Here is a 230,686-nt window from a genome sequence, read left to right as displayed (position 1 = left end):
TCCATGATGGAACGCGTGTACGGCCACGGCGCCGCCGTCGTCATCACCCTGCTGATCATGTGGACCGCCTTCGCCTCGGTCTTCTCCCTGATGCTCGGCTACTCGCGTGTACCCTACGCCGCTGCCCTCGACGGCAACTTCTTCCGCGCCTTCGCCCGCGTGCACCCCGTCAAGCGCATCCCGCACGTCGCCCTGGCCTGGCTGGCGGTCGCCGCGGCCGCTTTCTGTTTCCTGCGTCTCGCCGACGTGATCGCCGCCCTGGTCGTCATCCGCATCTCTCTTCAATTCCTGTTGCAGATCGTCGGCGTCGTGGTCCTCCGCGTTCTGCGCCCCGAGATGCCGCGCCCATTCCGCATGTGGCTGTACCCTGTGCCCGCCTTGCTTGCCACCGCGGGTTTTTTGTACGTACTCGTCTTCCGTCCTAGTTTTCAGAAGGAGTTGCGTTACGCCGCGCTAATCCTCGGCGCGGGCATCGTGCTGTATCTGTTGCGGGCCTGGCGAGGCCGCGAGTGGCCCTTTGCGCTCGCTCCCGCACCGGCCACGCACGCCTGAGACCTGACATGGCAGAGACCGGACAGATCCCGAACGTGCCCGTCACGGACCGATGGTCCGGATCGGCCGTGGCTCCCTTCAGCGAGCCGCTCTTCCGCGGCATCTGGGTGGCCGCCGTGATCTCCTACACCGGTACCTGGATGCAGAATGTCGGCTCTGCCTGGCTCATGACCACCATGACCATGTCTCCGCTGATGGTCGGACTCGTCCAGGCCGCCATGAGCCTGCCCGTCTTTCTCGTCGTGCTTCCCGCCGGCGTCCTCGCCGACATGGTCGACCGCCGCCGTCTTTTGCTGGTCACCCAGACCTGGATGATGCTGGTCGCTGCCGTTCTCGGCCTGCTCACCCTCCTGCACCTGGTCACGCCCTGGATTTTGATCCTCTTCACCCTGCTGCTCGGTTTCGGCGCCGTGATGAACGACCCCGCCTGGCAGGCCATCACCCCAGAGATCGTTTCAAGCCAGAATTACGCCTCCGCCGTCGCGCTCAATTCCGCGGGCTTCAACGTCGCGCGCGCCGTCGGCCCGGCTCTGGGCGGCGCCATCGTGGCCGCCGCCGGCTCCGGTTCCGCCTTCCTGTTGAACGCCGCCTCCTTCCTCGGCGTGATCTTCGTCCTCCACGAGTGGCGGCGCGTCCCCCACGAGAATCCTTTCCCCGCCACCCGCTTCGCCGAGGCCATGGTCGTGGGCATCCGCTACGCCCACAAGTCTCTGGCGGTTCGCGCCGTCCTGTTGCGCACCGGCGTCTTCAGCTTCTCCGCCAGCGCGGTCCTGGCGCTGCTGCCCATCATCGCCAGTCCCTACGGATCGGTCGGCTATGGCCTGCTGCTGGGATGTTTTGGATTGGGGGCCATCGCCGGTGCGACCATCCTGCCTGCGCTCCGCAGGAGGCTCTCCCCGGACGCGCAGGTGGCCCTCGCCACCCTGGCATTCGCATTGGTCACCTTCCTGCTCTCCACCTGGCACATGTTCTGGCTGCTGGCCGCCGCGCTCTTCGCCGGCGGCGTTGCCTGGATCCAGATCCTGGCCACCCTCAATATGGCCGCTCAGACCTGCTCGCCCGCCTGGGTGCGGGCGCGTTCCATTTCCCTGTATCTCTTGATGCTGCAAGGAGGCATGGCCTCCGGCAGCGCCGCCTGGGGCGCGATCGCCAACCGCTTCGGCATCGCACGAGCGCTTGAGATCGCCGCCGCAGGGCTGCTGCTCGGCATCGTCATCGTGCGCTCTTACCGGCTGCAAGCCGGAGCTTCGGTCGCCGACATCATCAGCACTCAAATCAAAGCTTGATCAGGAGGAAGCCGTGAAACTCGCTCGCATCAATGTTCTGGTCCTGCTGCTGTTCAGCGTCTTCGCCGCAGCGCAAGACAAGCCGAAGACGGAGGCTCCCAAAGAGCCGCCGTCCGTCACCACCATCCTCGACCGTTCTTTCTCCAACCTGGAACGTGAATTCGTCCCCGCCGTCGAAGCCATGCCCGACGGCAGGTTCACCTTCGCCCCGACAAACGGCGAGTTCAAGGGTGTCCGTACCTTCCGCGACCAGGCCATGCACGTCGCCGCCACCAACTATCTGGTCTCCGCCGCCATCCTCGGAGAGAAGCCTCCCGTGGACCTCGGCAAGGGCGAGAACGGCCCCGACAACATCACCTCCAAGCCCGACGTGGTGAAGTTCGTGAAGGAATCGTGCGCCTATACCCACAAGGCCCTGGCGACCGTAAACGACAAGAACATCAATGGCTGGATCAAGAACCCGTTTGGCGATGGCCAGGCAACGCGCCTCGGCATGGCAATGGTCGTTACCTGGCACTCCTTCGACCACTACGGCCAGATGGTCGAATACCTGCGCATGAACGGTATCATTCCCCCGGCCAGCCGTCCCCAGAAGTGATCGCGCGCAAGAAAAGAGGCTCGGGGTTCGCCCAGAGCCTCTTTTATTTTGGTGTCATCCTGAGCGAGGCGCGCCCGATCTTGGCGCGCCGAGTCGAAGGATCCCTACTCTGTCGATTCACATCATCCCGAACAGGCGCGCAGCGCGAGTCGAGTCCTTGCCCTGAGCGAAGTCGAAGGGGAACGTGCGCTTTACCCCTTCTTCTTCCGCTCGCACGCCGCCACAACCTTCGACGGGTCCACGGCCTCGTTATCCACCTGCTCTTCGATGATCTTCCCGCTCTTGTCGATCAGGAAGGTCGCTCGCCGCGCCGTATCCATCTTTGTGCCCTGGATCTCCAGCGTCTTTAGCAGTCCGTACTTGCGGGTGACTTCGCCGCCCCAGTCTCCCAGCAGCGGGAACGTGACTCCGTTCATCTGCGCGAAGTAAAAGTTCGAGAAGGGGCTGTCCATGCTCACACCCAGCACCTGGGTGTCGGCGGCCTCCAGTTTCGCCAGGTTCTCCTGGAAGGCCTTCATCTCCTTGGTTCAACCGCCCGTGAAGGCGAACACGTAGAACGCGAGTGCTACGTTCTTCTTGCCGCGATAGTCGCTGAGCGACACCTTCTTCAGTTCCTTGCCGTCAAAGGCAAGCAGCGTGAAATCGGGCGCCGTGTCCCCGATCTTAAGACCCAGCGGCGGACTGTCCTTCTTGTCCGGATTCCCCCACGACCGGGCCACACCCGCCGACAAGACCAGCAGGCATGCCACCGTTACAGCCAGCACAGCTTTGCGCATAGATTTCCCTCACACCCAAACAGACACGAAAGCCTAGCTGGAAGTTACATCCCGGTCAATTCCCGCTTTGCACCGTGCACTATGCACGGTGCACTCAGTACTCTGCACCCTTCTTGCCCCAACGCTTGCGCCAGAGTACATTGTGGATTCCTCGGAACTGCGTTCAGGGGCCCAGACGCCAGTGCCAAAACGACACTTCAGCACTCGTGCCGCTACCGCACCAGGCCGGAACGCGGACAAATACCGGCGTATCCTGGACGCTGCCATCGAAGTCATCGCCCAACACGGCTACGCCAGTTCCCGCGTCACCGACATCGCCTCCCGCGCGCGTGTCGCCGACGGCACCATCTACCTCTACTTCCACAACAAAGAAGAGCTCCTCATGGAGGCCATCAACACCTCCTTCGCGGGCTTCCTCACCCGCGCCCGCGCCGACCTTCACCATCTCCACGACCCTCGCGAGCGCCTGCGCCGCATGGCTTTCCTGCATCTCTCCATGCTGGGCGGCAACCGGAATCTGGCCATCGTCTTCCAGACCGAGCTCCGCCACAGCGCCAAGTTCCTGGCCCAGTTCTCGACCAAGCACTTGATCGATTATTTCCAGCTTATCCGCCACGAGATCCGTGAAGGCCAGCGTCTCGGCCTCTTCCGCCCCGATCTCTCCGACAAGGTTGCCGCCAACTGCTTTTTCGGCGCCCTCGACGAGATGGTCACCTCCTGGGTGCTCAGCGAGCACGATTACCCCCTCGGCGGCGCCGCCGATGCTGTCGTGGACGTTATCCTCAAGGGATTGGAGAACCAGGCCAGTGGCAGTTAGCACCCTCAACGACGTCTTTTACGCCGGCATCGACCGCGACCATGACCGCGTCATGATGTTCAAGCAGACGGTCAAGTGGATCCCCATCTCTTCGCGCGAGCTCTACCGCGACGTCGTCGGCACCGCCAAGTCGCTCGCCCGCTGGGACGTGCACAAGGGCGATCGCGTCGCCATCCTCAGCGAGAACCGCCCCGAGTGGGCCGTCGCCGACTACGCCACGTTGTTGCTCGGTGCCGTTGTCGTCCCCATCTATCCCACGCTCACCGCCGAGCAGACCGCGCACATCCTCCGCGATTCCGGCGCCCGCATCATCTTCGTCTCCACCATCGAGCAGATGAAGAAAGTCGAGGCCATCAAAGACCAGACCCGCCTCGAGCAGATCGTGGTCATGGACTACGTCGGCGTCCCCAACGCCGTCCCCATGCATCGCCTCATGGTCAATCAGACCACCCAGCGCGACCCCGATTTCGACGCCCGCGCGAAAGAGATCAAGCCCGACGATCTGGCCACCATCATCTTTACCTCGGGCACCACCGGCATGCCCAAGGGCGCCATGCTGACTCACGGCAATCTTGCTGCCAACCTCAGCGTTTCCATGGCCAGGTCCAACCTCACCCCGCAAGACGTCTCCATCTCTTTCCTCCCGCTCTCCCACGTCACCGCGCGCCACCTCGATTACGTGCTCTTTTACTACGGTGTCACGCTGGCCTACTGCCCCGATTTCAACCAGCTCACGCGATTTCTTCTCGAAGTGAAGCCCACCATGTTCGTCGCCGTCCCGCGCGTCTACGAGAAGATCGCGCACCGCGTGCGCCAGGAGACCGCCAGCGGCCTCAAGCGCGCCATCTACGAATGGGCGTTGAAGGTCGGCCGCGCCCATCGCGATCAGGTGCTGGCCGGGAAGATTCCGTCTTCGTCAGCGTGGAAGCTGGCCAACGCTCTCGTCTATTCGAAGATCAGGAGAGGCATGGGCGGACGCGTGACCTCGTTCATCTCCGGCGGCGCTCCTCTCGGTTTCGATCTCGCCGACTGGTACGCCTGCATGGGCATCCGCATCCTCGAAGGCTACGGCCTCACCGAGACTTCACCCGTCATCGCCATCAACACCCCCGACGAATGCAAGATCGGCACCGTCGGCAAGCCGCTGCCCAACGTACAAATCAGGATCGCGGACGACGGCGAGATCCTGGTCAAAGGCCCCTCTATCTTCCCCGGCTACTGGAACATGCCGGACGAGACCAAGAACGCTTTCGTGGACGGCTGGTTCAAGACCGGCGACATCGGCATTCTCGACCAGGACGGCTTCCTCGCCATCACCGACCGCAAGAGGGACCTGCTCAAGACCTCGGGCGGCAAGTTCATCGCCCCTCAGCCCATCGAGGTCGCCCTCAAGATGAACCCCATGGTCGGGCACGCCGTCGTCATCGGCGACCGCCGCAAATTCGCCTCGGTCGTCATCTCGCCCAACTTCTTAATGCTCGAGGACTGGGCCCAGGCCGCCGGCATCGATTACAAGTCCCGCGAGGGACTCATCGCCGATCCGCGCACCCGCAAGATGTACGACGACGCTCTCGCGGTCCTCAACGCCAAGCTTGCCCAGTTTGAGACCATCAAGAAGGTCCTGCTCGTTCCCGACGACTTCACCGTCCAGACCGGCGAGCTCACCGCCTCCATGAAAATCAAGCGCCGCGTCATCGAGGAAAAATATAGGTCGCAGATCGACGCCCTCTACTCCACCGAACCCGAAGCCCTTTCCTCCGAAACCGTCACCGTGGTGTGACCAAACTTGGTCTGAGTCCGAGACGAAGAATGTGTCAGGGCACGGCTTTAGCCGTGCCGTTCGAGAGCCTTTCTAATTTGTCATCCTGAGGGAGTCCTGTAGGGACGACCGAAGGATTCCACAACAGCTTGCGCTACAACCATCGGTCCAGTAGCGGGACGTAAATCCCGCCGCCTCACGCCAGGTCGAACTTCAGCTCGCCTAGCTTTTCCACGCTGCACGCGATCTTGTCGCCCGCCTTCAGCCACACCCGCTTCTCCGGCGGATACCCTTGGATCACTCCCTGCGGCGTCCCGGTGAAAATGATGTCCCCGGGCTTCATCGTGATGCGCCCCGAGATGTAGCTGATGATCTGCTTGCAGTTGAAGATCATGTCGTTGGTGTTCCACGATTGCCGCGTCTCGCCGTTCACCCGGCATTCCAGCTTCAGGTTGTTCGGATCGGGGATCTGGTCCGCAGTTACCAGGTACGGGCCCAGCGGCGCGAACTGGTCGGGCGTCTTGCCGATCATCCATTGCCCGCCGGTCTCCAGTTGCAGGTCGCGCGCCGTGAAGTCGTTGCCGCTCGCGTATCCCGCAACGTACGACAGCGCATCTTCCTCACTGACGTCTTTCGCCACCTTGCCCATCACCAGCTCGATCTCGTAGTCGAACTTGGTGGCGACCTTGGTGGGCAGCTTCAGCGGCTGGTTGTGCGCGCTCAGCGCATTGTTGTACTTGCTGAACAGTACCGGCACTTTGCCCGGCTTCAGGCCGACCTCCTGCGCGTGCCGCTTGTAGTTGAGCCCGACGCAGACGATTTTGTCCGGACGCGTCACCGCCGGCCCGTACTCGATGCTCTCCTCTTTGACGAACGCCTTCTGCGCTGCCTTCGACTTCTGGGCCGCGGTCACCAGCGCGTTCAGCGCCGGTCCGTCCTCGTTTGCCAGCAGCTCGTCCACGGTAGAGGGCGCGCGCATGTGCAGCAGCTTGGCGGCTTCAAGGACATCGAGGATCCCCTGCTCCAGCTTCACGCCCAGCCGATACTCGCCGTTGCGCCGCATGGTCAGCAGCGTCAGGCCCTTGGCGTATCCCTTTGCCGACGTCCCGGATGGCCTGGATTCCGCGATCGCCGCGGGCATCGCGCCCGTGACCGCGACCGCGCCGAGCGCGCCTGCGGTCTTGAGGAAATTCCGACGGTTCTGCTTCATTCTCGTCGCTCCATATGTCTGGATTAGGACCGTGGATAAGGGCAGGGATTATAGCCGGAAACAGTCGTCAGCTATCAGTCATCGATCGTCGGCATCGGATTGCGGCAACTTCGGCGATCCCGGCGGTGCCGGCGATGTCGGCGATCCCGGCGATTCTTCTTCCTTTGTGTCCTTCGTGTTTACCTTCGTGCCCTTTGTGGTGAGGTTTTTTCAATTTCTAAATTACCCGATTCCACGATTACTCAATCCCCACAACTTTGCTCCTTCTTTCGACCAGGATCGTATCTCTCCACTGGCCGCCGCTTTGGCCGATCCTCTCCCTGTGCCCGACCTGGCGGAAACCCGCGGCCTCGCACAGCCGCAGGCTGGGGACGTTTTCCGTGAATATGCTGCCTTGCAGCGTCCAGATCCCGTGGCGCTCGGATAGCTCGATCGCCGCGCTCATCAGCGCCGACCCGACGCGCTTGCCGCGCGCCCAGCTCGCCACGTACACGCTCATCTCCGCCACGCCCGCGTACGCGGATCGAAGGGAGACGCGGCTCAGCGCGACCCAGCCCGCGATGGTTTGCCCTTGCCGCGCGACCAGCCGCGCGAATGGCAGATGCGTGCGGTCGAATTCGTCCCACGTCGGCGCCAGCGTCTCGAACGTGGCATTGCCGGTCGCGATCCCTTCCAGGTAGATTGCGGACACGTCGGGCCAATCGCTGGGAGCCATCGCGTCGATGTTCAGCCGTGTTGTTTGCTGCGGTGAGGACATTCGCCTCAATGATACGTCGAACGAAGATTTCCGCAATCGTCAGACGTTCGGGGACGCCGCTTTCGCCAGCAACGGCCGACAGCCGTTTCGCATCAGCTCGGAGGCCCTCGCGGCCTCGACCGGCTTGGAGAAAAGATATCCCTGCACCAGGTCGCAACCCATTCCCTTCAACTGCTCGAACTGCGCCTCCGTCTCCACGCCTTCCGCCACCACCTTCAGCCCGATCCCATGGGCCAGCATGATGATGATGCGCACGATCTCGCGGCTCTGCGCGTCGCTCTCCAGGCTCATGATGAAGCTGCGATCGATCTTCAATTTGTCCACGGGCAGGCGCTGCAAGCGCCCCAGCGACGAGTATCCGGTGCCGAAGTCGTCGATGCTCAGCAGCACGCCGGTGGCCTTCAGCTCCCCGATCACCTGCCCGCCGTGCTCCGGGTTGCCCATCGCGACCGTCTCCAGGATCTCCAGTTCCAGGCAGCGCGGGTCCAGGCCGGTCTGCTGCAGGATCGACGCGATCTCCGCTGCCAGGTTGGGATGCGCGAACTGCTTCGGCGTGAGATTCACGCTGACGGTCAGCGGCGGCTCCGACGGGAACTCCGCCTGCCACGCCTGCAACTGCTGGCACGCTTCGTGGATCAGAGCGCGGTTGATGGGCAGGATCAGCCCCGTCTCGTCGGCCAGCCCGATGAACTCGGCCGGCATCGCGATGCGGTCCGCGCGCTGCCAGCGCGACAGCGCCTCGAACCCCGTGATCCGCCCGTCTGAGGCGGACACGATCGCCTGGTAATGCACCCGCATTTCTCCCCGCTCGATCGCCTTGCGCAGGTCGGTCTCCAGCTCCAGCCGCTTGACCGCGGTGGCATGCATGGCGGCGTCAAAGACCTCGCAGCGCGCCTTGCCTGCGCGCTTGGCGCGGTGCATCGCGATCTCGGCATCGCGCAGCAAGTCCTGCGCTCCGCTGAGCTGGCTCGTGCTCAGCGCGATCCCGATGCTCGCCGACACCACGATCTCCTGCCCGTTGACCACGAACGGCGCGGCCAGCTTCTCCTGGATCCTCTCCGCCACGCGAATGGCGTCGCTGGGATCGCGGATGTCGTCCAGCAGCACCGAGAACTCGTCGCCCGGAAGCTTGGCCAGGGTGTCGTCGGTCGGCTGGTACTCGCCGGTCACGCCGGGGCGCGCGACCGTGTCGAAGCCACGCAGCGACGCCGTCAACCGGCGGCCCATTTGCACCAGCAGCTCATCGCCGGCTTCGTGTCCCAGACTCTCGTTGATGACTTTGAACTCGTCGATGTCGACGAACAGGACGGCGAACTTGCGGTCGGCGTGGCGGCGGAACAGCGTGAACAGGCGCTGCAGGCGGTCGAGGAACAGCGCGCGGTTGGGCAGATTGGTGAGGCCGTCGTGCAGCGCGCTGTGCGCCAGCATCTCCTCGGCGCGCTTGCGCTCGGTGATGTCGCGGTTGACGATCACCAGCTTCTCCACCTCGCCGTCGGCGTTGCGGATGGCATTGACCGTGGACTCCACGATCCGCAGCGTGCCGTTCTTGTGATGGATGCGGTACTCCAGTCGCTGGCCTTGCCCGCTGGTGCGCGCCATCGCCGTCGCCTCCAGCACGCGCTCGCGATCGTCTGGGTGGATCTGCTCGATGGAGGACGCCGCAAGGTCCTCCGCGCGGAAACCCAGGACCTTCTCGAACGAGGGACTGTTGTACAGCGTTCGTCCATCGCGATCGGCCAGCGCGATCATGTCGGCGGCGTTCTCGCTGATCAGCCGGAAGAGCTGGCTCTGCTCGAACAACTTCCGGCGCGTGCGGTAGAGCTGGAGGTGCTGGTATCCGGTGTAGATGTCGAACAGCAGGACGAGCGCGGTCAGGCCGCGCATCCAGTCTCTCAGCCCGGACCAGTAGACGGTGTCGCGCACCACGTGCAGCCACGGCACGGTGAACGACACGATCCCCAGCGTCAGCACCAGCGTGACCAGGACGGCGAAGGCCCAAAGCCACCACTCGCGGCCTTCGATCTTGCGCAGCTTGATCGCCGCCGCTTCCGATTGGCGCTGGAGTTGGTCGGATTCTTGTGGATCTGTCGAAAGTGCCACAGTCGTGAGCGCCATTCTAGGCCAGAAACCCTAGAATTCAGCCATAGGAAAGTGGACGCTGGTTACGGTGGTTGTAGACCGAGATTGCGGTGCCCGATCTTACGCGTTGGCCACGTACTCGTACGCTTCCGTGGCCACGCCGACGCCGAAGGTCCCATCGCGGTAGGGCTCGACGCGGACCACTTTGCCCTTGTAGCGGACTTGGGTGCCAGTCGGCGGCAAAGCCAGCACGAACTCGATCTCCGATGCCTGGCTCAGATCCGTGCTGGTGTAGAAGAACACGCCTTTCGTGCTGACATCTTTGGTGATCGTGTCTTCGCCGTCCGGGAGATGCGGCGACGGACACACGCGCATCAGCAGCGTCAACGGCAAGCGCTGCGTCCTGCGGCGTTCCACCGGAATGTCTTGCGTCTTGATTTGTGCGCGCCTGGGAAACCTTTGCCGAACATTTAGCCACAGGACGGACGCGGGAGCAATTACCGTTTTTGGTGCAAATTTCGACTTCCATGCTCCACGGAGGACGCGGGGAAGATTTGCACTCGCAAATCCCCAATCACAAATTCAAAATTTCTTTACTTCTGCACTCTACCTTCTTCGTTCTTCGATCTTTGTTCCCCCGATCCCAGCGATCGCCCGCGGCCGCTGAGGTGAACATCCTGATGCGCATTACCGATGTAACTTGCCGAACGAACGTTCGCGAGATAGAAATTGCGGGACACATCATTGTGGGGTGATGTTGCCGGAGGTACGTCATGGCAACCGCCCTGCAACCTGCACAAGTCACGCAAAATCTTCCCACGCTCGAAACCGAGCACCTGAAACTGCGCAAGATCACCATCGGCGACGTCGGGGCCATCCACGAGTACGCGTCGGATCCCGAAGTGACCAGCCGCACCACCTGGGACGCGCATCGCTCGATCGACGACACTCGCCAGTACGTCAACACGCTGCTCCAGCGTCAGGACCTCGGGCTCGCAGCAGCCTGGGCGATCACGGAGAAAGGCGGCGATGGACGCCTGATCGGCGAGTGCGGCTTCCGCTCCATCTCCCCGGAGAACGGCCGCGCGGAGATCGTCTTCATCCTGAACCGCAAGTTCTGGGGCAAGGGATACATGAGCGAGGCGACACACGCGGTGCTGAAGTGCGCCTACGGTCCCATGGGCCTGAACCGGGTCGAGGCGCTGGTGGACGGCGAAGACCTTGCTACCATGCGCGTGCTCAAGCGCAACGAGATGCGGCTCGAGGGCACCATGCGCCAGGCGGTCCGCGTCCGCGGCGCCTACCGCGACGCCAAACTCTTCGCCGGCCTGCGCTCCGAGTTTCACTGAGCTAGCGACCTTTCACCACGGATGCCTCAAACGAGTCAGAGGCACTTCTTTCGCCAATCTCTGCGCGGCGGATGCGCTTCTTCAAAATCTCGTGCCAGGGAAACTGGCGGATGACGTTCTCCCAGTAAGGCTCACTGTGGACCTGGCGAAGGTTCGAGCCGGCGATCTGGAGAGCGTAGAGCAGCGTGTTCGCCTTCTTGAGGTCGATGCGGTCGTCCATGACGCCGCGAATGATCTGCATGAGGGCGAACTGGAGCGCGTTTCCGTCCTCGAGGAAAGGGATGTATTTGGCGTGGCGATCGTGGGCGCGGAAATGGAAGTAGCAGAGGTTCTTTCCCTTGAGGGAAGGGGAGCCACAACGAACGCCATTCAATTTGATGTGCTCGCACTGAGGAATATTGGGGGAGATGGGCATTAGGAAACCTCGTTTCGAGTTTCTGGTTAAGAAAGATCCTTCGCGCTGCGCGCTCAGGATTTCGGCTGCGGGCTCAGACGCCCGCAAAGCGCCTCAAGTTTCTAGTTCCTAGACAGAATCGATATTCGGGATATCGGTGCTTCTAAGTTGTTGTGGGCCGGGAACTTACATCTGAGTGCCCCTCCCCCGGTCCGGGCGGTGATGCAGGGGAAGAAGTTAGGGGGATATTTGGGGCAAAATCTTGCGAATCAAAGATTTAACCGGCGAGGGCACAGAGCAAACCCAAAGAAATTCACCACTACCACGGATCGACGCGGATGGGCGCGGATCCGATAGGTCCTTCGCTGCGCTCAGGATTTCGCCAGCGGGCTCCCGCTCGGCGACGCCTCGCTCACGCCCGCTAAGCGGCTCAAATTGTCAAAGAGCGGCGGGAAAAGGAACGGGCCGCCCGTGAGGGCGGCCCGTGGGATACACCTTGTCCTACTTTTAGTATGGCAGATGGGGTACCCTGAATCCGACAATTTCCACAAATTTATATTTGGCGGGGAATGAGTAGGTTAGGCCCGATTTGTGACGTGTGGGGGTCTTGACAGGTGACGTATGCGAAAAGACACTGCGATAGGAGAACAAAAAGCGAAACAATGCTAAGATTCTGAGGAGCATTCATGAGCGGGCGATCCAAAATCGAATGGACTGACGCCACGTGGAATCCTGTCCGGGGTTGCACCAAGATCAGTCCGGGTTGCAAGCACTGCTACGCAGAGACATTCGCAGAGCGTTTCAGGGGTGTACCCGGTCATCCTTATGAATTTGGATTTGACTTGCGACTGATACCTGCCAAGTTGTCCGATCCGCTCCACTGGTCGACGCCGCGCATGGTTTTCGTTAACTCCATGAGTGATTTGTTTCAGAGCGGCGTCCCCGATAGTTACATTGTTGCGGTCGCCCGAGTCATGGCCGCTGCAAACTGGCATACGTACCAGGTCCTCACGAAGCGGTCGGGACGGATGAGGCAGCTATTGAACTCTAAGCTTGGCTTCGTAGCCCGCATGCCGCACATATGGTGGGGCGTGAGTGCTGAGGATCGCAGACATGGCTACCCCAGAATCGACGATCTTCGTGCGAGTGCTGCTGCGGTCCGATTTGTCTCAATCGAGCCACTTTTGGAGGACATGCCGGACGTAAATCTGACGGAGTTAGATTGGGTGATCGTCGGCGGAGAAAGTGGCCCAGGCGCGCGACCTATGTGCCCTGAATGGGTGCAATCGATTCTGAAAAGGTGCACCGCTGCTGAAATTCCTTTCTTCTTCAAACAGTGGGGTGGCGTGCGAAAAGGAAAGACTGGTCGAGTCCTTAATGGCATTACGTACGATCGCATGCCACCGATTGAACGCGCTCCGATGCCTGGTCAGGAAACGCGGCGGAGAATTTTGGACGCACTGAGCAAAGAGACGCACGTTGGGATTAGCGATGGTGTAGCGGCAGATTGATGGAAAGGGAGAACAAGAAGGCCGACAAGGCAACCAAGCAGAGCCTCCCTTTGTTTCCATTTCTGCCGACCATCGAAGTTCGCGCTGAGGTGCTCGTCCCGCAGATTCGCAACCCAATCTGGACCGAGAATAAGGCGAAGCTAATCGAGCGGTATCTATACTACTTTGTGCTCGTTACGAAACACGGTACATACATCGACGGCTTTGCTGGCCCGCAGGAGCCCACGCATCCGGAAACATGGGCGGCGAAGCTGGTGGTGGAGAGCGAACCTAAGTGGTTTCGACACTTCCATTTTTTTGACGAGGATCCAAAGCAGATGGAGCGATTGCGCGATCTCAGGAAAAGAATTGGTGCCGCTGATGATGCAGCTGGAATTGGACGCGAGATTCGCGTATATGAAGGCGATTTTAATGAACAAGTGCTGCCTGTTCTGAAAGGCGACTGCATACGCCAAAAGGAAGCTACATTTTGTTTGTTGGACCAGCGGACTTTTGAATGCCATTGGGCAACGGTCAAACGCTTGGCAGAATATAAGCAAGCCCCAAACAACAAGATAGAACTCTTCTACTTCTTGGGCGTGGGGTGGCTAAAGAGAGCAATCTCGGGCGTGAAACACGAGTCCATTTTGCAGCAGTGGTGGGGCCGATCAGATTGGTCGAAGTTGTCAGTCATGACAGAAGACGAGATTCGCGACGAATTCGTCAGTCGGTTTCGAAATGAACTTGGTTACAGATATGCGCACCCGTGGCCGATTTTCGAGCGTCGTGCGGGGCAAGGGCGCTTAATGTACTACATGGTTCATGCGACGGACCACCCAGCGGCCCCCCTGCTAATGGCCAGAGCGTACGCGCGCGCGGTTACAAGGAGAGAATCGGTCGAGCAGTTGAAATTGGAGTTGGCAACCGTGATCTCTCCGTGAGCGACGAGAACCGGTTGGGAGGTGGACTTATGGGCGAGAACGGAAAGCTCTACCAGGACCCGTTGTATGGCGCCAAAATCCTAACACCGCTTGCCGTAGCAATCATCGATACTCCTGAGTTCCAACGCCTCGCTGGGTTGCGGCAGTTAGGCTTCTCTGATCTCGTTTACCGCGGAGCCGTCCACACCAGACTACAGCACTCCATAGGAACGTACTTTGTCTGTCGCACAATTCTGCGGAGAATTGTGCAAAACCACGAGCGATTGGATCTCAAGCATCCCGGGGGGTTCGTCTCACAGAAGCTTCGGCTCGTTCCGAAGAATTCTGATCTGGAAGAAAACATCACCACGTACCAGTCGTGCTGGAGGGGAGTGACCGAGGTTGTCAGTGCCGCAGCGCTAATCCACGATCTGAGCCACGTTCCGTTCGGTCATACTCTGGAAGACGAGTTCACGGGAATTTACCTACGTCACGATGATTTAGCGAATGCACGCCTTTACGCAATGTTGTTTAACGAATCGAGTAGTTTGGCGCGGGTCTTTTCTGATGATGCGCAAGAGCACTGGTTGCCAAAGATAAGGAATGAGGACTTGCGCCGGCTGATCTACGTCATTCTGAGTTGGAAGGAACGAATAGAGCCGCCATGCGGTTTTGACGAACTGCTTGAGAACTCGCTCCAAAGGGAGACAGACGCTTCGAAGAAAGCACGCCTACAAGAGCTACAAGAGTGGTACACGACGTTCGACGCAGAACGGCTATTTCATCCTTTCATGAGCGATGCGGTAGGTAACACCATTTGTGCTGACCTGCTCGATTATCTTCCGCGTGACCGACAGCATTTGGGGATGGAGCCTCGTTTTCATACGAGACTGCAGCGGTACCTGACGGTAAGAACCGGGACGCTGTACCCAAATGAGGGCTTGCGCGTGAGCACGATGGTTACGCGCAAAGGGCGTGGCGGGCAGAGACGCGACGTGGCCACAGCGGTGCTCGATATCATGCGAGAACGCTACGAAATGTCTGAGCGCGTTTACTATCACCACAAAAAGGCGGCCGCCAGTGCGATGCTTGCGAAACTCGTCGAGCTCGCCGGCGATAACAAGCCGCGCGACGATGAACTTATCTATCCAGCTCCGTGGCAAACGGGCCGTCGGTCATCTGGCATTCCCCACACCGTCCACCTATCCGACGCTGAATTCATTGATTACTTGGGCACCGTGGCGGTCGGCAGCGGAGAAAAAACGAAGCTGCGGGAGATGTTATACGCGGGGTTACGCTATAGGCGCGACAGCATCTATCGAACACTGCTGGTCGTGGATAGCGATTTGGCACAGGCTAGCCAACATTCCATCAGCTTTTTTGCTACAGAGCTCCGAGGACCAAAAGATAAACCCGATAACAGCGGGAGAGGCGCTCTCGAGAGGAAGCTGGCAGCAGCAGCCGGGGCGTCCCAAGGTGAAGTAATTGTCTATTGCCCTTCGCCGGGCATGCAATCGAAACTGGTTGATGCTCGGTTGGAGATTAGTGAGAACAGAGTACTGCCACTCCGAGTCCAGCGGGAGTCATTCGCTTATAAGGCCGATGTTGACGTGCTCCAGCAGTACTACGACGAATTGTGGAGAGCTTACATTTTTGTGAGCCCGAGTCTATTTGCAAATCGTGATAAGTGCAGAGCTGTCGTGGATGCGTTCTGTGCACATTACGGAATTCACACTGCACTAGCGTATCGGAAGGTTCGGAGGTATGACTTCAGTCAGGTTGACCGAGTCGCAGCAGCAGCAACTTGGGTTTTCAGCGCGGTTGAGAGTTTTCTTCGGAACTTACCAATTCAAGATGTGCCTCCTGCCGTCACGGCAACCTTCCTCGCGGAAGCAAAGTCAGACAATGTATTGCAGGCAGGTGGGAGCAGCGGCGACGACGCGTCTGCGCGACTGACTGCGCTTTTCCACCTAGCGACCCTGTCGGAGGTGATCGCGAACAATTCTGGCACGACTCGACTGAAGAAAGCGCAAGTGATTGAGATTGATAAGTACCGTGCATCTCTACGAATGGGATCAAAGCCGATGCAAGCGGCTGCACGAGAAGGCAGTTCCAGGTTTGCTGACTTCCGTGATTCCCTTTTAGCAGCGGTACTGGGCGGCTCCAGCGTCAGCGAGTAGGTTATGGCAACGCGCTCTGAGGTGTTTTTCTTAGAATTATTTGGAGCTGCCACTCTTTACGGTGCTGCGGAGATTGCTGCGCAAAAGCAGCGGGCAGGATTACTTGAAGAGTACGAACAAGTTCCCGTCGATGTGTTCCGCTTAGCAGCGCAAAAGGGTTTAGCTGTTAAAGAGAATTTGGAGGGTGCAGGATGTCAGGAGGGCTTGCTGGTCCCGGTCGATGGGGGTTATCGGGTGCGGTTGAGAAGAGCATCTACTGACACTCGGAAGCGGTTTTCATTGGCTCACGAGCTTGGCCATACTCTCTTTTATGAAGACGCTGGTTCCGGCCCGCGGCACGTGATTGGCATTCTGAGCAAGCAAGAACACAATGCTGAGGAAAAAATCTGCGATATGTTCGCTCAGTGCTTGCTGATGCCGAAGCGCCCGCTGAAATTGGCATTAGAGAGGATTCCTGCCAATGCGCCGGGAGAGCTGCTGAACCTACTGGAAGGAACGTCACGGACCTTTCGGGTTAGTATGCCCGCGTTGCTCGCGCGACTTCAGCGCGTTGTGTTGCCCAGCTCACCATACATGGTTGTCTGCTCGAGCGTTCGACCGAACGCGAGCACTCGACAAGATCCTATGTTGCGAGTCGAGTCCTGTGTGACCTTGGGTTCATGGAGAAATCGGTTCGTCTGGTGGAACCGATCCGTTGTGGGTGCACGTATTACTGGCGCCCTCCGCACCTACGACGCGTGGACTCAAGGGCAAGAACGTGGTCGTTTCGGACTGAGTGACAGTGGATCTCTTGAGCGAAACCCGCGCAGACTGCTGGAGCAAGCGGAAGAGGTCGAGATGTCGGAGTACAAGGCAGGAAAATGGGCCCGCCGCATACAGCCCTGCACATCGGTGAGTTCTTTATACACGTGGCAGTCAGACGAATGCACCAAAGCTTACGTTGTTACTGCGATTGCACCGAGGGATTAATCAGTCCGAATCCACAGAAAGCTTGGTATCCATTCGGAGTTCTAGGTGATTAGAATATGTCCATGGACTCCTTCATCATTGCGGGGAAGGCGTTCCGGTCGCGGCTGATTGTTGGGACCGGGAAATACAAGAGTGGGCAAGAAACGGCGCGGGCCATCGAGGCCAGCGGGGCGGAGATGGTGACGGTGGCGGTGCGGCGGGTGAACCTGGACCGCAGCAAGGAATCGCTGCTGGACTTCATCGATCCCAAGCGCTACTTCCTGCTGCCCAACACGGCGGGCTGCTACACGGCCGACGAGGCCATCCGCACGGCGCGGCTGGGGCGCGAGGTGGGGCTGTCGGACTGGGTGAAGATGGAGGTGATCGGCGACCAGGCGACGCTGTATCCCGACGTGACGGCCACGGTGGAGGCGACGCGGGTGCTGGTGAAAGAGGGATTCACGGTGCTGCCCTACACTTCGGACGACATCGTGGTGGCCAAGCGGCTGATCGATGCCGGGGCCAGCGCGGTGATGCCGCTGGGAGCGCCCATCGGCAGCGGCATGGGCATCCAGAACCGTGCCCACCTGCAGATCCTGCGGGAGCTGATCTCGGGCGTGCCGCTGATCGTGGACGCCGGGGTGGGCACCGCGTCCGATGCGGCCATCGCCCTGGAGCTGGGATACGACGGGGTGCTGATGAATACCGGCATTGCCGGGGCGGCGGACCCGGTCCTGATGGCCGAGGCGATGAAGAATGCGGTCCTGGCCGGGCGGCAGGCGTACTTGGCCGGACGCATGCCGAAAAAACTCTACGCCACCGCCAGCTCGCCGCTGGAGGGAGTAGTTCGCTGATCCCACCCTCTGCTTCGCAGAAGGGTGGGGCACCCGCTGGTAGCTAGGGGCCGCCAGCTACTAACTACTAGCTACAAGCTACTTCTTGGCGGCGACCGGGGGCGCGGGTTGCTGCGGCGGGTTGGGGTAGGTGTAGATGACCTCGCCGGGGCGGGCATATCGGAGCTGCTCACGGGCCTCCTTTTCGATGGTGGCCGGGTCGGTCTTCAGCGCCTTGATGCGCTCGCCGAGAGCGTCATTTTCCTTCTGAATTTTTTCGATGTCCTTTTCCAGCGCGCGGTATTCCGCCTTCTTTTTCTGGTAAGCGAGGAATCCGTTCGGTCCGAAAACGACGTGCAGACTGAGCAGCAAGGCAAGCGCGGCGACGGCGGCGGTGGCGAGCTTGCGGCGCGCGCGGTAGAACCAGTCGGCGATGCGTCGGATGAGGCCCAAGGTTCTCTTCTGCCCGCCCGAGGGCGAGCGGGCTACAACTTCGTTAAGAAAAGATCCAGTCCCTGGCGACGGGCGCGAGCTTGTCGAGGTCCGCGGCCGAGCGCACTTCGGAATAGACGCGAACCACGGGTTCGGTGCCGGACAAGCGATAACAGACCCAGGATCCGTCGTCGAGCACGAGCTTCAAACCGTCGGTGCGGACGATCTCGGAGACCTTGCGTCCGGCAAAGTCGAGCGGTTCCGTCTTCAATTTAGTAGTGAACTTCTCTTTGACCTCAGGGGTCAAGCGGAAGTTCTCGCGGCGAGGGTAAAAGGAACCAACTTTGACAAATAATTCGCGCAATTGGTCGGAAATTTGCTTGCCGCGTCGCGCGACCATCTCGCAGCAGAGCAGTCCGGCGAGGACGCCGTCTTTCTCCGGGACATGATGGCGGATGCTGAGGCCCGCGCTTTCTTCGCCGCCGATGGCGATCTTGTCCTGCTTGATGAGCTCGCCAATGTACTTGAAGCCGACGGGAGTCTCGTAGAGCTGAACCTTGTGGTGGGCGGCGAGGGCGTTGATCATATTGGTGGTGGAGACGGATTTGGCGACGCCGTTGCGCCAGCCGCGGGTCTCGACCAGGTAATCGAAAAGAAGAGCGATGACGTAGTTGGGCTGGATGAAAGTGCCGTCGGCGTCGACGATGCCGAAGCGGTCGGCGTCGCCGTCGGTGGCCATGCCGACGCGCGCGCCGGTCTCCTTCATTTTGGCGCGAAGGTCGTTGAGGAGCTCGCCGTCTGGCTCGGGAGCGTGTCCGCCGAAGAGGACGTCGCGACGATCGTGGACGACGGCGAGGTCGATGCCGGCGTCGCGGAGAAGAGTGTCGGGATAGCCGCGCGCGGCGCCGAAGAAGGAGTCGAAGGCGATCTTCAGACCGGATTTCTTGATCAGATCGAGGTCGATGATCTCGCGCAGACGAGCCAGATAAGGCGGGCGAACGTCGATCTCTTCTTTATTCACTCCGGGCACGGGACTGGAGGGCGCGGCGAGGGCCGGGTCGGCGTCAAGCTCAGCGATGGCGGCCTCGATCTTCTTTGTGTACTCAGGGAGAGCTGGCGCGCCGTCGGGAGTCGAGAACTTGATGCCGTTGTACTCCGGCGGATTATGCGAGGCGGTGAAGTTGATGGCGCCGTCGGCCTGGGCGCGGATCACTTCGTAGGCAATGGCGGGAGTGGGAGCGGGCTCGGTGATGACCAGCGGCGTGACACCGCGGGCGGCGAGGATCTGCGCGGCCATGGAGACAAAGGTCTCGCCGAGGAAGCGCGGGTCGCGTCCGACGACCACGCGGGCGCCCGCGGGCTTCACGGAGACGACGTAGCGGGCGATGCCGCTCACGGCGCGGCGGACATTGGCGAAGGTGAAATCTTCCGCCATGACGGCGCGCCAGCCGGAAGTGCCGAATCTTATTTGAGTCAGCATGATCGCTCTAGGAATGCGGTCCAGATGCGGCCGGTAGCGGCCGGTGTTATCGTTGCCAGGTTAAGAGAGCTCCTTCGCGCTTCGCGCTCAGGATGTCGGCTGCGGGCTCAGACGCCCGCAAAGCGCCTCAAGTTTCAAAGAACGGATGATTGTAAATGACTGACAAGCGAGTGGTGCTAACAACCGCAGGGTCGAAAGAAGAGGCGCAGAAGATCGCGCGGGCGCTGGTGGAGCGGCGGCTGGCGGCGTGCGTGAACGTCGTGGGGCCGATCGAGTCGGTGTACCGCTGGAAGGGCGCGGTGGAGACGGCGGAGGAGTTCCTGTGCGTCATCAAGACCACGGCGGCGGCGGTGGAGCGGGTGAGGGCGGCGATTAAAGAGTTGCATTCCTACGAGCTGCCGGAGTGCGTGGAGCTGGCGGTCGAGGATGGGAGCGCGGAGTACCTCGCCTGGATCGGAGAAAACGTTGGATAGATCGCCGGGATCGCCGGCATCGCCGAAATCGCCGGGATCGTATTAGGGTTTGCGGGCGGAAATGTTCAGGCGCCAGTAGTCCATGACAAAGGGCGGCGAGTCCTGGGAGGCGTGCAGCGCGAGTTGATCCAAGAAGCGCTGGCGTAGGATCGGGTCGGTGATGCGGCTGGTGTGCTCGCGCAAGGTGACGGTGGCCAGGTAGTCCTTGAATTCCTCGGCGCTGGAGAGCTGGGCGGGCGCAGGTTCAAGCCAGATATCGATGTCTTTGAAGCCGGCACGGAGCATGTTGTCGTGGAAAGTCTCGGGCGTCTCGTAGTGGGTGGTGCGGCGCCAGCCGGCGAAGATTTCGCGGTATTCGGGGCAGTCGATGATGGTCTGGGCGCGGCGATGGATGCGCTCGAGATTGGGGCCGCCGCCACACTGCGCGTCCAGCCACCCGCCGGGTTTCAACACTGAAAAAATCGATCGGAAGAGCTGCGTGTGATCGGGCACCCAGTGAAAAGCGGCGGTGCTGAAGATGCCGTCGAAAATCGGGCGGAAAGGAAGATGCTGGAGATCGGCCTGGACCAGATGCACACGGCCGGAGACGTGCGCGGCAGCCTGGTTAAGCATGTTGAAGGAAAGATCGACGCCGACGACGTTGCCGCGGGGCAGGCGATTGCGGAGCTCGACGGTCAGGCGGCAGGAGCCGCAGCCGGCGTCGAGCATCAGCTCGTCGCCGCGAAGCTTAAGGCGCTCGAGGACCTTCAGCCCCCAAGCGACCTGGGGGTTCGAGAGGCGGTGGTAGGAGTCGGCGTCCCACTCGCTGGAGGTCTGGTGCTGGGGCATAAGCTAACAAGATTACCGCAAAGCAGCTCGTATCTCCGGGGAGAGGGGCGGACCTACACGTCTTTGAGGTGCTCCTCGTCCAGACCGAAGTAGTGTCCCAGTTCGTGGATAACGGTGCGCCGGATCTGCTCGCGGACCTCAATGTCGTCGCGGCACACGGCTTCGATGTTCTTCTGGTAGAGCACGATGTGATCGGGGCCGGCACGGAGGTCGAAGACACTCCTCTGCGTCAGGGGGACGCCGACGTACACACCCATGAGCAAGCGGCGAGGACTCGGGGCGAGCTTCCGGGGGCGGCCCGTGCGGCGGCGCGGACGCTGCTCCGCAGGATAGTCTTCGACCAGCACGGCGACATTCTGGATGCGCCGGCGGAAGCGACGAGGAAGACTGTCCAGGACCTCGGCCGCGATCCTTGCGAAGCGCTCGCGATCCATTGCAGGTCCATGGTCTCACGGATTTCGCCTCGCTCACGACGACGCCGGTCAGAGAGCAGGTCCCTCACGGCTAAAGCCGTTCGGGATGACACTGCGTAAGTCAGATCGCTTTCAGGGCTTCGTCGAGGTCGGAGAGGATGTCTTCGACGTCCTCAATACCGACGGAGATGCGGACCAGGCCATCGGTGATGCCGATGGCCTTTCTTCCCTTCTCGCCGAGAGCGGCGTGGGTCATGGTGGCGGGGTGGGAGATGAGGGTCTCGACGCCGCCGAGGGACTCGCCGAGGGAGCAGACGCGGACCTTGCTCAACATCCGCTTTGCATTCTTCAGAGAGCCAGTCTCGAAGGTGATGAGGGCACCGAAGCCGGACATCTGCTTCTTGGCGAGCTCGTATTGCGGATGCTCTGGCAGGCCGGGATAGAAGACCTTCTGGACCTTGCGGTGACCGTTCAGGAACTTGGCGACGGCGCGGCCGTTCCTCTCGTGCTGCTCCATGCGCACGGCCAGCGTTTTCACTCCGCGGAGGACGAGGAAACATTCGAACGGCGAGAGAATCGCGCCCGCAGATTTCTGGATGAAGCGGAATTTTTCTGCATGCTCCGGCGTGGTGCAGATGATGACGCCGCCGAGTCCGTCGCTGTGACCGTTGAGGAACTTGGTGGTGGAGTGGATGACCATGTCGGCGCCCAGGGCGAGGGGCTGCTGGAAGTAGGGCGACATGAAGGTGTTGTCGACCACGACTTCGGCGCCGCGACGGTGGGCGATGCGGCTGATGGCGGCGATGTCGCTGATGGTCATCAGGGGGTTGGTCGGGGTCTCGACGTAGACGTACTTGGTGCCGCGCTGGATGGCGCGCTCGACCGCGTTCAGATCCGAAGTGTCCACGTAGGTAAACTCAAGGCCGTAGTTGACCAGGATCTGATTGAAGAGGCGGGGGACGCCGCCGTAGACGTTGTGCGAGCAGACGACGTGGTCGCGGGCCTTGAGGGTGGTGCAAAGGGCGTTGATGGCGGCCATGCCGCTGGCGAAGACGTGGGCGGAAGTCCCGCCTTCGAGCGAAGCCAAGTTCTGCTCCAGGCGGTCGCGAGTGGGATTGGAGACGCGCGCGTACTCGTATCCCAAGCGCGGCTTGCCAAGCTCGTCCTGAAGATAAGTGGAAGTGGCATAGATGGGGACGGCAATGGCGCCGGTGAGGGGTTCTGCCTGCTGTCCGTCGTGGATGGCGCGGGTGGCGAAGCCGTGCTTGCGATCGCTCATCAGATCCCGCCTTCGAAAATCTTCTTCGAGAGATAGCGCTCGGCGGAGTCGGGGATGATGGTGACGACGCGCTTCCCTGGCCCGAGACGCCTGGCGATCTGGAGGGCGACGAATACGTTGGCGCCGGCGCTGGAGCCTCCGAGCACGCCTTCCTTGGCCGCCAGCTCTTTGACGGTGTTGAAGGCATCGGGGTCGGAGACGGCGATGATCTGGTCGGCAAGGGAGCTATCGAAGGTCTTGGGAATGAAGCTGGCGCCGATGCCTTCGATCTTGTGGGTGCCTTTGGGGCCGCCTCCGAGGACAGAGCCCACGGTTTCGACCGCGATGGCCAGAGCCTCAGGGAGACGTTCCTTGACGTAGCGGGCGACGCCGGTGAAGGTGCCGCCAGTGCCGGCGCCGATGACGACGGCGTCGATGCGGCCTTCCATCTGCTCGAAGATCTCGCGTCCGGTAGTTTCGTAGTGGAAGTCGGGGTTGGCTTGGTTCTCGAACTGGGCGGCGACGAAGGAATCGGGGGTCTTGGCGGCGGCATCGCGCATGCGCTGGATGGCCCCTTCCATGCCCTCGGCGTCCGGAGTGCGAGTCACCTCGGCGCCGAGGGCACGCATGATGATGACTTTTTCCTGGGAAAACTTCTCGGGTACGAAGAGCACGACCTTGTAGCCGCGGTTGACGCCGATGAGAGCCAGACCGATGCCAGTGTTGCCGGCGGTGGCCTCGAAGATGGTGCAGCCTTTGCGGAGAAGTCCCTGCTGCTCGGCGCGGCGGATGATGCCGATGGCGGCGCGGTCCTTAATGCTGCCGCCGGGGTTCAGGTATTCGAGCTTGGCGTAGATGTCGGCGGCGCCGGGAGGGGCGATGCGCTTGAGGTGAAGCATCGGGGTTTCGCCGACGATCTGGGTGATCTCTTCGGCGATCCGGAGGTGAGCAGCTTCGGCCGTTTTCATTACCATTCAGGGTAAAGGGAGGCGGAGGGGACGGTCAATGATCGGCTAGTCGGAAATGATCGGGCGACTAGAAATCATTGGGTAATTGGAAATCGGGTAATTGGGTAATTTGAAGAACCCCAGCACACCCGACGCTCGGTCGGGCTGATGGCTAGCCGCTACTTCGAGGCGCGCTCCTGGGTGGCGTAGTAGCCGCTGCGGGTGCGGACCTGGAGCTTGCCGTATCCGCCGGCATGAGCCTCGACGCGCACGGTGCGGTATCCGCCGGTGGACTGCGGGTTGGAAGGCTTGTAGCCCAAGGTGTACTGATTGCGGAGGTCGTGGGCGACGGCGCGGCTGATGTTGTCCACCTCGTTGATGTCCTTGGGAAAGAAAGCCACGCCACCGGTCTGAGAGGCGAGCGCGGTGAGAGCGCGCTTGGCGCGGCGAGCCTCGCGGTCGTCGCCCAGGATGCCGATGGAATACACGGTGGGGCCGTGCTCGTCCTGAAGGCGGCGAATGGTCTGCTCGAGAGACTCGCGACTGGCATTGTCCTCGCCGTCGGTGACAATAAGGAGCACTTTCTTGTCGAGCTTGGCGCCCTTCTCGAGGTGGTCGGAGGCGGCCACAATGGCGTCATAGAGGGCGGTGCCACCGCGGGACTCGATGCGCTCCAGGCCTTCCTTCAGCTTGTTGACGTCGGAGGTGAAGTCCTGATCGAGATAGGACTCGTCGTTAAAGTTGACAAGAAAGACTTCATCCTGGGGGTTGCTGGCGCGGACCAGGTTGATGGCAGCCTGGTTGACGGCGGCGCGCTTGTCGCGCATGGAGCCAGAATTGTCGATGATGATGCCGAGGGCGACGGGAATGTCTTCGCGGCGGAAGGAGGTGAGCTGCTGCGGGCGACCGTCCTCGTAGACGGTGAAGGCAGTGCGATCGAGGTCGGTGACCAGGCGCTGTTTCTGGTCCACGACGGTGGCGTGGAGGACGACTTCCTCAACCTTCTTCCTAAAGATGAAAACGCCGTTGTCGGTCTGGTCGGGGCTCTGGCCCTGGGACGCCTGGGTGCCGGGTGTCGGCGAGGGGACGGGCAGAGGCATGTGGCCGGCCGTGGGGTCGGACTGCTGCTGGGCGCGCACAATGGGCCCCGCAAGTGAGACTGTGAGGGCCAGGACAAGAGACAGGAAGAGCGCGCTACTGCGAGGGTGCATAGTATCCCGTCTTGGAATAGACCGTGAGTTGCGGCAACCCCTTGGGCGGCAAGAGCCTGACCTTGACCTTGCGCCAGCGCCCGTCGCGGATTGAATTCGTCGAACGATATCCGAGGACGTATTGGTTGCGCAGCTCGATCCCAATCTTGGTGGCGACGTCGGTCAAGTCGTTAGGGTTATCGATGGTGAAGGTGCGCCCGCCGGTGACTTCGGTGATGTTGGTGAGCAAGGCGGGGCCGGCCACTTCCTCGGGAGTGGGGAAGGACGAATTATAGATGCCGATGGCGTAGATCTGGACGTCGGCTTCCTTGACGATCGCCTTGATCTCGGCGTCGGTGTAGCGGCTGCGGTTGTCGCCGCCGTCAGAAATGATGAGCAGGGCCTTCTTGGCGTTGTGGGCATCGTGCATTTTAGTGACGCCGAGGTAGATGGCATCGAGCAACGCGGTGAGGCCCTGGGGCATGGTGAAGACCACCTTGCTCTGGATGTCCTCGATGGACTGGGTGAAGTCGGCGAGCAACTGAGGGCGGTCGGAGAAGGTGACAAGGAAAAACTCGTCCTGAGGGTTGGCGGTCCTGAAGAACTCGACGACCGCCTCGCGGGCCTTCTCGATCTTGGTCTTCATGCTGCCGCTGACATCGAAGATGACGCCGAGAGAAATAGGAGCGTCCTCATTGGAGAAGTGTCGGATCTGCTGCTCCTGGTTGCCTTCGAAGATCTTGAAGTTCTCTTTCTCCAGACCGGTGACCAAGCGGTTCATGGGATCGGTGATGGTGACGTTGACCAACACGAGGTCGACGTCCACGATCACGGGCTTGGTGTGGGTCTTGAACCTGGGGTCGACGTCGAAGGCTTTGTTCTTGTCGGGCTCCTTGCGCGGGGTGACGTGGACGTCGCCGGTGGTCGACTGCGCGCGGGCCAGAGGAGCGGCGCAGAACACGAGCGCCGCAGCAATGAACAGCGCCATAAGCGCTGCCGAAATCCAGGGCCGCAGAACCGACGCTGAGAGCGACGAGCAGGCATTCGGCAGGATAGCTGGCACCGGATGCGTTTGCGTTCTCAGGGAACGAATGGACCCCGGCCCGATTCTCCGAAAACGGGCCATAGACCCCTCTTGTTGAACCGATAGTATCACAGCGCGCTTGCCATTATCCGAGACGAAGAAGAAGGCCCCCAGCCAATGTGTGATGTGACAGAAGGGTAGCCGGTTTTCTTTTATTTGCGCGCGCCTAGGCGCGCTAGAATCGAAGGCTCTCACCGACATGGCCACGATCTTCCCTTTTCGGGCACTGCGCTACAACCCTGGGCGCGTGGATGTTCAGAGGGTCGTCACCCAGCCGTACGATAAGATCACGCCGGCGATGCAGCAGCGCTACTACGCCGCCAGCCCCTACAACCTGGTGCGAATCATCCTGGGGAAAAGAGAGCCAGCAGACGATGAGAAAAGCAACGTTTACACGCGGGCGGCGGACGATTTCCGACGTTGGCGGAGCGAAGGCGTGCTGCGGCCGGATGCGGCGGCGAGCCTGTATGCGTACTCGCAAGAATTCAGGGCGCCTGGGACAGAGAAGATGGGCACGAGGCGGGGATTCATCGGGCTGGGGCAGATCGAGCCGTATGAGGCCGGGGTGGTGTTCCGGCACGAGCAGACGCTGTCGGCGCCCAAGCAAGACCGGCTGAACCTGTTGCGAGCCACGCGGGCGCACTTCGGGCAGATCTTCATGCTGTATTCCGATCCCGGGCGGGAGGTGGAGACTCAACTCTTCCGAGATGCCAAGCCGACGATAGAAGTTACGGACGAATACGGGGTCGTGCACCGGATATGGGCGGTGCCGGAAGTCGAGCGGGTGGAGGCGGCGACGCGGGCGATGGCGGACAAGAAACTGATCATCGCCGACGGTCACCACCGGTACGAGACCGCACTGCGGTATCGCGACGAGCGGCGCGCCGGAGGAGGCAAGGCGGACGGCAACCAGGCGTACGACCGGGTGATGATGACGTTCGTCAACGTGGACGCTCCCGGGCTGGTGATCCTGCCGACCCACCGGGTGGTGCACGGGCTGGAGGATTTCCAGGCGGGCGAGATGGTGCGAGTGGCGCGGAATTTCTTCGCGGTGGAGGACATCACGTCGCGGTTCGACCCGGAGCGTCCGACGGCGGCGCTGGCGGCGGGCGGCGAGGGAACAGCTTTGTTGGCTGTGACCAAGGGAAACAAGTTCCTGATGCGAGCGCCGGCGGGTGCGCGGCATGCGTCGATGGAAGGGCTGTCGTCGCGGCAGGCGGAGCTGGACGTCGTCCGCTTGCACAGGGTGGTGCTGGGGTCGGTGCTGGGTATGAGCGAAGAGTCGATCCGCGAGCAAAAGCACATCGAGTACGTGCGTGACGCGAAAGAAGCGGTGGCCCGGGTGCAGGGGGGAGCGAACGTGGCGTTCCTGATGAACCCGGCGAGGATCGAGCAAGTGCGCGACATCGCATTCGCCGGCGAGGTGCTGCCGCAGAAATCCACGGACTTCTATCCCAAGATGCTTTCGGGCCTGACCATCTATGCGCTGGAATAGGCCGCTGAGCGCGCTGACCGCGGGCGCCCTGGCGCTGGCCTTGCTGCCGTTGCGCTCGGCGGAGGAGAAGCGGGTGGCGGTGTACGCGCCGCGGGCCAGCTATTCCCTGCCCGTGCAGGAGCGCGCCAACGGAGACTACGTGGCGCTGTTCGAGGCGGTCGAACCGCTGGGCAGGGCCAGCACGCAGGTGGATGGCAAAACGTGGCGGCTGCGATTCAACAGGATGGAATGCGAGTTCAAGGCGGGCCAGACGCGGGGGCGGGTGGGGCGGCACTCGATCGAACTGCCCCAGCCATTCCTGCTCGACGGCGAGCACGGGTACATCCCGCTGGCTGCGCTGCCGTTGGTGCTGTCGCGGCTGCTCGATAGCCGGGTGGACTTCCACACGACGTCGCGGCGGATCTTCGTGGGCGACGTGGCCACGCGCTTCACGCTGGAGCTGAAAAAGGGGGAGGGCCTGGTGTTGAGTTTCTCCGACGCGGTGAACCCGATGATCAGCACCGAGCCGGGAAAACTGAGGATGACCTTCACGCATGAGCCGGTGGTGTCAGGTACGGGAACGTACCAGTTCATGGACAACAAACTGATCTCGGGAGCGCGGTTCGATGAAGTGAATGGGGCAGCGGAATTGACGGTGCAGGCCAATGTTCCGGTGATGGCGACATTCGCCGATGGTGGAAAGACGATCCGTATCGTGGCGGCACCTATCCAGGCGGCGCAGGCGCCCACGCCAGCGGCGCCGGCAGCGTCACCCACGTCCGCGCCGGCAGCCCCGACACCGGAGGCAACGCCGGGCGGGGCGCAGCCGACCTCGCCGGGAGCGGCGGCTGGGGCGGCGGCCGGAGCTCTGCGCCAGTCCTACCTTGTCGTAGTGGACGCAAGCCACGGCGGGGAGGAGCGCGGAGCGGCCCTGAGCGACAAGCTGGCGGAGAAAGACGTGACGCTGGCACTGGCGCGAAAGCTCCGGGGCGAGCTGCAGGCGCGGGGGATCAATGCGCTGATGCTGCGCGACTCCGATACGACCCTCTCGCTGGAGCAGCGGGCCGAAACGGTGAACGCGTCGCGAGCGGCGGTCTACGTGGCGCTGCACGCGGCCAACATGGGCAGCGGGGTGCGGGTGTACACGGCGATGCTGCCGGCCTCCGACGCCAAGCAGCAGTTGTTCGTCCCCTGGGAGACGGCGCAGGCGGGGCATACCGAAGCGAGCCGGGTAGTGGCGGATGCGGTGGCCGAGGAGACCGGGAAGCGGGACCTGGCCAGCTGGGTGGTGGCCGCGCCGGTGCGCCCGCTGAACAACGTGGTGACGGCAGCGATCGCGGTGGAAGTCTCGCTGCCGGGCCCGCAGGTGGATACTCTGAGCTCGGCGAATTACCAGCAGCAAGTGGCGGCGGCGATCGCGTCCGGGATCGCGGACGCGCGGCCGAAACTCGATCCCAACGCGCCAAGATCGGGCGCGCCCGTGAGCCCAGGAACGGCAAGATGATCCCGCGTCACGTACAGATCACCGCCGTCGTCCTGATCGTGGCGATGTTCAGCACGGGATTCTACATCCTGCGACTGAAGGCACGGGTGGAGCGGAATGGGGCCGTCTCGGACACGCGCCCGATCGCGCCGCCGGTAGCCGGACCCAAATCGAGGGTGGAGCTCTACATCGCCTACGACCAGGACGGCGTGATCCGGCCGCGGCTAGTGAACGTGGCCCTGCCGCAGGAGCCGAATCTGCGTGCGCGGGAGGTGCTGCGGGCGCTGGTGGGCGAATACCTGCAAAAGCCGTCAGCGCATCCTCTGGCTCCTGGAGCAGACGTAAAGGACGTGTATCTGCTGAACGGCGGGGTGGCGGTGGTGGACACGACGGCCGAGTTCGCCGAAGGGCACCGCTCGGGCGTGTTCGTAGAGGAGCTGACGGTAGTGTCTCTGGTGGAGACGCTGGCAGCCAACGTGCCGGGCGTGACGCGGGTGAAGATCCTGGTGGACGGCAAGGAGCGGGAGACGCTGGCCGGGCACGCAGACCTGATGTCGTTCTATGATGTCAACGCGGTCGATCAACTCGTAAAGGCGATGCAGTGAGCAGAAGACCAACCATCGGAGTGTTTGACTCGGGCGTGGGCGGGCTGACGGTGCTGAAGGAACTGGTGCGCCTAATCCCGGACGCGGACTACCTCTACTTCGGCGATACGGCGCGGCTGCCCTACGGGTCGAAGTCGCCGGAAACGGTGGCCAAGTTCGCGCTGGAAGCGGTGCGCTTCCTCCAGGAGCATGGCGCGGAGTACATGGTGATCGCGTGCAACACGGCGAGCGCGCTGGCGCTGGAGGCGATCAAGAGCGCGGTGAAGATCCCCGTGGTCGGGGTGATCGAGCCGGGGGCGGAACGAGCGGCGATCGCGACCTTGCACCGCACCGTACTGGTGATCGGGACGGAGGCCACGATCGGCAGCCACGCCTACCAGCGGGCGCTGGCGGCGCGGAGCGTCATGGCGCTGGAGAAGGCGTGCCCGCTGTTCGTGCCGTTGATCGAAGAGGGCTGGATGGACCACAACGTCACCCAGCAAGTGGCGCACGTGTACCTGGACGAGTTCTTCCAAGACCCGAAGACCGGGCCGGACACGCTGGTGCTGGGCTGCACGCATTACCCGCTGATCAAGCAGATCCTGCGCGGGGTGGCGCCGTGGCGGGTGGAGATCGTGGATTCGGCGGAATCAACCGCACAGTACGTGGCGAAAGAGCTGGAGAAATTGCCTCCGATGTTGCCGACCATCAACCCGGCGGAGCAGCGGCAGATGACGCGGCTGCGGTTCTTTGCGACCGATTCGGTGGACAGGTTCCGCCGTCTGGGCGAGAGGTTCATGGGGCACGCGATCGGGCCGGTCAGGCACGTCGATATTGGAGGCTAGTACTCAGTACTCGGTACTCAGTACCTAGTAGAATCTCCAAGCTGCGGGAAGAAGACCTCACCACGAAAGACACAAAGGTCCACACGAAGGAACACGAAGGACTGCTAGAATCCACGGGTCATGATCTATCGAAGCGATAATCGCGCGCCGGACCAGATGCGGCCGGTGAACATCGTGCCCGAGTTCATCTCGACCGCCGAAGGCTCGTGCCTGATCGAGGTGGGCAACACGCGGGTGATCTGCACGGCGTCGGTGGACGAGGCGGTGCCCTCGTGGATGCGCAACTCGGGCAAGGGGTGGATCACCAGCGAGTACGGGATGATCCCGCGCTCGACGCTGACCCGGACGCCGCGCGAGGCGGCGCGCGGGCGGCAGGGCGGGCGCACGCAGGAGATCCAGCGACTGATCGGGCGATCGCTGCGCGCGGTGGTGGACCTGACGCGGCTGGGCGAGCGGACGATCTGGGTGGACTGCGACGTGATCCAGGCGGACGGCGGGACCAGGACGGCGTCGATCACCGGGTCGTTCGTGGCGCTGGGGCTGGCGCTGGGCAAGCTGGTGGAGGCGGGAACGCTGACGTCGGCGCCCATCCGCGACTTCGTGGCCGCGACCAGCGCGGGCATCGTGGACGGCGAGATCATGCTCGACCTCAACTACGAAGAAGACGCGCGCGCCGAGGTGGACATGAACTTCGTCATGACCGGCGGGAAGAAGATGGTCGAGCTGCAGGCCACGGCCGAGCAGCGTCCATTCGACGAAGCGCAACTCAAGCGCATGACGGAGCTGGCGCGGAAGGGCGTGGAGAGCCTGATCGCCAAACAGCAGGCGGTGCTGAGCTCGCTCCTGCTTCGGCAGTAAGTCATTTCACCGCAGAGATCGCAGAGAACGCAGAGTTTTCGGTCTTCACTGCGATCCCGGCGGGCTCTGCGGTTCGTTTTTTTCGTCTCTTACGAAGAATGCCCGGCTGATACAATAGTCGGCTGTTATCACGCGCGCGGCCCGTCCGGAGCTCCAGCCAATCTCATCCAGCGCGCACGAGGAGGATTTCCCGTGAAACTTACCCCTGGAAAACTTGCCGGCCTCAAGAACGTATCGAACGCGCGGGGCGTGATCGGCGCCGCCGCTATGGACCAGCGCGGATCGCTGAAGAAGGCGCTGGGCGCAAACGCCACCGAGAAGCAGCTGGAGGAATTCAAGTCGCTGGTGACCGAGGTGTTGACGCCGCATGCGACGGCCATTCTGCTGGATCCCGAGTGGGGACTGCCGGCGTCGAAGCGGCGGTCGAAGAATGCCGGGCTGCTGCTGGCGTACGAGAAGACGGGCTACGACAAGACCGGGCCGGGGCGCCTGCCCGACCTGCTCGATAACTGGTCGGCGCGCCGCCTGAAAGAGAACGGCGCGGACGCGGTGAAGATCCTGCTGTACTACACGCCGGACGATCCCAAGGACGTCAACGACAAGAAGCACGCGTGGGTGGAGCGCATCGGCGACGAGTGCCGCGCCAACGATATCCCCTTCTTCCTCGAGCTGGTGGGCTACGAGGAGGGCGTGGACGAGAAGGGCCTCGAGTATTCCAAGAAGAAGCCGCGGATCGTGCTGGAGTCGATGAAGGAGTTCACCAAGGATCGTTACGGCGCGGACGTGTTGAAAGTCGAGGTGCCGATCAACATGAAATTCGTCGAGGGCGCCAAGTCATTCAAGGGCGAGAAGGCGTACTCGAAGCAGGAAGCGATCAAGCACTTCCACGCCGCCGCCGCGGTGACCACCAAGCCGTTCATCTACCTGTCGGCGGGCGTGTCGAACTCGGAATTCACCGAGTCGCTGGAGCTGGCGGCGGAGTCGGGTGTGAAGTTCAACGGCGTGCTCTGCGGGCGCGCGACCTGGAAAGACGGCATCGCGGTGTACGCCAACCAGGGTCCGCAGGCGTTCCGCCACTGGCTGGAGACCGAGGGCGTGAAGAACATCAACAACGTCAACGAGAAGCTGAAGGGGGCGACCAGCTGGTTCTCGAAGTACGAAGTCCCCGAGCCGGCCATGGCGGGAAGATAGTCCATAGCGCATAGGACATAGTGCATAGAGGCGGGCTTTCGAGCTCGCCTTTCTTTTTTCACCGCCGAGATCGCCGAGACCGCCGAGTCATGGAAAGCGTCATCCCGAACGGCTTCAGCCGTGAGGGACCTGCTGTTCCTGCTATCCCTAGCGAATCGAGGGACCCCTACCCCCTCCGGGTCATCAGGCGAAACAAAGGAGTTACGCCTTGATATCAAGGGGATCAGGCGACAGATTAAGACCCCCTCCCCCTCGATATGTCGAAATAAAGGGGTTAGGTGAGGAGATATGTAGGGTATGTGGTAGCAAGACAGGAGTCGGGAGTCAGGAGTCAGCGAAAGTTGTCAAAGAACGGCGGCGGCTGCGCGGGGCAGCGGCAGCGCCCTTCGGCTTCACCTCAGGGCCGGCTTGGGGGCGCTACATCCAGCATAGCAAATCGGAGAATTGCGGACCTGGAGGTGCAGTACAGGAAGCGCAGCAGAATCAATGATTTGCAGGTGGCGAAAAGGTGGCGCTTGACATTGCTTAAAGCTATATTTTACGGCCGCAAGGTGCCTGATCTCAGTGACTTAGCGGGAACCATGATTTATGGAGTGGCGAAGTTTATCTTTCGTCGGTGAGGCATTCCGCACACGAGCAAAACCGGCTCGTGTGGGGCACCCGGCTTGATTTCAATGGGTTAGCGGGCACACCGACGATGACGTTCGAGAAGCAGATTTTTCGGATTCATGCACCCTGACGAGCAAACCCGGCTCGTCTGGGTACCCGGCGAGGCATGCCGGGGTAGGCAGGAATGGTCGAAACCCCTGCTTTCCTATAACGTGCCCAGGGATCGCGCCCATCCCATCCGTCCGGCATCCTCGACCGTAGGCCCAGCGCGTTCAGGCGCTGATCCTCTTCGCGCGTGATGATTGCCCCGATGCAGAATCGTCGAAGGATGCGACGAACTGCTCTTGCCGATGGCGCACCTAAACCAAAGAGCATGTCGTAGACAATCTTCTTCGGGACTATATGGTCATGAACCAATATCTTGCTGTCGTTTCGCACGCGCAACGCCCGTTCAGACCAGTACTTACACCCCTGATACTTGCCTTCGAACTCTGACCATACCCATACCACTTCCGCAAGCACGGCGAACTTAGTGCCGTGATGCAGCTTGGATTTCAGAATTCTGGCTACGTCTGCAGAGATCTGAGACTTTGTGCGATAGCGGGGATTCTTCTCAGGGATTCGGGGCATTCTGCTCAGCACTCAGGTCGCTATCCTACACCGCTCGGCGTTGCGTCCGGCCCGCGCGAGGGCGCGCGGGCTACTCTGTGGGGGATTGCGGAGGAGGTAGGGATCCCTCGACTCGGGCTGAAGCCCGGGCGCAGTGTCTTAGCAGTGTCATCCCGAACCGACTTAAGTCGGTGAGGGACCTGCTGTCCTTAGGGCGAAAAGCAGGTCCCTCACGGCTGAAGCCGTTCGGGATGACAGACGGAAGCGCCTACTCCCACTCAATGGTGCCCGGCGGCTTGGACGTCGTGTCGTACACCACGCGGTTGATGCCTTTGACTTCGTTGACGATGCGGGTGGAGATGCGCTTCAGGACGTCCCAGGGCAGCTCGACGACGTCGGCGGTCATGCCGTCCTCGGAGTGCACGGCGCGGATAGCGCAGGTGTAGGCGTAGGTGCGGGCGTCGCCCATGACGCCCACCGACATCACCGGCAGCAGCACGGCGAAGGATTGCCAGATCCTGGTGTACAGGCCGGCGGCCTTGATCTCGCCGACCACGATGTCGTCGGCTTCCTGCAGCATGCGGATGCGTTCGGGCGTGACTTCGCCCAGGATGCGCACGGCGAGGCCGGGGCCGGGGAAAGGCTGGCGGATGAGCGTCTCCTCGGGCATGCCGAGGTCGCGGCCGATGCGGCGGACTTCGTCCTTGAAGAGGTCTTTGAGCGGCTCGATGAGCTTGAGCTTCATGCGCTTGGGCAGGCCGCCGACATTGTGGTGCGTCTTGATGGTCTGCGAAGGGCCGCGGACGGAACGGGACTCGATGACGTCGGGGTAGAGAGTGCCCTGGACGAGGAAATCAATTTTCCGATTTGTAATTTGTAATTTGTAATTTGGAATTTTCCGCTTTGCGGGTGCGCGCTTCTGGGCTGAGGCGAGGCCTCTCGCGGTCGCGACGAGAGTTGCGTTGCGGGGAATGTCGCCCTTGAGCAGGTGGGTGACGGCATCGTCAAAGACGGCGATGAACTCGTTGCCGATGATCTTGCGCTTCTTCTCCGGCTCGGTGACGCCCTTCAGCTTATTAAGGAAGCGCTGGCTGGCGTCGACGGCGACGATGTTGAGGCCGAGGCGATCGCGCAGGTTCTGCTGCACCTTCAGGAACTCGTTCTTGCGCAGCACGCCGTTGTTGACGAAGACACAAGTGAGGCGCTCTCCGATGGCGCGGTGGACCAGGGTGGCAGCGACGGAGGAGTCCACGCCGCCGGAAAGGGCGCAGATGGCGTGGCCGTCGCCGACCTGTTGCCGGATCTGGTTGACGGTGTCGTCGATGAAGCGCTGCGGAGTCCAATCGGGACGCACGCCGCAGACCTTGAAGACAAAGTTCTTCAGGATGTCGGTCCCAAATTTCGTATGACGGACCTCGGGGTGAAACTGGACGGCGTACATCCGGGTCTGGGTGTTCTCGATGGCGGCGACGGCGTTCTCCGACTTGGCGACCAGGTGAAAGCCGGTGGGGAGTTTCGTGGCTTCGTCACCGTGGGACATCCAGACCGGCATGCGCACGGGCAGCGCATCGAAGAGCGGGGATTTATTGGTGACCGTGATCTCGGCGTGGCCGAACTCGCGCCTCTTGCCAGGGTTCACCTTGCCCCCGAGCTTGTGCGCCATCACCTGGAGGCCGTAGCAGATGCCGAGGATGGGCAGGCCGAGGGAAAGGACGCGGTCGTCCATGGTGGGCGCGTCCTTGTCATAGACCGAGGAGGGGCCTCCGGAGAAAATGATGCCCGCGGGATTGTAGGCGAGAACCTCGTCCACGGAAGCGGTGCAGGGCACGAGGACGGAAAAGACTTTTTGTTCGCGGATGCGGCGCGCGATGAGCTGGCTGTACTGCGCGCCGAAGTCGAGGATGACGATGGATTGGTGTTCCACGGTCGAGTGTGACAGATGTCGCTGGAAGTGTAAAGCGAGTCGTGCTTCTTGGCTATGGCGCGGTACTTCCGTACCGCGCTGAAATCCGTCGTCCCTACGGGACTCGGGTCCTTACTGGCCGGCGACCCGGCACTGGCGTGCCGGGCTACACATCCGCCGCGCCAAGGGCGCTGGTTCCAGGCGCGCCGGCGGCATCGCTGGACTGAGAGTAGGTCGCGGAGTCCGGAGGAGGTTGAACCGGCGACTCTACTGGTGGAACAGCAACCGGCTCGTCGCGGAGGATCTCGACGTAGGCCGCAAGGCGGGCGACGAAGAGGAAGTCGGCCACCACGAAATACACCAGCGTGATGAGGGCCAGAACGACGGCGACCGGTATCCAAGATGATCTCCGGAGCACGCCCAGAGGCACCAGGCTGACCACGGTGGCGGCCACGAGGACGAGCGACCGAACCACCCACATGATCGCGGCCAGGGAAAGGAAGGCGCGGCGGCGGTCGCGGTAGGCGTCGAAGGCGGCGGCGATGGAGGCGAAGGAGTCGGAGCCGTCGCGCACCGCGAAGATGCCGGCGAGGAAAAGATACCAGCGCAGGCGTCCGTGGAAGAAGCCGATGATGGCAGCGATCAAGAAGAAGACCAGCAGGAAGAGGCCGGGACGGTCGTTGACGCCGCGGCTGGCAGCGAAGCCGGCGACCAGCAGCGCGCCCAGGTATCCGACCCACGCGGCGAGAGCGGTGGCGGCGCGCAGGAAATGCAGGCCTAGCAAGGTACGGAAGCGCCCGCGAGTCTCGGCGAGCAGGGCGCGCAGGGAGGCCCAGCGGGCCAAAGATGCCGCGAAGATCCAGAGCACGCTGATCGCGGGCAGGAGCACGGCAGCGGCGCGGAAGAGGCGCGGCCAACTGCCGCTGAAGATGTGGCGCAAAGCCTCGGCCACCAGTGTCGGCACCTTGGTGCGGATCAGGAGCCAGTCGGCATCGGTGACGGTCAGGCTGTGCAGGTAAGCGAAGCAGGCGAAAATAAGCAAGCCCCACGCGGCAGCCCCGAAGCTCCAGCGCCAGGCGATCTCGGCCGCGGCTAGGCCGGGATAGCGGATGGCGGTGCGGAAGCCTTCGCGGACGGGGGATGGGCGGGGCATGCGCACGGTCAAGGATACAGGCTTTCGGCCCGAGGGCTAAAGCCGTGAGTCGTCGAAGGAATTCAGGTTCCCCCGACTCGCTCCGCTCGCCGAGGATGACGAATTTCTTGAAGGGGTAGGGGTCCTTCGACTCGGCTGCACAAAGCGCAGCCTCGCTCAGGACGACACCGTCTCTGGCTGCGTGCCGTGCAATCTCTGCGGCCGCATTGTTCCGTTTGACCCTCCGTTTTGGCGTCTGATAGCTTTGTCGGTTCCTTCCTACTCAGCGCGATCTCAAGGAACGCAAGCAAGGAGCCGTATGCCCGCCATCAAGTTCAAGGGAGTGGATTTCATCGAGTTCGATTCCCTGCTCACCGACGAGGAGCGCCTGGTGCGCGACAACACGCGCAAGTTCATCGAAGAGAACCTGGTGCCTCTCATCGAGCAGTGCAACCGCGATGGGCGCTTTCCCAAGGAACTGGTGAAGCCGATGGCGGAGCTGGGGTTCTTCGGCGCCAGCCTGCAAGGGTACGGGTGCGCGGGGATGTCGAACGTGGAATACGGCCTGATGAACCAGGAACTGGAGCGCGGGGACAGCGGGGTGCGCTCATTCGTCAGCGTGCAATCGGGGCTGTGCATGTACCCGATCCACGAGTTCGGCAGCGATGAGCAGAAGAACAAGTGGCTGCCGGGGATGCAGAAGGGGGAGATCCTGGGTTGCTTCGGGCTGACCGAGCCGGGCTTCGGGTCCAACCCCGGCGGGATGCTGACCCACGCGGTGAAGGACGGCAACGACTACATCCTGAACGGCGAGAAGATGTGGATCACGTCGGGGACGATCGCGAACCTCGCGATCATCTGGGCGAAGGTGAAGCATGAGGAGAGTAAGATCCGCGGATTCATCGTCGAGACCGATCGCAAGGGGTTCAAAGCGGACGACGTGCACGGCAAGTGGTCGCTGCGGGCGTCGGTGACGTCGGGGCTGTCGTTGCAGGACGTACGCGTGCCCGGGGGAAATCTGCTGCCCAAGTCGGGCGGGTTGAAGTCGCCGCTGATGTGCCTGAACCAGGCGCGCTACGGGATCGCGTGGGGAGCGGTGGGGGCGGCGATGTCGTGCTACGACACTGCACTGCAATACTCGCAGATCCGCAAGCAATGGCGCGACCAGCCGATTGCCTCGCACCAGCTGGTGCAGGAGAAGCTGGTGTGGATGATCTCGGAGATCACCAAGGCGCAGTTGCTGGTGCTGCAGGTCGGCCGGCTGAAGGATGCGGGCAAGGTGAAGCCGCAGCACATCTCGATGGCCAAGCGGAACAACGTGTGGATGGCGCTGGAGTGCGCACGCATGGCGCGGGACGTGCTGGGCGCGAACGGCATCACCGACGACTACCCGATCATGCGCCACATGATGAACCTGGAGTCGGTGAAGACGTACGAGGGCACGCACGACATCCATACGCTGATCATCGGGCAGGCGATCACGGGCGTGGACGCGATCTGAACGGCAGTTTCTAGTTTCTGGTTTCTAGTTTCTAGCGGCCAGACCCTAGGGTTGACGATAGGCGCGGGCGGGAGCATGATTCTTGCCCCGGAAAGGCCGAGTGGGCGCGGCGCTTGGAGGCATTCATTCATGGCAACTGAGACACGACCGGAAGTAAAGGCCCTGGCCAAGAGTTTCGGCAAGAACATGGAGAGCGACCTGGCGCTGGAGTTCCTGCGCGTGGTGGAGAATGCGGCCATCGCGGCGGCCAAGACCATGGGCCAGGGCGATCGCAAATTCGCCGACCACGTGGCCGTCGAGGCCATGCGCAAGACCATGGACTCGGTGCCCATGCGCGGCACTATCGTCATCGGCGAGGGCGAGCGCGACGAAGCGCCCATGCTCTACATCGGGGAAAAAGTCGGGGCGGAGTTTCCCGACGGGCAGCAGGTCCCGGACATCGATATCGCCGTGGATCCGCTGGAGGGCACCAACCTGTGCGCCACCGGATCGCCGGGATCGATCACGGTGCTGGCGGCGTCGGAGAAGGGCGGGCTGCTGCACGCGCCGGACTGCTACATGGAAAAGATCGTGGTGGGGCCGTCGTGCAAAGGCATTGTGGACCTGGACGCGCCCGTGGCCCACAACCTGAAACAGATCGCCAAGGCGCTCTCCCGCGACGTCGAAGACCTGGTGGTGGTGATCCTGGACCGGCCGCGGCACGAGAAGATCATCAGCGAGATCCGGCGCGCGGGCGCGCGCATCAAGCTGATCACCGATGGCGACCTGTCGCCGGGCATCGCCTCGGCGGTCATCGGCACCGGCGTACACGCGGTAATGGGCACCGGCGGCGCGCCCGAGGGTGTGCTGACCGCAGCCGCTATCCGCTGCCTCAACGGCTACATGGTGGGACGGCTGGTGATGACCAAGCCGGGGCAGGAAGAACGCATGGCCAAGATGGGCATCAAGGATCCGAAGCAGATCTACACCGCGGACGACCTGGCGCCGGGCAAGCAGATCGTTTTTGCCGCCACCGGCGTTACCGACGGTTCGTTGCTCAAGCCGGTGCGCTTCTTCGGCGAGGGCACGCGGACGTCGTCCATCATCCTGACGCTCCAGACGGGCAAGGTGCGGTTCATCGACAGCATCCACCTGGAGAAGCGGGACGATGTGAAGGTGAGATTCTCGTAGCAGTACTCGGTACTCAGTACTCAGAAAAGGCCTCCGGAAACGGAGGCCTTTTGTCTTGAATGCGGGAAAAGCAGGTCCCTCGCGGGCTGAAGCCCGCTCGGGATGACAATGGCGAGGCTGCATCGGCACGGCTCAAGCCGTGCCCCTTCCCGAACTACTTCGATCCAGTCGGTGCAGCGGCCGGGGGCCACTGGATGGACTCGCCCTGGAGGAGGCCGACACAGGGCTCCAGGCGTTTGCCCGAGCCATCGTGGACGGCGAAGTTGTACGGCTTGCCGCGGACGGTGCTCCACAGGCCGACGCCGGCGTAGGCGCCGTCCTTGCGCAGGATGAAGAAGAACATGTCCACGAAACGCAGGCGGGTCATGTCGTTGTTGTAGTTGCGGGCGATGCGTTTGAGGGCGTCCATACCCGCCTCGAGCGGCGCCATGCCGTGGCGCATGTTCTCGACGATGGTGTACGCGCCGGCGATCTTGATGTTTTCTTCCCCGCGCCCGACCGCGCCCGCTGAGCCCACGTCCTGGTCAGTGAAGCATCCGGCACCGGTGATGGAGGAGTCGCCGACGCGTCCGGGCAGCTTCCAGGCAAGGCCGCTGGTCGTAGTGGCGCCGGACATCTCGCCCTTCTCGTTGACGACCGAGACGTGCAGCGTGCCCTTGGGCGGGTAGAGACAGTCGTAGATCGCCTTCATTCGATAGTCGGGCTCAATGCCCAACTGGGCCGCCACCTCTTCCATCTGCTTGATCTTCAGGTCAAGGGACTGCGGAGTTCCCTGCGGGGGCAGGGGAGGCACGGGCACGGGCGGTTTCCACTGCGGGTCGGCGAGGCCGGGGCCCCAGTTGTCCTGGTTGGACATGGTTTCCTTCCACAGGAGCCAGGTCTTGCGGGCGCGCTCGGTGAGCAGGTTCTCGCGCGGAAAGCCGTGGGCGACAGCAAAGCGCTCGGCGCCTTCGCCGACCAGGAAGATGTGGTCGGTACGCTCCATCACGACGCGGGCCAGGGCCGAGACGTTCTTGATATTGCGCACGCCGCCGACGGCTCCGGCGCGGCGGGTGGATCCGTGCATGACGCAGGCGTCGAGCTCGACCACACCGTCTTCGTTGGGCAGGCCGCCGAGGCCGACGGTGGTGTCGTTGGGATCGTCCTCGCGTCCGCGGGTGACGAAGAGGCAGGCGTCGAGCGTGTCGTGGCCGCGCAGAAGGGTTTCGTAGGCGCCGTCAAGCTGCGGCATGCCGGTGTGCTTGCAGATGATGACCGGACGCTTGGGCGGAGAAAGTTTGCTGACATCCTGCGTCTGGCTGGCCGACTTGGTTTCCTGCGCCTCCAGGGCGAGGGCCGCAGCGCCGAGGGCGGCGCCAGCAATGAAGTTACGACGGTTGGACATGCAACCTCCGGTGAGCGCAGCAGAATAACAGTGGGCATTGGCCAATGGACAGAAAAACCACAGCCGCCAGGAAGACCTGACGGCTGGTGGCTTCGAGACGCCTTGACGGGAATGTCTACACCGCGAGTTTCTTGGGCGTGCTCTGGTCGGCGCGGAAGCGGAGCAGGGCGCCGATGTTGCCCGCGCGCTCGAAATCGGGCTGGTCGCGGACGTACACGACAGGAAGGCCCTTGCGGATGGCGACGCCGACGAGGGCGTCGGCGATGTCGTCAATCTCCCGGGTCTCCTTGCCGCACACGGCGCAATGGCGAACCACGCGGGTGTCGAGGTGGCCGCAATGCAGGCAGCGCGCCGCCGTGGCGCAGAAATTCTCGCCCAGTAACAGGGCCTGGATCTCGCCGCGCTCGAGCGACAGCAGGACGTGGCGCAGGCCGACGGCGCCGCGGCCATTGCGGTGCGCTTCGCCGAGCGCCTCGCGCACCATGTCCCGCCGCTGGGATTGCGCGTGCTCCTGGAGCAAGCGGGTGGCGTGCTCGTGCACCTGTTGCGTGGTGACCAGGGCGGGATCCACGGTGAAGCGGCCCACCAGGCGCTGCTTCACGTAAGGATGCAGGTGCGGCTCGACGTCGGGCCAGGTGTCCTCGCGGCACCCGACCAGGAAGCGCTCGCATCCGGCCGACTGCTGCAGGCCCTGGAGCCGCTCGGCAACTTCCTTGAAGTGCTTCATGGCCTCGTTGTCCGCGTGGCGTTCCCTGTGGCCCGCGTTGTAGCCGGCGAAGCCATCGGTGCGCGCCTTACGCGGCAGCGGAGTGCGGATCTCGCCGGCTTCCTGGATCTCGCCCACGCGGATGGTGAAGAAGCGGGCGTGCTCGCGGTCCAGGACGACGGCGCAGGCGCGCGGAAAGGCCTCGACCAGACGCGCCAGTGGTTTGAGGTGGAAGCCGTCATTAACGATGAGCTGGGAACTCACCAGGTGCGGAGGGACATCGAACTCGCGCCAGATCTCCTGAGCGCCACAGGCGAAGATCACCTTCGCCTTCGAGCCTCCCTTCCACTGCTCGGTTTGTTCCAGGATGCGGTGCAGGTCCTCCTTCTTCCTGCCGTTGCCGGTCCCGTGCTCGGCCTGGCGGAGCGCGTCGCGCACCATGTCCTTGAGCAGGATCATCTCTTCGCGGTGCGACTTGTCCTTGGGTGTCCGGGGTTGGAAATAGAAACTGATGGCGGAATTGTTCGTATTCTCGATCTGTGCCAGATAACGGAGTTCATCACGCGTGATCATCGCGTTCTCTCCTGAAGAACGATCTCAGGCTATCTTGGTATGTTGGAGAAGCTTGTCGCGCCATAGGCTGGCCGAGGGCATCTTCTGCCGGACCAGCTCACGCGCGGCGGTGATGGAACCGCGAACCTGATCGGCCGTACGGTCGGTCGTGGCCGCGATCTCGTTGAGGGTGAACCCTTCGATGGCGAAAAGGATGAAAGCCTCGCGGTCTTCGCGCCGTGCCCCGCGCAACACGCTTTCCACCAGGTTGACCATCTCGACAGAAGCGGCGGCCTGCTCCGGATTGGAGGTGCGCAGGTCGGGGATGACGTCGGAGCGGTGGAGCATCTCGTCGGGCTGATGGTATTGGAGTTCGGATTCGTCACTGGCGCGGACGTTCTGCTTGCGCGCGGAATCCTCCAGGGGGACTGCGGTCACGGCCTCGTGGTTGCCGGCGTTGACCTGGTTGATGGCGCGCAGGGACAGGCGGTAAAGCCAGCGCTCCAGCGTCAACAGCTCGGGTTTTTCTTCGTCGCCCAGGGCGGTGACGATGGCCTCGTCGATGACCTCTTCCTTGCTGACCGCGTCTTCCGGCAGCAGGCCGTTAGCTTCGCGGTAGGCCAGCTCCCGCTCGACAAAGGCGTTCAAACGCTCCAGATTAGCGTTCACCCAGCTGGCGATATCGGCGTCGGAGATCCGGACGGGATGGACGGCGGCAAACGTCTGCTCAAAAGGGACCACGTCGCGCAACTGGCTGTCCTCGGTGCCGCGGCGGGCCGGATGCCGCTTCTGCCCGCGCAGCAGGTCCTTGTGCTTGGTGAGCTGCGAGAGCAGGTCGGCGAAGGCTGATTTCACCGCCGAGATGGCGGCGTGGTTGGCCTGCTGCGCCGCCATTTGTCCGGAGGGCAGCCGCAGGTTCAAAGAGACAGCGATTCCCTCCCGGGGGTTAGTCTCCTCGACAATGGCTTTCAGGTGGATCAGTTCGGGGCGAAAGACGGCGAGCCGACGGCCCAGTTTCTCGATCTGGTGGTGGAATTCTTTTTCGACTTCGGGAGCTCTTGCGGCCTTGTAGGAGACATGCACGTTCATGGGTACCTCGGGGACGCGGTAAGGAACCCGCGCCCATTCCGCACCACTGCCAATGACGCTCCAAGGCAAATCTTACACCTGTCCAATGTGACGCAAGCGAAAATTCAGAAGTTGCACTTTGGCAGCTTGAATTGCGGCTGTTTGCGTGCTAGGAGAGTGGCAAAAAGCGGAGCGGCTACTCTAGGAATGGGCCCGATTTCGGGATCCCAGACACTACACCGAAACCGTGAATGAGGTCTCGGTACGGGTGACGGGACGGTAGAGGGTGTCGCGCTCGATTGGATCCCGGCCCGCTTCCTTGATGAGGCGGATGAGCTCCTGGCGGCGCATGCCCTGGGGCGTGGTCGCGCCGGCGTCGTGGTAGATCTTCTCCTCGACCACGGTGCCGTCGATGTCGTCGGCGCCGAAGCGCAGCGCGATCTGGGCAATCTTAGGCGAAACCATCTGCCAGTAGGACTTCACGTGGGGAAAGTTGTCGAGCACCAGGCGTCCGATGGCGATCTCCTTGATGTCGCGCAGGCCGGTGGTGGTGTAAAGGTGCTGGAGCGGCGTGTTGGCGGGATGAAAGGCCAGCGGGATGTAGGTCTGGAACCCACCGGTCTCATCCTGCAGAGCGCGCAGCTTGAGCAGGTGGTCGACCCGGTCTTCGTCGTTCTCCACATGGCCGTAGAGCATGGTGGCGTTGGACTTGAGGCCGATCTGGTGGGCCAGGCGGGCGGTTTCCAGCCACTGGTCCCCGTCGATCTTGTGGTCGCAAATGATGTGACGCACGCGGTCGGCGAAGATCTCGGCGCCGCCGCCGGGCAACGAATCCACGCCGGCTTCTTTCAGCTTCTCGAGTGTCTCCCGGATGGTGAGCTTGGCACGCTTCGCCAGATACGCGATCTCGACCATGGTGAAGGCCTTCAGGTGCACCTGGGGGAAGCGCTGTTTCAGGCCGCGGATCAGGTCGAGGAAATACTCGAAAGGCAGGTCGGGATGCAAACCGCCGACGATGTGGAACTCGGTGATGGCCTCGGTGTAGCCGGTGGCGGCGGTCTGCCAGGCTTCTTCTAGGGCCATCGTGTAGGCGCCGGGGGCGTCCTTCTTGCGTCCGAAGGCGCACAGGCGGCAGGCGGCGACGCAGACGTTGGTCGGATTGATGTGCCGGTTGACGTTGAAGTAGGCGGCGTTGCCGTGCATGCGCTCGCGCACGTGATTGGCCAGCCACCCGATGGCCAGCACGTCCCCCGAGCGGTACAGGGCGAGTGCGTCGTCGAGATCGAGACGCTCTCCCGCCAGGACCTTCTGGGCGACGGGTTGCAGGCGCGAATCGTCGGTCTGAAAAGCGTGGGCCATCCGCCTCGATATTACCTTACCGGCGCGGCAGAGGTCAGCTTGGCAGCCAGATGCGGGGAGGAGGGCAAGAAGCCGGCGGAGCGCGCCGGCTCCCTGTCCCTGTTGAGCTGTGCTGGGCTACAAGCGCGTGACGTTCGAAGCCTGGAGTCCCTTGGGGCCCTGGGTCACCTCGAACTCGACGGCGTCGCCCTCATTCAAGGTGCGGAAGCCCTCGGACTGAATCGCGGTGTGATGCACGAAGATGTCTCCACCCTGCTCGCGCTGGATGAAACCATAGCCTTTGCTGGCATTGAACCACTTTACGGTCCCTCGTTCCTTGGCCATTGAAAAAACGTCCTTTCCGTCCCCCGCCAGGTGCAAAGTGCTGAGCGGCGAGGTGCCGATGCGGGCGGGTGCAGCGCACACAAAAAACAAAAGTCCCTACCGGCCGCAGCCGGCAGAGACCAAGTCAACTTGCGGTTCGCCTTCCACGTCCCAAAACAGCACCAATATATGTCGAGGTACGAGAGAGTTCCAGCGGAAATCGAGGGGCTGATATCAAATGATATCAAGACTGCCGCAGGAGCAGGTCGCCGGCCACGAACAGGAAGAACACCACCGAGATGACGCCGTTCATGGCGAAGAAGGCAGCGTTGAGATTGCTGAGGTCGCCGGCACGGACCAGGGAGTGCTCGTAGGCCAGGAGCAGCCCAACGGTGCCCACGCCGGTCATGGCGATGGCGCCCAGGTGGAAGACGACGACCAGCAAGACCAGCAGGGCAAGCATCAGGCCGTGGAGCAGGCGAGCGGCCCGGAGGGCGCCGCGTATCCCGAGGTAGCGGGGAACGGAGTGCAGGCCGGCGCGGCAGTCGAACTCGTAGTCCTGGCAGGCGTAGAGGACGTCGAAACCCCCGACCCAGAAAGTGACGGCGGCGGTAAGGATCAGAATGCGGAGGTCGAGGTCCCCGCGCACCGCGATCCAGGCCGCGGCGGGTGCCGCGCCGAGCGCGAAACCCAGCACCAGGTGCGACCAGCGAGTGAACCGTTTGGTGTACGAGTACAGGAGCAGGAGAGCGAGAGCCAGCGGCGACAGGTAGAGCGCGAGGCGATTCAGTTGCGAGGCGGCCAGCACCAGCACGGCCGAAGCGGCGATCACGAAGAATCCGACGAAGCGCCGCGAGAGCAGGCCGGCGGGAAGCGCGCGGGCGGCGGTGCGGGGATTCGCGGCATCCAGGTCGGCGTCGGCCAGGCGATTGAACGCCATGGCCGCCGAGCGTGCCGCCACCATGGCCACGACAATCCACGCCAGTTGCCGGGAGTGCGGCAATCCCCGTGCGGCCAGCATGGCGCCGCACAGAGCAAAGGGGAGCGCGAAAACCGAGTGCTCCCACTTGATCATCTCTAGCGTGATCCTGATATTGCGGAAGATGGACACACCGGCCACAAAGAGATTTTAGCGGAAGAGGCGCACTACCAGCTCTCGCGGTAGCCGCGGCTGCCGATGAGGGGAACGAAACGGACGAGGTCGAGCCAGGCGCTCATGGGCTTGCCCTCCACCTTGCGTACGAGTTGAAGCTGCTGTCCTCCATAAGTGCCGATGGGAATGATCATGCGCCCCCCTTCGCGCAACTGGTCGAAGAGCGGGGGCGGGAGGTCGGGAGCGGCGGCACTGCAGAGGATGGCGTCGAACGGACCGGCGCCGGGCAGGCCTTCACTGCCGTCTCCAACCACAACGCTGACATTTTCGTAGCCCATGCGTTGCAGCACCTCCCGGGCGCGTTCGGCGAGAGCGGCGATGCGCTCGATGGAGTACACACGGCTCACCAGCTCCGCGAGGACGGCGGTCTGGTAGCCGGAACCGGTACCGATCTCGAGCACGATCTCCTGCGGCTCGAGGGCGAGGGCCTCGGTCATGGCCGCGACCACGTAAGGTTGCGAGATGGTCTGCCCTTCGCCGATGGGGATGGGATGATCTTCGTAGGCCTCGCGTTCGTAGCCAGCGGGCACGAAAAAGTGGCGCGGGACGCGCGCCATGGCCGCGAGCACGCGCGCATCGCGAACGCCGCGCTCGCGGATCTGGGTCTCCACCATGCGCAGCCGCCTGGGCTCGAACGGATCGATCGCATGCGGCGGGGACATGGCGCTACCGCTTCCGCTGGCGATACCGGACGTCGAAGCTGACCACCCCGTTCTGGTCGCGGATGGCGATGACGGTGAGGTTGCGGTTCACGTTGTACTCCACCTGGATGATCTGCTGGGACGATTGCGACAGATTGGTGATGAAGGTGAGCGTGACCTTGTCGGAAACCTGTTGCTCGATGGTCGCACGCGCATTGGGGTTACTCTCGGGGCCGCCGGCCTGGGGATCGATCTTGATGCGGCTCAAGCCGAACAATTTTTGCGAGCGGCTGCTGACGGTGGAGCTCAGGGCCTCACTCAGGATGACGTTCGAGGTGGTCTCGGTGTAGTTCTGGGTCGGCCCCGCGGTAAGCACGGATTCCTCCTTGGTGCGGCCGAGGGCGAGCAGAGCGATGATGTCGGCGGTGGGCAAGGGGGGATCGGAGCGGTAGGTGGGTTTCAGCTTGTCGGGCGGCACGCCGTGGACGCCAACGCTGATGTCGTAATCGCGGATGCGGGCGGTGGCCTCCACGTTCACCACCGGCTCGATGTGCGTCGGATTCGAGAAGGTCACGTCGCCGCGCTCGATGCGGTACTTCGTGCCGCTGATGGAGACATTGCCTTCCAGGACGTTGACGCGGCCCAGCAGGACGGGTTGGTTCGCAGTCCCCCGCAGCCGGAGATCGACGTTACCGGAAAGTTTGGCCGACGTGGTCTGCACCTGCACCTCGGGACTCGAGGTGATGTGCACGTCGAAGTGCAGGTTGCTCAGCGGCGACGTGGGCTCGGGCAAGGTCTGCCCCTGCTTGGTCTGCGCCAGGTACTGGGCGAAGTCGAAGCGCGAATTGAGCGCGAATCTGGTGATCTCGATCTCGCCGCTCAGGCGGGAGTTCTGGACAGAACCTGCATATACCAACCCCTTCACCCTGGCGACGGCACTGACCCCCGGTGGGTAACGCAGGCGGATGCCACCCGCCTCCTCCGCCGATGCTCCGGATTCCATGACGCTGGCCACTTTGAAGCTGAAGAGCACACCGTGCGCGTAGCTGATCCAACCCTTCAGGTCGATCGTTCCGCCGCCTGTCTTCGCGGTGAGTGACTGCACCGCAAGCCGGTTCTGATCGAATCGGAGGGTGCCGTTAACTTCGCTGAGGCCATTGGGAAGCTCGCGGAATGAGATAGCCGCGTTCTCGACGCCGAGGGTGCCGGAAATCGCGGGCTTGGACATGGTGCCGCCGACCGTCACATCCTTCACCTTGATGTGCCCCGACGCGGCCAGATCGGGGTTAAGGGTCTGGAGCAACCTCATGCTGATGTCGCCCTTGGCATTGAGGTTCATTTCGCGCGCGCCGCCCAGTTGCACGCTGCCGGAGGCGGTCAGGTTGGTGTCTTCCGCCTTCAGATGCAGCTGCCGCAGATTGAATACCTGATCGGCCATGTCGAAGCGGATCGCGCCTTCGATGCCGATGGGCATCATCTCTATCTCAGCCGAGAACCGGTCGATGGTCCCGGTGATGTTGAGGCCGCGCGGTTCGCGTAGCGGCCCTTTCACGTCCACACGCCCGCCGATCGCAGAGGGACGGGTGATGCGGCCCGGCAGGTAAGCCCGCAGCAACGGGTCGATATCGAAACTGTCGAAATGGATCACGAGGTCGGCGGGCCACTCGTCGCGCATGTGCGCGGTGCCCTCCACCGTGAGCTCGGATCTCTGGTAATGGGCGCGCGCGTTGAGCTGGAGATCGGCGCCGTGCGTGACCGCTTCGGCGGTGAGCTCGCCGACTTCGTCGCTGTTCACAACCAGGTGGCTGACACGGAGGGATCCATTGATGACCGGCGCTTCCCTGGTTCCCGACCCCGAGGCCTTGAACTCAGCCAGGCCGGCGACCCGGTACCTCTCGGACTGGAGCTGCTGGAACTGCGCGAGATCGAAGCCGGCTCCCCGGAGATCGAAGCGGAACCCACGCGTACCGAGGACATAGGCAAAGCTTCCGGCGACGCGCGCGCCGTTGTGCGCGAGGACGATGTCGTTGAACTGCGTCTCCCGTCCTGCAAAGCGGAGGTTCGCGCGCAGGCTGGTGAACGGTTCCGGGCCGATCCTGAGGCTGGCCACCTGCATGTGCCCGTCGCCACGAAGATCGTTGATGGTGCCGGCCAGGTTCACATCCAGCGACAGTCTGCCGGCGACGGGATAGCGCCGGTCGAGCAGCGCCTGGAGATCGGCGATGTCCACGCTCGCCACCTTGGAGCGTAGCGAGAAGGGCGTGTCGGCATCGAACCTGGCGCCCTGCAGGTTGGCCGTGACGTCGAATTCGATCTGCGCGGCGCCGCGGCGCAGCAGCCCGTGACGGGCCGCGGATTGTGTCGACGAGTAAAGCACATCGGCGCGCAAGAGGTCCCAATGCATGAGCACAGGCTTCGCTGGAGCGACGATCGAGAGTGGGATCACGAGGCCCGGCGGAATGCTCATCAGCGAATCGAAGTCCGTGGCCTCGATGCGACCAGCGATGCTGGGGGCGGCGAGCTTGCCGGAGATGGTCCCATTGAATGATGCGCGGCCGTGGATGTCGGCGGGAAAGGCTCCTTCGCCGAACAGGGCGAGCACCGGGCTGAACTCGGAGAAATCGGTCGAGTCCACGGAAACGCGGAGCGCAGCCGTCGCAGAACCAAGGACACCCGTGGCGCCAGCACGGGTGGCGCGCGTGGCGAGGTCGAATTGCGTGACTACGATCGTCTGCCGCGGCCTGCTGAAGACAGCCTGGAGGTGCGCGGTAATGGGAAGCTGGCCGGGAGCGAGATTGGCCGGCGGCACGATGTCGAGGTTGACCGCCGTCTCCATGTTGGACGACGATCCAGCCCATTGCGCGCGGAGCGTCCCGCTGGCAGCGCCGACGGGCCCCAGATTCTCCAGCGGCAGAGAGCGCGTGGCAAACGCGGCCGCGAGCTGCGATACCTGGATGCCGTTGAACCGGAGGTTAGCGATGCCGATTTCGGGCGCGGGCTTGAGCTGGCCGGCGGGCGGCTGCCTGCCCGTCATCCAGTTGCGGATCTCCGCGCTGCCGTTGGCGGAGCCGCCGAACGCGGTGCCGAAGACGCTGGACAGCGCGATGCGATCCGGGTTGACGGTGAATTGCGCGCCAGCATTGATGCCGGTGACGCGCAGGGAGTCGCCTTGCCATTCCGCGTTCTTCAAGATCAGCTTGCCGGCGGAAGAGAACCCCTGGCCTCGGTACGCGGCCTGGCCATTCAGCTCGATCCTGCCCGAGCGGAACGCGGAGTTGCGCTCGATGGCCCCCAGTTCGGAGACATCCAGCGAAGCCTTGTAGGTGAAGTCGGCCTTGAGATCGCGGAAGTCATTGAGGGCGCCGCTGGCTTCGATCTGCGAGCGCGCCGACGCCCACTTCAGCGACTTCAGCTCCGCCCGGTCCGGCCAAAGGCTGAACTGGAGCGCGGCCTGGGAGCCCTGCGGAGGCAAGCCGGTGTACTTGGTCTGCACCATGGCGGCGCGGAGTTCGCCGTCGTACCGCCGGGCGAGCAGTCGATAGGTCAAGGTCGCGCCCACGTCGGTGGCATCCAGATCGAGGGGGATCGGCTTGTCATTCAGCAGCAACCGCCCGTCCTTGACTTCCAGGCGGTTGATGGCCATGTCGAAGAGTTGTTGGGCGCGGGCACGGCCGCCCAGCTGCGCGACCTTCGGCGCCGGCTGATTAGTGGAGCCGTCGGGATAGACGATGAGGTGCAGCACGGGGCGCTCGACACCCACGTACTTGAGGCCGACCTTGCGGCTGAACAGGGAGAGGACTCGGGCGCGCACGAAGACGCGGTCGGCATGGGCGTACGGCACCTCGTCCACGCCTTCGAGGCCGTGGATGGTCAAGTCGCGGATCTCGAACTCGAGCTTCGACAGGCTCCACTCGAACGACTTCATCTCGACGCGGCCACCGGTGGTCTGCTCGAGCCCTTCCACCACCCGGGCGCGGACGCTCTCGTGGAAGCGCGCACTGGTGAGGTACCAGGCCGCCGAGATGCACAGAGCGAACAAGGCGATCCCGATGGCAGCCAGCACGAGCTTGGTGCGGCGGCGCGTCATTGCAGTTTCACCTCTTTCGACCTCGGTAAATGCGCTTCTTCCCGCAGCCGGCTCAGCCAGGAGTCCACGGATTCGGAGATCCGCTGCTGGATGAGGATCTCCTCGATCTTACCGGAGACATCCTGGAGGGGCACCTCCTGCGCCCCAGCTTTGTGGAGCTGCGGAATGAACTGTTCCAGGTAGTACGTCTTGATGCTGCGCTCGTCGATGTGGATGGTGGGGCGAAAGCGTGCGTCCTCGTAGCGCAGGATGTCTACCTGGACGGCGACCAGCTCGTCGACGTCGGCTTCGGCCAAGCCGTAGCGGGCGAGCAGTTGGCGCCAGCTCTGGTCGTCCTGCGCACCGGGGAGCCGGCGGCGGATGTCGGCCACCTGGCGGGCGATGTCCTCTTTCGAGGCGCGGGCAAACGTCCTGCGGTCGATCTGCTCCTTGATGAGCATCTGGTCCACCAGGCGCTCGATGGCCTGATTGCGCTCGTCGCCGGTGAACCTGTCCGGATCGCGGCCCGCGAGCAGCGCCTGGTAGCGCAGGGCATCGTCGAGCTCGCTTTGCAGGATGACCCGATCATGGACGCGGGCGACGATGCGCTCGACCACTTCCCCCGCCACGGCGAGCGGCGCCAGCAGCGCGAGAACGAGCACGAGTTGTTGCCAGGCCCTCATCAGAAAGTCTGCCCGATACTGAAGAAGAAATTGAAGCGGCGGAGCTCGTCCACCCGGTTCTCGCGGCCGACCAGGAAGATAGGCGGATTGAGGTTGTAGCCGAAGTCGAGGCGCACCGGCCCGATCGGAGTGTTGTAGCGGAACCCGCCGCCCACGGCGTGGGACATGAAATCGAAGTCACAGAGCGGCTTGAAATCGGGCGGGTCGGCCGCCACCTTGGGCCGGCAGGACTGAAGGTTGTTCTGACCCGTCTTCAGGAAGCTGTGGAACATGCCGCTGGGGGAGGCGAACACGTTTCCGTAATCGTAAAAGAGGACCGGGCTGACCTTGTCTTCCAGCCACGGCAGCCAGGGAGGCGGCAGACGCAGTTCCAGGTTGTTGATGAACATGGCCTGTCCACCCAGGGGAAAACCGGTGTCCAGATCGCGAGGCCCAGCCTGGTTGATGGAGAAGCCGCGGTGCGAATTCCCGCCACCGGCAAAGAGCAGCTCGGGCAATGGGATCACGCCTTGCGTGGTGCTGGTGCTGGCGAGCGGGTGTTCGATCCCGAAGCGGACAGAGCGGGCCAGAACGAGACGCCGCTTGCCGAACCGGTGATAGGTCGAGTTCTGGAGCAGGAGACGCGCGAAGCTCGCCTGGGATCCGAAGATGCGCGTGGAGACGCCCATGTCCGCCGTGGTGTAGTCCCCGCGGTGTGAGTCCAGCGGGTTGTCGCGCGTGTCGCGGATATAGGTGAAACTGGGCATGCCGATGCGCGTCGGCTTCGAGTACAGCGGCACCAGCGTCGGATCGATCACGAGATTGGTCGCCCTGACCCCACGGTAGCTGAAGCGGTAGAGGAAGGTGGTGGCGCGGCTCCAGCGGTGCTCCACCTGGAAGGCGCCCTCCAGGCGCTGTGAGGTGAACGTGCGGATGTCGTTCGTGTTGTCGTAAAAGCTGATGAAGCTGAAGGTCAGGTTCTCGCGGTCGAACCAGCGCGGCGCCTGGTAGGTGAAAAGCCCGCGCTGTTCCAGGCGGCCGATGTGACTCTTGAAGAGGAGTGTGTGGTTGCGGCCGCGGAAATTGATGCGGGTGAGGTCGAAGGAAACGCGGGGGCTGACGCCGGTGCGGCCCTGGGGCAGGCTGCTGTTGGGTTCGCTGCCGGTCTGCACCTCGATGCCGAATCCGTAATTGAAGGTCCAGCGGCGCGCTTCCTTGATGTCGAACAACATGTTCTTCAGCGTGTCGTCGCCTTCGGGGTTCTGGACGGCCACGTCCACCTCGTTGAAGATGCCGAGGTCGTAGAGTTTCCGCTGACTCTCGAACATGGCGCTCTGGTTCAGCGGGTCGCCTTGGCGAACCTGGAGCTCGCGCCCGACGACGAATGGCCGGGTGACGTTCAGGCCGCTGATCAGCACTCGATCCACGAAGACCTGCTTCCCTTCGTTGATGTTGAAGGTGACATCCCTGCGGGTGGGGTCGCCGGCGACCGGCGCCGAAGTGACTTCGAGGCCAACCTCGGGGAAACCGTCGTTGAAATAGTAGTTCGTGACCGCTTCGCGATCGGTGGTGAGATTGACCTCCGACCAGGGCTGCCCCTCGAGCGTGGAAATGAGGCTGCGGATCCGGTCGGCTGGGGCGTGCTCGTTGCCCACGAACTTCAGCGAGTTCACCCGCGTTTGGGGCCCCTCGGCGATGTGGACCGCAACGCGCATGCGTCCGGGCACACCTTCGTAGTCATCGTGTACGTCCGCGGTGACCTTCACCTGCTGAAAGCCGTTCGACTGGTAGAGGCTCTCGATGGATTGCAGGTCGCGGGCCAACAGCGACTGACTGAAAAGTCCGTGCGAGAGCACTCGCCCTGCCGCCTGCACCAGCATGCGCTCGCGGATGGTGTCCGCCTTGAAATAGGTCTCGTGGTTGGGAAGGACGACGGTGTCGCTCCAGTCGATGTCGACGGCGATCAGCTTATGCGGCATGCCCCTGTCCACGTCGTAGATGACCAGACGGCGGTCGGACTCCACCTTTTGGGTGTAGTTGACCTTTACATCGAAGTATCCCCTGGTTTGGAGGTAGTCGCGAAGATTACGGCGGCCCTCGTTCAACAGGTCATCGTCGACCGCGTTCTCCTCGTACACGGGGATGTACTTCTTCAACGTTCCCTTCAGCAGCCGCACACCTTCGACCTGGATATCCACCACGCGCCCGCGCTCGACTTTGAAGACGTAGTCCAGGGCATCGTTCTCGGGGCGATAGGAGCTGGGGGCAACCGCAACGCTGGCTTCAAGCCTGTCCTGCTTCCGGTAGTGTTTTCGCAGTCGCCGCAGCGCCCGGTCCAACCGATCTGACGACGCGGGATCGCCCGGCTTCATCTTCAGGATGTCCAAGGCCTGATCTGCAGTCAGGTCGGAAGCTCCATCCACAGTGACCTTGCCGATCCTCGCCCGTTCCCCGGCGTCCACATGAAACTGGATCTCGATCTGTTGCGTGCCAGGGTGCCTGGCGTACTCGGGAGTGATGGTCGCCCGGTAGAAGCCGTTCGCCTGGAGGGTCCGCTGCATCGACTCAAGGGCACGCTCCATCAGGGTCTTATTGTCCTGGTCCTTTTCGTCGGTGAAGAGCTGTCCCAGCAACAGCTTGCTGGAATTAATGAGCTGGTGAGCGTTGGGTCCGCCTCTGGGAGCGCCCACCAGCGTCATACGACCGATGAAATAGTTCGCCTCTGCCACAAACACCAGCTTCAGCTCATTCTGAGGCGTACGGTCGGCTTCCACCTGGATATCGAGGAACCGCCCGGTGGAGTACAGGTTCTGCACGCTGAGGCGGAGCTTCTGCTTGTCGAGGGGTTCGCCGGGCTTTTGTACCAGGAGGGTGCGAAGATGCTCGACTTCGTCGGGGGCAGGACCCCGGAACTCGATGTCACGGACGGGGAGGCCCACCAGCCGGTTCAGCCCCCCGGTCTGGGATTGCGGGGACGGTGGGGCCGTGGGCAAAGGAGCCGCGGAGGCGCCCACCGGCGGAGAGTCCTGGCTGGCCGAGGATCCGGCCTGCGATTGTCCCAGAACCGCCGGGGCGGCGAGGGCACACGCCACCGCCGCAATCAGCCATTGGGTTAGAGCTGACCGAAATCCCAAAAAAGACGCCCCTTCAAAAATGCCAGGCCGATACCCGGCGGAGATTGACGAGCAGGCGCCCTTCGGTCCGTGTACTCGCACCCGGAGCGCGCGCCCGGTTAAGGTGATTGGATCGCGGCACTTATAATAATGGCTGGGACCCGGAATGCCGATTGAAGATCGTTACTCGCGCCAGATGCTTTTCCGCCCAGTCGGCGCCGACGGACAGCGCCGCCTGGGAGAGTCGCGGGTAATTGTGGTGGGATGCGGCGCGACCGGATCGGCGGTGGCGGGGCTGCTGGCGCGCGCCGGGGTCGGTCACCTGGGCATCATCGACCGCGATTATGTCGAGCCCAGCAACCTGCAGCGCCAGTCGCTATTCGACGAAGCGGATGCGGCGGAATCGCTTCCCAAGGCGGTCGCCGCGCAGCGCAAGATTGCCGCCTTCAATTCCGAGATCCAGATCCACGGCGAAGTCGCCGACCTGTGTCCGGAAAACATCGAGCCACTTCTGGGCAGCGCGCAGCTCGTGCTCGATGCCACTGACAATTTCGAGACTCGCTACCTGGTCAACGATTACTGCGTGAAAAAAAGCGTGCCCTGGATCTATGCCGCGGCGGTCGGCAGCTATGGCGTGACCATGAACATCCTGCCGGGCGAGACCGCGTGCCTGTCGTGCGTGTTTCCGGCGGCGCCACAAGGTACGGTCGAGACTTGCGACACCTCGGGGATCTTGAACTCGGTGGTCAACCAGGTGGCATCCATCGAAACGACGGAAGCCATGAAGCTGCTGGTGGGGGCGCGCGACAAAATGCGGCGCACGCTGCTCTCCTTTGACGCCTGGAGCAACGAGCGCTCGGAGATCTCGACCGCGCATCCGCGCTCCGATTGTCCCACCTGTGCCCGTCGCGAGTTCCCTCACTTGGCCGGAGAAGGACGCCCACACATCACGCTATGTGGACGGAATTCGGTCCAGATCCACGAGCGCCGCCGGCCGATCGACTTCGCCGAGCTGGCCACTCGCCTCTCCCCGCACGGAGCGGTGCGGCACAACGAATTCGTCCTGAAGTTCTGGCACGAGCCATACGAAATGACCCTGTTTCCCGACGGGCGGGCGATCATCAAGGGCACCACCGATACCGCCGCCGCGCGCAGCCTCTACGCACGGTATGTCGGCTGCTAGGCCGGCGCCAAAGCCCACCACGATTCCCTTGCGCCAGGCCGAATGTGACGAGCGCCAGCTATGACTCACGGGACACCCCGGTCGTCTGACAACTCCGGCAAGTTCTGGTATCTTGGTGCGTTCGCTGCACAATTTCAAAGGCATCCAGGAACAACCCCGGGAAAGACCTCCCCCGCATGACTGAACCCAAGACCCCCGGCCAGGCCCGTCCACAGCCCTCGCGTCTCTATCGCTGGTTGGTGCTGATCTTCATCAGCCTGGCGATGTTCGGCAATTACTACGTCTACGACGCGCTCAGCCCGGTGGCGGACCTGCTGAATCGCCAACTCGGCTTCCCCCAAACCTACATCGGACTGCTGCAAGGCATCTACAGCTTCCCGAATATCTTCACGGTGCTGATCGGCGGCGTGATCATCGACCGCATCGGTCTTCGCAAATCGACCCTGATCTTTGGAGTGCTGTGCTTCATCGGCGCGTTCGTCACCGTCATCAGCCCTCCGCGTTTTGTTGCGGCGATCGCGCCCGGCGTTGCCGGAACCGTAGCAGCTCCCTTCAGCTGGTTCAGCCAGAGTACAGGCGACTACATCCGGACGGCACTGTCGAATGACCGCCTGCTGGTGATGGCCTTCGGACGACTGATATTCGGAATGGGAGCGGAATCCTTGATCGTCGCGGTAACGGCGGCGCTGGCGAAGTGGTTTCGCGGGAAGGAATTGAGCTTCGCGTTCGGGGTGAACCTCATGATCGCGCGTCTGGGCTCGTTCGCGGCGCTCAATTCGCCGACCTGGGCACAAGGCGCATATTCCAACTGGCGCACGCCGTTCTTGATCGGCGTGGGCTTCTGCACGTTCTGCATCACCGGCGCCGTCGTTTACTGGGTGATGGAGCTCTATGCGGAAAAGCACTATGAGCTCGGCCACGCCTCTACCGATAAGGTGGTATTCAGGGACCTGTTTTCGTTCGGCACGTCGTACTGGTACGTCGTGGCCCTCTGCATCACGTTCTATTCGGCGATCTTTCCGTTCCAGACGTTCGCGGTGGAGTTCTTTCAAGATGCTCACGGAACCTCAAGGGCGTTCGGCGGTTTCCTTTCGAGCATGTTGACGCTGTTCGCCATGTTCGCCACGCCGCTGTTCGGGCTGCTGGTCGACAAGGTAGGAAAGCGCGCGTTGTTCATGATGTTCGGTTCGCTGCTGCTCATCCCGGTGTACCTCATCATGGGCTACACGCACGTCAGTCTGTACGTCCCGATGGCAATGATGGGAATCGCCTTCTCGCTGATCCCAGCCGTCATGTGGCCTTCGGTGGCTTACATCGTCGAGCAGTCGAAGCTGGGCACGGCATACGGTCTGATGACCATGATCCAGAACATCGGATTGTTCGGCTTCAACCTGCTGGTGGGTTGGGCTAACGATTACGGGGGAGCGAGCGCGCAGAACCCGGCCGGATACCGCCTGGGCATGCAGATCTTCTCGGTACTGGGCTTCCTGGGTATGCTGTTTGCCTTTCTGCTGCGGCAGCGGGAGACCGGGCCGCACGGCCACGGCCTGGAGACCATTACGACGGCTACAGGCGCATAATCGGGCGGGCCGGGCGACCGGGCAGGTAACAAAACGACTCATTTCACGGGCGGGGGTCTTTCTCCGGCGGTCGGAGTCCCAGGGTTAGTCCAGATTCCGTTGGCACTTACGGCTGCGTTCTGCAACGCATACAACGAGCAACTACCTAGCCGCATCTGACAGATTGCGGCCTGAAAAGGGCATTGACACAAGCAAGAAAAACGACAGCTTCCGGGCTCCCAGAGGCAGAGGCGATCAATCGGGCCAAACAGGGAGACGCGGAAGCATTCGAAGGCTTGTATGGCCTGCACAAGCGCCGTGTGTATTCGCTGTGTCTGCGCATGACGGGCAACACGGCGGAGGCCGAGGACCTGACGCAGGAAGCGTTCCTGCAGTTGTATCGCAAGATCGCGACCTTCCGCGGCGAGTCGGCGTTCTCCACCTGGTTGCACCGTCTGGCCGTGAATGTGGTGCTGATGCACCTGCGCAAGAAAGGCCTGCCCGAGGTTTCGCTCGAAGAGAGCCTGGAGCCGCAGCAGGAAGACGGGCCGAGGAAAGATATCGGGGCGCGCGACAACGTACTGGCGGGATCCATCGATCGGATCAACCTGGAACGGGCCATCCAGAGCCTGCCGCCCGGATACCGCATCATCTTCGTCCTGCACGACGTGGAAGGCTACGAGCACAACGAGATCGCCGGAATCATGGGGTGCTCGGTCGGCAACAGTAAATCGCAGCTCCACAAGGCGAGAATGAAGCTGCGGAACCTCCTCAAGCTGAACAGAGCCGAAAAGGCCGCACGACAGTGACAGGAGCGCTGACACGGGCGAGTTTTATAGGGGAGAGGATGCAGTCATGACATGCGCCGAATACCAGAAGGTGCTTCCCGACATCATTGACAGCGGCGGCAACGCCGAGGAGGAAGCACACAGGCAGAGCTGCCAGGTCTGCTCCGACCTGGTGGCCGTTCTCAAGTACATCGCCGAGCAGGCCAAGCTGCTGGAGCCGACCATGGATCCCGATCCCCGGGTGTGGGACAGGATCCAGTCTTCCCTGGAGGGAGAAGGGTTGGTACGTCCTGCCGGGACGGCCCGATTCCCCGCCCCAGTGGTCCTGATGCCGCGCCGTTGGGGATTGCCGGCAAGAGTGGCTGCGTTAGCCGCGGCGCTGCTGATCGTCATCGGGCTGGTCACCTACCGTAGCGTGACCAACCCAAGCGGGACCGAAACGGCTGCGGTGCCGGCGATGCACGCCCCCGCCGCGACTACCAAGGCGGCGGCCATCGACGATGACGACGTTAAGTTGCTGCAAGAGGTCGCGCATCGCGTTCCCGCTGTGCGGGCCAGCTACGAGGACAGTCTGAAGAGCGTGAACGCGTACATCGCTGACGCCAAGACGACACTGGCCAAGAACCCGGGGAGCGAAGAAGCGCACGATCACCTTATGCTGGCCTATGACCAGAAAGCCATGCTCTACGAAATGGCCCTGTCGCGGTCTTTGGAGTAACGAATCGGAGACCGGCGCTCTCGCTTAGCGGGCAGTCGGCCGGCACGGTGCAGGGGAGAGTCGGTATGTCAGCTGGAACACGCGTGAAGCAACTGGGCTTGGCCGTGACACTGGTGGCCTGCGCCACCTTCGCCGCCGACACCCAGAAAGAGTTTCGCTACAACGTGGGGAGCGGGGCCACACTGAACGTGGTCAACGAATTCGGAGCGGTGACGGTTCGTCCGTCGAGCTCGCGCCAGGTGGTCATCGGCGCCACCTCTCACTCCGACAAGGTCGAGGTCGATTCCACACAGACCGGCAACCGCATCGAGGCACACAGCCACCTGCTGGGCAAGCCCAGCGAAAGCGAAGCCCAGGTGGACTACGACATCCAGGTGCCGCCGAACATCATGCTCACGGTGCGCGCCGCCGGCGGGCCCATCCGGGTGGAGAAGCTGCGCAGCGACATGACGCTGGAGGGCGACACGGCACAGATCACGGTGCAGGATTGCAGCAATGCGCACGTACACATTCGCACGGTGACAGGGCCGGTCACGCTCAGCAATATCGGCAATGGGCACGTCGAGGTCACCAGCGTGAACGGCGACGTGCAGATGACCTCGGTCAACGGGCCAAAGGTGTCCGTCAACACCACCAAGGGAAACATCCGCTACAAGGGTGATTTCGCCGGGGGCGGAGACTACTCGTTCAACAGCCACGCGGGGGACATCGAGGTGTCGCTGCCGACCAGCGCATCGGTCGATCTCTCGGCGCGCTCGGTGGCTGGAACCGTCGAGCAGGACTTCCCTCTCCACCAAAAGTCGCACCTGGCGTTCCAGCCCAACCCGGGACGTTCCTTCGCCGGGACCTCCAACACCGGAGCATCATCGGTCCAGCTCCGCAGCTTCAGTGGTAAAATCCGCGTCAAGAAGCAGTAGCTCAGATTCCCAGAATTGCTGTAGAGACGCCCGGAAGGGCGTCTCTACGAAAGTGTTCTATGGGCAGGCACCGCGCGGTCTTCCTCGTCGGATTCATGGGTGCGGGCAAGACCAGCGTGGGAGAGCAACTCGCCCGCCGCCTGGGATGGCGCTTCATAGACCTGGATGACCGGGTCGAGGCGCGGGAGAAGCGGAGCATCGCCGAGATCTTCCGCGACTCGGGCGAGAGCGCGTTTCGCAAGGCAGAGACGGAGGCGCTGCGCGAACTGCTCGACCAGCTCGACCACGAGCGGCCAACGGTGGCGGCGCTGGGCGGCGGGGCTTTCGTGCAGGACGAGAATGCGTGGTTGCTGGCCGAGGCGGGCGACCCCATGGTGTTCCTCGACGCGGGCTTCGAGATCCTGCGGCAGCGCTGCGAGGCCATGGGACCGGCGCGTCCCTTGTTCGAGGACGAGAGCCGGTTCCGCGCATTGTTCGAGACCCGCCGGCCGCACTACCTGCGGGCCAACGTGCGCGTGGACACATCCAACAAGACGGCTGAGCAGGTGGCGGCCGAGATCATCCAGCGGTTGCAGCTGGGGAGGTAATGTGAAGCGGTCCGGTATCCTGGTGTTCGCGCTCCTGCTGTTCGCCTTCGAAGTTTGCGCTTATCCCAGCCCCAAGACACCTACGAAGAAGAAGGGCGAGACGAGCCAGGTCGTCGATGCCGGCTCGTTCGGGATTTTCATCGACGGGAAACGGGTCGCGACGGAAACATTCCAGATCCAGGAGTACGATGGATACAGCGTCACCAGCTCCGAACTCAAGATGGAGGACGGATCCAAGGCGACGCAGCAGGGAAAGCTCGAGGTCCTCTCCAACGGCAACCTGCGCAAGTACGAGTGGCACGAGCTGAGCCCCGGGAAAGCGCGCGCCACCGTCCAACCCAGCGAGCAATTCCTGATCGAGCGCCTGTCGACGGAGGGGAGCGACAAACCCATCGAACTGGCTTTCATCCTGCCGCCCTCGACCTCGGTGGTGGACGATTACTTCTTCAGCCACCGGGAAGTCCTGTTGTGGCGCTACATCGCAGCAGGCTGCGGCCAGCCTTCGCAAAACAACCAATGCCGGCTGGGGAAGTCCCAATTCGGCGTCTTCGTGCCGCGGCAGCAGACTCCCACGATGGTCACCCTCGAGTACAAGGGGAGCGAGAAGGTGCAGATCCGGGGCGCCGAGCGCCAGCTCGACCGCTTCGACCTGGACGCCGACGGATTGAACTGGTCGTTCTGGGTGGATTCGGCCGACCGTTACAAGCTGGTGCGCATCCTGGTTGCGTCGGAGAAGACGGAAGTGGTGCGCGACTAGCCGGGATCGTAGCCGGATCAGAAGGGCAGCGCGACGCCTCGAACCCGCTCCAATGCCGACTCGAATGCCGCCCGCTCTTCTTCCCTGACTGCCTGTCCCCGCCTTCGTAGCAGAGTGCGGTCGAGTCCGGCCAGATGCGCGATCGCGTACGCGCCGATGCGCGCCCACTGGCCAACCGCCTCCACGGCCGCCGCAGGCGCACCAAAGCTCTCTCGCTGACCCCACAAGAATCCCGCCAGTTCTGCCTTGCCGCGCGCGTAGCCGGGGAACGAATACGCCTGGACCTCACGATAAAAATAGAGCGGCTCAGGAAGATTGGCGAACCGGCTCTCGCGGAAGCTGGAGAACCATAGCTCCCAATCCTCGCAACGGCGGCTTCGCTCATTGTAGGGGTGCTTCTTCCACCACTGCGCGCGGCCCACGGCCGTGGCATGCGCCAGCGGGATCCCGCGCAGAGGCCGGGCGGTGATGGCCTGGTGTTCGGCGGGGAGCCGGCGCACGCTGATCGGCCGGTGCTGGGCATCGAAACTGATCAGCCCGCACCCGACGACATCCACCGCGGGATGATTCTCAAGGAAATCGACCTGGCGCTCGAGCCGCTCGGGATGCATCAGGTCATCGGCATCCATGCGCGCGACGTACTTCCCTGCGGCCAGCCCCACAATCTGGTTGAGGCGCGCACCGAGGCCGTGGTGCTGCCCGTCCATCAAGGCGCGCACGCGCGGGTCCCGCAGCCGCCGCAACAGTTCGGCGCCGCCATCGGACGATCCGTCGTCTACGGCGATCAGCTCCCAATCGGTCAATGTCTGCGCGAAGATGCTTCGCAGCGCGTCCTCGATGAATGGCGCGGCGTTATAGACCGGCAACCCGATAGTGACGGTCGGTTTCACTGAGCACTGGGAACCGCGTAGCAAGCCCTACCAGACGCGGCACGCCTTCTCGCGCACCATAGGCTGCCCGGGCTTGCAACGGAACGCTTCACGGAACTCGGGCATATTGGAAACCACGCCGTTGGTGCGGTACTTCGCGGGCGAGTGCGGGTCGATGGTGGCGCGCAGCCGCTTGATCTCGTCGCGCTCGTTGGTGCACCAGCTCTGGCCGTAGCCGATGAAGAACCGCTGCTCGGGCGTGAGCCCGTCGATGGGCTGGAGCTTCATGTTCCTGGTGTGATCTTTCCACGCCATCCACGCCAGCAGAAGACCGCCTAGGTCGGCGACGTCCTCACCTTCGGTCAGCTTGGAGTTGATCTTGATGTCGTCCACGATGGTGTACTGGGCATACTGGTCGACGATGCAGCCGGCGCGCTGTTCGAATGCCTTGGAATCCTGCGCCGTCCACCAGTCGCGCAGGTTGCCCTGGGCGTCGAACTGGCGGCCCTCGTCGTCGAAGCCGTGGGTCAGCTCGTGGCCGATGGTCCCCCCGGTGTTGCCGTAGTTCGGCGCGTCATCCATGCGCGGGTCGAAGAGCGGCGGCTGGAGCACGCCGGCGGGAAAATTGATGTCGTTCATCTGGGGGTTGTAGTACGCATTGACGGTCGGCGGAGTCATGTCCCACTCGGTGTGATCCACCGGCTTTCCAATCTTGCCCAACTGGCGGCGGAACTCGAACGCGATGCCCCGCTGCACATTGCCCGGCGCGTCTCCGCGGACGATGTTCAGCGCCGAGTAGTCGCGCCATTTGTCGGGGTAACCGATCTTATTGGCGACAGCGTGCAGCTTCGTCAGAGCCTGCTGCTTGGTGGCGGGCTGCATCCAGTCCAGAGACTTGACGTCGTCGTCCATCGCCTTCTCGATCTCTTGCACCATCCTCAGAGTGCGCTGCTTGGCTTCCGCACTGAAGGTGCGCTCCACGTAGGCCTGGCCGAGCGCCTCGCCGAGGTCGCGGTCGACCCAGCTCACACAGCGCTTCCAGCGCGGGCGCAGCTCCTTCGCCCCGGTGAGCGTTCTTCCGTAGAAGTCGAAATTCTCATTCACGAATGGCGACGACAAGTACGGAGCGCGCGAGTGCACCAGGTGCCAGCGCAGGTACGTCTGCCACTGCGCGAGGGACACCGTGTTCAGCTCGGCTTCCATCTGTTTGAAGAACGGCGGGTGGGTGACGTTCAGCGAGTTCGTCTGCCCGAGACCCACCTGTGTGAAATAGCGCGGCCAGGAGAACGAGGGCGCCAATGCCTGTAGCTCGGCGACGCCCATCTTGTGGTAGATGTTGTTCGGGTCGCGCCGTTCCACGCGGGTGAGCGACGCCTTGGCCAGCTCGGTCTCGATCTTCAGGATGACCTGCGCGTCGCTCGCAGCCTCTTGCGGACCTTCCCCAATGAGCTGGAGCATCTTCGTAACATGCGCCACGTAGGCGTTCCGGATCTCGACCGATTTGGCGTCTTCTTTCAGGTAAAAGTCACGGTCGGGCAGGCCCAGGCCGCCCTGGTCGGCCTGGGCGATATATTGGGTGGAGTCCTTGAAGTCCTGGCCGGAGCCAAAGGAGAAAAGCGTCGCCGTCGGCCCGTCGGTGTGTTCATCTCCGCGATGAAAGTCCGCCAGGAATTCCGGAAGCTGATCTTTCGACCGGAGTCCGGCAATCGTTTTCAGCTCCGCTTCGAGCGGCTTCGCGCCCGACGACTCGATCGCCTTCTCGTCCATGCACGAGGCGTAGTAGTCGCCGATCTTCTGCTGCACGGAGCTGCGCTTGGCATCGGGTATGGAGGCCTTCTCCAGGATGTCGCGCAGGATCAGCCGGTTCTCATCCTGGAGCTTGGAGTACGCACTCCAGTTGTACTGGTCGGGCGGGATAGGGTTGTTCTTCATCCAACCGCCGCACGAGTAGGTATAGAAATCCACGCAGGGATCGACCGTCTTGTCCATGGCGGAGACGTCCAGGCCCGGTGTGTAGGGCGGTTCGGCCTGCGCGGGAACCGGGCGACCGGCCTGGGCAAAGACTGGGATGGCGATTGCGAGACACATCGAAAAAATGAGTACAGTCCTGGGCGAGATCATGCCTGCTCTCTCCTGGTAGAACTCGCAATCCTACACGATTCCCGGCGCGGGAAGCCCACGGGGAGCGGATTAGCGCAGCAATCCGCCGCCGGAGAATGTATGCTGTCGGAAACCGCGGATCGCACCTCAGCATGGACGCAGTCACCCTAGAATCCGTGAGCAAGTTTTTCCGCCACCGGCCGGCCCTGTGGAACTGGTTTGGCTCCGAGCGCGTCGGAGTGACGTGCGCGGTGTTGCGCGTGTCGCTGCGGGCGGCGGCGGGAGACGTGCTGGTTGTGCTCGGTCCGAACGGCAGCGGCAAGACCACGCTGTTGAAGCTGGTCTCGACCATGCTTCTGCCCGACGAGGGCCGGGTGCGGGTCTGCGGCGCCGATACCGCCGGGGACACGCGCCAGGTGCGGCGTTCCGTTGGTTTCGCGGTGGCCACCGAGCGCTCCTTCTACCCCCGCCTGACCGCACGCGAGAACCTCGACTTCTTCGGCGCGCTGGAGGACATCCCGCGCGAGGAACGCCCGGAGCGCGTGCAGCGGGTGCTCGAGTCCTCCGGGCTGGCCGAAGTCGGCGACACCCTGGTGATGAAGTTCTCCAGCGGCATGTACCAGAGGCTGGGGATCGCCCGCGCGCTGCTGAAGCAGCCGGCCGTCCTCCTGCTCGATGAGCCCACGCGTAGTCTCGATCCCGGCAGCACCTGGCGGCTGTGGCAGATGCTGCGCCGCACCGCGGAGAACGGGACCAGCGTGCTGCTCGCCACGCATAACTTCGAAGAGGCGGTCACGGTAGGCCACCACGTGGTGGTGTTGCGCCACGGAGAAGTCGCAGCCGAGCGCCGGGTCGGCCATCAGACCTCGACCGAGGACCTGCGCACCTTCTACTTCCGCGAGATCGAGCCGGAAGGCGCCGAGGTCACGGGAGGCGTCGGATGAGCGGTTTGATCGACAAACTTGCGGCCATCCTGCGCCGCGACCTGCTCAGTGCCGTGCGCTACCGCAGCGCCTCCTGGATGTACGTGGGCGGCATGCTGGCGGAGATGGCGGCGTTCTATTACCTGGCGCGGGCGGTCGGACCCGGCTTCCGTCCCGACGGCGTAGAGTACTTCCCGTTCCTGCTGATCGGCACCGGTTTCTACGGGTTCTTTGTGGCGGGCGTGGCTTCGTTCGTGAATAGCATCCACGAGGCCCAGTTGACCGGCACCATGGAGGTGCTGATGACCACCTCCACCGCGGAGCCCGAACTGGTGTTCCTGACCGCGGTCTCGACCTTCTTCTCGCGCACGCTGCACCTGGTGTTCTACATCGTCGTGGGGATGCTGGTGTTCGGCGTGCCCCTGTCGACCCCCAACGTGGCCGCCGCGCTGGTGGTCTTCGCGCTTTCGCTGGCGGTAGCCGTGGCCGTGGGGATCGGGATCGCCGCGGTGCAGGTCGCCATCCAAAAAGGCGCTGGGATCGTGTGGCTGCTCAGCTCGCTGCTGTGGCTGCTGACGGGCGCCACCTTCCCCGTCTCCGCGCTCCCCGACCCGCTGCGGCGGCTGGGGGAGCTGGTCCCCATCACCCACTCGCTCGACGGACTGCGCCTGGCCTTGCTGCGTGACGCCGGTTGGCGGGAGATGAGCCGTCCCCTGGTCATCCTGGCAGCCTATGCCATCGTCCTGTTGCCGGTGAGCGTGTGGCTGTTCGGCCGTGCCCTGCGTTACGCCCGTCGTGAGGGGACGCTCTCTTACTACTGATCGAAAAGTGGTTAGACCTGCCGCTTTCGCGGTATCATACCTGCATTCAGGCAAGGCACACGCCGAAGGGTGTGGAGTGCCTTGCCGCCAATCGCTATGGGCAACGAAAAGAAAGAAACCAAAGCAACGGCGAAATCCGGCAAGAAGCCCTACCAGAAACCTTCATTCAAGCACGAGAAAGTGTTCGAGACCATGGCTCTCGCGTGCGGCAAGATCAGTCCCACGCAGGCAAGCTGCAAGGCCATTAAGAAGAACTCCTGAATTTTCCGTCGCCAAAGAAAAGCCCGGCATCTCTGCCGGGCTTCTTGTCTTTGCTGAGCTGCTGACTGCCAGCTGCCAGCTACTACAACGAACTCATATTGCTCAGGAATTCGCCGTTGGTCTTGGTCTTGCTCAGCTTGTCGATGAGCAGTTCCATGGCCTCGACGGGCGAGAGCGGGGTCAGCACCTTGCGCAGCACCCAGATGCGCGCCAGATCCTCCTTGGGGATGATGAGCTCTTCCTTGCGGGTGCCGGAGCGCTGGATGTCGATGGCCGGAAAGACGCGCTTGTCGCTCAGCTTGCGGTCCAGGATGACTTCGGAGTTGCCGGTGCCCTTGAACTCTTCGAAGATCACGTCGTCCATACGGCTGCCGGTCTCGACGAGGGCCGTCGCGACGATACTGAGCGAACCGCCTTCCTCGATGTTGCGGGCCGCGCCGAAAAAGCGTTTCGGGCGCTGCAGCGCGTTGGAGTCCACGCCGCCGGAGAGCACCTTGCCCGAGGGCGGCACGATGGTGTTGTAGGCGCGGGCCAGCCGGGTGATCGAATCCAGCAGGATCACCACATCGCGCTTGTGCTCGACCAGGCGCTTGGCCTTCTCGATCACCATCTCCGCCACCTGCACGTGACGCGCGGCAGGCTCGTCGAAGGTCGAGCTGATGACCTCGCCTTTCACCGAGCGCTGCATGTCCGTGACTTCCTCCGGGCGCTCGTCGATCAGCAGCACGATGAGCACGACCTCCGGATGATTGGTGGTGATCGAGTTGGCGATGTTCTGCAGGATCATCGTCTTGCCGGCGCGTGGCGGCGAGACAATCAGGCCGCGCTGCCCTTTGCCCAGCGGAGTGAGCAGGTCCATGACGCGGGCGCCGATATTTTCCTTCACCGTCTCCAGCTTGATGCGCTCCTGCGGGTACAGCGGCGTCAGGTTGTCGAACAGGATCTTGTTGCGCGCCTCGTCGGGCGACTCGAAGTTCACCGCCTCGATCTTGACCAGCGCGAAGTACTTCTCTCCCTCGTGCGGCGGACGCACTTGTCCGCTGACCGTGTCACCGGTCTTGAGGTCGAACTTGCGGATCTGCGAGGGCGAGACGTAGATGTCGTCCGGGCCGGGCAGGTAGTTATAGTCCGGCGAGCGCAGGAAGCCGTAGCCGTCGGGCAGGATCTCCAGCACGCCTTCGGCGAAGATGTGCCCTTCCTTCTCCGACTGTGCCTGGAGGATCTTGAAGATCAGGTCCTGCTTGCGGAGGCCGCTGGCGCCAGGCAGGTCGAGGGTGCGCGCGATGCGGGTCAGCTCCGTGATGTTCTTTTCTTTCAGTTCTGCGATGGTCATGCTCACCTACGGGATTGTTGTCCGGATTGAGGGGGGTCGGAAACGACCGGGTCGATCAAGACGAAATATGTAATCTTTGAATCGCGGCGCGGGCGCGCTGCGAAACCCTATTATGCAGCGCGCCGCTGTCCTTCAGAAACCTTAAACTGCGGGCCGGAACCCACAATGCGAGCGGGATCGTTGGCCGCCTTGCCGAACTTCTCCAGCACCTCATTCATAGTCTCCTGGATGCGGGTGCTGGGCTTGTGGAACTTGCGCGTCGCCTTCGACGCCAGCTGGCACAGAGTGTAGCGGTTGCTCACCGTACGCAGTGCCTCATGAATCAGATCAGAACGCATTTCCATGTGGTCTCCTACGATTGTTCGGTCTATTTGATCCCCGAGCCTTGGCGGTGGCTCGATTATTCTATCCTGAAACCCAGATTCGGCCGACATGTTGCTGAAAGCTGGTAAGTTGTTGGTTCTGCTGGCTTTCTGGGGAATCGAATACGGGACAATGCTATAGATGCCTTAACCGTATCCTTAGTTGCTCTTTTTAAGGGGATTTTACCCTACAGAAACATCGGCCCTCAGGGGGCACACTGGCAACCGAACGGGAATACCTTACCGGTAAAGGAGTTGGAGGTCAAGAAGAATCGTAAGCCCCACGGCGGCAGGTGCCCCACGCCAGACAGACACTACACCCAGTAGGTCCGGTCCAGGGTCCGGTCCTGGATGGCCTCGGCGATGTTGAGCGGCCTTGCGGGCGTGAGCGAAGCGGGAGCCCGCACGCGAAATCCTGAGCGAAGCGAAGGATCTCTAATCACACCCAATACGTACGGTCGAGCGTCCTGTACTGGATGGCTTCTGCGATGTGCTTGGGGTCGATGGCCGCGGCGCCCTCGAGGTCGGCAATGGTCCGCGCGACCTTCAATATGCGGTCATGGGCCCGGGCGCTGAGGCCCTGTTGCTGCATGGCGCGCTCCAGCAGGCGCTCGCAATCGGCCGACAGCTCGCAGTAGGTCCGGATCTGGCGCGATTGCATCTGGGCGTTGCAGTAGATGCGCTCCCCTGCCCCGGCGAAGCGCTGCAACTGCACCTGGCGGGCGCGGATCACCCGCTCCCGAATCTGCTCCGAACCCTCTGGGGCCGCCCCACTGCGCAGTTCTTTGTACTTCACCGCAGGCACGTCGATGTGGATGTCGATGCGGTCCATCAGAGGCCCCGATATCTTTGACAGGTAGCGCTGGATCATCGGCGGAGTGCAGTGGCACTCGCGTGAGAGGTCGTTGTGGAAGCCGCAGGCACACGGGTTCATGGCCGCCGCCAGCATGAAGCGCGCGGGGAAGGTCAGCGACATGGAGGCGCGCGCGATGCAGACGGTTCCGTCCTCCAGCGGCTGGCGCATGACCTCAAGCACGTTGCGCGGGAATTCCGGCAGCTCGTCGAGGAAGAGCACGCCGTTGTGGGCCAGCGAGACCTCGCCCGGACGCGGGATCACGCCGCCTCCGATCAGGCCCGCGTCGGAGATGGTGTGGTGCGGGGAGCGGAAGGGACGCGTCCCGACCAGCCCCGCGCCGGGATCGAGCACGCCGGCGACGGAATGGATCTTCGTGGTTTCCAGCGCTTCGTCGAACGTAAGGGGTGGAAGGATGGTGGGCACGCGCTTGGCCAGCATGGTCTTGCCCGAGCCCGGCGGACCGATCATCAGGATGTTGTGCCCACCGGCGCAGGCAACTTCCAGGGCGCGCTTGGCGGTGTACTGCCCGCGGACGTCGCGGAAGTCCACCGTGAAGTGCTGCGACTCGTTCAGCACGGACTGCGGGTCGATCTTCAACGGCGGGCTGCCGTCGCGTCCATTGAGCCGGTTGACCACGTCCATCAGCGAGCGCACGGGATAGACGGCGACGTCGCTGACCACGGCGGCTTCGCGCGCGTTGGCCTCGGGGACGATCAGGCCCGCGATCTTGCGCGAGCGTGCCGCGAGAGCCACGGGCAGCGCGCCACGCACCGAGCGCACGCCGCCATCGAGTGAGAGCTCGCCTACGAAGACGTAGTCGGGGATCTCTTTGCAGGCGAGCGCGCCGTAGGCCCCCAGGATGCCGAGCGCCATGGGCAGGTCGAAACCCGAGCCTTCCTTCTTGATGTCGGCGGGCGCAAGGTTGACCGTGATGTGCGTGGGTGGGATGTCGTAGCCGCAGTTACGCAACGCGGCGCGGATGCGATCACGGCTCTCGCGCACTGCCGCATCGGGCAGGCCGACGGTCAGGAAGTGGTCCTCGTTGGTCTTGATGCCGGAAACATCTACCTCGACGTCGATGATGTGCGCGTCGATGCCGTAGACGGCGGCGCTCAGGGTTTTGAACAGCATGGAACACATCACTGTACTCAGACCTTCCACCGCCATCTATGACCGCGCTCACAGGCACGTGTGAGCCGCTCACGTGTGCGATACTTCCAGCCCTCCTGCTTCATCTAAGGAGAAATGAGCGCCATGCCTGACACCATGCCGGACCGCGTAGCGGAGAAGATCCTGTCCCTGGTCGCGGCCATCAAACGATTGCCGCGCGAGCAGGTCCGACTCGACAGCTCGTTTGAGGAGTTGGGGATCGATTCGCTCGACGGCATGAACCTGCTGTTCGAGGTCGAGGGCGCCTTCGACATCTCCATCCCGGACGATCAGGCGAAATCGATCCGCAGCGTGCGCCAGATGGTCGAGGGCGTGAAGAGCATGCTCGCCGCGGCGGGACGAGCGGAAACCTGATCCATGCGCCGCGTCGCAGTCACCGGACTGGGAACCATCTGCGCCCTTGGGGCAACCACCGCCGACTGCTGGGCCGCGTTGCGAGAAGGGTGTAGCGCCATCCGCCGCATGGAGCTGGTGGATCCCAGCAGCCTTCGCTTCCAGAACGCGGCCGAAGTCCGCGGATTCGATCCCCGCAAGCATTTCACGGAAGAAAAATGCACCGTGCTCGACCGCTTCTCGCAGTTCGCGCTAGTGGCGGCGCGGCAAGCGATCAGCGATTCAGGCCTCAAGCTTGATGCCGCTGTCGGTGAGCGGACAGCCATCGTGACCGGTTCGTGCACCGGAGGCCAGTCATCGGAGGACGTTCAGTTCGCCGAGTTGTATGGAGCAAAGAGCAACCGCGTGCATCCGCTGACCATCCCGCGCACCATGGCGAACGCCGGCGCGAGCCACATCTCGATGGAATTCGGCATCACCGGACCGGCTTTCACCATCTCGACCGCGTGCTCTTCCGCGAATCACGCCATCGGAGAAGCATTCTGCATGGTGCGAGACGGGAGAGCAGAACTGGCGCTGGCCGGCGGCAGCGAAGCGCCGTTCAGCCTAGGGATGCTGAAAGCCTGGGAGGCGATGCGCGTGGTCGCGCCCGACACCTGCCGCCCTTTCTCCAAGGACCGGCAAGGAATGATCCTGGGGGAAGGCGCAGCCATGCTGGTGCTGGAGCCGTTGGAGGCGGCGCGGGCGCGCGGCGCGCGCGTGTACGGAGAGATCGTGGGCTTCGGGATGTCGGCGGACGCATATCACCTGACCCGCCCGTCTGCCGATGGCGCAGCGCGTGCTATGAAAGCGGCCCTGGCCGACGCCTCCATCGCGCCCGAGCAGGTCGGCTACATCAACGCCCACGGCACGGGCACGCCGCAGAACGACGTCGCCGAGACGCAGGCGATCCGCAGCGTCTTCGGCAAGCATGCCGACCGGCTGGCGGTCAGCTCCACCAAATCCATGCACGGGCACGCTCTCGGCGCGGCGGGCGCGCTGGAGGCGGCGGCGACGCTGCTCGCGTTGCACGAGCGCTTCCTACCGCCCACGGCAAATTTCACGACGCCCGACCCGCAGTGCGATCTGGACGTCCTGCCCAATCGCGGACGCGAGGCGGCCGTGGAGAGTGCGCTCTCGAATTCGTTCGCGTTCGGAGGCCTGAACGCGGTTCTGGCGTTCCGTGCGGCGCAGTAGGAGTCAGGCGCGGTAGGTCGGCGGGCGGACGCCGTTCATGCGCAAGTACACGACGGTCTGCCCGCGGTGGTGGGTGGTGTGGTCGAGGATGAAATCCAGCACCCGCCAACGCGCTATCTGCCGGTTGCCCAGGAAGCTGACACGCTGTCCGAGCTCGAACTCACTGAGCTTTCCCACGGCTCCCCCGACGTAGTCGAAGGACTGCCGCAGTTGCGAGAGCACCTCGGCGCGCGAGCGCACCTGTTCCTGCCCGGCTTCGCTGAGTGCGTTGGTCGGCCCCGCCTTGCCTTCGACGAATACCTCGTACACTCCGCGAACGGACTCCGCGATGTGCACCATGTGCTGGCCGAAGGTGCGCACCTCCTGGGCCGGGCGGAAGCCGTACCGGCTTTCCGGCATCGCCAAAGCACACTCGATGGTGTAGTCGCGCGAGAGTCCGAGCATGTCGGAGAAATCCGGCAGGTAGGTGAATAGCGGGACGAACACGGTCCCACCCTGGCGGCCCTGGCGGCCGGGGCGCTCGCCCTGCGCCCACATCTCTCCGGCACACAAGGCGACGGCGGCGAGACCGGATGTTTTCATCCACGCACGGCGGGAGCTGGCCATCTTAGGCGCACCTCGAGGGCGACATTCTATCGTACGCATCGCGGGCGGCGCCGGTTCCACCCTGAACGCGGTTTCGGGGAGTCGGCGAAAGCGGTACACTGGCGCGCGCATCTCCAGCGAGGCTGCGGAATGAGGGACGGGCTGGGCCGCCGGCTGGCGCGGTTCGAAGAAGCCAAGCGTCAGTACGTCCGGGGAGAATCCGCGACATTCGAGCCGCTGCTGCGCTCGCTCGGCCGCAGCCGCTTCCGTGACGCCGCTTCTCTCATCCGTTTTCACGACGCGCTGATGTTCCTGCGCGCCTTTCCCCCAAACGCGCGCACGGCCGGACTCGCCGACCGGTTGCTCGCGTCCTTCGCCGGCCGTGTGCAGAAGTTGCGCGCGGCGGGCGCCGACCTGAGCCCGTTCGAGCCGGAGGATGTCTCCGGCATCGCCGGCACAACGATCTTCGACACGTTCACCTATGAGGTGGCGCGCTGGCTGGCGCAGCGATACCACGGACAGGTCACCATCGACTGGGACGAGGAAGAACAGTCGGCGCGTCTGGCGGCCACCTTTCCCCGCTTCCTCCCCCTGCTCGAAGAGGATTCGCTGGTCGAGGCGGATGTTCCCTACCTCGCGTGGATGCACGCCGCCGACGGAGGGCACGACCTCCGGTGGCTCATGCGACGCCTCGAGGCGCTGCGCATCCCGATCGCCCAGAAGACCGAGATCTACGACGCGCTGGGCATCACACTGAACTGGGAACTGGGCGGTTCGCCGGCATCGCGGACGCTGGCGCGCTGGCCGGCGAAGCAGCACTTCTTCCACAAGGGCGGGTTCATCCAGCGGCGCGAGGTGTCGCTGGAGCGCGAGTTCGCGACGCCTGACATCCCGGTGCGGAAGCTCTCTCGCCGCGACGGCGAAAAAGTTATGGACATGGTGCGGACGTGTCTCACGCTCCGCTACCGCGAACTCTACGGCACCACGCGCGGAGACCCGGAGCAGGTGATCGAGGCGCGGCCGGGACGCGGCGTCAGTCTTTTTCTCTGGGGTCTGCCGCCCGACCGGCGTCTGCCGCTGCGTACGTACCACGCCGGCCTGACGGTGAAGAACGGTGTCCCCATCGGCTACATCGAAGACATCGGTCTGTTCGAGTGGGTGGAGGTGGGATTCAATACGTTCTACGCCTACCGCGACGGCGAGAGCGCGTGGATCTACTCCAAAATCCTGCACCTGTTCCACCAGCTATTCGGATACACGTGTTTCTCCGTGTATCCGTACCAGATCGGACAAGGTAACGAAGAAGCGATCAAGTCGGGTGCGTTCTGGTTCTATCGCAAGCTCGGGTTCCGTCCCGGCCGGCCTGAATTGCTGGCCCTGGCGGAGCGAGAAGAGAAAAAGATCGCCTTCGATCCGAAGTACCGCGCACCAGCGAGCGTGCTGCGAAAGCTCGCAGCGGGGCACATCTTCTACGAGATGTCGGGAACGCAGCGGGGACTGTGGGACCGCTTCTCCGTGCGCAATGTCGGCATGGCGGTGCAGAGGCGCATGGCCGCCAGATTCGGAGGCGATCCTGACGCAATGCGCTCCGCCGCTCGCGCCCGTCTCGCCCGCACGCTGCGCGTCGACATCGGTAGTTGGACTGGGGTCGAGCGCACCGCATTCGACAACATCGCGTTCGTGCTGGCACTCGTCTCAGGACTGGCTCGCTGGACAGACGCGGAGAAGCGCGCGCTGGTGCGAATCATCCGATCGAAGGTCCGCGCGGACGAAACCGCGTACCTGCGATTGCTGCGCCAGCACGCTAGATTGAAGCGCGCGATGCTGGCGCTTGGCACGAAGTGAATGCCGCTTTTGCACGAAAAATGTCGTCGATGCCTCCGGCGAAACCGAAAATCATCGACAATCACGCGAAGTACGTTCCTTGAAGTAACTACGTTGGTTCGATTTTTCTCTTGACATCAAATTTTAATGACTCTATACATTCAACAATCGCAACAAAACACCGTTGCACATCCATGAAGAATGGAAAGGGAGAATAGAAACCATGGCAACCAAGAAGAAGAAAGCAAAAAAGAAGAAACACTAAGCTCATGCCGAAAGGCATAAATGGGGACGCGATGAGCGTCCCCAGAGTTTTTGCGTCAGTTCCCGCCCGCGCCCAGAGCGCGCTTCTGTTCCGGCTCGCCGAGCTCTTCCGCACCGCCCGCCTGGTTCGCCAACCCGCTGACGCGCGTCTCCACCTTTCCTAGCTGTCTGGCGCTGTCGTCGAACTTCGTGCTGGCGTTCCGCAAATGCTTGCCGACGGTCTGGTACTCGTCGGCGAATTTTCCTAGCTCGACCCTCAGCGATTGGATCTCGCGCAGGATCGCCTCGGCGCGCTGGCTGATGCGCATGCCGTTCAGGCCGACCATGATGGTGTGCAGGTAGGCGTAGAGCGAGTTCGGCGACACCGGCATGACGTGCCGCTCGACCGAGTAACCGTAGAGATCCGATCCTTCCTCTTCGCGGATGACGGCTTCGTAGTACACGTTCTCGGCCGGCACGTACATGAGCGCGAAGGGCAGCGTCCCTTCGGCGGGGAGTATGTACTTGGTGGCGATCTCGTCGATGCGCTTCTTCACGTCCTTGATGAACTCGCGCCGCGCCGCTTTCTTCTCCAGGTCGGTTGCGGCATCCGTGATGCGGCGAAAATTCTCGAGGGGAAACTTGGAGTCGATGACGACGCTGCCCTGGGGGAAGAACAGCATCGCGTCGGCCACCTCGCCCGACTTGAACGGATACTGCATCTGGTACTGGTGCGCCGCGAACACCTGCTGCAGGAGAGCTTCGAGGCTCGTCTCTCCGAATCCGCCGCGTGCTTTGGGCGCAGTCAGCGCCCGCTCCAGGCTGGTGATGGACTTGGAGGCCTCGGCGAGGGCCCGCGCCTGTTCGCTCATCTCTCCGACCTGCTTCTGAAGATTCGCGAACGTGCTTTGCACGGTCGCGATGCGGGCGTTGACCGCCTCGGAGCTGGTCTGGACGGCGCGCGCGTTCTCTCCCAGGCGATCGCCGACGTTCTTGTTGATGGCCTCGAGCCGATTCGCGACTTCCGAGTTCACGCTTGCCAGCGCCGTCTGCACATTGGAACCGATCCCCTGCAACTGTTGGGAGAAGACATCGGTGATCTGCTTGATGGAGCGGTCTGTGGTCTCGCGCAGGAGGTTGACGTCGTTGCGGACAGCCTGGAGCACCTGGTCGTCGGCGCCGGATGGTCGGCGAAGCACGGCGACTAATGCGATGGCCGCGATGATCGCGGCAAGGACGGCGATGATGGCGATTACGGTAGCGGGCATCAGTTGACTCCGGTTGCGCTGGCGGCGCCAAGAGTAATCAGTTTCTCCTCAGTGGCAGGACACAGGGTTCGATACGCGCACCAGCGACAGTGGAACCCGGTCCTGGGGTCGAATTCTCCACGAGCGATCCCATCTGCCGCCTCTTCGATCTGCTCACGGGCGTGCGCCAGTGCTTTCGTGTCACGGTTGGTAACAACCTCTTCCCCGTTCTGCACGTTGACGAAGGCGATGCTGTCCACCGCATGGCCGAGTTGTCCAGCGGCCATCGCGTAGATGGAGAGTTGCAAGCTCTTATCCGCGTGATCCTGGCGGCGCGGGTTCCCCGTCTTGTAATCGACGATGCGCACCCGGCGGCCGACAACCGCGTCGATGCGGTCCATACGCCCGCCGATCTCCAGGTTTCCGAGCTTGAAGCGAAATGTCTGTTCGGTAGCGAGCACTTTTGAACTCCCCCTGGGATAACGAGCGACGAGTTCGCGCAACTGCGCGACGCCGCGGCGGCCATACAGCGCATGCTGCTCGGGATCGTCGGCGCGAACTTTTGTCCACTCGGCGCGGAAGGCCTCGACGACCTGGTCGACTGTCATCGTGATGCGGGCATGCGGGTCATAGTAGTCCTTCAGCACTTTGTGCACCGCGTTGCCGAACTGGACCGCCGCAGTGGGTTCCCCTGGAATAGCCCAGTCGCGGTCCAGCTTATAGCGCAGAGGACACTCGTGGTAGGTCTCCACCGAATGCGCGCTGAGCACCACGGCATCTTTCGGGCGGGGCGGCAACATGAGCCACTGCCCGATCGCTGATGCCGGAGCGGCACTCGCCTGGATGTCGATGGTGTACGGACGGGCGTCGCGGCTCTTGATGACTGGCAGACCTCGTAACGCGCCCAACAGCGGACGCAGGAGCCCGGGTGGCGTTTTGTCGCGGCCGATCCCCTGCTTTCCATAAAGCGCGAGGGTGTCGCGGGCGCGGGTCATGGCAACGTAGAACATCCGCCGCTCCTCCTGATCGTGCGCGGATCTGCTGTCTGCGGGCGCGGGGAACGAGAGCAGTTCCTCAGGAAAATCGAGAAGCGGCGGACCGTAGCGCAATGGGAAGGAACCCGAAGTCGTGCGCACGACGAACACGTGGCGGAATTCCAGGCCCTTTGCGCTGTGAACGGTCATCAGCCGCACCGACGTGCGGTCGCCCCGCTCGAGCTTTTCCTGCTCCTCTTCGCTGCGCAGCGGAATGTAACCACCGGCTTCTTCGAAATATTCCATGTAAGCGAGGAATTCGCGCAGATCCTTGCGCCGGCTTAGTGGCTTGTCCTTCCAGGCTTCGATGAAGTTCCGAAATGCGATGACTGCTGCGGACGAGCGGTCGAAGTGGAACTGTTCGACACACCAGCTCACGACGGCGCTGATGACCCGATCACGCGAGAATGCCCGCGCTTTATCGATCGCGGTCAATACGGCCTGGCCTTGCGAAAACGACGACAGGATGCCGGTGAAACTCATCTCGCCGGCAGAGGCCAGACGCCGGCGCAATTCTTCCGGCCGGATGGCGAATATCGTGAACGACGCGACTCGAAAGAGGCTGCCGCTGTCGCCTGGCGAATCGATGGCCCACAGGAGCGCGAGCAGGTCTCGGACGTCTCCAGTGTCCTGCACGTCGACGCCCTTGACGATGTATGGGACCCCCCGCTGGGCCAGTTCGGCGATCAGGTGGCCGCGATGGCCGTGGAGGCGGTAAAGAACCCCGAACCAGGGCTTCGCGCCGGAATGCTCGCGCATTGCCGGATCGTCTCCGTATTGCCGGTTCAGCTCGCGGATCCGCTCGGCGATGTCGGCAGCTTCCTGTTCGGCAGCGGTCCACGGCACCACTTCGACGGGTGTTCCGGGCGGGACCTGCCCCCGCGCACGCTCCGCCTCGTCGCGTGCGGAGACAAGCGGCGCCCGACCGTACGATTTACCATTTCCCACAAGGACGTTGACCGCCGGGTTCTCGCGTATGAGCTCGAAGGAGCAGTCCAAGATCGGTCCGCGGGAGCGCTGATTCTCTTGCAGGACGACCCCGCTCGTGTGCGGAAAGACGTCGCGGAATTGATCGAACGCTGCGCTGGAGGCGCCCCGGAAGCGGTAGATCGCCTGGTCTGGATCGCCGACCACGAACACGTTGGCCTTGTTGCCGCCGAGCAGGTGGATCAGGCGAATCTGCGTGGCATTGCAGTCCTGGAATTCGTCAACCAGGATGAAACGCGCCCTCCCCCGACACTCCTCCAATAGCGCCGGCCGCTCTTGCAAGAGTGCAAGGGCGTGCGTGATCTGCAGGCCGTACGTCCCAAGTCTTTCAGCAGCCAGCATCTGCTCGACTTTTCGGTAAACCTTTGCGATCTCCAGAAGTCTTTCCAGCCGCTGCTCGGGTGGCAAGTCTGCAAACTTGCGGCCCACCGGCGGGACCGGCCTTTCGCCGCGCGAGACTCGGTCAACGTAAACCTGGTACGCCGCCGCGTCGACGTTCTCATCGTTGCAGCGATCGAAAAAGCGGATGAGATCTCGGAGGAATTCTCCCAGGTCACTAGGCTTGATAAAGTGTTCAAGTTCCAGTTCTTGGATGCGCTGACGCAGGAAGATCCACAGATCCTCGCGGCTAAGCGGCTCGAATCCTCGGCCCGCAGCCTCCAGCACCGCGGCACAATACGAGTGGAAAGTCGAGGCGATGATCTGCTGGGCGGCGAATGGGCCGATCCTGGCGGCGACGCGTGTGCGCAGCTCTTCGGCGGCATTGCGCGTGAACGTGACTGCCAGGATCTGGTCCGGGAGAGCATGCTGATGCTCGATAAGGTGCGAGATCCGTTCGGTTAATACGGTGGTCTTGCCGGTGCCGGCGCCGGCCACCACCAGCATGGGGCCGTGCACGTGCTCGACAGCCTTGCGCTGTTGCGGGTTGAGCTCAACGTCTTTGCGGGAATCAGACACTGCGCGCGTGCAATCGCCTGGGGCAGAACATTATGTGAGACTCCGGCGCGGGCGGCAATGAGGAAAAGTCCGCGGCGTGGAAAAGGCTGCTAGTCGCCAGTCGCTAGCTCGGAAACAGCGATCGCCACAGCGGCGACCGCCGCGGTTTCCGCACGCAGAACGGTGGGTCCTAACCCGGAAGAGATCCAGCCGGATTCGGTGAACTGTCTCAACTCATCGCTGGTCCAGCCGCCTTCTGGGCCGATGGCGAGCAAGACCGGTTCGGCGGCGGAAGCCAGTGCATCCTTGAGTGTCGTCCCCTGCTCCGATTCGGCCAGAACGATGCGCGTGCCGCCGGCACCGGCGAGTGCGGCCTTCAGCTTGACCGGCTCGGCGATCTCCGGCGGCGAGGTACGGCGCGACTGCTCGGCAGCCTCCCGCGCGATGCGGCGCCAGCGCTCCGCACGCTTGGCCGCCGCTGCGGCCAGGTGCGAGTCGGTCCTGCGCGCGATGACGGGAACGATGCGCGCAGCGCCGAGTTCGGTGGCTTTCTCCACCGCCCATTCGAAGCGATCGAATTTGAAGACGGCCAGGTAGAGGTGGATCTGCGGAGCGGCCGAGGCGGGGACGTCTTCGGCCAGCTCAAACTCCACGCGCTGAGGCGTTACGCTCGCGATCCGGCCACGGCGGACGCGTCCGCCAGCAGAGATGTCGAATTCCTGGCCTACGCGCGCGCGCAGGACGCGCACCAGGTGATCGGCGTGGGCCTCCACGAGGGCGGCACGATCGCCGGTGACTTCGTCGGCGATCCAGCGGCGTCTCGTCATATAGGGTGGGACTACTGGAAGATGTCCTTGACTTTGCTGAACAGCGTGCGGTGCTCGGGCTTGTTGTCCACACGGCGCAGCGAATCGAGTTCCTGAAGCAGTTCCTTTTCGCGCTTGGTGAGCTTGCTCGGAGTTTGCACACGCACCTCGACAAAGAGGTCGCCCTTCCCGCGGCCGTTCAGCACCGGCACCCCCTTGCCGCGCAGGCGGAAGGTGGCTCCGCTCTGCGTGCCGTCGGGGATCTTCAGGTTTTGCTCCCCGTCCAGCGTCGGGACCTTCAGCTCGGTGCCGAGGGCAGCCTGGGCGAAGGAGATGGGCAGCACGCAGTGCAGATCGTTGCCCTCGCGTTCGAAGAACGCGTGTTCCTTGACGTGCAGGACGACGTAGAGGTCGCCCGGAGGTCCGCCGAACGAGCCCGCTTCGCCAGCCTCTCCCAGGCGCACGCGCATGCCGTCCTCGACGCCCGCCGGGATCTCGATCTCCTTGGTGCGCTGCCGCAGCACGCGGCCCTGTCCCTTGCACGCCTTGCAGGGGTCGGTGATCACGCTGCCCACGCCGCCGCAGGCCGGGCAGGTGCGCGAGACAGTGAAGAATCCCTGCTGATAGCGGACCTGTCCGCGCCCGCCGCACTGGCTGCACGTCGAGGGCGACTTGCCCGCCGCCGCGCCCGACCCATGACACTGGTCGCAGATCTCGTGGCGGCGGTAGGTGGTCTCCTTCTTGGCGCCGAAGACCGCTTCTTCGAACTCGAGCGTCAGGTCTTCGCGCAGGTCGGCGCCGCGCTGCGCGCGGCTGCGCCGACGGCCGCTGCCGGTGCCGAAAAGGTCGCCGAAACCGAAAAAGTCCCCGCCAAACAGGTCGCTGAGGATGTCATTGAAGATGGACGGGTCGAACTGCACCGAGCCGCCATTCACACCGGCGTGGCCGAACTGGTCGTACTGGGCGCGCTTGTTCGGGTCGGAGAGCACGGCATAGGCCTCGCTGCACTCCTTGAAGCTCTCCTCAGCGTTAGGGTTCCCGGGGTTGCGATCCGGGTGGTACTGCATGGCGAGTTTGCGGTAGGCGCTCTTGATCTCCTGATCGGCGGCACCGCGCCCGACTCCCAGGACCTCGTAATAATCGCGTTTTGCTTGTGTGGCCAGACTCATTCCCCTACGATTTGGATTTTGGATTGCGCGCCACGCGCACCATCGCCGGGCGCAGCAGGCGGTCTTTCAGCTTGTATCCGCGCTGCAACTCTTCCAGCACGTGGTTGTCTTCGGCCTGGTCCGTATCCACCATCTGGACCGCCTGGTGCAGGTGCGGGTCGAAGGGCTCGCCTTCCGACGGGATCTGGCGCACGCCAAGCTTGGCCAGCGCATCGTGCAGTTGCCGGTTGATGAGCTCGACGCCGGAGCGGAAATCCTTGTCCTCTGGGCCTGCATGCTTGATCGCCCGGTCGAAGCTGTCCACGATGGGCAGCAGCTCCTTGACGGCGTCTGCGAGCGCGTAATCCTTGAACTCCGCCTGCTCGCGGACGATGCGCTTGCGCTGGTTCTCGAAGTCAGCCTGCTGGCGCGCCAGGCGGTCGTAGAGCGCATCGCGCTCCGCCCTCAGCTTGCGCAGCTCTTCCTGCTGTGCGGCGGCCTCACTGATGGGCGCTTGGCTTTCAGGCGCGCCCGCCTCCGGCGTCACCTCGCCGCCGTCTTCGCCCGGAGGCAGCTCATGCTCCAAGTCAAGATCCGGTTTTCCGTTCCCTTTTGCCATTCTCCTATTCGATTCCGTTCAACGGTTTTCGTTCAAGATCCTGTCGAACATTTTCGCGATGTAAGACACGGCCGTGATGGTGTGCTCGTAATCCATGCGGGTGGGTCCGATCACGGCAAGAGAGCCCACAACCTCTTCTCCGACGCGAGCGGGGGCACCGATGAGCACCAGGTTGCGCATCTGCGGCATGGCCTCTTCGAGCCCGATCACCACGCGCACCGCTTCCTGGCGGGCGCTGAGGTAGGCGGAAAGCAGTTCGACGATGCGCTCTTTTTCCTCCAGAGCGCGCAACAGCTCCTTGAGGCGCTCCTTGTCGGCCTCGTCCACCACCAGGTTGGCCACGCCCTCGACGAAGACATTCTGCGGAGCAGCCGGCCCGCCGCTGAGCGCGCCACCGCGGCAGAGCTCCTCGAGCGATGCGCGCAGGCGGTCGTACTCGCTGCGCATCTGCTCCAGGCGCCGCCCGATCTCGGCCTTCATGTCCTCGATGGTCCAGCCGCGGAAGTTTTCGTTGATGTAGCGCGCGGCGGTGTCGAGGTCGGACTGCGGCAGGTCGCGCTCGGTCCGAAGCACGCGGTCGCGCACCACACCCGAGCGCGTCACCACCACGGCCAGGATCTTCTTTTCCGCCAGACGCGAGAAATAGACATGATCAAGCGCATTGTGCGCGCCGGGGGCCGCGACTGCCACGCCCACGCAACTGGAGATCAGCGAGAGCACGTGCGAAGTGCGCTCCAGGAATTCCTGCGGGTCGGAGACGCCGGAAAGCGACTGCCGGATCAGCCCCTCGTCGGCCGGGGAGAGATGCGCCCGCCCCGTGATGTGCTCAACGAAATAGCGATACGCCTTGGGCGTGGGCACGCGGCCGGCGGAAGTGTGCGGCTGCTCCAGGAAGCCGGCGTCCGCGAGGTCGGCCATGACGTTGCGGATGGTCGCCGGGCTGAGCCCGTTGGGATTGCTGCGCGACAGCGTGCGCGATCCGACCGGATCGCCCGTGGCGATGTAGGTCTCCACGATGGCCGTCAGAATCTCGCGCTCGCGCGGGCCGATTTGTCCGGGGGACGACATGAATGAACACCTGCCCCACTAAAAGCTTTAGATGCAAAAACTTACACCCAATCCGCAGAGTGGGGTCTACCTAGATTCTAGGTCCGGACGAAAGGGTAGTCAAGGTTTGGCACTCTGGGACTCAGAGTGCCAAACCGCCAGGGCTACTGGATTTTCAGGAAATCCTGGGGGGCGGCTGCGTTCTGCTCGTCCACGCGCGTTACCACCGTCTTGGCCAGGGCGAAAAACGACTTCGCATGCTCACCCTGCTCCCCGGCAAGAACCACCGGGTGGCCGGTATCGCCCCCGCGCCGGATGTCGGGGTCGAGTTCGATTTTCCCCAGGAAGGGGACGTTGAACTGCTTGGCGGTACGCTCGCCTCCGCCGGTGGAGAAGATGTCGATCTCGTGATGACAGTGCGGGCAGACGAAGTGGCTCATGTTCTCGACCATGCCCAGGATGTCCACCTTCACCTGGCGGAACATCTCGATGGCCTTGCGCGCGTCCTGGAGCGAGACGTCGGAGGGCGTCGTGACCACAATGGCGCCGGTCAGGGGAACAGTCTGCATCAGGGAGATGGCGACGTCTCCCGTGCCCGGGGGCAGGTCGATGACTAGATAGTCGAGCTCGCCCCACTCCACCTGCTGGAGGAACTGACGGATGATGGAGTGCAGCATCGGCCCACGCCAGATCAGGGGTTTGTCGCCGGGGTTGAGGAAGCCGACCGAGAGCACCTTAACGCCGAACGCTTCCAGCGGCTCAATGCGGTTCTCGCCGACGACTTTGGGCGTGGCGCTGGTGCCCATCATGAGCGGGACGTTGGGGCCGTAGACGTCGGCGTCGAGCAGGCCGACCTTGTAGCCCAGTTTGCCCAGCGCGACCGCCAGGTTCACGGAGATGGTGGTCTTGCCCACCCCGCCTTTGCCGGAACCGATGGCGATGATGTTCTGAATGCCGGGCAGCGGCTGCGGACCCATCTGCGGCGGAGCATGCATGTGACTCACGGGATACCCTCTGGAGGTAGTGGCAAACGTTCGATTATACCCGCTGAACCAGCGTGCAGGGGGCAGGCGGCAGGTTCCTTCATCCTGCCTCCTGTCTTAGTCAGGACTTGCGGCGCTGGCGTTCCTGCTCGCGGAGTTGCCGGCGGCGGCCGGCACCGTCGTAGCGGCGCTTCTCGTCCTCGGTCTCTGCAATGACGGGCGGCACCGGGACGTGGTGGCCGTGCTCGTCCACGGCGACGAAGGTCAGGAATGCGGAAGCGATGTGCTGGCGCGTGCCTGAAATATAGTTCTCGACGAAGCACTTCACGCCCACCTCCATCGAAGTGCGGAAGGCGCGGTTCACCGAAGATTTCAGGATGAGCAGATCGCCGACGCGAACGGGCGCGAGGAAATCGATGTGGTCCATGGAGGCGGTGACCACATAGCTGCGTGCGTGGCGGTGAGCGGCCATGGCTCCGGCGATGTCGATGAAGTGCATGATGCGACCACCGAGCAGAGAGCCCAGCGGGTTGGCGTCGTTGGGCAGGACGACCTCCGCCATCTCCGATTGCGACTCGCGCACCGGCCGGCCGGACAGGTTGGGTTTCTCGTTCATGGCTTATGTCGTGGCAGAGGTACTGAAGCCGCCCTGCCTGCGGGAAAAGTAGGACTGCACGTAGCACTCGGCCATGCGCTGGATGCGCGCGTCCGGGTGAGGGTTGATCCAGCGCTGCTGCGCCCGGTCGTAGGCCAGGGGACCGTGATCGCGCGGAGCGTGGTCCCGCTCGCAGGTGAAGTAGAGTGCGACCAGGTCCTCGCGGACCTGCGTGACGATGAAGCGCACAGCATCGGCGGTGCGCCCCTGCGGCAGACGCGGACAGCGCCTGGCGTATCCGAGATTGCAGAAGTCTCTCAGCTCTTCATCGGCCAACGCTGCGCCCTCGTGGCCGGGCGCTGTGCACACGCCGCGGAAGCCGTCGCCCAGTGGCAAACGCGCGCGATGCGGCCACAGGTCAGAGACCAACCGCTCGGTCGGCATGAAATACGGGCAGGCCACGGAAAGGCATTCTATCGCATGAGCAATTGGCATTTAGCGCTTAGCGTTTAGCCGTCCAGAGCTTCACATTGGCTAATCGCAAATCCGACTCGCTGACTGCCCTCCCGGCGTGTGATAAATTCGCCTGTTCATTTATGACTGACCGCATGGCAATGCTGCAAGAGTTCCTGAAGGAGAACCCGAACGACTCCTTCGCGCGCTACGGACTCGCTCTGGAGTACGTGAAGGCCGGAAGCGTGGACACCGCGCTTCAGGAATTCAAGACCCTGCTGGAAAAGAATCCCGACTACACCGCCGCCTATCAAATGGCTGGACAGACGCTGGCCAGCGCAGGCCGCACCGCGGAGGCCATCAAGATGCTTTCCGAGGGCATCGCCTGCGCCCGACGCACGGGCAACAACCACGCCATGTCGGAGATGGAGGCGCTGTTACAGGAGTTGAAGCAATGACCGCCACCCATCCCTACGCGCAACTTCTTGGCGACCGCGATCCTCTTGCCGTGCTCGCCGAAACCCAGGATCGGATCCCGGCGCTCGCGCAGAAACTCGGCCCCGAGGGCCTGAAGCGGAGCTACGGGCCGGGTAAATGGAGCGCAGCGCAGGTGCTGTCGCACCTAGCAGATGCCGAGATCGCATTCGGCTTCCGCGTCAGGCAGGTAGTCGCCGAACCTGAGCTCCCCATCCAGCCCTTCGACGAAAACCGGTGGGCGGTACGCTATGACCGCATGAGCGGACTGGAAGCGGCGCAGGCCTTCAAGGCGCTGCGGGCGTGGAACCTGTCGCTGTTCCGGCAGCTCAGCAAGGAAGAGCTGGAGCGGACGGCGCAACACCCCGAGCGTGGACCAGAAAAGGCCGGAACCGTCATCCGCATCCTCGCCGGACACACCCTGAACCATCTGGCCCAACTGGAGAAGATCGTTTCGGGAGCGACCGCCGGCGCCGCGTAGAATCATTGCTTTTTCGAGCTGGCGGCCATTTTGTCGAAGACTTCCTGGGCCGGCCGCAAGTTCCGGCCGACGACCCACTCGATCAGTGTGGGAAAGAGCTGGTACATCTTCACGCTGAAGCGGTGCTTTGCGGGCACGATCACGTCGCGCTTCCTTTTCAGATAGCCGTTCAGCGTCGCTCGCGCCACGTCCTCCGCGGTTGCGTCCGCCCTGCCGCCGCCGCTGAACTTCAACGCTTCCTTGCCCATGACGATGTTCTGCTGGAACTGCGTGGGGATATAGCCCGGGCAGACGGTCATCACGTGAATGCCGTCCGTGCGCAGCTCAACGCGCGCGGCGTGCCCGATGGCGTTCATGGCGTGTTTGGAAGCGCTGTACGCCGCCTGGTACGGCAGCGCGATGTAGCCGACCACGCTCGAGATGTTGATGATGGTGCCCCCGCCCTGCTGTTTCATCAGCGGGACCACCGCCTGCATGCACTCGATGGCGCCGAAGAGATTGGTCTCGAACATGTCGCGGCAGGCGCTCATGCCCATGCTCGCGACCGCGTCTTGCATGCCATAGCCGGCGTTGTTCACCCAGATGTCGATACGGCCGTAGCGGTCGAGTGCTGCCAGCACAAGCGAATCGATGTCGCCGCGCTTGCGGACGTCGCAGACAACGGCCCGGGTCTGATCTTCGTGGCCGATGCGCTGGCGCGCGGTTTCGGCGCGGCCCAGATCGCGCGATGAGAGCACCACGTTCGCGCCTTCGGCGGCAAAGATCCTGGCGATCTCCTCGCCGATCCCCATCGAAGCACCCGTGATGACAGCAACTTTCCCCTGGAGTCGCATAAGAGCAAGGATTCTAATCCTTTAGAAGGGACTCGCCACAGAGGGCACGAAGGTACACGAAGGTAAACGCAACGGGACAGCGGACGAAAGCACCCCCAAGACGCCAACGGCGAAAAAAATGTATCCTGTTTTCCCATGGCCGATCTCCTGCCCCTGTTCCCGCTCGAGCTGGTGCTCTTCCCCGGCGTGCCGCTGCCGTTGCACATCTTCGAGGATCGCTACAAGGAGATGATCGGCGAATGCCTGGAGCAGAAGCGCGCCTTCGGCGTGGTACGCGCCATGAGCGGGCAGGCGGTGGCCGAGGTCGGATGCACGGCCGAGATCGTCGAGGTGGTCAAGAAGTATGACGACGGCCAGCTCGACATCATGTGCGAGGGGCGGCAGCGCTTCGAAGTAGTGCAGCTCGACCAGGAGCGCAGCTACCTGCGCGCGGAAGTGAGTTTCTTCGATGACGAACCCGATGCGCCGTCTCTCGAGCACGCCAAGAGCGCCATCGCGTCGTACGGCGAGCTGATGTCGCTGGTCGAGTCCGAAGCTGAGCCTCCGGAGGCCGACGACCCACAGCTCTCCTTCCACCTGGTCGCCGCTCTGCCCGTGGACCTGGACTTCAAGCAGACCCTGCTGGCCTCGCGCTCCGAGGCCAAGCGCATTGCCATGACCGCCGAGTACCTGGTTGCAGTGCTGCCGCGCATGAAGCGGGCACTCAAAGCCAGAGAAAAAGCCGGCGGGAACGGGCACGGGCTGTAGTAGCTGGCAGCCGGTAGAAAGATTTCCGAAGGTGCAGCGGGGCGTATAATCGGCTCAATGGATGTGGAGGGGGCGTCCCATCGTGAATCTTCCCCGAAGTCTAGGTGAACTCCGGCACAGTCAATTTACAGAAGAGCGTCTGCGCACGCGGCGCGTGAAGGACGAGCTGCGCGAGAACCTGATCGAAAAACTTCGCCGCAAGGAAACCATCTTCCCGGGCATCGTCGGCTTCGACGATACGGTAGTGCCACAGATCGTGAACGCGGTCCTCTCGCGGCATAACTTCATCCTGCTCGGGCTGCGCGGACAGGCCAAGAGCCGCATCCTGCGCGCACTCACGGCGCTGCTCGACCCGCACACGCCGTACGTCAGCGGCTGTGAGATCCACGACGACCCCTATGCGCCCATCTGCAAGCGCTGCCGCGAGTTGGTCGCCCGCGAGGGCGACAAGACGGCGGTCGCCTATCTTTCGCCCGAGGAGCGCTACGTCGAGAAACTGGCCACCCCGGACGTGACCATCGCCGACCTGATCGGGGACATCGATCCCATCAAGGCGGCCAAGGGAGGGCACGAGCTCTCCAGCGAGCTCACCGTGCACTACGGGCTGCTGCCGCGCGCCAACCGCGGCATCTTCGCCATCAACGAGCTGCCCGATCTGGCGGGAAAGATCCAGGTGGGCCTGTTCAACATCATGCAAGAGGGCGACGTGCAGATCAAAGGCTACCCGGTGCGCCTGCCGCTGGACCTTGCCCTGGTTTTCAGTGCGAATCCCGAGGACTACACCGCGCGCGGGAAGATCATCACGCCGCTCAAGGACCGCATCGGATCGGAGATCCGCACGCACTATCCGGCGACGGTGGAGGAAGGCATCGCCATCACCTCGCAGGAAGCGTGGGCACAGCGCAACGGCCACAAGATGCTGGTTCCCAAGTACGTGCGCGAGGTGATTGAGCGCATCGCCTTCGTGGCGCGCGAGGACAAGCGCATCGACAAGCGCTCGGGCGTGAGCCAGAGGTTGCCCATCTCCTGCATGGAAAACGTGATCTCCAACGCCGAGCGCCGCGCCATCCGCAACGACGAGCAGATGGTCGTGCCGCGCGTGGGCGATATCTACTCCGCCATGCCCGCCATCACCGGCAAGCTGGAGCTGGAGTACGAAGGCGAGATGAAGGGCGCCGACAACGTGGCGCGCGAGCTGATCCGCGCCGCCGTCGCCAAGACCTTCGACGCGTACCTCGCGAACGGAGACTTGCAGCAGATCGTGCAGTGGTTCGACCTGGGCGGCGACATCAAGATGAGCGACACGGTGCCGGCCGACGAGGTGGTGGCCAACCTGCGCAAGATCCAGGGCCTCCTCGACAAGCTTGAGCCGCTCGGGGTGAAGCCGAAGGACCGGCCCGAGGTGCTGGTCTCGGCGGCGGAATTCCTGCTGGAAGGCCTGCACGCGCACAAGCGTATCGGCCGTAGCGAAGAGCGCGTCTTCTCGGCCGGCGAGAAGCAGGCGCGCCGGCCCGAGCCGCAGCCGCTGCGCGAGCGCGACGAAGAGCGGCCGAACAGAAATCGCCGCCCCTACAACTGATCGCGCTTGGCGGGCGTGACCCCGAGCAAAGCGAGGGGGAGAGCCCGCCGCGGTCATCCTGACACCGAGCGTAGCGAGGGGGAAGGATCTCCTGTGAAGTTCGTCAAATACAGCAAGTACGTCGGCGATCCCGCGTCGGAGATGAGCATGGAAGACCTGCTCAACGCGCTCTCCGACTACCTGCTGAACAGCGGCTTCCAGAATCCCTACGCCCAGTTCTACGAGATGAACGAGCAGTCGCTCGAGGAGCTGAAGCGCGCCATCGAAGAGGCGCTGCTGAACGGCGAACTGTTCGACGAGGAGATGAGGGAACGTCTGCAACAGATGCAGATGGAGGGCACGCTCGAAGAGTTGGTCGAAAAGCTTATTGAGCGGATGGAGCAGGAGGACTACATCTCCATCGACCAGCCACGCGATCCGTCGAAGCAGTCGAGCGTGGGCGGACAGGTCGGGCGCAACGAGTCGCAGGCGCGGTTCGAGGTCACGGACAAGAGCCTCGATTTCCTCGGCTTCAAGACGCTGCGCGACCTGCTCGGCTCGCTGGGCAAGTCGAGTTTCGGGCGGCACGACACGCGCGACCTGGCCACCGGCATCGAGGCCAGCGGCTCGGCCAAGCAGTACGAATTCGGCGACACGCTCAATCTCGACATCACCGCCACGCTCTCCAGCGCCATCCAGCGCGAGGGCCTCGGCCTGCCCATCAACATCGAGTACAGCGACCTCCAGGTGCACCAGTGCGAGTACCAGTCGTCGTGCGCGACGGTGCTCATGCTCGACTGCTCGCACTCGATGATCCTGTATGGCGAGGACCGCTTCACCCCGGCGAAGAAAGTGGCGATGGCGCTCTCGCACCTGATCCGCACGCAGTATCCGGGCGACTCGCTTTCGCTGATCCTTTTCCACGACTCGGCGGAAGAGGTGCCTCTGTCGCAACTGGCGCGGGTGAAGGTCGGGCCGTACTACACCAACACGCGTGAAGGCCTCCGGCTGGCACAACGCATCCTGCAACGCCAACGGAAAGACATGAAGCAGATCGTGATGATCACCGACGGCAAGCCGTCAGCGCTCACCCTGGAGGACGGCCGCATCTACAAGAACGCCTTCGGGCTCGATCCGCTGGTGGTCAGCCAGACGCTGGAAGAAGTTGCCAAGTGCAAGCGCGCCGGGATCCTGATCAACACCTTCATGCTGGCGTCCGACTACGGGCTGGTGCAATTCGTGCAGAAGGTCACGGAGATGTGCCGCGGCAAAGCGTACTTCACCACGCCGTACACCCTCGGCCAGTACTTGCTGATGGATTACATGTCGCGCAAGACCAAGACCATCCACTGATTCGCTGGCGTCGGCCCGGGTGACGCGCTACCCTGTCTTCCCATGGAAATCACGACCATCCAGCCGTTCTTAGACTACTTCGAGCGGGTGCGCGAGCGAACCATGCGCCTGGTGAAGTGCATCCCGCCGGAAAAACTTGAGTGGAGTTATCGCGAGGGCAAGTTCACGCTCGGCGACCTGGCGCGGCATATCGCTGTGGTCGAGCGCTACCTGTTCGCGGAGAGCGTCAACGGCGGGCGCAATAGCTATCCCGGCTGCGGGAAAGAGCTGGCCGACGGATACGAGAACGTGCTGCGCTTCATGGAGCGCATGCACGCCGAGTCCATGGAGATCTTTTCCCGGGTGAAAGATGAAGACCTGAAGCGCAAGGTGTTTGCCGCCGACGGCTCGACCATGAGCATGTGGAAGATGCTGCGCTCCATGATCGAGCACGAGGCGCACCACCGCGGCGAGATGTACGTGTATCTCGGGATGCTGGGCGTGGCGGTGCCGCCGCTCTACGGCATGACGTCGGAGCAGGTGCGCGAAGTGGCGTTGAAGAATGAAGCTTCGGCCTGAGTGCCGCCCGGAAATCCTCGCCGAGGCCCGCTACGCCGGCTTCTTGGGCGCCGTCTGGTCCGCCTGGAATCCCACCTTGGCGTGAGTGCCGTCGCAGAACGGCTTGTTGCTGGAATGACCGCAGCGGCAGAGGGAAAACGCCGGCTTGCCCGTCAGGTCGTACTGGTTGCCTTCGTAGTCGAGCAAGATAGCTTCGCCTTCGGCCGCTTCGACGCGGAAAGGCCCGTTCTTCTTGGCTGTGATCTTGACCGCCATTCCTTCCTCCGAGATCCTCTGATTGCGGGGCAACAGCTCCGGTTACAGCACGGAGCAGGATAACACGCGGACCGCCAGCCCCTGGCCGCCGATGGGTCCATGAGCCCAAAAAAAAGCCAGGCATTACCCGCGACAGCGCAGCACGTCTATAATTCCGCGTTGCTGCGAACCCGTTCCATCCTCGGCGCAGTCTTCTTTCTCCTCTGCCTGCCCCTCGTGGCGCAGGAAATCACCATTGCCAACCAGGGCAAGACCATCCGTGTGCGCAAGATCGCAGCCAAGATCCACATCGACGGCAAGCTCGACGAGCCCGTCTGGAGCCAGTTGACGCCCATCACCGATTTCACCCAGACCAATCCTGACCTGGGCGCCCCCGGCAGCGAAAAGACGGAGGCGTTCATCTTCTACGACGACGAGAAGATCTACTTCGGCTTCCGCTGTTACGACTCAGAACCGCAGAAGATGGTCCACCGCTACGGCGCCCACGACGCCTTTACGAACTCCGACTCGGTGAACATACTCATCGATACCTTCCACGACCGCCGCACCGGTTACTTTTTCTCGCTGAACTCGCGCAACAGCCAGTACGACGCCACCGCACGAGAATCGGGGCAGAGCGGCGACTTCAGCTCCTACTACGACTCCACCTGGGACGGGATCTGGGAGAGCGCAACCTCCATCGAATCCTGGGGCTGGTCGGCGGAGGTCGCGATTCCTTTCAAGTCCATCCGCGTATCGCGGGCAGCCCAGCAGATCTGGGGTCTGAACCTGGGCCGCGACATCGTGCGCAAGAACGAGAACGATTGGTGGGCGCCGGTGTCGCGCTTCGACGGCACTGCCCGGCCCTCGAAGACCGGCGACCTGACGGGCCTGGAAGACATCAAGGTGGGCCGCAATCTGGAGCTGATCCCCTTTGTCTCGACCAAGTACCGCAAAGCGGAGTGGATACCCGAGTACTCCGGCGGCAGCGGCAACGGCGGTCTGGACGCCCGGTACGGGCTGACCCAGAACCTCACCCTGAATCTCGCCGTCAACCCCGACTTCGCCGAGACGGAGGCCGACGAGTTCACCTCCCAGATCTCGCGCTTCGAAATCTTTTTCCCGGAGAAACGCAAGTTCTTTACCGAGGGCGCCAACTACTTTTCCACTCCGCTGGGCATCTTCTTCACGCGCCGCGTAGGTTCCCTCTTGCTCGACGGAGAACCGCAGCGCATCCTCGAAGGCGGCAAGCTCACCGGCAAGACCGGCCCGTGGACCATCGGGGCGCTGGAAGCCGTCACCCAGCGCACGGATTTCATTGACCCGGGATCGGGCTTCCACGACCTCGCGCCCGCGGCCTTATTCGGCGTACTGCGGGTGCAGCGCGACATCTTCCAGAAATCCACGATCGGCTTCATCTCCGCTACGCGGCTCCAGAACGGGGTGCTGCGCGACTCGGACAACAACGTGCTCAGCCAGAGCGAGTCCACCAATGGCATCGATCTGAACATCGTCTCCGGCGAGCACATCACCTGGGCGTCGCAGTTCGTGGCCAACCAGAACGCGACACACCCGGGCTTCACCGGCCAGCACCTGGGCGGCATCAGTCACTTCAAGTACGACTCCGAGCTGTGGACTTTCGAGACCACGGGGAAGTACCTGGGCCGCAACTTCGACATCCGCAGCACCGGGTTCGAGCCGGAGGTGGACCGCTGGTCGGGCCAGGCGGACGTCGTATACAAGCCCTTCATCGGCCGCTACGGGATCCGGCAGATCTTCGCCACCCTGAACTACGACGAGGCCAATGGCACCCGCGGCGAACTGGAGGATTCCGGCGCTGACGCCGACCTGCGCATCCAGTTCAAGAATTTCTGGAATTTTGAGACCCGCTACTCCTACGACCGAGTCCGATTTTTCCAATTCAATCCCGGCTTCACGCACCAGCTGTGCCCGGACAACCTTGCTTGTACCAGGAATTATGTGACCCCCTTCTGGCAGTTCATCTTGTCCACCAACCAGAGCCGCCCTTACAGTGCGAGCGTGGGCTACACGACCTCCGGCCTGGTGCAGTTCGACGAGAATTTCTTCGGCTACCAGAAACGTGTGGACGTTTCGGTGAACGCCCGGATCGGCGAGCATAATCGCCTGGAGTTGACTGCCGTGGACGCGCGCGAGTCCCTGCGGAACCACACCTACTTCCAGGACCGGCGATTCCTCATCTCCCGCTGGACCTTCCAGGTCACGCCGAAACTGCGCGCACGCGTCCTGGCGCAGTACGCCAGCGACATCCACGGCCACAACCTCAGTCTGAACTCGCTGGTCGCGTACGACTTCACGGCGCGCAGCGCTCTGTTCGTCGGTTACAACCGCCAGCGCCACACGCCGCTGGATCCTGCGGACCTCGGCAACGAAGTCTTCCTCAAACTGTCTTATCTGTTCGGTTTCTAGCCACAGCGAAGGAGTCGTACCTGGTGGGAAGGCTTCCAGGGGCCGGAAGCTGCTTCCCGAGCCGGCGGATTCGGTGCAGGACAGTCCTTACCGCTTGGCCCCCAGGCACTCGCGGATGGACATGGCAAGCTCATAGACAGCGCGAATCTTGGTCGCGGCGCCGGCCGGCAGGGAGGGGCTTGCCAAGACCAGTTCCGATGAGAGCAGAATGCCGGTCAAGGCTTCATTCAGTTCGGTGTACAGCCGCGATTCAGCATCTTCTCGGGCCCGTCGCAGCTCGCCTTCACGCCGCCGGAGGGCGGCGGAGACCTCGCGCGCCACCCGGTTGGCACCGGCGATGGCCAGATTGGCGATCAGCAGTGCTGCTGTACCGCAGGTCGCAACCAAGCTGTCCGCCAACCGGCTATCCAGTTCCCACAGATGCTGCTCCACGACCACGGCCGTGAATTCCGCCCGGCGCAGCTCGTCGCTCGCCGCGTGCAAGTCGCGGACGGTTTGGACCACCTCGCCCGTCAGCTGGCGGATGGCTTCCGCGCACTCCTTACTCCGTCCGGAGGACATGACCAGGAGCACCATGCCTGCTTACGGTGCAAGCGTCCTTCCAGAGACACCCGTTGAAAACGCAGGGGTTGTCTGGGGGCCCGTTCCCGGACTGGCATCCGGCGGGCCGCCCAGTTCACTGTCGGGAGGCGTATTCCTTCAGTTTGCGGTAGAGCGTGGTCTTGCCGATGCCCAGCAGGCGCGCTGCCATCAGCTTGTCACCGTTGAGCTGCGCAATGCTGTTCAGGATCGCCTGCTTCTCCAGCTCAGCCATGGGGATGATCTTCCCGGAACTGATGGGCAGCCCCGGCTGCGCCTGACAGTTCTGGAGGGCTGTGGGCAGATCGCAGACCTGGACGAGCGGTCCCGAGCTCAGCGCGCTGGCGCGCTCCAGCGCGTTCTCCAGTTCGCGCACGTTGCCCGGCCAGTCGTAGGCCAGCATCAGCTTCAGGGCCTCGTCGCTGAGCGTGCGCACCTTTCCGCCCAGGCCGGCCATCTTTTCCAGGAAATAGCTCACCAGCATGGGGATGTCCTGCTTGCGCTCGCGCAATGGCGGCAGCTTGAGTGCCACCACGTTCAAGCGGAAATACAGGTCCTTGCGGAACTTCCCTTCCTCCACCGCCTCCTCTAGGTTGCGGTTGCTGGCCGCGAGGATGCGCACGTTGATGGGGATGCGCCGCGTGCTGCCCACCGGACGGATCTCTTTCTCCTGCAGGGCACGCAGCAGCTTCGCCTGCAGGTCCACGGGCAGCTCGGCGATTTCGTCGAGGAACACCGTCCCGCCTTCCGCCACGGAAAGCAGCCCGTCCTTGGATCGTACCGCGCCGGTGAAGGCGCCGCGCACATACCCGAACAGCTCGCTCTCGATCAGGGTGGGCACCAGAGAACCGCAATCCACCGGGAGAAACGGCTTGTCGCGGACGGGTCCTGAATTATGGATGGAGCGCGCCACCAGTTCCTTGCCCGTGCCGCTCTCACCAATGATCAGCACCGGGTGCGTGCTGCGCGCCACCTTGGCGATCATGCGGTACAGGCGCTCCATCTCCGGTGCGTGGCCGATGATGTTCCCGAACCCCAGGCGGGACCTGACTTTCTCCCGCAACACGCGGTTCTCCGTGGTCAGGCGCAAGTGTTCGCCGACGCGCTGCAGGAGAAGCTTGAGCTCTTCCAGGTTGAAGGGCTTGGGCACGTAATCATAAGCGCCCAACTTCATGGCCTGCACCGCCGCCTGCACCGTCGCATGACTGGTCATGACGATGACCTCGGCTTCCGGGCGGCGCCGCTTCACCTCCTGCAACACCTCCAACCCACCGCTACCCAGGGGCAAATCGAGCAACACGACATCGATGGCCTGGGCATCGAGAACACGGAACGCAAGGTCAATGTTCTCGGCGACGAAGGTGGTCATGGCGAGCGATTGTGCGGCTTCCCGGCAACCCTCGCGCACCGTTCGCTCGTCATCTACGATCAGCAGGTTCAGCAGATCGCTTCGAATTTCCTGAATCTCCGGCATTGACTCAACGGTGGCCATTGAGCATCCCTCCCGCACGAGTCCGACAGCAGTTCTCCTAGTACCACGAATGTGAGGCCCGGCGCAGTGACGTCGACCGCAAAATCTGGAGCGGCGACTCCGGCTTGCGTCGGTCCGCCATATAGCTCGTGGCTATTGTTCTGTGTGGACCAACAATCTTGCTGCACACGGGCTGCCGTTTTCGGCATGGTGCAAATACGGGAATTAAGGAGAGTGGGTAGGAACGCTTCCACAAACGGGAAAGATCCCCGTGCTACGTCTTCCCAACTTGGTACTCGGGACCAAAAGGGATCTCAAGAAACAACGGGGGACGCAACCCGCCACCATCCGTGGCTAGGCGGCGACGCTCTCGGGAGTCTCTGCGGGGAATTTCTGGGTTGCGGAGGTGGTGCGGTGTGAACTCGTTATTCGCTCGAGCCACCCGCACCGGTTTCGCGGACTACCACCCGCGCCGGCTCCGGCGGAGCAATGACACCGTCGAAATCGGTCGCGGCCAGCACGCGTCCCCAGCCCAAGCTCAGGGCGCGCACCGAGTATCCGAGCTCCCCGAAGCTGTGCCAAGAGCGCCCGCCGTCGCGGCTTTCGAACGACTGCCCAGCGGCGGTGGCCAGCAGCCGGGATCCGTCGTCGTCAGAGACGAAGGAATACACGTGCTTGGCCGGCAAGCCCGCCATCACGTGATCCCAGGTGTCGCCGCCGTCGTCGCTGCGGAATGCGCCTTCGCGCGCGGCCAGCCACATGTGGGAGTCGCCATCGATGGCGAGGCCGGAGACTTGCGTCACGTAGGCCGGCAACTTAGCGGCGTACCAGGTGGAACCTTTGTCCAGGGAGACCACGACGCTCCTCGCCGTGGCGGCCGCGACCATGTTACGGCGCACCGCTACGGAGACGAAGTTCTGGCTGCTCAGCACCGGGCCGCCGTACCAGCTCTGTCCGCGATCGGTGCTGCTGAACAGCCCCGCGGAAGTCGCGGCGAACCACTTGTTCGAGGTGGTCTCGATCGAGGCTACGCGCGCGCGCAGCTCCGTGACCAAAGTCTGCTTCGTGGTGCGCGCCTTGACGCCCTTGCGCGCCGGAGTCGTGACGATCTTCTCGGTGATAGCGACGCTGGCCGGCCGCCAGCTATGCGCGGCGCGGTCCAACATGAAAACGCCCGAATTCGTGCCGGCGAGCAGCGCACCATCCTCGGCCTGCCGCAAGGCGAAGACGTCGCGCCCTTCGAGCCCTTCGCTGGACTGCATCCAGCTCTGGCCGCCGTCGTGCGACCGGAAGACGCCGCCGAATTCCTTATCGTTGAGCACTCCGGCGTAGATTGTCCGGCTGTCGCTGCGGTCGAGCAACAGGGCCGCGACCTGGCGATGCACGAAGCCGCGATTGGACGCCGAGAACGTCTGGGCAGCGTCGTCGCTGGCCAGCACGCCGCCACGGTCCGTCGCCAGCAATACGCGCGAGGAGCGCCGCGGATCCACCAGCACGTCGTTGACGATGACGTTGGCGGAGCTCACGCGCTTCCAGGTCTTGCCCGCGTCGACGGTTCTCCAAAGGCCCTCGGTTGTGCCCGCGTAGACCACGTTGCGGTCGTTCGGGTCCTGCTTGAGCACGCGTGTGCGCCGCGCCGAGAAGGGGATGCCCTGGATCTTGTGAAACAGGTCGCCGGCGTTTTCGCTCTTGTAGATGCCCGAGCAGGCGCTGGCATACACGACCGACGGCTGGTTTGGATCGATGATGATGGAGAACACGTCGGAGTCGTCGATGATGCCCTTCTTGATGTTGGTCCAGGTGGCGCCGCCGTTAGTGGTTTTCCACGGCAGGTGCCAGGTGCCGGCGTAGATGACCTTGGGATCGGCCGGATCGATCGCGACCGATTCAAAATTCTTCAGCTCGGCGTGGTGCTCGGGCGTGATCTTGCGCCAGGTCTGGCCCGCGTCTTCACTGCGGTACACGCCGTCGAGCGCGCCCGCGACCATGGTCTCCGGATGTCCGGCGGCGAGGGCGAAGGCCCGGATGCTCTTCCCGTGCATGGCCGGAATCGTTTCCCAGGTGCGCCCGTCATCGCGTGAGCGGAACAGCTCGCCGCGCTCGCTGGTCTCGACGCTCCATGCGGCCACGTACATCGTGCCCGGACGCGCCGAATCGAAGACGACGTGGTCGAGGACGAGATCGTCGCCGCCGCCTAGCTGTGCGAATCGCGACCAGCTCCTGCCGTTGTCGGTGGAGACGAACAGCTTGCCCGAACTGGTCCCCAGGATGATCCGGTCAGGGTTGCGGGGGTCGTAGGTCAGGCTGCGGACGTCGCCCCCGTCGGGACCCAGGGCACGCCAGTTCGCCGCCTGGACGCAGGACACCGCCAGCGCCAGCAGGACTGCAACCGCCATGTGCGTTCGCCACCGCATGGGAAACCTGTGAATCATATCAAGGTCCCTTCCGGCCAGAGTAGTGAGATTTCGCCTCGAGCCGAGGCCTAACTTTGCCTCCGCCCGCTCTCGCCGGCAAGTTACCGAAGGCCGAAAGAAGAATGGCCGGTGGGATAGGTCCCACCGGCCGCAAAACAAAAGACTTACTGCTTCTTGGGAGCCTCCGCAGCAGGCTTCTTGGCAGCCTTCTTCGCAGGCTTCGCCGGGGTCGCTTTCTCGGCCACAGGCTGGGTTCCAGGCGCATTGAAGGTAGCGCCCGCAGGCACGATCCACTGTTCGGTGGTCGCGGAGTCCGCGCTGCCGGAACGGGTCTCGAGCCGTGCCGGATCGATGCCCTTCTCCTTCGCCATGTACTCCTTGACGTTGGCGGCACGCTGACCGGGCAGGTTCTTGGCCTTTTCCTTGGCGCCCTTGTTGCCCACGATGACGCCCTTGGCATCGGCATCACGCTGCAAGCGAAGCGCGTAGTCGTCCAAGGCGGCCTTGCAGGCGTTATCCACGCGCGCCGGCTTGGCCTTGTTGGTGTAGGTGCACTCGTTCAGCTTGCTGGCCTGCGGTGGTGGTGGCGGGTTCTCCACCGACACGTTGGCCGTGCCATTGCTGCTCAGGCCGCGGCTGTCGGTGCAGGTCGCGCTGACCGAGATCGGGCCCGCAGGCGCGCCCGCGGTGTCCAGCGTCGCGCTGTTGCCGCTGCCCATCGCCTTGCCCGCGCTGGCCGACCAGTTTGTGATGCTGGCTGACACCGGGTAATCGGCGCTGTTGTCCGGGCTGCTGCACGAGCAGGTGATGGTCGAGGGCGTCCCCGACTGCACCGTCGCCGGATTCGCGGAGCAGGAAACCTGCGGCGGGTTCTTCGGACGCTCCTTCACTCGAAAGGAGGTGTTGCAGCTCGCGGTCGCCTTCTTGTCCTTTGGGTCGGTAACGTTCGCCGTCAGGGTGTAGGCGCCGGGGTTCAGGCCCTTGGTATCGACGCTGGCCGTTTCCTTGCCCGCGACCTTCGCGTTGCCGGTCGCTGTCCAGTTGATGTCGACTGTGTGCTTGGGGTTGAATCCGCCGGGAGTGACCGTGGCGCGCACCGGCTCACCGGCAAACACCTCCGAGGGCTGAACGGAGCAGGATGCGGTCGGCGGAGCGGGAGGCGGGCCGCCACCCAGCAGGAACACCAGACCGGCGCGGATGCGAGCCGCATTAATGTCTTCCGAAACCCCGAGGAATTCGGGGTTGGCGTGCATCCAATCTACCTCGATCACGCGAATGGCGACGTTGCGGTGTACCTTCAGGTCCAGGCCCCCGCCGAGGGCCACGCCGAATGTGTTATCGGTCCCGAGGCCGCTGGGAGAGACACGCGCCAGTCCAAACAGGGCGTGCACGAACGGGCGCGCGACTTCCCCGTTGTACAGAGTGAATTTCGGCCCGAACATGATCGTGCCGATATTCGATGTGTCCGAGTAGTGGCCTCCGAAATCGCCGCTAATGCCCACGTGGGGATGGAAGTTATAGGTGACGCTCGTTCCCCAACCGGCGTCGATGTTGTTGTCGGGGGCGTTGACATCCCCAACATGAAGGAATGAGTACCCAGCAAAAATCTCTACCTTGGGCGGCGTCTGGTCCTGCGCGACTGCCAAGCCTGCTAGCAGCACAGTCGCCAAGAGTGCAAAAAGGATTCGACGGAATGACATTGGTGCTCCCTCCGGATTTTCAGACAACCTTAAAGAGTCGTACCGCGGAAGAAATGGCCGGACAGACGGAGCAGAAGCAGCAAAAGCTCCGACCGCAAACCCCGGATTGTAACAGCTATGCGGCCGGAGCGAAAGGACACGGCACCGATTTACTACGAGCTACCGGATCGAACCGAAAATACGCAGAACCATCTGCGTGCCGCTATCCAGGTGTACGTCGCGGGCGCTGGAAGTGAGCAGCGAACCCTGCGTCGAGCTGGAAGCGATTGAGGAAAGGTGCAAGCCCGGCAAGCCGATCACACCGTTGGCCGAAGACGTGAGCCGGCCGGCAAGAGCCGGCGGCGCAAAGGATCCGGGGGCGGGGTCCGGGCCCCGGATGACGTTCATCTTCTCGCCGGATCAGTGTGCCTTGCCCGGTGCATTCACTATCGCCAACGTTTCCTTAGCCATTTTCTCGTACGGACCCTTCATGGCAATGGCTTGATTCAGCGCCTCGCGTGCTTCCGGGTATCGCTTCAGCTTGGCATAGGCGTAGCCCGTTCGGAAGAGCACCCTTTCATGCGAGCCGGGATCATCCTTGAGTAGCGCGTTGGCACTCTTGAACTCGGGGATCGCTGCCGCCGTCTTCTCCTGTTTCATCATCGCGTAGCCGAGAGCTTCATGCGCCAGCCCGACAGAGAGCTTGATCGCACGGTCCGTATCCGGCGCGTCGGCGTTGCCCAGCTCGATCGCCTTGCGCGCATGCTCCATAGCTTTACTGAGATACGGATTCTTCGGAGATGGGTCTTCTGCCAGCGCAAACGCCAGCAACGAGAGCGTGGCTACATTGTCGGGATTGGCCAAAAGCGCCTTTTCACCGTACTTCGAGACACCTGCGAAATCCTTGAGCTGGAGCAGTGAAGTAATGGCCAACTGGTGCACCTGATCGGCGTAGTGGCCGCCGGGGAAGGATTCCGTGTACTCCCCCGCGAAGCGCACGCGTGTCGTTGGATCCTGCTCCATCGCGACAGCATTGTAGGCGGCGCCTTCGAAGAACTCGTACTGTTGCTGCACCTGCTGGCGCTGCGCGTCGCGCGCGGCCGCCCAGTCTACCGCGGCGACGCCCTGCGGCGGCGGCGTTTTCTTGATGCCGTCGATCGCTTTTCCACCCAGCCCCGCGTAGTGCAGGATCTTGGCGCCGTCCTTCGATTGTTGCGCTGCCACGGTCTGCGACATGATGATCTCGAGATTATTGGGCACGGCGGACATGGCCTTGTCGCCGTACGCCATCGCCTTGTCCGGCTGGGTGGCGGACAGGTAATACTGCGCGATCTGCGAATTGCCGTAGGCAACCGCCGCCGGGTTCGTTGCGTACGTGGCCACGAATTCCTCCCACATCGTCAGCCGCTTGGCTTCGTCGGGCTCCTTCGTGATCGTCTGGATGGCCTGGTCCTCGGGCGTTCCGGCCGGAATGAGGATGCTCTGGATCTGCGCCTGGGCAGGGATGGTGAGGAGAAACAGCAATAAGGCTGGCAGAAGATTCACTTTCATCGCCCACCTCGGTGAAGGGATCGGTCCGCTGTACCGTGGTCCAGCCGAATCGTAGTACCAACACAGGCCCGGCGCAACGTGTGAAGTCACTGGGGTGTTCAGATCGACGCGCTGGAAACGAGCCCGGAGGGAGCCGCGAGGACTTACTTGCCCGCTGCGGCGGCGGGCGGCGCCACTTTCATCCGCACGACGCAACCGGCGGGCAAGACCAGGATCCGGGGCAGGGTGCCGTCCTGATAGCGGTAGCGCTCCAACCCGGCGAGCGAGTCGATGTGCAGGTAGTCTCGAAGCACGGCATTGGAGGGGACGTCGTCGAACTCAAAGAGGTCGCCCGGGGTGAAGCGCTCCTGCGCCGCCAGCAGCAGGTCGCGTTCGCTGCGGAAGTCCTGCCCCATGTGCGGATCAAGCACTAGCACCCAGTACACGTCCCACTCCACCAGATCGTCGCCCACGGGAATGGCATTGACGATCATGTTGTGGTCGTAGTCGTCCCATCCGTCGGCGTGGTGCTGCTTCCCTGGGATGACGACGTACAGGTTGAGCCGGCGGTCGCGCGGGCGCTCATTGCGGGGATAGATCCCGAGCTGCCACGGTCCGAACTCCAGCGTGCGCTGGCCCCTGGCCGGTCGCTCGATTTCTACGGTAACAGCCGCCCCCTCGTGAAAGGCGGTGGGCATGGGCAGGCGGGGAGGCGCGGCCGCGGCGCACAGTGCGCTGGCGCAGACGACGGCGCATGCGATGTGTCCCTTGGCCGTTCCCGCGTTCACGTTCGCCCCCGTTCCTCCAAGTATTATCGGATGATTCCTGATCTTGCCGGCAGGAATCAGACCCTGTCCGCCTATCCGAAGGACAGGTCCCAACGTCCAATGTCAGGTTTCTCCCGGCAGAATTTTCGAGTAGATTTGGTTCAGATGCGCCGTGTTCTGCAACATCGCGGGCTGAAGCTCATATTCGCCGCCAACCTGGTCTCCATGATCGGCAGCGGGATGAACACCGCCGCGGTCACCTGGTTCATCCTCCAGGCGACTCATTCGGAGATGAGCCTGGGCGCGCTGGTCGTATTGCAGACCATCCCGGCCATGCTCATGCTTCCCTTCACCGGCGTTATCATCGACCGCGAGGACAGGCGACGGCTGGTGATGCTGCTCGACGCCGGCCGCGGCCTGGTCATCGCCGTGGTGGCGGTGCTGGCGTTCACTCACCGGGTCCAGCTGTGGCATCTGTACGCCATGGGCATGCTGGTGGCCGCCGGGTTCTGGATGTTCTGGCCCACCATCACTGCCCTGATCCAGGAGCTGGCTCCCGAATCCGAATTCGTGGGCGCCAACACCATGCTGCTGGCCGGCCTGCAAGGCGGCTGGATGATCGCCGGCGCGCTGGTCGGATTCGTGTATGAGCACATCCACCTGGGCGGCGTGCTGGCCATCGACGTCACCACCTACGTCGTTTCCCTGCTGTGCTACTTCGCCGTGCGCAAGGGCAGAGTCGTCGTGGCGGTCCAGCGCGAGCTGCCCCCGGATGTCGCCCAGGGATCCTGGAGACACTTCCTGCACGAACTGCACGAGGGCATCCTCTACTTGCGCGGGAGGCGGTACATCGTGCTGCTGGGGATCTCGTGGGCGTTGTTCATTGCCGGCATGCTGACCCAGGGCGTGGCTACCGCGCCGCTCAGCGACCGCATCCTGCACGCGGGGGCGAAGGGCTATGGCTGGCTGAATGCGGGATGGGCGATCGGGGCCGTTAGCAGCGCGCTGTACGTCCCATCGGTCATCCGCTGGCTGCGCGGCCGCCGCGCTGTGGCCTGGGCTATGGCACTGCTGGCGTGCAGCCTCACGCTTGCGCCTTACTCTCGCGTGCTTCCCATCGCGGTCCTCTGTTACATCGTGATGGGCTCGGGGCGCGGCGTTGGCGGCGTCGGCATCTCCTCCAGCATGATGGAGATGGTCCCCAAGCACTTCATGGGACGGGTGCAGAACACGTTCTACTTTCTGGGCACGCTGCTGCAACTGGTCACCAGCCTGACCGTGGGTGCGGTGGCGCACCATATCTCGCTGGCCCTGGGGTTCGCCATCATCGGGCTCATGTACGCCGTCGCCGCGCTGACCGCCGGTTGGCCGGTCGCTGCGCCGGCGAAGATCCCATCCGATTCTGTCGCCGAGTCGGCCGAAGCCTAAGGCGCTGAGTACCGAGTACTGAGTACTTCTTCATTCTGGTATGCTCTTCGGTTTTACAGGAGAACGCATGTCCAGCTTGGAAGGACGTACGGCCGTGGTTTTCGGCGTCGCCAACAAGCGCTCGATCGCCTGGGCGATCGCGCAGAAGCTCCAGGCGGCGGGCGCCAAGCTCGCCATCACCTATCAGAACGAGCGCCTGGAGCAGGAAGCCAAGGACCTCATCCAGTCACTGCCTGGCGCCGAAGCGTTCATGTGCGACGTCTCCAAGGATGAAGAGATCATCCGCCTGTTCGAGCAGTTGAAGTCGCGCTACGGCAAGCTGCACACGCTGGTGCACTCGGTGGCCTATGCGCCCGCCGAGGAACTGAAGGGCGACTTCATCAATACCAGCCGCGAGGGCTTCCGCGTGGCGCACGACATCAGCGTGTACTCTCTGATCGCGGTCGCGCGCGCCGCCCTGCCCCTCATGGAAGACGGCGGCAGCATCATCACCCTGACCTACTACGGAGCCGAAAAGGTCGTCCCTCATTACAACGTGATGGGCGTGGCCAAGGCGGCGTTGGAAGCGACCGTGCGCTACCTGGCGAACGACCTCGGCCCGAAGAAGATCCGGGTGAACGCCATCTCGGCGGGACCGATCAAGACCCTTGCTGCGCGCGGGATTTCGGGCCTGGGCGAGATGCTGAAGTCGCACGCCGAGCGCGCTCCCCTGAAACGAAATGTCGATCCTCTGGAGGTTGGGGAGACTGCCGCCTTCCTGGCCTCCGACGGCGCCGCCGCCATCACCGGCGAAGTCATCTACGTGGACTGCGGCTACAACATCATGGGCTTCTGATTGTGGGGGTTGCAATGGCAACAGTGAATTACAAACCTGAGGGCTATCACACGGTCACACCGTACCTCATCGTGCGTGACGCGGCGCGGGCAATCGACTTCTACCGGAGGGCATTTGGGGCGAAGGAGTTGATGCGCATCGCCGGCACGGGCGGCAAGATCGGGCATGCTGAGATCCAGATCGGCGAATCGCGCGTCTGTCTGGCTGACGAGTATCCTGAGATGGGCGCGCGCAGCCCGGAGACGATCGGCGGCTCGCCGGTCAATTTCCTGGTGTACGTCCCCGATGTGGACCGGGTCGTCGAGCAAGCGGTCGCGGCCGGCGCCAAGCTGAAACGTGCGGTGGCCGACCAGTTTTACGGGGATCGAATCGGGGGCGTCGAGGACCCGTTCGGGCACACGTGGTACATCGCCACGCATAAAGAAGATGTGGCTGACGACGAGTTGCAGCGGCGCGCGGCGGCGATGGCGCAGAGCAAGTAGTCAGCGCGGCGTGAGGGTGATGCGTCGCGAGTTGTCGCCCGTGCGTTCGATCGCGATCTCCACGTCACACTCGCGCCTAAAGCGCTCGAACTTGTCCCCCCACTCGATCAGCAGGACGGCATCGTCGGCGAAAAGATCGTCGATCCCCAATGTCTCTAGTTCGTGCTGCGTGTCCACGCGGTAAAGATCGATGTGATAGACCGTGACTCCCGGGCCGCGGTACTCGCGGATGAGGGTGAAGGTCGGGCTGGTGACGTCTTCCTGTTCGGCGGCCTTGAATCCCTCCACGATGCCCTTGATGAGCGTGGTCTTGCCCGCACCCAAGTCGCCGCGCAGCAGCGTCATCTTGGGCGGTTTCATGTGCTCGGCCAGCGTCCGCCCTAGAGCAGTCGTCTCCTCCGCCGAATGTGTCGTGAATTCCATCAAGTAAGAAGATTAACCGCAGAGAACGCAGAGAACGGAGAGATTTTTCGTTTTCATTTCCTGGGCGTTCTCTGCGTGCTCTGCGGTGAAATGGTCTTATTCGGAGATCAGAACGAATTTTTCCTTTGCCCGCTGGCGCACGCGGTCGAAGGCCAGGGGCAACATGGCCAGGATGTCGGTCGCCACCAGCGATTGCTCGCCCACCAGGTTGCGCGCGATGTCCCCCCCTAGCCCGTGAAGAAAGACACCCGCAAGCACAGCGCCCAGGATGTCTTTTGGGTTCTGCGCGATGAAGCCGGAGATCATCCCGGTGAGCACGTCGCCGGTGCCGCCGGAGGCCATGCCGGGGTTGCCGGTAGGGTTGATCCAGGTCGGGCCGTCCGGCTGCGCGATGACCGTGCGGTGGCCCTTCAACACCACGATCGCGTGCCGCTCCAGGGCGAACTTGCGCGCAATGGCGACGCGGTCCTTCTGGATGTCACGCGTGGAAAGCCCCGTCAGACGGGCCATTTCGCCGGGATGCGGCGTGAGCACCAGGGGCCGGCGGTGGCCGTCGAGCTTGGCCGGGCAGCCCTCAAAGGCGTTCAGCCCGTCGGCGTCGATGACCAGCGGCAGGTAATGCAGGTCGAAGACGGAGCGTGCGAACTGCGCCGCCTCAGTGTGGCGGGAGAAGCCGGGGCCGAGGGCGATGACAGTTTTGCCCTCGACGAGGGCGTCGAACCGGCCGTACTCGAGGGCGCGCATGGAGATGGCTCCGGTTTCCGTCTCGGCCAGCGGCTCGGTCATGATCTCCGGCGCAAAGCCCGCCACAGTGGGCAGCACCGATTTCGCTGTGGCGACCGTCACCAGCCCGGCGCCGGAGCGCAGTGCCGCCATGCCCGCCATCGCCGCCGCTCCCGCCTTGCCGGTCGAACCGCCGACCACCAGCACATGTCCAAAGCTGCCCTTGTGCGCTTCGGGATCGCGCCGCTCGGCAAAGCGCGCGACGTCGCCCGCGGTCACCACCTCCAGCTTGAGTTGGGACGCGATGGCCTGGTCGGGGGAGCCGATCCGCGAGCAAACGATCGGGCCGGCGGTCAGGTTAGCGAAGATGTGCGCGGGACGAGGGGCGGTGAAGGTCACCACCGCGTCGGCGCGGGCTACGAGGTCTTTCTCCGCGGGGGGCGCCATTGCATCCGCGTCCGCACCCGACGGAATATCGACGGCTACCACGGGCAGGCCCGTCGCGTTCAGCGCATGGATCGCGTCGGCATAGAGTTCGGTCACCGGAGGGCGGAAGCCCGTGCCCAGGATCGCGTCGATCAGAATGTCGCCGGCGAGCGCCTTGCGCGCCGCCTCGGATCGGAACTCGCCCACCGACTTGATGACCAGTGGCGAGTGGCCCATGCGCTGGAACATCTCCGCCGCGTCGCCCTTGAGTTCGGACGGGTCGGCAAGCAGGATGACCGTCACTGCCCTGCCCGCCTCCCGCAGCTTTCGCGCCGCGACGAAGCCGTCTCCGCCGTTGTTTCCCCTGCCGCACACGATGCCGATCCGGTTCGCCTGCGGATAGCGCCCGAGCACGAACTCCGCTACCGCGGCGCCCGCGTTCTCCATCAGGGTGAGCGAGGGGACGCCGTGGCGCTCGCTGGTGACGCGGTCGATCTCGCGCATTTCGGCGGCGGTGACGATCTTCATTGTGAGATCAGCCTCGCGCGGCACGCGCCGTTTCTTCCAGACGGCGCAGGCTGTTGGGCTCGCCCATGGCGATGAGGTAGTCGCCAGGCTCGATGCGGTCGTCCGGCGCAGGGTTGAATACCATGCCCGCATTGCGCTTGATGGCGAGCACGATCACGCCCATTTCCTGCCGGAGCTTCGAACTGCCGATGGTCGTGCCCGCTACGGAGGACGCCGGATCGATGAAGACCTCCTCGATCTCCAGGCCGAGATGGCCCTGGCGTGCCGTGGCGATGTCGAGAAAATCGAGCACCGCCGGCCGCAGGAACGACTGCGCGATGCGGTGTCCGGCGAAGGAATAGGGCGAGATGACCGAATCCGCGCCTGCCTTCAGCAGGTGCTTCTCCGCGTCCTCTTCGCTGGCGCGGGCGATGATCCGCAGCCCGGGACAGATGGTACGCGCGGTCAGGACGATGTAAATGTTGGTGGCGTCGGTCGTGGTCGCGGCCACCAGCCCTCGCGCCTGTGCGATGTTGGCGTCGCGCAGCACCTTCTCCTGGGTGGCGTCGCCGAGGATGGTCAGCCAGCCCGGGTCCAGCTGCGGGAGCTTGGCCTGGTTGTTCTCGATGATGACGAAGGGCGCCGGCTCGCGCGCCAGTGCGCGTGCCGCGCTGCGTCCCACGCGCCCCGCGCCGCACAGGATGTAATGGCCGGAAAGCTTTGCGATCTCGCGCTCCATTTTTCGCCTTCCGTAAAGGTTGCCGAGCTCGAATTCTAACAAAGCCTGGGTAAGGGTCCCGATGATCAGGAACACCAGTCCCACGCCGCAGATGATGAGGAAGACATTGAAGATCCGCCCTGTGTGCGAGAGCGGGTGCACTTCCTGGTAGCCGATCGTGGTGAACGTGGTCAGCACCATGTAGAAGCCGTCGAACCACGTCCACCCCTCGATGAGATGGAAGCCGGTCATCCCGATCACCATCAGGACGAGGATGGCGGCCACCAGGACCTTGAAGTTGCGCAGGGCTCGCATGTTCGTGAGAACGGGCGATTGTATGCCAGCGGCGCTCAGCAGGACAGTGACGGGACAGGAGCGGGCCAATAAAAACGGCCCTCCGCGCAAGAAGCGGGGGGCCGGAAGCGATACGCTAGTCGGCCGTCTCGGTGGTCGCGCCGTTGGGCGCCGCAGAAACCTCATACTCGCCGCGCTGCACGCGGCTGTGATGTCGGCCATAACCGAAATAGATGACCATGCCGATGATCAGCCATACGACCAACCGGATCCAGGTGTCTTTTGGCAGAGCGGCCATCATCAGGAACGAGACAACGATCGCCATGATGGGCGTGAACGGCACCCAAGGCGTCCGGAAGGGACGCGGCAGGTCGGGGCGGCGGCGGCGCAGCACCCACACGCCGGCAGACACGATCACGAACGCAAGCAGCGTCCCGATGCTGACGAGTTCGCCCAGGACGCCGATCGGGATGAGCGATGCGAAGATGGCGACGAAAAGACCCACGATGATCGACGACTTCCACGGCGTGCGAAAGCGCGGATGGATCTCACCCGCCCACTTCCACAGCAGCCCGTCACGCGACATCGAATAGAAGACGCGCGATTGGCCGAGCAACATCACCAGCATCACCGTGCTCAGGCCGGCGAGCGCGCCCGCGTTGACCACGTAGCTGCCCCATTTCACGCCGGTCTCATGGATGGCCAGCGACACTGGCGCGCCCACGTTCAGCCGGTCATAATGCATCAGCCCGGTCAGCAACCAGGAAACCAGGATGTAGAGAAAAGTGCAGATCCCCAGCGATCCCAGGATGCCGATGGGCATGTCCCGTTTGGGATTCTTCGCCTCCTGCGCGGCCGTCGAAACCGCGTCGAATCCGATGTAGGCGAAGAACACGACTCCGGCTGCTCGTGCGATCCCCGACCAACCGTATTTTCCGAAGACCCCTTGATTCGGCGGAATGAAGGGATGCCAATTCGCCGTTGCCGTATCCGGGTGCTTGAGGACGTAGGCCGCGGCGACCGCGATGAACGTAAGCACCGCAAATAGCTTCACAAAGACCACACCGGTGTTGAAGTTCGCCGACTCCTTGATGCCGATCACCAGGATCGTGGTCACGGCGGCGATCGCCAAAAATGCCAGCAGGTTGAAAGCCGCCGTCGCGTGCGGCAGCGTGTGCCAATCGATGTTAGCCGCATCCAGCACGGGCTTGAGTGTGTTCAACGGCGCCCATCGGTCCTGGTAGAGCACCCAGATCGAGCCGGGCGTGTCGCAGATCTGCGGCGGCAGTTTGATGTTGTAGTCCTGGAGGAATGCCACCAGCGTGCTGCTCCACCCGGAGGCAACCGTGGCCGCCCCGAACGCATACTCCAGGATCAGGTCCCAGCCGATGATCCAGGCGAAGATCTCGCCCAACGTCGCGTACCCATAGGTATATGCAGACCCGGCGATGGGGATCAGGGCGGCGAATTCGGCGTAGCACAGCCCAGCAAAGGCGCAGGCCACACCCGCCAGCACGTACGAAAACACAATCGCGGGTCCGGCATACTGCGCGGCGGCCGCGCCGGTCAGTACGAAGATGCCGGCGCCGATAATGGCGCCGATGCCCAGCATGATCAGGTTGAGTGCGCCCAGAGCCCGTTTCAGGCTGTGTTCGCCCGTCTCCTGCGATTCCGCCATGAGTACGTTCAGCGGCTTGGTCGCAAGCAGATTCGCCATTCAGTGTCTCTCCTTGCCATCAGGCGCGAACTGCGCGCGTCCCGCGGCTCGACCAGAGGAAATAGACCGGGATACCCAGAAGCACGATGATCAGCCCCGGCCAAGTGTATTGCGGTTTGTAGCGTAACAGCACGATATCGATAAACAAAGCCATGCAGATGTAGATCGCGGGCAGCACCGGGTAGCCGATGGCGCGGTAGGGGCGCTCGGCGTTGGGCTGGGTCCGCCGTAGGACGAACAAGCCGACGATGGTCAAAATGTAGAAAACCAGCACGGCGAAGACGATGTAGTCCAGCAACTGGCCGTACGTCCCGGAGAGACACAGGATCGAGGTCCAGCCGGCCTGCACCATCAGGGAAGTGACCGGGGTGCGGTAGACGGGGTGGACGCGTCCTACCGAGTGAAAGAAGAGACCATCCTTGGCCATGGCGTAGTAGACGCGCGCGCCCGAGAGGATAAGGCCATTGTTGCAGCCGAAGGTGGAGACCATGATGGCGATGGCCATGATGGCCGCGCCTGTGGCTCCGAACATCACCTGCATCACCGCCGTGCCCACGCGGTCCTCGGTGGCGTACTGGATGCCACGCGCCATCACCGTGGCGCCGTTGGGGACACCATGCAACGGCAGTACGTTCACGTACACGTAATTCGCCAGCACGTACAGCAGGATCACGACGCCGGTGCCGAGCGCCAGCGACAGCGGCAGGTCGCGCTTTGGGTTCTTCACTTCCCCGGCGGTGAAGGTCACGTTGTTCCAGGCGTCGGCGGAGAACAACGAGCCCACCTGCGCCACGGAGATGAGTGTGGCCACCAGCAGGAACCCGGAGACGATGCCGAGATCGGCGTGGCCCGGGCCGACGGCCCAGAAATGATTGAAGTTGGCCGCAACCGCCGCCGGATTCCGGCCAACCATGAAGCCCACAACGATCAGCAGCGCCAGCGAGAACACCTTGGTGATGGTGAAAACGTTCTGCACCATTGCGCCGGTCTTCACTCCGAACACGTTTACGACGGTCAGCAGCCAGATGATGGCGATGGCTACCAGGTTCTGGGTGTTTAGCCCCACGTCCATGTTGCCCAGCACCATGGGGCCGATATGGATCGGCGGCGCCTTCCAAAAGTGGAGGATCCAGTTCGTCGAAGAGACGGAAGGAAAGAAGACGCCGAGGAACTTGCCGAATGCCACCCCAACCGCCGCGATGGTGCCGGTCTGGATGACGAGGAACAGCGTCCAGCCGTACAGGAACCCCCACAGCGGCCCCAGCGCCTCGCGCAGGTAGACGTACTGCCCGCCGGCCTTGGGCATCATGGCCGCGAGCTCCCCGTAGGCCAGCGCCGCGGTGATGGTCATGAAGCCGGTCACCAGCCAGGCAGCAATCAGCAGGCCGGGAGAGTCCACCTGTCGGGCGATGTCAGCCGCAACGATGAACACCCCGGAGCCGATCATGGATCCCATGACCAGGGTGGTGGCGCTGGTCAGTCCCAACCCCTTGACCAGTTCCTGATCTTGCGTCGGAATGGGGGCCACGTTCGTTTCTGTACTCACGGTCCGCTTTCCTGAGCGCGTGGACGTGCCGCAGTCGGAAGACTCTAACCTAAGATGCGAAGAAATTCTTCCACCGATTTGCGCGGCGACTGGAGCAGGTCCGAGATGACCGCCACCGCGTCGGCGCCGGCGTCGATGACCGAGCGGCAACTCGCTTGGGTGATGCCCCCGATAGCCACCAGCGGCGTACGGGTGGCGGCCCGCGCCGCTTTGACGCCCTCCAGCCCCACCACCGGGTCCGGGTGTTCCTTGCTGGACGTGGCGAAGACGGGGCCGATCGCGAGGTAGTCCGACGGGCTGCGATCGGCGGCCCTGAGCTGCTCAATCGAATGCGTGGAAACGCCCACCCAGAGCCGATCTCCGACGATGGCTCGCGCGCCCTCTGGCGACAGATCTTCCTGCCCGACGTGCACGCCTTCGTACGCGGCGGCCAGGCAAAGGTCCGCCCGATCGTTCATGATCAGCCTGGCTTTCGTGCCGCACACTCGACGGAGTTCGCGAGCCTGGGCCAGCATCTCCCGCGCGTCGCCCTGCTTATTCCTGTACTGGATCAGAGTGGCCCCACCCGCGAGCAGCTCATCTGTGAAGCGAACGAGTTCGGCGGTGACATTTTCTGTCCCGGCAAAGCACCCGAAGTCCACGATGGCATACAACCTGGGCAGAACGATTCTCGGCCTGTGCCTGAGGCCTCCTGTCTCCTGCCCCCAGGTTTCCCGCGGACCGATCAAGGGTTGTTCTTCCTCGGCATGAAGCGTTCCATGAACTTGGTGTCGAACTTCCCGGCCCGGAAATCGGGGTCAGCCAGGATCTTGCGGTGCAGCGGAATGGAGGTCTGGATGCCCTCGACGATGAACATCTCCAATGCGCGAGCCATGCGCGAGATGGCCTCTTCGCGGTCCTTGCCGCGGGCCACCAGCTTGGCGATGAGGGAATCGTAGTAGGGCGGGACGACGCCCTCGGAGTATTGGGCGCTGTCCACCCGCACCCCCGTCCCGCCCGGTGGATTCCACGTGGTGATAGTGCCGGGCGAGGGCGTGAAGCTCTCCGGATGCTCCGCGTTGATGCGGCACTCGATGGCGTGTCCGCGGTGCACCACCGGGACCTGCAAGACGTCCTCCAGGCGGTCGCCCGCAGCCAGCAGGATCTGGCTCTTCACCAGGTCCACATCGGTGGTCATCTCGGTCACGGGGTGCTCGACCTGGATCCGGGTGTTCATCTCGATGAAGTACAGGCTGCCGTCCTCGTCCATGAGGAACTCGACGGTGCCTGCGTTTTCATAGCCGATCTCCGCCAGTGCGGAGCACAGCGTGTCGCCGATCTGCTGGCGAAGCAGCGGCGTCATCTTCACCGAGGGTGATTCTTCCAGCAGCTTCTGGTGGCGCCGCTGGATGGTGCACTCGCGCTCCCCCAGGCTGACGACGTTGCGGTACTTGTCGGCCAGGATCTGGAACTCGATGTGGCGCGGATGCTCGACGTATTTTTCCATGTAGAGATCGCCGTTGCCGAAGGCCGCGGCCGCCTCCGACTGCGCGGCGTGGAACAGGTTGGGCAGCTCCTGTTCGGTGCGGATCACGCGCATGCCGCGCCCGCCTCCGCCTGCCGACGCCTTCACGATCACCGGGAAGCCGACCTGGCGCGCCCACTCCAGCGCCTCGGCGCCGCTGCCGACCACGCCCTCGCTGCCGGGGAGGATGGGCACCCCGATCTTCTTCATGGTGTTGCGCGCCTTCTCCTTTTCACCCATCAGGCGCGTGATCTCAGGCGGCGGGCCGATGAAGGCGATGTCGGAGGTCTCGCAGACCTCAGCGAAGTTGGCGTTCTCGCTGAGCAGGCCGTAACCGGGATGGATGGCATCTACGTTGGTGATCTCGGCGGCGCTGATCACCGCGGGGATGTTGAGGTAACTCTCGCTCGACTTGGGCGGGCCGATGCAGATGGCCTCATCGGCGAAGCGCACGTGCAGTGAGTTCCGGTCGGCCTCGCTGTACACCGCGACCGACTTGATGCCCAGCTCCTTGCAGGCGCAGATGACCCGCAGGGCGATCTCCCCTCGGTTCGCGATCAGGATCTTCTTGAACATGGGCAAGAGCGGGGACCTCTACGCCGTGCGGATGGCGAATAGAGGCTGCGCGTATTCAACCGGCTGCCCGTTCTGCACCATCTTCTTGACGATCTCGCCGGAGGCATCGGCCTCGATCTCGTTCATCAGCTTCATGGCCTCCACGATGCACAGCACCTGCCCAGCCTGCACCTGGTCGCCGACCTTGACGAAGGGCGGAGCTCCGGGCGAGGGCGCCTCGTAGAACGTTCCCACGATGGGCGACTTGACGATGTGTAGCCCCTCCTCGCTGGGGGCTTCCTTGGCTGGCCCGGGCGGCGCCGGCGTGGCCGCGGCCGCTGTGGCCGCCTGGCGCGGGGCGGGAGTCATGTGAGTGACCGGCTCCGCCGCAACGGGAGCGGCAACCACATCGGCCGCGCGCTTGATCCGCACCTTGACATCGCCACGCTCCAGCTCGAATTCGGCGATGTCTTTCTCGATTAAGAACTCGATGAGTTCCTTCAGCTCTTTTTGATTCATCGTATGAGTCTGGATGGGTCCGTGATGCGTCGTGTGGCGCGACCGCCATGGCACGGTCACTCCGGCCGCGTCCTATATTGAGATGAACTCCTTCGTCGTGGGGGTCAGCACCTCGCAGCCGCTTTCGGTCACGGCCACCATGTCCTCGATGCGGACGCCACCCCTTCCCGGGATATAGACGCCGGGCTCAATGGTCACCACCATACCCGGCTGCAGGACTTCGCTCTGGCCCTGGGCCAGGCGCGGAGCCTCGTGGATCTCCAGCCCCACTCCGTGTCCCGTCGAGTGGGTGAAATAGCGTGCCAGCCCGGCCCGCTTCAGCACGCCCCGGGCAGCGCGATCCACGTCGCCGACCGTCGTCCCCGACCGGACCGCCTGAATGGCTGCCAACTGGGCCTCGAGCACGGCCTGGTACATGGCGCGCGCCTTGCGGTCGGGCTTGCCCACCCACAGAGTACGCGTCATGTCGGAACAATAGCCGGAGAGTATAACACCGAAGTCGAGAACCACAAATCCTGTGTTTGGAATGGGTTGCGAGGAAGCGCGCCAATGCGGCAAGGCCGAATGGAGCCCTGCCGCGACGATGGTTTCGAAGGCCATGCCCTCCGCCCCGGAGCGGCGTGCGCGGTATTCCAACTCGGCGGCAACATCGGACTCCGTCGCTCCGGGACGTATGGCCGCTCGTGCCACGCCGAAAAGACTGGAGCCCAAGCGGACCGCTCGGCGGATCAGGCTCAATTCCTCGGCATCCTTGCCCATACGAAGGCGCTCAACCAAGCCGACCGTCGGCCGCAGCCGCGTGGAACGGAGCATCTTGGCCAAGCTGGCACGGGCGGAGAGTGTCAGGTGCTCAGCCTCCACCCCCAGCGTCTGGGCGCGGCGGCGGGAGAGCCACTCGGCAGCCGCCGCCAGTGCGGCTTTCTGCGCGATCACTACACGGGCACCCTGCACTTCGCGCCGGGCCTGCTCGATGTAACGACCGTCCGTAAAGAATGCGTACCGGCCCCCAGCATGCACCAGAACGCCGGCAGTCCCCGTGAAGCCACAGAGATAGCGGACATTGGGCAAGTGGGTGACAAGGAAGGCATCGACTTTGGCCTGGGCAACGGTTACGGCGAAACGTTTCTGGCGCGCGCGGTGGTCCATGCGAAACATTGATTGTAAATGGTTGCCCATCGCCGGTCCCGGCCCCAGGCTACGATCATCTTTCAACAATGAAAAAGCCCCCGCTGGTTAGCGGGGGCCGGACCGCCAAGCCAAGTCCTGTGAGCAAGTTAGGTCTGGATGATCTTCGGGGTGATGAAGAAGATCAACTCCTGCGTCGAGGTCGACACCGCGCGGCGCTTGAACAGGTTGCCCAGGCCGGGGATGCTGCCCAGCAGCGGCACTTGCTGGATCGTGACCGAGTTTTGCGTCTGGATGACGCCGCCGATCACCACCGTGCCGCCGTCGCTGACCAGCACCTGCGTGACCGCCTGTTGCGTAAGCAGCGTCGGGTTGCCTTGTACCTGATGGCTGAAGTCTGGCGTGGTGTTTTCCACGTCGAGGTTCAGGAAGATGGTGTTCTCCGCGGTGATCTGCGGGGTCACGGTCAGGCGGAGGAACGCGTCCACGTAAGTCGTGGTCGGCGGACCGCCCAACTGTGCCAGGGTCACTACCGGGATGCGGACGCCCTGCTTCACCACGGCCGTGATGTTGTTCTGGGTCACGACCCGCGGGCGGGAGAGGATCTTCAGCAGGCCGCGTTCCTCCGACATGGTCAGGATGGCATCCAGACGGTAGACGTTGTTGAAGTTGATGAAGGAGAGGCCGCTGCTCGTGTTCACCGCGGGGAGATTCGAGAAGAGCGGGATCGAGCCGCCCGCGTTGGTGAGGTACAGCGGCGTCAAGCCGGTAAGAGTGAGCGGACTGGTTCCCGCCGAGCCCGCGCCACCCACGGCTGACACGCTATTGCCCCACCCGAAGCCCATCTGCGTGCCGATGTCACGCGCGAAGTTGCGCGTGGCCGCGACCACGCGGGCCTCGATCTCCACTTCCGGCGTCTTGCGGTCGAGTTGCGCCAGCAGGCGGTCCACCGCGGGGAACACGCTGGGGATGTCCTGGATGATCAGCGCGTTGATGCGGTCATCCGAGATGATCTCGCCGCGCTGGGAGAGGAACTTCTTGATCACCGGGACCACGTCCTTGGAATGCGCATAGCTCAGGACGCGGGTGACGGTGATCTTGGGATCGGCCAGGGCGCGGGCTTCGACCTGCGCGCGCTGCGCATCGGCTTCCTTGCGCATGGTATCCAGCGTGGCAATGCGCAGGACGTTGCCGTCGATTTCCTTCTCCAGGCCGTTGTTCTTCAACACGATGTCGAGCGCCTGGTCCCACGGCACGTTGTCGAGCACCAGCGTCAGCGTGCCTTTGACATTGGGATCCAGCACGATGTTCAGACCGCTGATCTCGTGGATCAGGCGGAAAAAGTCCTTCAGGTCCACGTCCTTCAGGTTGACCGAGATCGGTTCGCCGCTGAACTTGGGACGGGTGGAAGAAGGCTGTTGAGCCGGCATCGCCGCCTGCTGTTGCACGGCCGCGTGGATGGCAGCCGAGGACGGCATCAGCGCGGCGCTGGGCTGCGGCACGTTGACCAGGGGTACATCCTGTTGCGGCGGGGTGAACTTGGCCGCGGCAACTTCGGCGCGGCTTGGCGGCTTCATCTCGGCCGGCTTGGTGTCGGCGGCGTCGGTCTTCGGCTGGTACTGCGGCTCGACCACCACGAAGTTCTGCGCCGTGGCGCCCTGCTGGGTGGGCGATGCGGCAGGCTGGGTGGCCGGAGCGGCGCTGGCCAGCTCGCTGGCGGCAGGCGTCGCGGCCGGTGCCGGAGCTGGAGCGGGCTGCGCCACCTCGGCGGCTGGGCGCAGCTTCACGGTGAGCTTGCGGCCTGCGGGGACGATCTCAAAATCCTTGGCCGTCGCCAGGTCCACCACCACGCGCGTCACCGGCGGATCCACCTGGAAGCGCGCCACGCGCACGCTCTTCACATCGCCGCTGTTGACGGCGATGTCGCGTTTGCGCAGTGGTACGGCATTGGCGACGTCGATGACCACGCGGTCCGGGGCCGTCAGCTTCATCGCTTTCGGGGTCATCGAGCCCGTGCCTACGATCTCGACGTTGATCCCGGACTTGCTGCGGGCGATGGCGACGTTCTGGATGACCACCGGGTGGCCCGTGGAGCGAGCCGCCGCCGCATGACTCTCGGCGGGCTTGGCAGCCGGTTCAGCCGCGGACTTTGCCGCCGGGGCCGGGGCCGCGCTCGCAGTCGTGGCCGGCGTGGTGATCTTGACCACTAGCGCCTGGCCCGACTCGCTGATATGCACCCCGGCATCCGGCGCAAGGGTCAGTTCCACGCGCGCGACGTCGGTGCCGCCCGCTCCCTTGAACCCAAGGACGCGGTAGGAAGTGACGCCCGGCGTCTTCAGCGCCTGCATCTTCCCTTCCATGCGTCCCGCCGACACTCCCGCCAGATCCACCAGCAGCAAGTTGTCGGACGGCCGATATTCCGTGTGCGTGAAGACACCGCTCGCCTGGATGGTGACCGTGGTGGCGTTGTCCTGGGGGGCAACGTCTACACCGGTCAAATGCGATACGGCAGCAGCCGCGATCGTGCCCAGCACGACTGGCAGCAAGAGAATACCCAGCAATTGCTTTAGCCTCATCTCGTCGCTCCTCACGTTCCGGACATGTCCGTCGCGTGCAGCGGCGTCCCTTAACCCCGCCGCTAAAGAATTAGCCCTTGTCCCGCCGGAGGCGGAAACCTGAACTCCCTTGGGTTCGGCCCAACCTCTTGGACTGCTACTGCACTCCTGACAAAACTCGCTACACCGTCGGTGCGCTCACCCGCTTGACTACTTCCCGAGTGGTTTCGCGTCCGACGTTGTCGACCGTGTTCTCCTTGAAGACGACCGAATCGACGGTGATCTTGACCACCGCGCCGTTAAACACCGGGTCGTTCTCCTTCAGGAAGTAGGCGCGATTGGCCTGGTTGGACACAACCGCGATCATCCCACTCGGCGTCTTGATGACGCCGCGCAACACCATTTCGCTGATCACCAGGCAGCGTTTGCCGGTGGCGCACACGGCTCCCGGACCGCCGCCACTGGCGCGCACCACGGGGCTGACGAAGGGATCGCGTTTGCCGGCCGGCTTGTGGGCCGCCGGGGTGGTCTCCGGCTTCTGGGCCGGCGCGGCTGCCTTCGCCACTGGCTTCTTGGGTGCGGGTGCCTTGGCCGCCGCTGCCGGAGCCTTGGCCGGCTTCGCGGGAGCCTTGGCCGCCGCTGCGGGTGCCTTGGCCGCCGGCTTCTGGGCCGGCGCGGCCGCCGCCTGGCCCGCCACTGTCTGGCTGGCCGGTGCCTTCGGCTTGTTCGTGGCCGGGGCCTGCGCGAATGCCACGCCCGCCGCCACCATCAATGCCAGGATCGTTTTCATCGCCTTCATGGTCATCCTCAACTACCTCTTGGCCGGCGCACCGGGCTTGGCCGGAGCGGGCGGTGGACCCTCATGGCTGAAGAACGTGACCGCCTTGCAGGTTGCTACCACGCTCTCACTCGGTGCGTATGCGTACTGTCCCTTCACGCCCGCGTCGGCCGGCTTCTTCACCGTGCTCAGCTTCAGGTTGCCGATGTTGATGATGCGTTCCAACTTGCCTACCCGCTCGAAGAAATTCAGCAACGAGTAGTACGGGCCGTCCAGATCGAGGCTAAACGGCACTTCGGTGTAGAACTCCTTGGTGTTGCCGCTCTCCTGCGCGTAGCGACGGATCTCGATGCCCGCCGCCGCGGCTGTGTCCTGCACCATCTTCAAGAACTTGTCCGCTTCCTTCTCGTCGGGCACGATCTTCTTCTGGATCTCAAGCTGCAGTTGCAGGCTCGCGATCTGCCGGTTCAGATCCTCCAGTTTTGCCTGGTAGGGCTCCAGCTTCTTGACCTCGGCTTCTTTGTCCTGGGCCGTCTTCAGGTCCTTCTCGTTCTTTGCCATCTGGTCCTTCAGGACCAGGAAATAGAAGACCGCGCAGAGCGCTACCACCACGCCGAAGATGATCCCCATCTGTGCTTTTGCCGGTAAATCTCTGAAGCTCGCCATAGATACCGTCCCGCCTTACGATTTTTTCTCGCAGCTGAGCGTGAATAGGAACGCCTGCATGTCCTTGGCCTGGCTGTCCTGGTAGGTTTCCTTGATCTCCACCGACTTGAACTTGCCCGACTTCTGCAGGTTCTCTATCAGATTGGCCACCCCGTGGACGCTCAAGGCCGTGCCCTGGATGTCGATGCTGGTGCCCGAATCGATCATCTTGTCCAACCACACGCCATCGGTGGCGTTGACCGTATCGCCGATCATGGTCAGCAGTTCGACCGGACCCGCCTGGGCTGCGCGCAGGTCGTCGATCACCTTGATCCGGCGCTGGTACGCTTCGGCCTGCCTCTGCCGGTCCTCGTACCTCGTCTTGGTCACTTGCAGCGCCTGGTACTTGCGGTTGGCCTCTTCCATCCGCTTGGCGATGGCTTTGGCGTCGTTATCCAGTTTCCACCACCAGCCGCCCATGGCCACCGCCGCTATCAGCAGTAACACCACGCCGACCAACAACGGATTCGGCCCTTCGCCGGCCATGGTCGGAACGGCCGCACGCTTGCCCTTTTTCGGCTTCGGTACTCCGAGCAGGTTTATGCGGATCATAGGGTTTCAAAGCTCCTGAGGGCCAATCCCACTGCCACCGCGAGTTGTCCCGCGTTTTTCTCGATCAATTCCGATGCCCCGCCAGGGTTGATCTTCTGGAAGGGATTGAGGATCTCCACCGGCAAGGAGAACTCCTGGCGCAGGGCCTCCATCAGCCCCGGCACCACCGAGGACCCGCCCGCCAGGAAGATCCGCTCAATGTGCTCTCCGCTCGCCGTCGCGCGGAAGAAGTCGAAGGTCTTCTGGATCTCCAGCACGATGATCTCGGTCACCTGTTGCAGGATGGGCATCTTGGCGTCTTCGCTGACGGTACCGACCTTCTGGCCGAGCTTCAGGTTCTCGGCGTCGTCGAAGCTGAGGTCGAGTTCCTTCTGCAGCGAATCGGTGTACTGGTTGCCGCCCACCGAGACGTCGCGGGTGAACAGCGGCATCGTGCCCTTCACGATGTTGATGTTCATGACGCTGGCGCCGATGTTGAGCAGGGCCACGGTCGAGCCGGGCGCCGGGTCATAGTTGAACTCGTAGCAGTTCTGCAAGGCGAACGCGTCGATGTCCACGATGGCTGGGGTCTTCCCCGCCAGCGACAGCACGTTCGTGTAGTTCAGGATCTTGTCTTTCTTCACCGCCACCAGCAGCACGTCCATCTGCGGGCCGGTCGTGTCCTCGCTCAGGATCTGGTAGTCGATGTTCACGTCGGCGATGTCGAAGGGGATGTGCTGCGCCGCTTCCGTGTTGATGCTCTCGGCCAGCTCCTGGTCCGACATTGACTGCATGGCGATCTTCTTCACGATCACCGAGTGGCCGCTCACCGAGGTGGCCACCGCCTTAGAGGTGATCTTGTTGTCGTTGAAGATCTTGGAGATGGCGCTGGACACGCTGCCCGAGTCCACGATCATCGAGTCCACCACGATGTCGGACCCCAGCGGCTCGAAGCCCACGTGCACCACCTGGATCTCCCCTTTGGCCCTCTTCAGCTCGACTGCCTTGATGCTGCTCGAGCCGATGTCCAGGCCCACGATCGTTTTCGCTCCACCGAATAGACCCATGCGACCCGCCTTAGTGACCCGCGGCTGCCCGCGCGGCCTTGGGTTTCTTCTTGCCTCGGCCTTCGCCGAGCGTGCTTTTCCGCTCCATCCACTGGTCCAGGATGGTCTTCTTGAATTTCCAACGGTTCCCCAGCTTGAAGGCAGGAATCTTTTCCTCGTACACGTACTTGTAAAGCGTGTCCGGACTCACGCCCAAATACTGCGAAGCTTGCCGAATATTCATTACTTCTCTCGAATCGGCCATAGCTGCTTGTGCCCTTTCCACAGATCAAACTGCCCGCGTTTCTTGCGGGGCGGCCTCCGAACGGCCGGGCCCTGTGAGGAAGAGATCCTCTGCTTTCTCGGGGGGAAACGTCTGCGGTGCGAGTTATAGCAGTGTCACTGCCGGTAGTGTCAAGGAAGTCTTTCCCGTTTCTTCCGGTTTTCTTGGATATCTACCGCTCTGAATGGGTATTCACTCGCCCTAAGTGCCCATATTTCGTGGCGTTCCGAAGGATTGACCACTAGGGGTAGTGGTGTTGATGCATCGGGTACAAAAATTGTCGGAGGAGTAACTAAGGGGCCTGAGGCGCTGGCAACCGGACCTGACCGTGTGGGAGTGTGTGGGACAGCCGCCCTCGGCTGTCATCGATCATTTTTCACCGCCGAGAACGCCGAGAGCGCAGAGAAATCCATTGGCCGCGCGAATGCACGCGGAGGGAGAAAGGGCCCACCACAGAGACACAGAGCGCACAGAGAACGAGGCGATCAATTGCGCTTCCGCATCGAGCACGCGGAGGTAGTGCGGCACTTCAGTGCCGCGTGCCGCGTTCCCAAAATCCCCCGGCTTTAGCCGCTGAGGTATGAAGCCGAGGCTCCCCAGGAGCCGAGCCCTGAGCGAAGCCGAAGGGCCGCTCTAGCGGGCATAAGAACGGAGCCCCGGGCGGTAGGCCCGCGCTCGGTAGGTCAGGACTTTAGCCCTGACTCGCTCCGCGATCCGGGATTCGCGGACTTCAGTCCGCGAACAAGGGGCGGAGCATTCATCCGAGGCACAGCCCGCCTTGCGGGCGTAAGAATTTAGCCCCGGGCGCAAGCCCGGGGTAGACGTTTCATTTCAGAGGAAGAGCCCGCTTTAGCGGGCGTAACGATGAGGTAGTGCGGCACTTCAGTGCCGCTTTCCCCATCCAAATTAGTACCGGCTTTAGCCGCTGAGGAGCCCGCCTTGCGGGCGTAAGAATTTAGCCCCGGGCGCAAGCCCGGGGTAGACGTTTCATTTCAGAGGAAGAGCCCGCTTTAGCGGGCGTAAGAATTTAGCCCCGGGCGCAAGCCCGGGGTACAGGTCCGAAATAGATCCCGAGTCCCGTAGGGACGGCAGAACACTACCGCCAATCCTAAGCTAAGGCCTGATTCTTGACGCGCGTACGTCTTGACAGGTGACGTGCCTCGCAGCTCGCTGTGAGGTCAAGTGGTGGAATACAGCCTGACACGAAGTTTCTTCGCTACAGTTTCCGACCCCGCTTCGATGTCGTGCTGCCAAATCCGGACGGGACGCCAGCCTAACCGTCGCAACTTCGCAAAATTCCGCTGGTCGCGCCTGCGGTTGCGGGCTATTTTCGTTCTCCAGAAGGGCGAAACCTTGTGACACCATTGCGGAAACCGGTAGCCATGCCAAAAATCGCCGTCGACAAAAATCGCAAGCCTATGAGCAGGGACAACGATGTCGGGCTTTCCTGGAAGGCGACTGTCGTTCCGGCGGAACCGCAGTTTCAGCCCTCGAACAACCGAAGCGACGGCGTTCTCGATGTCAGTTTCTGCCGTGCGGACCCGTGACATGCAGTGGCTGCGCTGGGCTTTGGTGAGGTTGTCAGGCATGAGGGCCTCGTTCTCGCCCAGGACAGATGCGCTGGAAATCGCAGGTCGGGCATCGATCCCGAGCACAAGGTCTGCGGGGAAAATTTCCAGCCTTGATCTGTATAACTGCATCTCGCACTTGCTGGCGGATGTCTTCCAGTCGCGGCTCGGTTATATCAATTTCTTGGCGTACATGCTGCCGATCCGGGGACATGAAGTGTGCAACGGCTCGTCTTGGGTCTAAATTGAGAGCCCTCCGAACGGCAATAGCGTACAAACGAAGCTGGCGATCAACGGTTTCAATACGAGCTTGGAGGTCGTCGGGATCGTCAGGTAGACCTGTCTTGAAATCCACGACGCCGACCGGTACGCGTTCGCCTGCAGCACCCTCGACTCGTTCGAGCAAGTCGATTGTGCCGGTCACCAGAGCATCTTCTAGCATGAATTCGAATGGCTTTTCAGCTTCAAAGACAAGGTTCGCCACGTCCGGAAATTGCGTTACGTAACCGACGAGGGTTCGCTTCGCGGCGTCGCGCATGCGATCCAGAGGCTCATCTCTCGTATAGCGCAAGTTAAAGCGCGTATCTACCAACTGTTCAACCCACTCGCGCGTCACAGGCCCAGTACGCGCGCGTTCATGAATAGCAGCCAACAAATTGTGAATCTGCTCGCCGTAACCGAACTCTTGTCCGATTGTCGGACCAAAGCCCATTAACTTACGCAACCGATAGTCGAAGGGGCATTCCCAGAAATAGTTCAGGTCGGAGTAGCTCGTCGGCAGATATTCCGTTTCGATGGGTCGGCGGGGCGGAAGAACAGGTCGCGGGGCAGAAGGATCAACGCCGTCGTCTCTCACGTAATCGTGGCGAATTTCTCGGTGAAATTCCGTAGGCCGGCAGTTTCGGCGATCCACGGATGTGACGTGGAGAAACTTTTGGCACCTCGTCAAAGCGACATACCACAAGCGCCTCTCACCATCGTCGCCCCCAATGTAGCGTTGCGCATTGTATTCGGCGGGGTTAAGGAGGACCTCCGTGCCGCGAGTCCGCATCGAACTCGGAAATCTCCGGGAGCAAACGCTGGGTATGAACACAACCGGCCATTCAAGTCCCTTGGCGGCGTGGATGGTCAGAATCTGTATCGCATTGACCACTGTTGGATCGTCTTGACCTCCTTCGTCGGCGGTCCCAGATGCCCATCCATTCAAGAAAATGTTCAAGCCGAATAGAAGTCCTGGCGTAACCCATTGGTGGACTGCTTCGTACTGCGTCAACAGATTGCTAAATCTTCCAAGATTGAACAAAATCTGATCCGGCCACGCGGTGGGCCCCCTGTTTGTCCCCAGCGCCTCCAACATTTCGTGGAAGATGGTTTGTGGATATATTCGGCGAGCAACACGTGCCGGCCGGCGGTCTCGCGGAAGCGCGGCTTGTTGTAACAACCTGCGCCGGGCAGCGAGCCACTCAAGAAAGCGGGCGGAATCCGAGTTAGGTGCGTCGCCCTCGTCCCGCATGGCCTCGAGTGTCGTTCGGATGAACTCTCTTGTTTGTCGTTCATCCAGCTGGACGAAGTTTCCGTCGCTCCGCCGGGAAAAATCCATTCCAGCAAGGAAACAGAAGACGGCCTGGACCAACTGGACCTCACGGTGGTCAAACAGTCCCGCTGTCCCCTTCACCACATGTGGAATTCGGCGGCGACTCAACTCTTCAACAAAGGTGTGCGCAGACGTTCGGACACTCCGGAGGAGAATTGCCATGTCTCCCCAATCAAGGCCCCGGGCGTGCTCGCCGGAACCAAGGGCGGAGCCGCGATGTGCGAGGATGCGATCTGCTACGTACCCCGCCTCTTCGGCTTCGGTTGCAAAGGTCTGCCGATGCACGTCGCCGTGTTCTGCCATTGTTTCCACTAGGATGTCGTCCTGCCCTTGCCGTTCCCAGTGTCGGGCTACCATCGCCTTATCGAGCCGGGTTCCCAACCGCCGCACGGCAGCGTTCGCGACCTCGACAACTGCGTGGGTTGACCGAAAGTTGTCGACCAGCTGAATGCGACGGACCGGGGCATGTCTCCGATGGAAATTCAGAATGTTGGTGATATCGGCACCGCGCCACCCGTAAATGGATTGGTCGTCGTCACCAACCACGCAGAGCGAATCGGCACGTCGAGACAGCAGGGTAATCAGCTCTTCCTGCCTAGGGTCAATGTCTTGGTACTCATCGACGACAACGTGCTTGAATCTGTTGTTCGCTGTGCGAAGCGCTTCAGGGTCCGTCCGGAGTTTGCGGACAGCTTCATCGATAATCCCGTCGAAATCTAAGTAGTAGTTCGGCCGCTGCCGCGTAAGGTTGTTGTAGCGCTCGACGGCTTCCCGGAGATGCGCGTCCCCCAAATGGCGGATATCAATGGATTCGAGGTGGATTGCGGTCAACGACCGTGTAAACGCTCGAATTGTGTCGAAGAAGCCGTTGGTTCGAACGAGGTGCCGCAGGTGGTCCAAGCCGAGGCCGCGACCATTGGCGTCGTTGAAGTGCGTACAAATGAGTGCCGCTTGGCGAACTTCATCAATGACTTCGAAATTTCTGTAACTAGGGTCCAGCTCTTTCAGGACCTGCAAGCAGAAACTGTGAATAGTGCCGACGTACATGTCACCGAGCGAAGGGTCAGCGGGAAGTAGCTCCTCAAGGTGCTTTCGAATTCGAGCTTTGAGCGCTGCGGCGGCTTTCTCAGTGAAAGTAAACGCCACGATCGAGCGACGGTCTGCTCCCTCTTGGACGAGTTGAGCAATACGACGGGAAATCACTTCTGTTTTGCCGGATCCAGCACAAGCAATTATGAGCAAATTGCCGCCCCGGTGGCCGATGGCGTTGAGTTGCTCGGGGGTGTAGGTAATTGGCATTACCTGCGCGTCAGCGACTTTTTGAGCTGGACCGCATGTCTCCTGATGAATTCCGGTGGTAGAGCGTTCCCGATGAGTACGGCGAGCTTCACCTTCCCAGCGTCGGCAGGAAAGTAATAGCGGCGTGGGAATGTTTGTAGTAGGGCCGCCTCGCGCATAGTGATGCAACGGTTTTGAGACGGGTGCAAAAATCTCCCCTTAGAAGGGTTAAAGCATCCGGTCGTGATTGTCGGGGCGATACTTCGCCATGCCATCCTGCCGTACACATCTTTAAACCCGTCGCAGTCGCGGTGACACCTAAGCTGGGCTTTCGCTCCCAGATCGGAGCGGCTGCCGCCATTCTTGGGTATCCTGCGAATCATGTCACGCACCTGCTTGCTGCGGTGTTCAGCAACATTATGGATTGGGTCATGGCTTCGCCTTGGCAAGGGAAGATGCCCGATAGCGTCTACAACTGTTTTGTCACCGCGGGAGGGACTGGCGAAATCCACTTCTCCGCTCCGCAGTCCGAAGCAGATCACACGCCGTCTGCGTTGTGGCACTCCATAATCCGCTGCGTCCAGCACGGCGTAGTCTACGTTGTAGCCGAGCTGGCGAAGCTGCCGGCAGAATCGAGCAAACCTACGACTGTGCGCGAGATGCGGCACGTTTTCCAGCATTACAGCCTTGGGACAAAGGCCTCGAACCATGCGGAGAAAATCGAGAATGAGTGCATTCTTTCGGTCGCGCACGATACGGCCTCCGTTAAGCCTCCGCATCGAAGAAAAGCCCTGGCACGGGGGGCAGCCGGCGAGGAGATCGAGTTGGCCCGCCTTAAGGTTAAGTTTCCTGCGCACCTCGGCCGTGGTGATCTTCTTTATGTCGTCAGTCCAGAGTCGCACCTCGGGATGATTCTTCGCGTACGTGTCGGCGGCCGTCTTGTCGATTTCTACGGCGCCGACCACGCGAAAACCCGCGCGTTTCAGACCAAGGGTTAGCCCGCCGCATCCAGCGAACAAATCGATTGCCTTCAGCCGTCGCATTTTGCTCGATTATTAGCACGATTTTGCGCTCTCGAATAGGTCTTTCGTCGGGCGGGTGGCCCAACCAACGCGGTTTGCGGTGGGTGGGTATCTCCGCGTTTCTTGCGGTGAGTCTTTTTCCCCGCCGCAACTTACTGAAAACAAAGACACGCGCGGAATCTGGATTTGTATAGCTTTAAGCTATGTCAAGAACTTTATTTATCGGCGCCGCAACCCATTGATTCTCCTGCACAAACGATTCTTGACCCCACCGTCCACAATCCTTCGATTTGCTACTCTGGATGTAGCGGGCCCATCGTCCGCCCTGGCGTGCTCGCCGCGCCCTTAAGTTCTTTCAAATGACATATCGACATATCCCCGCGCGTAACCCCTTTATTTCGACATATCGCAGGGGAGGGGGAGGGGGCCTGTATCTGTCGCCCCTCCTGATCCCCTTGATATCAGGAGCTAAGTCGAGGCGTTTGGCGGGCGTGAGGCGCAGCCGGGAGTCCGCCGCCGAGACCCTGAGCGTAGCCGAAGGGTCTACTGATCCCCTTGATATCAGGAGCCAAGTCCTTTGTTTCGACTGATCCCCCCAGGGGGTAGGGGCCCCCGACCTCCTCTGTGCGCTCTGTGTCTCTGTGGTGAGCCTTTACAATGTCGCCGTGAAACGCATCTGCGTCTTCTGCGGTTCCAACCTCGGCGCCAGGGCTGCCTACCGTCAGGCTGCCGAACAACTGGGGCGCGCACTGGTGGCGCGCAGGATCGGACTCGTCTACGGCGGCGGGAACATCGGCCTGATGGGCGTGCTCGCCGACACCGTGCTCGACGGCGGCGGCGAAGTGATGGGCGTGATCCCTCACGCGCTGGTGGCGCGCGAAGTGGCGCACAAGGGCCTCACGAAACTTCACATCGTCGAGTCCATGCACGAGCGCAAGCAGCTTATGGCCGACCTCTCCGACGCTTTCATTGCGCTGCCCGGCGGCTTCGGCACCTTCGAGGAGTTCTGCGAGGCGGTCACCTGGTCACAACTGGGCATCCACAAGAAGCCCTGCGGCCTGCTCAACGTCGAGGGCTACTTCGATCCGCTGGTCGCGCTCTTCGATCACGCGGTCCAAGAGCACTTCCTCCATCCACTGAACCGCGCCCTGGTGCTGGAATCGCGGACGCCAGAGGACCTTCTCGAAGCGCTCGCCGCATGGAAGCCGAAGCCGGTCGAAAAATGGATCGACCGAGCAGAACGATAAAGCCGCGGATGGTTCCGCGGCTCGATCTGAAGCAGGTTTGATACTGCGAGATCCCTCCCCTTCGCCCCGCTCAGGGTCGGGATGACCGCGGCGGGCTCCCACTCGGTTCGGCGCTGCGCGCCTCACCTCGCTCACGCCCGCCAAGCGCGGTCAATTGATGTCGAACTGCTCCTGGTGGATCAGCGCATCGCTCTTCACGATCACCGTGCGTCCGGTCAGTTCCTCGAGTTCCGCGACCCACTTTGCGTTGTTGGCTTTGAGAGCCTTGGCCACCTCGGGATTGACGCGCAGGAGCACGTCGGAGCGCTCCAGTTGCTTCGAGATCTTGCGCATCTCCACATAGATCTCGTTGCAGATGGTGCTGACCGACTTGATCAGGCCCGTGCCCGTGCAGTAGGTGCAGGGCTGGCCGAGGGTGCGCTCCAGCGACTGCTTGACCCGCTTGCGGGTGATGGCGACCAGTCCGAAATCGTTGAACTGGAGCACCTTCGAGGGCGCGCGGTCGTGGCGCAGTTCTTCTTCGAGGGCCTGCATGACCTTCTGCCGGTTGCGGCGCTCGTCCATGTCAATGAAGTCGATGACGATGATGCCGCCCAAGTCGCGCAGCCGGATCTGCCGCACGATCTCCTTGATGGCGTCGACGTTGGTCTTGACGATGGTGTCTTCGAGGCGTGCCGTCCGGCCCACGTACTTGCCGGTGTTGATGTCGATGGCCACCAGCGCCTCGGTCTGGTTGATGACGATGGAGCCGCCCGACTTCAGCCACACCTTCGACTTCAGGGCCTTGTTGAGTTCGTCCTGGATGTTCACCTGCTCGAACAGCGGCGTGCTTTTACTGTACAACTTGACGCGGCGCACCAGGGCGGGCTGGAAGCGGTTGGCGAAGCGCAGCACGCGCTCGTACTCCTGCTCCGAGTCCACCCAGATCTGGGAGAAGTTCTGCGTGACCTGGTCGCGCAGGATGCGCTCTACCAGGTTGAGGTCGTGGTAGATCAGCGCCGGCGCCTTGGCATCGTCGGCACGGTGGCGGATCTCCGTCCACAGGTTGATGAGGAAGCGCACGTCGGCACGCAGATCGTCTTCGCTGGCGCCCGCGGCCGCGGTGCGCACGATGAAGCCGCCCGGGCCCTGGTGTTCGGATTGAAGAATCCGCTTCAGGCGCTGCCGCTCCTCGTCGGAGGCGATCTTGCGCGAGACGCCGATGTGGTTCACGGTCGGCATGAAGACCAGGTAGCGTCCCGGCAATGCGATGTGGCTGGTGATGCGCGCGCCCTTCTTGCCGATGGGTTCCTTGGCGATCTGCACCAGGATCTCCTGGCCTTCCTTGAGCAGCTCGCTGATCTGCGGCTGCGGGCCGCGCTGGATGTTGCGGCGAGGTCCGCCGCCCATGCGTTTTCCGCCGCGGCGTCCTCTCCCGCGACGGCGGTCGAAGCCGGGCCGCTCGGTGGTGCGCTGCTGGTAGCCGGCGGTGCCGGTGGGAGCGCGCAATTCGGCGCGCGCGCCTTCTTCCTCCTGCTCGGCGCCTTCGGCGGAGACCCCGGCTTCCGCTTCCTCGAACTCTTCTTCCTCGCCCTCGGCCTCTTCGCCATTCTCCTCGTACTCGCCCTCGGCCAACGACTCGGCGGTGTGTAGTTTCACTTCTTCGCCGATGTCCACGGTCGCAGCGTTGTGCGGCTGGCCGCCTTCGCGTTCCAGCGTCTCTTCTTCGAGTTCCTCGTAGTCGGCGTCTTCAAAATCTTCGGCGAAACTGCGGGGATCCGCCTCTTCTTCTTCGATCTCCTCTTCCTCGATGACGCCGTGTCCGGGCGTGAAAGCGGCCGGGCGCGGCTCTTCGCCGCGGACTTCAGCGCGGGCCGGCTCGGGAGTCTCGGCCGTCTCGGACGTTTCCTCCTCGGCCGCTTCACCGCCGAAAACCGAGGCGACGTTCATCCGGTCGAATCTTTCTTCGGCCTGGTTGGCGAGCTGCGGCTCGACATGGTGCTCTCCGCGCTCTTCGCGGTGAGGCTCCGTAACGGCAGCCGCGCCGAAGGCCATCGGCTCGTCGTGGTGCGTCGCGCTAACGGTTGAATCGGTCTCCGGCGCATGCTGGGCGGCTTCCGCCTGAGCAGCGCTGCGCTTGTGCTCGAAGGTCTCGGGGATGGATTCGGGCTGCGCCGCCGGCGACTCAGCCTCTCGCTCGGTCTCACCGGCCGCGGTAGGCGGCTGGGGCTGAAGGTTCCTGTACTTTGAGATGGACTCGCCGGGCAGAATGATCGGCTGAAACCCAGCGGGAGGGCCAAACCGTGGCGGCTGCGGCCGCGCTGGGGGCTGAGGACGAGGCGGCGCTTCCCCCTCGCGCTCTGCTACCGGCTCCGTTCGCTGCTCCTCGGGCACGAACTTGGAATCGGGGATGCCGCGCCCGCCGCGGCGACCGCGGCGGCGACGGTTGCGCCAGCGCCCGCCGTTGCGGTCGTTGCCATCCTGGCGTTCGTGTTGCGGTTGAGGCTGCGCCGGCCTGGCTTCGGCTTCGATGTGCGCCTTTGACTCCACCGGCTCGGCAGGCGGGAGGATCGTAGCGGAGCTGGGCATGGTCTCTACCGGGCGCGGCCCGTGCCCCGCCTCGTCTTGCGCCTCCGTGACGATGCGCTCGAACTCTTCCTGGTCTTCCTGCTCTTCCAGGAAGTCGGTGACGTACAGGAAAGCGTCGCGCTCCAGGCCGACGTCCACGAACGCCGACTGCATGCCCGGAAGCACGCGCGTGACCTTGCCCTTGTAAACGGATCCGGCGAGCGTGTACTCGTTCTCACGCTCGAAATAGATTTCTGCCAGCTGGTCTTCTTCGACGATCGCCACTTTGGTCTCATGTGGCGTCGAAGAGACGAATAGTTCTTTCGACATGCTGTCTCCCTGCCGGCTTCGTTTCGGAAGCGCGGCTTACCGGCGGCGAGACAGAGCGGAGAGGAGGGAAACGAGAAGCAGACGGCGGCCCCCTGCGCGGTCGCAGGGCGGCCTCCCGTCATCCAGGGTAAGTGGGATTCTTTGGCGTTGCGTCGGAATCTTGTCCACCTGTGCGCGCCTTACCGGAACTTGTGACCTCGCAGCCGACTGGCTCTCCTCCAGAGCTCAGGCGACGGGGTCGTTACCCGTACCGGGCGCTGCTCTCTCTTTCAATTCTCTCCGGCCCTTCATTCGCGGCCGGCCGATGCCCTCTTTTTTTCTGTCGCGAGGGCGAGCGAATCTTGGTACTGCCTGCCGCCTTGCGGCGGCGCGACTTACGCGCAAACAAATGCGCCGACTTGCTGTTTTCAGTTCACGAAACGGCGCATCCGGATGTTCATCACCATACCCAGCGCCAGAAACGTGAACAGAACCGATGAGCCACCGTAACTCAGTAACGGCAGCGGAATACCGGTGACCGGCATGAAACCGACCACCATGCCGATGTTCACCAGGACATGAAAGGTCAAAACCGCTACCACGCCCATGACCACGAACGCGCCAGCGCGGTCAGGCGCTGTCTGCGCGTTGTGGACCAAACGCATCAGCACTACAAAGTATAGCAGCAGCAGGAGTAACGCACCTACAAATCCGTGCTCCTCGCAAAATGCCGAAAAGATAAAGTCGGTGTGCGGCACGGGGAGGAATAACCCCTGTGTTTGTGAGCCCTTAGTGGCTCCCTTGCCCCAGACACCCCCGGAGCCGACGGCGATCAGGGATTGCTGGATCTGGTACCCAGAGCCTTGTGGGTCGGCCTCAGGTTGCATAAAGCTGACCAGGCGCTCCTTCTGGTAGGGCTTCAGGCCGTAATGCCAGACCAGCGGCAGCATCATTGCCCCGACCAGCACGATGACGGCCGCATGGCGGTAGCGAATGCCGCCCAGAAACAGCCCCATGATGGCCACGGGCACGTAGGTGAGCGCGGTGCCCAGGTCCGGCTGCTTCAGGACCAGGAGCATGGGCAGGGCAACGATCGCCCCGGCCTTCGCGATGTCGGCCAGAGAAGCTTCCTCGCTCTTGGAATCGGCGAAGTACTTGGCGATGGCGACGATCAGGATGAGCTTCACCCACTCCGAGGGCTGGAAGTGCTGGCCGCCCGGCAACTGGATCCAGCGCCGCGCGCCCAAGTACTTCTTGCCCAAGATGAGCACGGCCACCAGCGATACGATGGCGGCGATGTAGAACCAATGCACGCTGTCGAGCAGAGCGTGGTAGTCGACGAGGCTCATCAGGAACATCACCGCCAGCCCGGCCAGGACCCAGTACACCTGCTTGACGTGCACCCCTGCGAACTTGGTGGTGTAGGTCGCACTGTAGATCTCCATGATCCCCAGCGCGCAGATGACGAGCACGAAGACCAGCAGCACCCAGTCGAAGTCGCGGACGGAAAAGAAGCGCGCCATCTAGCGTCTGCCTCCCGCCACGAAGGCCGCCGGCTTGTCGAGTTGGAATCTGCGGGCGCGATCGGCAACGGCGCCGGCAGCGTCTTCCAGCCCGGGCGCCGACTTCACCGTTTTCGTGGAACCGCCGAGCTTGACGGGGAAGCGGGCAGCCTGTAACCCGTCCTCGCCTTCGTCCGTCGGCTGGTTCCAGAAGCCGGCGACTTCGACGGCGCCGCCGTTGCGCGCCATTTTGACGTTCCGCTTGTTCTGCTTGTCCACGAAAGCCTTGATGACCGATGCGGCAAGGTGCGCAGCCAGGGACCCGTGCTGGCCTTCTTCCATCAGCACCACGACGATGATGTTGGGGTTGCGGCGCGGCTCGAAGCCGACGAACCAGCCGGTGTCGTTCACCGAGCGGCTGTGGCCGAGCCGCTGCGCCGCCGCGTTGCTCATGGTTTGTGCACTGCCGGTCTTACCAGCAAAATCGACGCCCTGCAGGTGCGAAGCCGCCGCGGTGCCACCCGGCTGAGTGACCAGCGCCATCGCGTCGGTGATCGTCTCCCAGTTCTGCGGATCGAACTGCACCTTCACGGTATCCGGCTGGTCGCTGCCGATCTGCTTGAAGCCGGGCGGGAGGTCGGTCGGGTTGGCGACGTGGGGGCGCTTCAGTTCGCCGCCCATGGCGATGCCGCCGACGGCGCGCATCAGTTGCACCGGCGTGACCGCGACCGCGCCCTGGCCGATGCCCACTGAAATGGTTTCTCCTGCGTACCACTTCTGCTTGAAGTTCCTGATCTTCCATTCTTCCGAAGGCATCACGCCCGAGACTTCCTGCGGCAGGTCGATCCCCGTTCTCTTGCCCAAGCCGAGCTCGGTGGCGTGCTGCGCGATCCTGCCGATGCCCAGCCTTTCCGCGAGGGTGTAGAAGAAGACGTCGCACGACTGGAAGATCGCCTTCTGGATCTCGACCGCGCCGTGGACGCGATGCTCGGCTTTGACCCAGCAATTGAAGAAGCGGCCGTAGAAGACGGCACCGCCGGCACAGTTGATCTTCAAGGTCTGCGCGATCCCCTCCTGCAGGCCGGCGAACGCCATGATGATCTTGAACGTGGATCCCGGGGCGAGCTGCGCCTGGGTGGCCTTGTTCATAAGCGGCTTGCCTTCATCGGTGATCAACCGGTTCCATTCGTCCTTGGTGATGCGCACGGCGAAGTCGTTGGGATCAAAAGTGGGCCGGCTTACCATGGCCAGCACTTCCCCGGTGTGAGGATCCATGGCGACGATGGCGCCGTTCTTGGCGCTGGCACCCAGAGTCTCCTCGGCCGCGATCTGCAGGTCGAGGTCGATGGTGAGCTTGAGCTGCCTGCCCGGGACCGCAGGGGTCTCGCTGAGGCGGCCCACTTCCTTGCCACGGCTGTTCACCAGGGCGCGGCGCGAGCCGTCTTTGCCCATCAGGATGTCGTTGTAGGCCTGCTCGATGCCCGACCGGCCCACGACGTCGCCGGGTGCATACAGCTCATAGGCCGGCTGGTTCAGCATCTCCTCGCTGACTTCCCCCACGTACCCGATCACGTGCGCCATGAAGCCGTTCCTGGGATACAGGCGGCGGTGCACCATGATGGTCTCCAGCTCGGGCAGTTCGTTGCGGTGCGACTCGATGAAGGCCAGCTCCGCCGGCGTGATGTCGTCCTTGAGAACGATGGGCTGGTATTGCGGCGCGTAGGCGAACTTTTTCAGCCGCTCCCTGATCTCCGGCAACGGCATGTGCAGGCCGGCAGAGATCTTCTCCAGGTCGGCGTTGATGTCCTTCAGCTGGTCGCGCAGCAGCAGCGCGGAGAACGAGGGATAGTTATCGACGATGATGCGGCCCTCGCGATCCAGGATCTTGCCGCGCGGAGCGAGGATGGGGATGGTGCGAACGCGGTTGCGCTCCGCCAGAGTCGAGTACCTCTCACTGTCGCCGACCTCGAGACGCGCCAGGCGGAACCCCAGGGCCAGAAAGATGGCCAGGATGACATACTGAACGAAGGTCAGTTTTCCGAGCGGGATTCGTTCGTCGCGATTGAACATCAGGAACCCGGTACTCAGAACGGCTGGCTACAGCCGGTCTCTACTTCTCATTCGATGCAGCAGCAACTCTAGCGATCTGTGATTGGCGATCGCTATGGCCCGCCAATCACAAATCAGAAAACGCAAATCGCAGATCCCCTCACGCGCGCTGCTTGTAGCGGTCCAAAATGGCGAACATTACGATGGCGAACAGTCCGTTGGCCAGCGCCGCGCCGAATGTATGCAACCAGCGCCACTCCAGGCTGAGGCCTCCGATGTTGCGCGCCACCAGGAAATACACCGCCTGATGCACCCAGTAGAACCCGAAACCGATCAATAGCCTCGACCCCGGATTCTCCACGTCGATTTTAACCCCGAGTGACGACGCGGCATATCCAACAACTGTCTTCGCGATGCCGTAGAGCCCTAGGGGCTGGTGGGTCAAGGCGTCCTGGAGCAGGCCGATGATGGCGCCGGTCATCAGCCCGCTGACCTGGCTGCGCCGCGCCACAGCGAAGAACAGCGTCACCAGAAGGGGCAGGTCGAAGACCGAAAAGAAGCGCAACTTCACCGGGAGAAAAACCTGGGCCAGGATGGCCAGCAGGGGAATCAGCACGGTCGCAACCAGGCTGAAGCGATAGACCTCGATCTCTTCTCGGGAGGTGTAGGTGATGGCCACGTTCACCGCGGTGTCCCCTCGTTGTTCTGGGGCACGGCTTGCGGCGGCGGCACGGGTTTCGGCGATTCGATCCTGGGCTTGGCGGCGGCCGCCGTGTTCTGCGAGGCCGCCGTGGTCGTGGCAGCCGCCGGTTCTTCCTTCTTCTGCACCGTGGGCAGGCGCTGGGCCAGGATATCGGCGGCGCGCACCGGACCCGAGGGCTCCGGCGCTTCCGGTTCCTTCTCCACGATCTTGGTGATGACCAGCACCTCCTCCAGTCTGCCGAGGTTGGCCGCCGGCTGCACGCGAATGCTGAGGAACAGGTCGCGCCCCGGAGTCGCGGCGGTCACGGTGCCGATGGGCAGGCCTTTGGGGAAGATGCGATCGCCGCCGCTGGTCAGCACGCGCTCACCGGGCTCGACTTTCTCGTCGCTCATCACGTATTGCAGCGAGACTTCCCCCGAGCCGGCCCCCTTCAGGATCCCCTGCAGACGGGACTTCTCGAGGATGGCGCCCACGCCGCTCGACTGGTCGCTGATCTCCAGCACCTGCGAGGAGTTGTGGTAGACGCGCAGCACCTTGCCGATGATGCCGTCGGGAGTGATGACCGCCATGTCGGACTGGATGCCGTCGGCCGAACCCTTGTCGATGTACAGCACGCGCGAAAGCTCGCTGCCGCTGGAGCCGATCACTTGCGCCGCCACCGTCTGCGAGATGAATTGTTCCTTGAACGCGAGCAGCGCCTGCAGCCGCCGGGCCTGGTCGGCGTCCTGCTTGAGGCGCACCTCCTCGATGCGCATGCGGTCGATCTGTTCCTTGAGGGCGCGGTTCTCCAAACGCACGCCTCGCAGGTAAAGGTAGTCGCTCCACAGGCTCCGGAAGCCGTGCCCGGTGCTGACCACGGCACGTTCCAGAGGAGTGATGGCGCTCACCACCCAGTAGCGGATCAGCCGCATCGGACCGGCCTCGGTGGGACGCTTGACCTGTACCGCCAAGCCGATGATCTGCGCGAAGAGGACCGCGACCAGGATGGTCGTGTTGCGGTACCGGGTTAAAACGTTCTCCATCGCGCTTAGAAGCCCGGCCATGTTGCGCGGCCGGGCTGGGGAAATTTTCTGTCGAGACACCCTTACCGGCGTCTCTATCGGACTACTCGATCGAGATCTTCCGCAGCAGCTTGAAATCGCTCAGCATCTTGCCCGTGCCTAACACCACGCTGGCCAGCGGATCGTCGGCGATCGAAACCGGCAGTCCGGTCTCCTCGCGGATGCGCTTATCCAGGTTCTTCAGCAACGCGCCCCCGCCGGTGAGCACGATGCCGCGATCGCTGATGTCGGCCGAGAGCTCGGGCGGCGTACGTTCCAGGGCCACGCGGATGGCGTTCATGATGGTGCTGACGCATTCGCTGAGCGCTTCGCGGATCTCGCTGTCATCGACGGTGATGGTCTTGGGCACGCCCTCAATGAGGTTGCGGCCCTTGATCTCCATGGTGAGCGGCTTGTCCAGGGGGTAGGCGCTGCCGATCTCGATCTTAATCTGCTCCGCGGTGCGCTCGCCGATCAGCAGGTTGTACTTGCGCTTGAGGTAATTCATGATCGCTTCGTCCATCTGGTTGCCGGCCATACGGACGGAGCGCGAGTACACAATGCCGCTGAGAGAAATGACGGCGATGTCGGTGGTGCCGCCGCCGATGTCCACCACCATGTTGCCGCTGGGCTCGGTGATCGGCAGTCCAGCTCCGATGGCGGCCACCATCGCCTGCTCGACGAGGTGGACCTCGCTCGCCTTGGCGCGGTAGGCGGAGTCCATGACCGCTCGCTTCTCCACCTGCGTGATCTCCGAAGGCACCCCGATGACGATGCGCGGGTGCACCAGCATCTTGCGGTTGTGCGCCTTCTGGATGAAATAGTTCAGCATCTTCTCGGTGACCTTGAAGTCGGCGATTACCCCGTCCTTCATGGGCTTGATGGCCACGATGTTGCCCGGCGTGCGCCCCAGCATCTCCTTGGCCTCTTTGCCCACCGCCTCCACCTCGCCCGTGTTCTTGTTGATGGCGACGATCGAAGGCTCGTTGACGACGATGCCCTTCCCCTTGGCATAGACCAGGGTGTTCGCTGTGCCCAGGTCGATGGCCAGATCGCTGGAAAACATGCTGAACAGCGACCGGATTCTGGTCATTCGGGAGGACGAGTGGAAACCGTTCGATGACATAAACCTACTTCTCTCTCTTGGCTAGTTCTTTGTCCAGTTACCAAGGTTGGTGCACACCGAGGCCACCCCGGAGTTGCTGTCGTCATTGTAGTCGAAGAGTAGCGTCGGGAGGTTACCGGGGACCCCGGCGGGCCCATCCTCGCAAGCCGGATGCCTCTCCCCGCCGGGTCCGGGCCGGGCGGCTGCGCTCCTACTGGATGACGATCTTCTTCTGCTGCGTGTTCACGCCGCCCTTGGAGTTCTGCGCGGTGATGGTGATCACGTTCTCCCCGTTGGGCATCGGCGGTGTGAAGTAGTGGAAGGTGCCATCCGTAGCGATGAACGGGACCTCCTCACCGTTGACCATGACGCGGGCGCTGGGCTCGGTCTTGCCCCGCACCTCGATCACATGCCCGTGCTGCACGAACGTGTCCAGTTCCAGCGCCAGGGCGACATCCTGTGCTCCCTTGGGAATGATGGTGAAGCGGTTCTTCTCGCTTTCCACCGAGTCCTTGCCCTGGTCGTCCACCGACTGCACGCTCCAGTAGTACGCGCCTTCCGACATTCCCGAAACCTGCGCGTCGGTGTTGGTGACGCGTTTGTCGAACACCAGCGACGAGAAGAAGGGGTTGCGCGACACCCGCAGGTGGTACCCGCGCGTGTTCGGGACCGGGGTCCAGGAAAAAGCCACGGGCTTGGCGCCGCCCGGGGTGACGAAGATGGGCATCATGTTGGCCGGGGCGATCAGGGTCGGCGGGCCGATCTCCTTGGTCTTCTCCATCTTCGGCGACTCGGCTTTGAACTCGACCTTCTCGAAATCGGTCAGGCGTACCACTTCGTCGCCGCGCCTCACTTCGCCACTGCCCTTCTTGACCAGGATCTCGAGCTGGTCGGCGCGCGGGTCATTGCGGACCTGGGCGGTCGATTCCGGCGCCAGGGTGGCGGTGGCTCCGGCCACGATCACCGCCGACTTCGATCCTTGCGAATAGGTGGCGGTGGTCAGATCCACCGTGCCCGTCGTCACCTGCACGGCCACACTGGTCTGCTGTGCCGCGTTGGTCGAGTTGTCCTCGATGACGATCAGCGAATCCTGCTTGACGGTGTAATTGGTGCCATCCGCGAAAACCACCTTGGCCATGCCCTCGGAGGCGGTCTGCACCACGTCACCCTTCTCCAGGGGCAAGCTGTAGTCGCCGTTCACCCAGGTATTGCTGTTCACCTTTTTCACCCGGACGGTGCCGTCGATGGCCGTGAAATGCGCTTGCTTCGGGCCGGCAGGGGTCCTGACGTTCTCCGCGATCTTCAGCCCGACCTTCTCCATGAACATGGTGAAGTATCCATTGGCGCTATGCACCGCCCCCTTGGTGGGCTCCGGAAAGGTGATGAAGGCGATGCAGAAGGCGATCACCGCAACGGCCACGATTATGATTGCGACCGAGCGATAGGTAATGACCGTCCACGAGATTTGAACGCCGGATACTTTGTGTCGCGGCACAGGCATCGTAGACCAGGAAACAGCAGCTTACGCGCAGAGTACCATTAAGGCCGCATAGTCGCAAATAGGTACATAACACGGGGAGTAGTTCTCTATCTGATAAACACTCGTGTCACGAGAGAAAGGGCCCATTGCGCCTCGAGCCGGGACGGCTGCCGGAAGAGAAACGAACGGCGTCAACGCTGAGTGAGCCCCTTGGTCTTTGCGTCTTCGCAGGCGGGACCGCCTGGTCGACATCAGGCGGAGCCCAGTTGCCACCCTCGCGGGCGGCTTTGTCCACTGCCGCAGTCGCCACGCCCGCGACAAACAGGAGGAGCACCAATGTGAACTGCTTCCAGATTTCGCACCTGTCATGTTTCATGTGTGCGCCCAGACACCCTTTACAAGACGCATAACCATAACCCACTTCCCCGATCGGAGTACTCTTCCCTTAGATGGTTCTCGGGACAAAAAGTGACAAGGACTCTTACACCTCGGTCACTTGCGAAGCCGGCAAGGGGTATGTAAGACTCCGGGCACTAGAGATGTGTAGAGTCGGTTGGCAGATCTTAATAGTTTCGAGTTCCGCCCTGCAGTCTGGGCTTGATCGCCCTGACGGATCCGTAGCCAGCGGGTTGGGACGGAGCAGGAAATAAATGGGCGCCCCCGAGACTCCGCTGGCGAATTCGGCAGAGGATCGGCCCAGCCGGATGTCCCGTCTGGAGCGGGCGGCAGCTTCCCGAATCCAGGCCATAGTCGATTCGCTTCCGCGCAGCGTCTTCAGCCACACTACCCAATTCACGCTCGACGCCGCCGTCTGCGCTACATCCCTGTACCTGGCCTACCAATTACGCTTCGACAGTGCGGTCCCAGCAGGTCACCGCAGCGTGATGTGGGCGTGGATGCTGGTCCTGCCGGTGATCCGGCCCGCTCTGATGTGGGCGCTGGGCGGATACGACCGAATCTGGCGCTACTTCAATATGCACGACGGCATCGTTCTGGCGGTGACGGCCATGCCGCCGACCATATTCCTGGCCCTGATCCGCTACAGCCTTTGGCGGTCGCTCTGGGTGGCGCAGGTGCCGGTGAGCGTGATCACCATCGAGTACCTGATGTTCGTCGGACTGGCCGCGGGGATGCGGGCCTTGCGGCGGCTAAGCTTCGAGGCTGCACGCGGTGGCGGGCCGCGTCTGAGGGCCCTGATCGTCGGAACCGAGGACTCGCTTCCGGCGGCGCTGCGCCACATCACGGCCCACCCTGAGATCTCGGTGGTCGGCCTGCTTGCCCCCGACTCCAAGCTGCATGGGCTGCGGATCGGCGGCTCTTGGGTGCTCGACGAACCCGCCGCGCTGGGGCGTCTGCTCGCCGGCGGCGCGGTCGACTTGGTGATGATCGCCGATGCCGGCCTCCATTCCATCGGCGACATGGTGGCCACCGCCACCGAGTTCGGGGTCGATGTGCGCCTGCTGCCCTCCGCCGCCAATGTGCTGAAGGGCGACGTGCGCGTCTCCGCTTCGCCCCGTCCGGAAGACGTTCTCCAGGACCGCAGCGTTCTCGCCGAGCCTCATCCCAACGTGGTGGACGCCTTCCGCAGCCGCGTCGTGCTCATCACCGGCGCCGGGGGATCGATCGGGGCGGAGCTGGCGCGGCAGGTGGCCGGCCTGCCCGTGGCCTCTATCATCCTGCTCGACCAGGACGAGAACTCGATCTTCGAGATCCACGGCGAACTGAAGGGGCGCGTGGACCTCAAGGCGCAGTTGTTCCCGCTGGTCGGTGACATCCGCGATCGCGTCCGCTTGCAGCGCATCTTCGAACGGTACCGCCCGCACGTGGTGCTGCACGCCGCGGCGTACAAGCACGTCCCGGTGATGGAGGAGAACTGCTGCGAAGCGGTGCTGAACAATGTCTTCGGCACGCGCGAGGTGGCCGAGACCGCCATCGGCTACCACGCCGAGCGCTTCCTCATGATCTCCACAGACAAGGCGGTGCAACCCACCAGCATCATGGGGGCCACCAAGCGCGTGGCCGAGCTGCTGGTGAAGTCGCACGCCACCCGGATCGGCCGGCGCCGCGGCGACACCCGCATGGCCTGCGTGCGCTTTGGCAACGTGGTCGGCAGCCGCGGCAGCGTGGTTCCCATCTTCCTTCGCCAGATCGCCGCCGGCCAGCCGCTCACCATCACCGACCCGGAGATGACGCGCTACTTCATGACCATCCCCGAGGCCGTGCAACTGGTGCTTCAGGCCGCAACCTTGGGCTCCAACGGCGAGATTTATATGCTGGATATGGGCGACCCGGTGAAGATCACAGCCCTGGCGCGCAAGTTGGTGGAGATGTCGGGTCTGCGCCCGGACAAAGACGTCGAGATCCGCTTCGTTGGCGCGCGGCCGGGGGAAAAGCTTTCCGAAAAGCTGTGGGCGGATGAAGCGAGCGTGATCTCGACCGAATTCCCGCGCGTCATGGCCATCGAAGCGCGTCAGGCGCCGGGGGCCTTCGAGGAAGCTCTGGAGCGGCTGGAAGCCTCGGCGATCGCGCACGACGAGAAAAGCGTCCGCGCTCTGCTGGAGGCCATGCCCATCGGCTTCCGCAAACCGGCGAAGGCCGCCACCGTTTAGCCGGGTCGCCGCACCGATTCCTCATCCGAAACATATTCCCGAAACGGAGAGCGCGGGCCGACCCGGAGCGCGTCTAACTCACGTCCCATGAATGTCTCGGGATTGGCAGCCGCGATGCACTCCATCTGCGCGTGGCCAGCCCACTGCCCACCCCCGAACCGAATCATGAGAAGCGGCCGGGTCCGATCCTGCTGCGGCGATCGCGCAAGCCTGCTTCGCAGGTTCACGATTGGAAGGATTCGCTGGGCGCGCACTGGCGCTGGCGGCTCCCTCGCCGGCGCACGCAGTGGAAGCAGGTCTTGGCCGCCGTCGTGGTCACCCTCGCGACTTTCCTCTTCTGGCTGCTCCTGGTTGAAGAAGTGCTCGATTAGCGAACGATCGTTCGCTCTTCGATTTCCAAGTCTCGACGGCGGCCGTTGCTCCCACCCTTGCCTGTATTTCTGCCCGGACGATAGTATGAACAGTTCGGATATCCGGAAGGAGACGCACTTATGGCTACCGATACGATCGGTGTTGCGGCAGGCTCGGAGCGCAATACCAGCCCCAAGGTTCACAAGAACTTCATCGACGGTGAGTGGGTAGAGGCTTCCACCGGCGAAACTTTCGAAAACATCAATCCCGCCGACACCCGCGAGGTGGTCGGCATCTTCCAGAAATCCGGCAAGGCGGACGTCGAAGCCGCGGTGGAAGCCGCCAAGACCGCGTTTAAGAAATGGCGCCTTGTGCCCGCGCCCCGTCGAGCCGAGATTTTGTACACGGCCTCGCGCATCCTGGAGCAGCGCAAGGAGCAGTTCGCGCGCGACATGACGCGGGAGATGGGCAAGATCATCAAGGAGACCCGCGGCGACGTGCAGGAAGCCATCGACACCGGCTACTACATGGCCGGCGAGGGGCGCCGCATGTTCGGCCCGACCGTCCCTTCGGAGCTGCCCAACAAGTTCGCCATGGCCATCCGCCAGCCCATCGGCGTCTGCGCCATGATCACGCCGTGGAACTTCCCCATGGCGATCCCTTCGTGGAAGCTCTTTCCCGCCATCGTGGCCGGCAATTGCTGCCTCATCAAGCCGGCGCAGGACACCCCTCTCTCGGTCTTCAACTTCGTGTCGGCACTGACCGATGCCGGCGTGCCCAAGGGCGTGGTCAACATCGTCAGCGGCTTCGGATCGAAGATCGGCAACCCGATGACCGAGCACCCCGACATCCGCGCCGTCTCGCTGACCGGTTCGACCGACGTGGGACGCATCGTGGGCACCTCGTGCGCCAAGAGCTTTAAGCATTGTTCGCTCGAGCTCGGCGGCAAGAACCCGATGATCGTGCTCGACGACGCCAACCTCGACCTGGCCATCGACGGCGGCCTGTGGGGCGGCTTCGGCACCACCGGGCAGCGCTGCACCGCCACCAGCCGGATCATCGTGCAGAAGGGCATCTACCGCGAATTTGTCGAGAAGTACGTGGAACGCGCCCGGCACCTGAAGGTCGGTAACGGCCTCGACGAGTCGGTCGAGATGGGCCCGGCCGTCAATAAGTCGCAGATGGAGACCGATCTTCAGTACATCGAGATCGGCAGGAACGAAGGCGCCAAGCTGCTCTGCGGCGGACATCGCTTGGACTCGGGCGACTACAAGTACGGATGGTTCGTCGAGCCGACCGTGTTCGGCGACGTGAACCGCAAGATGCGCATCGCGCAGGAGGAGATCTTCGGCCCCGTGGTCTCGATCATCCCCTGCAACGACCTCGACGACGCCATTGATATCGCCAACGACATCGAGTACGGCTTGTCGTCGGCCATCTACACCAAGAACGTGAACAACGCCTTCAAGGCCATGCGCGACCTGTACGCCGGCATCACCTACATCAACGCGCCCACCATCGGCGCCGAGGTGCACCTGCCCTTCGGCGGCACCAAGGCGACCGGCAACGGGCACCGCGAGGGCGGCATCGGCGCCATCGACTTCTACACCGAGTGGAAGTCGGTGTACGTGGATTACTCCGACAAGCTGCAGAAAGCGCAGATCGATCGGCCGGACTGAGTACTCGGTACTCAGTACCCAGAAGCCCCGCCGATTGGCGGGGCTCCCCTTTGTAACCTTTGTGTGACCTCTGTGCCCTCAGTGGTGAGGTTTTCCCCGGCCGCTTGTACAATCGTCTGTACTCATTGAGGCACTCATGGCTACCGCTTCCGTCCACGAGATCATCGCCGCCCTGCGCATGGAGAACGTGCGCTACGCCATCCGCGACCTGGCCGTGCTGGCCGACGAAGTCGCCCGCAAAGGCCACAAGATCCTCCCGCTGAACATCGGCGACCCGCTCAAGTTCGACTTCGCTACCCCGCCGCACATGATCGCGGCGGTCGAGAAGGCGATGCGCGACGGCCACAACGGCTACGCCCCATCGCTGGGCGTGGACGAAGCGCTGGTCTCGATCCGCAACGACGCCGAGCATCACGGTTTCAAGAACATCCAGAGCGTGTTCGTCACTGCCGGAGTGAGCGAAGCGGTCGAGGCTTGCCTTACCGCGCTGGTGAACCCCGGCGAAGATGTTCTCGCGCCCAGCCCCGAGTATCCCCTCTATTCCGCTGTGCTGGCTAAGCTCGATTCGCCGCCAAACCCCTATTTCCTCGATGAAGACAAGGGCTGGGAGCCCGACGTCGAGGAGATGGCCCGCAAGATCACCAAGCGCACGCGCGCCATCGTGGTGATCAATCCGAACAATCCGACCGGCGCGGTCTGTTCCCGCAAGACGCTGGAAGCCGTTGCGGACCTCGCCCGCAAGCACAACCTGGTCATCTTTGCCGACGAGATCTACGACAAGCTCATCCTCGACGACGACTGCAAGCACATCTCGCTGGCCACCCTCGCGCCCGACCTTCCGGTCATCACCTTCAGCGGGCTCTCAAAACCGTACCTAGCGCCCGGCTGGCGCGTGGGCTGGGGCATCGCGACCGGCGACGCGGCGGCGATCAAGCCCTACATCGAAGCCATCCACAAGCTGTTGCGCGCGCGCCTGTGCTCGAACCATCCCACGCAGTACGCCGTCAAGCCGGCGCTTGAGGGCCCGCAGACGCACGTGCCGGAGATGAATGCGAAATTGCGCCGCCGCCGCGACCTCACGGTGAAGTGGGCGAACTCGACCCCGCGCGTGAGCTGCGTCGCGCCCAAGGGGACTTTCTACGCCTATCCCAAGCTCGACATCCCCGACGATGATCTGGATTTCGTGAAGGACCTGCTGGTCCAGAAGCACGTGCTGGTCGTCCACGGCAGCGGCTTCGGCCAGAAGCCGGGGACCAAGCACTGCCGGGTCGTCTTCCTGCCCGATGAGCCGACGCTCACGCGTGCCTACCAGTCCATCGCGGACTTCCTGCGCGAGCGGTACGGCAACTAGGTTTCCCCCGCGCCATTGTCGTCCTCTGTGTTTAAATTGGCGCGTGGTTGACATCCACTGCCACATCCTCCCCGCGGTTGACGACGGCCCCAAGGACTGGGAAGTCTCGGCCGAGATGTGCCGCATCGCCGCCGCCGACGGAGTCACCCACATCGTGGCCACACCGCACGCCAACGACGAGTTCGTCTACGACCGCGCGGCGCTGCGTGCCAAACTGACCAAGCTCCAGACCATCGCCGGCGAGTGGCCCATGCTGACGCTGGGCTGCGACTTTCATTTTTCCTACGAGAACGTGAGCGCGGCGCTGGCCGACCCGACCCGATTCACTATCGGCAATTCCCAGTACCTGCTGGTCGAGTTCAGCGACTTTGCACTCTCCCTGCCGATGCGCGACGCGCTCGTGCGCCTGACAAGCGCCGGAGTGATCCCCATCGTGACTCATCCCGAGCGCAACCTGCTGATGCAGCGGGATACCGATCTCATCCTCAAGCTGCTGGAGCTAGGTTGTCTGGTGCAAGTGACGGCATCGTCGCTGACCGGCAAGTGGGGCGAATCGGCGCACAAGACCGCGTCGTGGCTGCTGGAGCACGATGCCGTGCATGTTCTGGCCAGCGATGGGCACGACCCGGTGCGGCGCCCGCCCGTGCTTTCTGCCGGACGCGAGGCCGCGGCGAAGCTCTGCGGTCAGGATGTGGCCCGCGCCCTGGTGGACGACAACCCGCGTGCCATTATCGGGGGCGAGGCGGTACCCTACTGGCCGCGGCCGACCAGCGCAAAACCCCGGCGCAGCCGCTCTCTGTGAGGCATTTCCGTTGGGACTGTGCTCTTGGGTGGTATCACGTTTGGGCGCCGGTGCTTCTCTAAGAAGCTTGTGCAGCACGCGCTGGTTCGCTCCCGAACGCCGCAATGGCGTCTTCTACCCGGTCATAGACGCGGATGATGTCCAGTAGACGGGTGATGCTCAGTGTTTGCAGCACCTTCTTGTTGCCGCGCGCCAGCTTCAATCCCCCGCCCGCTGCCGTGGCGGACGTGTACAAACCCACCAGGGTGCCGACACCTCCGCTGTCTATATCACGCACTTCGCCGAAGTCCAGCACAATGCGCGGGTTCTTCGTCAGGAGTTCCTTGACCTCGGTGCGCAGCAGCGTCGTCTCATCTCCGAAAACCAGCCGCCCCGCGCACTGAACGACGGTCACGTCCCGGAGCTTTCGGGCCTTCACTTCCAGAGCCATAACCACCCCCAACCGAACCTGTGTGCGGCACAGCGTATCTCTGTCAGGCCCTGAGCACAAGCGTGCGGGACCCTCGACCGGCCCGGAGCTTACAATGTGCGACGGCCGGGATCTTGAGGTCCCGGCGAGAGATAGGTCGGATAGGCTCCCATGGAAGCGTGGGGTGCACGGCAGTTGTTGATATCGATCCTGATGTCGTCCTTTGTGCTGATGACGCCCGCCGGGGCGCAGCAGAAGAGCAGCGCGCGCCCGCCGATCGAGAAGGCCGGCTCGGCTGCTTACTTCATTATCAGGAAGCCCGTTTCCACGTGGTCGTCGATCTCGCGGTTCCAGATGACTCTGGCGCGGAACCATTCCTGGAATTTGACCACCTGGTCGAGCGTGAAGCCTCTGTGATAGTGGCTTACGCTAAAACCGCTCTCGGTGACATTGATGAGTTGCGCCAGGATCCGGAGCGATGGGTTTTTCTCGTCGCGCAGCAACACGGTGCCTTGCGTGACTTGCCTCGCCACGCTGCGGCGATTTTTGGAGTCGTCTGCCATCGGGCGCAGGATAACATGGGCGGGGAAGGCGGTCGAAGCGGGGCGTTTCGCGTTCTCACAAGATGACGCCGCGGTTCATGCACGGCCGGTTCCCCGCGCCTCGATTTCTGTTTGGCCGCGTCCGCGAAGTGCGATATAAGAAAACCTCCCTCAGAAAACGTGAGTCGGTACGCTGCTCCGCGTTCCGATGCTCCGCCGATGGGATGGCAAAGAAACCACAGAAACCGAAGCGCAGGGCTCCCAAGCAGCCTGGACGAACCACCATCGCTGCGCGCCGTCGCGCCGAGCGACGCCCGACCACCGGCGAGGAACAACTTCGCGAGCTGCTCGAGAACGCCAACGACATCATCTACACCCAGGATCTGAACGGGAGCTTCACTTCGGTGAACAAGGCCGCCGAGCGCCTCACCGGCTACACGCGCGACGAGGCCCTGCGCATGAACATGGCGGACATCGTCGTCCCCGAGCACCGGGAGATGGCACGCTCCTATACCTTGCGCAAGCTCGCCGGCGAGGTCATCGACACGCCCTACGAAGTGGACATCCGGACCAAGAGCGGGAAGCGCCTGTCGGTCGAGGTCAGCACCCGGCTCATTCGGCAGGATGGTAAGCTCGTCGGGGTCCAGGGGACCGCCCGCGACATCACCGACCGCAAGCGCGCCGAGCAGGACCTGCGGGAGAGCGAATCCAAGTTCCGTGCGGTCACCGAGACCGCTGCCTCCGCCATTTTTATCATGCAGCGCGACCGCTACGTCTATGTGAACCCCGCCACCGAGCAGATCAGCGGCTACACGCGCGCGGAGCTCCTGGCCATGCCCTTCTGGAAATTGTGCGCTCCGGACGTGCGCGAGCAGGTGATCCAGCTCGCCGCGGCTCGCTTGCGCGGCGACGACGTTCCGGCGCGTTACGAACTCAAGATCGTCCGCAAAGACGGGCAGGAGCGCTGGCTCGATTTCACCCCGATCGAGATCCGGTTCCAGGGCGCACCCGCGATCCTCGCCACCGGCTTCGACGTCACCGAGCGCAAGCGCGCCGAGGAAGATCTGCTCATCCAGAAAGCGTACCTGGAGCAGCTTTTCGATAACGCACCGGAAGCCATCGCCCTGCTCGACACCGACCGCCGTGTCGTACGCGTCAACCGCGAATTTCGGCGGATGTTCGGCTTCACGGCCAGCGAGAGCGTCGGGCGGGACATCGCCATGATCGTGCCCGAGGACCGCCGCGCCGAATCCATCTTCATCCTCGACACCCTGAGCCGCGGGAACCCGGTGAACATCGAAACCACGCGCCGGCGCCGCGACGGATCGCCCGTGCGGGTCTCCATGCTGGCCACGCCGATCAGCGTGGGCGGCGGCCAGATCGCCATGTACCTCATCTTCCGCGACATCACCGAGCAGAAGCGTGCGGAGGAAGCGCTGCGCGAGAGCGAGAGCAAATTTCGCGCTGTGGCCGAGACGGCCGCCATCGCCATCTACATCCACGATGGCGTCAGGTTTCTCTACCTCAACCCCGCCAGTGAGCAGATCTCCGGCTACAGCCGCGCGGAACTCTTCGAGCTTGGGCCCTGGCACATGGTCCATCCCGAGTATATGAACCTGCTGCGCCGGCGCACTCTAGCCCGCCAGCGGGGTGACGATGTGCCCGCCCGCTACGAGTTTCCCATCATCGCCAAGTCGGGCGAGACGCGCTGGCTCGACTTCAGCGCCGGCGTCATCCAGTTCGAAGGACACCAGGCCATCCTCGCCACGGCCGTGGACATCACCAAGCGCAAGCGTGCCGAGGCCCTCCAGGCCGCGCTCTACCGCATCGCCGACACCGCGCGCCAGGCCGGCGAACTGGGTCAACTCTACTCCGCCATCCACCGCATCGTCGGCGAGCTCATGTACGCCGAGAACTTCTACATCGCGCTCTACGACGGCGAGACGCAACTGCTCAGCTTCCCCTACTTCGTGGACCAGGAGGACCCCACGCCGGCGCCCAAGCCGCTGGGCAAGGGCCTGACCGAGTACGTACTGCGCACCGGCGAACCCCTTCTGGCGACGCCGGAGAGATTCGACGAACTGGTCGCTCGCGGCGACGCCGAGACCATCGGCGCGCCCTCGCTCGATTGGCTGGGCGTTCCTCTCAAGCGGGGCGACCGCGCTTTCGGCGTTCTCGTGGTGCAGACCTACGAACCCAACGTGCGCTACGGCGAGAAGGAGAAGGAGATCCTCACTTTCGTCTCGCAGCACGTGGCCGGCGCCATCGAGCAGAAGCGTAGCGAGGATCGGCTGCGCGAATCCGAGTCGCGCTACCGCTCCCTGGTGCAAAGCGCCGTGTACGGCATCTATCGCTCCTCGGCCATCGAAGACCGTTTCCTGGACGTCAATCCCGCGCTGGTCTCCATGCTCGGCTACTCCTCCGCCGAGGAGCTGGTGGCGCTGAAGCTGTCACGCGACGTGTACTGGGAACCCGAAGAGCGCTTCCGCCAAGTCGACTTCTATCGCAAAAAGGAACGCACCGAGGGGGTGCAGGTGCGCTGGAAGAGGAAGGACGGCTCGCCCATTACCGTCCGCCTCAGCGGCCGCACCGTGCGCGATTCGCGCGGCGAGGCCCTGGCTTTCGAGATGATCGCCGAGGACATCACCGAGCGCGCCGCTCTCGAGCTCCAGCTCCTGCAGTCGCAGAAGATGGAGGCGGTGGGCCGCCTGGCCGGCGGTGTCGCCCACGATTTCAACAACCTGCTCACCGTCATCAAAGGCTATGGCGAGCTCATGCTCGAGGAACTCAAGCCCAACGACCCCATGCGCAGCGAGGTCGAGGAGATCCAGAAAGCCGCCGACCGCGCCGCCTCGCTCACCCGCCAGTTGCTCGCCTTCAGCCGCCGCCAGGTGCTGGCCCCTAAGATCATCGCCCTCAACAGCGTGGTCGCCAACATGGACAAGCTGCTGCGTCGCCTGCTCGGCGAAGACATCGAGTTCCACACCGTGCTCGATCCCAAGCTCGGCCGGGTCAAGGCCGATCCCGGGCAGGTCGAGCAGGTGATCATGAACCTGGCGGTCAACGCCCGCGACGCCATGCCCAGCGGCGGCAAGCTCACCATCGAGACCGCCAACCTCGATCTCGACACCTTCTATGCCCGCGAACACGTTACCGTCGCTGCCGGCCCCTACGCCATGCTGGCCGTCAGCGACACCGGCGCCGGCATGGACTCCGAGACCCAGTCGCACATCTTCGAGCCCTTCTTCACCACCAAGGAGATGGGCAAAGGCACGGGGCTCGGGCTCTCGACCGTGTACGGCATCGTCAAGCAGAGCGGCGGATACATCTGGGTGTATAGCGAACTGGGCCGCGGCACCACCTTCAAGGTGTACCTGCCACGGGTCGCCGAAGAAGCCGAGACCGCCGGCGCAGGCGGTCCTGAGCACGAGACCCACCGCGGCAGCGAGACCATCTTGCTGGTCGAGGACGAGGACGGCGTCCGCGCCCTCATCCGCCAGGTCCTTACCCGCAACGGCTACAGGGTGCTGGAGGCGCGCCACGGCGAAGAAGCAGTGATGCTCGCCGAGGGCCACAAGCACCCCATCCACCTGCTGCTCACCGACGTGGTGCTGGCCAAGATGTCCGGCCGGGAGCTGGCGCAGCGGCTGGCGCCGCAGCGCGCCGAGATGCAGGTGATTTACATGTCGGGCTACACCGACGAGGCCATCCTCCACCACGGCATGCTGACCCCGGGGACCAAGTTCCTCCAGAAGCCCTTCACCACCGACACCTTGATGCATACGGTGCGCGGAGTCCTCGACAGCGCCAAAGCCAAAGCAGCGCCAACCGGAAACTGACGCGCGCTTCCGGGGCGGGCAACGCTCGTCACCGGGCCCGCTAGAAAAAATTCTTGAGCAACTGGAGCACCCCGGCCCAGCCGGAGCCGTAGTCCTTGCGCGCGATGGGTTCCTGCGCCAGACCGCTGTGGGTCACGCGCACCCGGGTCCCGCTGGCGGTCGCCGACAGCTCCCAGCGCACCACGGTTCTTTGCTCGGAGTGCTCATGCCAGTTCGCAATCCAGCTCCAGACCAGCAGGCGCGGGGGATCGTACTCCAGGACCTCGCCGTGGGCTTCGAACTCCTGTTCGCGGTTGCGCCGGAGCTGCTCCCCCACCGCCCCGTGCTCGGCGCCCGCGACCGGTTTGCAGCGGAAGCGCCAGCGTCCGCCTGTCCGCGCCTCCATTTCGAACACCGACAACTCGACCGAAGGCTCCTTGCCCCACCAGGCGAAGAGCTGCTTCGGGTCGGTAAGCGCCTGGAACACGCGCTCCGGTGGCGCCGCGATCTCGATCTCGCGGGAGATCGCGTCCTGCTCTGGAGTCGCCTTCGCACTGCTCATTGCATCCTCCTGTAGCTTGATGGAAGGTTGGCCGCCCTCGCGGGCGGTTGGACTGTGCTATCTCTTTTTTCTCCGTTCCAGCTTCGCGTCGCGCGCAGTTTCGGACTCCACGAACGCCTTGAGGCCGGAGAGCCTGGCGTCCCAGAAGGTGCGGTACTGCTCCAGCCAGCGGTCCACCGCCTTCAGCGGCTCCGCATCGAGCTGGTAGAAACGATGACGTCCGCGGCGATGTTCGCGCACCAGGCCGGCACGCCGCAGAAGCCGCAGGTGCTTGGAAATCGCCGGGCGCGACACGGGGAACGATCGTGCGATCTCCCCCGCCGGCTGGCTGCCGCCGCGCAGCAGGTCGAGCACGGCCCGTCGCGTGGGGTCGGCGAGGACGTGGAACGCGGCATCGGGCGAATGCGTAACCGATCGGCTTCGCATAATGTGTAACCATACGGTTACGAAAATCCCTTGTCAAGAGGAAAGATTTCGCTCGCCAAACTGGCCCGAAGCAAACGCCGCGCTTGGTGCGCGGCTTGCTCGAATAGCGGATCGCTGGTTACTGGCGGAAGGCGGAGGGACCGCCCGCAGCGCCGGATTCCGGCACGCTTGCCGGTGGCGCGGTGGCGGTCGCGGCGGTCTGCGGATTGAGCAGGTTGTCCTGGCTGGGCCCGAGGCCGAGTTTGATCAGCGCCCGCGAATCCGGCAGCGACTTGGTCTGCCAGCCGTTGGCCGCCTGGTAGCGCGCCATGGCGTCCTTGGTGCGCTGGTCCCACTGGCCGCTGGGCTCGCCGTCGAGGTAATGCTCGCGGACCAGCGCCTGCTGGATCTGCCGCGCGCGTGGCTCGTCGATGGCGCGCTGCCCGCGCACCTTATTGGATTTCGCGTGCTTGGTCTTTGTTCTAGAGGAGTGCTTGGTCTTGCTGGAGGGATCCTGAGTGTTCTTATGGGTCTTGGCCGAAGCCAGGCTGGCGAACAGCACAAGCGTCGCCAGCAGCGCTGTTGAATTCTTGATCGTCCGGTTCCGGGAACTCAAATAGCACCTCAAACGATGGTCTCGCCAGACGAAGGACTCTGAAACCGTTCACGCCGGCAAGAGAGACTACTCTAGCCAGCGCTGCGGCATCATCCCATTTTTTGATGCCGCTGCGCCAGCGAAATGATCGCTTTTTCTGGTTACTTACGGGAGCGTCCCACTGAGGAAGATGGTGCCGGCATTGCGGCCTCTTCCTTGCCGGACCAGGAACGCCACGTCCTGCCCGCTCTTCAACTGCGCGGTGATCTTGCGGAAATCGTCCTCGCTGTTCACCGGATGGCGATTGATCTCCAGGATCACGTCGCCGCGGCTGAACCCGAGGTCATCCCCGAACGAGCCGGACTTGAGGTCGGAGACGATCACGCCCTTGCCCGCGGGAATGTCGAGACGGTCGGCCATCTCGGGCGAAACGGCGCGCACTGTCAGCCCCAGCTTGGCTTCGGTCGGCTGCGATTCTGCGCCGCCTTCCTCTTCCTCGCCCAGGCGCGAACTGAAGAGCTTGGCGCGGTCCGCGATGGTCACCGTGGCCGTGCCTTCCTTCCCGTTGCGCAGATACGTGAGCTTGGTCTTGGTACCGGGCTTGCGGCTGGCGATCTCGGAGACCAGATCGTCGCCGGACTTGATCTCCTTGCCGTCCACCGCGGTGATGGCGTCGCCCACTTTCAGGCCCGCCTGGTCGGCCGGGCTGCCCGCCGAGACCTCGGCGATGATGACGCCGCTCTTGACGCCGTACACGCGCTGCAGCGCCGGGTTGGGCTGCGCGTTGAACAGTACGCCGATGGAACCGCGCGTCACGCGATGCTCCGGCGCGATGAGCTGGTTATAGACGTTCACCACCGTGTTCGACGGCAGCGCAAAGCCCACCCCCTGGTATCCGCTGGATTGCGTGAAGATAGCCGTGTTGATGCCGATGACTTCCCCGTTCATGTTCACCAGCGGCCCGCCGGAGTTGCCGGGGTTGATGGCCGCGTCCGTCTGGATGAACGACTGGAATTGGCGCTGGGGAACGATGTTGCGTCCTTTTGCCGACACGATGCCGGCAGTCACGGTTTCTTCCAGGCCGAAGGGGCTGCCGATGGCCAGCACCCAGTCGCCCACCTGCATGGATTCCGAGTTGCCCAGCTTGGCCGCGGGCAACGGCCTCTTGGCCTCGATCTTGAGGACGGCGAGGTCGGTCTCCTTGTCGCTGCCGACCACTTTCGCGTCGTAGGTCACGCCCGGCGGATCATTCTGCAGCTGCACCCGGATGCGGTCGGCCTTGTCCACCACGTGCTCGTTGGTGACGATGTAGCCGTTGGGATCGACGATCACGCCGGAACCCAGGCTGCGCTCGCGGATTCCCTGGTCGCTGCCGCCCATGTCATCGCCACCGCCCTGGCCTCCGAAGAAGCGGTCAAAGAAGTCCTGGAACGGATCTTCCTGCCCTGGGCCCTGGGGCTGCCCGCGCCTCCGCGGGCGCGTGTGCGGGTTCGGCTTCAGCGTGGATTCGGTATTGATGTTGACCACGCTGGGTTCCAGCTGCTTGGCAATGGTGGAGAACGCCGAGCTGAGTTGCTGCGGCGCCGGCACCTGCAACTGTGTCGCGTCCCCGCCGAGACCCTTGTTCTCCTTGCCCTTGACCCCGTGCGTGAGCACGGTGCCGATCAATATCCCGACTGCCAGCGTGGCCACCACCAGCAGTGTGGAGGCGATTCCCCGAGACTTGAAACGATCAAACCAGCCGCTTGAACGCGGATCCATTACTTTCCCTCCGGCAAAGACACCAACCCATCATTATACCCACTCGATGGAACCCGTCTTGCGTAGGTGTGTTGCTGGACTGGTCTCACTATGTATGTGGAGCCTTTGGTAATTGGATTAGACGCAGATGGGGAAGGATTCGTTATCCGGAACTAGGCATTTCCCTCTTCGGAACCAATCACCTCTGGCCCCAGTTCCGCCTTCATCTCTTCTGCTGTGCCCTTCAACTCCGCCACCAGGATCCCGGCCAGGATCAGCACCGCGCCTCCAGTGGCGCGGTACCCCAGCCGCTCGTGCAGGACGATGAAACTGGTCATCCAAGCGAAAACCTGCTCCATGAGAAAGATGAGCGCGGTGTGAGTGGGAGGCAGGAACTGCTGCGCCCAGGCCTGGATGGTGAATGCCGCGGCCGTACACAGCAGGCCGGTGACCAGGATGGCGGCGATCACGCGCGGCGACCAGACGATCGCGGGCCGTTCCATCAACGGAGCGGTGGCGGTCATCAGGGTGGCTGCGGCCACGATCTGGAGCGGGCCGATGTGCTCGAAGCGGTGGTGCATCATGACCCTTCCGACGACGATGATCTGGAAGCCGAAGACCACGGCGCAGCCCAGGGTAAGCAGGTCGCCGCGATTGATGGCCGAGAATCCGAAGGCGCTGCCAGCGGCGGGAACCGTCAGAAGGTAAAGACCGACCATGGAGAGGGCCACGCCCAGCGCTGTCCGGCGGTTCACCGTGCGGCGCCAGAACAAGGCAAGAAAAACCGGCACCAGGACGATGGAGACGCCGGTCACGAACGCCGACTTCGACGGCGTGGTGTACACCAAGCCTCTGGTCTGGAATGAATATCCCGCCCACAGCAGCGCACCGAGCAGGGCACTCACCTTCAGCGTCTGCACCGGCACTTTTTTCAAGTGGCTGCGGTAGATCAAGACCAGCGCGACCGCGCCCACGATCATGCGTATGGCGTTGAAAGTGAGCGGCGTGACCTGGCGCAGCGCGTCCTTGATCTGCACGAAGGTCGCTCCCCAGAAGAACGTCGCCAGCAGGAGCAGCAGATGGGCTTTGGCGGAGCGGGACACGGGAGGAGATTACCAGAGGCCGGAGGACATGGCTCCTGGGCACGGCAAGGTATAATCCCGCGCACTTCATGGACCGCACCTCCTCACCTCGGACGATCACGGGATCGGACCGCGAACTGGAGATCTACCAGCTCGGCTTGACGGGACAGCAGCCCGCCACCCCGGTTTCCCTGGCGCGGCTGGAGCAGAAAGCGAAAGAGCTGTTGAAGCCCGAAGCCTACGACTACGTCGCGGGCGCCGCCGGCGGTGAGCTCACGGCCCGCGCCAACCTGGAGGCCTTCTATCGCTGGCGCATCGTTCCGCGCATGCTGCGCAACGTCTCCCAGCGCGACCTTTCGGTGAAAGTGCTGGGGCTCAAGCTTCCCGGCCCGGTCCTGCTCGGCCCGGTCGGAGTGCAGGGCATCGTGCATCGCGACGCGGAGGTAGCCAGCGGACGAGCGGCTGCGTCGCTGGGGGTCCCGTTCGTGCTCAGCACGGTGTCGTCGCGCTCCATCGAGGAGGTGGCGCAGGCGATGGGATCCGGCGCGCGCTGGTTCCAGCTCTACTGGGGCAAGGACCAAGAGCTGACGGCCAGCATGGTGAAGCGCGCGGAGAACTCCGGCTACGGCGCGGTCGTGGTCACGCTCGATACCTCGATGCTGGCCTGGCGCGAGCGCGACCTCGGATATCCCTACCTGCCCTTCCTGCTCGGCCAGGGGCTGGCCAACTACTTCACCGACCCGGTGTTCCGCGCGCACCTGCCCAAGACGCCGGAGGAAGACCCCGCGGCCGCGATCCGTCTGTGGGGCGCGCTGTTCTCCAACACCAACCTCACCTGGCAGCACCTGCACCAGCTGCGCGAGTACACGCGCCTGCCCATCCTGCTCAAGGGAATCCTGCATCCGGACGACGCTCGGAAAGCGCTGGAGCACGGCGCCGACGGCATCCTGGTTTCCAACCACGGCGGGCGCCAGGTCGACGGCGCCATCGCCGCACTCGACGCCCTGCCTGGGGTCGTCAAGGCGGCCGGGGACCGCGTGCCGGTGCTGTTCGACAGCGGCATCCGCCGCGGCGCCGACGTCGTGAAGGCCATGGCCCTGGGCGCAAGCGCGGTGCTCATCGCCCGGCCCTACATCTGGGGGCTGGCCGTCGCCGGAGAACAGGGCGTGCGCGAGGTCCTGCTCAACCTGCTCGCCGACACCGACCTCACGCTGGCGCTGAGCGGGCACACCTCGTTCGAAGAACTGGACGCAACCGCCCTGGCACCAGCCGGCTATTGAGGCCGAAGCCGCGCACCAGGCCCCCGGTTGAGTTACACTTCACCGATTCCTCCTCGTGGGCAGGACCAGCAATGCTGTCGACACTGCGATGGGTTCCTGGACGTGCGGTTCTGGCCGTGCTGCTGTTGGTGTCGCCAGCCTTGTCGGTCAGCAAGTCCCCGCCCAACCTCTCCGGCGTCTGGAAGCTCGATCGGGACTTGACCACGGCGCGGTACGTGAAGGACGACACTCTGGTCGTCCAACAGACGAAAGCGCGGGTCAAGTTCATCTACCACAGCGGCGACAGGGTCACCGGGACGGACGTCTTCGTCACCGACGGCAAGGAGCAGGACCGCTACACCACGAGGATCGAGCGAGCGTACTACCGGGCGCGCTGGAAAGCGGACAAACTCGTGGTTGTCACCCAGCACGTCCTCGATGCCCTCGGATATCAAACCTACAAGGAGACCGATAGCTGGGTGCTTGACAAGGACGGCAAGACGCTGACCGAGAAGCTCTCGGACGGCAACGTCGCGGTCTACTACTGGCAAGCTCCCGCTCCGAAAGATCCCTGGGAGGTGACGAAGGAATTTCACGCGGTCGCCGTCTACTCCCAGGACCCGGGTCCCGTCCCGGATGCTGAGTGCCAGATCGATCTAAGCGGGACAATCAAGAGCAGCTTGCTGGGGACCGGCACATTTCGATTGTGTCTGGCGCGCGAGAGCGATCCGCCGGGCGCAGCGCGGGCAGACTGCCGCCCTCTCCGCGGGACCCTGGGCATCACCAAGGGCGACGGACTCAGCAGCTTCGTCCTGAAGGTGTCCGGCCAGTTTTGCCCCGGCGAGCGAAACTTCCTCGGCAGTTATGAAGTGGATGCGAACAGGATCTCGGGAGAATTCAACAACCGCCTGACGGGCGGCTCCGGCACCGTGCAGTTCAGCGAATCCACCGAAACGGTCGTGCTGTACGGCGTGCTGCTGTACGAGTGAGAAGCGTCCCACCGGCCCCGCCACCCCGAGGTCCGCGGCCCCTGCGCTCCGGACACACTCGGCGTTCCTCCCGCCGGCGCGGGCGGCCGGTGAAAAAACTGTGCGAATGGGGACTTAGGTTGTGCTTGCTGCGCGCGAGTCGGCGTAGATGGTTGCGGCGGCTTCCGCGAACTCGTCGCGGGCTTCCAGCCTGCTCATCTCGACCTTCACAAACAACCACATCCAGAGCCGGTTGACGACTGCGAAACCAGCTGTAACCAGAATGAACCAGATGATTGCTTCAAACAATTGACACCACCACTGAAATGATTAGGAAGCTTGCGGCCCCAAATTCATTCTAGGCGGCGCCGGCGCCTCTCTGTGTGACGGCGGACACATTGTCGTGTGACGAATCTCCGCGGTGCCGCCGCGCCGCGCTGGTCAGCGCGCCGGGAAGACTCGCATGCCGCCCACGTAGCTCTCCCGCACCCGCGTCTTGAGGAGCTCTTCCGGCGGGACTTGGGTGATGTCGCGGTCGAGGACGATGAAATCGGCCAGCATCCCCGGCGTCAGCGTGCCCTTGTCGCGCTCGGCGAAATCGGCATAGGCGGAGCCGGAGGTATAGGCGGCGATCGCTTCGTCGATGGTCAGCCCCTGCTCGGGATAGTAGCTTTGCCTGCCGTCCTCGCTCTTGCGCGTGACCGCCGCGTACAGGCCGCGGAAGGGATTCATGGGCTCCACTGCGAAATCAGTGCCGAACGCCAGGCGCACACCTTGGGAGAGGAACGAGCGCCAGGGATAGGAACTCTTCGCGCGCTCCGGCCCGAGGCGCGATTCCGCCCAGCGCATGTCGGTCAGCAGGTGGCAGGGTTGAACGGAGGCGATGACTCCGAGCTGGGCGAACTCTGAGATCTGCGAGAGATCGATGACCTGCGCGTGCTCGATGCGGAGCCGCAGCTGGTTCCCACTCCGCTTCTCGGGCAAGTTCTGGTTGCGCCAGTTGAAGCGCAGCTCCGCCTGGGCAAAGGCATCGAGCGCCATTTGCGCCGCACGGTCGCCGATGGCGTGGAACCCGACCTGGAACCCCGCGTTCACACGCTCCACCGTCATCTGATTGAGCGTCTCCTGGTCGATGCGGGTGATGCCGGAGTTCTTCGGGTCGTCGCTGTACGGCGCCAGCAGCGCCGCCGAGCGCGAACCCAGCGATCCATCCAGATAGGCCTTCAGCATGCCGGTGTGCAACCAGGCGTCATCCTGGGGATGGTGCCCGCGGGCTTTGGTCAGCACGTCGAGCGGGGCGCGGAACGGCAGCCAGCGCGTGATGCGGACGGTCAGCTTGCCCTCACGTTTCAAGTCCTCGTAGATGAGGAAGTCGTCCCACTCGGCGGGGTCTTCTTCCACCGTGATGCTGTCCTGCACGGAAGTGAGGCCCCACTCGCGCGCTTCCTCCATCGCCCGCTCGATGCCGCGGCGGCGCTGGGCCGGCGACGGCTTGGGGAGCTTGGCGATGAACTCATCGCGTGCCGCCTCGCGGATGATGCCGGTGAGTTCGCCGTTCTCGTTGCGATCGTACTTGCCACCCGGCGGGTCAGGCGTCTGTTTGGTGACGCCGTGCGCCTTCAGGGCCGCCGAATTCACGATGGCGATGTGCCCATCGACGCGTTGAAACAGCGCTGGGTGGCCGCCCGTGATTTCGTCGAGGTCCTGGCGCGTGGGCAGATTCTGCGACGTCCAAAGCGTCTGGTCCCAGCCGCGTCCCACGAGCCACTCGCCGGGACCGTAATGCTTCGCCGCTTCGGCGATACGCTGCTTCATCTCCTCCAGCGACTTGACGCCGATGAGGTTCACGCGCGTCTTCTCCAGCCCTCCGGCGGCAAAATGCAGGTGCGCGTCGTTGAAGCCGGGCATGACGAATCGGCCGCCGAGGTCGACGACTATTGTCTTGTTCCCTTTGAGTGCTTTGATCTCCGAGTCCGTGCCGACCGACAGGATCCGGTCGCCGCTCACTGCCATCGCCTGCACTCGGGAAATCTCCGTGTTGGGCTTGGGAGCGTCGGCGCGGACACCCGTGTAGATGTTGCCGTTCACGTAGATCGTGTCCGGCGCCAGCTTTTCTTTTTGTGCCAACGCGCTCAAGGTGAATGCAAGAACGACAAAAGGAAGAGTCCTCATCCCTTCTCCGCATCAGGCAGGCCGGCCAGGGTGAGCACGGCCAGCAGGATCCTCTTGAGCCCCAGTTCACGGTGCGCCGGGTCGTACCACTCGTGGACGGTGTGGGCTCCACCGCCGCTGCCGCCCGCGCCGGTGCTGATCGCCTCTTTGTGCAGCGACATGGGAATGTTGGCATCGGTGGAGGCGCGGTGCTGGCGCGTGATATTGCCCAGATGCTGATCCACGGCCCGCATCACCTGGAGGATGTAGGCGTCCGGGTCGAGCTCGGCCGCGGGGCGGTTGCCGATCAGCTTGATCTCGTAGCTGACATGGTCGCGATGGTCGTGGGTTTGGGCGTGCGCCTCGGCGATGGACCAGGCGACGGCCTCGCGCAGCGCGCGCTCCACCTGGTCGATGTTTCCGTCCAGCGCCGAGCGGATGTCCACGCGCATCGAGGCGCTCTCCGGGATGGAGTTCACCGAGCTGCCGCCGCCGATCACGCCCACGTTGCAGGAGGTCTTGGGCTCGGCGGGCAGCGGGGTCTGGGTCAGCTTGACGATGGCGCGTGCCAGCACGGCGATGGGATTGGGCATGCCGAAGTCGCTCCACGAGTGCCCGCCCGGGCCGTGGATGGTGACCTCGAAACGCCGGCTGCCCAGGCCCTGGGTGACGATGGTGTCGGTGGCGGCGCCGTCGAGCACCACGGTGTAGCCGATGGCGTCCTTCCAGCGCGGGTGGGAGAAGATGTGCCGCATCCCCCGCAGGTCTCCCTCGCCCTCCTCGCCCACGTTGCCGATGAAGAGCACGCCCGCCGCGTGCGGCACGCCGGTGGCCTGCATCGCCGAAGCCAACGCCATCAGGCCGGTCACGCCCGCGCCGTTGTCGGAGATGCCGGGGCCGAAGAGACGCTCGCCCTCGCGCCGCACGTTCAGCAGCGTGGTGGCGGGAAAGACGGTGTCGATGTGGGCCGTGACCGCCACCAGCGGCCGCACCGCGTCGCTGCCCGGCAGCAGGCCGAAGACATTGCCCACCTCGTCCACATGGACGTCGTCGAGCCCGATCTCGGCAAAACGCGCGCGCAGCCACTCGCCCCGGGCCTCCTCGCCGAAGGGAGGCGCCGGGATGCGCACCAGTTCCAACTGGCGGTCGCGCAGTTCGTTCTCATGCGTGCGGAACCAGCCGAAGGCGGCGTGGACGGGGGGCAGCGCCGCAACCCGCTGCACCTGCTGGCGCACCGTCGGAGCGACCACCGATTCGGTGTTGGGGATGGAAGGCATGGCAAAACAGAATGATACGTGGGGACGGTCGCCGGTCGCTAGTCGTTAGTCGCTGGCAAGCGACTTGCGACCAGAAGCTAGCGGCTAGAATTTCGTCATGTGGATCTCGGTGCCGTTCTTCTCCCAGTGCACCTTGTCGAGCAGGGCCCTGATCATGTGCAGGCCGCGGCCATGGTCCGAGAGGAGGCCGTCGGCGGACACGGGATTGGGGACGGAGGCCGGATCGAACCCTGTCCCGGGATCCCGCACCACGATCTTCATGCCCCTCCTTTCGCCGCAGGAGAGCGTGAGGTGGACTTTCTTGCCGGGATCCTTCCGCGCGCCGTAACGGACGGCGTTGGCCAGCGCCTCCTGGAGCGCGAGCGCGATCTCCGCCTCGTGCCCGGGAACGACTCCGCGCTCGATCAGGATATCGGTGACCCGCTGCACGAGCGGAGCGATGGCTTCCACGTCGCCGGGAATGGTTTCTTCCAGGCAGATGCGGAAGTCCTGTTCGGGGGCGGGGCCTGATTTCCTGTCACCTGACATTCGGCAGATTGTAGTGCGCTAGTCGCTGCTGCTGACAGCAGAATTCTGACAGCACTCGAGAATTTCGGTGTCGGTCAAGGTCCGGTCGGAAGCCTTGGCGCGGCGGTAGATGCGCTCCACCACCTCGTCGGTCGCGGGCATTCCGCGCCGCTCCAGCCAGTAAAGGATGTTCGACTTGCCGCTCATCGGGCCGATGTCGATCACCTGCTCCATGCCGAAAAAGTGCGCCGGGACTCCGGAGTAGACCGTGTCGGCCAGTTCGCGGTCGTTCTTCTTGAGCGCCTTGATGACCGCGGCGGCGTGCACGCCGGTGGCGGTGCGGAAGGCATCTTCGCCCACGACCGGATAATTCTTGGGGATGGGGATGCGGGTGGCGCGGGCCACGGCCTCGCAATAGTCCTTCAGCCGGGTGAGGTCCTGGTGGACCCAGGGCTCCACGCCCATCAGCTTCAGGTTCACCAGCATCAGGTCCATCTGGGTGTTGCCGACGCGCTCGCCGATTCCGTTGGCGCAGGCGTGGACGCAGTCCGCCCCGGCCGCCAGTGCCGCCATCGAGTTGGCCACGGCCAGCCCTCGGTCGCAGTGCCCGTGCCAGTCCACCCGGATCTTCTCCCCCGACGGCTTCACCACTTCGTCGATCACGAATTTCACCAGCGCGAAGACGCCCGTCGGAGTGGCGTGCCCGCAGGTGTCGCAGATCACGATGGCGCGCGCACCGTGGCTGATGGCGGCCGAGTACAGGCGCTTGACGGTCTCGGGATCGCAGCGCGTCGTGTCCTCGGTGACGTACATCACTTCGAGCCCGAGCGAGCGGGCGTACTTCACCGCCTTTTCCGTGGTATGGAGCAGGAAGTCGTCGGTCCAACCCTCGGTGTAGCGGCGGATGGGACTGGAACCGAGGAAGGTGGCGGCCTCGATGGCCAGCCCCGTGCGTTGCACGATGTCGGCGATGGGGCGGATGTCGTTCTCGTGGGTGCGCGCGGCGCAGTTGCCCTGGATCTTCATTTTGTTGTTCACGATCTCGCGCGCCAACGCCTCGACGCTCTCCACCGCGCGCGGGCCCGCGCCCGGCAGCCCGAGGTCGAGCGCATTGATGCCCAGTCCCTCCATCAGGTGGAGGATCTCGATCTTTTCCGGGAGCGAGGGATCGCGCACCGAGGGCGATTGCAGGCCGTCGCGCAGCGACTCGTCGTTCAGCAACACCCGCCCGGCCGCGGGATAGAACAACCCGCCGTGGACCGTGTTCCAGTCGTAGATCAGCTTTTCGCGATCCAAAGATCCCCCACGTCAGAACGGATGCCGAACCGCAGTGCTCGGCACCCTTATCCCTTCGGCGCTGCGTCCTTGGCTGCCTGGTCTTTCGCCGCCGCAGCCGGTGCCGCCGGCTTCTCGCCTTCCGCCTTGGGCGGCAGCGTCAGCCCGAAGACGGAGACCTGCCCCTGGCCGGCGACGTTAAGCCCGCGCGGATCGTCCGCATTCGGCAGGTAAAGCGTCTTGCAGAACTCGCAGCGGTAGATCTCTCCGTTCGATCCGAGGGCCGTGGCGACATCGCCGCACTGCTGCTCCTTGACGTCGGCCATGTAGAACCAGCGCTTCAGGTGCCCCCCGCATAGCTTGCCCTTCTCGTCCTTCTCGTTGCAGGCGCGCTGCCCAGGCTTCTTGGTCTTGAGCTTGTGGTTGGGAAGTTGCTGTTGGATCTCGGCTTGGTTCATGGAGATGGCGCCCACTCGGTTCCTCGCTGCTGACGGGATGGCTTAACCTTGCATTTTATAGTAGGGCGCAAGAGCGAGCGACAAGAACCGCTACAGTCGCCCTTTGCGGAAGAATGCGCCCATCGAGCGCAGGCCGCCGGTGAGCCGCCGCGGGCCGCGGGCGAACAGGAAGTCCACGAAGCCCTGCATCTGGCGCGCAAACTCCGCACCGTAGCCGAACCACCAGACCTTGCGCATGCCGGGAACGAGGTCGGAATCCACGTATTTCAGCCGCACCATCTCCTCCAGGCCGAAGCGCCCGTGGCTGCGGCCGATGCCGCTGGCCTTCACCCCTCCGTGCGGCGCCTCGCTGATGCCGAAGCAGGTCAGGACGTCGTTCACCATGACCGTGCCCGCCTGTAGCCGTCGGGCGAGCGCCTCCCCGCGGCCGCGGTGCGAGGTCCATATGCTCGCCGACAGTCCGAACTCGGAGTCGTTGGCCAGGTGGACCGCTTCCTCCTCCGTGTCGAAGGACATCACCGGCAGCACCGGGCCGAAGGTCTCTTCGCGCATGATGCGCATCGTGTGGTCCACATCGGCCAGCACGGTGGGCGCATAAAAATTTGGACCGAGATCGATTCGGCGCTGTCCGCCGGCCAGCACGCGCGCGCCGCGCGACCGAGCCTCCTCGACGTGCGATTCGACCATCTCCAGCTGCCGCTGATGGATGAGCGGGCCGACGTCGGTCTGCGGGTCCAGACCCTTGCCCACGCGAAGCCGTTGCGTCTTGGCGACGCAGGCTTCCAGGAACTTGTCGTAAAGGCTGCGGTGCACGTAGCAGCGCTCGACCGAAAGGCATGCCTGCCCGCAGTTCACAAAGGCGCCCCAGACGGCGGCGCTGGAGGCTACGTCGAGATCGGCATCGTCGAGCACGATCATGGGGTCTTTGCCGCCGAGTTCAAGCACCACGGGCAGCAGCCGCGCTGCCGCCGCCTGGGCCACTCGCTTTCCGGTCGGGACGCTGCCCGTGAACACCAGCTTGTCGATCGCCGACCCGGTCAGCGCCGCGCCCGCCGGTCCTTCGCCGACCACGACCTGAAATACATCCTGGGGCACGCCTGCGGCTGCCAGCAGCTTGCCCAGCTCGAGCGCGCTGAGCGGAGTGAACTCCGAGGGTTTCAGGACGACGGCGTTTCCTGCCACCAGCGCGGCCAGCGACTCGGTCGCAGGGATCGAGAACGGATAATTCCACGGCGAGATGATGCCGACCACCCCGTGCGGCTCGCGCCGCAGCCATCCGCGCTTGGCCTTCATGATCGGGTTGGCGTGCGGGACCGGCTGGTCGTGCAGCAGTGCGTGGGCGTTCTCGATGAAGAACCGGGCCGCGTCGAGCACCACCAGCACTTCCGTGAGCAGCGCCTCGGTGACCGGCTTGCCGGCTTCGCGCGTGATCAGCTCGGCGACCGCGTCTTTTGTCTCGTAGAGCCGGCGCTGGAAGCTCTTCAGGATCTCGACGCGCCGCCGCACATCCAGTTCCGCCCACGCCGGCTGCGCCGCGGCCGCCCGCTCCACCGCAGTGCGGACATCGTCCGGTGTTGCGCAGTCGAGTTCGCTCAGCAATGCGCCGCTCGCGGGGTCGTGGACCGCGATGCGCGGAGCGGTGACCTGGACTTCCGTCGCCATCAATACTCCACCGAAACCAGATAGAGCCCGTTCGCCGGAGCCGTCGGCCCCGCGGCGGAGCGGTCTTTGGCTTCCAGGATCGTGCGGAATGCCGCGGTGTCCAGCGAGTTCTTGCCCACCAGCAGGAATGTCCCCACCAGGTTGCGCACCATGTGGTGCAGGAACCCGTTGCCGCGCACTAGGTACACGAGCTCGTCCCCGTGGCGCCGCTCCCAGCGCGAGAACGAGACGTTTCGCACCTTGGACTTCTCTTCGTCTTCACAGCACTTCTCCGGGTCGACGGCGGCGAAGGAAGTGAAATCGTGTTCGCCGGTCACCAGATTGGCGGCGGCCATCATCGCCGGCTCGTCGAGCGGGTAGGGGTGATGGTAGACGTAGCGCGCCAGGAAGGGTGGGCAGATGTCGCCGCGATAGATGCGGTAGCGATAAGTCTTGGCCTTCGCCGACTTACGCGCATGGAAATCCTCGGGCGCATCTTCCACTGTGCGCACGCGGATGCCGGGCGGCAAGACGTCGTTAAGCGCGGTCACCAGGTTGGCGGCCGGGATCGGCGAGTCGATGGCGCAACTGGCCACCTGGGCCAGCGCATGCACGCCGGCGTCGGTGCGCCCCGAGCCCTGCGCCAGCACCTGCGTGCCGGTGACCCGCGCGATGGCATCCGACAGCGCGCCCTGCACCGTAGGCTTGTCCGGCTGCACCTGCCAGCCGAAGAAATCGGCGCCGTCGTAGGCGAGAGTGATCTTCAGGTTTCGGGTCACGGGGTGGCCGCGCAGCATTCGCGCAACTTTCGAAGCTGCCGCTCGTTTATACTATCCCACTTCCGTCTAGCGTCGTATCGGGCGCGTCTGCGGTCGGGGCGCGCAAATAGATGAAACATCCGGGATGCGGTTTGCGTATTTACGGGGTGACGAATCGGTCCCAGATCAGTCTTACTGCAAGTCAGCCCTGATTTTGTGGAGAGAAGCATGCGTCCGTCGCGATTTTCCTGTGTGCGTCTGCTGGCCCTGCTGCTGTTGGCTACCGGCCTGGCCGGGGCGCAAACCGTGGATTTTTCCAAGTCGGTCTCACAGTTCCCCAACGTGCTGGGACCCTACATCCCGCGCAAGGTCCAGCAGCCGGTGTTCAGCAATACGCCGCGCATCGACCAGTTGACCAGGAACGGCCAGTTGATGCTCTCCCTGAACGATGCCATCGCGCTCGCGCTGGAGAACAACCTCGACCTGGCCATCGCCCGCTATAACCTGTCCATCGCAGACACCGATATTCTGCGCGCCAAGTCCGGCGGGAGCATCCGCGGTGTCGCCACCGGCGTGGTCCAGGGTACCCCGGGCGGAGGTGTCCAGGGGTTTGGCAGCGGCGCTCCGGGCGCTGGAGCGGGAGGCACGACCACGGCGGCGGGAGGGGCCGGGACCGGCGCAGCGGGCCAGGTGCTGACCACCACCGGCGTCGGAGCTCCGGTGTCCTCCTACGACCCCATCCTGAGCGCCAACCTGAATATCGAGCATCAGTCCATCCCCTTGAGCAGCTCCTTCGTCACCGGCACCAGCAGCCTGCAACAGAATCTCGGCAACGCCAATTTCAACTACTTCCAGGCGTTCGGCAGCGGCACGAGCATGAATGTGGCCTTCAACAACCAGCGCATTGCGACGAACAACAGCCGCTCCCTGGTCGATCCCAGTGTCAGCAGCGGATTTCGCCTGACCGTGCAGCAGCACTTGCTCTCAGGCTTCGGGTTCCTGCCCAACTTGCGCTTCATCCGCATCGCCAAGAACAACCGCGAGATCTCCGACGTTTCCTTCCGCCTCCAGGTCATCACCACCGTCACCCAGATCCAGAACATTTACTGGGACCTGGTGAACGCCTACGAAGATATGAAAGCCAAGGAACGCTCTCTGGCGCTGGCGCAGAAGACGCTGGGCGACAACAAGAAACAGGTGGAGATCGGGACGCTGGCGCCCATCGAGATCACGCGCGCCGAATCCGAGGTTTCGACCCGCGAAGGCGATCTCATCGTGGCCCAGACCACCCTGCAACTCCAGCAGTTGCTGATGAAGAACGCGATCTCGCGCAATCTGAGCGACCCCACGCTGGCCGCCGCGCCCGTGATCCCCACCGACATCATGACGTTGCCGGCGCAGGAGCCGGTGGTGCCTGTCCAGGACTTAGTGGCGGACGCTGTGAGTCATCGCGCGGAGCTGGCCCAGTCCCGCATCGACTTGACCAACCGCGACATCAACAAGAAGTCTGCCGCCAACGCCCTGCTGCCGACCCTGGACCTGGTCGCTTTCTACGGCAACTCGGGCCTGGCCGGCGCACAGAACGTCAATTACTTCGACACCTGTCCGCCGGCGCCGGTTACACCCGGCTGCGTGCCCCCGGGGTCGATCGCGACCACGGGCTTCTACGACGCCTTTCACCAGACCTTGCATCACACCTTCCCCGACTACTCTGTCGGCTTTAACGTGACCATCCCCATCCGCAACCGCTCCGCGCAGGCCGACCAGGTGCGCTCGGAGCTGGAATACCGCCAGGCGCAGATGCGCTTGCAGCAGCTCCAGAACCAGATCGTCATCGAGGTGCGCAACGCGCAGTTCTCGGTGCAGCAGAACCGGGCGCGCGCGGCCGCGGCGCAAGAGGCGCGCCGCCTCGCCCAGGAGAGCCTCGGGGCCGAGCAGAAGAAATACGCCCTCGGCGCTTCGACCAACACCCTGGTCCTGCAGGCGCAGCGTGACCTGGCCACCGCGGAATCGAATCTGGTGCAGGCCATGTCGGCCTACGAAAAAGCGCGCGTCGAACTGGACCGCGCTACCGGACGCACGCTGTTGAGCACCGGCATCTCCATGGACGACGCCGAGAGCGGCACCGTGACCAAGCCGCCGGTGGTGCAGGGTGTGACCCCGCGCTCCGACATCTCTGTCCAGCCCGCCCCGCAGCCGAATCCGCAGACCGGGACGGAACCGCCGAAGTAGCCGGCAGCGGTCGGTAGTGAGCTTCGGCCCGCGTAACCGCGGGCCTTTCTTTTGCCCGCGACGTACGACGCACGACCTTCCTGGCTACCAGCTACTAGCTACCAGCTCCTACCGGCTGCTATCCTCCGCCCATGACGCTCTCCGTCTGCTACATCACGTTGAACGAAGAGGCGAACCTGCCGCGCACCCTGGAGAGCGTCCGCTGGGCCGACGAGATCATCATCGTGGACAACGGTTCCACCGACCGCACCCTGGAGATCGCCCGCAGCTTCGGCGCCAAGGTCTTCACCGAACCGTGGAAGGGCTACGCGGGACAAAGGAACTCCGCCCACGATAAGGCGACGAGTGACTGGATCCTGAGCCTGGGCGCCGACGAGGAGGTCAGCCCGGAGCTGGCCGGCGAGCTGCGCTCGTTCCTGAAGTCGGCGCCGCAAGACGGCAACCTCGGCTACGAAGTCCCGCGCAAGAACATCATCTTCGGACGCTGGCTGCGCTGGGGCGGCAACTGGCCCGATTACGGCCTGCGCCTCTTCCGCCGCGGCCAAGGTCGCGTGATGGACCGCGCTGTGCACGAGACCGTGCACGTCGACGGCCCGGTCGGCCGCCTGCGTGGCGCGCTCATCCACCATGCCTATCCCACCATCGCCAGCTTCACCGCCCACATGGAGCGCTACTCGACCCTCTCCGCCGAAGTCATCGTCCGCGAGCGCAAGCAGACCTGGTTCTGGTTCGATGTCTGGCTGCGCCCGGTGATCGCCTTCAAGTGGGATTACTTCTTCCGCCTGGGTTTTCTGGACGGCCGCGAGGGATTTCTCTTTCACCTCTACCACGCGCTGTACGTGAGCTGGAAGTACGCCAAGGCCTGGGAACTCACCCGCAACTCGCGGAACTCCTAACCAATCCCGTCCGTACCAGTCCAACAGGTATGAAACGCCTCCTGATGGCTTGCCTCCTGCTTGCCGCGACGGCCGTTGCCGCCGACGACACTCGCGTCCAATTCACCCTCGACACCTCCGAAGCCGAGGCCGTCCTGGCCATCGTGGAGATGCGTGCCGCTGGCAAGCCGGTCCCCGACGCCGATTGGCAGCGCCTCTTCATCGCCGAGCCATACGTGCGCCTGAAGAAGCGCGAAGCCTCCCTGCACCGCGACTTCACCGACGACGACTTCAAGAACTTCGTTCTTTCCGAGGATGTCTCCAAGCGCGCGCCCGAGCTTTGGCACACGCTCGAGGCGTGGAAAAAGGCTGACCTGCGCGCGATCGCGCTGCGCATCATTCCCTACCTGCCGCCGGACGCGCGGGTGAAGGCCAAGGTCTATCCCGTCATCAAGCCGAAGACGAACAGCTTTGTATTCGAAGTCACGACCGATCCGGCCATCTTCCTCTACCTCGACCCGGAGGAGAGCCAATCGGAGTTCGAGAACATCGTCGCCCATGAGAGCCATCACATCGGCTATTCCGACGCCAGCAAGAAATACGACGAACGCATCAAGTCGCTGCCGGAGAACACTCGCCACGCGGCCGATTGGATGGGCGCCTTCGGCGAAGGCCTGGCCGTACTCGCCGCCGCCGGCTCCGCTGATGTCCATCCCATGCGCGATTTCAAGCCCGACCAACGCACCCGCTGGGACCAGGACATGAAGTTCGTCGATCAGGAACTCATCCAGGTCAACCAGTTCTTTCTCGACGTCATCAGCGGCGGTTTTGCCAAGCCCGAGGTCGCCGACCACGTCGCTTTCACTTTCTTCGGCTATCGTGGGCCGTGGTACACGGTCGGCTACAAGATGGGATCCATGATCGAGAAGCGCTTCGGCCGCGCCGTGCTGATCGAGTGCATGTCCGACCCACGCGGGCTCCTGGCCAAGTACAACCAAGCCGCGGCGGAGCAGAACGCGATCGGCAAAGAAGAGAAACTGCCACTCTGGAGCGCGGAACTGCTGAAGGCAGTGGGCGTCGAAACTGGGGCTGATCAGAGGTAGGTGATTTGTTTTCTCACCCCTGCAATGCGAGAAACGGGTGGAGCAGGCCTTTAGGCCTGCATCATGATCCAACTCTTAGATCGGCTTTAGCCGCTGAGGTAGCTTCGGGACTCCGTCGCGCCAGCGACAACGGTCTTGCAGCCCGGGACGCGAGTCCCGGGACTGGAACGGCACGAGGCCTGAGTCGCGTCAGCGACGGCGGCTTTTCATCCGAATAAGGTCCGCACACCCCACCACGCCGCGAATCCAAACCCGACCAGGAACACGAGGCCAATCGCACGGCCGGACATCGTGCTCTTGCTCCAACCCTGGAGCACAGCGCCCACTCAAACGAAGAACAGGACGATGCCGCAGACGGCAAGGATCTTAAGGATCATGGGGCCTTCTTACCGCGCCGCCTGCACCTGGGGGTAGTCCAGCCGTCACATCCCCTCGTGACTACCTTCTATTGCCTGCCCCGAGGCATCTCTATATCCTTGAGGGTTAATTCCCGTCCTTATGGCCTCTGACAAAAAGACCTCCAAGAAGCTCGCCGAAAGCCCCATCCAGGACGTATTCGACAGCCGTCACCCGTCGCCTTCAGAAAAAGACTGGGCGGAACAGACGCTCGCGCCGTCGCTCGAGAAGCAGCCCGAGAAGCCCATTGGCGCGCCCTCGGGCGTCAACAAGGACGAGAACGCCAACGCCCGCTTCACCACCATCTCCGGTGTGCCCATCCGCCGCCTGTACACGCAGGCCGATCTGCCCAAAGACTGGAACTACGAAAAATATCTGAACTATCCCGGACAGCCGCCCTACACGCGCGGCATCCACGCCAGCGGATATCGCGGCAAGCTTTTCACCATGCGCCAGTTCTCCGGCTTCGCTTCGCCGGAGGAAACCAACGAACGCTACAAGTACCTGCTCGCCTCCGGCGGCGGCGGGCTTTCCGTCGCCTTCGACCTGCCCACGCTCATGGGCTACGACTCCGATCATCCCGCGAGCGAAGGCGAGGTCGGCAAGTGCGGCGTCGCCATCGATTCCCTCGAGGACATGGAGATCCTCTTCAACGGCATCGACCTGGAGAAGACCACCACCTCCATGACCATCAACTCGGCCGCCTCGGTACTGTGGGCGATGTACTTGGTGGTCGCCGAGAAGCAGGGCGCTGATTGGAAGGAACTGGGCGGCACCATCCAGAACGACATTCTCAAGGAATACATCGCGCAGAAGGAATACATCTATCCGCCCGCGCCCTCCATGCGCCTGGTGATCGACACTTTCGAGTTCGGCAGCAGGTTCACGCCCAAGTGGAACACGGTCTCGATCAGCGGCTACCACATCCGCGAGGCCGGCTCGACCGCGCTCCAGGAGCTGGCCTTCACCATCTACGACGGCGTGGAGTACGTGGAGTGGGCGCGCCGACGCGGCCTCGACGTGGACGAGTTTGGCCCGCGTCTCAGCTTCTTCTTTAACGCGCACAACGATTTCTTCGAGGAGCTGGCCAAGTATCGCGCCGCCCGCAAGATCTGGTATCGCCTGATGAAGGACCGCTTCGGCGCCCAGCACGACCGCACCCGCCTGATGCGTTTCCACACCCAGACCGCGGGCGTGTCGCTCACCGCGCAGCAACCCATGAACAACATCGCGCGCGTCGCCCTCCAGGCGCTCGCCGGCGTGCTCGGCGGCACCCAGTCGCTGCACTGCGACGGATACGACGAGGCCCTCGCCCTGCCCACCGCCGAAGCCGCGCGCACCGCCCTGCGCACCCAGCAGATCATCGCCTACGAGTCGGGCGTCACCCAGACCATCGACCCGCTCGGCGGCTCCTACTTCCTCGAGAAGATTACCCTCGACATGGAGAAGGGCGCCTTCGACTACTTCGAGAAGATGGACGCGATGGGCGGCATGGTGAAGGCCATCGAGCGCGGCTATCCCCAGAAGGAGATCGCCGAAGCCAGCTATCAGTACCAGCGCGCGGTCGAGGCCGGAGAGAAGATCATCGTCGGCGCCAACCAGTTCACGAACGACGAGCCGGAGCCGCAGAACATCCTCTACATCGACGAGTCGGTCGGTGCGGCGCAGACCCGCAAGCTCAAAGCGCTGCGCGCCCGCCGCTCCAACGACGAAGTCCGCCGCCGCCTCGACGCCCTGAAGCGCGCCGCCGCCCAGGAGCCAGTCGCTCCCAAGGACGGCAACATCTCACCCGCGAACACCATGCCCTACATCGTGGACGCCGTCCGCGCCTACGCCACCGTCGGAGAGATCTGCGAAGCCCTGAAGCAGGTCTACGGGACGTACACCGAAGTCAGCATCACGTGAAGACCCGCTCACAATTTATCCTTGTGCTCGTGACCATGCTGGTGAGCTGCGCTCTTATTGCGCAGTCAAAGCTCAAACTCAAGTCAGGCAAAGAAGTAAAGGTCCTTAAGGTCGGTCCGGTAATCAACACCTCTGGCAAGAGACTTGGGCTGATGCTTCAATACGAGACAGAACTGAAGCTCTCAGACAAAACTGCGCTACACAAAGAGGTGGACGAGATTTGGGAGGTTTTTAGATCCGATGTCGAGAAAGCACGTGACAAAGCGGGAATCATAAGTGCGACGGAAAAACCTACGGGTTACGTAATTCAGCATTCCAATTCGTACAATTTCATGTTCGAGAAGAGGACGGACGGCACCTGGCACCGTCTCGAAGACAAAGACAAATAGATCGGAGCTATTTCCCGACCGACATCACTTGTAGCGCGGCCGCCCCCGGCCGCGCAGCCCGCTTCAGCGGGCGCAAGAATTTAGCCCCGGGCGCAAGCCCGGGGTTGGCGGCCCCAAAGATTCCCGAGCCCCTTCAGGGGCGGCACACGAAACAAACAGACATTTCTCGCATTACCGTGGAAGCCCCCGCCTTCAGGCGGGGGTTTATAGCGTCGGCCAAGAACATCCCCGAGCCCCTTCAGGGGCGGCACACAGGCGCAAACGACGACCTTCTTCACCCGCCCATCCTCAATTTATAGCTTCTAGCTATTGGCAAGCACTTTCTTTTCCACAACCTAACCCTCTGATCCCACTCGCCTTCCCTGCTCCAGATTCGAAGATCGCGCAACTCGATTTGCTATGCTGGATGTAGCGGGCCCAGGCCCGCCGAGATGCCGCCCATCTCGTAAGTCCTTTGAAACGACATATCGACAGATCTCCGCGCCTAAGTCCTTCATTTCGACATATCAAAGGGGAGGGGGAGGGGGAGGGGGAGGGGGAGGGGGAGGGGCCTCGAATCTGTTCCGCTCCTGATGCCATTGATATCAAGCGCTAACTCCTTTGTTTCGACTGATGCCGGGAGGGGGGAGGGGGTAAGCCGGAGCGAGCGCTCCTGATACAATCCGCCCATCCGGACAAGCCAGCCAGAGGAGCGCCGATGGCAGATCATCGCGTGAAGTTCACCGTCCCCTTTCGTGATCTGGGACGCTCGGACATCGAGTTCAAGATCTACGCCGCGGTGAAGCGAGGGAGGCGTACGCGCCTCGATCACATCATCGGTACCCTGCTGGTTTCCCACGGCGCCATCGAGTGGCGCTCGCGCAAGAAGCACAACAAGATCTCGCTCGATTGGGACGACTTCGACCGATACATGCAGGAGCGGCGTTTTCCTTCATCCCGAACGAAGTGAGGGATCCCTACCCTCAGGCATTCGTTTGGCGATAGGGCTCCCTCGCTTCGCTCGGGATGTTATTCAGAAACTCCGTGTCTCCGTGGTGAATCATCTTTCCTATGAAGCGAGCAGTCGCCCATCTGAAGCAAGCCGACCCCGTTCTCGCAGGGATCATCGCGCGCGTCGGACCGCTCAAGCCGCAGTACGCGCCTCCCACCTTCGAAAACCTCGTGCGCTCCATCGCCTACCAGCAGCTCAATGGCAAAGCGGCAAAGACGATCTTCGACCGCGTCAACGCCGCAGCCGGAGGCGCGATCACGCCGGAAACGATCCTGGCGCTCAGCGACGAGCAACTGCGCGCCTGCGGGCTCTCGCGGCAAAAGCTCAGCTACATCCGCGATCTGGCCGCGCGCACCCAGGCCCGCGAGATCGAGTTCGAGCGCCTGCCGGAGATGTCGGACGACGACGTCATCGAGCACCTGACGCGCGTGAAAGGCATCGGCCTGTGGTCGGCGCAGATGTTCCTGATGTTCGCCCTGCGCCGTCCCGACGTGATGCCCGCGACCGACTTCGGCGTGCGGATGGCCATCCAGAAGCACTGGCGCAAGCGCAAGCTCCCCAAGCCCGACTTCATACACAAGCTGTCGCGGCCATGGGCGCCGTACCGCTCGCTCGCCGCCTACTACCTGTGGAGGAGCTTGGACGGGAAGAAAGACTGAGATTGGCGAATTGAGTGATTAGGTAATCGGGGATATTGAGCAATTGAAAAACCCCCGAGCCAATTACCCGATCACTCAATCACCCAATTGCCCAATCGCCTGTTGTATTCTTAGTGGTTGGAGATCCGAGCTGTTTGCGGCTTGAGAAACCCATGGCTCAAGAAAAGAAGATCCGCGTGCTGGTGGCCAAACCCGGCCTCGACGGGCACGACCGCGGGGCAAAGGTGATTGCGCGCGCCCTGCGCGATGCCGGCATGGAGGTCATCTACACGGGCCTGCGCCAGACCCCGGAGATGGTGGTCAGTGCGGCGTTGCAAGAAGACGTGGACGTGATCGGGCTGTCGATCCTGTCGGGCGCGCACAACGCCATCGTGCCCCGCGTGCACGACCTGCTGCAGCAGAACAAGATGGACGACGTGCTCCTGCTGGTCGGCGGCATCATCCCCGATCAGGACATGGAGAACCTGAAAAAGAACGGCGCGGCCGGCATCTTCCAGCCGGGAACGCCGATGGACGAGATCATCGAGTTCATCCGCAAGAACGTGAAACCGCGCAGCGTCCCCGCCGCAGGATGAGCGGATTCGCGGCCGAACCCGCTTCTTCAGCCACCATCATTCGCCTGCAGTCCGAGGACGGCACCAACCGCCTGACCCGCGCGTGCGTGCTGGCGCTGACCGAGGCTGTGCGGGAACTGGCGCGCGGGGCGAAGCCGCTGCTCATCACCGGCAATGAGAAGTTCTTCTCCGCGGGCGCGGACCTGAACGAGATCGTAGCGCTCGACGGCCCCTCCGCCTTCGCATTCGCCAAGATGGGCCAGGCACTGATGGACGAGGTGGACCGCTTCCCTGCACAGGTGTTTGCGGCAGTGCACGGCTACTGTATGGGAGGCGGGCTTGACCTTGCGCTGGCCTGCGACTTCCGCATCGCTGCGCCGCACGCGGTCTTCGGACATCGCGGGGCAGCGCTGGGGCTGATGACCGGATGGGGCGGGACGCAGCGCCTTTCCCGTCTGGTCGGAAAAGCGCGCGCGCTGGAGATGTTCATCGCGGCGGAAAAGCTGCACGCCAGGCAGGCGCTCGCGTTTGGGCTGGTGGACGCCATCGCCGACAATCCCATCGCAGAAGCCCTGCGCAGGCTTTCGTAGGCGATTGCACCCTCTCCCGCCCGTGATGTACGGTTATCCGTTTCGCAACCAGAGCTCATGGCCGACCGGACCCAGGAATCCGTGAACAACGTGCTGCAAACCAAGGTCGACGCCACCTCCCCGCGTTTCGAGAAGAACATGCGCGCGATGGCCGAACTGGTGGCGCAGGTGCGCAACGAGGAACAAAAGATTTGCGAGGGCGGCGGGGCAAAGGCCATCGAGGCACAGCACAAGAAGGGACGCCTGACCGCGCGCGAGCGCCTGGCGCTGCTGCTCGATCCCGGCTGCGAGCTGTTCGAGCTGGGCATCTACGCGGCCCACGGCATGTACGAAGACTGGGGCGGAGCGCCGGCGGCGGGCGTGGTCACCGGCATCGGGCGCATCCACGGGCGGCAGTTCATGGTCATCGTGAATGACGCGACAGTAAAAGCAGGCGCGTTCTTCCCCATGACCGCAAAGAAGGTCATCCGGGCGCAGAACATCGCCATCGAGAACCACATTCCCACGATCTATCTGGTGGATTCGGCGGGCGTGTTCCTGCCGCTGCAAGAAGACGTCTTCCCCGACACCGACGACTTTGGGCGCGTCTTCCGCAACAACGCGGTGATGAGTGCGATGGGGATCCCGCAGATCGCGGCCATCATGGGCATGTGCGTTGCCGGCGGCGGATATCTGCCGGTGATGTGCGACCACATCCTGATGACCGACGGCAGCGGGCTGTTCCTCGCGGGACCGGCGCTGGTGCAAGCCGCCATCGGACAGAAGAGCGACCCGGAGGAACTGGGCGGAGCGGCCATGCACTCGCAGATCTCGGGAACGATCGACTACCGCGAGCCCAACGACGAAGCGTGCATCACGCGCATCCGGTCGCTGGTGGAGAAGATGGGCGACCGCCCGCACGGTCCGTTCAGCCGCATCGCACCGGAGGCGCCGCTCTATCCGGACGAGGAGTTGTACGGGATCTTTGAGTCCGATCCCGCGCGGCAGTATGACACCAAGGAGATCCTGGCGCGCATCGTGGACGGCAGCCGCTTCGACGAATACAAGCCGGAGTACGGCGAGACGGTGCTGTGCGGGTTCGCGCGCATCGGCGGGTTCGCGGTGGGCATCGTCGCCAACCAGAAGACGCACGTCCATATGCTGGACAAGGAAGGCCACAAGCGCATCGAGTTCGGCGGCGTGATCTACACCGAGTCGGCGGAGAAGGCGGCGCGCTTCATCATGGACTGCAATCAGAACCTGGTGCCGCTCATCTTCTTCCACGATGTCAACGGGTTCATGGTGGGAAAGCACGCGGAGTGGAGCGGGATCATCAAGGCGGGCGCCAAGATGGTGAACGCCGTGTCCAACTCGGTGGTGCCGAAGATCGCCATCATCATCGGGGGGTCGTTCGGCGCGGGACACTACGCGATGTGCGGAAAGGCATACGATCCGCGATTCCTGTTCGCGTGGCCGAGCGCGAAGTACGCTGTGATGGCAGGTGCGTCGGCCGCCGGGACGCTGGTCGAGATCAAGGTCAAGCAGCTGGAGCACGGCGGCAAGAAGCTGAGCGACGAAGAGAAAAAGGCGCTGTACGAATCCGTGGTGGCGACTTACGGGGAGCAAACCGATCCGCGCTACGGGGCGGCGAGGCTGTGGATCGACAGGATCATCGATCCGATGGAGACGCGGGAGGCCATCATCCAGGCGCTGGAGGCGGCGAACCTGAATCCCGAGGTGCGGGAATTCAAGGTCGGGGTGCTGCAAACGTGACCTCGCGCCGGACCAAGCTGCTCGGTTTATTAGCGGCGATTTGCTTCGTGCTATTCGCGGCGCTGGAGACCGAAGGCGGCCAGCGGATCCTGCGCGACTACTTCGACATCCCGTTCGACCCTGACGACCTGCTCCACGGCACCGGGATCGGTCCCGCGGTGGTGTTTTTTGTGCCCGGGTTGCTGCTGGCGATCGGGACTGCGATATCGAAAGCGGCGGACAACCGCCATGCGCATCGGCGGTGAGCTTTCTTTCCGCGGATCGACGCGGATGAACGCAAATGGCAGAAGGAATCAAACTGATCGAGTGCCCGCGCGACGCGTGGCAGGGGCTGAAGGGCCAGATCCCGACCGAGGTGAAGGTCCAGTACCTGCGCGCGCTGATCGGGGCTGGGTTCAAGCACATCGACGCAGTGTCGTTCGTGTCGCCCAAGGCGGTGCCGCAGATGGCCGACTCGGAGCTGGTGCTGGAGCAGCTCGATCCGCCGGACGACGTGGAGATCATCGGCATCGTGGTGAACCAGAAGGGTGTGGAGCGGGCCATTGGCACGGAGGCGGTGCGGACCGTGGGGTTCCCCTACTCGGTCTCTCCTACGTTCCTGCAACGCAACCAAAGTCAGACGCCGGAGAGCGCGCTCGAGGAACTGGAGAAGATCCAGCAGATGGCCGGCCAGGTGGAGTTGGAAACGGTGGTGTACATCTCGATGGCGTTCGGCAATCCGTACGGCGACCTGTGGAATGTGGACGAGGTGATCGAGGCGGTGGGGCTGATCGCGGACATGGACGTGACCATGATCTCGCTGGCCGACACGGTGGGCCTGTCCACCCCGGAGCAGATCCACGAGTTGGTGGAGCCGGTGCTGCGGCAGTTCGACCATATGGAGATCGGCGTACACCTGCACAGCCGTCCGGCGCAGGCGGTCGCCAAGGTGCTGGCGGCGTACGACAGCGGCGTCCGGCGGTTCGACTCGGCCATCGGCGGGCTGGGCGGATGCCCGTTCGCCCAGGACCTGATGGTGGGCAACATCCCGACGGAAAAAGTGATCGAGGCGGTGAGCCAGCGCGAACCGGGCAGGCCGATGGTGAAGCCGATGGATGCGTTGATCCGCATGTCGGCGGACATCGGGGCAAAGTTCGCGGGAACACCCCATTAGTAGCTGGGAGCTAGTAGCTGGGACTGAAAGATAAGCAAATGGAATTGACAACGATTCTGTACAAAGAAGACGCGGGCGTCGCGACCATCACACTCAACCGCCCTGAAAAGCGGAATGCAGTCAGCTTCGAGCTGGTGGAAGACCTGATGAGCGCGCTGGGTGAGGCGGAGCGGTCGAGCGCGCAGGTGGTCATCATCACGGGCGCGGGCAAGGCGTTTTGCGCGGGGCTGGACCTCGAAAGCCTGAAGCAGCTCGTCGGGCGGACGCACGAGCAGAACGTTCAGGATTCCGCGACCATGGCCAGGCTGTTCCGCCGCATCTACGAGTTCCCCAAGCCGACCATCGCGGCGGTGAACGGGCACGCCATCGCAGGTGGAACGGGCATCGCGACCATGTGCGACTTCACGCTGTCGGTGGCCGAGGCCAAGTTCGGCTATACCGAAGTGAAGATCGGGTTCGTGCCGGCGATCGTGTCGTCGATCCTGGTGTGGCAGGTGGGGCACAAGATCGCGCGCGATTTGCTGATGACCGGGCGGCTGTTCGACGCCGCCGAGGCGCACCGCTACGGGCTGGTCAACGAGATCCTGGAGCCCGAGCGGCTGATGCCGCGGGCCCACGAACTCGCGGCGCAGTTGATGGAGAACTCGCCCTCCTCGGTGCGGCTGACCAAGAAGCTGATCAACGGTTTCATCGCGCGCGCGCTGGACGAGCAGATCGCCCAGGCTGTCGAGGACAACGCGCGCATCCGCACCACGGCAGATTTCCGCGAGGGCATCTCGGCCTTCCTGGAGAAGCGCAAGCCGAAGTGGAGCGGCAAGTGAGCGGACGCGCCTTTGAGACCCGGCTGCGCGTCCGTTACGTCGAGACCGACAAGATGGGCGTGGTGTACCACTCGAACTTCCTGATCTGGTTCGAGGTGGGACGGGTGGAGGCGCTGCGGGAGCTGGGATTCAACTACAAGGAGATGGAACGCAAGGACGGATGCTACATTGCCGTTGTGGATGCCCGCTGCCGTTACAAGTCGCCGGCGTTCTATGATGATGAGATCCTGGTCCGCACCAGGATCAAGAACGTGCGCGGATCGCTGATCCACTTCGGTTATGAGATCGTGCGCGCCGGGGACGGCACGCCGCTGGCCGAGGGTGAGACCACGCACATCGTCACCGACGAGAAGATGCAGAAGCGCGAGATGCCGGGGAAATACCAGAAGGCGTTCGCCGCCTGTGTGGGCCACGAATGAAGAAACCCGCTCCACGCCCGTCAGCGCAGGCGATCGAGCCCTCGGTCGCGCTGGTGGTCGATCCCGAGTACGGGGAGCGCCTGCAAGGGCTGGTGGAGCGCATGCCGATCTGGGCGCTGAACTCAACCACCAATCGCGCCGCCACCGAGTGGATCTGGGAGAAGGACCCGGAGACACACCGGCGCATCACACTGTTCGACGTCCCCGACTTCCCCGTGGACACGCAGGAGTTCATCGGCATCGTCGCCAGCATCGACGCACAGCGCACCAAGCACTTGCAACCACCGATGCGCGATCTTGAAGTCATCGGCATGGGGGTCTATCCGGACCTGAACGGTGCGCTGCTGGAATTCGGCTTCCAGTCGGTGGAAACAACGGTCAGCGGGTTCAAGGCGCTGGGATTGAAGCGTACCTGAACATTTCTTCCGGAGAGGCACCCTGACGGGCGTCTCTAAGGCAAGCGTCCTCATCATGAAAGCACTTCATCTCACCGGAAACGACCTCACGCTGGAGGATCTGCAGGAAGTGGTGTACGAGCGGCGCCCCGTGCTGCTGGCGGCGGACGCGCGGGGGGCGGTGGAGCGCGCCCGTGGCGTGGTGGATGATCTGATCGAGAACAACCGGGTGGCATACGCCATCACCACCGGCGTGGGCAAGCTGAGCGACGTGCACATCGCGCCGGAGCAGAACCGCGAGCTGCAGGTGAACCTGTTGCGATCGCACGCGGCCGGCGTCGGCGAGCCGTTGCCCGAGGCCGATGTCCGCGGCATGATGCTGCTGCGCGCCAACTCGCTGGCCAAGGGCTTCTCCGGCGTGCGCGCCGACGTCATCGACAAGCTATGCGAACTACTGAACCGCGGCGTGCACCCGGTGATCCCGTCGCAGGGGTCGGTGGGAGCGAGCGGAGACCTGGCGCCGCTGGCGCACCTGGCGCTGGTGCTGATCGGCGAAGGCGAGGCGTTCGTCGCGCGTAAGCCGCGGCGGGCTGCGGATCCGGCGTACCGGCGCGTCTCCGGCGCGCAGGCGCTCAAATTGGCTGACGTCAAGCCGATCGTGCTGGAGGCCAAAGAGGCGATCTCGCTCATCAACGGCACGCAAGCCATGCTGGCCGTGGGCGCGCTGGCGGTGCTGGCAGCGGAAACGCTGGTGGACTCCTCCGACGTCATCGGCGCTCTGACCCTGGATTCGCTCTGCGGCAGCATCCGTGCCTTCGACCCGCGCATCCACAAGGCGCGCCCGCATTCCGGCCAGATCACGACTGCAGAGAACCTCACGCGGATGATCTCGGGAAGTCAGATCCTGGAGTCGCACAAGAACTGCGGCCGGGTGCAGGACGCCTATTCGCTGCGCTGCATGCCTCAGGTGCACGGCGCGGTCCGCGACACGATCGACTACTGCCGCCGCGTGTTCGAGATCGAGATGAACTCCGCGGTGGATAACCCGCTGGTCTTCGCTGCCAAGGATGGCAGCGGCGAGGTGATCTCCGGCGGGAACTTTCACGGCGAGCCGGTGGCGTTCGCGCTGGACTTCCTGGGGATCGCACTGGCGTCGCTGGCGGGGATCAGCGAGCGGCGCATCGACCGGCTGGTGAACCCGTTCCTCAGCGAGGGCCTGCCGCCGTTCCTGGCCGCCGACGCGGGGTTGAACTCGGGCTTCATGATGGCGCAGGTGACGGCGGCGGCGCTGGCCAGCGAGAACAAAGTGCTGGCGCACCCGGCATCTGTGGACTCCATCACGACGTCGGGCAACAAGGAAGACTACGTCTCGATGGGCATGACGGCGGCGCTGAAACTGAAGCGCATCCTCCAGAACTCCACCAACGTGCTGGCGATCGAAGCCATGGCGGCGGCGCAGGCGCTCGACTTCAAGTTGCCGCTCAAGAGCTCCAAGAAAGCGCAGCGGGCCTATGACGCCATTCGCGCCGTCTGCCCCACGATGCAGAAAGACCGGGTCATGGCGGGGGACTTTGGGCGCATCGCCGAAGTCATCGCCGCTGGCAAACTGGCAGAGGTGCTGCGTTAGCCCGGCTGCCTGCACCCTGCCTCTGAACGGGGGAGAGCTGCCATGACGCTACTCGCACTCTATCTGCTGGCCACGGCGGACGGAGCGATCTGCGGGTATCGCGTCGCCGGCCGTCGCGGCCTCCTCGTCGACAAGCACGCCTGCTACCGGGCGGTGACGCGGGGCACGCTCTGGGCGCAGATCGCCGCAGTCATCGCGGCGGGGGCGCTGGTGGCGGCGTGGAAGCTGGCGCCTGATCGAGCTGCGCTGATCTCCGACATGGAGCACGCCGCGCGACGGATGCTGTGGGTGTTCGTTCCTTACGCCGTGGCGATCTTTGTCTCGTTCGCCGTGCGCGCGCTGCCCTCGACCGACATCCGCAGCGCGACCAGCGTCATGATCGTCGGGCGCATTATGGCGCTGCGGCCGTTCGTGGCCATCGCCGGAGTGCTCTACGGGATCATTCCTGCCGGCCGCTGGGAAACGAAGGCTCTGGGCGCGGTCGTCCTGGCACTGATGCTGTCGCTGGAACCGTTGCTGGACCGGATCGCAGAACTGCAGCCTACGACGCAGTAGGTGCGCTGTTCGTTCCCGCCAGTCCTAATTGGTCCGCGACAGCCTTCATGGCTCCGATGCAGAAGGCGATGTGCTCTTCCAGGTCGGCACCCACTTCAACGGCCCCTTTGGTGATGTCGTCGCGGTTGACGGAGCGGGCGAAGGCCTTGTCTTTCATTTTCTTGCGCACCGACTTGGCCTCCACCTCGGCCAGCGACTTGTTGGGCTTGACCAGCGCGGTGGCGGTGATGAAACCCGCAAGCTCGTCGCAGGCGAAAAGGGTCTTCTCCAGCTTCGACTCGCGGGAGACGCCGGAGTAGTCGGCGTGGGAGAGGATGGCGCGGCGGAAGGCGTCGTCGTAGCCGCGCTCCTTCAGGATCTCGCTGCCGCGGAAGGGATGGTCCTGGGCGCTGGGCCACTTCTCGTAGTCGAAGTCGTGCAGCAGGCCGACGTTGCCCCACAGGTTTTCGTCCTCGCCGAATCTACGGGCGTAGGCGCGCATGCACGCTTCCACCGCCAAAGCATGCTTTCGCAAGGATTCCGACTGGGTGTACTCACAGAGTAAACCCCATGCTGCGCCGCGGTCAGTCATGTTTTGTTCCTGTTTTCTCCTGATTTTCTCCGGTTTATTTCCTTCTGTTTCGGACTTTGCGCGGATAATTTCGCGTTTCCATACGAAATACTTGTTGACAGCCTGAGGAACATACCTCAGATTACGCAACAGTAGTTGGGCCCGACGCCCGCTCTGGCGTCTCGCACAACCCAGATGGCCACGACACTCGCGCCCGTAGATTCTCGCGAAGTGATCCGTTGTGACCGATGCCACCTCGTCCAATTCCGGACGAATAACAACCTGTGCCGACGCTGCCACACCTGTTTGGACGAACCAGAGCCAGAGCCGGTGGTAGCGCAGCCAGTTCCCGCGCCGGCACCGTCGAACGGCAACGGACACTCGCATTTACAGGTGGCGCAGGCGATCCGTTCCCTGCGGCAACGCGGAGGTCTGAGCCAACGCCAGCTCGCCCTGCGCATGAACGTCCCGCGCACCTACGTCTCCAAGATCGAGAACGAGAAGGCTACCCCCACGCTCTCGTCGCTGGAACGGCTGGCGCGCGCCCTGGAGGTCACCGTACCCGACCTGCTCATGGGCGCCGAGAGCGGACGCCAGGAGGAGATCCGCGGGCTGCTGGGCGACGATTTTATCGCGCAACTGGCTCCCTACATCGCCAAACTCGACGGCATGCAGCGGGCCAGCGTCATGGCGCAGATACGGGACCTGACCACTCACCCAAGACGAAACGCTTAGAACCTCCTGATCCGGGCTGACCACTGACACTGAAGCCGAGGCCAATCGCCTCGGCTTTTTTCAATCCAATCGCCCTCAGGCCGCCGCGGCGTTGTTCCCATGATGCAGCATCAGGTGGACGACGTACATGAGCAGGAGCACGCCGCCGAAGGTGCAGACGATGGTAGCGCCCGTCGGAAGATCAAGATACACCGACAAGTAACAGCCCATGGCGGAGACCAGCGTGCCCATGGTCCAGCCGATGGCCAGCCTGCGGCCGATCTTCTCCGCGAACAGCATGGCGCCGACCGAGGGCACGATCAGGTAGCAGAAGACCAGCAGGACGCCGGCGATAGCGACGGACGACGTCACCACGAAGCCGAAACTGGCGTAGAACAGGAAATCCCACAGGCGGACCGAAATACCTTCGGCGCGGGCCTGCTCGGCGTCCATCGAGATGAGCAGGAACTTGCGCCGGAAGATGTAGTGGAACAGGCCGATGACCCCGTACAGGATCGCGGTTTTGATCACGTCATGCCGGGAGACGGCGAGGATGTTGCCCACCAGCATGTCCTTGAGGTGCTCGGTCTCACCCGTGGCCTTGCTCATGGCCAGGATGGCGCCGGCCGAAGCCACCGCGTAGGTGATGCCGATGAACGCTTCCAGCGGGATGTGGGCCTTGCGTGTCCGCACCAGGGCGAAGATGCCCGCTCCAAGGAAGGTGAAAGCCAGGCTGATCCAGTAAGCCTCGCCACCGTGAGGATCGACGCCGATGAGCACGCCGATGGTCGTGCCCAGCGCCGCGATCTGCGCCAGCGCCAGGTCCACGAAGATGACGCCCCGTTCCACCACGTGCACGCCGAGGTAGGCATGGATGCCGGTCAGGATGAGGCTCGCCAGGAACGGCAGGATCAGGAATTGTAGGATTTCCATTCTTTCGTCGCCTTACCTACTTGGTCGCGTTGAACGCCTGCGTGAGCAGCCCGATATCGTAATCGAAGAGCTTGAAATAGTCCGTTATCTCCTTCTCCCCGCCGACAGAAGGAGTAAGGACCAGCACCTTCGCCCCCGTAGCCGCGCCGATGCTGTTCGGTGTCTTGGAGTCGAAGTAAGGCTCCATGATCAGCACTTTGACGTTCTCGCGCCTCATCATCTGGATAAGTTCGACGGTATGTCCGGGGCTGGGCGGGATGCCGGGCCGCGGTTCCACGTATCCGGCGACGTCGAGGCCGAAATGTCTGGCGAAATTCGGCCAGGAGTTGTGGTAGGTGACGATCTTGCGGCCGCGGATAGGCGACATCGCCGACTCCCAGCGTTTCACCGCCTCACCCAAGCGCTTCTCGAAATCCTGATAGCGCTGCTGGAAATAGACCTGATCGCCGGGATCCATCTCCGCCAACTTGTTGGCGATGCCTTTGGCGATGCGGCGTCCGTTGTCCGGATCGAGCCAGTAGTGGGGGTTCCCCAATGGGTGGACGTCGCCCATGGCGCGCGAAACCGGGCCGGTGGGGATGTCGAGGATCTGAGCGAATTGAGAAGCGTCCAGGAAGCCGCTGGCGCCCGGCTGAATTCTCGGGTTGCCGCACTGGGTGATCAGCGGAGGCAGCCAGCCGATCTCCAGTTGCAGCCCGACCGAGATCAGCAGGTCGGCGTTGCGCAGCTTGAGCAGGAAGCTGGGCTTAGCTTCGACGAAGTGCGGGTCCTGGTAGCCCTTGGCGATGGACTCGACGCTGATCTTGTCGCCGCCGACCTCCTGGGCCAGCGCCGCCATGTCGGTGGTCGAAGTGACCACGTACAGTTTCTTCGCGTACGCCGCCGCGGGCAGCAGGAGCAGCCCCGTGAGCAGCAGCGCGCATGCGCTCGGAAGAAAGCTTTGAGAACGGATCTTCATATTTCTCCTAGAACGGGTGCGCGCCGTGCGCCCCGATCGAGAACTGCACTTGCATCAACAATTCGTTGGCGTCGTTGCCCTCGCCATACTGGGTGCGGCGGAACTGCCCGCGGATCTGCGCGAACTCGCTGGGCCAGTAGGTGAGCACCGAGGAGAAGCCGCGGTCGAGCAGGTTCTGGTTGGTCGAACGCTGCGAGTAATCATATCGTCCTCCGACAAACCAGCGCCGCCCGAGCTGGTAGTCCGCCGAGGCGTACATGCCGAACGACCGCTGCGTGAACGGCAACTGCTGGCGCTGGCTCCAGATGGCCTCGGTGCGCGCGATAAACGAGTGATAGATGGCGCGGCGCAGAGGCTTCCAGCGCAGCGTGGCGTCGAACCCGTAAAGGTTGGTCAGGAAGTCCGTGCCCAGATCGTTGTGGCCGCGGGAGTAGGAGAGGCCAAGGTCCAGGTTGGTGGACTCGGTCAGGTCGCCGTAGCCGCGCAGGTGCGCCACCGTGCTCACGTCGCTATGCCGCGACGAGGTGAACAGCGGGCTGAAGTTGGTGCCGGAATCGCCCCGGAACACCTGTCCGGTGGCCTCGAGGAAGATGCCTTTGGGAGCGGGCAGGATGCGCTGGATGGAGATGCCGGCATCGTCGATGCCGTCCTCGCCGCCGACCAGGTTGAAGGTCACCAGCGGGCGGTCGATCCACGGCAGGACGTGGTTGTGCATCGAGTTCACCTTACCGAAGGCAGCGCGCATCTTTCCCACCTTGGCCACCAAGCCCGCAGGCAGCGAGGTGAAGGTGATGTACCCCTCCTCGAGATCCACGCCTTCCTCACCGAACGACAGGAAGAAGTCGGCGCGCGCGTAGGGATCCACGATGGCCTGGACGCCGAGTTCGCTCTCGTGCATGGAGAGTCCAGGGAACGGCTGAAGCCCGGCGAACGGCGAGGCCGAATTCCTGCCCGCCGAGCCGATGAAGTCGCCGATCGCGCTGATATCCGGGTTCAGAGCCTTGGCGTTGGCTTGGGCGCCGCCGATGGTGGGCACCGCCGGGGCGATCTGCGGCGTGACCGCGGCCTGCCCCGGGCTCGACGCCTCGCCTGCCGTCGCTGTGGCACTCTGCTGCGCCTGCGCGGCCTGCTGGTCCTTCATGGTGCGCAGTTGTCCCTCGAGCGAGATAAGGCGGTCCTCGAGGTCGCGGACCTTCTGCTCCAACGCGCTGGTGTCGGCAGCGTTGGCCGTGGCCTGCGCCCAGGCGCCGGCGGTGAGCAGCACAAGCATTGCAACAATCGATATCGTCCTCATCTGAACTCTCCTGGAGAATGAGTCTCGGCCGGGATCTCGGCCTACCCGTATTCGTGCGACCAATGACAGGAGGTTAGAACGCTGGAGGGGGCCGGACGTATAGCGCGAAGCACGCGTCTGATTGGGGCGGAACTCCGGCGCGTGCCGGTACTTCGATCGAAATCAGCCGGCTGACTGCAATCGCCGCCGACGCCACCGCGAGTATCGCCACCTGAACCGTCATGCAGATGACGCATACTGCCGATCCGGGAAGCGAAGTACCGCCGCTGTGCTGAGCTGCGCCGAGCTCCATGTCGGTGCAGTGGTGCATCACCTGCACACCGGTCACAGCCAGGACCAGGAACAGGCAGAACACGGCGGTCCCGGCGCGGAGCCGGCGAAGCCATCCGAATTGGAGTGGGAAGACCACTGAAAACCCTTAGATGCAGCGAAGCTGCGGAACGTCTAGTTTCGTTGGGGGAGCATTGTAAATCACGGCTCCAGATTCTCGAACCCAGCCGGGCGGCCTTCTTTGCAAGAAGCCGCTTTGCGTGCTAGTTTGGGAAAGCGTAGAGGTCTGCTTGCGAGTCTTGATTCCCGAGGGGCTGGACCGGAAAGAAGCCGAGATTTACACCCGGCTCGACCCCGATAAACTTCCCCAGCACGTAGCCATCATCATGGACGGCAATGGCCGCTGGGCGAAACACCGCCACCTGCCGCGCATCGCCGGCCACCGCGCCGGGGTGAAGGCCGTGCGCTCGACCATCGAGACCGCGGCGCGCATCCACCTGCCGGCGCTGACCCTCTACGCTTTCTCCACCGAGAACTGGAAAAAGCGGCCCAAGACCGAAGTGGATTTCCTGATGCGCCTGCTTCGGCACTACCTGAAGGCTGAGGTGCCGACGCTCAAGAAGAACAATATCCGTCTGGAGTACATCGGGCGCCGCCACGAGCTGCCCCTGGAAGTGCAGGAGCGCATGGCCTGGGCAAAGGAAGAATGCGCCCACTGCACCGGCATGGTGCTGACGCTGGCGCTCAACTACGGCGCGCGCGATGAGATCGTGGATGCGATGAAGTCGGTGGTGCAGGCCGCCATGTGCAACGGCGGACTGGAACATCTGAAGATCGACGAAGAAACCATCCAGCAGCACCTCTATACCCGGAACCTGCCCGATCCCGATCTGCTCATTCGCACCTCGGGCGAGATGCGGCTTTCGAATTTCCTGCTGTGGCAGGCGGCGTACGCCGAGATCTACGTGACCCCGCTGCTGTGGCCCGACTTCCGTGGCCGGCACCTGCTCGAGGCTATCGCCGAGTATCAGAAGCGGGAGCGGCGCTACGGCGGGCTGGTCGAGAGCGCGGCTTCCTCGCACTGACTCTTCGAAAAAAGCTTTTTTCATAGACGCATACAGCTCCGGAAGGCGAAAATCGCCGCACGATGAAGCGCGTCCTGACCGCGGTGGTACTCATTCCGATCGTCCTGCTGATCGTGTTCCGCGGGCCGGGATGGCTACTTGGGGCGGTTCTTGGACTAGTCGCACTGTTGGCCCAGTTGGAATACCTCGACATCGCGGAGTCATTTGCCAAGCCCTTTCGACTAACGACACTCGCGTTCACTATCGTCCTTTTTGCGTACACCTTGGTGCCGGACTTGTACTGGTACCCAGGAATCCCCTGGCCCCACCCAACCCTGTTAGTCGCGATCGCCCCTTTTATCTTTCTTGCGCTCGGTATGTCTCGGCAGGACCTGAGAGAAGGATTCTTGTCGGCCGCGGTTTCTTATCTTGCCTTGCCGTATATCGCGTTATCACTGTGGTCGTTGATTGAATTGGCTGGATCGCGGCGAATCTTCGTCTTTTTCGTTCTTGTAGTGGTCTGGATCGGCGATACGTGCGCGTATTACGTCGGTCGCAGTATGGGCAAGCATCTGATGGCCCCGCGTATCAGTCCCAAGAAGACGTGGGAGGGAGCCGTCGCATCAGTGATCGGAAGTGTTGTCGCTGGTGTGCTCGTCATCCAGTATGCGCCAGAGATTACGGACTTCTTGCGCAGGGCATCGCTCTTGGCAGATGCCGACCTGCGCTCAATCCAGCCGCACATGGTGCAAGCCGGCGTAATTGCAGCGATCGTGAATGTGGCTGCCCAGATCGGTGACTTGGTTGAGTCGCTAATAAAGCGCGGGGCCGATATTAAGGATTCCGGAAGGCTACTGCCCGGTCATGGCGGCATCCTCGACCGCATCGATGCCCTGCTCTTTGCTGCGCCAGTCGCGACAATCCTGTTCACTATCACGTACAAGCGGTTCTTCTAAGATGTGGGATAATCAAGGTTCCCCTGCATGAAACGCATCGCCATCCTGGGCTCGACGGGATCGATCGGGCGCAGCACCGAGAGTGTGGTTGCGTCGCATCCCGACCGCTTCCAGATCGTCGCCCTCGCCGCCGGAAACAATGTCGAGCGCGTGTTCGAGCAGGCCCAGCGCTGGCATCCTCGCCTGATCTCCATGAGCACCGCCCAGGGAGCAGACGAGTTGCGCAAACGACTCAAGGCCGCCGCTCTCGCCCACATTGATGTCGTCGAAAGCGCGAAGGGAGCGGTGAAGGTCTCGACACACCCGGAAGTGGACTTTGTAGTCAGCGCCATCGTCGGCGTCGCCGGACTCGAAGCCACCTACGAAGCGGTGAAGGCGGGAAAGACGGTCGGACTCGCGAATAAAGAGTCGCTGGTCGCGGCGGGAGAGCTGATCACCGCGGAGGCGCGCAAGCATGGCAAGCCGCTGCTGCCCATCGACAGCGAGCACAACGCGGTGCACCAGTGCATGCGCGGCGGCCGCCTGGAAGAAGTCCAGACCGTGTGGCTGACAGCCTCAGGCGGGCCGTTCCTCAACACACCGAAAGAAGATTTCGCCAACATCACCGTGGAGCAAGCGCTGAACCATCCCACGTGGAAGATGGGCCGGCGGATCACCATCGATTCCGCCACGTTGATGAACAAAGGCTTCGAGGTGATCGAAGCGTGCCGCCTATTCAACCTCCCGCCCACACAGGTGAAGGTCATCATCCATCCGCAGTCCACCATCCACTCCATGGTCGAGTTTCGCGACGGCAGCATCCTGGCGCAGCTCTCGGTCACCGACATGCGCTTGCCCATCCTGTACGCGCTCACCTGGCCGGAGCGCGTGGAGAGTGACCTGAGGTTCCCGGTGAGTGACCTTCGGAACCTCGACTTTTGCCCGCCCGACATGGAAAAATTTCCCTGTCTGCGGCTGGCCTATGAGGCCGCGGAAGCGGGTGGGGCGAAGACCATTGCCCTGAACGCTGCCGACGAGGTGGCCGTGGCCGCTTTCCTCGAGGGTCAAATCCGCTTTGCGGAGATCAGCCGTACAATAGAGGGGGTACTCAGCGAAACCGAAGGCCGGCATCCGACATCTATCAATGAGGTGCTGGCGATGGACTCCGAAGCCCGCCGCAAGGCCGGCGAGCGAGTCGCGCATTTGAGTGGCCGGAAAGTGGCGCTCCCCCGATCGATCTTGGTCAAGTAAAGGAAATCAACCCAGGCTCATGCATTCGTTTTTCATCGCAGTCGTCTCCGTCGCCGGCGTGCTTGGCGTACTGGTCGTAATCCACGAGCTCGGCCACTACGCCATGGCCAAGCTGTTGGGCGTCCGCGTGGAGGTGTTCTCCATCGGCTTTGGCAAGCGTTTGATCGGCTTCCGCCGGGGCGACACCGACTACCGCATCAGCGCCATTCCCCTGGGCGGCTACGTGAAGATGTCGGGCGAGAACCCGATGGAGCAGCGCAGCGGCGATCCGGCGGAATTCATGTCGCATCCGCGCTGGCAGCGCTTCATCATCGCCTTCGCCGGGCCGTTCATGAACATCGTGCTGGCCATCGGCGTGCTCACCGGCGTGTACATGGTGCGCTACGAGAAGCCCGTGTATCTCGACGAGCCTGCCGTCATCGGCTGGGTGCTGGAGGGCTCGGTGGCGGACAAGGCAGGCATCCAGGCCGGCGACCGCATCCTCCGCGTGGAGACCAAGCAGAATCCGACCTGGGAAGACCTCGAGACCGAAGTCCTGCTGAATCCCGGGCAGCCTCTGCCCCTAGCCGTGCAGCGCGGCAACGAGATCCTGGACAAGACCATTACGCCGGAGAAAACCGGCCCCAACGAAGTTGGAGCCGACCCGGGCTGGGCGCCAGTGGAGCGCGCGACGGTCCACAGCTTGGACGCTGGCCTGCCGGCTGCCAAGGCAGGCATTCAATTGGGCGACGAGATCGTTGCGCTGAACGGCAAGCCGACGCGCAACATGTCGGCCATCAAATACTTTCTGCAACAGAACAAGAGCGTACCAGTGGAAGTCACGGTCCTGCGCAACGGCCAGACGTTGAACCTGACCATGAGCCCGGTCGAGACCCAGGTGGACGGACAGAAGATGTATCGCATCGGCATCGGCCATAAGGAGCCGGTGCGCGCGCTGAAGCTTTCCTTCCCTCAGGCCTTCGCCAAATCCATCGAGCAGAACAAGCGTTTCTCGGTGCTGATCATCGACCTGGTGGGCAGGCTGGTGCAGCGCAAGGTCTCGATGAAGCAGATCGACGGGCCCATCGGCATCGCCGGAGCGGCTGGCCAGGCGGCGCAGGCCCAGGGCTGGGCGCCGCTGCTGGAGCTGACCGCGATGATCAGCCTCAATCTCGGCATCTTCAACCTGTTCCCCATCCCCATCATGGACGGCGGCGTGATCCTGCTGCTGTTCATCGAGGGCCTGATGCGGCGCGACATCTCGATCAAGATCAAGGAGCGCATCTACCAGGCGGCCTTCGTCTTCCTCCTCCTGTTCGCCGCCATGGTCATCTACAACGACCTGGGCAAGCTGCCGCTGCTCTCCCGCTACCTGCCGTAAGCTACGCGGACAGGGTTCGCCCCCTGCTGCGGGGATTCAGTAACTCCAAGATCGCGACGCTACTCGGTGTATCCAAGCCGTACGCATCCGCGATCCGCGCCGGGAGGCGGCCACATCCACGGCACTGGCAGGCGCTCGCCCAACTGGCTGGTTGTGAGCAGTGAGAATCGTTGGACGGCTCGGTTGAGTTGCTGTACTCTGGGCAGCCGATTCCTATTGCTCGCCTGGAAGCACCGCTATGTCGAGGAAATCGCCTCGTGCGATAAGCATCAACCCAAATCTACGCTGCGCGCGCATCTACCCTGTCGAGAACACGAAGAAAAACGTTCAAGATCTCAAGACCATCGGCATAAAGCTCACGCGAGACCAGGCAATCGATCTCGCGCGAGCATTGCTCGCCGTTACTCAGGATTGGGCAGAGATTGAACTGACCGGGTATAGATTCGACAAACGCAAAACGGATGGCACTTACCACCTGACCGTGACCAGTATTTGACCGAGTTGAACCGTCAATGACCCGTCTCACTGCGTCGCGCGCGTAGCTGGAGAAAGGCGCTTTGATGAAATTGGAAACCGTCCGCGAGAAGCAGATAGATGCTTACGTCGCCAACAACAATGACGCTCTGGACGATCAGAAACTTAGACTCGTTCTAAAGGGCAAGCCGAAGCATCTGCAGGTATACCGAATACCAATCAAGTACCTGATCTTCAACATCAGGAATGGTCGGTTTGCGGCGGAGCTTCTCGCGAAGGAAGATCAACTCAATCGCAAGCTTGATGCAGCAAATCCACAAGATGCGAAGGTAATCCAGAACATCCTACTTGAGATAAGCCCGAACGAGACAGAGGCTCTAATGGCCGATCTAAAGCGCAACGGCCAGCTAGACCCTGGAGTAATAACGCGTGATGGAGCAGTCATCAACGCTAATCGGCGTATGGCTATTCTCATGGCTCTTTATGAAGAAGAACAAGATCCAGCGTTCGAATACCTGCGTGTCGCGCGACTGCCAAAAGACGTCGACGAGAAGGATATTTGGAGAATTGAAGCTGGACTTCAATTTGCGAAAGAATTTCGACTCGATTACAGCCCAATTAACGAACTGTTAAAGCTCAAAGAGGGACGAGAGAACGGCCTCACCACAGCTGAAATATCACGTATCCTGCTCGGGCGTTTCACGTCCGTCAGGGTTGAAGAGAAACTTGCAATCCTCAAACTTATTGAGAGCTACCTCGACTTCATCGGGAAGCCCGAGCAGTATCACATCGTGCAAGACGAAAGGAGCGTCGAAAAATTCAATAGCTTGCAGGCTAATGTTTGCGCCCCTTTGAAAAGGAAAGGCGTCAAGGATTCTGAAATCGCAAAGCTCTTGATGTTTGCCTTTTTGCTAATCTCGAAGACTGACCTAAGCCACTGGGACATTCGCCTGCTGAATAAGATCGCTCTTGAACCGAGTGCATACGTGGAATTGCTCAGACATCACGACCCTAAGAAACCTGCTGCGCAATCCAAAGATAGCCTCGAAGAGAGTTTTGCCACAGCGAAGGAAATCGTAGAAGCACAGGAAAGTCATAACCGACCAGAGCGGCTCCTTAGAAAGGCACTTTCGGCATTACAAGGGATCGGGTCTGACCATAAGAAGCTCAGCGAGACTGCTTCCAGAAATCTCCTGGCGCAATTGAAAAAGGAAGTAGATCGGCTCATGAGTGCCACGAAGGAGCAGTAGATGAGCCGAGACACGGTCCGGGTTCGACTTGAGCCAGAGTCTTTGACAATCGTAGTTGCAAAAGGCTCGCCGCTCCTATCGGGAATGCACCGTGTTTATTTCGTTAATGTTCTTGGATTCGAGCCAAGCACCGAACCTGTTGGATACTTCCGAAGTTCGGCAGCCTCTCCCGCATTACTGCTCGACATTGTTGATTATCTTCAGCAGCAGGACGTCCACGCAGAGTTAAACGCTAGTGCTGAGGCTGCAATCAACCGCTTTGAAGCTGCCGCCGAGGACTTTGGGACTGCTAAGAGCGCTGGTGCTGTTATCAAGTCTTCGCCACCACGCAGAATTGAAGTACCCCAGCTGAAGCGTGATCTTAAGCCCTATCAAATTCCAGCCATCGCACATGCGATTGCTGTGGGAAATGCCGCGAATTTCTCCGTACCCGGCAGCGGTAAGACCGCAGTTGCATTGTCTGTCTTTTCTATTCTCAGATCCAACAATGAGGTGCGCAAAATCATTGTCGTCGGTCCGCGATCCTCGTTCGTTCCATGGGAAGAGGAGTTTCAAGCGACTCTTCGCCGCAAGCCGCGAACTGTTCGGATTTCTGGTACGCGAGCTCAACGCATGAAGCTTTATCGCCAGGCCGAGAAAGCTGAATTGATACTGATGACGTACCAGATGGCGACGAAAGACCAGAACAGGCTAGAGACTTTTCTTCAGGCAAACAAATCATTCTTGGTATTGGATGAGTCACACAACATTAAGCGCCTTGAGGGCGGGATCTGGGCACCCGCTCTAATCGAAATTGGCACATTTGCAACCAAGCGGATGATATTAACGGGCACACCCGCCCCAAATTCAGCTGCGGATCTATGGTCACAAATGACATTCCTGTGGCCAAATCCCCCAATCCTCGGCACGCGAGAGGATTTCAAAAGTCAAGTGACGAAAGAGGAGTCAGGCTCTCTAGACCAGCTTAGGGAGCAATTGTTTCCTTTTTATTGGCGGACCCGAAAGAGGGACCTTCGTTTGCCAAATCCGCGCTTTCGGCGTATCCCGCTCACGCTTCGTCCCTATCAGCAGGCAATTTACAGAGCTCTTGCGGCCAAGGTCTTGTCGGATGTCGTAAAGGCACCAACTGAAAGAGTACGATTGCGGCTGTGGCGCACCGCGCGCATGGTACGCTTACTGCAGGCAGCCTCGAACCCCGCGCTGCTCACTCAGCACTCCACCGAATTTCAAGTTCCGCCTCTTAGTGCAGCTGGACTTCCGGTCGATGAGCTTATTCGCGACTATCACAAATATGAGATTCCGGTGAAGGTGGAGTTCGCGATCGAACTTGCAAAGGAGCTGATAGGGAAAAAACAGAAGGTGCTGATCTGGACTGCTTTTATTCACAACATACGAACTCTCGAACAAAGCTTGAGGGAATTCCATCCTCGCATTGTCTACGGCGACGTTCCAAAGGACGAGAACGAAGATGTCGAATTCAATCGGGAACAAATGATTCAGGACTTCCGAAGCTCTGCCGATTATCCCGTCCTCATAGCGAACCCAAGCGCATGCGCAGAATCGGTGTCACTACACAAGGTATGTAACCATGCCATATATCTGGATCGCACATTTAATGCAGCTCATTACATGCAATCCCTGGATCGCATACACCGAGTGGGGATGAATCCGAACACGAAAGTGCAGTACTACCTCCTGCAAGCCGAGGACACAATTGATGAGGTAATCGATGAACGATTGATTGACAAAGAAGCCCGGATGAAAGCGCTACTCGACGACGATATAGCGGTAATGAGCCTCGAATATGGGGCTGCAGAGTTCAGCGAGGAAACAGAAGAAGATCGAGATTTTGCCGCTCTTGTCGAACAACTGCGACAGAGCCAAGTATCCCAGTCAGCATGATTGAGAAGCTCGCGGAACTAAATAGAGTTCTTCTAGCTGTTGACGAGTTATGTGATGTCAACAGAACGGCACAGATTGACGCCGTCATTGATCGCTGCAAAAGCACCGTCATCGAAGCGCGCATTCCTAAACATGAAGTCAGCATCTCGTTTGCTCAGCAAGTCGGATTGTTGCAAGCTGAGGGTACAGAGATTCAGTTAACGGACGACGGAGACAGTTTCATAAAGCTTAATCCGACAAGTCAGTACGATTTGTCAGACGAACAGAAGAAAGTTCTGTTGCGAACGTGCTATTTGCATGGCCCGTTGCGACAAGAAGCACGAAGCATTCTGAAAGAGTTCTCGCCAGCTCTCGAAGGTGAGTCCTTGCGCTGGTCCTCGTTCGACAGTTCTCCGCTCCAGAACGAATGGGCCGCCGAGCATTTGAATCAGCTGGGACTTTTAGAGCGGACGGACGACGGCTGGGAAGTGCGCGCAGTTTACGCGAAGACAGTAGCCATTTTCCTTGAGGAAGGTGACGGCTGGTCCGAGGAGAAGTTTAGAGAGTATCTAAAGGAAAAAGAGGAGGTCGGGAACCTCGGCGAAAGTCTGGTGAGAGGTTATGAAACGCGCAGACTTTTGAGCTTGGGGCACGCTGTCGAGGCTCGCTGCGTTCGCCGCATTAGCAACGTACGGGTCAATGCGGGGTATGACATTGACTCATTCGACGGGCCATCTCCAGCGGTTGTCTACGACCGATTTATAGAAGTCAAAGGCGCACGAGCTCGCAAGATACGGTTCTTTTGGAGCGATAACGAAATGAATGTTGCAAAGAAATTAGGCAAGAACTACTGGATCTATTTTCAGGGATCAATCGATGTAGCAAAGGGAATTGCGCGTGACGAACCCGTCATGATCCAGGACCCGTGGAGTTTCATTCTGGGAAATAGCCGCTTCAAAACTGTTCCACAGGGGCTCATTGTAGAGTCTGATTTGAAAGGGAATCCGATAGAACAGCAGTTGTAAAATCAACATGCCAAATAAGGCTTCAGTAGCGCAGGGTGCTCGTCAATCATCTGAGGGATTCGTCAAAAGCCCTTTTGGCTATTTTGGGTCAAAGCAACGTTTGGCGCTGCACATAGCGAAAATGCTTCCGCCTCACAACGCTTGGGTTGAGGCTTTCTGCGGTTCAGCAGCAGTAACAATGGCGAAGAAAGCAGCCCCGATTGAGGTCATAAACGATGCTGATCTGCAGATAGTTAATGTCTTCCGCCAGCTTCGAGACCACCCCACTAAACTCATCCGGCAGATCGAACTGACGCCTTATGCACGCGAAGAGTTTGAACGAGCATACAGGCGAACTGCCGCTGTCAGCGACTTGGAGCGTGCGCGAAGATTTCTCGTGGCCTGCATGATGACTGTAAATGGTGCGATGGGAAGCAATGGCCAGGGGGTCAGGCATAGTGGTTTTTCATATTCTCAGTCCTATACCCGGAACGGACAAGAAGCTCGCGTTAGTCGGTGGAATTCGCTACCGGAGCGCCTGAGCAAGGTCGTGCAACGGCTGAAACACGTTCGCATTGAACACAAAGACGCGCGAGACCTCTTGAGAATGTTCCATAAGCGTCCGGCTACTCTTTTCTACTTGGACCCGCCGTACCTCATGAACAGAGATACGAAATACAAGATAGATGCAAACGACAAGGAGTTTCACGAGGAGTTGCTCGAACTGTGCTGCCGAGCCAAATGCATGGTCCTCGTGAGCGGGTATGACAACCCGCTCTACAACTCAGCGCTGACTAAGGGCGAAGGTTGGAAAAGGAAGACGATTAAGACACATACCCGTGATACTAAGGGCAAGGATCTTACTCGAACAGAAGTTCTGTGGATGAACCGGTTCTTCGTAGAGGCTATGACGACGAGTCGTGTGCCCATCGACCTGACCAAGAAGGAAAACAAGAATTACAAGGTGAACCCCGTCAGAAGGTAGCTCTGGGGATCGATGATTTCCTTGGCGGTGAAAGAACTATCGTCGATAGCTGTCTTGCATCAAGAACCCGAACCCCATTGCCACGAGACTGAAAGCGGCACCGCGTACGAGTGGCTCCACCCCTGGTGTGACAAGTATGGCCAAACCACTGAGAAATCCCACGTACAGAATTACGCGCGACCAGTTTAGCGTCGAATCGCCAGAGGACTTCCGAAGAATCAATCCAACGAGAGCGAGTATCGGGGAAGCCCACGCGGCGATGAACACGTGAGTCTTAAGCCATTCCACCATTCAACACAGAATTGTACTGTGCGGGGACTCTAGCGGTAAAAACACACGCGCCCCACACAGCCCCCAGGAGGGTGTAGCCGAATTTTTCCCGAAGGGTACTACCCCAGGGAGGGTGTGACCGGCGTCACTCCGGGCTGGTAAACTAGGACTCTGATGGCTGAAATCAAGCGCAGGAAGACGGCAACCGTTGTGATCGGCGGAGTGCGCGTGGGCAGCGATGCACCAGTAGTGGTGCAATCCATGACCAACACCGATACCGCCGACATCCCCGGCACCATCCGGCAGGTGGCGGCCCTGGCGCGCGCCGGCTCGGAGTTGGTGCGGGTCACGGTCAACAACGACGCCGCCGCGGCCGCCTTGCCCGCCATCGTCGAAGGGCTCGAGAAGCAGGGCATGCGCGTGCCCATCATCGGCGATTTCCACTACAACGGACACATTCTGCTGAAGAAATATCCCGCGTGCGCCACAGCGCTAGCCAAGTACCGCATCAATCCCGGCAACGTCAGCATCGGCAAGAAGGACGACGACAATTTCCGCACCATGGTCGCGGTCGCGGTCGAGAACCAGAAGCCGGTGCGCATCGGGGTGAACTGGGGCTCGCTCGACCAGCAGTTACTGACCAAGCTCATGGACGACAATTCGCGCCTGGCCGAGCCCAAAGACGCGCGCGAGGTCACGATGGAAGCCATGGTGCTCAGCGCGCTCAATTCGGCCAAGCTCGCCGAGAAATACGGCCTGCGGCCGGACCAGATCATCCTCAGCGCCAAGGTGAGCGGCGTGCAGGACCTGATCGACGTGTACCGCTCGCTGGCGGCGCGCTGCGGCTATGCCCTGCACCTCGGTCTGACCGAGGCGGGCATGGGCGCAAAGGGAATCGTGGGCTCGAGCGCAGCGCTCGCGGTGCTGTTGCAAGAAGGCATCGGCGACACCATCCGCGTCTCGCTCACGCCTGCGCCCAACGGAGACCGCACCGAAGAAGTCCTGGTCGCGCAGCAGATCCTGCAATCGCTCGGCATCCGCAGCTTTACCCCGCAGGTCACCGCGTGCCCGGGATGCGGGCGCACGACATCCACCTTCTTCCAGGCGATGGCAGAGCAGATCCAGACGTACTTGCGGGAGCAGATGCCGCTGTGGAAGGAGCGTTACGCGGGGATCGAAGAGATGAAGGTCGCAGTGATGGGATGCGTGGTGAACGGCCCCGGAGAATCCAAGCATGCCAACATCGGCATCTCGCTGCCGGGCACGTTCGAGGAGCCCAAGGCGCCGGTCTTCGTGGATGGCCGGTTGATGACCACTCTGAAGGGCGACAATATCGTTGCTGAATTCATCCAGATCCTGAATGGTTACGTCGAATCGCGCTACTCCGCCCGGGCGGAAACAGCGTCGATGGAGAAGTAGGGCGAAAGCAGGGCGGCGGCCAAGCCCCTGCCGTTACGCACGCAACAGCGCATACGACGCCACCAGCCATAGCACGAAACCAGCGGTGTTCAGCGCCACGCGAATACCGATGTTGTCCACGATCTTGTTGTACTTCCCGCTCATCGCAACCTCCTTACAATCTCTTTGACGGACGCCGCGCGAATTGGTTAGTCGGCCGCGCTGCACTTTCTTGCTGCCTGCTTAGAAGTACGTTCCAGCCCGGAAAAAGTTCACGGATTCTTGGCGCAGGGCGGAAAGGCATGGAAAAGGCGGTGGCTACGGGCGCAGGCAGCGGCCCGGGGAATCCAGTTCGTCACTACTTCAGGCGCAGGGTGCGCAGCATGTTCTCGAAGGTGGGCCGCAACTGTTCGAAGTCGCGCTCGGGCGCGACGAACACCGCGTAAAGCACGCTCCCGTCGGCACGCTGCAACGTGACCAGCCAGTCATGCTCCGGCAGCGGCGCGCCCCTCGAATCCAGCACCGGGGATTGGCCGCTCAGGTCCACAGACATGCCGGGCACGCGGTTCACGCGAATGCTGTCCGCCCCCGAGGTCTGCCTCATGCCGGGATTGCCCTGCGTGATGCCCTGCACCAGCTGCTGCGTGGCCGCGCTCAGGCTGGCTCCGCCTTGCGGCGAGTACCCGCCCATCATGACTCCGTATGCGACCGTGCCCTGCGAGACCCCTGACGGCGGGCCGATCGTGATCGAGCCACTCTGCTGGTCCGTGGTGGTCTGCCAGTTGTCCGGATGCTTGATCGTGAAGACGCTGTTGCTGGCAATGGGGATGAGGGTCTTGCTCGGCCTGACCTGCTGCAGGGTCACCGCGCCGAGATTGGCGCTGGCAGGAGCCGGTGCGGCCGGAGCGGAGCCTGTGGCGACAGCGGCCGGCGCTGCGCCGCCATTCTTGTTTTGGCTTGCCCACTGGCCGGATTTGGCGCCGTCCGTGATCTGCTGCCCGGTGTAGGCCGTCACGCCCTGCGCCTGCTGGTGGGCCTGGGTGAAGGACTGGCTGCTGGCCTGGTAGTTCTCCGGCGGCCAGTTCGCGATCTCCTTGTCCACTGCGGTGATGCGGTTGCCGGGACTCGGGTGATCGCTCAGGAACTGCGGCGGCGCGCCGCCCTGACTTTCCAGCTTCTGGAAGAACTCGGCCAACGACTTGGGGTTGTAGCCGGCCTTGTACGCGATGATGGCGCCCACGGCGTCGGCCTGAGCCTCATCTGCGCGCGAATACTTCATGCTGAGCAGACCGCCACCTACCTGACCTCCAATACTCGCAATCGCTCCGGTCACTCCCCCGAAGATCTGCCCCAGGATCTCACCCCCAGCGGCGAGGATGCTGGGCAAAGTGTTCTTCTGCATTTGCTTGGCCGAGTGCTGCATATAGACGTGAGACATCTCGTGGGCCATGACGCCCGCCAGTTCGGCCTCGTTATCCGCCGCCGTGATGGTGCCGACGTTGATGAAGATCGGGCCCCCCGGAACGGCAAAGGCGTTGATCTCCTTCTGCTGGATGACATGGAACTGGTACGGCCAGGAGTTCTGCTGCGGGATGACGCGCTCCAGCTTCTTCCCCAGTTGCTGTACGTACTGCGTGACCGGACTGGAGTCGGGCAGCACCGGCATCTGCTGATAGACCTCGCCCACCGCCTTCTGCCCGAGCTGGATCTGCTGGTCCCGGCTCATGCCGGCGTTGCCGGGATCGGGCAGCACCGGTTCCGCTTGGGCAAGCGACTCCGTCACCACAAACGACAAAGTCAGTACGATGGCCAAGGCGCGTACGAGAACAGATCGCGTGTTCATAACCCCTCCAGCACAGCACCGCTACCAAGCGATTTTACATAGCGGAAGCTGGTTACGCTGCCCGGCAGGTACCGATTCGGGAGCTCCACGGAGCCGGTACGGCGGGCCGGATGTCGCATCCCGGTGGTCAAGGTCTGCGTCTAAGGTAACCATCCGAGTCGTTGCTGGGCGTGCTAGTATCGGCGCAATCCCCCGACTCAACAGCGCATCCATGGTCCAGCACCCCACTCTTCGGTTTCTCGCGGCGTTCACTGCACTGATCTGTTTCGCCTGCTTGTTGCTCTGGGTAGACACGCTGATCCCGCAGCCGATGGCGTTGTCGCGGCGGCCGACACCGCCCGCTGCAGGCACAGCACAAGCCTCCGATGTGGCCGCCGAGATCCCGGAGATGGCGAGTGAGAGCCCGCCCGCGCCCCATCAGACGCCAAGCCTTTCCCAGCCCGCCGCGGTCGAACCGGCGGCCGATGCCGGACGTCCCGACGCACATGTGGTCAAGCGCGGCGAGAGCGTCACCACCGTCGCGCGCGCGTGGCTGTCGCGAACTTCGTACATGACCGCTCTCGAACTCGAGGCAGCGATCCGCGAAGCCAGCGGCCTGAAGAGCGGCGCGCCCAAGCCCGGCGAGGTGCTGGTCATCCCCGGCTTTCAAGCCGAGCCGGTCGTGGAGCACCCCATCGCGCGCGCCCGCGATTTCGAGGTCCACGCCATCTACCTGACCGGCGGCATGGCGGGCAGCGATAACGGCATCCGCCTGATCCGCCACTGGCACGACGTCAGCGGCAATGCCATCGTCTTCGACGTCAAAGATAGCGACGGCTCGGTGAACGTGCCCTTCGAGCACGCGTTTGTGCCCAAGGGCCACCGCCCGCCCATCCGCAACCTGCCGAAGTTCATCCACTTCCTGCACCAGAACGGCATGCACGCGATCGCTCGCATCGCGTTGTTCCGCGACGACAACATCGCGCAACACCATTCCGAGTTCGCGGTGCGCTCGCGCCGCGGCGGCGAGCCCTGGCGCGAAAACGGCAAGCTGGTGTGGAGCGACCCATCGCAGCCGGAGGTCCAGGCTTACAACATCGGGCTGGCCAAGTACGTGGCCTCCGCCGGCGCCGACGAGATCCAGTTCGACTACGTGCGCTTCCCCGCCGAGGGCGACCAGAAAGACGCGCAGTTCGCCTTCGAGAAGACACATCCCGCGTGGAAACGTTTCGAAGTGATCAGCGACTTTCTGGCCCGCGCCTACAAGGAGCTGCACGCCAAGGGCGTGTTGGTCTCGCTGGACGTCTTTGGCGTCATGGCCTGGCAACGCCCGGTAGACCTCTCGCACACCGGACAGGACATCGTGGAAATGGCCAAGCACTGCGATGTGCTCTCGCCCATGATCTATCCCTCGCACTTCTTCGGCATGGACGGATACGCTCTGCCCGGCGACGCTCCCGAGCACTTCATCTCCGAGTCCATGGAGCGCTTCCAGAAGGTGACCGAGGGCAGCGCGGTCGTGCTGCGGCCGTGGTTGCAGGCCTTCGGCTGGAAGACGAAAACCTACTCGCCCGCCTACATCGAGACCCAGGTCAGCGTGGCCAAGGACAGGGGAGGCATAGGCTTCTTGTTCTGGAACGCGCGCAACGATTACGCCAAGCCCTTCGCCGCCATGCCCGAGATGCGCTCCAAGCCGGCGCGCTTCTTCCACGTGGACGCCCCCGCGGCCCAAGCCAGGAGCACCGCTGGGCAGTAGCTTTCCATCTGTCATCCCGAGCGAGGGCTTCAGCCCGAGTCGAGGGACCCCTACCCCCTCCCGGTCATCAGTTCAGATAAAGGACTTAGCTACTGATATCAAGGGGATCAGGAGCCGTCTGCAAGAAAGACCTCACCACAAAGAACACGAAGGTCGCACAAAGGTGCGCGAAGGAAACCCCGCGACAGATCCAGCCCCCCTCCCCCTCCCCCTCGATATGTCGGTCTAAAGGGGTTAAGGGCGGAGATATGTGGGGTATGTGGTAGCTAGTAGCTGGTAGTTAGTCGTTAGTAGGAGCCGGGCGGAAAGGCCGGCCAAACGATCAACACACACAATTTCAAAGATCGGCTGCACGGGGCAGCGGCGCGCGCGCGGCGCGCTACCAAAGATCCTTCGCCAAAGGCTCAGGATTTCGCCTGCGGGCTCCCGCTGCGCTCACACCCGCAAAGCGGCTCAACATCCAGAGTAGCAAATCGAAGAGTTGTGGAGCTGGAGGTGCGGAACGCGAAGGGCAGCGGAATCAACAGCTTACGACGGGCGCAAACACCGCGCTTGACATTGCTTAAAGCTATACAGACGGCTTCCTAAGCGGCTGAAACTGAGCGGCTTAGTGGATTGCACATGAAAGGACGAGAGTGAAATTTATTTTGGGGCGCGTCCCAGTCGAGCAAAACTGGCTCCTGTGGGCGCCTTTCATCTGGGCCACCCGACCTGAAATTATTTTCGATCGTCGTCCCATCCATGCCAAGGAGCGGGGTTGGGTGGGCACCCGGCTGTTATCGAGGGGCACCCGGCGTCTTGATTTCAAGACGGTCCAAAGATCTCGCGGTACTTAGATTCCGTCACCTTCCTGAAGGCCATATCCAGTGTCCATATGGAACCACGAGGCCGGTCTTTTACCCCGGCTACATCAATCGAAACTCCATCAGTCCCTGTGAGACTCATTGAAATCGTTATTTCCTGCCCCCCGAGATTGACCCGCCAGTCGTGGTTGACATTGAGATACTTTGCCGACCACCCATCCTGATTGGAAAATTCTCCGGCCAACGCATGGTTGGTCCGGATAGCGTCGTGGTAGGGCACCATCTCCTCAGGAGTCAATCTTTCAAAATGGGTGCCCGCCCACTTGAGATCCCCCTTGTTGCTCATTGAATATATTGTCGAATTCCAGAACAGGACTGGGAACGGTCCTTCATGGACTGGGTAAGTCTCGATCTTTGTTGGCGTGATCCGGAAAACAAGGACCGCATGCGTCATCTGTGTCGGGGCGGTGGCACCGCCCATCAATGAACGGAATATCATCCCAATATTGCCGAGATAGGTTTTGCTCCAGCCGTCGTACTCTTGATCGACAAAGACAAAGCACTCCTGCTGATTGCAGAACGCCTTCGACACCCAGGTCGCACTAATCCCGTAGGCTCTCATCGATGCCGCACCGAGGAGCAGGACGACGAAAACGACGAATGTAATTTGCAGCAGTCTGCGCTTGGAAGTCATGGCCGACAGAAGCCTCCCGGACCAGGCCCGCAGATATTGTTGAGAATGTTTTCACGATTGTAATCCCACTTCCCATTGAGTCTATCGTCACTGTAATTAGGGTCTTCTGAAGGAGACGCGCTGATAAACGTCTGGATGCTTAGCAGCTGTGCCCCACCGTTCGCCAAAAGCGGGCTTGGGTGGGGCACCCGGCATTTGTCTGTGATTTTCAGTGCAGGTAGGGGTCCTTCGACTCGGGCTGAAGCCCTCGCTCAGGATGACAAACATGGAGCGCGACAAGAGTGGGCGAGAAGCCTATATGGTGGGGATCAGAAGACCCTTCGCAGGGCCTCAGGGTCTCGGCGGCGGGCTCCCGCTCCGCTCACGCCCGCCAAGCGCCTCGACTTTCCGTTGTGACGTATCTCGATACGCCCGTATAATGGCGGGTGATTCCTCCGACTGCAGTGCGGAAGATTTTCATCCCCGGGTTGGCTGTGCCGGCACCGTACGGGGGAAATTTTTCTTGTCTCCGGCGGCCCTTATCCCCGTCTAATCCAGTAGTCCTCCAAAGCTGCGACCACCATCCCCCAAGGAGCGCCTAGCATGGCGATGAACAAGACCGAGAAGATCTGGCACAACGGGAAGCTGATCAACTGGGACGACGCCACCCTGCACGTCATGTCCCACGTGGTGAACTACGGCTCGGCGGTGTTCGAAGGCATCCGCTGCTACGCCCGCAAGGACGGCGCCGGCATCTTCCGCGCACCGGAGCACATGCAGCGCCTGCTGGATTCGGCCAAGATCTACCGCATGGATGTTCCCTTCACCCGCGATGAACTGGTGCGCGGCATGGTGGAGGTGCTGGCCGCCAACAAGGTCGTTCCCTGCTATGTGCGGCCCGTCGTGCTGCGCGGCTACGGCCAGATGGGCGTGAACCCGTTCAATTCTCCCATCGAGGTGTACATCATCAACTACGAGTGGGGGAAGTATCTCGGTACCGGCAAGGCCGACGAGGGCGTGGACGTCTGCGTCTCGTCGTGGACCCGCCTGGCCCCCAACACTATGCCGGCGATGGCGAAATCGGGGGCGAACTACATGAACTCGCAGCTCATCAAGATGGAAGCCATCGTGAACGGCTACGTCGAGGGCATCGCGCTGGACGCCAACGGCTACGTCAGCGAGGGTTCGGGCGAAAACGTCTTCCTGGTCCGCAACGGCACGCTGCTGACCGCGCCGCTGGGCAACTCGGTGCTGCCCGGCATCACCCGCGATAGCGTCATCCGCCTGGCCAAGGACCTCGGCATCCCGGTGGTCGAGCAGGTGATCCCGCGCGAGATGCTCTACATCGCCGACGAGGTGTTCTTCACCGGCACCGCCGCCGAGATCACACCCATCCGCTCCATCGACAAGATCACCGTCGCGAACGGCAAGACGGGACCGGTCACGCAGGCATTGCAGAAGGAGTTCTTTGCCATCCTGCAGGGCAAGGCGCCGGACCGCTACAACTGGTTCACGCCTCTGCCGGTCACGTCGCGCCAGCCCGTGACGGCCTGACGAGCTCAGCATCTCCACCCAGCGGGGCGCATGCACTGCGCCCCGATTCTTTTTCGTATAAGATTTGAAACCCATTCGCAAGGAAATCGTCTCTTGAGAGGACGCACTGTCCGAACAACCAGCCAGGAGGATCTATGAGCACCGCAACCCCTGCAGTCAGCACTGATTTCGCGGTCGCGTACCGCGATTTCATGGTGGAGAGCATCACCCAGGAGATGGCGACCACGAAGAAAGTCCTCGCCGCCGTCCTGGAGAACAAGAAGGACTACCGGCCGGATCCCAAGTCCCGCACCGCCGGGGAATTGGCCTGGCATATCGTCCAGGTCGAGGTCCAGTTCCTGCATGAGATCGCCGATGGCGCTTTTTCCATGGAAGAGCGCTACAAGCATCCAGGCACCATCGCGGAGATGGTGAAGTGGTACTCGAAGGAGCTGCCGACTGCCATCGAGCGGGTCAAGAAGATGAGCCCCGAACAGCTCAATAAGGTGCTGGACTTCTACGGCGCCTTCAAATTCCCGGCCTACTTCTTCCTCAGTTTTGTGGAGAAGCACAGCCTGCACCACCGCGGCCAGCTTGCGGCCTACCTCCGTCCGCTCGGATCGAAGGTCCCCAGCATCTACGGGGGCAGCGCCGACGAGCCTTGGGAGCCGCCGAAATAAGTCCCGAGTCCAGAGGTCCAAGTACCGAGCGGGGCGGCTGCCGAGCCGCCCTTTTTCCTTCGCTGCACTCTGTACTCTGCACCCGGAACGTGATACTTTTCACCCCACCGGAATAGCTCCCCTAGACGAGAACAGCTATGCATATTGATGATTTGCTGAAGATCGCAATGGAGCGTAAGGCCTCCGACTTGCACCTGAAGGTGGGCAACTTCCCCCATGTGCGGGTGGATGGCGAACTGGTGCCTCTCACCGACCAGCCACGCATCTCGGCCGAGGACATGCTGAACATGGCCTTCAGCATGATGTCCAACCGCCAGAAGCAGAAGTTCAAAGAGAACACCGAGCTCGATATGGCGTACGGCGTGGCCGGCCTGGGACGCTTCCGCGTCAACGTCTTCCAGCAGCGCGGCAACGTCGGGCTGGTGCTCCGCGTCATTCCCACCAAGATCAAGCCGCTCGACGAGCTCTTCCTGCCGAGGATCCTCGACCAGATCTGCGAGGAGCAGCGCGGCCTGGTGCTGGTGACCGGGGTCACCGGTTCCGGCAAGTCCACGACGCTGGCGGCCATGATCGACCGCATCAACTCGTCGCGGCCGGAACACATCATGACCATCGAGGACCCCATCGAGTTCCTGCACCGCGACAAGAAGGGATTCGTCAACCAGCGCGAGGTCGAGGTGGACACGCCCTCGTTCGGCAGCGCCCTGCGCGCCAGCCTCCGCCAGGACCCCGACACCATCCTGGTGGGCGAGATGCGCGACCTGGAGACCATCCAGACCGCGCTGCACGCCGCCGAGACCGGCCACCTGGTCTTCTCCACCCTGCACACCCTGGACGCGGTCGAGACCATCAACCGCATCATCTCCGTCTTCCCGCCGCCGGAGCAGAAGCAGATCCGCCTGCAACTGGCCGCGGTGCTCAAGGCGGTCGTCAGTCAGCGCCTGGTCAAGCGCGCCGACGGTCCGGGCCGCGTGCCCGCGGTCGAGGTGCTGGTCACCACCGCGTACATCCGCGAGTGCATCATCACCCCGGAGAAGACGCGCATGATCAAGGAAGCTCTCTCCGCCGGCGTCTCGCAGTACGGTATGCAGACCTTCGACCAATCGCTGTACGATCTCTACTCCAAGGGCCTGATCTCCTACGAGACGGCGCTGGAGAACGCGTCGAACCCGGACGACTTCAAGCTGCGCGTCCAGGGCATCAGCTCCACCGGCGATGCCGCCCGCGACGAGATGCAGCAGGCCGGCTTCGGACACTAGACCTCAGAGGCAATCGCTTGGACGCGCGCTTCGGCGCGCGTTTTTTTTCGCTACCGCAGCCTGCTTGGGACAAGCGTAATTCGTTAGGACAGCCGGTCGCCGCAACCCGGGTGGAGCAGGCCTTCAGGCCTGCATCCTAGCGGCCAAGACATCGACCGGCTTTAGCCGCTGAGGGACTTCATCTTTCTGGAATTTGGGATTGGCCGAACCAAATGGCCAATCCTCTGCTCTTTCGACCAAGCCGCGCCGGACGGGGTTTTCATGGATGTACCTTCGGAACTGCTCGTATTCCTCTGCATCGCGAACTCGATGGTCGTAAAAGCTTGTCTGCCAGATTTCGTAGGTGACACCGAATCTCTTCTTCGCTTGAAAAGAAAATCCACCCTTAATGAACTGCATCGCACGCTCGAGAGTCACGATCGGACTCATGAGCAGATGGAAGTGGTTCGGCATTACCACGAACTCGTGCAAGAGGTATTTCTGTTGCTCCCGATATGAGTACAGCAGTTCAATGAAAAGATCGGCCATTCGCTCGGATTGCAGCAGGTTCTTCTTCATGTAAGCCGAGGCGGTGATGAAGTAAGTACCGTGGCCCGTTTCACCCCGGTAAGGAATAGTCATAAGTACCTCAGCGGCTAAAGCCGGGCCTCATAAGAACACCGGCAATGTGCAGGCCTAAAGGCCTGCTCCACCCCTTCCGCTTGAGGGCCTAGTGGCCCTTCCACCCGTTCGCGGGCTTGAGAACTTGCACTACGCACCTGCTTACCACATTGCCCACTGGGCTGTCGGTGAGCAAAACCTCCGATTGGGTGCAGCCGTGATATGTTCTGCCCGTGCCCTTCCGGACCAAGAAGACCTCCGATGCGGCGGCGCTCTACGAGTACGCCGTCGGAGCGCTAGGGCGGAAGATGCGCTCCGTCGCCGAACTCAAGCGCCTGCTCCGCCAGCGCGTGATTGCGGGCGAGAACGGCGAGGCGCTCGTCGAAGCGGTCGTCATCAAGCTCAAAGAGCAGAAGTACCTGAACGACACCGACTACGCCACGGCCTATTCCAGCTATCGCAGGGACAACGAGAAGTTCGGCCGCATGCGCGTGATCTCCGACCTCAAGGCGAAGGGCGTGCATGGCGAGGTGATCGGGAAGGCGGTCTCGGCCGCCTACGCGGACAGCAACGAAGAGCAGCTTGCGCGCGCCTACCTGCGCCGCAAGAACCTGAAGAAGCCCTCCGATCAGAAGCAGGCCGCCCGCATCTTCCGCGCCTTGACCCGCGCCGGCTTCACCAGCCGCACCATCATCAAGATCCTCAAGAACTGGAATGTGGATGACGAGGTCCTGACGGCGCTCGAATCGGAAGAACAATGATGGCTGTCCAGTGCGTTCGTCTAAGCTGTTGGCGATCAGCTATTAGCGTTTAGCCAGCCACGACCGGCCCGGAGTCCTCATTGGCTAAGCGCGAATCGCCAATCGCTAACCGCTCAATCCCGCCTGTTAGAATTACGGCTTCACCCACGTATGCTCACAGGCTCCGACATTCGCGAGATGTTCCTGAAGTATTTCGAGCAGCACGGCCACAAGCGCGTGCATTCGTCGTCGCTCGTCCCGGCGAACGATCCCACCCTGCTGTTTACCAACGCCGGCATGAACCAGTTCAAGGACGTCTTCCTGGGGCTGGAAAAGCGCGACTACAACAGAGCTACTACGTCGCAGAAATGCGTGCGCGCCGGCGGCAAGCACAACGACCTGGAGAACGTCGGCTTCACCGCCCGCCATCACACTTTCTTCGAGATGCTGGGGAACTTCTCCTTCGGCGATTACTTCAAACGCGATGCCGTCAAGTTCGCCTGGGAGCTGGTCACCTCGAAAGATTGGTACGGCATCCCCAAGGACCGCCTCTACGCCACCATCTTTAAGGGCGAGCAGGGCGTGCCGCGCGACGAAGAGGCCGACGGATACTGGGCCGAGCAGGGCGTCCCCAAGGATCGAATCCTCGAGATGGGGATGAAGGACAACTTCTGGCAGATGGGCGACACCGGCCCCTGCGGCCCTTGCAGCGAGCTCCACTACGACCTGGGCCCGGCGGCCTCGCAGGAGGGCCACGCCGACTGCAAGTTCCCCTGCGAGTGCGGCCGCTATGTCGAGATCTGGAACCTGGTCTTCATGCAGTTCGACCGCGACGCGAGCGGCAAGCTGAACCCTCTGCCCAAGCCGTCTATTGATACTGGCGCCGGACTGGAACGCATCGCCGCAGTCATGCTCAACCTCCAGGACCGGAATAAGTTTTCGAACTACGACACCGACCTGTTCCAGCCGCTGATCAAGCGCGCTGCCGAGCTGACCGGGGTCAAGCTCGACAAGGAACTCGCTGCCGAGGAGCACAAGCGTGGGGCGGCCTCGCTGCGCGTCATTGCCGACCACGCCCGCGCGACCACGTTCCTCATCTCCGATGGCGTCGTGCCGGCCAACGAAGGCCGCGGGTATGTGCTGAGGAAGATCATCCGCAGGGCCATACGGCACGGACGTCTGCTGGGACAAGACAAGCCATTTCTGTACCAGATGGTGTCCGCCGTTCGCGACCTGATGAAGGACGCCTACCCCGAACTGCTCGACTCCGCCGACCGTGTTGCCAAGGTCGTGGAGGCGGAGGAGTCGCGTTTTGCGCACACGTTGGACATCGGATCAGAGGAGCTAGATATCGCTGTTGCTGAAGCGATTAACGACGCAATTGAAGAAGCCGATATGGACGTTCTCGAACATTGGTTCGAAGGCTTTACAAATGAAGAAAGAGTGATTGTCGATAATGACGTAAAGAGTGAGTATCTGCCATACCTCTTGTCTGGCCACACTCCGGAAGAGCGCGAAAACGCCGCAAGGCACCTCGTGGGCAACAATCTCGCGAAGGACCTGCTGTCATACATTCCACAAGCCGCGAACGTCACTCTCACTGGAGACGAGGCCTTCAGACTGTATGAGACTTACGGGCTACCCCGCGACTTCATCGAAGACGCTTGCCGAGACGCCGGCATCGGATTTGATGCTGAAGGATTCGACCGCGCCATGGAAGCGGAGCGCGAGCGCGCCAAAGCCTCCTGGAAGGGCGCAGCCAAAGCGACCGCCAGCCCTGCGTTTCGCGAATTGAAGCCGACCGCGTTCGAGGGCTATCGGCAGACAGAATCGGATTCCTGCGAAGTGCTGGCTATCATCCGCAAGGGCCAGGGTGTGCGGGAACTGAAGCCCGGAGACGACGGCGAGGTCGTCCTCGACCACACGCCCTTCTACGCCGAATCCGGCGGGCAGGTCGGCGACACCGGATGGTTTTACAACGATGAGCACAACGCCGTCGTTGCCGAAGTGAAGGGTTGCTACTACCCCGTCCAGGGCGTGCGCGCCCACAAGGTAGTGGCGAAGGAGCTAATCGTGGTCGGCCAGCGCGTGGACGCCGTGGTGGACACCGGCGTGCGCCAGTCCACCATGCGCAACCATACCGGTACGCACTTGCTGCACGCCGCCCTGCGCGAGATCCTGGGCAAGCACGTCAAGCAGGCCGGCTCGCTGGTCGCCCCCGACCATCTGCGCTTCGACTTCTCCCACTTCACCTCCGTCGCCGACGAGGAACTGCAAGACATCGAGGACCTGGTCAACAAGGAAGTGCTCAAGAACGAGCGTGTCGAGGTCATCGAGGACGTGCCCATCGACGTGGCCGTCAATCAGTACAAGGCCATGGCGCTGTTCGGCGAGAAATACGGCGACAAGGTGCGGGTCATCAAGATCGGCGACTTCTCCACCGAGCTCTGCGGCGGCACGCATACCTTGCAGACCGGCGAGATCGGCCTGGTGAAGGTGCTGCGCGAGGAAAGCGTGTCGTCGGGCACGCGACGCATAGAGGCCGTGACCGGCGAAGGCTCGCTGAAGCATTTCCGCCGCGACCACGAGCTGGAGAGCGTTGTCTCCGGGCTAGTCCGCGGCCACGCGGAAAGCCCCGCAGTTGCTCTAAAGACCGAACTCGAGCGCCGCGAGGAAGAGATCAAGAAGCTACGCAAGGAGTTGGAGCAGGCGCGCATGAAGTCCGCTTCAGCCGCCGTTTCCTCTACCGAGGACAAGGTCAAGACGGTCAAAGGTGTGAAGGTCTATGCCTCGCGCGTCGAGAACGTCGACCGCACCCAGATGCGCACCCTGGTGGACAACCTGCGCAACAAGCTGGGCTCCGGCGTGGTGGTGCTGGGCGCGGCGCAGGATGGCAAGGTCGCGCTCATCGTCGGCGTCACCAAGGACCTCACCGACCGCGTGCAGGCGGGCAAGATCGTCGGGCAGATCGCGCAGAAGGTCGGCGGCTCCGGCGGAGGCCGTCCCGACATGGCCGAGGCCGGAGGCAAGAACCCCGAAGCTCTCGACGCCGCCCTGGCCGACGCCCCCGCGGTGGTGGAATCCCTCCTGAAGTAGCGGCTGGGGTAGGCCTTCCTGCCTTCGTTGTATCCTCTCGCCACGGGACCTGGCGCGGCCTCGATTCTGGCCTATAATCTCTCGCCCGCGACGGAGGACACCGCCATGCCCAGAGCCAAGGCCGCCACCAAGAAGCAGCGGTTTGAGGCCGAACTTTATCCCGACAGCGCCGGCAGCAGCGTGCTGAAGTTCGATGTTCCCTTCAACACCCAGGAAGTCTTCGGGACGCGCGCGCGCGTTCCGGTGCGTGGCACCATCAACCGCTTCCCCTTTCGCAGCTCCATCTTCCCCATGGGCGGTAAGTGCCACATGATGGTCGTCAACCGCGAGATGCGCGAGGGCGCGAAGGTGAAGGCCGGCGACACCGCCAAGGTGGTCATGGAACTGGACGACGCGCCGCGCACGGTCGCCGTCCCCGCCGACCTCAAGAAGGCGCTCGCCGGGAACATGGCGGCCCAAGCGGCGTTCGACAAGCTCTCCTACACCCATCGCAAAGAGTTCGTGAAGTGGATCACAGAGGCCAAGCAGCCGGAGACGCGCCAGAGCCGCCTGGCCAGGACCCTGGACATGGTGGTCGCCGGCAAGCACCGCTAGCGCCCTGGCCGGGTTGCTCTGGACAGCGCACCGCATACGGGTGTATATCCTGCCCCACATCTTCGCCGGGGGACGTGCAAGCTAGTGGGGCGCCGCGATACTCCCGATTCTGAGCCCGCCCCGCTGCATCCAAGGGGGTACGCCATGGCGAATCTGGCATTCAGGCAGGAGATGGATCGCGTCCGCTTCATCACGCACGAGGGCAAGCAGATCCTGCTGATCGACAACACCAGCTGCTCCTCGCGCGAGATCATCGAGAACTACACCGAGTGCCAGCGCATCGTGACCGCGGAACCAATGAACTCGGTGCTCACGCTCAGTGACTTCACGGACGCGGAGGTCGACCGCACCGCCCTTACCCGCATGAAGGAGGTTGCGGTGCTCGACCGGCCGCACGTCAAGCGCGCTGCCATCACCGGTGTGGACAGCCTTCCCGACACCTATTACCGCTCGCTGATGTCCTTCTCGGTCCGCGAATTCCCCGCCTTCAAGACGCGCGAGGAAGCGCTCGACTGGCTGGTCCAGGACTGATGGCTAGCTATTAGCGATTGGCAATTGGCGTTTAGCCAGCACCGGTCCCGCCTGGTGCGTCGGAATCTGTTCCGGACAGACAGGAAGCTGGATTGGCTAAACGCTAGTCGCCAATCGCTAATAGCCGCCCTAGCTCCGCCACTTCAACGTCACCGGCCCGCTCATGGGGTGCTTCATCGCCGTGCCGCTGGCGCGCGATTCCAGCAGCGCCTGCTTCAGCGCGAAGTACCACTTGGCCGGGCGGTCGGCGTCGTCGATCAGCATCATCGCGGGATCGTGCTTCAGCCCTTCCGCCTGGATCTCCATGGTCTGCCGGTCCTGCTCCATGAACTTCTTGCCGAAGAAGCGGAAGATGGGCAGCACTCCCGGCACGAGGCAGAAGATATTCCACGCCGCGCGCACGTCGATGCGGCAGGCATTTGCGGTGATGGGCGTCACCGTGGTCAGGCTGGAGAACCAGTACTTCCCTGCGTGGATGGTCTCGTAGCGGCAATTCGGCAGGACGAAATCGATGGTGGTGGTGATCCCTTCCGCCTTGGCGTAGGCGCGCAGCAGCTTGTAGGGCGCACTGTTCGACGACGGCGTGTGCGCGCTCATGCGGAAGCCGTTGGGAATGGGCTCGAACTGCTTGGCTTTCTCGTGGATGCTGCGCCGCGTCCGCCACCACCACGCCTGGTGCACGAAGGGCCCGTGCGCCGGGTCCATCAGTCCGATGATCCCGTGATCCACGTTTACCGGCAGGTCTGCCGACAGGAAAGTAAGAGTGAACTTCTGGCTGAATGTCGGAAGTTTGGGCGGATCGCCCTCCGGTTCCTGGTTTCCGCGGAACTTTTCGCCTTTCTCCGGCAGGTACACCCAGAAGAAGCCGTCCTGCTCGCGGCAGGGGAAGGCGTTGGCGTAGATCTTGGAGACGTCGAGGTCCTGGCCCGGCACCAGGGACGGGATCTCGGTGCACTGGCCGCTGGTGGGCTCGAACTTCCAGCCGTGATACGAGCACTGCACGCGCTTGCCGTCGAACCAGCCGCGGGAGAGCGGCATGGCGCGGTGCGGGCAGGCGTCACGCAGGGCGAACGGCCGGGCCCGGTCGTCGCGCCCCAGCACCAGCGGGATCCCCAGCAGCATGGCCGTGCGCATGCGGCTTCCGTACACCTGCTCGCTGCGCAGCGCCGGATACCAGAACCCGCGTAGCATCACCGCGTCGGGCATCAGTTGGTCGGGGGTTTCAGGCATGCAGTCTGGCTAGTATATTCTGGCAGCCGTCAGGAGGACGAAGTGCCCGCACTGCCGACCATCCAGGACAACCTGCGCCGTAGCTTCGAAGGCGACGCCTGGCATGGCCCTGCAATGATGGAGATCCTCAAAGGCGTCAGCGCCAAACAGGCTGCGGCCAGGCCTATTCCCAACGCCCACAGCATCTGGGAGCTGGTGCTGCACGTGACCACATGGCAGTCGGTGGTCGTGCGCCGGCTGAAGGGAGAAGCCTACGATCCCAGCCCAGCCCAGGACTACCCACCGATCAGCGACAAGAGCGCGGCTGCGTGGGAGCACGACCTCGCGACCCTGCGCCACGTTCACGCCGAACTCAATGCTGCCGTGGACCGGCTGCCCGAGTCGCGTCTCACCGAGATCGTCCCCGGCGCCAAGTACACCATCGAGTTCATGCTCCAGGGTGTGATCCAGCACGACCTCTACCACGCCGGCCAGATGGCGATTCTGAAGAAAGCGCTGCAGAATCAGTGAGTCCGGCGAACTGCCGTGGCCTTCCGTAACCGACCTACGGAAACTTGCCTGTTTTCTTGGTTTTTGACCGGAGATCACCGCGGGTCACTCCCACGATTCCCTATAACTATCCGATTGCTCCCTATGTCTGTCCGTCATATAATCCAGCCACTCAGGACTTTTCCGTCAGGATCGGGTCTGGCGGCGCGGGTGTTTTGTGCCGCCGCACGAGACTGCTTGATGAGCAAACACTTGTCACAGCCCGCGTCAGGCGCCCGCAAGCTGGGCGGCGTCCCGGTCTCTGCGGTGATGGTTGCACTCATTCTGGCTGCATCGTACCCGGCTGGGGCCTCCGACGGCATTGTCGCCGTCACCGAGAATGGCCACGTCATCTACGTGGATGCGCCGACGGCGACGCCCTCCCCGCAACCGCGCCGCGCCAGCGTGCTGGTGTACTGGAGTCGCTCGGAGAAGCGCTGGAAGCGGGTTCCGCCGCCTACGCCATCGGCCATGCGCGCCGCCCGCTCCGCCGCCGCCGAGGTGCAAAAGTTCCTCGGCTCCGCGCCCAGCCGCGACTCCCAGCAACCTTTCACCGACCAGGACATCAGCCCCGACAATCGCGAACTGATCGGCACGCGCGCCATCAGCTCCGCGGAACTGGACCGGATCATCGCCGACGCGGCCGCACGCAACAACGTGGACGTCAATCTGGTCCGCGCCGTCATCAAAGTGGAGTCGAACTTCAATCCCAGCGCGCGATCGCGCAAGGGAGCGATGGGACTCATGCAGCTCATGCCGGGTACTGCCCGCAAGCTCAACGTGAACAATCCGTACGACCCGCAACAGAACGTGGACGGCGGCGTCCGCCATCTGCGGCAGCTCCTGGACATCTACAACGGCGACCTCACTCGTTCGCTGGCAGCCTATAACGCCGGCGCCGGGGCGGTGGACCGCAGCAACGGCGTGCCTCCGTACGCCGAGACCAGGAACTACGTCCGCAGGATCAAGACCCTGTACGGAGCGGGGGACGGCCAGTTTCTGACCGGCCCCGCCTCGGCGCCCATCCGGATGTACCGGGGGGCCGACGGCGTGCTGGTGATCACGAACGAGTAGGGGCTGCAGGACAGCCGCGCTCGGTTGTCCGCAAGAGAGTTTGGCTCGGTTATTGGCGATTCGAAGCGCTGAACTGTGACAGTAGGTCCAATGCGACTGGTCTCGCGCGGGCTGGCCGTCCTGCTGCTGCTCGCGCTTGCCCTGCCCGGCTGGGCGATGAGTGTCAAGCAGAAGAAGCAGCTCGCGCGCACCCAGTTCGAGACCGCCGAGCGCCTGCGCGAGGCCCTCAACGGCAAGCCCAGCGCGCTGCGCACCCGCCGCGACTACCAGCGCGTCACCGACGCCTACCGCAAGGTCTATTACGTAGCTCCGAACTCCAATAAGGCCGACGCCAGCGTGGTTGCCGTGGCCGAGCTCCTGGCGGAATCCGGCCGCGCCTTCGACGACCAGAAATCCTTCAAGTCTGCCATCGCCCAGTACGAGTTTTTGCGCCGCGAGTATCCCGGCAGCAAGTACCGCGTCCAGGCCCTGTTCACCATCGGCCAGATCTATCACCAGGACCTCGATGACGCCGCCCAGGCCAAGGCGAGCTTCCAGGAATTCCTGAAGCACTATCCGGGCAGCCGCCTGGCGGATCAGGCGCGCGCCGAGATCCAGGAGATCGATTCGTCGGCCAAGAACGCGAAGAAACAGCTGCCCGCGCCGCCCAAGAAGAAACCAGCGCAGCCCGTGCCCGAGGAGAGCGTCGAGCAGGCCTCGGCCAGCGACGAAGACAAGCCCGCCTCAGCGAAGACCCGCGGAGGCTTGCCTCTCGTCACCGGCGTGCGTCACTGGTCCACGCCCGACTACACCCGCGTCGCCATCGACCTCGAACAGGAGGTCAAGTACGAAGCCGGGCGGGTAGCCAATCCCGACCGCATCTTCTTCGACCTGCACGACACCAAGCTGTCCTCCGAGCTGATCGGCAAGACCTTCGATGTCGAGGACGGCTTCCTCAAGAAGATCCGCGTCGCGCCCTACCAGCGCGGCATTACTCGCGTGGTGCTGGAGGTGGATGAGCTCGCCGAGTATTCCGCCTTCCTGCTGCCCAATCCCTACCGCCTGGTCATCGACATCCACGGCAAGCAGCCGCCAAAAGCAATGGCCAAGGCGGAAGCGCCAAAGTCGGAAGCGAAGACCGAGGCGAAGCCGGCGGTGAAAGAAGCGGCGAAATCCGCGCCGGTCGAAGCCAAGTCGGAGGCCAAGAAGTCGGAACTGCCCGCTGCGAAGACTGAAGCCAGGAAAGTGGAACTGCCTGCTCCATTGCCTGCACCGGCTCCAGCCCCGTCCACCGCCACGGGAAAGCCGAAGCCCGTGGAACCCGCTCCCCAAGTCCAGGTCAAAGAAAAGCCCAAAGAACCAGCGATCAATCCCGAGAAGGATGCGGGCGCTACCGATATCGCCAAAGCGGAGCCCACGGTCAAAGACACGGCGAAACCCACCTCGGCGCCCACGTTTGAGGCCGTGGCGCCGCGCTCCCAAGGCAAGCGCCTCAAGAAGAGCGAAGTCGCCAAGGACCCCAATGCGCGCGAGGCCCAGCCCACGGCCAACGGGGAACGCTCGCTCATCCGCGCCCTGGGACTGAAGATCGGCCGCATCGTGGTCGATGCCGGCCACGGCGGCCACGATACCGGCACCATCGGCCCGAAGGGACTCGAGGAGAAGGACCTGGTGCTCGACGTCGCCCTACGCCTGGGCAAGTTGCTGGAGAACCGCATGGGGGCCGACGTGGTTTACACCCGCGACGATGACACCTTCGTGCCGCTGGAGACCCGCACCGCCATCGCCAACAAGGAAGAGGCGGACCTGTTTATCTCCATCCACGCCAATTCGAGCCGCGACGCCTCGGCGCGCGGCGTCGAGACCTACTACCTGAATTTCACCTCTTCAGCCGATGCGCTGGAGGTAGCGGCGCGCGAGAACGCAGTCTCCGAAAAATCCATCCACGAACTTCAGGACCTGGTGAAGAAGATCGCGCTGAAAGAGAAGATCGAGGAATCGCGTGAGTTCGCCTCCGACGTGCAGAAATCCTTGGCGACCGGCCTTTCCTCCAAGAACTCGAACATGCGCAATCGGGGCGTGAAGAAGGCACCTTTTATCGTGCTGATCGGCGCCAACATGCCCTCCATCCTGGCCGAGATCTCCTTCGTCAGCAATCCCAACGACGAGAAGAAGCTCATGACCCCGGATTGGCGGCAGAAGATCGCCGAGTCGCTCTACCGCGGCATGGCCAAGTACGTCAGCGGCCTCAGCGGCGTCAAGGTTGCCGCCAAGCTGGGCAAAGACTCCGGTCAGTAAGCGTTTTGTGTTCCTGACCGACCATTTGCACCTGTCATCCTGAGCGAGGCGCGCCCGGCGTCAGCGCGCCGAGTCGAAGAGCCTGCCCTGAGCGAAGCCGAAGGGACCCCTACCCTCAAAGGACAGCGTAGAATCTATCGGTAAGGCTCCGCTGTCTAATAGACAGGAGCTCTGTTGTCTCGATGAACCGCCTGCTTGCCACCGTCGCCCTTGTAATAGCGCTGGCTCTTTCCGCCCTGGCTGCCGACAAGCCTGCACCGATCCTCCCCGATATCTTTGCCGGTTGGCAAAAAACCATTCCGCACGCCGGCACCGATCCCGCGCAGGCCGACCCGGCGAACGGCGCCCTGATGAAGGAATACGGCTTCACCGACTTCGAAGCCGCCACCTACACCTCCCCCGGCCGCAAGCTTAGGGTCAAGGCCGCCCGCTTCAACGACGCCTCCGGCGCCTATGGCGCGTTCACGTTTTACAAGCGCGGTGACATGCAGACCGAGACCATCGGTGACCAGGGCGCCTCGGAGAACACCCACGTGCTGTTCTACCGTGGCAACATCCTGGTGGATGCTGTCTTCGACCGCGTGACCGCGATGTCGGCTGCCGAACTGCGCGAGCTAGCCAAGGGGCTGCCCCTGCCTCCCGGTGAGTCCACCAAGCCGCCGACCTTGCCGCTCTATCTGCCGAGGCAGTCCTTCATCCGCCATTCCGCGAAGTATGTGCTCGGACCGGTAGGCCTGGATGCGGTCGGCGCGCCGCTGCCGGCTCAACTGGTGGAGTTCGCACGCGGCGCCGAGGTCGTGCTCGGGAAGTATTCCACCTCGCAGGGCGTTGCTACGCTGACCATCATCTCGTATCCCACACCTGCCATCGCCGGCGAGCGCCTGCGCGCCATGGAGGCGGCGAAAGGCGCTCTCACTCATCCCTCCGGCGCATCGCCATCGCCGGATCTCAATCTCAAGCGCACCGGGCCACTGCTCGCGCTGGTGAGCGGTGACATTTCTCCCAAGGAAGCGAAGTCTCTTCTCGCCGCCGTCAACTACGAAGCCGACGTCACCTGGAACGAAGCCACCTCGCTCAGCAAGCGGGACAACATCGGCAACCTCATCGTGAACATCTTCGTGCTCATCGGGATCCTGCTGCTCTTCGCGCTCGTGCTCGGTGTGATGTTCGGAGGGGTGCGCGTCATTCTCAAGCGGCTATTCCCCGGTCGCGTGTTCGATCGCCCCGAGGATGTCGAGATCATCCGCCTGAACCTGCGCCAGTAGAGACCCACAAGTCTTTGATTCCGAAGCTTTTATCATGCCGCAGATGCGTTTTGGCCACTTTTTGTCACTTTTTCCAAGAGTTTGCTGATTTTGCAAGTTGTTGAAAACAATAGTGCTTATTCTCGAAAAATTCCTTGACACCCCATTTATCCGGCTCATAAGATTTCGCCATCGAGTTCTGACGTAATGCTTTCGTTGGAACTATTCTCCCTAAGAGAAAAGGCCGCCCATTGCCAGGGCGGTCTTTTCGTTTTCGCTGGATTCTTCGCTTAGCTTCGTGCCGGCTGGCGCAGCTTCGTCAGGATCTCCTGCACCACCATTCCCATCACCGCCGAGATGATCGAACCGAAGATGGTGATGAATAGCGCCTTGGCGTATCGCACGTACCAGGGCGTGTCCGCGCTCAAAGGCGCGAAGTGCGTGTCCTTCCAATTCACTTGCAGATTCCGGCTGAGCGCGCTGACGGCGACCGTAGACTGCGTGTCGGGGCTGAAGTCCACGGGGATGGTGCGCGATTGGTCATAACTGTCGCCCACTACCTGGATGCGGAGATTGTGATGCCCGTCCGGCACCTTCAACGTCTGCGAGAAGCTTCCCGGGTTCTTGCTGGGGAACAGTCCAAACTTTTTCTTCGCCGCGCCGCTCAATTTACCGGAATACACCAGTTGGTCATCCGCCCAGGCCCTGAGTTCTCCGGAGCGCAGGTTGTGCTGGCAGGTCACGCGCAAGGTGGCCGACCTGCCCGTGATGTACACCACGAATCCGATGCCCACCAGCACCAGCGGGAGTGCGATTTTAGCCTTCCAGGAAAGTCCGCGCAGAACGCTCAGGAACCGCTTTGTTCCGGCCGGCGGCTGGGGCGCAGCTACAGGCGTCGGGTTTTCCGCTTCGGTGCCTACCTGGGTCATGTCTCTTGCCGCATCCGGGCCCGGAGATCCTCCGACCTGCTCCTCACACGGCGGACCCGAGAGCGCGCCTAGTGTGCAAGAAAACCACACCCGGAACAAGCGGCTCGAGGGGTTCCGGCGAAAGGACTGGAGCCGACGATCGGACTTGAACCGATGACCTGTCGATTACGAATCGACTGCTCTACCAACTGAGCTACGTCGGCCCGGCGGAAGGAGGAGACCAGCTGCGCCTCTACTTCGATGATTCTAATTCCTCGTCCAATTACCGTAAAGTCGGCCCCTCTGCGGCGTCACAGAGTGCTGCGTACCGAGTACTGAGTACTTCTTTTGAACGCATCCGCCTCGCTACGTACCCAGGCTTGTAATTCGGCTCTGGTTACTGGTTACTTATCCACAATTTTTCCACTTGCTAATCCTCAGGCACCCTTCGCATAATGCATCTTGTTGGAACACAACCGCATACAGTGACCCGATACGCAAGAGCGGACGTACTGCGGATCCTGCGCATGTCGGCGCGCCAACTGGCCGGATGGGAAAAAGCCGGTCTGATCGCGCCCGGCGAAGACTATTCGTTTTTCGAGCTCCTCCAACTGAAGAAACTCCGAGACCTGAGCGCCAAGCGCGTGCGCCCGGGGGTGATTCGCGAGTCCCTTGAGGCTATGCAGAAGGCAGTCAGCGGCATGGAAAACCCCCTGCTGGAGGCTGGCACCTTCTCCACCCGGGGGCGCGTGGCCTTCCGCCATGAGGGTACCGCGGTCGAGCCCATGTCCGGCCAGTTCGTCATGGATTTCAACCGCCGCGCCGTCGTGCCCACCAAGGTCAGGGCCATGCGCACGGCCGAGACCGCGGTCGAATGGTTCGCCAAGGGTATCGCGCTCGAGGAGGACCCCGGGGCACAGCTCGAGGCCATCGAAGCCTACCAGCAGGCCATCGAACTCGATCCTGGGCACGCCGCCGCCCACATCAACCTGGGTACGCTCTACTACAACCGTCAGAACTACGCCCAGGCCGAGGCGCACTACCGCAACGCCGTCGAGGCGGACTCCAAGTACGCCCTGGCCTACTTCGATCTGGGCAACGTGCTCGACGAGACCGGGCGCCTCCAGGAAGCCATCCGCTCCTACAAGCAGGCGCTGGTGCTCGCCCCCACCTACGCCGACGCGCACTACAACCTGGCCCTCGCTTACGAGAAGCTGAAGCAGCCGCGCCGCGCCCTGCCCCATTGGCGCAGCTACGTGAAGCTGGACACCTCCGGCCCCTGGGCCGTGCACGCGCGCAATCAGATCCACCGCATCCTCGAAGACGACAACCTGCGCGTCGTTTACCGCCGCAAGTAGTTTTTGTTCTTCACTTCGTGTCTTGCTTTGTTTTCCTTCGTCTCCTTTGTGTGAGTCTTTTCTCTGCACGGTCGGAAATCGCAAATTACCGGTGCTACAATCCTCTGTTTCGCACTTCATACCGAGGGATTCATATGCCTGATGTCAGCGTTCAAAAGGAACTCGGCCCTGCTCCCCTGGTCGCGCTCACCGAAGACGAGGTTCTGTTCCGTGACAACGTGCGGCAATTCGCCGACGAGAAGATCCGCCCCCTTTCCCGCGAGATGGACGAGAAGGGCGTCTTCGACCACGGCCTCATCGAGCAGTTCTTCCAGCTCGGCCTGATGGGCATCGAGATCCCCGAACAGTTCGGCGGGGGCGGCGGCAAGTTCTTCGAAGCCATCCTCGCCGTCGAAGAGCTCTCCCGTGTGGACGCGTCCGCCGGGGTGGTGGTGGACGTGCAGAACACCCTGGTCAACAACGCCATCCTGCGTTGGGCCACAGACGAGCAGAAGAAGCGCTACCTGCCTAAGTTGTCCGCCGAAACCGTCGGCGCTTACGCGCTGAGTGAGGCCGGTTCCGGCTCGGACGCCTTCGCTCTCACCACCAAGGCGGAGCTCAAGGGAAGCGACTACGTCCTCAACGGCCGCAAGCTGTGGATCACCAACGCCAAGGAAGCCGGCCTGTTCATCATCTTCGCCACTGTCGATCCCGCCGCCGGCTACAAGGGCATCACCGCCTTCCTGGTCGACAAGGACTTCTCCGGCTTCACCGTCGGCAAGAAGGAAGACAAGTTGGGCATCCGCGCTTCCTCCACCTGCGAGCTGATCCTCGAAGACTGCAAGGTGCCGAAGAACAACGTGCTGGGCGAGGTGGGCAAGGGCTACAAGATCGCCATCGAGACCCTGAACGAAGGCCGCATCGGCATCGGCGCCCAGATGCTGGGCGTGGCCCGCGGCGCCTGGGAAGCTGCCGCCAAGTACGCCCAGGAGCGCAAGCAGTTCGGCAAAGCGATTGCCGAATTCCAGGGTGTGCAGTTCCAGCTTGCCCAGGCCGCCACCGAGATCGAGGCCGCCCGCATGATGGTGTATAACTCCGCCCGCATGAAAGACACCGGCATGAATTTCGTGAAGGAAGCGGCCATGACCAAGCTGTACTCCTCGCAGGTCGCCGAACGGGTCACTTCACTCGCCGTCGAGATCTACGGCGGATACGGCTTCACCAAGGACTACCCGGTCGAGAAGTACTTCCGCGACTCGAAGATCGGCAAGATCTACGAGGGCACCAGCAACATGCAGCTCCAGACTATCGCCAAGCTGGTCCTGGGCAAGTGACCGCGGTTGGCGGGCGTGAGCGCGTCCCAAAAACGAGCGGGAGCCCGCCGCGGTCATCCTGAGCGGCGCAGCCGCGAAGGATCTGAAGCCGCACACAGTCGCACACCAGCGCCGGAAACTGTTTCTTTAGTGTGCTCGTCTGCATTACGCTGCGAGTGAACTCTCATGTCCAAAGAACGCCGCAAATTCCCGCGCCTTGACCTCTCCGACGACGCCTACGCCGTGGACGAATCCGGGCAGACGCTGGGCAAGGTCCGCAGCGTGGGGGGCGGAGGCATGCAGATCGCGGCCGCCTCGAACCTGGTCGCGGAGCAGATGCCGGCGGGGCGCCGCCTGCGCATCGAGATCATCGAGCCCAAGAGCGACGTGACCCACACGCTGGAGGTCATCATCCGCTCCCGTCGCGAACGTACCATTGGCGTCGAATTCATCGGCGGCGAGATCCGCTGAACAGAGCCAGACAGTCGCCAAAGCCCTGCAAGGCTGAAGCGGGTAGCGCCACAACAGGTGCGACCGACTTAATCGTGAGGCGTGCAGCGGCGGGAGTTCACTGAGTACTGGGTACTGAGTACTGAGTACTGTTTTTCTGGTAGGCGCGGCTGGACTTGAACCAGCAACCCCCGGCTTAGAAGGCCGGTGCTCTATCCGATTGAGCTACGCGCCCGTTTCCATCTATTCCTTACATTCTAAACTGCTTATTTCGGCCCATGCCCAAAAGTTGTCCATGGGCCAACAGGGTTACGGCCGATTTCGCGTTCCCCCTGTGTCCCACAGGCACTTGCCCAGTGAACCGAATCACACAACCATATCCAGTCCGGAGCTGTCTAATGACAATCATGATGAAGAAAACTTTGACTGTGATCACTGTTCTTGTCCTGCTCATTCCGAGTGCGTTCGCCAAGGACAAGAGCGAGAAGGAACAAGAGCGCCTGAAGGCCTCCGGTGAGGTTTTGCAGGAAGTGCTGGACATCCCCGACGCCATTCCGCCCGACCTTCTGAACAAGGCCGAGTGCGTGGTGGTGATCCCCTCCACCCTGAAGTTCGCGATCGGAGTTGGCGGAAGCTACGGGCGCGGCGCGATGAGTTGCCGCACCGGCGCAGCCTTCACCGGTCCCTGGAGTGCGCCGGCTATGTACGCCCTGGAGGGCGCCAATATCGGCCTCCAGCTCGGCGGCCAGGCGACTGACTTCGTGCTGCTCGTAATGAATGCGCACGGCGTCGAGTCGCTGCTGAAGAGCAAGGTCAAGCTGGGTGCGGACGCTTCCGCTGCCGCTGGACCCAAGGGCCGCGACGCCACCGCCGCCACCGACGCTTTCATGCGCGCGGAGATCCTCTCTTACTCGCGCTCGCGCGGACTCTTCGCGGGAATCTCGCTGGAAGGCTCGACTCTGCGCCAGGACAACAGCGCGAACCGGAAGATCTACGGCCGCAAGCTGACGGCGCGCGAGATCGTGCGTGGCGGCACGGGCGTACCTGCCGGCGGCAGCGCCTTGGTTTCCACCCTCAACCGGCATTCACCGAAGAACCTGTCCGATCCCAAGTCGCTGCGCGCCGAAAAGTAACCACAAGCAGCCCAGGCATTTCCGAAAGGGGTACCTGGGCTTTTTTCTGCCCGTCGTCAGTCGCTGATCCCGGTTCCCGGCTTGACATTGCCCTGCATCGCCGACAGAATCCCTGCCCAGCTTCCTACCGTCTGTGGCAGAATCTGCAATCGATGAGCGAGCCTGAGCTACGTGAAAATCTCAAGGCCTTCCTGCGCATAGAGGAGATCGACTCACTGTTCAAGCGGTGGCAGAAGCTGGTGGCCTACGCCGAAAAGCTGATCCGGGAGAATGGGGAGAACAATGTCCTCTACTCGTACACGGATGCTACGGCGGAGGTAGTCCCGGCAAAGTAGGCCCTCGTCCCCATGGCCCGATTACTGCAACGTGTTCTGAACCTGCGTGAAGGGGATCTTGCCCGGGGCGGGCTGCTCTTCGTCCATCTATTTCTCGTGATCACCACCTACGTGGTCGCGAAGATCGCGCGCGACGCCCTTTTCCTTGACCGCTTCCGCGCCGACCAGCTTCCCTACGTGGACATCTCCGTCGCGGTGCTGGTCGGGTTCGTCGTTGCCGGATATGTTCGCATCGGCAGGCACATGGACCTGCCCCGGCTGCTGGTCGCCAGCCTGCTGTTCTTCTCCCTGCACAGCGTGCTGTTCTGGATTCTCGTGAAGTACTTCCACTGGCCCTGGCTTTTCCCGGTTTTCTACGTCTGGGCCGGGATCTTCGGCGTGCTGGCGCCGGCGCAGGTGTGGACGCTGGCCAACTACGTCCTCACCACGCGCGAGGCCAAGCGCGTATTCGGGTTGCTGGGCAGTGGCGGCATCGCGGGATGGATCTTCGCCGGATTTTTCTGCAAGGCTGTCGTGCGGGTCTTCGGGACAGAGGCCCTGCTCCTCGGCATGGCCATCTTCGTCGCGCTCTCCGCCGGGATGGTGGTCTTGATCCAGCGCCAGCACCTCCGTGAGAAGACCCTCGGCGCCGCAACCTACCTAGGCGGCCAAAAGGCCACTCCCAATTTCATGGAGAGCCTTCGCCTGGTTTGGGGCGCCAAATACCTGCGCTCGGTGGCAACACTGATCTTTCTTTCGTCCTACGCGACCACCATGACCGGCTGGCAATTCAAGGCCATCGCCAAGCAGTTTCTGGTGCACAAGGATCAGCTCGCCGTCTTCTTCGCGGATTTCAATTTCTACGCTGGCTTGTTGTGCTTCGTGTTCCAGCTCTTCCTTACCACACGCTTGCTGCGCCGCTTCGGCATCGGTCTGGCCCTGATGCTGGTGCCGCTCGCCTTACTAGCCAGCAGCGCCGGGGTGCTGGTGATGGGCACGTTGTTCTCGGTGCTGGTCCTGAAGAGCACCGACCAGGTCTTGCGCTACTCCATCGACAAGTCCACGGTCGAGCTTCTTTATCTTCCCGTCGCCCCGCGCCTGAAGATGCAGGTGAAGTCGTTCATCGATACCGTGATCTGGCGCTCCGGCGATGGACTCGCCGGTATCGCGGTATTGATCTGCGCTTCCACTCTGCACATATCGGCGCGCAGCATGAGCTGGGTGTCAATGGTGCTGATCTCGGCATGGTTGGCAGCCGCCATCGTCGCCCGCCGCGAGTACGTGATCACCTTGCGCGATAGCATCCAGCAGCACCGCCTCGATACCGAGCGCGCGGCCGCTCCCGTCCTTGACCGTTCGACGAGCGACATCATCGAGGCCAAGCTCGCCTCCTCCGATCCTCAGGACGTGCTGTACGGCCTCGACCTGCTCAGCGTGGAAGGTGAGCACAACATCCACCCGGCGGTGCGCAAGCTCCTCGGCCACCCTGCCGCCCAGGTCCGTTACAAGGCTCTGGCGCTGCTGCACGCGGCCGCGGACACGTCGGTCATTCCACGCGTTCGCGAGCTGCTGCGCGACCCCGACCTTGGCGTCCGCACCGAAGCTTTGCTCTTCCTCTCGCGTCACTCCGATATCGATCCTCTCACCACTATCCAGGAGCTTGGCGAATTCCCCGAGTTCTCCATCCGCTCCGGCGTGGCCGCGTTCCTGGCGCGCCCCGGTCCAAACCAGAGCTTGGAGGCGGTGCAAGGGATCCTCGACGGGATGATCGCCAGCCACGGCGCAGAGACCCGCCCGGCGCGACGCGAAGCCGCCCGCCTGCTGGGCGAGCTGCCCCTTCACTTTGAGCCGCAGCTACAGGCGTTGCTTGGGGATTCCGACCACGATGTCCTCCGTGAGGTGTTCCGTTCCGCGGCCAAGCTGCGCAATCGCCGCTTCGTCCCGGAACTGGTGGGTCATTTGACGGACCCGGTCGTCGGGAATGATGCCGCTGACGCGCTCGCATCCTACGGCAATACCGCGGTTGGCAATATCCGAGACTACCTGAGCGACCCCTCCATCCCCGCCAGCGTTCGCCAGGAGCTTCCCGAGGTTCTGCTGAAGATCGGCAGCGACGAAGCCGCGCATGTTCTCGTCGAAAACCTGCTGGAGCGCGACGCGACCGTGCGCTTCCACGTGATCTCGGCGCTCAATAAGCTCCGCCAGCAGCGGCCGAACGTGAACATCGACGAACCAACCATCGAGAGCATCCTTGCCGCTGAGGTCCTGGGCCACTATCGCTCGCACCAGGTGCTCCATCGCCTCGCCGCCGAGCTCGACGACTCAGCGCTTGACGCGATGCGCAAGTCCTTGGATCACGAGCGTGAGCGCATCTTTCGCCTGCTCGGGCTGCTCTATCCTCGGCACGACCTGCACAGCGCCTATTTTGGCCTGCAGTCGAGCGATCACATCGTCCACGACAACGCGATGGAATTCCTGGACAACATCCTGAAGCCGCAACTGCGGAAGATCCTGGTTCCCCTGCTGGACAGCGAAGTGTCTTTGGACGAGCGCGTCAAGCTCGCGGATCGCATCGTGCATGCCGGCGTACCCGACCAGGAGACCGCGGTAGCGCTTCTCATCACCAGTGATGATCCCTGGCTGCGCGCCTGCGGCGCCCGCGCCATCGGCAGCCTGGGGCTGGTATCGCTGGCGCAGCACCTGGATGCTTGCATCTCCGCTCCGGACCCGATAGTGCGCGAGGCCGCCCGGCACGCCCGCGAGCGTCTCGCCGCCCGCGCCGCCGGGGTCGGCGTCTAGACCTTACGATTCCGCTTCCAGTACCCCCGACACCTCTTCCCACTCTGCCATCAGCGCATTAAGGTCCGCCCGGCGTTGCTTCAGCAGCTCCGTTTGCCGCGCCGTCTCCTCTGCGCTGACGAAAGACTCCAGCGCCTTCTCGCACTCGCGGATCCCCTGCTCCGCGCGCCCGATCAGCTCCTCCAACTCGGCGCATCGCCCCTGCATCTGCCGTCGCTTGATGGGGTTGATGCGCTTCGCCGAGTGTGGGACAGCCGCCCTCGGCTGTCCGCCGTCATTTTTCGCCTCCAGGATGACAGGCGGGGGCGCCTGCCCTACGGCGTCCCGCTCCTTCCGCCAGCGGTAGTCTTCGTAGTTTCCCGGATACACGCCGACTTCTCCCCCGCCGATCTCGAACACCTTGGTCGCCAGCTTGTCGATGAAGTAGCGGTCGTGCGACACGAACACCACCGTCCCCGAATATCTCTCCAGTGCTTCCAAGAGCACGTCCTTCGCCCGCAGATCCAGGTGGTTCGTCGGCTCGTCCAACAGCAGGAAGTTCGCCGGATGCAGCAGCATTCGAGCGAGTGCATAGCGATTGCGCTCGCCGCCCGACAGCACCCCGATGCGCTTGAAGACGTCGTCCTCGGTGAACAGGAAACACCCCAGCAGGCTGCGCAGGTCCGTCTGCGTGTGGTGTGGCGCCTGCTCCCAGATGTCGTCAAGCACACGCCGCTCGGGGTCGAGTTCCTTGTACTGGTCCTGCGCGAAATAGTCCGCCTCGACGTTGTGCCCCAGCCGGTACTCCCCTCCGCTCGGCGGCTCGATCCCAGCAAGCAGCTTTATGAGGGTGGACTTCCCCGCTCCGTTCGGCCCCACCAGCGCGATGCGGTCGCCGCGCTCTACCATGAAGCTGGTGTCACGGAACACGTTCTTCGCGCCGTAGCTCTTGGCAACCCTCTTGAACTCCGCCACCAGCCTTCCGCTCGGCTTGGGCTGCGGGAACTTGAAGTGGATGGTCTTCTCCCCCGGCGGCACCTCGACGCGCTCGATCTTCTCCAGCTCCTTGATGCGGCTCTGCACCTGCTTGGCCTTGGTCGCCTGGTAGCGGAAGCGGTTGATGAACGCCTCCAGCTGCTCGATGCGCGCCCGCTGGTTGCGATACGCCGCTTCCAGCGACTCCAGCCTCTGCGTCTTCTGTGCCAGGTACTTGTCGTAGTTGCCGGGATAGAAGTGCACCCGCTTGTTCCAGATCTCGACGATCTTGCCGACCGTGACGTCGAGGAAGTATCGGTCGTGCGAGATGAGCACGTAGGCGTGTGGGTAATCGTGCAGGTACTCCTCGAGCCAGTTGCGCGTCTCCAGATCCAGATGGTTCGTGGGCTCATCGAGCAGCAACAGGTTCGGCTTTTGCAGCAGGAGCTTGGCCAGCGCGATGCGCATCTGCCACCCGCCCGAGAACTCATCGGTCAGCCGCGTCCAGTCTTCCTTGCGGAACCCAAGCCCGGTCAGCACCGCGCCTACCTGGGCCTCGATGGCGTAGCCGTCGCGCGTCCGGAACTCGCCCTCCAATCGCTGGAAGCGGTCCGCCACCTGTGCGTATTCGGCGCCTTCGTGGTCCAGCTCCGACATTTGCCGTGTCAGCGCCTCCATCTCCTCTTCCATCGCGCTCAGCTCGGAGAACACCGACATGCACTCCGCGAATACGCTGCGCCCGGAGAGCGTAAGCCCATCCTGCGGCAGATAGCCGTGGGTGATCCCCTTGGCCGCCGTGAGCGCGCCATCGTCCAGCGTCTCCAGGCCGCCGAGGATCTTCAGCAGCGTGGATTTCCCCGTGCCGTTGGCGCCCACGATGCCGACGCGATCCTGCGGCGTGATCAGCCAGTCCAGGTTTTCGAACAGGAGTTTGTGGCCGTAGCGCTTCCCGGCCCCGGAGAATTGGATCATTGCCGCCCTCTATTTTCGCATGGAGAAGACAGCCACAGACGCCCCTGGAGCCAACGGCAACGAAGAAGTAAGAACGAAGATTGCAGAAGTGGAGTCACAGGGTTCACTTCTGCAATCTGACTTCTTCGATCTGACTTGGTTTCTGGGTTTCTGCGCGTCTGCGCTTGCTTACTGCGCCGCTCTTCTCTCCGCCGCCGAGAGCTGCAGCAGCGCGTTCTCCACCAGCTTCATCGCGATCCCCCATCGCTGACGCGCCTCGTCCTCGTCCGACCCATACCCGTACAGGTAGAAAGTGACATAGAACCCGTCTTTGGCGTCCGCGCCCATGTGGTAGGTGCACCGCCGCACGATGAACTCCGCCGCCGCCGACATTTCCGGCGCTCGCTTCAGCAGTTTGCCCGCCGCGTCGGCGAAGCGCTCATGGTCTGGAAAGGAGTGGCGCCGTTCTTCGGCGCTGAACAGCAGGTCCACGTACGAACCGAACTTCCACTCCGCCTGGTACACCGCTTCTTCCTCGTTCAGATCGTTGGTCAGCCAGGTATCGCACTTCGCGGTCTCCAGCACGGAATGATTCGAGTTCGTGCTCGCCAGGAACTCGCCCAGTTCCTGATTGTGGTGGGCTTCTTCGATGTTGAGCAGGAGTTCGGGTTGGCGCTTCAGGTCGTAATAGCGCGTGCTTCCGTCCGGCGACGCCCACGGCATCTCCAGCCGGTCGTCTTCCGACCCCAATTCCACTGCCCAATCCACCTGCATAGCGAGCGAATTCTACCGCCGCGAACGCTTGATTTTGGCAAATTCGGCGCTCACGGCGATTACGGCAATTCCTTCAGGAACTCCTGTATTCTTAGCTCCGCCCACCTGCCGTCGTACCCATTCCTCGCCGCCGCCAGAAAGCCGCAATGGCCGCCGTGCCTGGTCTCGACGTAGCAAATGTTCGGATTCGCCAGGATCTTCGCCTTGCTCTCCGGCGTGATGGTGATGAACGGATCGTCGAGCGCATGGATGATGAGCGTGGGAACAGCGACCCGTTCGATCACCCGCGCTGCGCTCGCCCGGTAGTAGTAGTCGGCGGCGCCGGTGAAGCCGCAGTAGTGCGCCGTCACCCGGTCGTCGAAGTCTCGGATGCTGCGCAACCCGCGCAGCCGCGAGACGTCGAACCTCCCCGGAAACAATTGCGCCTTGTACCGCATGCGTTTCTTCAACGAGGAGAGGAAGTGCCATTCGTAGATGCGGTTCTGCCATTCGTGCAGCAGCGTGGCGCAGGCGTCCAGGTCCATCCCGGGTGAAACGGCCGCCACCGCCTTGAGCTGCGGCGGAGCTTCGCTTCCCCACTCGCCCGCCGCCTTCAGCACCTGGTTTCCCCCCATCGAGTAGCCCACCAGCGCCACCCCTTCCAGCTTGTCTTCCGCGATCAGCGCATGCACGATCGCGCGCACGTCCGCCGACAGCCCCGAATGATAAAGCGTCGCCGACAGCTTCTCGGTCCCGCCGCAGTTGCGGATGTTCATCCGGACCACGTTCCATCCCGCGGCCCACGCCTTGTTCGCGTTGCCGATCACGTACTGCGACTCCGCCGAGCCCTCCAGCCCGTGCACGATCACCATGGTCAGCCGGCACTCCCGCTCCGGCTTCCAGTGGCAGTGGCAGAGAACCTGTACGTCCGGCTCGACCCTGAACAGGCGGTCTTCGCCCGTGGGCAGCCGGTTTTCGCGCGGCAGGTACGTCGTCACCAGCGTCTGCAGGTGTCCGCTCCGCATCCCCGTCCGGGGAACGAATTCGTCCGCCACGTTCATCCGATTTATTTTGCCTCCCGGCCCATATTGCTGGTATCAAATTCTAAGGAGCGGCCGAGCCGGCTCCTGACTTGCTACTGGCTACCAGCTACTATCTACTGTCTTATGCCTATTTTCGAGTATCTCTGCAAGGGTTGCGGCAAGAGATTCGAAGCCATCGTCATGGGATCGAACCAGGCCGAGTGCCCGTCGTGCCACGGCAAGAAGCTGGAGCAGCAACTTTCTGTCTTCGCTGTGGCCGGAGGCAAGACCCAGAGCGCGCCTTCATTCGATTCTGCGCCCTCGCCTTGCGGTTCCTGCGGCCATCCCGGCGGGCCTGGCTCCTGTTCCTTCGAGAACTGACACTGAGTACCCGGAGCGACTGGTACTCGCCACTATGCACGACAGCTCGCCCTACGAAGAACTCGCAAATTCGATCACACACGGCATTGGCCTGCTGCTGGCGACCGCCGGGACGGTCGTCCTCGTCGTGCTGGCCTCCCTTCACGGCACGGCCCGCCACATCGTTACCTGCTCCATCTATGGTTCGACGCTGGTTTTCATGTACGCCGCCTCGACCATCTATCACAGCGTGCGCGGCCCGAGGGTCAAGCATGTCCTGCGCATCATTGACCACAGCGCGATCTACCTGCTGATCGCCGGAACGTACACGCCGTTCACCCTGGTGCAGCTCGGCGGCGGATGGGGTTGGACGTTGTTCAGCCTGGTTTGGGGATTGACCGTCGTCGGTATCGCGTGGAAGGCGATTTTCATCCGCCGCTTCGCCATCGTCGGGGTCGTCATCTACGTGCTCATGGGGTGGATGGTCGTCATCGCCACCAAGCCCCTGCTCGAGCGGGTTCCACCGGGGGCCATCGCTTGGCTCTTCGCCGGCGGCATCGCCTATACGGGGGGCATAATCTTCTTCGCCAGCAAGCGCATTCCCCATCACCATGCGATCTGGCACGTCTTTGTCTTGATCGGCAGCGTGTGCCACTACATCGCCGTGCTGCTCTACGTGGTTCCACGCCGCTAACACATGATCGTTCCTTCGGGGTTCGCTTCCGCCGCCTTCGGTCTTGCCTCCGCCGCCGCGTTCGGCACCGCGGACTTCAGCGGCGGCATCGCCAGCAAGCGCGCCCAGGTGTTCGGTGTGCTGACCGTCGCTCGTGCCTGCGGCCTTACATTGATGCTGGCGCTCGCCTGGATCACGCACGAGCACTTGCCCTCCACCCGCGCCCTGCTGTGGGCCTGCGCCGCCGGATTCGTCGGAGGACTCGCGCTGCCCGCTCTTTACCGCGCCCTGGCCATCGGCAAGATGGGCATTGCCGCTCCCGTGACCTCTGTCCTCTCGGCGGCGCTGCCGGTCGTCGTGGCCGCCCTGACCGAAGGGCTCCCCCATATGCTTCAGATATGCGGCCTGGTGCTGGCCCTGATCGCTCTCTGGTTCATCTCGCGCCCGGAAGGCAAGATCCGCCCCCAGGGACTTGGCCTCGCGCTCTTCGCCGGCTTGGGATTCGGTAGCTTCTTGGTCTTCATGCGCCAGGCCAGCGCGGAAGCGACCTACTGGCCGCTGGCCGCTGCCCTCGCCACCTCTCTGATTCTGGCCGCGATCATCCTCATCGCCCAGCGTGGCTCGCTGCCCGGCGTTGGTGTGCTCCCTGTGGTCCTTGCCGCCGGCCTGCTCGACACCTTCGGCAATTTCTTCTTCATCCTCGCCAGCCAGCGCGGGCGGCTCGATGTCGCCGCCGTCTTGTCCTCTCTCTACCCCGCGGTCACCGTGCTGCTCGCTCGCCTGCTTCTGAAAGAACGCATCACGCGGATCCAGACCGCGGGCATGACCGCCGCGCTCATCGCCGTCCCTCTCATCGCCGCGCGCTGAATCCGCGCCTGCGCATCACGACTGCCGGCGCCAGCGATACGATTCTTATCTTGACTATCCCGCAAGGCGACTTAAGATTGCGGCCATTATTTCGAGGCAAGCCATGAAAAAAACCTTGCTACTTTCTGTTGCAGTATTTCTCTCCCTCGCCGCACTCCCCCGCTTGGGTTCGGCGCAAGAAGCCGTCGTTCTGGTCG

General features: G+C 62.9%; 205 protein-coding genes, 2 tRNA genes and 1 pseudogene (2 of these 208 cut by a window edge). 102 read left to right on the top strand and 106 right to left on the bottom strand.

Going from position 1 to position 230,686, the window contains the following annotated elements; genetic code table 11:
* The 3 genes in view from LAN37_08930 to LAN37_08920 are tightly spaced (at most 13 nt apart) and all read left to right on the top strand, a layout consistent with a single transcriptional unit that may run on beyond the window.
* Positions 1-552, top strand: partial view of an APC family permease gene (locus tag LAN37_08930; GenBank protein MBZ5647331.1) — the 3' end only. The gene continues 930 nt to the left of window position 1, outside the view; the window shows 552 of its 1,482 coding nt (coding positions 931-1,482); its start codon lies beyond the left edge, outside the window; its stop codon occupies positions 550-552.
* Between the two features lie 8 nt (positions 553-560).
* Positions 561-1,838, top strand: a complete 1,278-nt coding sequence (locus LAN37_08925) for an MFS transporter (protein MBZ5647330.1) — start codon at positions 561-563, stop codon at positions 1,836-1,838.
* A 13-nt stretch (positions 1,839-1,851) separates the two neighbouring features.
* Positions 1,852-2,436, top strand: a complete 585-nt coding sequence (locus LAN37_08920) for a DinB family protein (protein ID MBZ5647329.1) — start codon at positions 1,852-1,854, stop codon at positions 2,434-2,436.
* 191 nt (positions 2,437-2,627) lie between these two features.
* On the opposite strand, the gene LAN37_08915 is transcribed toward LAN37_08920, so the two are convergent.
* Positions 2,628-2,954: a redoxin domain-containing protein gene (locus LAN37_08915; GenBank protein ID MBZ5647328.1), complete on the bottom strand. Its 327-nt coding sequence runs from the start codon at positions 2,952-2,954 to the stop codon at positions 2,628-2,630.
* 9 nt (positions 2,955-2,963) lie between these two features.
* The gene (locus LAN37_08910; GenBank protein ID MBZ5647327.1) at positions 2,964-3,212 is read right to left on the bottom strand and encodes a redoxin domain-containing protein; all 249 of its coding nucleotides are present in this window, start codon (positions 3,210-3,212) and stop codon (positions 2,964-2,966) included.
* A gap of 181 nt (positions 3,213-3,393) precedes the next feature.
* Here LAN37_08910 and LAN37_08905 point away from each other — a divergent pair, with 181 nt between their 5' ends.
* Positions 3,394-4,029: a TetR family transcriptional regulator gene (locus LAN37_08905; GenBank protein ID MBZ5647326.1), complete on the top strand. Its 636-nt coding sequence runs from the start codon at positions 3,394-3,396 to the stop codon at positions 4,027-4,029.
* On the top strand, positions 3,974-5,809 hold the full coding sequence (locus LAN37_08900) for a long-chain fatty acid--CoA ligase (GenBank protein MBZ5647325.1): 1,836 nt from the start codon (positions 3,974-3,976) through the stop codon (positions 5,807-5,809). The genes LAN37_08905 and LAN37_08900 overlap by 56 nt, the downstream gene beginning before the upstream one ends.
* A 175-nt stretch (positions 5,810-5,984) precedes the next feature.
* Here the strand turns inward: LAN37_08900 and LAN37_08895 are convergent, their stop codons facing one another.
* From LAN37_08895 to LAN37_08880, 4 genes are all read right to left on the bottom strand, one after another.
* Positions 5,985-6,998 (bottom strand): fumarylacetoacetate hydrolase family protein, encoded by a 1,014-nt coding sequence (locus LAN37_08895; GenBank protein ID MBZ5647324.1) that lies wholly within the window; start codon positions 6,996-6,998, stop codon positions 5,985-5,987.
* Between the two features lie 238 nt (positions 6,999-7,236).
* Positions 7,237-7,755, bottom strand: coding sequence for a GNAT family N-acetyltransferase (locus tag LAN37_08890; GenBank protein MBZ5647323.1), 519 nt, complete (start codon positions 7,753-7,755; stop codon positions 7,237-7,239).
* Positions 7,756-7,794: 39 nt separating this feature from the next.
* Complete coding sequence (locus LAN37_08885) at positions 7,795-9,855, bottom strand: EAL domain-containing protein (protein MBZ5647322.1); 2,061 nt, start codon at positions 9,853-9,855, stop codon at positions 7,795-7,797.
* Positions 9,856-9,954: 99 nt separating this feature from the next.
* On the bottom strand, positions 9,955-10,251 hold the full coding sequence (locus tag LAN37_08880; GenBank protein ID MBZ5647321.1) for a PilZ domain-containing protein: 297 nt from the start codon (positions 10,249-10,251) through the stop codon (positions 9,955-9,957).
* A 356-nt stretch (positions 10,252-10,607) separates the two neighbouring features.
* Between LAN37_08880 and LAN37_08875 the strand changes: the two genes are divergently transcribed.
* Positions 10,608-11,183, top strand: coding sequence for a GNAT family N-acetyltransferase (locus LAN37_08875; GenBank protein MBZ5647320.1), 576 nt, complete (start codon positions 10,608-10,610; stop codon positions 11,181-11,183).
* A 1-nt stretch (position 11,184) separates the two neighbouring features.
* Here the strand turns inward: LAN37_08875 and LAN37_08870 are convergent, their stop codons facing one another.
* On the bottom strand, positions 11,185-11,598 hold the full coding sequence (locus LAN37_08870; GenBank protein MBZ5647319.1) for a hypothetical protein: 414 nt from the start codon (positions 11,596-11,598) through the stop codon (positions 11,185-11,187).
* Between the two features lie 665 nt (positions 11,599-12,263).
* On the opposite strand from LAN37_08870, the gene LAN37_08865 reads away from it, so the two are divergent.
* The 5 genes from LAN37_08865 to LAN37_08845 are packed head-to-tail and all read left to right on the top strand — an operon-like array spanning position 12,264 to position 17,969.
* Entirely contained in the window at positions 12,264-13,088 is an 825-nt protein-coding gene (locus tag LAN37_08865; GenBank protein ID MBZ5647318.1) for a phage Gp37/Gp68 family protein, read from the top strand.
* On the top strand, positions 13,088-14,008 hold the full coding sequence (gene tcmP, locus LAN37_08860; GenBank protein MBZ5647317.1) for a three-Cys-motif partner protein TcmP: 921 nt from the start codon (positions 13,088-13,090) through the stop codon (positions 14,006-14,008). Before LAN37_08865 ends, tcmP begins: the two co-directional genes overlap by 1 nt.
* A gap of 29 nt (positions 14,009-14,037) precedes the next feature.
* Positions 14,038-16,167 (top strand): hypothetical protein, encoded by a 2,130-nt coding sequence (locus LAN37_08855; protein MBZ5647316.1) that lies wholly within the window; start codon positions 14,038-14,040, stop codon positions 16,165-16,167.
* Positions 16,168-16,170: 3 nt separating this feature from the next.
* Complete coding sequence (locus LAN37_08850; GenBank protein MBZ5647315.1) at positions 16,171-17,136, top strand: ImmA/IrrE family metallo-endopeptidase; 966 nt, start codon at positions 16,171-16,173, stop codon at positions 17,134-17,136.
* A gap of 56 nt (positions 17,137-17,192) precedes the next feature.
* A complete protein-coding gene (locus LAN37_08845; GenBank protein MBZ5647314.1) occupies positions 17,193-17,969 on the top strand; it encodes a thiazole synthase in 777 nt (258 codons plus the stop codon).
* Between the two features lie 78 nt (positions 17,970-18,047).
* Here LAN37_08845 and LAN37_08840 read toward each other — a convergent pair whose 3' ends face one another.
* Together LAN37_08840 and LAN37_08835 are read right to left on the bottom strand one after the other, a co-directional pair.
* Entirely contained in the window at positions 18,048-18,401 is a 354-nt protein-coding gene (locus LAN37_08840) for a septum formation initiator family protein (protein ID MBZ5647313.1), read from the bottom strand.
* A 43-nt stretch (positions 18,402-18,444) separates the two neighbouring features.
* Positions 18,445-19,860, bottom strand: a complete 1,416-nt coding sequence (locus tag LAN37_08835) for a phosphoglucomutase/phosphomannomutase family protein (protein MBZ5647312.1) — start codon at positions 19,858-19,860, stop codon at positions 18,445-18,447.
* Positions 19,861-20,015: 155 nt separating this feature from the next.
* Between LAN37_08835 and LAN37_08830 the strand changes: the two genes are divergently transcribed.
* Positions 20,016-20,333: a divalent-cation tolerance protein CutA gene (locus LAN37_08830; GenBank protein ID MBZ5647311.1), complete on the top strand. Its 318-nt coding sequence runs from the start codon at positions 20,016-20,018 to the stop codon at positions 20,331-20,333.
* A 42-nt stretch (positions 20,334-20,375) separates the two neighbouring features.
* On the opposite strand, the gene LAN37_08825 is transcribed toward LAN37_08830, so the two are convergent.
* The 6 genes from LAN37_08825 to LAN37_08800 form a co-directional block, all read right to left on the bottom strand.
* A complete protein-coding gene (locus LAN37_08825) occupies positions 20,376-21,161 on the bottom strand; it encodes a methyltransferase domain-containing protein (GenBank protein MBZ5647310.1) in 786 nt (261 codons plus the stop codon).
* Positions 21,162-21,214: 53 nt separating this feature from the next.
* Positions 21,215-21,595, bottom strand: coding sequence for a metallopeptidase family protein (locus tag LAN37_08820; GenBank protein MBZ5647309.1), 381 nt, complete (start codon positions 21,593-21,595; stop codon positions 21,215-21,217).
* A gap of 100 nt (positions 21,596-21,695) precedes the next feature.
* Complete coding sequence (locus LAN37_08815) at positions 21,696-22,853, bottom strand: PLP-dependent aspartate aminotransferase family protein (protein MBZ5647308.1); 1,158 nt, start codon at positions 22,851-22,853, stop codon at positions 21,696-21,698.
* Positions 22,853-23,800, bottom strand: coding sequence for a cysteine synthase A (cysK, locus tag LAN37_08810; protein MBZ5647307.1), 948 nt, complete (start codon positions 23,798-23,800; stop codon positions 22,853-22,855). Before cysK ends, LAN37_08815 begins: the two co-directional genes overlap by 1 nt.
* Positions 23,801-23,958: 158 nt before the next feature.
* Positions 23,959-24,990 (bottom strand): VWA domain-containing protein, encoded by a 1,032-nt coding sequence (locus LAN37_08805; GenBank protein ID MBZ5647306.1) that lies wholly within the window; start codon positions 24,988-24,990, stop codon positions 23,959-23,961.
* Positions 24,974-26,095, bottom strand: a complete 1,122-nt coding sequence (locus LAN37_08800) for a VWA domain-containing protein (GenBank protein ID MBZ5647305.1) — start codon at positions 26,093-26,095, stop codon at positions 24,974-24,976. Before LAN37_08800 ends, LAN37_08805 begins: the two co-directional genes overlap by 17 nt.
* A 157-nt stretch (positions 26,096-26,252) precedes the next feature.
* Here LAN37_08800 and LAN37_08795 point away from each other — a divergent pair, with 157 nt between their 5' ends.
* From LAN37_08795 to LAN37_08770, 6 genes are all read left to right on the top strand, one after another.
* Complete coding sequence (locus tag LAN37_08795; GenBank protein ID MBZ5647304.1) at positions 26,253-27,548, top strand: DUF1015 domain-containing protein; 1,296 nt, start codon at positions 26,253-26,255, stop codon at positions 27,546-27,548.
* The gene (locus tag LAN37_08790) at positions 27,535-29,031 is read left to right on the top strand and encodes an N-acetylmuramoyl-L-alanine amidase (GenBank protein ID MBZ5647303.1); all 1,497 of its coding nucleotides are present in this window, start codon (positions 27,535-27,537) and stop codon (positions 29,029-29,031) included. The genes LAN37_08795 and LAN37_08790 overlap by 14 nt, the downstream gene beginning before the upstream one ends.
* Positions 29,028-29,615: a GerMN domain-containing protein gene (locus LAN37_08785; GenBank protein ID MBZ5647302.1), complete on the top strand. Its 588-nt coding sequence runs from the start codon at positions 29,028-29,030 to the stop codon at positions 29,613-29,615. Before LAN37_08790 ends, LAN37_08785 begins: the two co-directional genes overlap by 4 nt.
* Positions 29,612-30,439 (top strand): glutamate racemase, encoded by an 828-nt coding sequence (gene murI, locus LAN37_08780; protein ID MBZ5647301.1) that lies wholly within the window; start codon positions 29,612-29,614, stop codon positions 30,437-30,439. The genes LAN37_08785 and murI overlap by 4 nt, the downstream gene beginning before the upstream one ends.
* A 120-nt stretch (positions 30,440-30,559) precedes the next feature.
* Positions 30,560-31,297, top strand: a complete 738-nt coding sequence (rph, locus tag LAN37_08775; protein MBZ5647300.1) for a ribonuclease PH — start codon at positions 30,560-30,562, stop codon at positions 31,295-31,297.
* A 192-nt stretch (positions 31,298-31,489) separates the two neighbouring features.
* Positions 31,490-32,488 carry a tagatose 1,6-diphosphate aldolase gene (locus LAN37_08770; GenBank protein ID MBZ5647299.1) on the top strand — a complete coding sequence of 333 codons (999 nt, stop codon included), beginning with the start codon at positions 31,490-31,492 and terminating at the stop codon, positions 32,486-32,488.
* A 1,486-nt stretch (positions 32,489-33,974) separates the two neighbouring features.
* Here LAN37_08770 and guaA read toward each other — a convergent pair.
* A complete protein-coding gene (gene guaA, locus LAN37_08765; GenBank protein MBZ5647298.1) occupies positions 33,975-35,630 on the bottom strand; it encodes a glutamine-hydrolyzing GMP synthase in 1,656 nt (551 codons plus the stop codon).
* Between the two features lie 145 nt (positions 35,631-35,775).
* Complete coding sequence (locus LAN37_08760; GenBank protein MBZ5647297.1) at positions 35,776-36,762, bottom strand: hypothetical protein; 987 nt, start codon at positions 36,760-36,762, stop codon at positions 35,776-35,778.
* A gap of 298 nt (positions 36,763-37,060) precedes the next feature.
* On the opposite strand from LAN37_08760, the gene LAN37_08755 reads away from it, so the two are divergent.
* Positions 37,061-38,242 (top strand): acyl-CoA dehydrogenase family protein, encoded by a 1,182-nt coding sequence (locus LAN37_08755; GenBank protein MBZ5647296.1) that lies wholly within the window; start codon positions 37,061-37,063, stop codon positions 38,240-38,242.
* A 186-nt stretch (positions 38,243-38,428) separates the two neighbouring features.
* Positions 38,429-39,412 (top strand): class II fructose-bisphosphatase, encoded by a 984-nt coding sequence (gene glpX, locus LAN37_08750; protein ID MBZ5647295.1) that lies wholly within the window; start codon positions 38,429-38,431, stop codon positions 39,410-39,412.
* Between the two features lie 154 nt (positions 39,413-39,566).
* On the opposite strand, the gene LAN37_08745 is transcribed toward glpX, so the two are convergent.
* The 10 genes from LAN37_08745 to LAN37_08700 form a co-directional block, all read right to left on the bottom strand.
* Positions 39,567-40,796, bottom strand: a complete 1,230-nt coding sequence (locus LAN37_08745) for a N(4)-(beta-N-acetylglucosaminyl)-L-asparaginase (protein MBZ5647294.1) — start codon at positions 40,794-40,796, stop codon at positions 39,567-39,569.
* Between the two features lie 115 nt (positions 40,797-40,911).
* Positions 40,912-42,075 carry a hypothetical protein gene (locus tag LAN37_08740; GenBank protein MBZ5647293.1) on the bottom strand — a complete coding sequence of 388 codons (1,164 nt, stop codon included), beginning with the start codon at positions 42,073-42,075 and terminating at the stop codon, positions 40,912-40,914.
* A 24-nt stretch (positions 42,076-42,099) separates the two neighbouring features.
* Complete coding sequence (locus tag LAN37_08735; protein MBZ5647292.1) at positions 42,100-43,143, bottom strand: hypothetical protein; 1,044 nt, start codon at positions 43,141-43,143, stop codon at positions 42,100-42,102.
* Positions 43,144-43,356: 213 nt separating this feature from the next.
* The gene (gene mqnE / locus LAN37_08730; protein MBZ5647291.1) at positions 43,357-44,481 is read right to left on the bottom strand and encodes an aminofutalosine synthase MqnE; all 1,125 of its coding nucleotides are present in this window, start codon (positions 44,479-44,481) and stop codon (positions 43,357-43,359) included.
* Between the two features lie 117 nt (positions 44,482-44,598).
* Positions 44,599-44,805, bottom strand: a complete 207-nt coding sequence (locus LAN37_08725) for a cold shock domain-containing protein (protein MBZ5647290.1) — start codon at positions 44,803-44,805, stop codon at positions 44,599-44,601.
* 223 nt (positions 44,806-45,028) lie between these two features.
* Positions 45,029-45,895, bottom strand: a complete 867-nt coding sequence (gene ubiA, locus LAN37_08720) for a putative 4-hydroxybenzoate polyprenyltransferase (GenBank protein MBZ5647289.1) — start codon at positions 45,893-45,895, stop codon at positions 45,029-45,031.
* A 35-nt stretch (positions 45,896-45,930) separates the two neighbouring features.
* Positions 45,931-46,599, bottom strand: a complete 669-nt coding sequence (locus LAN37_08715) for a protein-L-isoaspartate(D-aspartate) O-methyltransferase (GenBank protein MBZ5647288.1) — start codon at positions 46,597-46,599, stop codon at positions 45,931-45,933.
* 4 nt (positions 46,600-46,603) lie between these two features.
* Entirely contained in the window at positions 46,604-50,665 is a 4,062-nt protein-coding gene (locus LAN37_08710; GenBank protein MBZ5647287.1) for a translocation/assembly module TamB domain-containing protein, read from the bottom strand.
* Positions 50,662-51,327, bottom strand: coding sequence for a SurA N-terminal domain-containing protein (locus LAN37_08705; protein ID MBZ5647286.1), 666 nt, complete (start codon positions 51,325-51,327; stop codon positions 50,662-50,664). Before LAN37_08705 ends, LAN37_08710 begins: the two co-directional genes overlap by 4 nt.
* Positions 51,327-54,398 (bottom strand): BamA/TamA family outer membrane protein, encoded by a 3,072-nt coding sequence (locus LAN37_08700; protein ID MBZ5647285.1) that lies wholly within the window; start codon positions 54,396-54,398, stop codon positions 51,327-51,329. The genes LAN37_08705 and LAN37_08700 overlap by 1 nt, the downstream gene beginning before the upstream one ends.
* Before the next feature lie 187 nt (positions 54,399-54,585).
* Here LAN37_08700 and LAN37_08695 point away from each other — a divergent pair, with 187 nt between their 5' ends.
* The 7 genes from LAN37_08695 (at position 54,586) to LAN37_08665 (ending at position 60,928) form a co-directional block, all read left to right on the top strand.
* Positions 54,586-55,602, top strand: coding sequence for a ThiF family adenylyltransferase (locus tag LAN37_08695; GenBank protein MBZ5647284.1), 1,017 nt, complete (start codon positions 54,586-54,588; stop codon positions 55,600-55,602).
* A 176-nt stretch (positions 55,603-55,778) separates the two neighbouring features.
* Positions 55,779-57,182 carry an MFS transporter gene (locus tag LAN37_08690; protein ID MBZ5647283.1) on the top strand — a complete coding sequence of 468 codons (1,404 nt, stop codon included), beginning with the start codon at positions 55,779-55,781 and terminating at the stop codon, positions 57,180-57,182.
* A 182-nt stretch (positions 57,183-57,364) separates the two neighbouring features.
* Positions 57,365-57,970: a sigma-70 family RNA polymerase sigma factor gene (locus tag LAN37_08685; GenBank protein MBZ5647282.1), complete on the top strand. Its 606-nt coding sequence runs from the start codon at positions 57,365-57,367 to the stop codon at positions 57,968-57,970.
* 46 nt (positions 57,971-58,016) lie between these two features.
* On the top strand, positions 58,017-58,667 hold the full coding sequence (locus LAN37_08680) for a hypothetical protein (protein MBZ5647281.1): 651 nt from the start codon (positions 58,017-58,019) through the stop codon (positions 58,665-58,667).
* Between the two features lie 65 nt (positions 58,668-58,732).
* Entirely contained in the window at positions 58,733-59,584 is an 852-nt protein-coding gene (locus tag LAN37_08675; GenBank protein MBZ5647280.1) for a DUF4097 domain-containing protein, read from the top strand.
* Between the two features lie 59 nt (positions 59,585-59,643).
* Positions 59,644-60,171 (top strand): shikimate kinase, encoded by a 528-nt coding sequence (locus LAN37_08670; GenBank protein ID MBZ5647279.1) that lies wholly within the window; start codon positions 59,644-59,646, stop codon positions 60,169-60,171.
* Between the two features lies 1 nt (position 60,172).
* A complete protein-coding gene (locus LAN37_08665; GenBank protein ID MBZ5647278.1) occupies positions 60,173-60,928 on the top strand; it encodes a hypothetical protein in 756 nt (251 codons plus the stop codon).
* Between the two features lie 17 nt (positions 60,929-60,945).
* Here LAN37_08665 and LAN37_08660 read toward each other — a convergent pair whose 3' ends face one another.
* The gene (locus tag LAN37_08660; protein ID MBZ5647277.1) at positions 60,946-61,818 is read right to left on the bottom strand and encodes a glycosyltransferase; all 873 of its coding nucleotides are present in this window, start codon (positions 61,816-61,818) and stop codon (positions 60,946-60,948) included.
* A gap of 27 nt (positions 61,819-61,845) precedes the next feature.
* Positions 61,846-63,885 (bottom strand): M13 family metallopeptidase, encoded by a 2,040-nt coding sequence (locus LAN37_08655; GenBank protein MBZ5647276.1) that lies wholly within the window; start codon positions 63,883-63,885, stop codon positions 61,846-61,848.
* A 188-nt stretch (positions 63,886-64,073) separates the two neighbouring features.
* On the opposite strand from LAN37_08655, the gene LAN37_08650 reads away from it, so the two are divergent.
* The 3 genes from LAN37_08650 to LAN37_08640 all read left to right on the top strand — a co-directional run bounded on the left by LAN37_08650 (position 64,074) and on the right by LAN37_08640 (position 65,902).
* Positions 64,074-64,841 (top strand): ABC transporter ATP-binding protein, encoded by a 768-nt coding sequence (locus LAN37_08650; protein MBZ5647275.1) that lies wholly within the window; start codon positions 64,074-64,076, stop codon positions 64,839-64,841.
* Positions 64,838-65,641 (top strand): ABC transporter permease, encoded by an 804-nt coding sequence (locus LAN37_08645; protein ID MBZ5647274.1) that lies wholly within the window; start codon positions 64,838-64,840, stop codon positions 65,639-65,641. Before LAN37_08650 ends, LAN37_08645 begins: the two co-directional genes overlap by 4 nt.
* An 81-nt stretch (positions 65,642-65,722) precedes the next feature.
* On the top strand, positions 65,723-65,902 hold the full coding sequence (locus LAN37_08640; GenBank protein ID MBZ5647273.1) for a hypothetical protein: 180 nt from the start codon (positions 65,723-65,725) through the stop codon (positions 65,900-65,902).
* 82 nt (positions 65,903-65,984) lie between these two features.
* Here the strand turns inward: LAN37_08640 and rho are convergent, their stop codons facing one another.
* The 3 genes and pseudogenes from rho to LAN37_08625 all read right to left on the bottom strand — a co-directional run bounded on the left by rho (position 65,985) and on the right by LAN37_08625 (position 69,584).
* Positions 65,985-67,235 carry a transcription termination factor Rho gene (gene rho / locus LAN37_08635; protein MBZ5647272.1) on the bottom strand — a complete coding sequence of 417 codons (1,251 nt, stop codon included), beginning with the start codon at positions 67,233-67,235 and terminating at the stop codon, positions 65,985-65,987.
* A 194-nt stretch (positions 67,236-67,429) separates the two neighbouring features.
* Positions 67,430-67,573 (bottom strand): annotated as a pseudogene (locus LAN37_08630) (DNA-directed RNA polymerase subunit omega).
* Positions 67,574-68,036: 463 nt separating this feature from the next.
* Complete coding sequence (locus LAN37_08625; protein MBZ5647271.1) at positions 68,037-69,584, bottom strand: YifB family Mg chelatase-like AAA ATPase; 1,548 nt, start codon at positions 69,582-69,584, stop codon at positions 68,037-68,039.
* A 114-nt stretch (positions 69,585-69,698) separates the two neighbouring features.
* Between LAN37_08625 and LAN37_08620 the strand changes: the two genes are divergently transcribed.
* Both LAN37_08620 and LAN37_08615 read left to right on the top strand, forming a co-directional pair.
* Complete coding sequence (locus LAN37_08620; GenBank protein MBZ5647270.1) at positions 69,699-69,977, top strand: acyl carrier protein; 279 nt, start codon at positions 69,699-69,701, stop codon at positions 69,975-69,977.
* A gap of 3 nt (positions 69,978-69,980) precedes the next feature.
* Positions 69,981-71,192 carry a beta-ketoacyl-[acyl-carrier-protein] synthase family protein gene (locus LAN37_08615; GenBank protein ID MBZ5647269.1) on the top strand — a complete coding sequence of 404 codons (1,212 nt, stop codon included), beginning with the start codon at positions 69,981-69,983 and terminating at the stop codon, positions 71,190-71,192.
* A gap of 3 nt (positions 71,193-71,195) precedes the next feature.
* On the opposite strand, the gene LAN37_08610 is transcribed toward LAN37_08615, so the two are convergent.
* On the bottom strand, positions 71,196-71,774 hold the full coding sequence (locus LAN37_08610) for a DinB family protein (protein ID MBZ5647268.1): 579 nt from the start codon (positions 71,772-71,774) through the stop codon (positions 71,196-71,198).
* 153 nt (positions 71,775-71,927) lie between these two features.
* On the opposite strand from LAN37_08610, the gene LAN37_08605 reads away from it, so the two are divergent.
* Positions 71,928-73,622, top strand: coding sequence for a hypothetical protein (locus tag LAN37_08605; protein MBZ5647267.1), 1,695 nt, complete (start codon positions 71,928-71,930; stop codon positions 73,620-73,622).
* 299 nt (positions 73,623-73,921) lie between these two features.
* Here LAN37_08605 and LAN37_08600 read toward each other — a convergent pair whose 3' ends face one another.
* The 9 genes from LAN37_08600 to LAN37_08560 all read right to left on the bottom strand — a co-directional run bounded on the left by LAN37_08600 (position 73,922) and on the right by LAN37_08560 (position 83,708).
* On the bottom strand, positions 73,922-75,112 hold the full coding sequence (locus LAN37_08600; protein MBZ5647266.1) for a DNA recombination protein RmuC: 1,191 nt from the start codon (positions 75,110-75,112) through the stop codon (positions 73,922-73,924).
* The gene (locus LAN37_08595; GenBank protein MBZ5647265.1) at positions 75,112-78,069 is read right to left on the bottom strand and encodes an ATP-dependent helicase; all 2,958 of its coding nucleotides are present in this window, start codon (positions 78,067-78,069) and stop codon (positions 75,112-75,114) included. Before LAN37_08595 ends, LAN37_08600 begins: the two co-directional genes overlap by 1 nt.
* Positions 78,070-78,158: 89 nt before the next feature.
* On the bottom strand, positions 78,159-78,875 hold the full coding sequence (locus LAN37_08590) for a 16S rRNA (uracil(1498)-N(3))-methyltransferase (protein MBZ5647264.1): 717 nt from the start codon (positions 78,873-78,875) through the stop codon (positions 78,159-78,161).
* 11 nt (positions 78,876-78,886) lie between these two features.
* Positions 78,887-80,023: a molecular chaperone DnaJ gene (gene dnaJ, locus LAN37_08585; GenBank protein MBZ5647263.1), complete on the bottom strand. Its 1,137-nt coding sequence runs from the start codon at positions 80,021-80,023 to the stop codon at positions 78,887-78,889.
* Between the two features lie 4 nt (positions 80,024-80,027).
* Positions 80,028-80,621 carry a nucleotide exchange factor GrpE gene (grpE, locus tag LAN37_08580; protein ID MBZ5647262.1) on the bottom strand — a complete coding sequence of 198 codons (594 nt, stop codon included), beginning with the start codon at positions 80,619-80,621 and terminating at the stop codon, positions 80,028-80,030.
* Between the two features lie 18 nt (positions 80,622-80,639).
* On the bottom strand, positions 80,640-81,689 hold the full coding sequence (gene hrcA / locus LAN37_08575; GenBank protein ID MBZ5647261.1) for a heat-inducible transcriptional repressor HrcA: 1,050 nt from the start codon (positions 81,687-81,689) through the stop codon (positions 80,640-80,642).
* 143 nt (positions 81,690-81,832) lie between these two features.
* Positions 81,833-82,663, bottom strand: coding sequence for an Mrp/NBP35 family ATP-binding protein (locus LAN37_08570; GenBank protein MBZ5647260.1), 831 nt, complete (start codon positions 82,661-82,663; stop codon positions 81,833-81,835).
* 109 nt (positions 82,664-82,772) lie between these two features.
* Complete coding sequence (locus LAN37_08565) at positions 82,773-83,267, bottom strand: acyl-CoA thioesterase (protein MBZ5647259.1); 495 nt, start codon at positions 83,265-83,267, stop codon at positions 82,773-82,775.
* A 3-nt stretch (positions 83,268-83,270) separates the two neighbouring features.
* Positions 83,271-83,708: a hypothetical protein gene (locus LAN37_08560; GenBank protein MBZ5647258.1), complete on the bottom strand. Its 438-nt coding sequence runs from the start codon at positions 83,706-83,708 to the stop codon at positions 83,271-83,273.
* A gap of 152 nt (positions 83,709-83,860) precedes the next feature.
* Between LAN37_08560 and LAN37_08555 the strand changes: the two genes are divergently transcribed.
* Together LAN37_08555 and LAN37_08550 are read left to right on the top strand one after the other, a co-directional pair.
* The gene (locus LAN37_08555; GenBank protein ID MBZ5647257.1) at positions 83,861-84,157 is read left to right on the top strand and encodes a tetratricopeptide repeat protein; all 297 of its coding nucleotides are present in this window, start codon (positions 83,861-83,863) and stop codon (positions 84,155-84,157) included.
* Positions 84,154-84,654, top strand: coding sequence for a DinB family protein (locus LAN37_08550; protein MBZ5647256.1), 501 nt, complete (start codon positions 84,154-84,156; stop codon positions 84,652-84,654). The genes LAN37_08555 and LAN37_08550 overlap by 4 nt, the downstream gene beginning before the upstream one ends.
* A 2-nt stretch (positions 84,655-84,656) precedes the next feature.
* On the opposite strand, the gene LAN37_08545 is transcribed toward LAN37_08550, so the two are convergent.
* A complete protein-coding gene (locus tag LAN37_08545; GenBank protein ID MBZ5647255.1) occupies positions 84,657-85,487 on the bottom strand; it encodes an SDR family NAD(P)-dependent oxidoreductase in 831 nt (276 codons plus the stop codon).
* Between the two features lie 135 nt (positions 85,488-85,622).
* On the opposite strand from LAN37_08545, the gene LAN37_08540 reads away from it, so the two are divergent.
* The 4 genes from LAN37_08540 to LAN37_08525 all read left to right on the top strand — a co-directional run bounded on the left by LAN37_08540 (position 85,623) and on the right by LAN37_08525 (position 89,703).
* Entirely contained in the window at positions 85,623-86,234 is a 612-nt protein-coding gene (locus LAN37_08540; protein ID MBZ5647254.1) for an LON peptidase substrate-binding domain-containing protein, read from the top strand.
* A gap of 61 nt (positions 86,235-86,295) precedes the next feature.
* Positions 86,296-87,813: a magnesium chelatase gene (locus LAN37_08535; protein ID MBZ5647253.1), complete on the top strand. Its 1,518-nt coding sequence runs from the start codon at positions 86,296-86,298 to the stop codon at positions 87,811-87,813.
* 93 nt (positions 87,814-87,906) lie between these two features.
* Positions 87,907-89,145, top strand: coding sequence for a VWA domain-containing protein (locus LAN37_08530; protein MBZ5647252.1), 1,239 nt, complete (start codon positions 87,907-87,909; stop codon positions 89,143-89,145).
* A gap of 42 nt (positions 89,146-89,187) precedes the next feature.
* Complete coding sequence (locus tag LAN37_08525; GenBank protein ID MBZ5647251.1) at positions 89,188-89,703, top strand: DinB family protein; 516 nt, start codon at positions 89,188-89,190, stop codon at positions 89,701-89,703.
* A gap of 30 nt (positions 89,704-89,733) precedes the next feature.
* Here LAN37_08525 and LAN37_08520 read toward each other — a convergent pair whose 3' ends face one another.
* Positions 89,734-89,958, bottom strand: a complete 225-nt coding sequence (locus LAN37_08520; GenBank protein MBZ5647250.1) for a CDGSH iron-sulfur domain-containing protein — start codon at positions 89,956-89,958, stop codon at positions 89,734-89,736.
* Between the two features lie 99 nt (positions 89,959-90,057).
* On the opposite strand from LAN37_08520, the gene LAN37_08515 reads away from it, so the two are divergent.
* On the top strand, positions 90,058-92,385 hold the full coding sequence (locus LAN37_08515; protein ID MBZ5647249.1) for a carbohydrate binding family 9 domain-containing protein: 2,328 nt from the start codon (positions 90,058-90,060) through the stop codon (positions 92,383-92,385).
* 87 nt (positions 92,386-92,472) lie between these two features.
* Here LAN37_08515 and LAN37_08510 read toward each other — a convergent pair whose 3' ends face one another.
* The 7 genes from LAN37_08510 to LAN37_08480 all read right to left on the bottom strand — a co-directional run bounded on the left by LAN37_08510 (position 92,473) and on the right by LAN37_08480 (position 100,846).
* Entirely contained in the window at positions 92,473-92,961 is a 489-nt protein-coding gene (locus LAN37_08510) for a hypothetical protein (protein ID MBZ5647248.1), read from the bottom strand.
* A gap of 100 nt (positions 92,962-93,061) precedes the next feature.
* Positions 93,062-94,438 (bottom strand): sigma-54 dependent transcriptional regulator, encoded by a 1,377-nt coding sequence (locus LAN37_08505; GenBank protein ID MBZ5647247.1) that lies wholly within the window; start codon positions 94,436-94,438, stop codon positions 93,062-93,064.
* 422 nt (positions 94,439-94,860) lie between these two features.
* Positions 94,861-96,768 carry a transcriptional regulator gene (locus tag LAN37_08500; GenBank protein MBZ5647246.1) on the bottom strand — a complete coding sequence of 636 codons (1,908 nt, stop codon included), beginning with the start codon at positions 96,766-96,768 and terminating at the stop codon, positions 94,861-94,863.
* 245 nt (positions 96,769-97,013) lie between these two features.
* Positions 97,014-98,549, bottom strand: a complete 1,536-nt coding sequence (locus tag LAN37_08495) for a porin family protein (protein ID MBZ5647245.1) — start codon at positions 98,547-98,549, stop codon at positions 97,014-97,016.
* A gap of 159 nt (positions 98,550-98,708) precedes the next feature.
* Positions 98,709-98,936 carry a hypothetical protein gene (locus tag LAN37_08490; GenBank protein ID MBZ5647244.1) on the bottom strand — a complete coding sequence of 76 codons (228 nt, stop codon included), beginning with the start codon at positions 98,934-98,936 and terminating at the stop codon, positions 98,709-98,711.
* A gap of 12 nt (positions 98,937-98,948) precedes the next feature.
* Positions 98,949-100,079, bottom strand: a complete 1,131-nt coding sequence (locus LAN37_08485) for a tetratricopeptide repeat protein (GenBank protein ID MBZ5647243.1) — start codon at positions 100,077-100,079, stop codon at positions 98,949-98,951.
* A 143-nt stretch (positions 100,080-100,222) separates the two neighbouring features.
* The gene (locus LAN37_08480) at positions 100,223-100,846 is read right to left on the bottom strand and encodes a hypothetical protein (protein MBZ5647242.1); all 624 of its coding nucleotides are present in this window, start codon (positions 100,844-100,846) and stop codon (positions 100,223-100,225) included.
* 144 nt (positions 100,847-100,990) lie between these two features.
* On the opposite strand from LAN37_08480, the gene LAN37_08475 reads away from it, so the two are divergent.
* The 3 genes from LAN37_08475 (at position 100,991) to LAN37_08465 (ending at position 103,570) form a co-directional block, all read left to right on the top strand.
* A complete protein-coding gene (locus LAN37_08475) occupies positions 100,991-102,253 on the top strand; it encodes an MFS transporter (protein MBZ5647241.1) in 1,263 nt (420 codons plus the stop codon).
* A 67-nt stretch (positions 102,254-102,320) separates the two neighbouring features.
* The gene (locus tag LAN37_08470; GenBank protein ID MBZ5647240.1) at positions 102,321-103,088 is read left to right on the top strand and encodes an enoyl-ACP reductase; all 768 of its coding nucleotides are present in this window, start codon (positions 102,321-102,323) and stop codon (positions 103,086-103,088) included.
* A gap of 14 nt (positions 103,089-103,102) precedes the next feature.
* Positions 103,103-103,570, top strand: coding sequence for a VOC family protein (locus LAN37_08465; protein ID MBZ5647239.1), 468 nt, complete (start codon positions 103,103-103,105; stop codon positions 103,568-103,570).
* Here LAN37_08465 and tsaE read toward each other — a convergent pair whose 3' ends face one another.
* From tsaE to LAN37_08375, 18 genes are all read right to left on the bottom strand, one after another.
* The gene (gene tsaE / locus LAN37_08460; protein ID MBZ5647238.1) at positions 103,571-103,993 is read right to left on the bottom strand and encodes a tRNA (adenosine(37)-N6)-threonylcarbamoyltransferase complex ATPase subunit type 1 TsaE; all 423 of its coding nucleotides are present in this window, start codon (positions 103,991-103,993) and stop codon (positions 103,571-103,573) included. It lies immediately after the preceding gene.
* A 96-nt stretch (positions 103,994-104,089) separates the two neighbouring features.
* Positions 104,090-105,670: an NAD(P)H-hydrate dehydratase gene (locus LAN37_08455; GenBank protein MBZ5647237.1), complete on the bottom strand. Its 1,581-nt coding sequence runs from the start codon at positions 105,668-105,670 to the stop codon at positions 104,090-104,092.
* Positions 105,671-105,677: 7 nt separating this feature from the next.
* Positions 105,678-106,682 carry a potassium channel protein gene (locus LAN37_08450; GenBank protein MBZ5647236.1) on the bottom strand — a complete coding sequence of 335 codons (1,005 nt, stop codon included), beginning with the start codon at positions 106,680-106,682 and terminating at the stop codon, positions 105,678-105,680.
* Positions 106,683-106,797: 115 nt separating this feature from the next.
* Entirely contained in the window at positions 106,798-108,378 is a 1,581-nt protein-coding gene (locus LAN37_08445; GenBank protein ID MBZ5647235.1) for an amino acid permease, read from the bottom strand.
* Between the two features lie 19 nt (positions 108,379-108,397).
* Positions 108,398-109,834, bottom strand: a complete 1,437-nt coding sequence (locus LAN37_08440; GenBank protein MBZ5647234.1) for an amino acid permease — start codon at positions 109,832-109,834, stop codon at positions 108,398-108,400.
* Positions 109,835-109,968: 134 nt separating this feature from the next.
* Positions 109,969-110,592, bottom strand: coding sequence for a thiamine phosphate synthase (gene thiE, locus LAN37_08435; GenBank protein MBZ5647233.1), 624 nt, complete (start codon positions 110,590-110,592; stop codon positions 109,969-109,971).
* A 56-nt stretch (positions 110,593-110,648) separates the two neighbouring features.
* On the bottom strand, positions 110,649-112,004 hold the full coding sequence (gene accC, locus LAN37_08430; GenBank protein MBZ5647232.1) for an acetyl-CoA carboxylase biotin carboxylase subunit: 1,356 nt from the start codon (positions 112,002-112,004) through the stop codon (positions 110,649-110,651).
* 18 nt (positions 112,005-112,022) lie between these two features.
* Positions 112,023-112,502: an acetyl-CoA carboxylase biotin carboxyl carrier protein gene (gene accB / locus LAN37_08425; GenBank protein ID MBZ5647231.1), complete on the bottom strand. Its 480-nt coding sequence runs from the start codon at positions 112,500-112,502 to the stop codon at positions 112,023-112,025.
* A 72-nt stretch (positions 112,503-112,574) separates the two neighbouring features.
* Complete coding sequence (locus tag LAN37_08420; protein MBZ5647230.1) at positions 112,575-113,648, bottom strand: Xaa-Pro peptidase family protein; 1,074 nt, start codon at positions 113,646-113,648, stop codon at positions 112,575-112,577.
* Positions 113,649-113,776: 128 nt separating this feature from the next.
* Complete coding sequence (pilQ, locus tag LAN37_08415; protein ID MBZ5647229.1) at positions 113,777-116,203, bottom strand: type IV pilus secretin PilQ; 2,427 nt, start codon at positions 116,201-116,203, stop codon at positions 113,777-113,779.
* A 160-nt stretch (positions 116,204-116,363) separates the two neighbouring features.
* Positions 116,364-116,981, bottom strand: coding sequence for a hypothetical protein (locus LAN37_08410; GenBank protein ID MBZ5647228.1), 618 nt, complete (start codon positions 116,979-116,981; stop codon positions 116,364-116,366).
* A 12-nt stretch (positions 116,982-116,993) separates the two neighbouring features.
* Entirely contained in the window at positions 116,994-117,590 is a 597-nt protein-coding gene (locus tag LAN37_08405) for a type 4a pilus biogenesis protein PilO (GenBank protein MBZ5647227.1), read from the bottom strand.
* A 51-nt stretch (positions 117,591-117,641) separates the two neighbouring features.
* Positions 117,642-118,217 (bottom strand): PilN domain-containing protein, encoded by a 576-nt coding sequence (locus LAN37_08400; protein MBZ5647226.1) that lies wholly within the window; start codon positions 118,215-118,217, stop codon positions 117,642-117,644.
* Complete coding sequence (locus tag LAN37_08395) at positions 118,214-119,263, bottom strand: pilus assembly protein PilM (GenBank protein ID MBZ5647225.1); 1,050 nt, start codon at positions 119,261-119,263, stop codon at positions 118,214-118,216. Before LAN37_08395 ends, LAN37_08400 begins: the two co-directional genes overlap by 4 nt.
* A gap of 10 nt (positions 119,264-119,273) precedes the next feature.
* A complete protein-coding gene (locus LAN37_08390) occupies positions 119,274-119,486 on the bottom strand; it encodes a helix-turn-helix domain-containing protein (GenBank protein ID MBZ5647224.1) in 213 nt (70 codons plus the stop codon).
* A 1,217-nt stretch (positions 119,487-120,703) separates the two neighbouring features.
* Positions 120,704-121,114 (bottom strand): very short patch repair endonuclease, encoded by a 411-nt coding sequence (locus tag LAN37_08385; protein MBZ5647223.1) that lies wholly within the window; start codon positions 121,112-121,114, stop codon positions 120,704-120,706.
* Positions 121,107-123,986: an ATP-dependent helicase gene (locus tag LAN37_08380; GenBank protein ID MBZ5647222.1), complete on the bottom strand. Its 2,880-nt coding sequence runs from the start codon at positions 123,984-123,986 to the stop codon at positions 121,107-121,109. The genes LAN37_08385 and LAN37_08380 overlap by 8 nt, the downstream gene beginning before the upstream one ends.
* Complete coding sequence (locus LAN37_08375) at positions 123,986-125,008, bottom strand: DNA cytosine methyltransferase (protein MBZ5647221.1); 1,023 nt, start codon at positions 125,006-125,008, stop codon at positions 123,986-123,988. The genes LAN37_08380 and LAN37_08375 overlap by 1 nt, the downstream gene beginning before the upstream one ends.
* 644 nt (positions 125,009-125,652) lie before the next feature.
* Here LAN37_08375 and LAN37_08370 point away from each other — a divergent pair.
* The gene (locus LAN37_08370) at positions 125,653-126,234 is read left to right on the top strand and encodes a TIGR00730 family Rossman fold protein (GenBank protein MBZ5647220.1); all 582 of its coding nucleotides are present in this window, start codon (positions 125,653-125,655) and stop codon (positions 126,232-126,234) included.
* Between the two features lie 150 nt (positions 126,235-126,384).
* Here LAN37_08370 and LAN37_08365 read toward each other — a convergent pair whose 3' ends face one another.
* The 7 genes from LAN37_08365 to LAN37_08335 all read right to left on the bottom strand — a co-directional run bounded on the left by LAN37_08365 (position 126,385) and on the right by LAN37_08335 (position 136,984).
* Complete coding sequence (locus LAN37_08365) at positions 126,385-129,111, bottom strand: Rne/Rng family ribonuclease (protein MBZ5647219.1); 2,727 nt, start codon at positions 129,109-129,111, stop codon at positions 126,385-126,387.
* Positions 129,112-129,518: 407 nt separating this feature from the next.
* Positions 129,519-130,613: a rod shape-determining protein RodA gene (gene rodA / locus LAN37_08360; GenBank protein ID MBZ5647218.1), complete on the bottom strand. Its 1,095-nt coding sequence runs from the start codon at positions 130,611-130,613 to the stop codon at positions 129,519-129,521.
* Positions 130,614-132,662: a penicillin-binding protein 2 gene (mrdA, locus tag LAN37_08355; protein ID MBZ5647217.1), complete on the bottom strand. Its 2,049-nt coding sequence runs from the start codon at positions 132,660-132,662 to the stop codon at positions 130,614-130,616.
* A gap of 139 nt (positions 132,663-132,801) precedes the next feature.
* A complete protein-coding gene (mreD, locus tag LAN37_08350) occupies positions 132,802-133,326 on the bottom strand; it encodes a rod shape-determining protein MreD (GenBank protein ID MBZ5647216.1) in 525 nt (174 codons plus the stop codon).
* Positions 133,323-134,366, bottom strand: coding sequence for a rod shape-determining protein MreC (gene mreC / locus LAN37_08345; GenBank protein MBZ5647215.1), 1,044 nt, complete (start codon positions 134,364-134,366; stop codon positions 133,323-133,325). The genes mreD and mreC overlap by 4 nt, the downstream gene beginning before the upstream one ends.
* Positions 134,367-134,448: 82 nt before the next feature.
* Positions 134,449-135,450: a rod shape-determining protein gene (locus tag LAN37_08340; GenBank protein ID MBZ5647214.1), complete on the bottom strand. Its 1,002-nt coding sequence runs from the start codon at positions 135,448-135,450 to the stop codon at positions 134,449-134,451.
* A 250-nt stretch (positions 135,451-135,700) separates the two neighbouring features.
* Entirely contained in the window at positions 135,701-136,984 is a 1,284-nt protein-coding gene (locus LAN37_08335; GenBank protein ID MBZ5647213.1) for a FecR domain-containing protein, read from the bottom strand.
* Between the two features lie 689 nt (positions 136,985-137,673).
* On the opposite strand from LAN37_08335, the gene LAN37_08330 reads away from it, so the two are divergent.
* From LAN37_08330 to LAN37_08310, 5 genes are all read left to right on the top strand, one after another.
* Complete coding sequence (locus tag LAN37_08330) at positions 137,674-139,578, top strand: polysaccharide biosynthesis protein (protein ID MBZ5647212.1); 1,905 nt, start codon at positions 137,674-137,676, stop codon at positions 139,576-139,578.
* A gap of 131 nt (positions 139,579-139,709) precedes the next feature.
* On the top strand, positions 139,710-139,949 hold the full coding sequence (locus tag LAN37_08325; protein ID MBZ5647211.1) for a hypothetical protein: 240 nt from the start codon (positions 139,710-139,712) through the stop codon (positions 139,947-139,949).
* 120 nt (positions 139,950-140,069) lie between these two features.
* Positions 140,070-141,608, top strand: coding sequence for an aldehyde dehydrogenase family protein (locus tag LAN37_08320; protein ID MBZ5647210.1), 1,539 nt, complete (start codon positions 140,070-140,072; stop codon positions 141,606-141,608).
* A gap of 136 nt (positions 141,609-141,744) precedes the next feature.
* A complete protein-coding gene (locus LAN37_08315) occupies positions 141,745-142,959 on the top strand; it encodes an aminotransferase class I/II-fold pyridoxal phosphate-dependent enzyme (GenBank protein ID MBZ5647209.1) in 1,215 nt (404 codons plus the stop codon).
* Between the two features lie 43 nt (positions 142,960-143,002).
* Positions 143,003-143,761: an exopolysaccharide biosynthesis protein gene (locus LAN37_08310; protein MBZ5647208.1), complete on the top strand. Its 759-nt coding sequence runs from the start codon at positions 143,003-143,005 to the stop codon at positions 143,759-143,761.
* Between the two features lie 58 nt (positions 143,762-143,819).
* Here the strand turns inward: LAN37_08310 and LAN37_08305 are convergent, their stop codons facing one another.
* Together LAN37_08305 and LAN37_08300 are read right to left on the bottom strand one after the other, a co-directional pair.
* A complete protein-coding gene (locus LAN37_08305; protein ID MBZ5647207.1) occupies positions 143,820-144,191 on the bottom strand; it encodes an STAS domain-containing protein in 372 nt (123 codons plus the stop codon).
* Between the two features lie 278 nt (positions 144,192-144,469).
* Positions 144,470-144,703, bottom strand: coding sequence for a hypothetical protein (locus tag LAN37_08300; protein ID MBZ5647206.1), 234 nt, complete (start codon positions 144,701-144,703; stop codon positions 144,470-144,472).
* A 233-nt stretch (positions 144,704-144,936) separates the two neighbouring features.
* Between LAN37_08300 and LAN37_08295 the strand changes: the two genes are divergently transcribed.
* On the top strand, positions 144,937-148,551 hold the full coding sequence (locus LAN37_08295; protein ID MBZ5647205.1) for a PAS domain S-box protein: 3,615 nt from the start codon (positions 144,937-144,939) through the stop codon (positions 148,549-148,551).
* A gap of 40 nt (positions 148,552-148,591) precedes the next feature.
* Here LAN37_08295 and LAN37_08290 read toward each other — a convergent pair whose 3' ends face one another.
* From LAN37_08290 to LAN37_08270, 5 genes are all read right to left on the bottom strand, one after another.
* Complete coding sequence (locus tag LAN37_08290; protein ID MBZ5647204.1) at positions 148,592-149,092, bottom strand: SRPBCC domain-containing protein; 501 nt, start codon at positions 149,090-149,092, stop codon at positions 148,592-148,594.
* 57 nt (positions 149,093-149,149) lie between these two features.
* The gene (locus LAN37_08285) at positions 149,150-149,518 is read right to left on the bottom strand and encodes a metalloregulator ArsR/SmtB family transcription factor (protein MBZ5647203.1); all 369 of its coding nucleotides are present in this window, start codon (positions 149,516-149,518) and stop codon (positions 149,150-149,152) included.
* Positions 149,519-149,636: 118 nt separating this feature from the next.
* Positions 149,637-150,113: a peptidoglycan-binding protein gene (locus LAN37_08280; protein ID MBZ5647202.1), complete on the bottom strand. Its 477-nt coding sequence runs from the start codon at positions 150,111-150,113 to the stop codon at positions 149,637-149,639.
* Positions 150,114-150,257: 144 nt separating this feature from the next.
* Positions 150,258-151,853 carry a Do family serine endopeptidase gene (locus LAN37_08275; protein ID MBZ5647201.1) on the bottom strand — a complete coding sequence of 532 codons (1,596 nt, stop codon included), beginning with the start codon at positions 151,851-151,853 and terminating at the stop codon, positions 150,258-150,260.
* A gap of 152 nt (positions 151,854-152,005) precedes the next feature.
* On the bottom strand, positions 152,006-152,935 hold the full coding sequence (locus LAN37_08270; protein MBZ5647200.1) for a DMT family transporter: 930 nt from the start codon (positions 152,933-152,935) through the stop codon (positions 152,006-152,008).
* 68 nt (positions 152,936-153,003) lie between these two features.
* Between LAN37_08270 and LAN37_08265 the strand changes: the two genes are divergently transcribed.
* Positions 153,004-154,194: a lactate 2-monooxygenase gene (locus LAN37_08265; protein MBZ5647199.1), complete on the top strand. Its 1,191-nt coding sequence runs from the start codon at positions 153,004-153,006 to the stop codon at positions 154,192-154,194.
* A gap of 71 nt (positions 154,195-154,265) precedes the next feature.
* Positions 154,266-155,162 (top strand): hypothetical protein, encoded by an 897-nt coding sequence (locus LAN37_08260; GenBank protein MBZ5647198.1) that lies wholly within the window; start codon positions 154,266-154,268, stop codon positions 155,160-155,162.
* Positions 155,163-155,276: 114 nt separating this feature from the next.
* Here the strand turns inward: LAN37_08260 and LAN37_08255 are convergent, their stop codons facing one another.
* The 8 genes from LAN37_08255 to truA form a co-directional block, all read right to left on the bottom strand.
* Positions 155,277-155,450: a hypothetical protein gene (locus LAN37_08255; protein MBZ5647197.1), complete on the bottom strand. Its 174-nt coding sequence runs from the start codon at positions 155,448-155,450 to the stop codon at positions 155,277-155,279.
* A 132-nt stretch (positions 155,451-155,582) separates the two neighbouring features.
* Complete coding sequence (locus LAN37_08250) at positions 155,583-157,313, bottom strand: amidohydrolase (GenBank protein MBZ5647196.1); 1,731 nt, start codon at positions 157,311-157,313, stop codon at positions 155,583-155,585.
* Positions 157,310-158,569 carry a M20/M25/M40 family metallo-hydrolase gene (locus tag LAN37_08245; protein MBZ5647195.1) on the bottom strand — a complete coding sequence of 420 codons (1,260 nt, stop codon included), beginning with the start codon at positions 158,567-158,569 and terminating at the stop codon, positions 157,310-157,312. Before LAN37_08245 ends, LAN37_08250 begins: the two co-directional genes overlap by 4 nt.
* Positions 158,570-158,653: 84 nt before the next feature.
* Complete coding sequence (locus tag LAN37_08240) at positions 158,654-159,097, bottom strand: ATP-binding protein (GenBank protein MBZ5647194.1); 444 nt, start codon at positions 159,095-159,097, stop codon at positions 158,654-158,656.
* A gap of 18 nt (positions 159,098-159,115) precedes the next feature.
* The gene (locus tag LAN37_08235) at positions 159,116-160,279 is read right to left on the bottom strand and encodes a LeuA family protein (GenBank protein MBZ5647193.1); all 1,164 of its coding nucleotides are present in this window, start codon (positions 160,277-160,279) and stop codon (positions 159,116-159,118) included.
* 140 nt (positions 160,280-160,419) lie between these two features.
* Positions 160,420-160,824 carry a hypothetical protein gene (locus LAN37_08230; protein MBZ5647192.1) on the bottom strand — a complete coding sequence of 135 codons (405 nt, stop codon included), beginning with the start codon at positions 160,822-160,824 and terminating at the stop codon, positions 160,420-160,422.
* 75 nt (positions 160,825-160,899) lie between these two features.
* Complete coding sequence (locus tag LAN37_08225; GenBank protein MBZ5647191.1) at positions 160,900-162,471, bottom strand: aldehyde dehydrogenase family protein; 1,572 nt, start codon at positions 162,469-162,471, stop codon at positions 160,900-160,902.
* Positions 162,471-163,247 (bottom strand): tRNA pseudouridine(38-40) synthase TruA, encoded by a 777-nt coding sequence (gene truA / locus LAN37_08220; GenBank protein MBZ5647190.1) that lies wholly within the window; start codon positions 163,245-163,247, stop codon positions 162,471-162,473. The genes LAN37_08225 and truA overlap by 1 nt, the downstream gene beginning before the upstream one ends.
* A gap of 402 nt (positions 163,248-163,649) precedes the next feature.
* Between truA and LAN37_08215 the strand changes: the two genes are divergently transcribed.
* The 17 genes from LAN37_08215 to LAN37_08135 all read left to right on the top strand — a co-directional run bounded on the left by LAN37_08215 (position 163,650) and on the right by LAN37_08135 (position 179,624).
* Positions 163,650-165,440: a TolC family protein gene (locus LAN37_08215; GenBank protein MBZ5647189.1), complete on the top strand. Its 1,791-nt coding sequence runs from the start codon at positions 163,650-163,652 to the stop codon at positions 165,438-165,440.
* Positions 165,441-165,571: 131 nt separating this feature from the next.
* The gene (locus LAN37_08210; protein MBZ5647188.1) at positions 165,572-166,336 is read left to right on the top strand and encodes a glycosyltransferase family 2 protein; all 765 of its coding nucleotides are present in this window, start codon (positions 165,572-165,574) and stop codon (positions 166,334-166,336) included.
* A 29-nt stretch (positions 166,337-166,365) separates the two neighbouring features.
* Positions 166,366-167,418 carry a hypothetical protein gene (locus LAN37_08205; GenBank protein MBZ5647187.1) on the top strand — a complete coding sequence of 351 codons (1,053 nt, stop codon included), beginning with the start codon at positions 166,366-166,368 and terminating at the stop codon, positions 167,416-167,418.
* 642 nt (positions 167,419-168,060) lie between these two features.
* A complete protein-coding gene (locus LAN37_08200; protein ID MBZ5647186.1) occupies positions 168,061-169,719 on the top strand; it encodes a methylmalonyl-CoA mutase family protein in 1,659 nt (552 codons plus the stop codon).
* Positions 169,716-170,108 (top strand): hypothetical protein, encoded by a 393-nt coding sequence (locus LAN37_08195; GenBank protein ID MBZ5647185.1) that lies wholly within the window; start codon positions 169,716-169,718, stop codon positions 170,106-170,108. The genes LAN37_08200 and LAN37_08195 overlap by 4 nt, the downstream gene beginning before the upstream one ends.
* Positions 170,109-170,805: 697 nt before the next feature.
* Positions 170,806-171,057, top strand: coding sequence for a hypothetical protein (locus LAN37_08190; GenBank protein MBZ5647184.1), 252 nt, complete (start codon positions 170,806-170,808; stop codon positions 171,055-171,057).
* A gap of 101 nt (positions 171,058-171,158) precedes the next feature.
* A complete protein-coding gene (locus tag LAN37_08185; GenBank protein ID MBZ5647183.1) occupies positions 171,159-171,758 on the top strand; it encodes a DNA-3-methyladenine glycosylase in 600 nt (199 codons plus the stop codon).
* Between the two features lie 152 nt (positions 171,759-171,910).
* Complete coding sequence (locus LAN37_08180) at positions 171,911-172,333, top strand: cobalamin B12-binding domain-containing protein (protein ID MBZ5647182.1); 423 nt, start codon at positions 171,911-171,913, stop codon at positions 172,331-172,333.
* Positions 172,330-172,902 carry an enoyl-CoA hydratase/isomerase family protein gene (locus LAN37_08175; protein ID MBZ5647181.1) on the top strand — a complete coding sequence of 191 codons (573 nt, stop codon included), beginning with the start codon at positions 172,330-172,332 and terminating at the stop codon, positions 172,900-172,902. The genes LAN37_08180 and LAN37_08175 overlap by 4 nt, the downstream gene beginning before the upstream one ends.
* Before the next feature lie 57 nt (positions 172,903-172,959).
* A complete protein-coding gene (locus LAN37_08170) occupies positions 172,960-174,654 on the top strand; it encodes an acyl-CoA carboxylase subunit beta (protein ID MBZ5647180.1) in 1,695 nt (564 codons plus the stop codon).
* Complete coding sequence (locus tag LAN37_08165) at positions 174,651-174,899, top strand: hypothetical protein (GenBank protein ID MBZ5647179.1); 249 nt, start codon at positions 174,651-174,653, stop codon at positions 174,897-174,899. Before LAN37_08170 ends, LAN37_08165 begins: the two co-directional genes overlap by 4 nt.
* A gap of 35 nt (positions 174,900-174,934) precedes the next feature.
* Positions 174,935-175,807: a hydroxymethylglutaryl-CoA lyase gene (locus tag LAN37_08160; protein MBZ5647178.1), complete on the top strand. Its 873-nt coding sequence runs from the start codon at positions 174,935-174,937 to the stop codon at positions 175,805-175,807.
* Positions 175,808-175,845: 38 nt separating this feature from the next.
* Positions 175,846-176,628, top strand: a complete 783-nt coding sequence (locus LAN37_08155; protein MBZ5647177.1) for an enoyl-CoA hydratase/isomerase family protein — start codon at positions 175,846-175,848, stop codon at positions 176,626-176,628.
* A gap of 53 nt (positions 176,629-176,681) precedes the next feature.
* Positions 176,682-177,047 carry an acyl-CoA thioesterase gene (locus LAN37_08150; protein ID MBZ5647176.1) on the top strand — a complete coding sequence of 122 codons (366 nt, stop codon included), beginning with the start codon at positions 176,682-176,684 and terminating at the stop codon, positions 177,045-177,047.
* Complete coding sequence (locus LAN37_08145) at positions 177,044-177,463, top strand: hypothetical protein (protein MBZ5647175.1); 420 nt, start codon at positions 177,044-177,046, stop codon at positions 177,461-177,463. The genes LAN37_08150 and LAN37_08145 overlap by 4 nt, the downstream gene beginning before the upstream one ends.
* 55 nt (positions 177,464-177,518) lie before the next feature.
* Positions 177,519-179,069, top strand: coding sequence for a histidine ammonia-lyase (hutH, locus tag LAN37_08140; protein ID MBZ5647174.1), 1,551 nt, complete (start codon positions 177,519-177,521; stop codon positions 179,067-179,069).
* 42 nt (positions 179,070-179,111) lie between these two features.
* Positions 179,112-179,624: a hypothetical protein gene (locus LAN37_08135; GenBank protein MBZ5647173.1), complete on the top strand. Its 513-nt coding sequence runs from the start codon at positions 179,112-179,114 to the stop codon at positions 179,622-179,624.
* Here LAN37_08135 and LAN37_08130 read toward each other — a convergent pair.
* Positions 179,611-180,195: an HDIG domain-containing protein gene (locus LAN37_08130; protein ID MBZ5647172.1), complete on the bottom strand. Its 585-nt coding sequence runs from the start codon at positions 180,193-180,195 to the stop codon at positions 179,611-179,613. The two genes, LAN37_08135 and LAN37_08130, sit on opposite strands and share 14 nt — an antisense overlap.
* Before the next feature lie 174 nt (positions 180,196-180,369).
* Between LAN37_08130 and LAN37_08125 the strand changes: the two genes are divergently transcribed.
* A complete protein-coding gene (locus LAN37_08125) occupies positions 180,370-180,909 on the top strand; it encodes a helix-turn-helix domain-containing protein (protein ID MBZ5647171.1) in 540 nt (179 codons plus the stop codon).
* Between the two features lie 75 nt (positions 180,910-180,984).
* Here the strand turns inward: LAN37_08125 and LAN37_08120 are convergent, their stop codons facing one another.
* The 4 genes from LAN37_08120 to LAN37_08105 form a co-directional block, all read right to left on the bottom strand.
* The gene (locus tag LAN37_08120) at positions 180,985-181,821 is read right to left on the bottom strand and encodes a metal ABC transporter permease (protein MBZ5647170.1); all 837 of its coding nucleotides are present in this window, start codon (positions 181,819-181,821) and stop codon (positions 180,985-180,987) included.
* Between the two features lie 16 nt (positions 181,822-181,837).
* Positions 181,838-182,779, bottom strand: a complete 942-nt coding sequence (locus tag LAN37_08115; GenBank protein MBZ5647169.1) for a metal ABC transporter substrate-binding protein — start codon at positions 182,777-182,779, stop codon at positions 181,838-181,840.
* Between the two features lie 7 nt (positions 182,780-182,786).
* On the bottom strand, positions 182,787-184,073 hold the full coding sequence (locus LAN37_08110) for a TonB-dependent receptor (protein ID MBZ5647168.1): 1,287 nt from the start codon (positions 184,071-184,073) through the stop codon (positions 182,787-182,789).
* A 73-nt stretch (positions 184,074-184,146) separates the two neighbouring features.
* A complete protein-coding gene (locus tag LAN37_08105; protein ID MBZ5647167.1) occupies positions 184,147-184,482 on the bottom strand; it encodes a hypothetical protein in 336 nt (111 codons plus the stop codon).
* A gap of 151 nt (positions 184,483-184,633) precedes the next feature.
* On the opposite strand from LAN37_08105, the gene LAN37_08100 reads away from it, so the two are divergent.
* The 10 genes from LAN37_08100 (at position 184,634) to ispG (ending at position 196,236) form a co-directional block, all read left to right on the top strand.
* Entirely contained in the window at positions 184,634-185,428 is a 795-nt protein-coding gene (locus tag LAN37_08100) for an isoprenyl transferase (protein ID MBZ5647166.1), read from the top strand.
* 62 nt (positions 185,429-185,490) lie between these two features.
* Positions 185,491-186,363, top strand: coding sequence for a phosphatidate cytidylyltransferase (locus tag LAN37_08095; protein ID MBZ5647165.1), 873 nt, complete (start codon positions 185,491-185,493; stop codon positions 186,361-186,363).
* A 27-nt stretch (positions 186,364-186,390) separates the two neighbouring features.
* Positions 186,391-187,593 (top strand): 1-deoxy-D-xylulose-5-phosphate reductoisomerase, encoded by a 1,203-nt coding sequence (locus tag LAN37_08090; protein ID MBZ5647164.1) that lies wholly within the window; start codon positions 186,391-186,393, stop codon positions 187,591-187,593.
* A gap of 19 nt (positions 187,594-187,612) precedes the next feature.
* Positions 187,613-188,953 (top strand): RIP metalloprotease RseP, encoded by a 1,341-nt coding sequence (gene rseP / locus LAN37_08085; protein MBZ5647163.1) that lies wholly within the window; start codon positions 187,613-187,615, stop codon positions 188,951-188,953.
* Positions 188,954-189,191: 238 nt separating this feature from the next.
* The gene (locus LAN37_08080; protein MBZ5647162.1) at positions 189,192-189,449 is read left to right on the top strand and encodes a hypothetical protein; all 258 of its coding nucleotides are present in this window, start codon (positions 189,192-189,194) and stop codon (positions 189,447-189,449) included.
* 64 nt (positions 189,450-189,513) lie between these two features.
* Positions 189,514-190,677, top strand: coding sequence for a hypothetical protein (locus tag LAN37_08075; protein ID MBZ5647161.1), 1,164 nt, complete (start codon positions 189,514-189,516; stop codon positions 190,675-190,677).
* Positions 190,678-192,579: a DEAD/DEAH box helicase gene (locus LAN37_08070; GenBank protein MBZ5647160.1), complete on the top strand. Its 1,902-nt coding sequence runs from the start codon at positions 190,678-190,680 to the stop codon at positions 192,577-192,579.
* Positions 192,576-193,583, top strand: coding sequence for a DUF3883 domain-containing protein (locus LAN37_08065; protein ID MBZ5647159.1), 1,008 nt, complete (start codon positions 192,576-192,578; stop codon positions 193,581-193,583). Before LAN37_08070 ends, LAN37_08065 begins: the two co-directional genes overlap by 4 nt.
* Positions 193,584-193,590: 7 nt before the next feature.
* Positions 193,591-194,547 carry a DNA adenine methylase gene (locus LAN37_08060; protein MBZ5647158.1) on the top strand — a complete coding sequence of 319 codons (957 nt, stop codon included), beginning with the start codon at positions 193,591-193,593 and terminating at the stop codon, positions 194,545-194,547.
* A gap of 444 nt (positions 194,548-194,991) precedes the next feature.
* Positions 194,992-196,236 (top strand): flavodoxin-dependent (E)-4-hydroxy-3-methylbut-2-enyl-diphosphate synthase, encoded by a 1,245-nt coding sequence (gene ispG, locus LAN37_08055; GenBank protein ID MBZ5647157.1) that lies wholly within the window; start codon positions 194,992-194,994, stop codon positions 196,234-196,236.
* Positions 196,237-196,573: 337 nt separating this feature from the next.
* Here ispG and LAN37_08050 read toward each other — a convergent pair whose 3' ends face one another.
* Positions 196,574-198,058 (bottom strand): M48 family metalloprotease, encoded by a 1,485-nt coding sequence (locus LAN37_08050; protein ID MBZ5647156.1) that lies wholly within the window; start codon positions 198,056-198,058, stop codon positions 196,574-196,576.
* Positions 198,059-198,269: 211 nt separating this feature from the next.
* On the opposite strand from LAN37_08050, the gene LAN37_08045 reads away from it, so the two are divergent.
* Positions 198,270-199,793 (top strand): hypothetical protein, encoded by a 1,524-nt coding sequence (locus LAN37_08045; protein ID MBZ5647155.1) that lies wholly within the window; start codon positions 198,270-198,272, stop codon positions 199,791-199,793.
* Between the two features lie 804 nt (positions 199,794-200,597).
* On the opposite strand, the gene LAN37_08040 is transcribed toward LAN37_08045, so the two are convergent.
* Positions 200,598-201,290 (bottom strand): hypothetical protein, encoded by a 693-nt coding sequence (locus tag LAN37_08040; GenBank protein MBZ5647154.1) that lies wholly within the window; start codon positions 201,288-201,290, stop codon positions 200,598-200,600.
* Positions 201,291-201,872: 582 nt separating this feature from the next.
* Here LAN37_08040 and LAN37_08035 point away from each other — a divergent pair.
* From LAN37_08035 to LAN37_08025, 3 genes are all read left to right on the top strand, one after another.
* Positions 201,873-202,823, top strand: a complete 951-nt coding sequence (locus tag LAN37_08035) for a branched-chain amino acid transaminase (GenBank protein MBZ5647153.1) — start codon at positions 201,873-201,875, stop codon at positions 202,821-202,823.
* 134 nt (positions 202,824-202,957) lie between these two features.
* Entirely contained in the window at positions 202,958-203,482 is a 525-nt protein-coding gene (locus LAN37_08030; GenBank protein MBZ5647152.1) for a DinB family protein, read from the top strand.
* A 137-nt stretch (positions 203,483-203,619) separates the two neighbouring features.
* Positions 203,620-204,741, top strand: a complete 1,122-nt coding sequence (locus tag LAN37_08025; protein MBZ5647151.1) for a type IV pilus twitching motility protein PilT — start codon at positions 203,620-203,622, stop codon at positions 204,739-204,741.
* A 123-nt stretch (positions 204,742-204,864) separates the two neighbouring features.
* Here the strand turns inward: LAN37_08025 and LAN37_08020 are convergent, their stop codons facing one another.
* Positions 204,865-205,362 (bottom strand): transposase, encoded by a 498-nt coding sequence (locus LAN37_08020; protein MBZ5647150.1) that lies wholly within the window; start codon positions 205,360-205,362, stop codon positions 204,865-204,867.
* Positions 205,363-205,649: 287 nt separating this feature from the next.
* On the opposite strand from LAN37_08020, the gene LAN37_08015 reads away from it, so the two are divergent.
* From LAN37_08015 to LAN37_08000, 4 genes are all read left to right on the top strand, one after another.
* Entirely contained in the window at positions 205,650-206,102 is a 453-nt protein-coding gene (locus LAN37_08015) for a RecX family transcriptional regulator (GenBank protein ID MBZ5647149.1), read from the top strand.
* Positions 206,103-206,252: 150 nt separating this feature from the next.
* A complete protein-coding gene (alaS, locus tag LAN37_08010; protein MBZ5647148.1) occupies positions 206,253-209,177 on the top strand; it encodes an alanine--tRNA ligase in 2,925 nt (974 codons plus the stop codon).
* A gap of 105 nt (positions 209,178-209,282) precedes the next feature.
* Positions 209,283-209,771, top strand: a complete 489-nt coding sequence (locus tag LAN37_08005; protein ID MBZ5647147.1) for a YdeI/OmpD-associated family protein — start codon at positions 209,283-209,285, stop codon at positions 209,769-209,771.
* A 144-nt stretch (positions 209,772-209,915) separates the two neighbouring features.
* Complete coding sequence (locus LAN37_08000) at positions 209,916-210,302, top strand: hypothetical protein (GenBank protein ID MBZ5647146.1); 387 nt, start codon at positions 209,916-209,918, stop codon at positions 210,300-210,302.
* Between the two features lie 129 nt (positions 210,303-210,431).
* Here LAN37_08000 and LAN37_07995 read toward each other — a convergent pair whose 3' ends face one another.
* Positions 210,432-211,532 (bottom strand): Rieske 2Fe-2S domain-containing protein, encoded by a 1,101-nt coding sequence (locus tag LAN37_07995; GenBank protein ID MBZ5647145.1) that lies wholly within the window; start codon positions 211,530-211,532, stop codon positions 210,432-210,434.
* A 42-nt stretch (positions 211,533-211,574) separates the two neighbouring features.
* Between LAN37_07995 and LAN37_07990 the strand changes: the two genes are divergently transcribed.
* From LAN37_07990 to LAN37_07975, 4 genes are all read left to right on the top strand, one after another.
* On the top strand, positions 211,575-212,042 hold the full coding sequence (locus LAN37_07990) for a DinB family protein (protein MBZ5647144.1): 468 nt from the start codon (positions 211,575-211,577) through the stop codon (positions 212,040-212,042).
* A 489-nt stretch (positions 212,043-212,531) separates the two neighbouring features.
* Positions 212,532-213,134, top strand: coding sequence for a lytic transglycosylase domain-containing protein (locus LAN37_07985; GenBank protein ID MBZ5647143.1), 603 nt, complete (start codon positions 212,532-212,534; stop codon positions 213,132-213,134).
* Positions 213,135-213,290: 156 nt separating this feature from the next.
* Positions 213,291-215,411 (top strand): N-acetylmuramoyl-L-alanine amidase, encoded by a 2,121-nt coding sequence (locus tag LAN37_07980; GenBank protein MBZ5647142.1) that lies wholly within the window; start codon positions 213,291-213,293, stop codon positions 215,409-215,411.
* A gap of 182 nt (positions 215,412-215,593) precedes the next feature.
* Positions 215,594-216,676, top strand: a complete 1,083-nt coding sequence (locus LAN37_07975) for a hypothetical protein (GenBank protein ID MBZ5647141.1) — start codon at positions 215,594-215,596, stop codon at positions 216,674-216,676.
* 269 nt (positions 216,677-216,945) lie between these two features.
* Here the strand turns inward: LAN37_07975 and LAN37_07970 are convergent, their stop codons facing one another.
* On the bottom strand, positions 216,946-217,584 hold the full coding sequence (locus LAN37_07970) for a hypothetical protein (GenBank protein MBZ5647140.1): 639 nt from the start codon (positions 217,582-217,584) through the stop codon (positions 216,946-216,948).
* A gap of 127 nt (positions 217,585-217,711) precedes the next feature.
* Positions 217,712-217,787, bottom strand: a tRNA-Thr gene (locus tag LAN37_07965).
* A gap of 303 nt (positions 217,788-218,090) precedes the next feature.
* On the opposite strand from LAN37_07965, the gene LAN37_07960 reads away from it, so the two are divergent.
* The 3 genes from LAN37_07960 (at position 218,091) to LAN37_07950 (ending at position 220,684) form a co-directional block, all read left to right on the top strand.
* Positions 218,091-218,921 carry a tetratricopeptide repeat protein gene (locus LAN37_07960; protein MBZ5647139.1) on the top strand — a complete coding sequence of 277 codons (831 nt, stop codon included), beginning with the start codon at positions 218,091-218,093 and terminating at the stop codon, positions 218,919-218,921.
* Between the two features lie 134 nt (positions 218,922-219,055).
* Positions 219,056-220,234 (top strand): acyl-CoA dehydrogenase, encoded by a 1,179-nt coding sequence (locus tag LAN37_07955; protein ID MBZ5647138.1) that lies wholly within the window; start codon positions 219,056-219,058, stop codon positions 220,232-220,234.
* 165 nt (positions 220,235-220,399) lie between these two features.
* Complete coding sequence (locus LAN37_07950) at positions 220,400-220,684, top strand: PilZ domain-containing protein (protein MBZ5647137.1); 285 nt, start codon at positions 220,400-220,402, stop codon at positions 220,682-220,684.
* Positions 220,685-220,821: 137 nt separating this feature from the next.
* Here the strand turns inward: LAN37_07950 and LAN37_07945 are convergent.
* Positions 220,822-220,898: transfer RNA gene (locus LAN37_07945), tRNA-Arg, on the bottom strand.
* Between the two features lie 175 nt (positions 220,899-221,073).
* Here LAN37_07945 and LAN37_07940 point away from each other — a divergent pair.
* From LAN37_07940 to LAN37_07930, 3 genes are all read left to right on the top strand, one after another.
* Positions 221,074-221,796, top strand: a complete 723-nt coding sequence (locus LAN37_07940; protein ID MBZ5647136.1) for a lipid-binding SYLF domain-containing protein — start codon at positions 221,074-221,076, stop codon at positions 221,794-221,796.
* Positions 221,797-221,948: 152 nt separating this feature from the next.
* Complete coding sequence (locus LAN37_07935) at positions 221,949-222,131, top strand: hypothetical protein (GenBank protein ID MBZ5647135.1); 183 nt, start codon at positions 221,949-221,951, stop codon at positions 222,129-222,131.
* A 12-nt stretch (positions 222,132-222,143) separates the two neighbouring features.
* Positions 222,144-224,909: a hypothetical protein gene (locus tag LAN37_07930; GenBank protein ID MBZ5647134.1), complete on the top strand. Its 2,766-nt coding sequence runs from the start codon at positions 222,144-222,146 to the stop codon at positions 224,907-224,909.
* Between the two features lie 3 nt (positions 224,910-224,912).
* On the opposite strand, the gene LAN37_07925 is transcribed toward LAN37_07930, so the two are convergent.
* The 3 genes from LAN37_07925 to LAN37_07915 form a co-directional block, all read right to left on the bottom strand.
* On the bottom strand, positions 224,913-226,835 hold the full coding sequence (locus LAN37_07925; protein MBZ5647133.1) for an ATP-binding cassette domain-containing protein: 1,923 nt from the start codon (positions 226,833-226,835) through the stop codon (positions 224,913-224,915).
* A gap of 168 nt (positions 226,836-227,003) precedes the next feature.
* Positions 227,004-227,588, bottom strand: coding sequence for a hypothetical protein (locus tag LAN37_07920; protein MBZ5647132.1), 585 nt, complete (start codon positions 227,586-227,588; stop codon positions 227,004-227,006).
* A 59-nt stretch (positions 227,589-227,647) separates the two neighbouring features.
* Positions 227,648-228,628 (bottom strand): alpha/beta fold hydrolase, encoded by a 981-nt coding sequence (locus LAN37_07915; protein MBZ5647131.1) that lies wholly within the window; start codon positions 228,626-228,628, stop codon positions 227,648-227,650.
* A 105-nt stretch (positions 228,629-228,733) separates the two neighbouring features.
* On the opposite strand from LAN37_07915, the gene LAN37_07910 reads away from it, so the two are divergent.
* The 4 genes from LAN37_07910 to pstS form a co-directional block, all read left to right on the top strand.
* Positions 228,734-228,970, top strand: a complete 237-nt coding sequence (locus LAN37_07910; GenBank protein ID MBZ5647130.1) for a zinc ribbon domain-containing protein — start codon at positions 228,734-228,736, stop codon at positions 228,968-228,970.
* Between the two features lie 34 nt (positions 228,971-229,004).
* Complete coding sequence (locus LAN37_07905) at positions 229,005-229,643, top strand: hemolysin III family protein (GenBank protein ID MBZ5647129.1); 639 nt, start codon at positions 229,005-229,007, stop codon at positions 229,641-229,643.
* Between the two features lie 3 nt (positions 229,644-229,646).
* On the top strand, positions 229,647-230,489 hold the full coding sequence (locus tag LAN37_07900) for a DMT family transporter (protein MBZ5647128.1): 843 nt from the start codon (positions 229,647-229,649) through the stop codon (positions 230,487-230,489).
* A 103-nt stretch (positions 230,490-230,592) separates the two neighbouring features.
* Positions 230,593-230,686, top strand: partial view of a phosphate ABC transporter substrate-binding protein PstS gene (gene pstS, locus LAN37_07895; protein MBZ5647127.1) — the start only. The gene runs 929 nt beyond the window's last position; the window shows 94 of its 1,023 coding nt (coding positions 1-94); the start codon lies at positions 230,593-230,595; its stop codon lies beyond the right edge, outside the window.

The sequence above is a fragment of the Terriglobia bacterium genome, from assembly GCA_020073495.1.
Classification (GTDB): Bacteria; Acidobacteriota; Terriglobia; order Terriglobales; family Acidobacteriaceae; genus JAIQFD01.
Note: the sequence above shows the minus strand (reverse complement) of the source record. Positions and strands in the feature narration are given on the sequence as shown.

Coding starts and splice junctions, on each gene's coding strand:
- LAN37_08715 (MBZ5647288.1), bottom strand. CDS start 46,599: ATGTCCCCGCCGCATGCGATCGATCCGTTCGAGCCCAGGCGGCTGCGC.
- LAN37_08455 (MBZ5647237.1), bottom strand. CDS start 105,670: ATGAAGATCGTCACCGCCGCCGAAATGCGCGAGATCGACCGCGTCACC.
- LAN37_08830 (MBZ5647311.1), top strand. CDS start 20,016: ATGACTGACAAGCGAGTGGTGCTAACAACCGCAGGGTCGAAAGAAGAG.
- LAN37_08915 (MBZ5647328.1), bottom strand. CDS start 2,954: ATGAAGGCCTTCCAGGAGAACCTGGCGAAACTGGAGGCCGCCGACACC.
- LAN37_08365 (MBZ5647219.1), bottom strand. CDS start 129,111: ATGTCGAAAGAACTATTCGTCTCTTCGACGCCACATGAGACCAAAGTG.
- LAN37_08910 (MBZ5647327.1), bottom strand. CDS start 3,212: ATGCGCAAAGCTGTGCTGGCTGTAACGGTGGCATGCCTGCTGGTCTTG.
- LAN37_08245 (MBZ5647195.1), bottom strand. CDS start 158,569: ATGCCTTCCATCCCCAACACCGAATCGGTGGTCGCTCCGACGGTGCGC.
- LAN37_08855 (MBZ5647316.1), top strand. CDS start 14,038: ATGGGCGAGAACGGAAAGCTCTACCAGGACCCGTTGTATGGCGCCAAA.
- LAN37_08120 (MBZ5647170.1), bottom strand. CDS start 181,821: ATGGAAATCCTACAATTCCTGATCCTGCCGTTCCTGGCGAGCCTCATC.
- LAN37_08015 (MBZ5647149.1), top strand. CDS start 205,650: ATGCGCTCCGTCGCCGAACTCAAGCGCCTGCTCCGCCAGCGCGTGATT.
- LAN37_08450 (MBZ5647236.1), bottom strand. CDS start 106,682: ATGCGAGCCCTGCGCAACTTCAAGGTCCTGGTGGCCGCCATCCTCGTC.
- LAN37_08670 (MBZ5647279.1), top strand. CDS start 59,644: ATGGGCAGGCACCGCGCGGTCTTCCTCGTCGGATTCATGGGTGCGGGC.
- LAN37_08185 (MBZ5647183.1), top strand. CDS start 171,159: ATGAAGCGAGCAGTCGCCCATCTGAAGCAAGCCGACCCCGTTCTCGCA.
- LAN37_08690 (MBZ5647283.1), top strand. CDS start 55,779: ATGACTGAACCCAAGACCCCCGGCCAGGCCCGTCCACAGCCCTCGCGT.
- LAN37_08240 (MBZ5647194.1), bottom strand. CDS start 159,097: ATGTCAGGTGACAGGAAATCAGGCCCCGCCCCCGAACAGGACTTCCGC.
- LAN37_08115 (MBZ5647169.1), bottom strand. CDS start 182,779: ATGAAGATCCGTTCTCAAAGCTTTCTTCCGAGCGCATGCGCGCTGCTG.
- LAN37_08610 (MBZ5647268.1), bottom strand. CDS start 71,774: ATGAAAACATCCGGTCTCGCCGCCGTCGCCTTGTGTGCCGGAGAGATG.
- LAN37_08390 (MBZ5647224.1), bottom strand. CDS start 119,486: ATGAATATTCGGCAAGCTTCGCAGTATTTGGGCGTGAGTCCGGACACG.
- LAN37_07985 (MBZ5647143.1), top strand. CDS start 212,532: ATGCGCGCCGCCCGCTCCGCCGCCGCCGAGGTGCAAAAGTTCCTCGGC.
- LAN37_07925 (MBZ5647133.1), bottom strand. CDS start 226,835: ATGATCCAATTCTCCGGGGCCGGGAAGCGCTACGGCCACAAACTCCTG.
- LAN37_08175 (MBZ5647181.1), top strand. CDS start 172,330: ATGAGCGGATTCGCGGCCGAACCCGCTTCTTCAGCCACCATCATTCGC.
- LAN37_08540 (MBZ5647254.1), top strand. CDS start 85,623: ATGGCCGATCTCCTGCCCCTGTTCCCGCTCGAGCTGGTGCTCTTCCCC.
- LAN37_08440 (MBZ5647234.1), bottom strand. CDS start 109,834: ATGGGATCCATGATCGGCTCCGGGGTGTTCATCGTTGCGGCTGACATC.
- LAN37_08820 (MBZ5647309.1), bottom strand. CDS start 21,595: ATGGATCGCGAGCGCTTCGCAAGGATCGCGGCCGAGGTCCTGGACAGT.
- ispG (MBZ5647157.1), top strand. CDS start 194,992: ATGGCTGAAATCAAGCGCAGGAAGACGGCAACCGTTGTGATCGGCGGA.
- LAN37_08835 (MBZ5647312.1), bottom strand. CDS start 19,860: ATGCTGACTCAAATAAGATTCGGCACTTCCGGCTGGCGCGCCGTCATG.
- LAN37_08265 (MBZ5647199.1), top strand. CDS start 153,004: ATGGACCGCACCTCCTCACCTCGGACGATCACGGGATCGGACCGCGAA.
- LAN37_08545 (MBZ5647255.1), bottom strand. CDS start 85,487: ATGCGACTCCAGGGGAAAGTTGCTGTCATCACGGGTGCTTCGATGGGG.
- LAN37_08080 (MBZ5647162.1), top strand. CDS start 189,192: ATGTCGAGGAAATCGCCTCGTGCGATAAGCATCAACCCAAATCTACGC.
- LAN37_08565 (MBZ5647259.1), bottom strand. CDS start 83,267: ATGAACGAGAAACCCAACCTGTCCGGCCGGCCGGTGCGCGAGTCGCAA.
- LAN37_08025 (MBZ5647151.1), top strand. CDS start 203,620: ATGCATATTGATGATTTGCTGAAGATCGCAATGGAGCGTAAGGCCTCC.
- LAN37_08380 (MBZ5647222.1), bottom strand. CDS start 123,986: ATGCCAATTACCTACACCCCCGAGCAACTCAACGCCATCGGCCACCGG.
- LAN37_08680 (MBZ5647281.1), top strand. CDS start 58,017: ATGACATGCGCCGAATACCAGAAGGTGCTTCCCGACATCATTGACAGC.
- LAN37_08065 (MBZ5647159.1), top strand. CDS start 192,576: ATGATTGAGAAGCTCGCGGAACTAAATAGAGTTCTTCTAGCTGTTGAC.
- LAN37_08475 (MBZ5647241.1), top strand. CDS start 100,991: ATGCGCCGTGTTCTGCAACATCGCGGGCTGAAGCTCATATTCGCCGCC.
- LAN37_08865 (MBZ5647318.1), top strand. CDS start 12,264: ATGAGCGGGCGATCCAAAATCGAATGGACTGACGCCACGTGGAATCCT.
- LAN37_08465 (MBZ5647239.1), top strand. CDS start 103,103: ATGGCAACAGTGAATTACAAACCTGAGGGCTATCACACGGTCACACCG.
- pilQ (MBZ5647229.1), bottom strand. CDS start 116,203: ATGAGGCTAAAGCAATTGCTGGGTATTCTCTTGCTGCCAGTCGTGCTG.
- LAN37_08805 (MBZ5647306.1), bottom strand. CDS start 24,990: ATGCACCCTCGCAGTAGCGCGCTCTTCCTGTCTCTTGTCCTGGCCCTC.
- glpX (MBZ5647295.1), top strand. CDS start 38,429: ATGGAGAGCGACCTGGCGCTGGAGTTCCTGCGCGTGGTGGAGAATGCG.
- LAN37_08395 (MBZ5647225.1), bottom strand. CDS start 119,263: ATGGGTCTATTCGGTGGAGCGAAAACGATCGTGGGCCTGGACATCGGC.
- LAN37_08785 (MBZ5647302.1), top strand. CDS start 29,028: ATGATCCCGCGTCACGTACAGATCACCGCCGTCGTCCTGATCGTGGCG.
- LAN37_08710 (MBZ5647287.1), bottom strand. CDS start 50,665: ATGACGCGCCGCCGCACCAAGCTCGTGCTGGCTGCCATCGGGATCGCC.
- LAN37_08535 (MBZ5647253.1), top strand. CDS start 86,296: ATGTGGAGGGGGCGTCCCATCGTGAATCTTCCCCGAAGTCTAGGTGAA.
- LAN37_08655 (MBZ5647276.1), bottom strand. CDS start 63,885: ATGTGTCTCGCAATCGCCATCCCAGTCTTTGCCCAGGCCGGTCGCCCG.
- LAN37_08155 (MBZ5647177.1), top strand. CDS start 175,846: ATGGAATTGACAACGATTCTGTACAAAGAAGACGCGGGCGTCGCGACC.
- LAN37_08505 (MBZ5647247.1), bottom strand. CDS start 94,438: ATGCCGGAGATTCAGGAAATTCGAAGCGATCTGCTGAACCTGCTGATC.
- LAN37_08490 (MBZ5647244.1), bottom strand. CDS start 98,936: ATGAACGTCATCCGGGGCCCGGACCCCGCCCCCGGATCCTTTGCGCCG.
- LAN37_07980 (MBZ5647142.1), top strand. CDS start 213,291: ATGAGTGTCAAGCAGAAGAAGCAGCTCGCGCGCACCCAGTTCGAGACC.
- LAN37_08225 (MBZ5647191.1), bottom strand. CDS start 162,471: ATGGCGACGGAAGTCCAGGTCACCGCTCCGCGCATCGCGGTCCACGAC.
- LAN37_07920 (MBZ5647132.1), bottom strand. CDS start 227,588: ATGCAGGTGGATTGGGCAGTGGAATTGGGGTCGGAAGACGACCGGCTG.
- LAN37_08850 (MBZ5647315.1), top strand. CDS start 16,171: ATGGCAACGCGCTCTGAGGTGTTTTTCTTAGAATTATTTGGAGCTGCC.
- LAN37_07975 (MBZ5647141.1), top strand. CDS start 215,594: ATGAACCGCCTGCTTGCCACCGTCGCCCTTGTAATAGCGCTGGCTCTT.
- LAN37_08305 (MBZ5647207.1), bottom strand. CDS start 144,191: ATGGCTCTGGAAGTGAAGGCCCGAAAGCTCCGGGACGTGACCGTCGTT.
- LAN37_08590 (MBZ5647264.1), bottom strand. CDS start 78,875: ATGACGAGACGCCGCTGGATCGCCGACGAAGTCACCGGCGATCGTGCC.
- LAN37_08170 (MBZ5647180.1), top strand. CDS start 172,960: ATGGCCGACCGGACCCAGGAATCCGTGAACAACGTGCTGCAAACCAAG.
- LAN37_08340 (MBZ5647214.1), bottom strand. CDS start 135,450: ATGTTTTCCAGCGATCTGGCCATCGACCTGGGCACAGCGAACACCCTG.
- LAN37_07905 (MBZ5647129.1), top strand. CDS start 229,005: ATGCACGACAGCTCGCCCTACGAAGAACTCGCAAATTCGATCACACAC.
- LAN37_08600 (MBZ5647266.1), bottom strand. CDS start 75,112: ATGCCCGCTACCGTAATCGCCATCATCGCCGTCCTTGCCGCGATCATC.
- LAN37_07995 (MBZ5647145.1), bottom strand. CDS start 211,532: ATGCCTGAAACCCCCGACCAACTGATGCCCGACGCGGTGATGCTACGC.
- LAN37_08645 (MBZ5647274.1), top strand. CDS start 64,838: ATGAGCGGTTTGATCGACAAACTTGCGGCCATCCTGCGCCGCGACCTG.
- LAN37_08875 (MBZ5647320.1), top strand. CDS start 10,608: ATGGCAACCGCCCTGCAACCTGCACAAGTCACGCAAAATCTTCCCACG.
- LAN37_08285 (MBZ5647203.1), bottom strand. CDS start 149,518: ATGCGAAGCCGATCGGTTACGCATTCGCCCGATGCCGCGTTCCACGTC.
- LAN37_08845 (MBZ5647314.1), top strand. CDS start 17,193: ATGTCCATGGACTCCTTCATCATTGCGGGGAAGGCGTTCCGGTCGCGG.
- LAN37_08050 (MBZ5647156.1), bottom strand. CDS start 198,058: ATGAACACGCGATCTGTTCTCGTACGCGCCTTGGCCATCGTACTGACT.
- LAN37_07915 (MBZ5647131.1), bottom strand. CDS start 228,628: ATGAACGTGGCGGACGAATTCGTTCCCCGGACGGGGATGCGGAGCGGA.
- LAN37_07955 (MBZ5647138.1), top strand. CDS start 219,056: ATGCCTGATGTCAGCGTTCAAAAGGAACTCGGCCCTGCTCCCCTGGTC.
- LAN37_08675 (MBZ5647280.1), top strand. CDS start 58,733: ATGTCAGCTGGAACACGCGTGAAGCAACTGGGCTTGGCCGTGACACTG.
- mqnE (MBZ5647291.1), bottom strand. CDS start 44,481: ATGGCCCACGCTTTTCAGACCGACGATTCGCGCCTGCAACCCGTCGCC.
- LAN37_07900 (MBZ5647128.1), top strand. CDS start 229,647: ATGATCGTTCCTTCGGGGTTCGCTTCCGCCGCCTTCGGTCTTGCCTCC.
- LAN37_08095 (MBZ5647165.1), top strand. CDS start 185,491: ATGAAGCGCGTCCTGACCGCGGTGGTACTCATTCCGATCGTCCTGCTG.
- LAN37_08030 (MBZ5647152.1), top strand. CDS start 202,958: ATGAGCACCGCAACCCCTGCAGTCAGCACTGATTTCGCGGTCGCGTAC.
- LAN37_08400 (MBZ5647226.1), bottom strand. CDS start 118,217: ATGATCCGCATAAACCTGCTCGGAGTACCGAAGCCGAAAAAGGGCAAG.
- LAN37_08045 (MBZ5647155.1), top strand. CDS start 198,270: ATGGTCCAGCACCCCACTCTTCGGTTTCTCGCGGCGTTCACTGCACTG.
- mreC (MBZ5647215.1), bottom strand. CDS start 134,366: ATGGAGAACGTTTTAACCCGGTACCGCAACACGACCATCCTGGTCGCG.
- LAN37_08615 (MBZ5647269.1), top strand. CDS start 69,981: ATGCGCCGCGTCGCAGTCACCGGACTGGGAACCATCTGCGCCCTTGGG.
- LAN37_08570 (MBZ5647260.1), bottom strand. CDS start 82,663: ATGCATGCTCCGCCGCAGATGGGTCCGCAGCCGCTGCCCGGCATTCAG.
- LAN37_08210 (MBZ5647188.1), top strand. CDS start 165,572: ATGACGCTCTCCGTCTGCTACATCACGTTGAACGAAGAGGCGAACCTG.
- LAN37_08625 (MBZ5647271.1), bottom strand. CDS start 69,584: ATGCTGTTCAAAACCCTGAGCGCCGCCGTCTACGGCATCGACGCGCAC.
- LAN37_07960 (MBZ5647139.1), top strand. CDS start 218,091: ATGTCGGCGCGCCAACTGGCCGGATGGGAAAAAGCCGGTCTGATCGCG.
- LAN37_08060 (MBZ5647158.1), top strand. CDS start 193,591: ATGCCAAATAAGGCTTCAGTAGCGCAGGGTGCTCGTCAATCATCTGAG.
- LAN37_08385 (MBZ5647223.1), bottom strand. CDS start 121,114: ATGCCTGACAACCTCACCAAAGCCCAGCGCAGCCACTGCATGTCACGG.
- LAN37_08130 (MBZ5647172.1), bottom strand. CDS start 180,195: ATGACTGACCGCGGCGCAGCATGGGGTTTACTCTGTGAGTACACCCAG.
- LAN37_08005 (MBZ5647147.1), top strand. CDS start 209,283: ATGCCCAGAGCCAAGGCCGCCACCAAGAAGCAGCGGTTTGAGGCCGAA.
- LAN37_08735 (MBZ5647292.1), bottom strand. CDS start 43,143: ATGAACGTGCATGTCTCCTACAAGGCCGCAAGAGCTCCCGAAGTCGAA.
- dnaJ (MBZ5647263.1), bottom strand. CDS start 80,023: ATGAGTCTGGCCACACAAGCAAAACGCGATTATTACGAGGTCCTGGGA.
- LAN37_08420 (MBZ5647230.1), bottom strand. CDS start 113,648: ATGGACCACCGCGCGCGCCAGAAACGTTTCGCCGTAACCGTTGCCCAG.
- LAN37_08330 (MBZ5647212.1), top strand. CDS start 137,674: ATGTCCCGTCTGGAGCGGGCGGCAGCTTCCCGAATCCAGGCCATAGTC.
- LAN37_08900 (MBZ5647325.1), top strand. CDS start 3,974: ATGCTGTCGTGGACGTTATCCTCAAGGGATTGGAGAACCAGGCCAGTG.
- LAN37_08620 (MBZ5647270.1), top strand. CDS start 69,699: ATGAGCGCCATGCCTGACACCATGCCGGACCGCGTAGCGGAGAAGATC.
- LAN37_08870 (MBZ5647319.1), bottom strand. CDS start 11,598: ATGCCCATCTCCCCCAATATTCCTCAGTGCGAGCACATCAAATTGAAT.
- rph (MBZ5647300.1), top strand. CDS start 30,560: ATGATCTATCGAAGCGATAATCGCGCGCCGGACCAGATGCGGCCGGTG.
- truA (MBZ5647190.1), bottom strand. CDS start 163,247: ATGCTGCGCGGCCACCCCGTGACCCGAAACCTGAAGATCACTCTCGCC.
- tcmP (MBZ5647317.1), top strand. CDS start 13,088: ATGGAAAGGGAGAACAAGAAGGCCGACAAGGCAACCAAGCAGAGCCTC.
- rodA (MBZ5647218.1), bottom strand. CDS start 130,613: ATGGCGCGCTTCTTTTCCGTCCGCGACTTCGACTGGGTGCTGCTGGTC.
- LAN37_08150 (MBZ5647176.1), top strand. CDS start 176,682: ATGGGCGTGGTGTACCACTCGAACTTCCTGATCTGGTTCGAGGTGGGA.
- LAN37_08070 (MBZ5647160.1), top strand. CDS start 190,678: ATGAGCCGAGACACGGTCCGGGTTCGACTTGAGCCAGAGTCTTTGACA.
- LAN37_08090 (MBZ5647164.1), top strand. CDS start 186,391: ATGAAACGCATCGCCATCCTGGGCTCGACGGGATCGATCGGGCGCAGC.
- LAN37_08405 (MBZ5647227.1), bottom strand. CDS start 117,590: ATGGGGATCATCTTCGGCGTGGTGGTAGCGCTCTGCGCGGTCTTCTAT.
- LAN37_08470 (MBZ5647240.1), top strand. CDS start 102,321: ATGTCCAGCTTGGAAGGACGTACGGCCGTGGTTTTCGGCGTCGCCAAC.
- LAN37_08795 (MBZ5647304.1), top strand. CDS start 26,253: ATGGCCACGATCTTCCCTTTTCGGGCACTGCGCTACAACCCTGGGCGC.
- LAN37_08695 (MBZ5647284.1), top strand. CDS start 54,586: ATGCCGATTGAAGATCGTTACTCGCGCCAGATGCTTTTCCGCCCAGTC.
- LAN37_08110 (MBZ5647168.1), bottom strand. CDS start 184,073: ATGAGGACGATATCGATTGTTGCAATGCTTGTGCTGCTCACCGCCGGC.
- LAN37_08745 (MBZ5647294.1), bottom strand. CDS start 40,796: ATGTCCAACCGTCGTAACTTCATTGCTGGCGCCGCCCTCGGCGCTGCG.
- LAN37_08020 (MBZ5647150.1), bottom strand. CDS start 205,362: ATGACTATTCCTTACCGGGGTGAAACGGGCCACGGTACTTACTTCATC.
- LAN37_08815 (MBZ5647308.1), bottom strand. CDS start 22,853: ATGAGCGATCGCAAGCACGGCTTCGCCACCCGCGCCATCCACGACGGA.
- rho (MBZ5647272.1), bottom strand. CDS start 67,235: ATGACCATCGCAGAACTGAAAGAAAAGAACATCACGGAGCTGACCCGC.
- LAN37_08250 (MBZ5647196.1), bottom strand. CDS start 157,313: ATGAGGACTCTTCCTTTTGTCGTTCTTGCATTCACCTTGAGCGCGTTG.
- LAN37_08510 (MBZ5647248.1), bottom strand. CDS start 92,961: ATGGTGCTCCTGGTCATGTCCTCCGGACGGAGTAAGGAGTGCGCGGAA.
- LAN37_07940 (MBZ5647136.1), top strand. CDS start 221,074: ATGAAGAAAACTTTGACTGTGATCACTGTTCTTGTCCTGCTCATTCCG.
- LAN37_08040 (MBZ5647154.1), bottom strand. CDS start 201,290: ATGACTTCCAAGCGCAGACTGCTGCAAATTACATTCGTCGTTTTCGTC.
- LAN37_08520 (MBZ5647250.1), bottom strand. CDS start 89,958: ATGGCGGTCAAGATCACAGCCAAGAAGAACGGGCCTTTCCGCGTCGAA.
- LAN37_07910 (MBZ5647130.1), top strand. CDS start 228,734: ATGCCTATTTTCGAGTATCTCTGCAAGGGTTGCGGCAAGAGATTCGAA.
- rseP (MBZ5647163.1), top strand. CDS start 187,613: ATGCATTCGTTTTTCATCGCAGTCGTCTCCGTCGCCGGCGTGCTTGGC.
- hrcA (MBZ5647261.1), bottom strand. CDS start 81,689: ATGTCGTCCCCCGGACAAATCGGCCCGCGCGAGCGCGAGATTCTGACG.
- LAN37_08755 (MBZ5647296.1), top strand. CDS start 37,061: ATGCCCGCCATCAAGTTCAAGGGAGTGGATTTCATCGAGTTCGATTCC.
- LAN37_08375 (MBZ5647221.1), bottom strand. CDS start 125,008: ATGCGACGGCTGAAGGCAATCGATTTGTTCGCTGGATGCGGCGGGCTA.
- LAN37_07930 (MBZ5647134.1), top strand. CDS start 222,144: ATGGCCCGATTACTGCAACGTGTTCTGAACCTGCGTGAAGGGGATCTT.
- LAN37_08315 (MBZ5647209.1), top strand. CDS start 141,745: ATGGCTACCGCTTCCGTCCACGAGATCATCGCCGCCCTGCGCATGGAG.
- LAN37_08180 (MBZ5647182.1), top strand. CDS start 171,911: ATGGCTCAAGAAAAGAAGATCCGCGTGCTGGTGGCCAAACCCGGCCTC.
- LAN37_07970 (MBZ5647140.1), bottom strand. CDS start 217,584: ATGACCCAGGTAGGCACCGAAGCGGAAAACCCGACGCCTGTAGCTGCG.
- LAN37_08275 (MBZ5647201.1), bottom strand. CDS start 151,853: ATGGATCCGCGTTCAAGCGGCTGGTTTGATCGTTTCAAGTCTCGGGGA.
- LAN37_08125 (MBZ5647171.1), top strand. CDS start 180,370: ATGGCCACGACACTCGCGCCCGTAGATTCTCGCGAAGTGATCCGTTGT.
- LAN37_08035 (MBZ5647153.1), top strand. CDS start 201,873: ATGGCGATGAACAAGACCGAGAAGATCTGGCACAACGGGAAGCTGATC.
- LAN37_08295 (MBZ5647205.1), top strand. CDS start 144,937: ATGGCAAAGAAACCACAGAAACCGAAGCGCAGGGCTCCCAAGCAGCCT.
- cysK (MBZ5647307.1), bottom strand. CDS start 23,800: ATGAAAACGGCCGAAGCTGCTCACCTCCGGATCGCCGAAGAGATCACC.
- LAN37_08925 (MBZ5647330.1), top strand. CDS start 561: ATGGCAGAGACCGGACAGATCCCGAACGTGCCCGTCACGGACCGATGG.
- LAN37_08320 (MBZ5647210.1), top strand. CDS start 140,070: ATGGCTACCGATACGATCGGTGTTGCGGCAGGCTCGGAGCGCAATACC.
- LAN37_08190 (MBZ5647184.1), top strand. CDS start 170,806: ATGGCAGATCATCGCGTGAAGTTCACCGTCCCCTTTCGTGATCTGGGA.
- LAN37_08525 (MBZ5647251.1), top strand. CDS start 89,188: ATGGAAATCACGACCATCCAGCCGTTCTTAGACTACTTCGAGCGGGTG.
- LAN37_08825 (MBZ5647310.1), bottom strand. CDS start 21,161: ATGCCCCAGCACCAGACCTCCAGCGAGTGGGACGCCGACTCCTACCAC.
- LAN37_07950 (MBZ5647137.1), top strand. CDS start 220,400: ATGTCCAAAGAACGCCGCAAATTCCCGCGCCTTGACCTCTCCGACGAC.
- LAN37_08605 (MBZ5647267.1), top strand. CDS start 71,928: ATGAGGGACGGGCTGGGCCGCCGGCTGGCGCGGTTCGAAGAAGCCAAG.
- LAN37_08075 (MBZ5647161.1), top strand. CDS start 189,514: ATGAAATTGGAAACCGTCCGCGAGAAGCAGATAGATGCTTACGTCGCC.
- accC (MBZ5647232.1), bottom strand. CDS start 112,004: ATGTTCAAGAAGATCCTGATCGCGAACCGAGGGGAGATCGCCCTGCGG.
- LAN37_08145 (MBZ5647175.1), top strand. CDS start 177,044: ATGAAGAAACCCGCTCCACGCCCGTCAGCGCAGGCGATCGAGCCCTCG.
- hutH (MBZ5647174.1), top strand. CDS start 177,519: ATGAAAGCACTTCATCTCACCGGAAACGACCTCACGCTGGAGGATCTG.
- accB (MBZ5647231.1), bottom strand. CDS start 112,502: ATGAATCAAAAAGAGCTGAAGGAACTCATCGAGTTCTTAATCGAGAAA.
- LAN37_08445 (MBZ5647235.1), bottom strand. CDS start 108,378: ATGGCGAATCTGCTTGCGACCAAGCCGCTGAACGTACTCATGGCGGAA.
- LAN37_08260 (MBZ5647198.1), top strand. CDS start 154,266: ATGCTGTCGACACTGCGATGGGTTCCTGGACGTGCGGTTCTGGCCGTG.
- LAN37_08740 (MBZ5647293.1), bottom strand. CDS start 42,075: ATGATCACGCGTGATGAACTCCGTTATCTGGCACAGATCGAGAATACG.
- LAN37_08555 (MBZ5647257.1), top strand. CDS start 83,861: ATGCTGCAAGAGTTCCTGAAGGAGAACCCGAACGACTCCTTCGCGCGC.
- LAN37_08895 (MBZ5647324.1), bottom strand. CDS start 6,998: ATGAAGCAGAACCGTCGGAATTTCCTCAAGACCGCAGGCGCGCTCGGC.
- LAN37_08495 (MBZ5647245.1), bottom strand. CDS start 98,549: ATGTCATTCCGTCGAATCCTTTTTGCACTCTTGGCGACTGTGCTGCTA.
- mrdA (MBZ5647217.1), bottom strand. CDS start 132,662: ATGTTCAATCGCGACGAACGAATCCCGCTCGGAAAACTGACCTTCGTT.
- LAN37_08550 (MBZ5647256.1), top strand. CDS start 84,154: ATGACCGCCACCCATCCCTACGCGCAACTTCTTGGCGACCGCGATCCT.
- LAN37_08485 (MBZ5647243.1), bottom strand. CDS start 100,079: ATGAAAGTGAATCTTCTGCCAGCCTTATTGCTGTTTCTCCTCACCATC.
- grpE (MBZ5647262.1), bottom strand. CDS start 80,621: ATGGCAAAAGGGAACGGAAAACCGGATCTTGACTTGGAGCATGAGCTG.
- LAN37_08160 (MBZ5647178.1), top strand. CDS start 174,935: ATGGCAGAAGGAATCAAACTGATCGAGTGCCCGCGCGACGCGTGGCAG.
- LAN37_08760 (MBZ5647297.1), bottom strand. CDS start 36,762: ATGCCCCGCCCATCCCCCGTCCGCGAAGGCTTCCGCACCGCCATCCGC.
- LAN37_08205 (MBZ5647187.1), top strand. CDS start 166,366: ATGAAACGCCTCCTGATGGCTTGCCTCCTGCTTGCCGCGACGGCCGTT.
- LAN37_08290 (MBZ5647204.1), bottom strand. CDS start 149,092: ATGAGCAGTGCGAAGGCGACTCCAGAGCAGGACGCGATCTCCCGCGAG.
- LAN37_07935 (MBZ5647135.1), top strand. CDS start 221,949: ATGAGCGAGCCTGAGCTACGTGAAAATCTCAAGGCCTTCCTGCGCATA.
- tsaE (MBZ5647238.1), bottom strand. CDS start 103,993: ATGGAATTCACGACACATTCGGCGGAGGAGACGACTGCTCTAGGGCGG.
- LAN37_08410 (MBZ5647228.1), bottom strand. CDS start 116,981: ATGAAGGCGATGAAAACGATCCTGGCATTGATGGTGGCGGCGGGCGTG.
- alaS (MBZ5647148.1), top strand. CDS start 206,253: ATGCTCACAGGCTCCGACATTCGCGAGATGTTCCTGAAGTATTTCGAG.
- LAN37_08000 (MBZ5647146.1), top strand. CDS start 209,916: ATGGCGAATCTGGCATTCAGGCAGGAGATGGATCGCGTCCGCTTCATC.
- LAN37_08800 (MBZ5647305.1), bottom strand. CDS start 26,095: ATGGCCCGTTTTCGGAGAATCGGGCCGGGGTCCATTCGTTCCCTGAGA.
- LAN37_08135 (MBZ5647173.1), top strand. CDS start 179,112: ATGACGCTACTCGCACTCTATCTGCTGGCCACGGCGGACGGAGCGATC.
- LAN37_08890 (MBZ5647323.1), bottom strand. CDS start 7,755: ATGTCCTCACCGCAGCAAACAACACGGCTGAACATCGACGCGATGGCT.
- LAN37_08790 (MBZ5647303.1), top strand. CDS start 27,535: ATGCGCTGGAATAGGCCGCTGAGCGCGCTGACCGCGGGCGCCCTGGCG.
- LAN37_08725 (MBZ5647290.1), bottom strand. CDS start 44,805: ATGGCCAAGGAACGAGGGACCGTAAAGTGGTTCAATGCCAGCAAAGGC.
- LAN37_08705 (MBZ5647286.1), bottom strand. CDS start 51,327: ATGAGGGCCTGGCAACAACTCGTGCTCGTTCTCGCGCTGCTGGCGCCG.
- LAN37_08515 (MBZ5647249.1), top strand. CDS start 90,058: ATGAGCCCAAAAAAAAGCCAGGCATTACCCGCGACAGCGCAGCACGTC.